The 227,618-nt window shown below is 67.9% G+C and carries 207 protein-coding genes, 2 tRNA genes, 1 pseudogene and 1 riboswitch (2 of these 211 only partly in view); of the genes and pseudogenes, 95 read left to right on the forward strand and 115 right to left on the reverse strand.

What is annotated here, in order from left to right:
- Positions 1–813, reverse strand: partial view of an aldehyde dehydrogenase gene (locus tag NP80_RS25970; RefSeq protein ID WP_035488613.1) — the 5' portion only. It extends 639 nt beyond the left edge of the window; the window shows 813 of its 1,452 coding nt (coding positions 1–813); the start codon lies at positions 811–813; the stop codon falls past the left edge of the window.
- A 29-nt stretch (positions 814–842) separates the two neighbouring features.
- The gene (gene mdlC / locus NP80_RS25975) at positions 843–2,453 is read right to left on the reverse strand and encodes a benzoylformate decarboxylase (RefSeq protein WP_006406451.1); all 1,611 of its coding nucleotides are present in this window, start codon (positions 2,451–2,453) and stop codon (positions 843–845) included.
- A 98-nt stretch (positions 2,454–2,551) separates the two neighbouring features.
- Here mdlC and NP80_RS25980 point away from each other — a divergent pair, with 98 nt between their 5' ends.
- The 4 genes from NP80_RS25980 (at position 2,552) to NP80_RS25995 (ending at position 7,980) form a co-directional block, all read left to right on the forward strand.
- Positions 2,552–3,463, forward strand: a complete 912-nt coding sequence (locus NP80_RS25980; protein WP_035948066.1) for a LysR family transcriptional regulator — start codon at positions 2,552–2,554, stop codon at positions 3,461–3,463.
- A gap of 464 nt (positions 3,464–3,927) precedes the next feature.
- Positions 3,928–5,322, forward strand: coding sequence for a D-arabinitol 4-dehydrogenase (dalD, locus tag NP80_RS25985; protein WP_006406455.1), 1,395 nt, complete (start codon positions 3,928–3,930; stop codon positions 5,320–5,322).
- Between the two features lie 119 nt (positions 5,323–5,441).
- Positions 5,442–6,923 (forward strand): xylulokinase, encoded by a 1,482-nt coding sequence (xylB, locus tag NP80_RS25990; RefSeq protein ID WP_006406456.1) that lies wholly within the window; start codon positions 5,442–5,444, stop codon positions 6,921–6,923.
- Between the two features lie 103 nt (positions 6,924–7,026).
- Positions 7,027–7,980: a sugar-binding transcriptional regulator gene (locus NP80_RS25995; protein WP_006406457.1), complete on the forward strand. Its 954-nt coding sequence runs from the start codon at positions 7,027–7,029 to the stop codon at positions 7,978–7,980.
- Positions 7,981–8,005: 25 nt separating this feature from the next.
- Here NP80_RS25995 and NP80_RS26000 read toward each other — a convergent pair whose 3' ends face one another.
- Both NP80_RS26000 and NP80_RS26005 read right to left on the reverse strand, forming a co-directional pair.
- Positions 8,006–9,208 (reverse strand): MFS transporter, encoded by a 1,203-nt coding sequence (locus tag NP80_RS26000; RefSeq protein WP_006406458.1) that lies wholly within the window; start codon positions 9,206–9,208, stop codon positions 8,006–8,008.
- The gene (locus NP80_RS26005) at positions 9,205–10,395 is read right to left on the reverse strand and encodes a serine hydrolase domain-containing protein (RefSeq protein ID WP_006406459.1); all 1,191 of its coding nucleotides are present in this window, start codon (positions 10,393–10,395) and stop codon (positions 9,205–9,207) included. The genes NP80_RS26000 and NP80_RS26005 overlap by 4 nt, the downstream gene beginning before the upstream one ends.
- A 118-nt stretch (positions 10,396–10,513) precedes the next feature.
- Here NP80_RS26005 and NP80_RS26010 point away from each other — a divergent pair, with 118 nt between their 5' ends.
- A complete protein-coding gene (locus NP80_RS26010; RefSeq protein ID WP_006406460.1) occupies positions 10,514–11,398 on the forward strand; it encodes a LysR family transcriptional regulator in 885 nt (294 codons plus the stop codon).
- 13 nt (positions 11,399–11,411) lie between these two features.
- Here NP80_RS26010 and NP80_RS26015 read toward each other — a convergent pair whose 3' ends face one another.
- The 8 genes from NP80_RS26015 to NP80_RS26050 all read right to left on the reverse strand — a co-directional run bounded on the left by NP80_RS26015 (position 11,412) and on the right by NP80_RS26050 (position 19,749).
- Positions 11,412–12,521: an ABC transporter ATP-binding protein gene (locus NP80_RS26015; RefSeq protein WP_006406461.1), complete on the reverse strand. Its 1,110-nt coding sequence runs from the start codon at positions 12,519–12,521 to the stop codon at positions 11,412–11,414.
- A 55-nt stretch (positions 12,522–12,576) separates the two neighbouring features.
- Positions 12,577–13,305, reverse strand: coding sequence for an HAD family hydrolase (locus tag NP80_RS26020; protein ID WP_006406462.1), 729 nt, complete (start codon positions 13,303–13,305; stop codon positions 12,577–12,579).
- Positions 13,302–14,153: a carbohydrate ABC transporter permease gene (locus tag NP80_RS26025; RefSeq protein ID WP_006406463.1), complete on the reverse strand. Its 852-nt coding sequence runs from the start codon at positions 14,151–14,153 to the stop codon at positions 13,302–13,304. Before NP80_RS26025 ends, NP80_RS26020 begins: the two co-directional genes overlap by 4 nt.
- On the reverse strand, positions 14,150–15,097 hold the full coding sequence (locus NP80_RS26030) for a carbohydrate ABC transporter permease (RefSeq protein ID WP_006406464.1): 948 nt from the start codon (positions 15,095–15,097) through the stop codon (positions 14,150–14,152). The genes NP80_RS26025 and NP80_RS26030 overlap by 4 nt, the downstream gene beginning before the upstream one ends.
- A gap of 100 nt (positions 15,098–15,197) precedes the next feature.
- The gene (locus NP80_RS26035) at positions 15,198–16,523 is read right to left on the reverse strand and encodes an ABC transporter substrate-binding protein (RefSeq protein WP_006406465.1); all 1,326 of its coding nucleotides are present in this window, start codon (positions 16,521–16,523) and stop codon (positions 15,198–15,200) included.
- 62 nt (positions 16,524–16,585) lie between these two features.
- Positions 16,586–17,935: a D-tagatose-bisphosphate aldolase, class II, non-catalytic subunit gene (locus NP80_RS26040; protein ID WP_006406466.1), complete on the reverse strand. Its 1,350-nt coding sequence runs from the start codon at positions 17,933–17,935 to the stop codon at positions 16,586–16,588.
- Positions 17,923–18,879 carry a sugar kinase gene (locus tag NP80_RS26045; protein WP_035488723.1) on the reverse strand — a complete coding sequence of 319 codons (957 nt, stop codon included), beginning with the start codon at positions 18,877–18,879 and terminating at the stop codon, positions 17,923–17,925. The genes NP80_RS26040 and NP80_RS26045 overlap by 13 nt, the downstream gene beginning before the upstream one ends.
- 93 nt (positions 18,880–18,972) lie before the next feature.
- A complete protein-coding gene (locus NP80_RS26050; RefSeq protein ID WP_006406468.1) occupies positions 18,973–19,749 on the reverse strand; it encodes an L-iditol 2-dehydrogenase in 777 nt (258 codons plus the stop codon).
- Between the two features lie 341 nt (positions 19,750–20,090).
- On the opposite strand from NP80_RS26050, the gene NP80_RS26055 reads away from it, so the two are divergent.
- Genes NP80_RS26055 through NP80_RS26070 form a run of 4 tightly spaced genes read left to right on the forward strand, consistent with a single transcriptional unit; the run spans position 20,091 to position 23,198 of the window.
- On the forward strand, positions 20,091–20,552 hold the full coding sequence (locus NP80_RS26055) for a Fur family transcriptional regulator (RefSeq protein WP_006398440.1): 462 nt from the start codon (positions 20,091–20,093) through the stop codon (positions 20,550–20,552).
- Positions 20,553–20,597: 45 nt separating this feature from the next.
- Positions 20,598–21,539 carry a metal ABC transporter solute-binding protein gene (locus tag NP80_RS26060; protein WP_006406469.1) on the forward strand — a complete coding sequence of 314 codons (942 nt, stop codon included), beginning with the start codon at positions 20,598–20,600 and terminating at the stop codon, positions 21,537–21,539.
- A complete protein-coding gene (locus NP80_RS26065) occupies positions 21,536–22,423 on the forward strand; it encodes an ABC transporter ATP-binding protein (protein WP_006410050.1) in 888 nt (295 codons plus the stop codon). Before NP80_RS26060 ends, NP80_RS26065 begins: the two co-directional genes overlap by 4 nt.
- Positions 22,416–23,198: a metal ABC transporter permease gene (locus NP80_RS26070; protein WP_006406471.1), complete on the forward strand. Its 783-nt coding sequence runs from the start codon at positions 22,416–22,418 to the stop codon at positions 23,196–23,198. Before NP80_RS26065 ends, NP80_RS26070 begins: the two co-directional genes overlap by 8 nt.
- A gap of 149 nt (positions 23,199–23,347) precedes the next feature.
- On the opposite strand, the gene fghA is transcribed toward NP80_RS26070, so the two are convergent.
- The 3 genes from fghA to NP80_RS26085 form a co-directional block, all read right to left on the reverse strand.
- The gene (gene fghA / locus NP80_RS26075) at positions 23,348–24,196 is read right to left on the reverse strand and encodes an S-formylglutathione hydrolase (RefSeq protein ID WP_006410051.1); all 849 of its coding nucleotides are present in this window, start codon (positions 24,194–24,196) and stop codon (positions 23,348–23,350) included.
- A 16-nt stretch (positions 24,197–24,212) separates the two neighbouring features.
- Positions 24,213–25,319: an S-(hydroxymethyl)glutathione dehydrogenase/class III alcohol dehydrogenase gene (locus NP80_RS26080; RefSeq protein ID WP_006406473.1), complete on the reverse strand. Its 1,107-nt coding sequence runs from the start codon at positions 25,317–25,319 to the stop codon at positions 24,213–24,215.
- A 209-nt stretch (positions 25,320–25,528) separates the two neighbouring features.
- Positions 25,529–26,965 (reverse strand): xylulokinase, encoded by a 1,437-nt coding sequence (locus tag NP80_RS26085; RefSeq protein WP_035945110.1) that lies wholly within the window; start codon positions 26,963–26,965, stop codon positions 25,529–25,531.
- Between the two features lie 423 nt (positions 26,966–27,388).
- Between NP80_RS26085 and NP80_RS26090 the strand changes: the two genes are divergently transcribed.
- Positions 27,389–28,765 (forward strand): nucleobase:cation symporter-2 family protein, encoded by a 1,377-nt coding sequence (locus NP80_RS26090; protein WP_006398432.1) that lies wholly within the window; start codon positions 27,389–27,391, stop codon positions 28,763–28,765.
- A 388-nt stretch (positions 28,766–29,153) separates the two neighbouring features.
- On the opposite strand, the gene NP80_RS26095 is transcribed toward NP80_RS26090, so the two are convergent.
- Genes NP80_RS26095 through NP80_RS26105 form a run of 3 tightly spaced genes read right to left on the reverse strand, consistent with a single transcriptional unit; the run spans position 29,154 to position 35,173 of the window.
- The gene (locus tag NP80_RS26095) at positions 29,154–30,677 is read right to left on the reverse strand and encodes an efflux transporter outer membrane subunit (protein WP_006406476.1); all 1,524 of its coding nucleotides are present in this window, start codon (positions 30,675–30,677) and stop codon (positions 29,154–29,156) included.
- Positions 30,677–33,877, reverse strand: a complete 3,201-nt coding sequence (gene bpeB, locus NP80_RS26100; protein WP_006410937.1) for an efflux RND transporter permease BpeB — start codon at positions 33,875–33,877, stop codon at positions 30,677–30,679. Before bpeB ends, NP80_RS26095 begins: the two co-directional genes overlap by 1 nt.
- Positions 33,878–33,892: 15 nt before the next feature.
- On the reverse strand, positions 33,893–35,173 hold the full coding sequence (locus NP80_RS26105; protein ID WP_006406478.1) for an efflux RND transporter periplasmic adaptor subunit: 1,281 nt from the start codon (positions 35,171–35,173) through the stop codon (positions 33,893–33,895).
- A gap of 399 nt (positions 35,174–35,572) precedes the next feature.
- Between NP80_RS26105 and NP80_RS26110 the strand changes: the two genes are divergently transcribed.
- Positions 35,573–36,211, forward strand: a complete 639-nt coding sequence (locus NP80_RS26110; RefSeq protein WP_006398425.1) for a TetR family transcriptional regulator — start codon at positions 35,573–35,575, stop codon at positions 36,209–36,211.
- A 190-nt stretch (positions 36,212–36,401) separates the two neighbouring features.
- A complete protein-coding gene (locus tag NP80_RS26115) occupies positions 36,402–37,394 on the forward strand; it encodes a helix-turn-helix domain-containing protein (protein WP_006411444.1) in 993 nt (330 codons plus the stop codon).
- A 37-nt stretch (positions 37,395–37,431) separates the two neighbouring features.
- On the opposite strand, the gene NP80_RS26120 is transcribed toward NP80_RS26115, so the two are convergent.
- From NP80_RS26120 to NP80_RS26145, 6 genes are all read right to left on the reverse strand, one after another.
- Positions 37,432–38,139 carry an SRPBCC family protein gene (locus tag NP80_RS26120; RefSeq protein ID WP_006411440.1) on the reverse strand — a complete coding sequence of 236 codons (708 nt, stop codon included), beginning with the start codon at positions 38,137–38,139 and terminating at the stop codon, positions 37,432–37,434.
- 28 nt (positions 38,140–38,167) lie between these two features.
- Complete coding sequence (locus NP80_RS26125; protein ID WP_006398422.1) at positions 38,168–38,527, reverse strand: DUF427 domain-containing protein; 360 nt, start codon at positions 38,525–38,527, stop codon at positions 38,168–38,170.
- Positions 38,528–38,654: 127 nt separating this feature from the next.
- The gene (locus NP80_RS26130) at positions 38,655–39,095 is read right to left on the reverse strand and encodes a carboxypeptidase-like regulatory domain-containing protein (RefSeq protein ID WP_006398420.1); all 441 of its coding nucleotides are present in this window, start codon (positions 39,093–39,095) and stop codon (positions 38,655–38,657) included.
- A 103-nt stretch (positions 39,096–39,198) separates the two neighbouring features.
- The gene (locus NP80_RS26135) at positions 39,199–40,683 is read right to left on the reverse strand and encodes a DegQ family serine endoprotease (RefSeq protein ID WP_006398419.1); all 1,485 of its coding nucleotides are present in this window, start codon (positions 40,681–40,683) and stop codon (positions 39,199–39,201) included.
- 98 nt (positions 40,684–40,781) lie between these two features.
- Positions 40,782–42,128: an ATP-binding protein gene (locus tag NP80_RS26140; protein ID WP_006398418.1), complete on the reverse strand. Its 1,347-nt coding sequence runs from the start codon at positions 42,126–42,128 to the stop codon at positions 40,782–40,784.
- 3 nt (positions 42,129–42,131) lie between these two features.
- Positions 42,132–42,794 carry a response regulator gene (locus NP80_RS26145; RefSeq protein WP_006398417.1) on the reverse strand — a complete coding sequence of 221 codons (663 nt, stop codon included), beginning with the start codon at positions 42,792–42,794 and terminating at the stop codon, positions 42,132–42,134.
- A 175-nt stretch (positions 42,795–42,969) separates the two neighbouring features.
- Here NP80_RS26145 and dacB point away from each other — a divergent pair, with 175 nt between their 5' ends.
- From dacB to NP80_RS26160, 3 genes are all read left to right on the forward strand, one after another.
- A complete protein-coding gene (dacB, locus tag NP80_RS26150; RefSeq protein WP_035488964.1) occupies positions 42,970–44,502 on the forward strand; it encodes a D-alanyl-D-alanine carboxypeptidase/D-alanyl-D-alanine endopeptidase in 1,533 nt (510 codons plus the stop codon).
- Between the two features lie 204 nt (positions 44,503–44,706).
- Complete coding sequence (locus NP80_RS26155) at positions 44,707–45,621, forward strand: sterol desaturase family protein (RefSeq protein WP_006406486.1); 915 nt, start codon at positions 44,707–44,709, stop codon at positions 45,619–45,621.
- Between the two features lie 87 nt (positions 45,622–45,708).
- Complete coding sequence (locus tag NP80_RS26160; protein WP_035947901.1) at positions 45,709–46,836, forward strand: SGNH/GDSL hydrolase family protein; 1,128 nt, start codon at positions 45,709–45,711, stop codon at positions 46,834–46,836.
- A gap of 117 nt (positions 46,837–46,953) precedes the next feature.
- On the opposite strand, the gene NP80_RS26165 is transcribed toward NP80_RS26160, so the two are convergent.
- From NP80_RS26165 to pyk, 6 genes are all read right to left on the reverse strand, one after another.
- Positions 46,954–47,982: an L-threonylcarbamoyladenylate synthase gene (locus NP80_RS26165; RefSeq protein WP_006406488.1), complete on the reverse strand. Its 1,029-nt coding sequence runs from the start codon at positions 47,980–47,982 to the stop codon at positions 46,954–46,956.
- Between the two features lie 11 nt (positions 47,983–47,993).
- Positions 47,994–49,190 carry a 5-(carboxyamino)imidazole ribonucleotide synthase gene (locus NP80_RS26170; protein WP_006411340.1) on the reverse strand — a complete coding sequence of 399 codons (1,197 nt, stop codon included), beginning with the start codon at positions 49,188–49,190 and terminating at the stop codon, positions 47,994–47,996.
- 85 nt (positions 49,191–49,275) lie between these two features.
- Positions 49,276–49,797, reverse strand: a complete 522-nt coding sequence (gene purE / locus NP80_RS26175; RefSeq protein ID WP_006411342.1) for a 5-(carboxyamino)imidazole ribonucleotide mutase — start codon at positions 49,795–49,797, stop codon at positions 49,276–49,278.
- Positions 49,798–49,813: 16 nt separating this feature from the next.
- Complete coding sequence (locus tag NP80_RS26180) at positions 49,814–50,704, reverse strand: phosphoribosylaminoimidazolesuccinocarboxamide synthase (protein WP_006398410.1); 891 nt, start codon at positions 50,702–50,704, stop codon at positions 49,814–49,816.
- Between the two features lie 218 nt (positions 50,705–50,922).
- Positions 50,923–51,987 (reverse strand): class II fructose-bisphosphate aldolase, encoded by a 1,065-nt coding sequence (gene fba, locus NP80_RS26185; protein WP_006411343.1) that lies wholly within the window; start codon positions 51,985–51,987, stop codon positions 50,923–50,925.
- A 299-nt stretch (positions 51,988–52,286) separates the two neighbouring features.
- Entirely contained in the window at positions 52,287–53,723 is a 1,437-nt protein-coding gene (pyk, locus tag NP80_RS26190; RefSeq protein WP_006406491.1) for a pyruvate kinase, read from the reverse strand.
- Between pyk and NP80_RS31865 the strand changes: the two genes are divergently transcribed.
- Entirely contained in the window at positions 53,722–53,850 is a 129-nt protein-coding gene (locus tag NP80_RS31865) for a hypothetical protein (protein WP_254914405.1), read from the forward strand. The two genes, pyk and NP80_RS31865, sit on opposite strands and share 2 nt — an antisense overlap.
- Positions 53,851–54,007: 157 nt before the next feature.
- Here the strand turns inward: NP80_RS31865 and NP80_RS26195 are convergent, their stop codons facing one another.
- From NP80_RS26195 to NP80_RS26205, 3 genes are all read right to left on the reverse strand, one after another.
- Positions 54,008–55,204, reverse strand: coding sequence for a phosphoglycerate kinase (locus tag NP80_RS26195; RefSeq protein WP_006406492.1), 1,197 nt, complete (start codon positions 55,202–55,204; stop codon positions 54,008–54,010).
- Positions 55,205–55,482: 278 nt separating this feature from the next.
- On the reverse strand, positions 55,483–55,806 hold the full coding sequence (locus NP80_RS26200; RefSeq protein ID WP_006398405.1) for an AzlD domain-containing protein: 324 nt from the start codon (positions 55,804–55,806) through the stop codon (positions 55,483–55,485).
- Complete coding sequence (locus NP80_RS26205) at positions 55,803–56,558, reverse strand: AzlC family ABC transporter permease (protein ID WP_006398404.1); 756 nt, start codon at positions 56,556–56,558, stop codon at positions 55,803–55,805. The genes NP80_RS26200 and NP80_RS26205 overlap by 4 nt, the downstream gene beginning before the upstream one ends.
- Positions 56,559–56,749: 191 nt before the next feature.
- On the opposite strand from NP80_RS26205, the gene NP80_RS26210 reads away from it, so the two are divergent.
- The 6 genes from NP80_RS26210 (at position 56,750) to NP80_RS26235 (ending at position 61,314) form a co-directional block, all read left to right on the forward strand.
- Positions 56,750–57,673 carry a branched-chain amino acid transaminase gene (locus NP80_RS26210; RefSeq protein ID WP_006398403.1) on the forward strand — a complete coding sequence of 308 codons (924 nt, stop codon included), beginning with the start codon at positions 56,750–56,752 and terminating at the stop codon, positions 57,671–57,673.
- A 50-nt stretch (positions 57,674–57,723) separates the two neighbouring features.
- Positions 57,724–57,918 carry a zinc-finger domain-containing protein gene (locus NP80_RS26215; RefSeq protein ID WP_006398402.1) on the forward strand — a complete coding sequence of 65 codons (195 nt, stop codon included), beginning with the start codon at positions 57,724–57,726 and terminating at the stop codon, positions 57,916–57,918.
- Between the two features lie 139 nt (positions 57,919–58,057).
- Entirely contained in the window at positions 58,058–59,095 is a 1,038-nt protein-coding gene (waaF, locus tag NP80_RS26220; RefSeq protein WP_006406495.1) for a lipopolysaccharide heptosyltransferase II, read from the forward strand.
- A 115-nt stretch (positions 59,096–59,210) separates the two neighbouring features.
- The gene (locus NP80_RS26225) at positions 59,211–59,657 is read left to right on the forward strand and encodes a nuclear transport factor 2 family protein (protein WP_006398400.1); all 447 of its coding nucleotides are present in this window, start codon (positions 59,211–59,213) and stop codon (positions 59,655–59,657) included.
- Between the two features lie 27 nt (positions 59,658–59,684).
- Positions 59,685–60,725: a hydrolase gene (locus NP80_RS26230; RefSeq protein WP_006411808.1), complete on the forward strand. Its 1,041-nt coding sequence runs from the start codon at positions 59,685–59,687 to the stop codon at positions 60,723–60,725.
- Positions 60,718–61,314, forward strand: a complete 597-nt coding sequence (locus NP80_RS26235) for a DUF2946 family protein (RefSeq protein ID WP_006411812.1) — start codon at positions 60,718–60,720, stop codon at positions 61,312–61,314. Before NP80_RS26230 ends, NP80_RS26235 begins: the two co-directional genes overlap by 8 nt.
- An 88-nt stretch (positions 61,315–61,402) precedes the next feature.
- Here NP80_RS26235 and NP80_RS26240 read toward each other — a convergent pair whose 3' ends face one another.
- On the reverse strand, positions 61,403–63,109 hold the full coding sequence (locus NP80_RS26240) for a M48 family metalloprotease (RefSeq protein ID WP_045594242.1): 1,707 nt from the start codon (positions 63,107–63,109) through the stop codon (positions 61,403–61,405).
- A gap of 325 nt (positions 63,110–63,434) precedes the next feature.
- Here NP80_RS26240 and moaC point away from each other — a divergent pair, with 325 nt between their 5' ends.
- Entirely contained in the window at positions 63,435–63,914 is a 480-nt protein-coding gene (gene moaC / locus NP80_RS26245) for a cyclic pyranopterin monophosphate synthase MoaC (RefSeq protein WP_006406501.1), read from the forward strand.
- A 118-nt stretch (positions 63,915–64,032) separates the two neighbouring features.
- Here moaC and NP80_RS26250 read toward each other — a convergent pair whose 3' ends face one another.
- The 9 genes from NP80_RS26250 to recA all read right to left on the reverse strand — a co-directional run bounded on the left by NP80_RS26250 (position 64,033) and on the right by recA (position 73,301).
- On the reverse strand, positions 64,033–64,383 hold the full coding sequence (locus NP80_RS26250; protein ID WP_006406502.1) for a TonB family protein: 351 nt from the start codon (positions 64,381–64,383) through the stop codon (positions 64,033–64,035).
- A gap of 592 nt (positions 64,384–64,975) precedes the next feature.
- Complete coding sequence (locus NP80_RS26255) at positions 64,976–66,757, reverse strand: PglL family O-oligosaccharyltransferase (protein WP_035948211.1); 1,782 nt, start codon at positions 66,755–66,757, stop codon at positions 64,976–64,978.
- Positions 66,758–66,880: 123 nt separating this feature from the next.
- Entirely contained in the window at positions 66,881–67,480 is a 600-nt protein-coding gene (locus NP80_RS26260) for a pilin (protein WP_006411816.1), read from the reverse strand.
- A 101-nt stretch (positions 67,481–67,581) separates the two neighbouring features.
- The gene (locus tag NP80_RS26265) at positions 67,582–68,286 is read right to left on the reverse strand and encodes a TerC family protein (protein ID WP_006398392.1); all 705 of its coding nucleotides are present in this window, start codon (positions 68,284–68,286) and stop codon (positions 67,582–67,584) included.
- A 157-nt stretch (positions 68,287–68,443) separates the two neighbouring features.
- Positions 68,444–69,325, reverse strand: a complete 882-nt coding sequence (gene sucD, locus NP80_RS26270) for a succinate--CoA ligase subunit alpha (protein ID WP_006398391.1) — start codon at positions 69,323–69,325, stop codon at positions 68,444–68,446.
- Positions 69,326–69,389: 64 nt separating this feature from the next.
- Positions 69,390–70,556 (reverse strand): ADP-forming succinate--CoA ligase subunit beta, encoded by a 1,167-nt coding sequence (gene sucC / locus NP80_RS26275; RefSeq protein WP_006406507.1) that lies wholly within the window; start codon positions 70,554–70,556, stop codon positions 69,390–69,392.
- A gap of 68 nt (positions 70,557–70,624) precedes the next feature.
- A complete protein-coding gene (locus NP80_RS26280; protein WP_035488916.1) occupies positions 70,625–71,224 on the reverse strand; it encodes a DUF2889 domain-containing protein in 600 nt (199 codons plus the stop codon).
- A 146-nt stretch (positions 71,225–71,370) separates the two neighbouring features.
- Positions 71,371–72,228, reverse strand: coding sequence for a recombination regulator RecX (recX, locus tag NP80_RS26285; RefSeq protein WP_006406509.1), 858 nt, complete (start codon positions 72,226–72,228; stop codon positions 71,371–71,373).
- On the reverse strand, positions 72,228–73,301 hold the full coding sequence (recA, locus tag NP80_RS26290; RefSeq protein ID WP_006398386.1) for a recombinase RecA: 1,074 nt from the start codon (positions 73,299–73,301) through the stop codon (positions 72,228–72,230). The genes recX and recA overlap by 1 nt, the downstream gene beginning before the upstream one ends.
- A gap of 188 nt (positions 73,302–73,489) precedes the next feature.
- Here recA and NP80_RS26295 point away from each other — a divergent pair, with 188 nt between their 5' ends.
- From NP80_RS26295 to NP80_RS26310, 4 genes are all read left to right on the forward strand, one after another.
- Entirely contained in the window at positions 73,490–74,248 is a 759-nt protein-coding gene (locus NP80_RS26295; protein WP_045594245.1) for a response regulator transcription factor, read from the forward strand.
- Positions 74,249–74,266: 18 nt separating this feature from the next.
- A complete protein-coding gene (locus tag NP80_RS26300; protein ID WP_006406511.1) occupies positions 74,267–75,811 on the forward strand; it encodes a sensor histidine kinase in 1,545 nt (514 codons plus the stop codon).
- Between the two features lie 226 nt (positions 75,812–76,037).
- Positions 76,038–77,696 carry an MFS transporter gene (locus NP80_RS26305; RefSeq protein WP_006411653.1) on the forward strand — a complete coding sequence of 553 codons (1,659 nt, stop codon included), beginning with the start codon at positions 76,038–76,040 and terminating at the stop codon, positions 77,694–77,696.
- Between the two features lie 156 nt (positions 77,697–77,852).
- A tRNA-Met gene (locus NP80_RS26310) sits at positions 77,853–77,929 on the forward strand.
- A gap of 110 nt (positions 77,930–78,039) precedes the next feature.
- Here NP80_RS26310 and NP80_RS26315 read toward each other — a convergent pair.
- Both NP80_RS26315 and NP80_RS26320 read right to left on the reverse strand, forming a co-directional pair.
- Complete coding sequence (locus NP80_RS26315; protein WP_006411647.1) at positions 78,040–79,008, reverse strand: LysR family transcriptional regulator; 969 nt, start codon at positions 79,006–79,008, stop codon at positions 78,040–78,042.
- A 150-nt stretch (positions 79,009–79,158) separates the two neighbouring features.
- The gene (locus NP80_RS26320; protein WP_006411643.1) at positions 79,159–80,127 is read right to left on the reverse strand and encodes a GlxA family transcriptional regulator; all 969 of its coding nucleotides are present in this window, start codon (positions 80,125–80,127) and stop codon (positions 79,159–79,161) included.
- Positions 80,128–80,240: 113 nt separating this feature from the next.
- Here NP80_RS26320 and NP80_RS26325 point away from each other — a divergent pair, with 113 nt between their 5' ends.
- The 4 genes from NP80_RS26325 to NP80_RS26340 all read left to right on the forward strand — a co-directional run bounded on the left by NP80_RS26325 (position 80,241) and on the right by NP80_RS26340 (position 84,866).
- A complete protein-coding gene (locus tag NP80_RS26325) occupies positions 80,241–80,924 on the forward strand; it encodes a DJ-1/PfpI family protein (RefSeq protein ID WP_006411640.1) in 684 nt (227 codons plus the stop codon).
- 79 nt (positions 80,925–81,003) lie between these two features.
- Positions 81,004–81,315: a cupin domain-containing protein gene (locus NP80_RS26330; protein ID WP_006398377.1), complete on the forward strand. Its 312-nt coding sequence runs from the start codon at positions 81,004–81,006 to the stop codon at positions 81,313–81,315.
- A gap of 29 nt (positions 81,316–81,344) precedes the next feature.
- On the forward strand, positions 81,345–81,674 hold the full coding sequence (locus NP80_RS26335) for a hypothetical protein (RefSeq protein ID WP_006411642.1): 330 nt from the start codon (positions 81,345–81,347) through the stop codon (positions 81,672–81,674).
- An 84-nt stretch (positions 81,675–81,758) separates the two neighbouring features.
- Entirely contained in the window at positions 81,759–84,866 is a 3,108-nt protein-coding gene (locus NP80_RS26340) for a transglycosylase domain-containing protein (RefSeq protein WP_006411650.1), read from the forward strand.
- A 24-nt stretch (positions 84,867–84,890) separates the two neighbouring features.
- Here the strand turns inward: NP80_RS26340 and NP80_RS26345 are convergent, their stop codons facing one another.
- Positions 84,891–85,238, reverse strand: a complete 348-nt coding sequence (locus NP80_RS26345; protein ID WP_006411649.1) for a GFA family protein — start codon at positions 85,236–85,238, stop codon at positions 84,891–84,893.
- A 309-nt stretch (positions 85,239–85,547) separates the two neighbouring features.
- Here NP80_RS26345 and NP80_RS26350 point away from each other — a divergent pair, with 309 nt between their 5' ends.
- Both NP80_RS26350 and NP80_RS26355 read left to right on the forward strand, forming a co-directional pair.
- Positions 85,548–86,933: an MFS transporter gene (locus NP80_RS26350; RefSeq protein ID WP_006411645.1), complete on the forward strand. Its 1,386-nt coding sequence runs from the start codon at positions 85,548–85,550 to the stop codon at positions 86,931–86,933.
- Between the two features lie 107 nt (positions 86,934–87,040).
- A complete protein-coding gene (locus tag NP80_RS26355) occupies positions 87,041–87,286 on the forward strand; it encodes a DUF1272 domain-containing protein (protein ID WP_006411648.1) in 246 nt (81 codons plus the stop codon).
- Positions 87,287–87,466: 180 nt separating this feature from the next.
- Here NP80_RS26355 and NP80_RS26360 read toward each other — a convergent pair whose 3' ends face one another.
- Positions 87,467–88,177 carry a FadR/GntR family transcriptional regulator gene (locus NP80_RS26360; protein WP_006411641.1) on the reverse strand — a complete coding sequence of 237 codons (711 nt, stop codon included), beginning with the start codon at positions 88,175–88,177 and terminating at the stop codon, positions 87,467–87,469.
- A gap of 118 nt (positions 88,178–88,295) precedes the next feature.
- Between NP80_RS26360 and dgoD the strand changes: the two genes are divergently transcribed.
- Positions 88,296–89,444, forward strand: coding sequence for a galactonate dehydratase (gene dgoD / locus NP80_RS26365; protein WP_006411652.1), 1,149 nt, complete (start codon positions 88,296–88,298; stop codon positions 89,442–89,444).
- Between the two features lie 116 nt (positions 89,445–89,560).
- On the opposite strand, the gene NP80_RS26370 is transcribed toward dgoD, so the two are convergent.
- The gene (locus tag NP80_RS26370; RefSeq protein ID WP_035948073.1) at positions 89,561–90,493 is read right to left on the reverse strand and encodes a CopD family protein; all 933 of its coding nucleotides are present in this window, start codon (positions 90,491–90,493) and stop codon (positions 89,561–89,563) included.
- Positions 90,494–90,880: 387 nt separating this feature from the next.
- Here NP80_RS26370 and NP80_RS26375 point away from each other — a divergent pair, with 387 nt between their 5' ends.
- From NP80_RS26375 to NP80_RS26385, 3 genes are all read left to right on the forward strand, one after another.
- Entirely contained in the window at positions 90,881–91,645 is a 765-nt protein-coding gene (locus tag NP80_RS26375) for a c-type cytochrome (RefSeq protein WP_012467697.1), read from the forward strand.
- A gap of 19 nt (positions 91,646–91,664) precedes the next feature.
- Positions 91,665–92,963 (forward strand): c-type cytochrome, encoded by a 1,299-nt coding sequence (locus tag NP80_RS26380; protein WP_006398367.1) that lies wholly within the window; start codon positions 91,665–91,667, stop codon positions 92,961–92,963.
- 132 nt (positions 92,964–93,095) lie between these two features.
- Positions 93,096–94,514 (forward strand): DEAD/DEAH box helicase, encoded by a 1,419-nt coding sequence (locus NP80_RS26385; protein ID WP_045594248.1) that lies wholly within the window; start codon positions 93,096–93,098, stop codon positions 94,512–94,514.
- Here NP80_RS26385 and NP80_RS26390 read toward each other — a convergent pair.
- The 3 genes from NP80_RS26390 to NP80_RS26400 form a co-directional block, all read right to left on the reverse strand.
- Positions 94,508–95,014, reverse strand: coding sequence for a hypothetical protein (locus NP80_RS26390; RefSeq protein ID WP_006408957.1), 507 nt, complete (start codon positions 95,012–95,014; stop codon positions 94,508–94,510). The genes NP80_RS26385 and NP80_RS26390 overlap by 7 nt on opposite strands.
- 67 nt (positions 95,015–95,081) lie before the next feature.
- Entirely contained in the window at positions 95,082–95,909 is an 828-nt protein-coding gene (locus NP80_RS26395) for a ferritin-like domain-containing protein (RefSeq protein ID WP_006398364.1), read from the reverse strand.
- 290 nt (positions 95,910–96,199) lie between these two features.
- Positions 96,200–97,840: a gamma-glutamyltransferase family protein gene (locus NP80_RS26400; protein WP_006406527.1), complete on the reverse strand. Its 1,641-nt coding sequence runs from the start codon at positions 97,838–97,840 to the stop codon at positions 96,200–96,202.
- Between the two features lie 202 nt (positions 97,841–98,042).
- Between NP80_RS26400 and NP80_RS26405 the strand changes: the two genes are divergently transcribed.
- Positions 98,043–98,822, forward strand: coding sequence for a DeoR/GlpR family DNA-binding transcription regulator (locus tag NP80_RS26405; protein WP_006406529.1), 780 nt, complete (start codon positions 98,043–98,045; stop codon positions 98,820–98,822).
- Between the two features lie 301 nt (positions 98,823–99,123).
- Entirely contained in the window at positions 99,124–99,321 is a 198-nt protein-coding gene (locus NP80_RS26410) for a phage tail assembly chaperone (RefSeq protein WP_006398360.1), read from the forward strand.
- Positions 99,322–99,411: 90 nt separating this feature from the next.
- Here NP80_RS26410 and NP80_RS26415 read toward each other — a convergent pair whose 3' ends face one another.
- Positions 99,412–99,768 carry a hypothetical protein gene (locus NP80_RS26415; protein WP_006406531.1) on the reverse strand — a complete coding sequence of 119 codons (357 nt, stop codon included), beginning with the start codon at positions 99,766–99,768 and terminating at the stop codon, positions 99,412–99,414.
- Between the two features lie 181 nt (positions 99,769–99,949).
- Here NP80_RS26415 and glpD point away from each other — a divergent pair, with 181 nt between their 5' ends.
- From glpD to NP80_RS26430, 3 genes are all read left to right on the forward strand, one after another.
- The gene (glpD, locus tag NP80_RS26420; protein ID WP_045594250.1) at positions 99,950–101,473 is read left to right on the forward strand and encodes a glycerol-3-phosphate dehydrogenase; all 1,524 of its coding nucleotides are present in this window, start codon (positions 99,950–99,952) and stop codon (positions 101,471–101,473) included.
- A gap of 98 nt (positions 101,474–101,571) precedes the next feature.
- Complete coding sequence (gene glpK / locus NP80_RS26425) at positions 101,572–103,074, forward strand: glycerol kinase GlpK (RefSeq protein WP_006406533.1); 1,503 nt, start codon at positions 101,572–101,574, stop codon at positions 103,072–103,074.
- 81 nt (positions 103,075–103,155) lie between these two features.
- Positions 103,156–103,872, forward strand: a complete 717-nt coding sequence (locus NP80_RS26430; RefSeq protein WP_006398355.1) for an MIP/aquaporin family protein — start codon at positions 103,156–103,158, stop codon at positions 103,870–103,872.
- Between the two features lie 108 nt (positions 103,873–103,980).
- Here the strand turns inward: NP80_RS26430 and NP80_RS26435 are convergent, their stop codons facing one another.
- The 3 genes from NP80_RS26435 to NP80_RS26445 are packed head-to-tail and all read right to left on the reverse strand — an operon-like array spanning position 103,981 to position 106,680.
- On the reverse strand, positions 103,981–105,216 hold the full coding sequence (locus tag NP80_RS26435; protein WP_006409493.1) for an NAD(P)/FAD-dependent oxidoreductase: 1,236 nt from the start codon (positions 105,214–105,216) through the stop codon (positions 103,981–103,983).
- A 4-nt stretch (positions 105,217–105,220) separates the two neighbouring features.
- A complete protein-coding gene (locus NP80_RS26440) occupies positions 105,221–105,529 on the reverse strand; it encodes a non-heme iron oxygenase ferredoxin subunit (protein WP_006406535.1) in 309 nt (102 codons plus the stop codon).
- Positions 105,530–105,564: 35 nt separating this feature from the next.
- A complete protein-coding gene (locus NP80_RS26445; RefSeq protein ID WP_370445537.1) occupies positions 105,565–106,680 on the reverse strand; it encodes a fatty acid desaturase family protein in 1,116 nt (371 codons plus the stop codon).
- 143 nt (positions 106,681–106,823) lie between these two features.
- Between NP80_RS26445 and NP80_RS26450 the strand changes: the two genes are divergently transcribed.
- From NP80_RS26450 to NP80_RS26470, 5 genes are all read left to right on the forward strand, one after another.
- Entirely contained in the window at positions 106,824–107,885 is a 1,062-nt protein-coding gene (locus NP80_RS26450) for a LacI family DNA-binding transcriptional regulator (protein WP_006406537.1), read from the forward strand.
- Between the two features lie 162 nt (positions 107,886–108,047).
- A complete protein-coding gene (locus tag NP80_RS26455) occupies positions 108,048–109,124 on the forward strand; it encodes a xylose isomerase (RefSeq protein WP_223852576.1) in 1,077 nt (358 codons plus the stop codon).
- Positions 109,121–109,948 carry a TIM barrel protein gene (locus NP80_RS26460; protein ID WP_006406539.1) on the forward strand — a complete coding sequence of 276 codons (828 nt, stop codon included), beginning with the start codon at positions 109,121–109,123 and terminating at the stop codon, positions 109,946–109,948. Before NP80_RS26455 ends, NP80_RS26460 begins: the two co-directional genes overlap by 4 nt.
- Before the next feature lie 56 nt (positions 109,949–110,004).
- Entirely contained in the window at positions 110,005–110,991 is a 987-nt protein-coding gene (iolG, locus tag NP80_RS26465; RefSeq protein ID WP_035946270.1) for an inositol 2-dehydrogenase, read from the forward strand.
- Between the two features lie 97 nt (positions 110,992–111,088).
- On the forward strand, positions 111,089–111,775 hold the full coding sequence (locus tag NP80_RS26470) for an HAD family hydrolase (protein ID WP_006406541.1): 687 nt from the start codon (positions 111,089–111,091) through the stop codon (positions 111,773–111,775).
- A 99-nt stretch (positions 111,776–111,874) separates the two neighbouring features.
- Here the strand turns inward: NP80_RS26470 and ribB are convergent, their stop codons facing one another.
- From ribB to NP80_RS26485, 3 genes are all read right to left on the reverse strand, one after another.
- Complete coding sequence (gene ribB / locus NP80_RS26475; protein WP_006406542.1) at positions 111,875–112,585, reverse strand: 3,4-dihydroxy-2-butanone-4-phosphate synthase; 711 nt, start codon at positions 112,583–112,585, stop codon at positions 111,875–111,877.
- Positions 112,586–112,703: 118 nt separating this feature from the next.
- Positions 112,704–112,852: riboswitch (FMN riboswitch) on the reverse strand.
- A 165-nt stretch (positions 112,853–113,017) separates the two neighbouring features.
- Positions 113,018–113,701 (reverse strand): helix-turn-helix domain-containing protein, encoded by a 684-nt coding sequence (locus NP80_RS26480; RefSeq protein WP_006398345.1) that lies wholly within the window; start codon positions 113,699–113,701, stop codon positions 113,018–113,020.
- Positions 113,702–113,962: 261 nt separating this feature from the next.
- Positions 113,963–115,138, reverse strand: a complete 1,176-nt coding sequence (locus NP80_RS26485) for an MFS transporter (RefSeq protein ID WP_006410266.1) — start codon at positions 115,136–115,138, stop codon at positions 113,963–113,965.
- Between the two features lie 142 nt (positions 115,139–115,280).
- On the opposite strand from NP80_RS26485, the gene NP80_RS26490 reads away from it, so the two are divergent.
- The 8 genes from NP80_RS26490 to lnt all read left to right on the forward strand — a co-directional run bounded on the left by NP80_RS26490 (position 115,281) and on the right by lnt (position 123,694).
- Complete coding sequence (locus NP80_RS26490; protein ID WP_006410265.1) at positions 115,281–116,213, forward strand: LysR family transcriptional regulator; 933 nt, start codon at positions 115,281–115,283, stop codon at positions 116,211–116,213.
- Positions 116,214–116,434: 221 nt separating this feature from the next.
- The gene (gene miaB / locus NP80_RS26495; protein ID WP_006406545.1) at positions 116,435–117,808 is read left to right on the forward strand and encodes a tRNA (N6-isopentenyl adenosine(37)-C2)-methylthiotransferase MiaB; all 1,374 of its coding nucleotides are present in this window, start codon (positions 116,435–116,437) and stop codon (positions 117,806–117,808) included.
- Positions 117,809–117,877: 69 nt separating this feature from the next.
- The gene (locus tag NP80_RS26500; protein WP_006398340.1) at positions 117,878–118,924 is read left to right on the forward strand and encodes a PhoH family protein; all 1,047 of its coding nucleotides are present in this window, start codon (positions 117,878–117,880) and stop codon (positions 118,922–118,924) included.
- 154 nt (positions 118,925–119,078) lie between these two features.
- The gene (gene ybeY / locus NP80_RS26505; RefSeq protein ID WP_035946922.1) at positions 119,079–119,855 is read left to right on the forward strand and encodes an rRNA maturation RNase YbeY; all 777 of its coding nucleotides are present in this window, start codon (positions 119,079–119,081) and stop codon (positions 119,853–119,855) included.
- 12 nt (positions 119,856–119,867) lie between these two features.
- Positions 119,868–120,500, forward strand: coding sequence for a gamma-glutamylcyclotransferase (locus NP80_RS26510; protein WP_006398338.1), 633 nt, complete (start codon positions 119,868–119,870; stop codon positions 120,498–120,500).
- A complete protein-coding gene (locus NP80_RS31170; protein WP_006410270.1) occupies positions 120,491–120,748 on the forward strand; it encodes a hypothetical protein in 258 nt (85 codons plus the stop codon). Before NP80_RS26510 ends, NP80_RS31170 begins: the two co-directional genes overlap by 10 nt.
- 338 nt (positions 120,749–121,086) lie before the next feature.
- Complete coding sequence (locus tag NP80_RS26515; protein WP_006410267.1) at positions 121,087–121,974, forward strand: CorC family transporter; 888 nt, start codon at positions 121,087–121,089, stop codon at positions 121,972–121,974.
- Positions 121,975–122,032: 58 nt separating this feature from the next.
- Entirely contained in the window at positions 122,033–123,694 is a 1,662-nt protein-coding gene (lnt, locus tag NP80_RS26520) for an apolipoprotein N-acyltransferase (protein ID WP_045594253.1), read from the forward strand.
- 52 nt (positions 123,695–123,746) lie between these two features.
- Here the strand turns inward: lnt and NP80_RS26525 are convergent, their stop codons facing one another.
- The gene (locus NP80_RS26525) at positions 123,747–125,396 is read right to left on the reverse strand and encodes a tetratricopeptide repeat protein (protein WP_006410140.1); all 1,650 of its coding nucleotides are present in this window, start codon (positions 125,394–125,396) and stop codon (positions 123,747–123,749) included.
- 302 nt (positions 125,397–125,698) lie between these two features.
- On the opposite strand from NP80_RS26525, the gene glyQ reads away from it, so the two are divergent.
- From glyQ to NP80_RS26555, 5 genes are read left to right on the forward strand one after another with little or no spacing between them, the layout of a single operon-like run.
- The gene (gene glyQ / locus NP80_RS26535) at positions 125,699–126,703 is read left to right on the forward strand and encodes a glycine--tRNA ligase subunit alpha (protein WP_006398332.1); all 1,005 of its coding nucleotides are present in this window, start codon (positions 125,699–125,701) and stop codon (positions 126,701–126,703) included.
- A gap of 22 nt (positions 126,704–126,725) precedes the next feature.
- Positions 126,726–128,825 (forward strand): glycine--tRNA ligase subunit beta, encoded by a 2,100-nt coding sequence (gene glyS / locus NP80_RS26540; RefSeq protein ID WP_006398331.1) that lies wholly within the window; start codon positions 126,726–126,728, stop codon positions 128,823–128,825.
- 10 nt (positions 128,826–128,835) lie between these two features.
- Positions 128,836–129,399, forward strand: coding sequence for a D-glycero-beta-D-manno-heptose 1,7-bisphosphate 7-phosphatase (gene gmhB, locus NP80_RS26545; protein WP_006398330.1), 564 nt, complete (start codon positions 128,836–128,838; stop codon positions 129,397–129,399).
- Between the two features lie 43 nt (positions 129,400–129,442).
- The gene (locus NP80_RS26550) at positions 129,443–130,207 is read left to right on the forward strand and encodes a lysophospholipid acyltransferase family protein (protein WP_006398329.1); all 765 of its coding nucleotides are present in this window, start codon (positions 129,443–129,445) and stop codon (positions 130,205–130,207) included.
- A 46-nt stretch (positions 130,208–130,253) separates the two neighbouring features.
- Positions 130,254–131,159: a M48 family metallopeptidase gene (locus NP80_RS26555; RefSeq protein ID WP_006406552.1), complete on the forward strand. Its 906-nt coding sequence runs from the start codon at positions 130,254–130,256 to the stop codon at positions 131,157–131,159.
- Positions 131,160–131,255: 96 nt separating this feature from the next.
- Here the strand turns inward: NP80_RS26555 and gloA are convergent, their stop codons facing one another.
- The gene (gloA, locus tag NP80_RS26560) at positions 131,256–131,645 is read right to left on the reverse strand and encodes a lactoylglutathione lyase (RefSeq protein ID WP_006398327.1); all 390 of its coding nucleotides are present in this window, start codon (positions 131,643–131,645) and stop codon (positions 131,256–131,258) included.
- Between the two features lie 358 nt (positions 131,646–132,003).
- On the opposite strand from gloA, the gene NP80_RS26565 reads away from it, so the two are divergent.
- Positions 132,004–132,939, forward strand: a complete 936-nt coding sequence (locus NP80_RS26565; protein ID WP_006406554.1) for a DMT family transporter — start codon at positions 132,004–132,006, stop codon at positions 132,937–132,939.
- A gap of 92 nt (positions 132,940–133,031) precedes the next feature.
- Here NP80_RS26565 and rsmA read toward each other — a convergent pair whose 3' ends face one another.
- From rsmA to NP80_RS26585, 4 genes are all read right to left on the reverse strand, one after another.
- Complete coding sequence (gene rsmA, locus NP80_RS26570) at positions 133,032–133,859, reverse strand: 16S rRNA (adenine(1518)-N(6)/adenine(1519)-N(6))-dimethyltransferase RsmA (RefSeq protein WP_006406555.1); 828 nt, start codon at positions 133,857–133,859, stop codon at positions 133,032–133,034.
- 81 nt (positions 133,860–133,940) lie between these two features.
- Positions 133,941–134,930, reverse strand: coding sequence for a 4-hydroxythreonine-4-phosphate dehydrogenase PdxA (pdxA, locus tag NP80_RS26575; protein ID WP_006406556.1), 990 nt, complete (start codon positions 134,928–134,930; stop codon positions 133,941–133,943).
- Between the two features lie 7 nt (positions 134,931–134,937).
- Positions 134,938–136,293 carry a peptidylprolyl isomerase gene (locus tag NP80_RS26580; protein ID WP_035488903.1) on the reverse strand — a complete coding sequence of 452 codons (1,356 nt, stop codon included), beginning with the start codon at positions 136,291–136,293 and terminating at the stop codon, positions 134,938–134,940.
- Between the two features lie 48 nt (positions 136,294–136,341).
- Positions 136,342–138,702: an LPS-assembly protein LptD gene (locus tag NP80_RS26585; protein ID WP_006409861.1), complete on the reverse strand. Its 2,361-nt coding sequence runs from the start codon at positions 138,700–138,702 to the stop codon at positions 136,342–136,344.
- Between the two features lie 213 nt (positions 138,703–138,915).
- Between NP80_RS26585 and NP80_RS26590 the strand changes: the two genes are divergently transcribed.
- A complete protein-coding gene (locus NP80_RS26590; RefSeq protein WP_006406558.1) occupies positions 138,916–139,962 on the forward strand; it encodes an aminoglycoside phosphotransferase family protein in 1,047 nt (348 codons plus the stop codon).
- 25 nt (positions 139,963–139,987) lie between these two features.
- Positions 139,988–140,710, forward strand: a complete 723-nt coding sequence (murU, locus tag NP80_RS26595; RefSeq protein ID WP_006409860.1) for an N-acetylmuramate alpha-1-phosphate uridylyltransferase MurU — start codon at positions 139,988–139,990, stop codon at positions 140,708–140,710.
- A 50-nt stretch (positions 140,711–140,760) separates the two neighbouring features.
- Here murU and NP80_RS26600 read toward each other — a convergent pair whose 3' ends face one another.
- A complete protein-coding gene (locus tag NP80_RS26600; RefSeq protein ID WP_035946582.1) occupies positions 140,761–142,632 on the reverse strand; it encodes an ABCB family ABC transporter ATP-binding protein/permease in 1,872 nt (623 codons plus the stop codon).
- A 172-nt stretch (positions 142,633–142,804) separates the two neighbouring features.
- On the opposite strand from NP80_RS26600, the gene NP80_RS26605 reads away from it, so the two are divergent.
- Positions 142,805–143,200: an acyl-CoA thioesterase gene (locus tag NP80_RS26605; RefSeq protein ID WP_006398318.1), complete on the forward strand. Its 396-nt coding sequence runs from the start codon at positions 142,805–142,807 to the stop codon at positions 143,198–143,200.
- 38 nt (positions 143,201–143,238) lie between these two features.
- On the opposite strand, the gene NP80_RS26610 is transcribed toward NP80_RS26605, so the two are convergent.
- Positions 143,239–143,721, reverse strand: coding sequence for a nitrate reductase associated protein (locus NP80_RS26610; RefSeq protein ID WP_006409857.1), 483 nt, complete (start codon positions 143,719–143,721; stop codon positions 143,239–143,241).
- A gap of 111 nt (positions 143,722–143,832) precedes the next feature.
- Between NP80_RS26610 and fdhD the strand changes: the two genes are divergently transcribed.
- A complete protein-coding gene (gene fdhD / locus NP80_RS26615; RefSeq protein ID WP_006398316.1) occupies positions 143,833–144,663 on the forward strand; it encodes a formate dehydrogenase accessory sulfurtransferase FdhD in 831 nt (276 codons plus the stop codon).
- 56 nt (positions 144,664–144,719) lie between these two features.
- On the opposite strand, the gene NP80_RS26620 is transcribed toward fdhD, so the two are convergent.
- The 18 genes from NP80_RS26620 to NP80_RS26705 all read right to left on the reverse strand — a co-directional run bounded on the left by NP80_RS26620 (position 144,720) and on the right by NP80_RS26705 (position 166,804).
- Complete coding sequence (locus NP80_RS26620) at positions 144,720–145,487, reverse strand: enoyl-CoA hydratase (protein ID WP_006406562.1); 768 nt, start codon at positions 145,485–145,487, stop codon at positions 144,720–144,722.
- Positions 145,488–145,578: 91 nt separating this feature from the next.
- Positions 145,579–146,778, reverse strand: coding sequence for an acetyl-CoA C-acyltransferase (locus NP80_RS26625; protein WP_006406563.1), 1,200 nt, complete (start codon positions 146,776–146,778; stop codon positions 145,579–145,581).
- A 26-nt stretch (positions 146,779–146,804) separates the two neighbouring features.
- Complete coding sequence (locus NP80_RS26630) at positions 146,805–149,240, reverse strand: 3-hydroxyacyl-CoA dehydrogenase/enoyl-CoA hydratase family protein (RefSeq protein WP_006406564.1); 2,436 nt, start codon at positions 149,238–149,240, stop codon at positions 146,805–146,807.
- A 112-nt stretch (positions 149,241–149,352) separates the two neighbouring features.
- Positions 149,353–151,140, reverse strand: coding sequence for an acyl-CoA dehydrogenase C-terminal domain-containing protein (locus tag NP80_RS26635; RefSeq protein ID WP_006398312.1), 1,788 nt, complete (start codon positions 151,138–151,140; stop codon positions 149,353–149,355).
- A gap of 57 nt (positions 151,141–151,197) precedes the next feature.
- A complete protein-coding gene (locus NP80_RS26640) occupies positions 151,198–151,797 on the reverse strand; it encodes a TetR/AcrR family transcriptional regulator (protein ID WP_006398311.1) in 600 nt (199 codons plus the stop codon).
- A gap of 254 nt (positions 151,798–152,051) precedes the next feature.
- Entirely contained in the window at positions 152,052–153,326 is a 1,275-nt protein-coding gene (locus NP80_RS26645) for a phospholipase D-like domain-containing protein (RefSeq protein ID WP_006398310.1), read from the reverse strand.
- Positions 153,323–153,817, reverse strand: coding sequence for a dihydroneopterin triphosphate diphosphatase (gene nudB / locus NP80_RS26650; protein WP_035488955.1), 495 nt, complete (start codon positions 153,815–153,817; stop codon positions 153,323–153,325). Before nudB ends, NP80_RS26645 begins: the two co-directional genes overlap by 4 nt.
- A 165-nt stretch (positions 153,818–153,982) precedes the next feature.
- Positions 153,983–155,785: an aspartate--tRNA ligase gene (gene aspS / locus NP80_RS26655; protein WP_006398307.1), complete on the reverse strand. Its 1,803-nt coding sequence runs from the start codon at positions 155,783–155,785 to the stop codon at positions 153,983–153,985.
- A 67-nt stretch (positions 155,786–155,852) separates the two neighbouring features.
- Positions 155,853–156,503, reverse strand: a complete 651-nt coding sequence (locus NP80_RS26660; protein ID WP_006398306.1) for a DUF502 domain-containing protein — start codon at positions 156,501–156,503, stop codon at positions 155,853–155,855.
- Between the two features lie 61 nt (positions 156,504–156,564).
- Entirely contained in the window at positions 156,565–156,888 is a 324-nt protein-coding gene (locus NP80_RS26665) for an FmdB family zinc ribbon protein (protein ID WP_006406567.1), read from the reverse strand.
- A gap of 95 nt (positions 156,889–156,983) precedes the next feature.
- Positions 156,984–157,610 (reverse strand): methyltransferase domain-containing protein, encoded by a 627-nt coding sequence (locus tag NP80_RS26670; RefSeq protein ID WP_006409725.1) that lies wholly within the window; start codon positions 157,608–157,610, stop codon positions 156,984–156,986.
- Between the two features lie 17 nt (positions 157,611–157,627).
- Positions 157,628–159,211 (reverse strand): ubiquinone biosynthesis regulatory protein kinase UbiB, encoded by a 1,584-nt coding sequence (gene ubiB, locus NP80_RS26675; RefSeq protein WP_006409723.1) that lies wholly within the window; start codon positions 159,209–159,211, stop codon positions 157,628–157,630.
- Positions 159,212–159,223: 12 nt separating this feature from the next.
- Positions 159,224–159,850, reverse strand: coding sequence for a ubiquinone biosynthesis accessory factor UbiJ (locus tag NP80_RS26680; protein WP_006398302.1), 627 nt, complete (start codon positions 159,848–159,850; stop codon positions 159,224–159,226).
- A gap of 132 nt (positions 159,851–159,982) precedes the next feature.
- Entirely contained in the window at positions 159,983–161,005 is a 1,023-nt protein-coding gene (locus tag NP80_RS26685) for a Tim44 domain-containing protein (RefSeq protein ID WP_006406570.1), read from the reverse strand.
- Between the two features lie 41 nt (positions 161,006–161,046).
- Complete coding sequence (gene ubiE, locus NP80_RS26690; RefSeq protein WP_006398300.1) at positions 161,047–161,778, reverse strand: bifunctional demethylmenaquinone methyltransferase/2-methoxy-6-polyprenyl-1,4-benzoquinol methylase UbiE; 732 nt, start codon at positions 161,776–161,778, stop codon at positions 161,047–161,049.
- Between the two features lie 52 nt (positions 161,779–161,830).
- Positions 161,831–162,244, reverse strand: coding sequence for a gamma-butyrobetaine hydroxylase family protein (locus NP80_RS26695; RefSeq protein WP_006406572.1), 414 nt, complete (start codon positions 162,242–162,244; stop codon positions 161,831–161,833).
- Entirely contained in the window at positions 162,241–162,684 is a 444-nt protein-coding gene (locus tag NP80_RS26700) for an HIT family protein (protein WP_006406573.1), read from the reverse strand. The genes NP80_RS26695 and NP80_RS26700 overlap by 4 nt, the downstream gene beginning before the upstream one ends.
- An 85-nt stretch (positions 162,685–162,769) precedes the next feature.
- Positions 162,770–166,804 (reverse strand): DUF3683 domain-containing protein, encoded by a 4,035-nt coding sequence (locus NP80_RS26705; protein ID WP_006410500.1) that lies wholly within the window; start codon positions 166,802–166,804, stop codon positions 162,770–162,772.
- Between the two features lie 621 nt (positions 166,805–167,425).
- On the opposite strand from NP80_RS26705, the gene ilvA reads away from it, so the two are divergent.
- The gene (ilvA, locus tag NP80_RS26710) at positions 167,426–168,949 is read left to right on the forward strand and encodes a threonine ammonia-lyase, biosynthetic (protein WP_006398295.1); all 1,524 of its coding nucleotides are present in this window, start codon (positions 167,426–167,428) and stop codon (positions 168,947–168,949) included.
- 10 nt (positions 168,950–168,959) lie between these two features.
- Complete coding sequence (gene queF, locus NP80_RS26715; RefSeq protein WP_006398294.1) at positions 168,960–169,784, forward strand: NADPH-dependent 7-cyano-7-deazaguanine reductase QueF; 825 nt, start codon at positions 168,960–168,962, stop codon at positions 169,782–169,784.
- A gap of 96 nt (positions 169,785–169,880) precedes the next feature.
- Here queF and NP80_RS26720 read toward each other — a convergent pair whose 3' ends face one another.
- From NP80_RS26720 to NP80_RS26730, 3 genes are read right to left on the reverse strand one after another with little or no spacing between them, the layout of a single operon-like run.
- Positions 169,881–170,267 carry a RidA family protein gene (locus NP80_RS26720; RefSeq protein ID WP_006398293.1) on the reverse strand — a complete coding sequence of 129 codons (387 nt, stop codon included), beginning with the start codon at positions 170,265–170,267 and terminating at the stop codon, positions 169,881–169,883.
- A gap of 51 nt (positions 170,268–170,318) precedes the next feature.
- Positions 170,319–171,800, reverse strand: a complete 1,482-nt coding sequence (locus NP80_RS26725) for an N-acyl-D-amino-acid deacylase family protein (RefSeq protein ID WP_006410504.1) — start codon at positions 171,798–171,800, stop codon at positions 170,319–170,321.
- A gap of 2 nt (positions 171,801–171,802) precedes the next feature.
- Positions 171,803–172,744 (reverse strand): MurR/RpiR family transcriptional regulator, encoded by a 942-nt coding sequence (locus tag NP80_RS26730; RefSeq protein WP_006410502.1) that lies wholly within the window; start codon positions 172,742–172,744, stop codon positions 171,803–171,805.
- A gap of 119 nt (positions 172,745–172,863) precedes the next feature.
- On the opposite strand from NP80_RS26730, the gene NP80_RS26735 reads away from it, so the two are divergent.
- Both NP80_RS26735 and NP80_RS26740 read left to right on the forward strand, forming a co-directional pair.
- Positions 172,864–174,144 (forward strand): amino acid deaminase, encoded by a 1,281-nt coding sequence (locus tag NP80_RS26735; protein ID WP_035948015.1) that lies wholly within the window; start codon positions 172,864–172,866, stop codon positions 174,142–174,144.
- A 215-nt stretch (positions 174,145–174,359) separates the two neighbouring features.
- The gene (locus NP80_RS26740; protein WP_006411563.1) at positions 174,360–174,941 is read left to right on the forward strand and encodes a DJ-1/PfpI family protein; all 582 of its coding nucleotides are present in this window, start codon (positions 174,360–174,362) and stop codon (positions 174,939–174,941) included.
- Between the two features lie 124 nt (positions 174,942–175,065).
- Here NP80_RS26740 and NP80_RS26745 read toward each other — a convergent pair whose 3' ends face one another.
- Positions 175,066–175,512: a MarR family winged helix-turn-helix transcriptional regulator gene (locus tag NP80_RS26745; RefSeq protein ID WP_006406580.1), complete on the reverse strand. Its 447-nt coding sequence runs from the start codon at positions 175,510–175,512 to the stop codon at positions 175,066–175,068.
- A 27-nt stretch (positions 175,513–175,539) separates the two neighbouring features.
- The gene (locus NP80_RS26750) at positions 175,540–177,135 is read right to left on the reverse strand and encodes an MDR family MFS transporter (RefSeq protein WP_006406581.1); all 1,596 of its coding nucleotides are present in this window, start codon (positions 177,133–177,135) and stop codon (positions 175,540–175,542) included.
- Positions 177,136–177,242: 107 nt separating this feature from the next.
- Between NP80_RS26750 and NP80_RS26755 the strand changes: the two genes are divergently transcribed.
- Complete coding sequence (locus tag NP80_RS26755; protein WP_006406582.1) at positions 177,243–178,088, forward strand: EcsC family protein; 846 nt, start codon at positions 177,243–177,245, stop codon at positions 178,086–178,088.
- Here the strand turns inward: NP80_RS26755 and NP80_RS26760 are convergent.
- Entirely contained in the window at positions 178,058–179,026 is a 969-nt protein-coding gene (locus tag NP80_RS26760; protein ID WP_006398285.1) for an alpha/beta hydrolase, read from the reverse strand. The genes NP80_RS26755 and NP80_RS26760 overlap by 31 nt on opposite strands.
- An 89-nt stretch (positions 179,027–179,115) precedes the next feature.
- On the reverse strand, positions 179,116–179,550 hold the full coding sequence (locus tag NP80_RS26765; RefSeq protein ID WP_006406584.1) for a CHRD domain-containing protein: 435 nt from the start codon (positions 179,548–179,550) through the stop codon (positions 179,116–179,118).
- Between the two features lie 509 nt (positions 179,551–180,059).
- Between NP80_RS26765 and NP80_RS26770 the strand changes: the two genes are divergently transcribed.
- The gene (locus NP80_RS26770; protein ID WP_035488895.1) at positions 180,060–181,061 is read left to right on the forward strand and encodes an outer membrane insertion signal protein; all 1,002 of its coding nucleotides are present in this window, start codon (positions 180,060–180,062) and stop codon (positions 181,059–181,061) included.
- 21 nt (positions 181,062–181,082) lie between these two features.
- Here the strand turns inward: NP80_RS26770 and NP80_RS26775 are convergent, their stop codons facing one another.
- The 13 genes and pseudogenes from NP80_RS26775 to NP80_RS26830 all read right to left on the reverse strand — a co-directional run bounded on the left by NP80_RS26775 (position 181,083) and on the right by NP80_RS26830 (position 193,463).
- Entirely contained in the window at positions 181,083–181,856 is a 774-nt protein-coding gene (locus NP80_RS26775) for a class II aldolase/adducin family protein (protein WP_006406588.1), read from the reverse strand.
- Between the two features lie 154 nt (positions 181,857–182,010).
- On the reverse strand, positions 182,011–183,660 hold the full coding sequence (locus NP80_RS26780; protein ID WP_006411558.1) for a phospholipase D family protein: 1,650 nt from the start codon (positions 183,658–183,660) through the stop codon (positions 182,011–182,013).
- Between the two features lie 177 nt (positions 183,661–183,837).
- Positions 183,838–184,035, reverse strand: a complete 198-nt coding sequence (locus tag NP80_RS31175) for a hypothetical protein (RefSeq protein ID WP_125902582.1) — start codon at positions 184,033–184,035, stop codon at positions 183,838–183,840.
- Between the two features lie 46 nt (positions 184,036–184,081).
- Positions 184,082–184,843, reverse strand: coding sequence for a metalloprotease LoiP (loiP, locus tag NP80_RS26785; RefSeq protein ID WP_006406591.1), 762 nt, complete (start codon positions 184,841–184,843; stop codon positions 184,082–184,084).
- Between the two features lie 162 nt (positions 184,844–185,005).
- Positions 185,006–185,200, reverse strand: a pseudogene (locus NP80_RS26790) (hypothetical protein); the annotation flags it as partial.
- An 89-nt stretch (positions 185,201–185,289) separates the two neighbouring features.
- Positions 185,290–186,033: an acetoacetyl-CoA reductase gene (gene phbB, locus NP80_RS26795; protein ID WP_045594263.1), complete on the reverse strand. Its 744-nt coding sequence runs from the start codon at positions 186,031–186,033 to the stop codon at positions 185,290–185,292.
- 217 nt (positions 186,034–186,250) lie between these two features.
- The gene (locus NP80_RS26800; RefSeq protein ID WP_035488888.1) at positions 186,251–187,432 is read right to left on the reverse strand and encodes an acetyl-CoA C-acetyltransferase; all 1,182 of its coding nucleotides are present in this window, start codon (positions 187,430–187,432) and stop codon (positions 186,251–186,253) included.
- Between the two features lie 271 nt (positions 187,433–187,703).
- Positions 187,704–188,297 (reverse strand): TIGR01841 family phasin, encoded by a 594-nt coding sequence (gene phaP / locus NP80_RS26805; RefSeq protein WP_006406593.1) that lies wholly within the window; start codon positions 188,295–188,297, stop codon positions 187,704–187,706.
- Between the two features lie 457 nt (positions 188,298–188,754).
- Positions 188,755–189,519, reverse strand: a complete 765-nt coding sequence (locus NP80_RS26810) for a ParA family protein (protein ID WP_035488886.1) — start codon at positions 189,517–189,519, stop codon at positions 188,755–188,757.
- A gap of 323 nt (positions 189,520–189,842) precedes the next feature.
- The gene (locus NP80_RS26815) at positions 189,843–190,469 is read right to left on the reverse strand and encodes a DNA-3-methyladenine glycosylase (RefSeq protein WP_006410429.1); all 627 of its coding nucleotides are present in this window, start codon (positions 190,467–190,469) and stop codon (positions 189,843–189,845) included.
- 267 nt (positions 190,470–190,736) lie between these two features.
- Positions 190,737–191,018 (reverse strand): hypothetical protein, encoded by a 282-nt coding sequence (locus NP80_RS26820; protein ID WP_106918432.1) that lies wholly within the window; start codon positions 191,016–191,018, stop codon positions 190,737–190,739.
- Between the two features lie 606 nt (positions 191,019–191,624).
- Entirely contained in the window at positions 191,625–192,173 is a 549-nt protein-coding gene (locus NP80_RS26825; protein WP_006398270.1) for a single-stranded DNA-binding protein, read from the reverse strand.
- Between the two features lie 102 nt (positions 192,174–192,275).
- Entirely contained in the window at positions 192,276–193,463 is a 1,188-nt protein-coding gene (locus tag NP80_RS26830) for an MFS transporter (RefSeq protein ID WP_006406614.1), read from the reverse strand.
- Between the two features lie 270 nt (positions 193,464–193,733).
- Between NP80_RS26830 and uvrA the strand changes: the two genes are divergently transcribed.
- A complete protein-coding gene (gene uvrA, locus NP80_RS26835) occupies positions 193,734–196,619 on the forward strand; it encodes an excinuclease ABC subunit UvrA (protein ID WP_006411685.1) in 2,886 nt (961 codons plus the stop codon).
- Between the two features lie 260 nt (positions 196,620–196,879).
- The gene (locus tag NP80_RS26840) at positions 196,880–197,965 is read left to right on the forward strand and encodes an AI-2E family transporter (RefSeq protein ID WP_006406616.1); all 1,086 of its coding nucleotides are present in this window, start codon (positions 196,880–196,882) and stop codon (positions 197,963–197,965) included.
- Between the two features lie 90 nt (positions 197,966–198,055).
- On the opposite strand, the gene purU is transcribed toward NP80_RS26840, so the two are convergent.
- From purU to NP80_RS26865, 5 genes are all read right to left on the reverse strand, one after another.
- Positions 198,056–198,940 (reverse strand): formyltetrahydrofolate deformylase, encoded by an 885-nt coding sequence (gene purU, locus NP80_RS26845; protein WP_006411682.1) that lies wholly within the window; start codon positions 198,938–198,940, stop codon positions 198,056–198,058.
- 66 nt (positions 198,941–199,006) lie between these two features.
- A complete protein-coding gene (locus tag NP80_RS26850; RefSeq protein WP_006411684.1) occupies positions 199,007–199,864 on the reverse strand; it encodes an NUDIX hydrolase in 858 nt (285 codons plus the stop codon).
- A 5-nt stretch (positions 199,865–199,869) separates the two neighbouring features.
- Positions 199,870–200,484 carry a LysE family translocator gene (locus NP80_RS26855; RefSeq protein WP_006411686.1) on the reverse strand — a complete coding sequence of 205 codons (615 nt, stop codon included), beginning with the start codon at positions 200,482–200,484 and terminating at the stop codon, positions 199,870–199,872.
- A 26-nt stretch (positions 200,485–200,510) separates the two neighbouring features.
- On the reverse strand, positions 200,511–201,077 hold the full coding sequence (locus NP80_RS26860; protein ID WP_012212706.1) for an adenine phosphoribosyltransferase: 567 nt from the start codon (positions 201,075–201,077) through the stop codon (positions 200,511–200,513).
- A gap of 77 nt (positions 201,078–201,154) precedes the next feature.
- Positions 201,155–203,161: a monovalent cation:proton antiporter family protein gene (locus NP80_RS26865; RefSeq protein WP_006411681.1), complete on the reverse strand. Its 2,007-nt coding sequence runs from the start codon at positions 203,159–203,161 to the stop codon at positions 201,155–201,157.
- A gap of 126 nt (positions 203,162–203,287) precedes the next feature.
- Here NP80_RS26865 and kdsD point away from each other — a divergent pair, with 126 nt between their 5' ends.
- The 11 genes from kdsD to NP80_RS26920 all read left to right on the forward strand — a co-directional run bounded on the left by kdsD (position 203,288) and on the right by NP80_RS26920 (position 212,512).
- Complete coding sequence (gene kdsD, locus NP80_RS26870) at positions 203,288–204,271, forward strand: arabinose 5-phosphate isomerase KdsD (RefSeq protein ID WP_006406620.1); 984 nt, start codon at positions 203,288–203,290, stop codon at positions 204,269–204,271.
- Positions 204,271–204,807 (forward strand): KdsC family phosphatase, encoded by a 537-nt coding sequence (locus NP80_RS26875; protein ID WP_006406621.1) that lies wholly within the window; start codon positions 204,271–204,273, stop codon positions 204,805–204,807. Before kdsD ends, NP80_RS26875 begins: the two co-directional genes overlap by 1 nt.
- Positions 204,808–204,810: 3 nt before the next feature.
- Positions 204,811–205,425, forward strand: a complete 615-nt coding sequence (gene lptC / locus NP80_RS26880; protein WP_006398258.1) for an LPS export ABC transporter periplasmic protein LptC — start codon at positions 204,811–204,813, stop codon at positions 205,423–205,425.
- 20 nt (positions 205,426–205,445) lie between these two features.
- A complete protein-coding gene (lptA, locus tag NP80_RS26885) occupies positions 205,446–206,111 on the forward strand; it encodes a lipopolysaccharide transport periplasmic protein LptA (RefSeq protein WP_006398257.1) in 666 nt (221 codons plus the stop codon).
- Positions 206,108–206,884 (forward strand): LPS export ABC transporter ATP-binding protein, encoded by a 777-nt coding sequence (lptB, locus tag NP80_RS26890; RefSeq protein ID WP_006398256.1) that lies wholly within the window; start codon positions 206,108–206,110, stop codon positions 206,882–206,884. The genes lptA and lptB overlap by 4 nt, the downstream gene beginning before the upstream one ends.
- Before the next feature lie 152 nt (positions 206,885–207,036).
- On the forward strand, positions 207,037–208,542 hold the full coding sequence (locus tag NP80_RS26895; RefSeq protein ID WP_006398255.1) for an RNA polymerase factor sigma-54: 1,506 nt from the start codon (positions 207,037–207,039) through the stop codon (positions 208,540–208,542).
- 158 nt (positions 208,543–208,700) lie between these two features.
- A complete protein-coding gene (gene hpf, locus NP80_RS26900) occupies positions 208,701–209,060 on the forward strand; it encodes a ribosome hibernation-promoting factor, HPF/YfiA family (RefSeq protein WP_006398254.1) in 360 nt (119 codons plus the stop codon).
- A gap of 194 nt (positions 209,061–209,254) precedes the next feature.
- The gene (locus NP80_RS26905) at positions 209,255–209,767 is read left to right on the forward strand and encodes a PTS sugar transporter subunit IIA (protein ID WP_035488861.1); all 513 of its coding nucleotides are present in this window, start codon (positions 209,255–209,257) and stop codon (positions 209,765–209,767) included.
- A 128-nt stretch (positions 209,768–209,895) separates the two neighbouring features.
- Positions 209,896–210,864, forward strand: coding sequence for an HPr(Ser) kinase/phosphatase (gene hprK / locus NP80_RS26910; RefSeq protein WP_006409810.1), 969 nt, complete (start codon positions 209,896–209,898; stop codon positions 210,862–210,864).
- Between the two features lie 76 nt (positions 210,865–210,940).
- A complete protein-coding gene (gene rapZ, locus NP80_RS26915) occupies positions 210,941–211,849 on the forward strand; it encodes an RNase adapter RapZ (protein ID WP_006409809.1) in 909 nt (302 codons plus the stop codon).
- Positions 211,850–211,876: 27 nt separating this feature from the next.
- Positions 211,877–212,512, forward strand: a complete 636-nt coding sequence (locus NP80_RS26920) for an LON peptidase substrate-binding domain-containing protein (protein ID WP_006406624.1) — start codon at positions 211,877–211,879, stop codon at positions 212,510–212,512.
- A gap of 30 nt (positions 212,513–212,542) precedes the next feature.
- Here the strand turns inward: NP80_RS26920 and mutY are convergent, their stop codons facing one another.
- Positions 212,543–213,655, reverse strand: a complete 1,113-nt coding sequence (mutY, locus tag NP80_RS26925) for an A/G-specific adenine glycosylase (RefSeq protein WP_006406625.1) — start codon at positions 213,653–213,655, stop codon at positions 212,543–212,545.
- Positions 213,656–213,680: 25 nt separating this feature from the next.
- Complete coding sequence (mutM, locus tag NP80_RS26930; protein WP_035488858.1) at positions 213,681–214,508, reverse strand: bifunctional DNA-formamidopyrimidine glycosylase/DNA-(apurinic or apyrimidinic site) lyase; 828 nt, start codon at positions 214,506–214,508, stop codon at positions 213,681–213,683.
- An 88-nt stretch (positions 214,509–214,596) separates the two neighbouring features.
- Between mutM and NP80_RS26935 the strand changes: the two genes are divergently transcribed.
- The 8 genes from NP80_RS26935 (at position 214,597) to hisC (ending at position 221,732) form a co-directional block, all read left to right on the forward strand.
- On the forward strand, positions 214,597–216,420 hold the full coding sequence (locus NP80_RS26935; protein ID WP_006398247.1) for a tetratricopeptide repeat protein: 1,824 nt from the start codon (positions 214,597–214,599) through the stop codon (positions 216,418–216,420).
- Positions 216,420–217,040: a lipoprotein insertase outer membrane protein LolB gene (gene lolB / locus NP80_RS26940; RefSeq protein ID WP_006406627.1), complete on the forward strand. Its 621-nt coding sequence runs from the start codon at positions 216,420–216,422 to the stop codon at positions 217,038–217,040. The genes NP80_RS26935 and lolB overlap by 1 nt, the downstream gene beginning before the upstream one ends.
- 26 nt (positions 217,041–217,066) lie before the next feature.
- Entirely contained in the window at positions 217,067–217,948 is an 882-nt protein-coding gene (gene ispE, locus NP80_RS26945; protein ID WP_006406628.1) for a 4-(cytidine 5'-diphospho)-2-C-methyl-D-erythritol kinase, read from the forward strand.
- 52 nt (positions 217,949–218,000) lie between these two features.
- A tRNA-Gln gene (locus NP80_RS26950) sits at positions 218,001–218,077 on the forward strand.
- A gap of 44 nt (positions 218,078–218,121) precedes the next feature.
- On the forward strand, positions 218,122–219,078 hold the full coding sequence (locus NP80_RS26955) for a ribose-phosphate pyrophosphokinase (protein ID WP_006398244.1): 957 nt from the start codon (positions 218,122–218,124) through the stop codon (positions 219,076–219,078).
- Positions 219,079–219,239: 161 nt separating this feature from the next.
- Positions 219,240–219,845: a 50S ribosomal protein L25/general stress protein Ctc gene (locus tag NP80_RS26960; protein WP_012212698.1), complete on the forward strand. Its 606-nt coding sequence runs from the start codon at positions 219,240–219,242 to the stop codon at positions 219,843–219,845.
- Between the two features lie 108 nt (positions 219,846–219,953).
- Positions 219,954–220,553 carry an aminoacyl-tRNA hydrolase gene (gene pth, locus NP80_RS26965; RefSeq protein ID WP_006406630.1) on the forward strand — a complete coding sequence of 200 codons (600 nt, stop codon included), beginning with the start codon at positions 219,954–219,956 and terminating at the stop codon, positions 220,551–220,553.
- 111 nt (positions 220,554–220,664) lie between these two features.
- Positions 220,665–221,732 (forward strand): histidinol-phosphate transaminase, encoded by a 1,068-nt coding sequence (gene hisC / locus NP80_RS26970; RefSeq protein WP_006406631.1) that lies wholly within the window; start codon positions 220,665–220,667, stop codon positions 221,730–221,732.
- Positions 221,733–221,800: 68 nt separating this feature from the next.
- Here the strand turns inward: hisC and NP80_RS26975 are convergent, their stop codons facing one another.
- The 3 genes from NP80_RS26975 to rsmD form a co-directional block, all read right to left on the reverse strand.
- Positions 221,801–222,064 (reverse strand): YfhL family 4Fe-4S dicluster ferredoxin, encoded by a 264-nt coding sequence (locus tag NP80_RS26975; RefSeq protein WP_006406632.1) that lies wholly within the window; start codon positions 222,062–222,064, stop codon positions 221,801–221,803.
- A gap of 307 nt (positions 222,065–222,371) precedes the next feature.
- Positions 222,372–222,869: a pantetheine-phosphate adenylyltransferase gene (gene coaD, locus NP80_RS26980; protein ID WP_006398238.1), complete on the reverse strand. Its 498-nt coding sequence runs from the start codon at positions 222,867–222,869 to the stop codon at positions 222,372–222,374.
- A 111-nt stretch (positions 222,870–222,980) separates the two neighbouring features.
- On the reverse strand, positions 222,981–223,595 hold the full coding sequence (rsmD, locus tag NP80_RS26985) for a 16S rRNA (guanine(966)-N(2))-methyltransferase RsmD (protein ID WP_006406633.1): 615 nt from the start codon (positions 223,593–223,595) through the stop codon (positions 222,981–222,983).
- A gap of 214 nt (positions 223,596–223,809) precedes the next feature.
- On the opposite strand from rsmD, the gene ftsY reads away from it, so the two are divergent.
- Positions 223,810–224,958 (forward strand): signal recognition particle-docking protein FtsY, encoded by a 1,149-nt coding sequence (ftsY, locus tag NP80_RS26990; protein ID WP_006406634.1) that lies wholly within the window; start codon positions 223,810–223,812, stop codon positions 224,956–224,958.
- Positions 224,959–225,028: 70 nt separating this feature from the next.
- Here the strand turns inward: ftsY and maiA are convergent, their stop codons facing one another.
- The gene (maiA, locus tag NP80_RS26995) at positions 225,029–225,673 is read right to left on the reverse strand and encodes a maleylacetoacetate isomerase (RefSeq protein ID WP_006406635.1); all 645 of its coding nucleotides are present in this window, start codon (positions 225,671–225,673) and stop codon (positions 225,029–225,031) included.
- A gap of 173 nt (positions 225,674–225,846) precedes the next feature.
- Here maiA and ybiB point away from each other — a divergent pair, with 173 nt between their 5' ends.
- Together ybiB and leuA are read left to right on the forward strand one after the other, a co-directional pair.
- Positions 225,847–226,815 (forward strand): DNA-binding protein YbiB, encoded by a 969-nt coding sequence (gene ybiB / locus NP80_RS27000; protein WP_006406636.1) that lies wholly within the window; start codon positions 225,847–225,849, stop codon positions 226,813–226,815.
- Between the two features lie 392 nt (positions 226,816–227,207).
- Positions 227,208–227,618, forward strand: the 5' end (the start) of a protein-coding gene (gene leuA, locus NP80_RS27005; RefSeq protein ID WP_006406638.1) for a 2-isopropylmalate synthase. The gene runs 1,236 nt beyond the window's last position; 411 of the gene's 1,647 nt are visible here — the first part of the coding sequence; its start codon is at positions 227,208–227,210; the stop codon falls past the right edge of the window.

Raw genomic sequence — 227,618 nt, forward strand, 5'->3', positions numbered from 1 at the left:
GTCGACGGCCGCATCGAGATCGGCATCGTCGAGCACGACGAACGGCGCCTTGCCGCCGAGCTCCAGCACGGCGGGCTTCAGATGCCGCGCGCAGGCTTCGGCGATGATGCGCCCGACGCGCGTCGAGCCGGTGAAGTTCACGCGCCGCACGGCCGGATGCGCGATCAGTGCGGCGACGACCGCGCCGGCATCGTCGGGCGCGTTTGTCACGAAGTTCACGACGCCCGGCGGCAAGCCGGCCTCCTGCAGCGCGTCGACGATCAGCCCGTGCGTCGCCGGGCACAGCTCCGAGCCCTTCAGCACGACCGTGTTGCCGCAGGCGAGCGGCAGCGCGAGCGCGCGCGTGCCGAGAATCACCGGCGCGTTCCACGGCGCGATCCCGAGCACGACGCCGGCCGGCTGCCGCACGCCCATCGCGAGCGAGCCAGGCACGTCGGACGGGATCAGCTCGCCGCCGACCTGGGTAGTCAGCGACGCGGCCTCGACGAGCCCGCTCACCGCGAGCTGCACGTTGAATTCGGCCCACAGCGCCGATGCACCCGTCTCCGCGGCCATCGCCGCGACGAACTGCGCGCGCTTCGCGTCGAGTGCGTCGGCCGCCTTCAGCAGCAGCGCACGCCGCGTGCCGGGGCCGAGCGCGGCCCATTCGGGAAACGCACGGCCGGCCGCCTCGGCCGCCGCGCGCGCATCGTCGACAGTACACGCGGGCGCTTCGGACGCGATCGCGGCGTCGAGCGGATTGCGGCGCACGAAAGTCGCGCCGTTGGACGATTGGCGGCGTTCGCCGCCGATCAGCATCGATACAGTCTGCATGGTTTCTCCGGAAGGACGTGCGGCGCGCATCAGGCGATTTCGACGTCGACGACGACCGGCGCGGTCGCACGCAGCGCGTCGGCCAGCGTGTCGCGCAGGCGCGCCGGATCGCCGACGCGCACGCCGCGGCAGCCGAACCCGGCCGCGAGCGCGACGAAATCGAGATCGGGCAGATCGGTGCCCTGCACGGGATCGTCGGGCCCGAAGCCGAAGACCGGCGCGAAATCCTGCAGCGCCGCGTAGCGGCGGTTGTTGAGAATCACAAACGTGATCGGTAGCCCGAGCTGCGCGGCGCTCCACAGCGCCTGGATCGAATACAGGCTCGAGCCGTCGCCGATCAGCGCGATCACGCGCCGCTCCGGCTGCGCGAGTGCGACGCCGACGGCGGCCGGCATCCCGTAGCCCAGCCCGCCGCTGTCCATCGTGTAGAACGTGCCGCTGCGCGTGAACGGCAGGTGCTCCTGCATGATGGGCCGCGCGCTCGGCGCCTCCTCGACGACGATGTCGTGCACATCGCGCAGGTCGGCGAGCGTCTGCAGCGCGAAGGCGGCCGACATGCGCTCGCCGGCGACCGGCGGTGCGACGCGCTGGCGCGGTGCGCGCGCGGCCGGCATCGGCCGCTCGGCGGGCGCGGGCCGCGCGAGCAGATCGCGCGCCGCAAGCTTCAGATTGCCGACGACCGCGTCGCCCTGCGGCGTCCACGCGGCCGTGCCCGGATCGTCGACGAGTTGCACGAGCGTCGCGCCGGGCGGCACATGCGGGCCGAAACCCTCGATGTGGTATGTGAATGCGGGCGCGCCGAACGCGAACACGAGATCGTGCCCGTCGAGCCGCGCGACGATCTGCTCGCGAATCGCGGGCAGGAAGCCGGCGAACAGCGGATGGTCTTCGGGAAAGCTGCAGCGCCCCGACATCGGCGCAACGTACACGCGTGCGCGGTGCCGTTCGGCGAGCCGCACGGCCTCGTCCCACGCGCCCGCACGATCGAGCGCCGCGCCGACGACGAACGCCGGACGCTGCGCGGCGTCGAGCGCGTCGCCGAGCCGCGCGAGCGCGTCGGGGTCGGGCCGCACGACCTGGCTCACGTCGCGCGGCGGCAGCAGTTCGGCCGGCTGGTCCCAGTCGTCGACCGGGATCGACACGAACACGGGCCCGCGCGGCTCCTGCATCGCGATCCGGTACGCGCGCGCGATCGCGGCCGGCACGTCCTGCGCGCGCGCCGGCTCGATGCTCCATTTCACGTACGGCTTCGGCAGCTCGGTGGCCTGCGCGGCGCCGAGGAACGGCTCGAACGGCAGAATCGCGCGCGCCTGCTGGCCGGCGGTAACGATCAACGGCGTGCGGTTCTTGTACGCGGTGAAGAGATTGCCCATCGCGTTGCCGACGCCGGCCGCCGAATGGAGATTGACGACCGCCGCATTGCCGGACGCCTGCGCGTAGCCGTCGGCCATGCCGACGACGACGGCCTCCTGCAGCCCGAGCACATAGCGGAAATCGTCCGGGAAATCGCGGAACATCGGCAGCTCCGTCGAGCCGGGATTGCCAAATACGCGGTCGATGCCGAACTGGCGGAACAGATGGATCACGGCGTCGCGAACGGTGGTCGCGGGCGTGGCGGCGGCGTGCGGTTGGCCGGACATGCGGGGCGTCTCCTCGAGAACGGATGGGTCCGCACAGTATCGAAGTGCAGACCATTCTCGGATACTGTATTTTTGGCGAAAACCCATACCGTTTGCGCATGACTTTCGACCTCCGCCAGCTTCGCGCCTTCACCACGATCGTCGCGTGCGGCAGCCTCGGCCGCGCGGCCGACGCGCTGCACGTCACGCAGCCCGCGCTGTCGCGCATCCTGAAGCGTCTCGAGGACCAGGTCGGCGCGCCGCTGTTCGAGCGCCACTCGAAAGGCGTGCAGCTCACCGCGTTCGGCGAAGCGCTGCTGCCGCATGCGACGCTGCTGCAGCACGAGGCCGAACACGCGCGCGAGGAGCTCGACGCGATGCGCGGCCTGGCGAAGGGCACGATCAAGGTCGGTGCGGTCGGCAGCATCGCGAGCCTCGTGTTGCCGATCGCGATCGGCCGCGTGCTCGATCGCTGGCCGAACCTGCGCGTCGAGATTCTCGAAGGCGTATGGGACCGGCTCGCCGAAGGGCTCTGCAAGCACGAGATCGACCTCGCGCTGTCCGCGCAGGCGCCCGACACCGACGAGATCGTCGCGATTCCCGAATGCCGGTGGACCGATCGCAGCCATATCGTTGCCGCGCCGCACCATCCGCTGCGCGCGCTCGGCCGGCCGCCGACGCTCGCCGACACGCTGCGCGCACGCTGGGCGCTGCCGCCGCGCGGCACCGCGCCGTTCGACCAGGTGCGCACGACCTTCGATTCGCATGGCTTGCCGCTGCCCGACATCGCGGTCGAGACGCGTTCGGTCACGACGCTGAAGAGCCTCGTCGCGCATGCGGGTTTCCTGTCGTGGATGCCGGAGCCGATGTTCGGCGCCGAGCAGCGCGCGGGCACGATCGACGTGCTGCCGGTGCGCAACGCGCTCGCGCGGCGCATGCTGACCGCGTTCCGACGCCGTCACGGGATCCTGCCGGGGCCTGCAGCCAAGCTGCTCGAGGAACTCGTCGCGCTAACGCGCGAAGGCGGCTGATCCGAGCCATCGCACGGCGCCGGAGGCCTCCGGTGCGGCGCACCATCGAAATGCCAGGTTGACGCCTTGACTTTCATTCGGCCGAATACGATCATTCGCTCACGTAACGAGCAAATGATCGTGCCGACGTACCGCCACGCCGCGACGCCCCGAGCCAACGCCGAACGCGGCGGCGTGCGCGCCGACGCGCGGACCGCGGCCGGTCCGTAGAGCAACGACGCCCTGGGGAAGCACTGAAGCGCCAGCCGAGGCCGACCGCGAAGCACGGAGCTCCGGTAAGCGCTAAAGCGCAAACGGGAGCCGACCGCGAAGCATGGGGCTCCGGCAAGCGCTGAAGTGCTAATCGGAGCCGACCGCGAAGCATGGGGCTCCGGCAAGCGCTGAAGCGCTAACCGGAGCCGACCGCGAAGCATGGGGCCCCGGTAAGCGCTGAAGCGCTAACCGGGGCCGACAGGAGACACCGGATGACCGAATCGCCCTCCGCCCGCACGCCCGTGCTGCTGCACATCGGCGCGGGCTCGTTTCACCGCGCACATCAGGCGTGGTATCTGCATCGCGTCAACGAAGCCGTGCCGGCCGACCAGCGCTGGTCGCTCGTCGTCGGCAACATCCGCGACGACATGCGCGCCACGATGGACGCACTCGCCGCGCAGCACGGCGTCTACACGCTCGAGACCGTCACGCCGCAAGGCGAGCGCGAATACGAGACGATCCGCGCGATCGCGCGCGTGCTGCCGTGGTCGATCGATCTCGCCGCGCTGATCGACGCCGGCGCCGATCCGGCCTGCCGGATCGTGTCGTTCACCGTCACCGAAGGCGGCTACTACCTCGACGAACACAACCGGCTCGACGTCGCGAACGCCGATCTCGCGGCCGACCTGCAGGGCGCGCGCACGACGCTCTACGGCGCGCTCGCCGCGCTGCTGGCCGAACGCATGCGGCGCGGCGCGGGTGCCCTCACGCTGCAGAGCTGCGACAACCTGCGCAGCAACGGCGCGCGCTTTCGCGCGGGCATGCGCGAGTTTCTCGAACGCCGCGGGCAGACCGACGTGCTCGCGTGGTTCGATGCGAACGTCGCATGCCCGAGCGCGATGGTCGATCGCATCACGCCGCGTCCGACCGCCGACGTGCGCGAACGCGTGCGCGCGGCCACCGGCATCGACGACGCATGCCCGGTGATGGGCGAATCGTTCATCCAGTGGGTCATCGAGGACCGCTTCGCGGCCGGCCGGCCGCGCTGGGAGCTGGCCGGCGCCGAACTGGTCGACGACGTGCATCCGTACGAGGAAGCGAAGATCCGCATTCTCAACGCGACGCACAGCTGCATCGCGTGGGCCGGCACGCTCGCAGGCCACACGTACATCCACGAAGGCACGCACGACGCGTCGATCCGCCGCTTCGCGCACGACTACGTGACGCAGGACGTGATCCCGTGCCTCACGCCGAGCCCGCTCGATCTCGCGCGCTACCGCGACGTCGTGCTCGAGCGCTTCGGCAACCCGTACGTGCTGGACACGAACCAGCGCGTCGCGGCAGACGGCTTCTCGAAGATTCCCGGCTTCATCGCGCCCACGCTCGCCGAATCGTTCGCGCGCGGCGCAACGCCGGTCGCGACGGCCGTGCTGCCCGCGCTGTTCCTGCGCTTTCTCGAACGCTGGGCGCGCGGCGCGCTGCCATACACGTACCAGGACGGCGTGATGGACGACGGCGCCGCGCGCGCGATCGTCGGCGCCGCCGATCCGGTCGCCGCGCTCGCCGCGAGCCGCGCGCTGTGGGGCTCGATGGCCGGCAGCGCAGCGCTGAGCGATGCGCTGCGCGCGGGGCTCGCGCGCGTCGACGCGTGGCTCGCCGCGCGCTGATGCGCGAGCGCACGTGCGCCGGCCGGCCGCGGCGCGCGATGCGGGCGAACCGGCGTTGGCATGCGGCCGGCCGCGGGGCTAAAGTAGCGGCTCCTGACTGACGGAACGGATCGCTATCTATGTATCTCGGCATCGACCTCGGCACTTCGGAAGTGAAAGTGCTGCTGCTGGCCCCGGACGGCTCGGTCGTCGGCACGGCCGGCACGCCGTTCACCGTCTCGCGGCCGTATCCGCGCTGGGCCGAGCAGCATCCGGAAGACTGGTGGCAAGGCACGCTGGCGGCACTCGCGACGCTGCGCGAACGGCATCCGGACGCATTCGTGCAGGTGCGCGGCATCGGCCTGTCCGGCCAGATGCACGGCGCGGTGCTGCTCGGGCGCGACGATCGCGTGCTGCGTCCGGCGATCCTCTGGAACGACATGCGCAGCGCCGACGAATGCGCGCTGCTCACCGAGCGCGCCCCCGATCTGCATGCGCTCGCCGGCAATCTCGCGATGCCCGGATTCACCGCGCCGAAGCTGCTCTGGGTCGCGAAGCACGAACCGCAGGTATTCGCGGCGACGGCATGCGTGCTGATGCCGAAGGACTACCTGCGATTCCGGCTGACCGGCGCGAAGGTGTCCGATCCGTCCGACGCGGCCGGCACGCTGTGGCTCGACGTCGCGCGCCGCGACTGGTCCGACGCGCTGCTCGCCGCGTGCGACATGACGCGCGACCAGATGCCGCGCATCGTCGAAGGCAATGCGCCGTCCGGCACGCTGCGCGCGGACGTCGCACGCGCGCTCGGGCTGTCCGAGGCGGTCGTCGTCGCGGGCGGCGGCGGCGACAACGCGACGAGCGCGCTCGGCATCGGCGCGATCCATGCGGGCGACGGCTTCGTGTCGCTCGGCACGTCGGGCGTGCTGAGCGTCGTCGGCGACCGCTTCATGCCGAACCCCGCCTCGGCCGTGCACGCGTTCTGCCATGCGATCCCCGATCGCTGGCAGTTGATGAGCGTCGTGCTGTCGGCCGCGAGCTGCCTGCGCTGGGTCTGCAAGCTGACCGGCACCGACGAGCCCACGCTGCTCGCCGAAGTCGAAGCGCTCGACGCGGGCGCACTCGCGACCGCGCCGCTGTTCCTGCCGTACCTGTCCGGCGAGCGCACGCCGCACAACGATCCGTATGCGCAAGGTGTGTTCTTCGGAATGACGCATGCGACCGAGCGCGCGCATCTCGGCTATGCGGTGCTCGAAGGCGTGACGCTCGGCCTCGCGGACGGCCTCGACGCGCTGCATGCGGCCGGCGTCGAAACCGATCGGCTGTCGCTGATCGGCGGCGGCGCGCGCAGCGCGTTCTGGGCGCAGCTGATCGCCGATGCACTCAACGTCCGCACGCGCCGGCACGGCGGCGGCGAGACGGGCGCCGCGCTCGGCGCGGCACGGCTCGGCTGGCTCGCGGTCGGCGCCGATCCCGAGGCTGTACTGACCAAGCCGCCGGTGCGCGCCGACTACACGCCGAACGCCGCGCGTCACGCGCTGCTGCGCGAGCGCCTCGATGCGTTTCGCGCGCTGTACCGTCACGTGCGTCCGCTTTACGAACCGTCGCGCACGCGTCTCGCGTGAGCGGCCGCTGCCGCGCGGGTGCCGAACGGCGGCCCGCGCCGCATGCGGTACAGTGGATCCCGTTGCGCCGCACCGCCGGCCCGCTCCGAACCGAATCGCTATCGTGTCCAAGTCTTCAGAAAAACTCGATCTCGCCACGCGCGCCGCGTGGCTCTATTACGTCGCGGGCGACACGCAGAACGAAATTGCCGAGAAGCTGCAGGTGTCGCGCCCGGTCGCGCAGCGCCTCGTCGCCTTCGCGATCGAGAAGAACCTGATTCGCGTGCGCGTCGATCACCAATTGGCCGACTGCCTCGATCTCGGTGCGCAGTTGTCGAAGCGCTACGGGCTCTCGATGTGCGAAGTCGTGCCGGTCGATGCCGACGCGCCCGATGCGATCGACCGCAAGCTCGCGGTCGCCGGTGCGCAGGTCATGGAACGCTATCTGAGCGAGACGCGGCCGATGGTGATCGCGGTCAGCAGCGGCCGGACGCTGAAGGCGGCCGTCGCGCAGATCGCGCAGATCGATCGCCCGCAGCACCGGCTCGTGTCGATGGTCGGCGCGATCGCGGCCGACGGCTCGTCGAACCGCTACGACGTCGCGCAGTACATCTCCGAGAAGACGGGCGGCAAGCACTTCCTGCTGCCCGCCCCGCTGTTCGCCGACAGCGACGCCGAGCGCGCGCAGTGGTGCAATCACCGGCTCTACCGGATCGTCGACGCGCTGTCCGCGGAAGCCGACGTCGCGTTCGTCGGCGTCGGCAACATCGGCCCGCACTGCCCGCTGTACGAAGACGGCTTCATCACCGAGCAGGAACGCGACGAGATGATCGCGCGCGGCGCGGTCGCCGAACTGCTCGGTGTACCGATCGATGCTCAGGGCCGGCTCGTCGACGTGTCGACGAGCGCGCGCGTGACGAGCGTGCCGCTCGAGACGCCGCCCAAGCGCCCGACGATCGCGTTCGCGGGCGGGCCGAAAAAGCGCGACGCGGTGATCGCCGCGCTGCGCGGCGGCTGGGTGTCGGGGCTCGTGACGGACGAGACCTGCGCGCGCGCGGCGCTCGACGCGACGCTCTGACGCCGCGCCGCGCGGCCCGCAGCCGTCATGCCGCGCGCTGCGCCGCCGCAAACGCATGCCCGCGCGCACGCCATGCGCCGAGCGCGGCTGCGCTCAGCAGCGCGACGAGCGCCCACGGAATCGGGCCGGCGCCCGCCGCGTCGAGCAGCATGCCGCCCGCGATGCCGCCGCCGGCGATCGCCAGATTCCAGACCGTGACGAGCATCGACTGCGCGACGTCGGCCGCGTCGCCCGCCGCCTGCGCGGCGGCCGTCTGGAACAGCGTCGGTGCGCCGCCGAACGCGATGCCCCACAGCGCGACGCCCGCATAGACGATCACCATCCCGTTGCCGGCGCCGAGCATCAGCGCCGCGAGCGCGAACAACGCGATGCTCGCGAACGTGAGCCGCCGCTGCGCGGCGCCGATCCACGCGCCCGTCAGCCCGAGCCCGCCCAGCGACGCGATGCCGAACACGAACAGCACCGCATCGACCTGCGTGCCCATCCGTTCACCCGCGAGAAACGGCGCGATGTACGTGTAGAGCATGTTGTGCGCAAGCACGTACGCGAACATCACCGTCAGCACGGCACGCACGCCGGGCATCTTCAGCACCGCGAGCACGGGCTCGCGCGAGCCGGCCGGCTGCCCCGGATAGTCGGGCAGGCGCAGTCGCACCCATCCGATCAGCGCGAGCGCCGCGAGCGTGATGCCCGCGAACGCGACGCGCCAGCCGACTGCCGCACCGAACGCGGTGCCGGCCGGAATGCCGATCGACATCGCGACCGGCACGCCGAGCATTGCGACCGCGATCGCGCGGCCACGCAGGTGTTCGTCGACCATCCGGCTCGCGTAGCCCGCGAGCAGCGCCCACAGCAGCCCGGCGGCCATGCCGGCGACGAAGCGCGCGGCGAGCGTGAGCGCGTAGTACGGCGACACGGCCGTCAGCGCGTTCGACACGACGAAGCCGGCCAGCGCGGCGATCAGCAAGCGGCGGCGTGCGATCCCGCGCGTCGCGGCAACCAGTGGAATCGCGGCGACGATCGAGCCGAGCGCATAGACGGTCACGAGCTGGCCGATCAGCGCTTCGGTCACGCGCAGATCCGCGCTCATCAGCGGCAACAGGCCGGCCGGCAGCGCTTCGGTCAGGACCGTGATGAAGCCGGCCGTCGCGAGCGCGAGCAGGTTCCCGACCGGCAGACGCACGCGGTCGCCGGCCGCCGTCGCGGACATCGATACGCATTCGCTCATGCCGCCCTCCCCGCGCCGTAGACCGCATCGCGCACGTCGGTGACGAATCGGCCGTGCGCGCCCTCGTACAGCGTGTTCGTCAGCGCGACGACCGTGAGCCCGGCCGCGCGATCGACGAACCACGCATGCCCGTACGCGCCGCCCCAGCGCCACGTGCCGACCGACTCCGGCGACTGCGCGGCAACGGGATCGCGCAGCACCGAAAAGCCGAGCCCGAAGCCGAAGCCGGGGGCGTCCGGCACGTCGTGTGCGCCCGGCTGGATGCGCGCCATCTCGTCGATCCATTCGGGCGCGAGCCAGCCGTCGCGGCCGGTGCGCAGCGCGTCGAGTAGCGCGACGCAGTCCGCCGCGCAGCCGATCATGCCGGCGCCGCCCGACGGCCATGCGTCGCGATCGAACGCGCGCGCCGGTTCGAAGCGGATGCCGACCGTACCGTCGCGCGGCGGTACGACCTCGACGGCCGCCATCCGACGCGGCGCGCCTGCCGTACTCACGTACGGTGTCGCCACGCGCGCGGCATCGGGCGCGACGAACGCGGTCGCGGTCATGCCGAGCGGTGTCGTGACGAGTTCGGCGATCGCCTCGGCGAGCGGCCTTTCGTGGACGGCCTCGATCAGCGCGCCGACCACGTCGGTCGCGAGCGAATAGCACCACGACGTACCGGGCTCGAATTGCAGCGGCACGCTCGCGATGCGCCGCACGTTCTCCGCGAGCGACACGGGCGTGCGATCCATGCCGTCGGATACGCCGGCTCGCGCATACGGGCCGTCGTCGTCGGGTTCGAGAAAGCGATAGCCGAGGCCCGCCGTATGCGACAGCAGATGCCGCAACGTGATGCGGGCCGGCGTGCCGTCGCGCAGCGTCGGCCGGAACGCGGGCAGCCAGCGCGCGACCGGTTCGTCGAGCGCGATGCGGCCGGCCGCGACGAGCCGCATCGCGGCGGCCGTCACGATCGGCTTCGTGACCGATGCGAGCCGGAACAGCGTGTCCTCACGCATCGGCGTGCGCGCCTCGCGGTCGGCAAGGCCCGCCGCACGCGTGTAGCGCAGCACGCCGCCGCGCGCGACCATTACGACCGCGCCGACGATCCGTTGGTCCGCGAGCGCGCGCTCGAGCGCGTCGTCGAGCCGCGCGTGCAGCGCGACGTCCGGCTCGCTGTCGCGGGCAATCACAGGCAGGGATGACATGGCAGTGACCTCGATGAATCAATGAACGAACGCTCATCGTAGGGAGCCGGCAAACGAAGAAAAACTGGGCTAGAGTTCCGGACAATCCGGACATCGATGTCCGCAATCGGGAATCTGCATGGAGAATCTGGGCGGCTTCTTCGTCTTCGTTCAAGTCGCGGAAACGCGCAGCTTCGTCGCGGCCGGCCGCGCGCTCGGGATCTCCGCGTCGGCGGTCGGCAAACGCATCGCGCGGCTCGAGGCGCGGCTCAACGTGCGGCTCTTTCATCGCAGCACGCGCAGCGTCACGCTGACGGCCGAAGGCGCGCGCTTTCTCGAACGATGCCGGCGCGTGATCGCCGAAATCGATGCGGCCGAGCGCGAGCTCACGCAAAGCGTCGAAGCGCCGCGCGGGCGGCTGCGCGTGAGCCTGCCGACGATCGGCACGCTGATGCTGCCGGTGCTCGCCGGCTTCATGAGCGCGTATCCGGAGATCGAACTGGATCTCGATTTCAGCGACCGGCTCGTCGATGTCGTCGACGAAGGCTTCGATGCGGTCGTACGCACCGGTCGCCCGGCCGATTCGCGGCTCTCGTCGCGGCTGCTCGGCCATTTCCGCCAGCATCTGGTCGCGTCGCCCGATTACCTCGAACGGCACGGCACGCCACGCACGCCGGCCGATCTCGCTCGCCATCGCTGCCTGCACTACCGGTTTCCGGCCACCGGCAAGCTCGAGATCTGGCCGCTGCCGGTGCCGCGTTCGCACACGCCGCCGGACGTGCCCGTGTCGATGGTCAGCAACAACGCGGAAACGCGCCTCTGCTTCGCGTTGCGCGGGCTCGGCATCGCGTGCCTGCCCGAGTTCTTCGTGCGCGAGCCGATCGATGCCGGCACGCTGCGCACGGTGCTCGACGACTACGTCGCGAGCCGCACGCCGGTGTACGTGCTGTGGCCGTCAGGCCGCCATCCCACGCCGAAGCTGCGCGCGTTCGTCGACTACCTCGTCGAGCATCTGCAGCTGTGACGCGCGCCGCGCGTCAGGCCGCCTTCGCATGCACGCCGAGCCGGCGGAACGCGTGGCCCTGCTCGTCGAACAGATGGCAGTGCTCGGCGTCGGCGTGCATGTGCAGCACTTCACCCGTGCGGTACGTGTCGAGCGGCGGAATCCGCGCGATCAGCCCGTCCGGCGCGACCGGCGATTCCGCGTACAGATAGGCGGCGTCGCCGAGCGATTCGACCGTCATCGTCTTCGCGGCGACGCCGTCAGCCGCCGCGCCGACCTTCAGATGCTCCGGCCGCACGCCGACCGTCACCGGCGCGCCGCGCTGCACGCCGGTCGCGTCGACCGCGACGCGCTGCGTATCGCCGCTGTCGAAGCGCACGAGCACGCCGCCCGCATCGGCGGCCTCGACCGTGCCCTTCAGGAAATTCATTTTCGGCGAGCCGATGAAGCCCGCGACGAACAGGTTCGCCGGCGCGTGATACAGCGCATTCGGCGTGCCGACCTGCTGCACCGCGCCGCCCGACAGCACGACGATCTTGTCCGCGAGCGTCATCGCCTCGACCTGATCGTGCGTCACGTAGATCATCGTCGTCTTCAGCTCGTCGTGCAGCCGCGCGAACTCGAGCCGCATCTTCACGCGCAGCGCGGCGTCGAGGTTCGAGAGCGGCTCGTCGAACAGGAACACCTTCGGCTTGCGCGTGATCGCGCGGCCGATCGCGACGCGCTGCCGCTGCCCGCCCGACAGCTGCTTCGGCTTGCGGTCGAGCAGATGGTCGATGTGCAGGATCTTCGCGGCCTGCTTCACGGCCTGGTCGATCTCGGGCTTCTTCGCGCCCGCGAGCTTCAGCCCGAACGCCATGTTGTCGTACAGCGTCATGTGCGGATACAGCGCATACGACTGGAACACCATCGCGATCCCGCGCTTCGCGCTCGGCACATCGTTGACCTTCACGCCGTCGATCAGCAGGTCGCCGCTCGAAATGTCCTCGAGCCCGGCGATCATCCGCATCAGCGTCGACTTGCCGCAGCCGCTCGGGCCGACGAACACGACGAATTCGCCGTTGGCGATGTCGAGATTCACGTTGCGCAGCACTTCGTTGTCGTCGTAGCGCTTCGCGATATTGCGCAGGAGCACGCTTGCCATGGTCTGTCTCCGTTTCGTTCGTGATGCGCCGCGCAGAAACGCAGCGCGATCGTTGCTAGTTCGGCAGCACCGCGCCCGTCGCCTGCCAGCGCGCGACGTAGCCGGGCAGCTCGTGCATGTCGTCGAATACGTGGCGTGCGCCGATGCCGCGCAGCGCGTCGCTCTGCGCGGCCGGCGCATGCCCGCCGCCGACGAACGCGAGCACCGTCATGCCGGCCGCGGCGGCCGCGGTGATCCCGGTCGCGCTGTCCTCGACGACGAGGCACTGCGCGGGCGCGACACCGAGCGCGTGCGCGGCCGCGAGATAGACGTCGGGCGCGGGCTTCGGCCGCGCGACCGCATCCGCGCAGAACAGCCGGTCGCCGAAGAAGCGCGCGAGGCCCGTGCGCGCGAGCGCCGCTTCGACGTAGCCGCGATAGCTGTTGCTCGCGCAGGCCTTCGGCAGCTCGATCGCCGCGAGCGCCGCGTCGATGCCCTCGACCATCGGCGCATGCACGGCCGCCGCTTCGACGGCGCGGCGAATCGCGTCGACGTCGTCCGCCGACAGCGTGCGGCCGACCGCTTCGCTCGCGCCGGCCAGCACGCGCTCGATGCGCAGCCCGAGCAGCGGCATCACGGCCGGCCGCGCATCGACGCCCGGCCAGCGCGCCTCGAGCTCGCGCACGAGCACGTCGGCGGCGACGGCCTCGCTGTCGATCAGCACGCCGTCGCAGTCGCAGATCAGCACGCTTGCGCGTTCGTCGGCCAGGCCGCTGCCGGCCGCGCCTCTGCCGGCCGCGCTCACTTGACCGCTCCGAACGTGAGCCCGCGCACCAGCTGCTTCTGCGAGATCCAGCCGACGATCAGGATCGGCGCGACCGCGAGCAGCGATGCCGCGGACAGCTTCGCCCAGAACAGGCCCTCGGGGCTCGAGTACGACGCGATGAATACCGTCAGCGGCGCCGCGTTCGAGCTCGACAGGTTGATGCTCCAGAACGCCTCGTTCCACGACAGGATCACGAGCAGCAGCGCGGTCGACGCCAGCCCGGGCAGCGCCATCGGCATCAGCAGATAGACGATCTCCTGCCAGGTCGACGCGCCGTCGATGCGCCCCGCTTCGAGAATGTCCTTCGGAATCTCGTTGAAGTACGTGAAGGTCATCCACACGGCGATCGGCAGATTGATCAGCGTGTAGACGATCACGAGGCCCGACACCGTGTCGAGCAGCCCCGCGTTCTTCCAGAGCAGATAGATCGGCACGAGCACGCCGACCGACGGCATCATCTTCGTCGACAGCATCCAGAGCAGCACCTTCTGCGTGCGGCGGTTCGGAAAGAACGCCATCGCGTACGCGGCCGGCACCGCGAACAGCAGGCTGATCAGCGTGACGCCGGCCGAGATCAGCACCGAGTTCCACGCGAACGCGAAGTAGTTGCTGCGCGCGAACACCTCGCGGAAGCTGTCGAGCGTCGGCACGAAGAACAGCGTCGACGCATAGGCCTGCTGCTCGGTCTTGAACGCGGTGATCGCCATCCAGAAGATCGGGAAGAACAGCAGCAGCGCGATCAGCCACGCGAGCGTGCCGGGCAGCGCGCGCCGCACGAGGTCGAACACGGCGGGTGCGCGCCGGTTTTCGAAAGTCAGGTCGCTCATTTCTCGTACTCCCCCTTCAGGTTGCGCGCGAGCATCCGTACCAGGAAGAACGACACGACGTTCGCGACCACCACGGCGATGATCCCGCCCGCGGACGCGAGGCCGACGTCGAACTGCTGCAGGCCGAGCGCATAGATCAGGTACGACAGGTTGGTGGTCGCGTTGCCGGGGCCGCCGCCCGTCGTCGTATAGATCTCCGCGAAGATCGACAGCAGGAAGATCGTCTCCATCATCACGACGACCGCGATCGCGCGCTTCAGATGCGGCAGCGTGATGTAGAAGAACATCGCGATCGGGCCCGCGCCGTCGATGCGCGCGGCTTCCTTCTGCTCCTGGTCGAGCGACTGGATCGCGGTGAACAGGATCAGGAATGCGAACGGCAGCCACTGCCACGCGACGATCATGATCACGGCGGTGAGCGGATAGTCGGCGAACCAGTCGATCGGCTGCATGCCGAGCGCGCGCATCGCGTTCGCGACGAGCCCGTACACGGGGTGCAGGATCATGTTCTTCCAGATCAGCGCGGAGACCGTCGGCATCACGAAGAACGGCGCGATCGCAAGCAGCCGCGCGATACCCTGCCCGTAGAACTTGCGGTCGAACAGTACGGCCATCAGCACGCCGCCGATCACCGTGATCGCGAGCACCGCGCCGATCAGCACGAGCGTATGCCAGATCGCCGGCAGGAACGACGGATCGGTCGCGAGGAAGCGGTAGTTGTCGAACCCGGCGAAGCCCTTCACGTCGGGATTCAGCAGGTTGTAGCGCGAGAACGAATACCAGATCGTCATCGCGAGCGGAATCGACATCCACAGCAGCAGCACCGCGACGGACGGCGACACGAGCCAGCGCGCGCCGCCGCCGGCACGGCGCGCCGCGCCGGGCGACGACGACGCGTCGCCGACCGACGACGCGTGATTCAGGGGAAGACGCAAATGACGCATGATCGGAGTCCCTCCGGTTGAGACGCGGGCGCGAACGGCCGGCCCGCGTTGCCGCTTCGGCGAGGCGCGCCGCACGCATTCGCGCACGGCGCGCGTCGCGTTACTTCCTGTAGCCGGCCTGCCGCACGGCGCGGTCCGCGGCGGCCTGCCCGGCGGCGAGCGCCTGGTCGACCGTCATCTGCCCCGCGACCGCGCCGGCGATCGCCTGGCCGACCACGGTGCCGAACGACTGGAACTCGGGAATCCCGACGTACTGGACGCCCGTGTACGGCACCTTCTTCAGCGACGGATCGTTCGGATCGGCCGTCTCGATTGCCTTCAGCACGAAATCGGAGAACGGCGCGGCGGCCTTGTATTCGGCGCGCTGATAGGTCGACGCGCGCGTGCCCGGCGGCACCGACGCCCAGCCCTCGTCCTTGCCGACCATCTCGATGTACTGCTTCGACGTCGCCCACGCGACGAACTTGCGCGCGGCGTCCTGCTGCTTCGACGTCTTCGGGATCGCGAGCGCCCACGCCCACAGCCAGTGCGAGCCCTTCGGCGTGACGGCGACCGGCGCGGCCGCGAAGCCGATCTTGTCGGCGACCTGCGACTGCTGCTTGTTGTAGAGCATGCCGGCCGCGACCGTCGCGTCGATCCACATCGCGCACTTGCCGGACGCGGTCAGCGTCAGGTTCTCGTTGAAGCCGTTCGAGCTCGCCCCCGGCGGGCCGTCCTTCTTCAGCAGGTTCACGTAGAACGTGATGGCCTTCTTCCATTCCGGCGAGTTGATCTGCGCGTTCCACTTCTCGTCGAACCAGCGGCCGCCGAACGTGTTCACGACGGTCGACACGTAGGCCATGTTCTCGCCCCAGCCGGCCTTGCCGCGCAGGCAGATCCCGTAGATGCCCTTCGACTTGTCGGTCAGCTTGTCCGCGAATTCGGCGATCTGGTCGTAGGTCGGCTGGTCGGGCATCTTCAGCCCCTTCGCCGCGAACAGGTCCTTGCGGTAGAACGTCATCGAGCTCTCGACGTAGAACGGCAGCGCATACAGCTGGCCGTTGTACGACAGGCTGTCGCGCGCCGTCTTCACGATGTCGTTCAGGTCGTAGTCGGCCGGCAGCCCGGTGATCGGCGCGAGCCAGCCGCGCTTGCCCCACTGCGGCGTCTCGTAGGTGCCGATCGCCATCACGTCGAACTGCCCGCTGCCGGTCGTGATGTCGGTCGTCGCGCGCTGGCGCAGCACGTTCTCCTCGAGGATCACCCAGTTCAGCTTGATGTCCGGGTTCGCCTTCTCGAAGGCCGGCGACAGCTTCTTCAACTCGATCATGTCGGGGTTGTTCAGCGTCGCGATCGTCAGCGTGCCGGCGGACGCGGCGCATGCGGCCGTCGCGAACGCGGCGCCGGCGAAACGGCGTACGGCGGCGGCAAGCATCTTTCGTTGCATGGCATGTCTCCTTATGTCTGTGATTATCGAGGTCGGTGTTGCGTCGCTTCCTTCACGGCCCGTCACGCCGGCCGCTGCATCCCGCACGCGCGCGCATAGTGCGCGATCACGTCGCGTATCCGGTGGCGCACCCACGCGCGCGGCTCCTGTGCAAGCGCGCCCGCGCGGCATGCCGCGTAGACGTCCGGCAGCCATTGCGCGACGAGCGTCTCCGGCACCGGCTGCCGCGCGAGATTGCCGAACAGCCGCTCGACCGCCGCGGCAACGGTCGGCTGCAGCCAGTAGTAGCGGATGCGGTCGCTGTAGCTGAACTGGCGCGCCAGGCGCTGCTCCGCTTCGTCGCCACGGTAGTACGGCGCCCAGTGCTCGGGCTGCGCGCGCATCGCGTCGTCGACGACGTCGCGCAGGCGCGAGCGCTGCGCCGCGTCGTCGATCAGCGCGTCCTCGATGAAGCTCAGCGCGAACAGCGCCTCGCGCAGCGCGAACGTCAGCGCCGGCCCGACCTTCAGGATCGCGAAGTGGTCGCGCACGAGCGCCGCGAGCGCATGCTCGGTCTGGTAGTCGGTCGAGTGCGCCTCGAACACGAGGCGCGGCGTGCGCAGGATGCTCGCGCCGAGCGATGCGGCCTTCGCGCTGTCGTAGTCGAGCACGCGGCGATCGTCGAAGTCGACGCCCGGCTGCGCGACGATCGCGACGACGCGCATCCACGCATCGTCGAGACCGGCCGCGGCGAAGGCCGCGCGATGCGCGTCGAGCGTCGCGGCCACGCTGTCCGCACGCGTGACCGCGATGCGTGCGATCGCGTCGCCGCCCGATTCGCCGCCGGGCGTCGGCACCTCGGTGCCGATCACGTAGACGGGGGCGACGCCCGCCCGCGCGCCGGCTTCTTCGGCCGCGCGGCACAGCTGCACGGCGCGCGCGGCGATCGTGCGATCGTCGAGCGACGGCGGATCGTCCGCGCACGGCATGCTCGCGTCGAGATGGATCTTTTCGAATCCGGCCTCGACGTACGCGGCGACCATCGTGGCGGCCTCGCGCATCGCATCGGCCGCGCGCCGATGCCGCCACGGGTTCGGGCCCAGATGATCGCCGCCGAGCACGAGCGCCGACGGCGCGAGCCCGCACTGCGCGGCGATCGCGTCGACGTCGCGGCGGAAATCCGCAGGCGTCATGCCCGTGTAGCCGCCGACGTGGTTCACCTGGTTGCAGGTTGCTTCGATCAGCAGCGGCGAGCCGTCCGCGCGCGCGGCCTCGCACGCGGCTTCGAGCACGAGACGATGCGCGCTGCAGACCGCATAGATGCCGCGCTGCGCATCCGCGCGATTCGCATCGAAGATCATGCGCAGCACGGCCTGCGCGTGCGCGGCGTGCGCGGCGTGCGCGCGTTCGACGGTCGTCGTCATACCGGACATCCGACACCCCGCTCGGTCAGAAAACGCGCGATCTCGGCCGCGTTGCTGTTGCCTTCCATCGGCCCGCGCCGCGTGACGGCGATTGCGCCGGCCGCGTTCGCGCGGCGCAGCGCCGCATCGAGCGGCACGCCGGCGACGAGGCTTGCGACCAGCGTGCCGCCGAAGCAGTCGCCGGCGCCGGTCGGATCGACTTCGTCGACCGCGTACGCCGGCGCCTCGACGCGATGCGCGCGCTCGAACGCGACGCTGCCGGCCGCGCCGCGCTTGAGCACGACGCGCTCGAGCAGCGGATGCGTCGCGAGCAATGCGGCGATCGCGCGCTCGGGCGACTGCGGGCCGCAAAAGAACGGCAGATCGGCTTCGCTCGGCAGGAACAGATGGCATGCGGCCAGCATCTCGTCGAGCGCCGCGCGCATCGGCCGGAAACTCAGCATCTCGGGCCGCACGTTCGGATCGAACGACACCTTCGCGCCCACGCGCGCGGCCTCGATCACGCCGCGCCGCACGGCCGCGATCGCCGATTCGCCGGTCAGCGACGAGCCCATCACATGAAAGTAGCGGCAGCCGTCGAACATCGACGTGTCGACGTCGGACGCATCGAGGCACGCGGCCGCGCTCGTCGACAGCGTATAGACGAAGCTGCGCGAGCCGTCGTCGCGATACGCGACGAACGCGGTGCCGGTCGGACGCGCGACGCGGCGGATGCGCGCGACGTCGACACCGTCGTGCGCGAGCCGCGCGACGATCGCGTCGCCGAAGGCGTCGCGCCCGACGCAGCCCGCGTAGGCGACGCGTGCACCGAGGCGCGCGGCCTGATCGGCGAAGATGGCGGGCGCGCCGCTCGGGAACGGCCCGGCGAACAGCCCCGGCGTATCGAACGACCGACCGCGCTCGGTGGCGACGAATTCGGCGAGCAGTTCGCCCGCGACGACGATCTCGGCCATCATCCGCGCCCTCGTGCGGCGACGCGCGCGCACGGCGCGCTGCGCGGATGTTCGGCAGCAGGCCGGCGGACGGCGCAGGCGAGCGGCTTCATGTCAGCTCATCCAGTTGCCGCCGTCGACGTTCAGCGTCTGGGCGGTGATGTAGTCGGCATCGGCCGACGCGAGAAACAGCGCGGCGCCGGTCAGATCGGCCGGCACGCCCATGCGGCCGAGCGGCACCGCCTCGCCGACGAGCCGCTTCTTTTCGCCGAGCGGCCGGTTCTCGTAGCGCGCGAACAGTGCGTCGACCTGCTCCCACATCGGCGTGTCGACGACGCCCGGCGCGATGCCGTTGACGTTGATCCGGTGCGGCGCCAGTGCGAGCGCGGCCGACTGCGTATAGCTGATCACGGCCGCCTTCGTCGCGCAGTAGTGCGAGACGAGCGCCTCGCCGCGACGGCCGGCCTGCGACGACATGTTGACGATCTTGCCGCCGCGCCCCTGCTCGACCATCCGCTGCGCGACCGCCTGCATCAGGAAGAACATGCCCTTCACGTTGACCGCGAACAGCCGGTCGAACACGTCCCACGATTCGTCGAGGAGCGGGCGCATGTCGAACAGCGCCGCGTTGTTGAACAGGATGTCGACGCCGCCGAACCGCTCGACCGCGGTCGCGACGATGCGCTCGATGTCGTCGCGGCGCGTGACGTCGGCGGTGACGGCCGCCGCGCGGCCGGGATGCGCTTCGATGAGCCGTGCGAGCGAGCCGCCGGCCGGTTTCACGTCGACGAGCACGCAGCGCGCGCCTTCGTCCAGATAGCGTTGCGCGACCGCTTCGCCGATGCCGCTGGCGGCGCCCGTCAGGATCGCGACCTTGTCTTCCAGTCTCACGGGTTGTCTCCGGTTCGTTCTGCTGTACGACGGCCGCGAAGTGAGCGAACGCTCGCGACCCGAACAATTGCTCTGTTAGTGGTCGAATGATCGGATACGCGATTCGCTCTGTCAAGGCGGAACGACAGCTTTCGATGATGCGCCGCCGCACGGCGGTGTGCGGCCGCGGTACGGCGATGGAGGCGGAATAACGCGGGTGACGCGTCGATGCGGTGCGGCGGGCGTGACGGAAACGACGCCGGATGGCGCGCGGAAGCAGAAACGGGGCGGAAATCGGCGCTGCACGGCGGCGCGATACGTTATATCATCGCCATACTCAGTTTCATCGCCTGCTTGATGCCATGGCTACCTCCTCCTCCCTCGCCGCCCGGCTGTCCCGGGCCGACGCATTCGCCGCCGAGCACGGGCTCGCCTGGACGCCGCTGCGCCGCCAGGTCTACGAGCGCGTGCTCGCCGCGCAGCGTCCGATCGGCGCATACGATCTGCTCGCCGAACTCGAGCCGACGCGCGGCCGCGTGCCGCCCACGACCGTCTACCGCGCGCTCGACTTCCTCGTCGAGCACGGCTTCATCCATCGCATCGAGTCGAAAAACGCGTTCTTCGCGTGCTGCGAAATCGGCGTGCCGCACGAAGGCCAGTTCCTGATCTGCGACGCGTGCGGCGACACCGTCGAGATTCCCGGCGGCGAGCTCGCGAAGCAGCTGTCGTCGACCGAGCCCGCGCACGGTTTCGAGGTTCATCACCAGGTCGTCGAGCTGAGCGGCCTGTGCGGCCACTGCAAGCGCAAGCCCGCCCAGCGCTGACGTCGATCGCGCGGCGCATGCGCCGCCCTTCCAACGAGGAGTTCCATGTCTATTGCCCTGAAGCGCGCGCCGCTGCGCGCCCTGTCGCCCGTTCGTCGTTCCCCCGCGTCGCGCGCGCTGCGCTGGCTCGCCGCCGGCGTCGCCGCGCTGTCGCTCGCGGCGCCCGCGCTCGCGCAGGCCGCGCCCGTCAATGTCGTCGCCGCGGAGAATTTCTACGGCGACGTCGTCACGCAGATCGGCGGCAGCCACGTCGCGGTCACGAGCATCCTCAGCAATCCCGATCAGGATCCGCACCTGTTCGAGGCAAGCCCGAAGACGGCCCGCGCGCTGCAGCACGCGCAGCTCGTGATCTACAACGGCGCCGCCTACGATCCGTGGATGGGCAAGCTGCTCGGCGCATCGAAACAAGCGAAGCGCGCGACGATCGTCGTCGCCGACCTGGTCGGCAAGAAGGCCGGCGACAACCCGCACCTCTGGTACGACCCGGCGACGATGCCGGCCGCCGCGCGCGCGATCGCGGCCGAGCTCGGCCGCGTCGATCCGGCCAACAAGGCCGACTACGACGCGAACCTGCAGAAGTTCATCGCATCGCTGAAGTCCGTCGACGACAAGATCGCCGCGCTGCGCGCGCAGTACAAGGGCGTGCCCGTGACGGCCACCGAGCCCGTGTTCGGCTACATGGCCGACGCGATCGGCCTCGAGATGCGCAACCAGCGCTTCCAGCTCGCGACGATGAACGACACCGAGGCGAGCGCACAGGACGTCGCCGCATTCGAGAAGGATCTGCGCGACAAGCGCGTTCGCGTGCTGATCTACAACAGCCAGGCCGAGGAAGCGATGACCAAGCGGATGCTGAAGATCGCGCACGACAGCGGCGTGCCGACGGTCAGCGTCACCGAGACGCAGCCGGCCGGCAAGACCTTCCAGCAATGGATGGCCGCGCAGCTCGACGCGCTCGGCCATGCGCTTTCCACCGGCAAGCCATGACACCGACCCCCCACGCACTCGCGCTCGATCGCGTCACGCTCGAACTGGGCGGACGCACGATCCTGCGCGATGTCAGCTTCTCGATCGAACCGGGCGAATTCGTCGGCGTGCTCGGGCCGAACGGCGCGGGCAAGACGACGCTGATGCGCGCCGTGCTCGGGCTCGTGCCCGTCGCCGGCGGCACGCTGTCGGTCGGCGGCCTGCCGGTCGCGCGCGGCAACGCGTCGATCGGCTATATGCCGCAGATCCGCAGCGGCCTCGCGAACCGCCGGATGCGCGGCTACGACTTCGTCGCGATGGCCGCCGACGGTCATCGCTGGGGGCTGCCGCACACGAGCGCCGCGACGCGGCGCGACGTCGACCGCGTGCTCGATCTGGTCGGCGGCCGCGCGCTGTCGCACCGGCCGCTGTCGGAACTGTCGGGCGGCGAGCGCCAGCGCCTGCTGCTCGCGCAATGCCTGCTCGGCAATCCGAAGCTGCTGCTGCTCGACGAGCCGCTGATCAGCCTCGATCCGAACCACCAGCGCGGCGTCGTCGAACTCGTGCGCAAGGTCCAGCGCGAGCTCGGCATCACCGTGCTGTTCTCTGCGCACGAACTGAACCCGCTGCTCAACGCGCTCGACCGCGTGCTGTATCTCGGCAACGGCGTCGCGGCGCTCGGCACCGTCGACGAGGTGATCACGAAGCCCGTGCTGTCGCGCCTCTACGGATCGCCGATCGACGTGATGCGCGTGAACGGCAAGATCTTCGTGATGTCGGGCGACGTCGAGATCGAGAAGCACGACCACGAACACGAGGACGACGGCGGCCATGCGCACGGCAGCGGCCACGCTCATCACGCTCATCACGGACACGCGCACCCCGGGCATTCGCACGATGTTTGAATACGATTTCATGATCAACGCCTTCGCGGCGTCGGGGATCGTCGCGGTGCTCGCGGGCATCGTCGGCTACTTCCTCGTGCTGCGCGGGCAGACCTTCGCCGGCCACGCGCTGTCGCACGTCGGCTTCACCGGCGCGACGGGCGCCGTGCTGTTCGGCATCTCGCCGATCTGGGGCATGGTCGGCTTCACGCTCGCGACCGGCATCGCGATGGGCGCGCTCGGCGAGCGGCTCGCGGGCCGCGACGTCGCAATCGGCGTGATCCTGTCGGGTGCGCTCGGCTTCGGCCTGCTGTTCCTGCATTTCTACACGTCGTTCGCGACGCAGGTCACGGCGCTGCTGTTCGGCAACGTGCTCGCGGTCAGCCACGACACGCTCGCCGTGCTCGCCGGCATCGGCGCGGTGAGCCTCGTCGCGCTCGCCCTGATCGCGCGGCCGCTGCTGTTCGCGTCGCTGCAGCCGGAGCTGGCCGAAGCGAAGGGCGTGTCGCTGCGCACGGTGTCGGTGCTGTTCCTTGCGGTGTGCGCGCTCGCGGTCGCTGCCGCGACGCAGATCGTCGGCGTGCTGCTCGTGTTCACGCTGCTCGTCGGCCCGGCCGCCGCTGCGCAAAACGTGTCGACGCGCCTGTCGACCGGCGTGCTGCTCGCGGCGCTCTTCGCGCTGCTCGAAGCGTGGCTCGGCATCGTGCTCGCGTATCACACCGACTGGCCGACGAGCTTCTGGATCACCGCGCTGTCGGGGCTCGTGTACGGCGCGAGCCTGTTGCGGCGGCGCTGAACTGCACCGGCCTGCGTGGCGGCGGCCCGTCGAGGCAAACAAACAAAAAACGCCGGCATGCCCGAAGGCAGTGCCGGCGTTTTTTTATCGGCGCCGCGTCGCGCGACGCGACGTGCCACGTACGTGACACGTACGTGACACGCCGCGGCTCAGCGCATCAGCACACGTGCGTGATGCGCGATGTGATCGGCGATGAACGTGGAGATGAAGTAATACCCGTGGTCGTAGCCGGGATGGCGGCGCAGCGTGAGCGGCTGGCCGGCCTTCGCGCACGCGGCTTCGAATACGTCGGGGTTCAGCTGGTTCGCGAGGAACTGATCGGCGAGGCCCTGGTCGACGAGGATGCCGTCCGCGAATTTCGGCGCATCCGTACGCGCGACGAGCTCGCTCGCGTCGTGCTGCTTCCACGCTTCGCGATCCGCGCCGAGGTAGCCCGAGAACGCCTTCTCGCCCCACGGGCAGCGCGTCGGCGCCGCGATCGGCGCGAACGCCGACACCGACCGGTACAGGTCCGGATGACGCAGCGCGAGCGTCAGCGCGCCGTGCCCGCCCATCGAGTGGCCGAAGATGCCGAGCCGCGCGCCGTCGATCGGCAGCTCGGCCGTGACGATCTCGCGCAGCTCGCGCGTCACGTAGGTCTCCATCCGGTAATGCGTGGACCACGGCGCTTCGGTCGCATCGACGTAGAAGCCTGCGCCGACGCCGAAATCCCACGCATCGGCTTCGCCCGGCACGCCCGCACCGCGCGGGCTCGTGTCGGGCGCGACGAGCGCGAGACCGTGCTGCGCCGCATACTGCTGCGCGCCGGCCTTGATCGCGAACGTCTCCTCCGTGCAGGTGAGCCCGGCGAGATAGAACAGCGCCGGCACGCGACCGTGTGCGGCCTGCGGCGGCAAATAGACGGAGAACTTCATCGGCAGGCCGATCGTCGTCGAATCGTGACGATAGAAGCGCTGCTCGCCGCCGTGGCACGCATGCGATGAAACGAGTTCGAGCATGATCGCGCTCCGTCGGTCAGTACAGCACGACCGAGCGGATCGACTCGCCCTTCTTCATCAGGTCGAAGCCTTCGTTGATCCGCTCGAGCGGCAGCGTGTGCGTGATCAGGTCGTCGATGTTGATCTTGCCTTCCATGTACCAGTCGACGATCTTCGGCACGTCGGTGCGGCCGCGCGCGCCGCCGAACGCGGAGCCCTTCCATTCGCGGCCCGTCACGAGCTGGAACGGACGCGTACTGATCTCTTCGCCGGCCGCGGCCACGCCGATGATGAACGACTGGCCCCAGCCCTTGTGCGTGCACTCGAGCGCCTGGCGCATCAGCTTCACGTTGCCGACGCATTCGAACGAGTAGTCGGCGCCGCCGTCGGTCAGCTGCACGATATGGTCGACGACGTTCTCGACTTCGTTCGGGTTGATGAAATGCGTCATGCCGAACTTCTTCGCGAGCTCGACGCGCTTCGGATTGATGTCGACGCCGATGATCTTGTCCGCGCCGACCATCTTCGCACCCTGGATCACGTTCAGCCCGATCCCGCCGAGACCGAACACGACGACGTTCGCGCCGGCCTCGACCTTCGCCGAGTAGACCACCGCGCCGACGCCCGTCGTCACGCCGCAGCCGATGTAGCAGATCTTGTCGAACGGCGCATCCTCGCGCACCTTCGCCACCGCGATCTCCGGCACGACGATGTAGTTCGAGAACGTCGAGGTGCCCATGTAGTGGAACAGCGGCTTGCCGTCGAGCGAGAAGCGCGAGGTCGCGTCGGGCATCAGGCCCTTGCCCTGCGTCGCGCGGATCTTCTGGCACAGGTTGGTCTTGCGCGACAGGCAGAACTTGCACTCGCGGCATTCGGGCGTGTAGAGCGGAATCACGTGATCGCCCTTGCGCACCGTGCCGACGCCCGGCCCGACGTCGACGACGACGCCCGCGCCTTCATGGCCGAGGATCGCCGGGAAGATGCCTTCCGGATCGGCGCCGGACAGCGTGTAGTAGTCGGTGTGGCAGATGCCGGTCGCCTTCACCTCGATCAGCACTTCGCCCGCGCGCGGGCCTTCGAGATCGACTTCCTCGATCGTCAGCGGCGCGCCCGCCTTCCATGCAATCGCTGCTTTCGTCTTCATCGTGTGACTCCTTGTTGAATGTCGGTCCGGCGCGGCGCGGCGCCGCGTCGACTCCGGTTCCATTCCGCGCCGCGCGGCATCGCGCGCCGGCCTGCGGAAAAATCGGGTGCTCGCCATGATCGCGCGTCGCGGCGCGCCGTGCGTGCGCTAATCAGTCGCCGGCTTGCCACGATGCGTCATCGGTGGCGCAAAACGACAAGTGCCCGAGTTTAAACGCCCGTCGCGAACCACGCATCGGTGCGCGCATACAGGTCGACGAAGCGCGCGTGCCGCGCGGCGAGCGCGCGATCGTCGCGCGGCGCGGCAACCGGCGACGCGGCCGGTGCGAGCGCGGGCAATGCCGATTCGCTCCAGTGGCCGATCGCGAGACCCGCGAGCAGCGCGGCGCCGCGCGTCGCCGCATTCGGACATTCGAGCGCGTGGAGCGACGCGCCGAGCGCATCGGCGAGCAGCTGCCGCCAGCGCGGATCGACGGAGCCGCCGCCCGCGACGCGCAACGACGCGACGGGATCGTCACGGTTCGCATCGCGGATCGCGTCGAGCCCTGCGCGCAGCGCGAACGCGACGCCATCGAATGCGGCACGCATCATCGCGCCACGCGTGTCGCCGAGCGCGAGGCCGAGCCAGCCGCCGCGCGCATCGGGATTCATCCACGGCGAGCGCTCGCCGGTCAGATACGGCAGGAAGCAGAGCCGCTCGGACGGCGGCTGCGCGAACGCGTCGTCGTAGGCGGCGGCCCAGTCGGGATAGCCAAGCCAGCCGCGCACCGCTTCGAGCGCGAGTCCCACGTTCTGCATCGCCGCCATCGTGTAATAGCCACCGCCCGCCGCCGCACGATAGCGATGCAGCCCGCGCCGCGCAGGCGGCAACGCGTCGGCGAGCACGACGATCTGGCCGCCGCTGCCCGTCGTCAGCAACGCGTCGCCGGACGCGACGAGCCCGCTGCCGAGCGCCGCGCACGCGGTATCGCCGGCGCCGGTCGCGAGCGGCACGCCGGCCGGCAGCCCGAGCGCGGCCGCGGCGCGTGCGTCGAGTGCGCCGCAGCGCGCGGCCGACGCGCGTACCGGCGCGAAGCGGTCGGCCGGCAACGCGAGCGCCTCGATCCGGGCGCGATCCCACGCGCCGTCGGGCGACGCAAGCGCCGTCGCGCACGCATCGCTCGGATCGGCCGCGACCTCGCCGCCGAGCGCGACGCGCAGCCAGTCTTTCGGCTGCACGGCCCAGCGCGCGGCACGCAATGTGTCCGGCTCGTGCGCGGCAAGCCAGCACAGCAGCGGGCCGGCCATTCCGGGCGCGACCGGATTCGGCGCGTCCGACCAGCGCGCCGCCTCTGCTTCGCGCGCCGCGCGCGTGTCGGGCCACAGCAGCGCCGGCCGCACCGGACGCGCGGCCGCGTCCATCAGCACGACGCCGTGCATCTGGCCCGACAAGCCGATCGCAACGACCTGCGCGCGTTCGTCGGCCGGCAAGCGCGCGGCCGCGCGCACGAGCGCGTCCCACCACGTCTCGGGCGCGATCTCGGCCCAGCCCGGTCGCGGCGACGACAACGGATATGGTTCGCTCGCGACCGCGCGTTCGACGCCGTCGGCATCGATCGTGACGAGTTTGACGGAGCCGGTGCCGAGGTCGATGCCGAGCAGACGCATGACGGGATCAGGATTCGAATGAACGGATGTCGATGATAGCGGGATCGTGATGCGCGCCCGGATTTTCGCGATGCGCGTCGCCTGCGCGGCGGCGGGCAGCAATCGGTTGCACCGCGCGGCAAAACGGCGGTTCGCGGGTTAACCCGATGCGCTTTTCGTGCAGGCGATTTCGGGACTATGCGGACCGCGCGATACACATCATAAGGTTGCCGATATTTGACATGGGGGGCCGCCCAATTTTGGACGGCTATAAAACCGTAGAACCTCACTCCAGCGGCGTTTCCCCATGATCGACACCTCGTCTCATGCCGAATTGGCATATCGAACCAGCAAAGAACGGAATAGAACCCAGTGCTCTTGTGACACCGGTGCATTCCGCATAACTTCGTATCACCCCGAAAACAAGATCATGGAGTGAGACAGATGCAATCGAACACGGTCCATCCGTGCGATGAGGTGTTGCCGACCGGCAAGCTTGTAACGCTCGGCCTGCAGCACGTCCTCGTCATGTACGCCGGCGCCGTCGCCGTGCCGCTTATCGTCGGCGGCGCGCTCAAGCTGCCGAAAGACCAGATCGCGTTCCTGATCAGCGCCGATCTGTTTTCGTGCGGCATCGCCACGCTGATCCAGACGCTCGGCCTGTGGATCTTCGGCATCCGCCTGCCCGTGATCATGGGCTGCACGTTCGCGGCCGTCGGCCCGATGATCGCGATCGGCACGAACCCCGGCCTCGGCATTCTCGACATCTTCGGCTCGACGATCGCAGCCGGCATCATCGGCATCGTGCTCGCGCCGATGATCGGCAAGCTGCTGCGGTTCTTCCCGCCCGTCGTCGTCGGCACCGTGATCTCGGTGATCGGGCTGTCGCTGATGGAAGTCGGAATCAACTGGGCGGCAGGCGGCGTCGGCAACCCCGAATACGGCAGCCCGGTCTACCTCGGCCTGTCGCTGCTCGTGCTCACGCTGATCCTGCTGATCAACAAGTACGGCCGCGGCTTCGTCGCCAACATCTCGGTGCTGCTCGGGATCGTCGCGGGCTTCGTGATCGCGTTCGCACTCGGCCGCGTGAACACCGACGGCGTATCGGTCGCGCCGTGGGTCGGTTTCGTGATGCCGTTCCACTTCGGCTGGCCGCACTTCGACCCGCTGTCGATCGCGACGATGGTCACGGTGATGTTCGTCACGTTCATCGAATCGACCGGGATGTTCCTCGCGGTCGGCGACATGGTGGAGCGCCCGGTCGATCAGGATCGTCTCGTGCGCGGGCTGCGCGTGGACGGCCTCGGCACGCTGATCGGCGGCATCTTCAACTCGTTCCCGCATACGTCGTTCTCGCAGAACGTCGGCCTGATCGGCGTGACGGGCGTGAAGAGCCGCTTCGTGTGCGCGACCGGCGGCGTGATCCTCGTGCTGCTCGGCCTGTTCCCGAAGATGGCGCAGGTCGTCGCCTCGGTGCCGCCGTTCGTGCTCGGCGGGGCCGGCATCGTGATGTTCGGGATGGTCGCCGCAAACGGCATCAAGGTGCTGTCGAAGGTCGACTTCGTGAAGAACCACCACAACCTGTTCATCGTCGCGGTCAGCATCGGCATGGGCCTCGTGCCGGTCGTGTCGCCGCACTTCTTCTCGAAGCTGCCGCCGGCGCTCGCACCGATCCTGCATAGCGGCATCCTGCTCGCATCCGCGTCGGCCGTGATCCTGAACCTCGTGTTCAACGGCGTGAAGGGCGAGAAGGACGCGAAATGCGAAATCCGTCGCGCCGGCCACGACTTCGACGGACAGGCCGTCGACGCGCATCACTGATCGAACAACGCATGCGCCGCGACGCGGCGCCGCGATCGACCCAGACGCCACGGGTGAAACCGTGGCGTTTTTGTTTGGGAGTATGAAGATCGGACGTCGGCCTGCGGTCGTGTGATCGCGCGATTGTGGGATTGCGCAAGCGCGCGAGTGCGGCACCGGGCACACGACGCGCGCGTCGACGAGTGCCGGCACGGCTTGCGCACGCGCGCACGGGCACCACACACACGGCCTAACGTCGCATACGCCGCACACGCCGCATAAAAAAACGCCACGAACTCACGTCCGTGGCGTTTTCATCGACTGCCGGCGCGGCGATCCGCGATCTCGACCCGGCAGCGTCTCGTCGAAGCGAAGTGAAGCGAGCGGCGCGCGCCGCCCGCTCTTACGCTTACCCGTTCGTCGCCGCAGCCGACGCCGACGCAGGCGCCGAGGCCTTGTCGTAATCGACCGTCTGATCGGGCGCGCGCGGCGTCTCGCCGGCCCGCTCGATCCAGCCGCCGCCGAGCGCACGATACAGATCGACGAGGTTCGTCCAGCGTGCGAGCCGCGCATTGATCAGCGCCTGCTGCGCGGTGTACAGATCGGTCTGCGCGGTCAGCACCGACAGATAGCTGTCGACACCGTTCTTGTAGCGCAGGTCCGACAGATCGAAGCGGCGCTGCTGCGCATGCGTGTTGCGCTCGAGCGCGGCGATCTGCTGATCGTACGTGCCGCGCGCGGCCAGACCGTCGGCCACTTCGCGGAACGCGCTCTGGATCGCCTTCTCGTAGTTCGCGATCTCGATGCGCTTCTGCACGTTCGCGAGGTTCAGGTTCGCGATGTTCTGCCCGCCTTCGAAGATCGGCATCGTGATCTGCGGCGCGAACGACCACGCCGCGGTGCCGGCCTTGAACAGCCCGCCGAGCGTGGGGCTCGCGGTGCCGAACGCGCCCGTCAGCGAGATGCGCGGGAAGAATGCCGCGCGCGCCGCGCCGATGTTCGCGTTCGCGGCGAGCAGCGTCTGCTCGGCCTGCATGATGTCCGGACGGCGCGTCAGCAGATCCGACGGCAGCCCGGCCGGCACGTCGGCGAGCAGGTTCTGCGCATCGAGCGGCAGCCCCGGCGGCAGATCGTCCGGCAGCGGCTCGCCGATCAGCAGCACCAGCGCGTTGAGCGCCTGCGCACGAGCGCGCGCCTGCGCCTGCTGGTTCGCGAGCGCCTGCTCGACGACCGTCTGCGCCTGACGCAGCTCGAGCTCGGAGCCCGTGCCGTTGTCGAACTGCAGCTTCGTCAGGTCGTACGAGGCCTGCGCCGTCTTCAGCGTGTCTTCCGTGACCTTCAGCAGGTCGTCGGTCGACAGCAGCGTCAGATACTGATCCGCGACCTGCGACACGAGCGAGATCTCGGCGGCCTGCCGCGCATACGCAGTCGACAGATACTGCGCGAGCGCCTGGTCCTTCAGGCTCTGCACGCGGCCGAACAGATCGAGCTCCCACGACGCCGACAAGCCGACGTTGTAGACGCGCGAAATATACGGCGCACCCGTTTGCGACACGCCCTGCGGCGTGCGCTGGATATTGCCGGTGCCCGTACCGTCGAGCGTCGGGAACAGGCCCGCGCGCGTGATCTGATACTGCGCGCGCGCCGCCTCGATGTTGAGCACCGACACGCGCAGGTCGCGGTTGTTCTTCAGCGCGATCTCGATCAGCCGCTGCAGGCGCGGATCGACGAAGAATTCGCGCCAGCCGATGGCGGTCGCCGCCTGGCCGTTCGCGCTGCGCGCGCCGGCAGCGCCCGGCTGCGTCGCATAGACGCCGCCGGACGGAAACGCCTGCGCGACGGGCGCGTCGGGCCGCGTGTAGTGCGGCGCCAACGTGCAGCCTGCGGCAAGGAGCGCGACCGCGATTGCAGTCAAAGCGTGTTTTTGCATCATCACTGTCCCTTGTTGCCTTCGTCGCCGTTGCCCGGCTTCTCTTCGTGGTGCGAGTGCTCCTGAGCCAGGCGCAGCGCCTCGTCGACGTCTTCCTTCTCGCCGCTGAAGATCGCACGGATCTTCACGAAGAACATCGGGATCATGAAGATCGCGAGGAACGTCGCGGTGATCATCCCGCCGATCACGCCCGTACCGATCGCGTGCTGGCTCGCCGAACCGGCGCCGTTGCTGATCGCGAGCGGCAGCACGCCGAGAATGAACGCGAGCGACGTCATCAGGATCGGACGCAGCCGCAGACGCGCCGCTTCGAGCGCGGCCTCGATCGGCCCCATCTTCTCCGTCATCTGCAGTTCGCGCGCGAACTCGACGATCAGAATCGCGTTCTTCGCGGACAGACCGACCGTCGTCAGCAGGCCGACCTGGAAGAACACGTCGTTTTCCAGACCGCGCAGCGTCGCGGCGAGCAGCGCGCCGATCACGCCGAGCGGCACGACCATGATCACCGAGAACGGAATCGACCAGCTCTCGTACAGCGCCGCCAGACACAGGAACACGACGAGGATCGAGATCGCGTACAGGATCGGCGCCTGCGAGCCCGACTGGATTTCCTGGAACGACAGACCCGTCCACGAGTAGCCGATGCCGGTCGGCAGCTTCGTCGCGAGCGCTTCCATCGCGGCCATCGCCTGACCGGTCGACTTGCCCGGTGCGGCCTGACCCTGGATTTCCATCGCCGAAATGCCGTTGTAACGCTCGAGCTTCGGCGAACCGTACGTCCAGTGGCCGGTCGCGAACGCGCCGAACGGCACCATCCCGCCCGAGCCGTTGCGCACGTACCAGATGTTCAGGTCTTCCGGCGTCATCCGGAACGGCGCGTCGGACTGCACGTACACCTTCTTGATCCGGCCGTCGATGTCGAGGAAGTTGTTCACGTACTTCGACGCCCACGCGATCGAGAACGTCTGGTCGATCGCATCCGCCGTCACGCCGAGCGCGTTCGCCTTCTCGCGATCGATGTCGACCTTGTACTGCGGCGTATCGTTCAGGCCGTTCGGACGCACGCCCTGCAGCGTCGGATCCTTCGCGGCCATGCCGAGCAGCTGGTTGCGTGCGGCCATCAGCGCGTCGTGGCCGAGACCGGCGTTGTCCGTCAGCTCGAAGTCGAAGCCGGCGGCCGTGCCGAGTTCCGGAATCGACGGCGGGTTGAACGGAATGACGATCGCGTCCTTGTAGCCCGAATAGCGGCCGAACATCCGTCCGATCAGCGCCTGCACCTTCTGGTCCGCGTGCTGACGCTGCGCGTAGTCCTTCAGGCGCACGAACACGAGACCGGAGTTCTGGCCGCGGCCCGCGAAGCTGAAGCCGTTCACCGTGAACGCCGATTCGACGATGTCCTTCTCGTCCTTGAGCAGATAGTCGGTGATGTTCGCGAGCGTCTTCGCCGTGGTTTCCTGCGTCGAGCCGGACGGCGTCTGCACGATCACGAACATCAGGCCCTGGTCTTCATCGGGCAGGAACGACTTCGGCAGCCGCACGAACAGCAGGCCGACCGCGACGATCACGACCAGATAGATGATCAGCCAGCGGCCGGACCGCTTGATCACGTGGTGCACGCCGACGTGGTACTTGTCGCGGCTCGCGTTGAACGTGCGGTTGAACCAGCCGAAGAAGCCCTTCTTCTCTTCGTGATGGCCTTGCGGGATCGGCTTCAGGATCGTCGCGCACAGCGCCGGCGTCAGAATCAGCGCGACGAGCACGGACAGCACCATCGCGGACACGATCGTCAGCGAGAACTGCCGGTAGATCGCGCCGACCGAACCGCCGGAGAACGCGACCGGCACGAACACGGCGGACAGCACGAGCGCGACGCCGACGAGTGCGCCGGTGATCTGGCCCATCGCCTTGCGTGTCGCCTCCTTCGGCCCGAGCCCCTCTTCCGCCATCACGCGCTCGACGTTCTCGACCACGACGATCGCATCGTCGACGAGCAGACCGATCGCGAGCACGAGGCCGAACATCGACAGCGTGTTGATCGAGAAGCCGACGAGCGACATGATCGCGAACGTACCGAGCAGCACGACCGGCACCGCGATCGTCGGGATGATCGTCGCCCGCAGGTTCTGCAGGAACAGATACATCACGAGGAACACGAGCACGATACCTTCGAGCAGCGTCTTGACCACTTCCTCGATCGACAGCTTCACGAACGGCGTCGTGTCGTACGGATACTTGACGACGAGCCCGTGCGGGAAGTATTTCGACAGCTCGTCGACCTTCGCGCGCACGGCCTTCGCGGTCGCGAGCGCGTTCGCGTTCGTGGCGAGCTGGATGCCGAGCGCCGCGGACGGCTGGCCGTTGTACTTCGTATCGAAGTTGTAGTTTTCGGCGCCGAGGCCGATCTGCGCGACGTCCTTCAGACGCACCTGCGAGCCGTCCTGGTTCACCTTCAGCAGGATGTTGCCGAACTCGGCCGGCGTGCGCAGCAGCGTCGCCTCGGTGATCGTCGCCTGCAGCAGCGTGCCGGGCTTCGCGGGCGTGCCGCCGATCTGGCCGCCGGCGACCTGCACGTTCTGCGCGCTGATCGCCGACGTCACGTCGACCGGCGTGAGCCCGTAGTTCGTCAGCTTGACCGGGTCGAGCCACACGCGCATCGCGTACTGCGAGCCGAACAGCGTGACGGTACCGACGCCGTTCAGACGGCTGATCGGATCCTGCACGTGCGACGCGACATAGTTCGCGAGGTCGTAGCGGTTCATGCTGCCGTCTTCGGAGTTGAACGCCAGCACGAGCAGGAAGCTGCTGCTCGACTTCGTCACCTTCAGACCGAGCTGCTGAACCACCTGCGGCAGAATCGGCGTCGCGAGCGACAGCTTGTTCTGCACCTGGACCTGCGCGATGTCCGGGTTGGTGCCCGGCGCGAAGGTCAGCGTGATCGTCGCGGTGCCCGAGTCGTCACTGGTCGACGACATGTACAGGAAGTTGTCGAGCCCGCTCATCTGCTGCTCGATCACCTGCGTCACCGTGTCTTCCACCGTCTTCGCGGACGCACCCGGATAGTTCGCGCTGATCTGGATCGACGGCGGCGCGATGGTCGGGTACTGCGCGATCGGCAACGTGAAGATCGCCGCAACCCCGGCCAGCATCAGGATGATGGCGATCACCCACGCGAAGATCGGGCGATCGATAAAAAACTTTGCCATGAAACAGGCTCCCTGTTATTGCGCGCCCGAAGCGGCGGCGGACGACGCCGCGGCGGCGCTAGCCGGCGCGCCCGACGCGCCGGCACTCGATGCTGCGGCGGCCGAAGCCGGTGCGGCGGCGGCCGGCGCGGCGGCACCCGAGGCGTCGTTCGGCGCCGACGCGAGCTGCGCCGGAACGGCCTTCACGGTCGCGCCCGGACGCACCTTGTCGACACCCTGAACGATCACGCGATCGCCGGGCTGCAGCCCGCTTTCGACGACCCAGTTCTGACCTTCGATGCGCGTCGCGGTCAGCGTGCGCGGCTCGACCTTGTTGTTCGCGTTGACGACCATCGCGACCGCCTGGCCCTTCTGGTCGTGCGTGACGCCGATCTGCGGCACCAGGTACGCGTTGTCGTTCACGCCTTCCTCGATGCGCGCGCGCACGAACATCCCCGGCAGCAGGACCTTGCCCGGGTTCGGGAACACCGCACGGATCGTGACCGAGCCGGTCGTCTGGTCGACCGTCACGTCGGAGAACTGCAGCTTGCCGGGCTGCGAATAGGTACGGCCGTCCTCGAGGATCAGCGACACCTTCGCGGCACCGGGGCCGGTCGTCTTCAGACGACCGCTCTGCACGTCCTGACGCAGCTTCAGCCCCTCGAGGCTCGACTGCGTGAGGTCGACGTACACCGGATCGAGCTGCTGCACGGTCGACATCAGCGTCGCCTGGCTCGCCTGCACGTACGCGCCCGGCGTCACCTGCGAGATGCCGACACGGCCGGTGATCGGCGACACGACGTCCGTGTAGCCGAGGTTGATCTGCGCGGTCTCGACCGACGCCTTGCCGGCCGCGACGTCGGCGGCGGCCTGCCCTTGCGCGGCCACCGCGTTGTCGTAGTCCTGCTTGCTGACCGCGTTCGCGGCCACCAGCACCTTGTAGCGCGCGACGAGCGCGTTCTGCGTGGCGAGGTTCGCCTGCGCCTTCGCGAGCGTCGCCTTCGCGCTGTTCAGCGCGGCGATATACGGTGCCGGGTCGATCTTGTAGAGGCGCTGACCGGCCTTGACGTCGCTGCCTTCGGTGAATTCACGGCGCAGCACGATGCCGTCGACCCGTGCGCGCACCTGCGCGACGAGGAAGGCGCTGGTGCGGCCAGGCAGTTCGGTGAAGACCGGTACGGCCTGCGGCTGGACCGTGACGACGCCGACTTCCGGCGTTTGCGGCGGCGGTGCCGATTCTTTTTTCCCGCACGCGGCCAGGAAAACGGCGGCCGTCGCGACAGTGAGTAAGCGGTATGGAACCCGTTCGACGCGCATGGAGCGACCTCTGTGTATAACCAATGGAATGAGTGCGGCGCCCGACCCCGGAGCACGGCACGGATGCGCCTCGCGGCGCAGATCGAACACCTGAATTACTGGACTGCTGGATACAACAAGCGGCACGAAACCTCCGTGCCGGCAAGGCGCCGCAAACTGCGGACTGGTACTTAGGCGGGAATCAGCAGAGTGGGATATTAACTGATTGCCACTTTGGTCATTCGATCGTAGGGTGGTATTGTATATACATTCATGGATGTATGTAAAAAGACCATCCGCGCCGTGCCAAGCGCGAAGTCTTACGAATTGTTACCAGTCGCAAGCATAGCCCGTTCGGGCGCGCGCGACGAGGGGCCCGGCCCCGGTTTACCACTCATCGATTCAGATTCAGGCCTGCACATGGTCAGACGCACCAAGGAGGAGGCACTCGAGACGCGCAACCGCATTCTCGATGCCGCCGAGCACGTGTTCTTCGAAAAGGGCGTATCGCACACGTCGCTGGCGGACATCGCGCAGCACGCGGGCGTGACGCGCGGTGCGATCTACTGGCACTTCGCGAACAAGAGCGACCTGTTCGACGCGATGTTCGACCGCGTGCTGCTGCCGATCGACGAGTTGAAGCGGATGCCGGCGGACGCGCCGGGCAGCAATCCGCTCGAGAAGGTGCGCAAGATCCTGATCTGGTGCCTGCTCGGCGTGCAGCGCGATTCGCAGCTGCGCCGCGTGTTCAGCATCCTGTTCATGAAGTGCGAGTACGTGGCCGACATGGAGCCGCTGCTGTTGCGCAACCGCGCGGGGATGAGCGAGGCGCTGCACGCGATCGACGCCGATCTCGCGATGGCCGTGCGGCTCGAGCTGCTGCCCGAGCGGCTCGACACGTGGCGCGCGACGCTGATGCTGCATACGCTCGTCAGCGGCTTCGTGCGCGACATGCTGATGCTGCCGGACGAGATCGATGCGGAAAAGCATGCGGAGAAGCTGGTCGACGGCTGCTTCGACATGCTGCGCTGCAGCCCGGCGATGCTGAAGGACGACTGAGGCGGGCAGCCGGCTCGGCTCGGCTCGGCTCGGCTCGGCTCGGCTCGGCTTCGGCTTCGGCTTCCGCTTCGCCTCGGCTTGAGCTTCAGCTTCAGTCCCGGCCTGGCTTGCCGCCCAACACCCGCTTCCACTCCATGGCCCGATTCGCGTTCTTCGTTAGAATCGGGCCATCGTCATTCCGGAGCCCCGCATGACCACCGCTTCGTCGCCCGCCGCGACCGTCGTCGCCGTCGTCGCGTACGACGGCATCAGCCCGTTTCATCTGTCGGTGCCGTCGGTCGTGTTCGGCAAGGAGCGCGATGCGGCCGACTCGCCCGCGTTCGAATTCCGCGTGTGTTCCGCCGATCGCGGCCCGCTCGCGACGACGGGCGGCTTCACGATCGTCGCCCCCTACACGCTCGACGGGCTGCTCGATGCGGACATCGTGATCGTGCCGAGCTGGCGCGACGAGGACGAAACGCCGCCCGACGAACTGCTCGACGCCGTTCGCGCGGCCGCCGCACGCGGTGCCCAGCTGGTCGGCCTCTGCCTCGGCGCATACGTCCTCGCCGCGGCCGGCCTGCTCGACGGCCGCCCGGCCACCACGCACTGGGCGTGGGCCGACGATTTCGCGCGACGCTTTCCGCGCGTGAAGCTCGATCCCGACGTGCTCTACGTCGACGACGGCAACCTGATGACCTCGGCCGGCACGGCCGCGGGCCTCGACTGCTGCCTGCACGTCGTACGGCGCCGCTTCGGCTCGGACGCCGCGAACCGGATCGCACGCCGTCTCGTGATTCCGCCGCACCGCCAGGGCGGCCAGGCGCAGTACGTGCCGCAGCCGGTCGCCGCGCATCCGCGCGATACGCGCCTCGCCGCGCTGCTCGACTGGGTCCGCGCGAACCTGGACGCCGCGCACAGCGTCGATTCGCTCGCGGCGCGCGTGCTGATGAGCCGGCGCACGTTCACGCGCCACTTCCGGCAGGCGACCGGCACGACCGTCACCGCATGGCTGCAGGCCGAGCGCCTCGCACGCGCGCAGCATCTGCTCGAAACCACCGGCCAGTCGATCGACGCCATCGCGCAGGCGGCCGGATACGGCTCGAGCGTGTCGCTGCGTCAGCATTTCGCGGGTGCGCTCGGCACGTCGCCGTCCGCGTATCGGAAACAGTTTCGCGGCATCGGCAGCGACGCGCGGCCGTGACGGCGAGCGCGTCGCGGGGCAGGCCGCGCGAGTGTGATCAGCCGCCGTTGAACCAGCGCGCGACGTAGAGCAGCAGCGCGACGAACACGATCATCGCGACCCACGCCCACAGCGGCACCGGCCCGGCATGGCGATGATGAAGCGCGCCGGCAGCGCGGCCGCCCGACGCGCCGGCCAGATGCGGCGACGCGGGGCGCTTCGCGGCGGCCGTCAGTGCGGCCGGACGCAGGAACACGTGCGGGCGGCGTGGCGCGGCCGCGCGCGCGCGATTCGGCGCGAGCCCGTGCTTCGCCTGCACGATCGCGCAGAATTCGCGGAAGAAGTCGTCGATGCAGTCGCGCAACGCGTTCTCGATCTGCCGCGCCGGCAGTTCGGCGAGCGGGCCCGTCGCGGTCGCCCAGACGAGGTACTCGATGCGGGTCGCGTTCCCGGCGTCGTCCGGCGTCAGCACGACGTCGATCTGGCCGCGCAGCACGCCGAGGCCCTCCGCGCGCGCATGGAAACCGAGCATCCGGCGCGGCCGCCCTTCCGCGTCGCCGTGCTCGGCCGCGACGTGCACGCGCACCTCGTAGCGCGCGCGCAGCGTGCCGTGCGGCACCGTGATCGTCAGCGCGAATTCGTCGCGCGCCAGCTTCACGAACGATTCGCAATGGTCGACGCTCGCGCGCAGCAGCGCGACGTCCTCGAGCGCGTCGCGCACGACGGCCGGCGCAAGCGCAACGCATAACGTGTCGTTCAGTTCCATGACGCCTCCGCGATCCGCGCGCGACGCTTCACGACGTTTCGACGAGACTGTCGATCCGCGCGACGTCGAACGCGACGTACTGCGCGAGCGCGAGCGCCGCCGCCGCCGGCGACTCGTAGCTCCATGCGGCGTCCTCGATCACGCCGTCTTCCGTTTGCAGATTGAAGTAGACGGCCGCGCCCTTCACCGGGCACGTCGCCGTCGTGGCCGAGCGCACGAGCCGGCTCATGTTGACGTCGCCGCGCGGCAGATAGTGGACGTCCGGCTGCCCGGCTTCGCGCACGGTCAGTGCGCCGTGCGAGTCCGCGTACGTGATGCCGCGATGGATCACGCGCACGCGATGGCGGTTCAGCACGATTTCGAGGCGAGGGGCGGCGGCATCGGACATCGTTTCTCCTTCGGGCGAAGCGGCGCGCGGCCCGCGCGCAGGAAACGAAAAAGCCACGGCGCGAACGCCGTGGCTTTCATTATGGGCGAAACTTCGTGCGATTGCGCGATCGGGGCCGCGGCCCGCGTTACTGCGCGCTCCACTGGAACGCGGCCTTCGCGCCGCCTTTCGCGCCGACCGTGACCGCGCGCGTTTCGTCGCTGCCCTGATACGACGCGTGCACCGTATAGCGTCCGGGTGGCAGCTTCACGAGCATGTAGGGCCCGCGCGCGTCGGTCTTCAGCACCTCGGTGCCCTTGCCGTCGACGATCCGCACGTGGACGTCGGCCAGATATTCGCCGCCCTTGCCCGTGAAGCGCAGCGCGAGCGGCCACGCCGATTCGTTGCGCTCGAACGCCGTCGACTGATCCTTGCCGATGCCGCCCGACACGAAGCTGATGTCGCCTTGCTGGGTCGCTTCGGGCAGGCCGTCCGACGACTGCGCGTACGCGCCGGTCGCGGCGGCTGCGAGGCCGGCGCTCAGCGCGACGGCGACGGCAATTCGGGACACGTTGCGTAGATATTGCATGGCTCTCTCCTTTGGGTCGGAACACATACGGGGGCCGCGGCGATGCGCGGACGTCGGCGGCGCCCGCCGCGGCCGGCCGACCCGGCCCGCGGCGCGCGCACGGTCAGCTCAGGTCGACCGGCACGAAGATTTGTGCATTATCGCGCTGGATCAGCAGAGCAAGACTGTTGCCCGCGCTCTTGACCGCTTCGCGCAGCTGCTCGGGGCTCGTGACGGGGCGACCGTTCACGGCCAGGATCACGTCGCCCGGCTGAATGCCGGCGCTCGCGGCCGGGCCGCCGGCCTGCTGGACGATCAGCCCGTGCGACAGGTTGTCGGCGCTGCGTTCCTGCGGCGTCAGCGGCCGCACCGCGACGCCGAGGCGCCCCTGCTCGACCGGGCCGCCGTCGTTCGACGCGAGCTTCGCGTCGGTCATCGCGCCGAGCGTGACGGTGACGGACTGCTTCGCCTTGTCGCGCCAGATCTGCAGGTCGGCCTTCGAGCCCGGCTTCAGGTTCGCGATCTGCGACGGCAGCGTCGTCGAATCGACGACCGGCGTGCCGTTGACCGACAGGATCACGTCACCCGGCTGCAGGCCGGCCTTCGCGGCCGGGCCGTTCGGATCGACCGAGCTGACGAGCGCACCGTCCGGCTTCGCGAGCCCGAACGAGCTCGCGAGCGTCTGGTTCAGCCCCTGCACCGCGACGCCGAGCCGGCCGCGGCTTACGTGCCCGGTCTTCACGAGCTCGTCCTTCACCTTGATCGCTTCGTTGATCGGAATCGCGAACGACAGGCCCTGGAAGCCGCCCGTCTGCGAATAGATCATCGAGTTGATCCCGATCACCTCGCCCTGCAGGTTGAACAGCGGGCCGCCCGAGTTGCCGGGGTTGACCGGCACGTCGGTCTGGATGAACGGCGTGTAGTTCTCGTCGGGCAGCGCGCGCGACTTCGCGCTGATGATGCCCGACGTGACCGTGTTGTCGAAGCCGTACGGCGAGCCGATCGCGACGACCCACTGGCCGACCTTGCTCTGCGCCGGATCGCCGATCTTCACGGTCGGCAGGCCGGTCGCGTCGATCTTCAGCACCGCGACGTCGGACTGCTTGTCGGAGCCGACGACCTTCGCCTTGTACTCGCGCTTGTCGGTCAGCTTCACCGTGACGACGTTCGCGCCGTCGATCACGTGCGCATTCGTGAGGATGTATCCGTCCGGGCTGATGATGAAACCCGACCCGAGGCTCGCGCTCGGCTGATCGTCCGGCTGCGCGTCGCCGCCCATGCCCGGCACCTGTCCATAGAAGCGCTTGAAGAACTGATAGAACGGATCGCTCGGGTCGATCGGCAGCTGCGGCTGCGGCACGCGCCGCGCAACCTGCTTCACGACGTGCTTCGCGCTGATGTTGACGACGGCCGGACCGTAAGTCTCGACCAGCCCGGAGAAGTCGGGGATACCGGTCTTCGCGGCCGCTTCGGCCGGCATCATCGCCGCCGCGTGCGCGGGCGCGATGATCTGCGGATCGGCGCGGCGCGTGCCGGCGACGTAGCCGGCGGACAGCGCGGCGGCCACTGCGACGACGACGGCGCTGCGCGCAAGGAATCGGGTGTTCATCGTAGGACCTCCTCTTTTGTTACGTCGCAGCGTAACGATGCTGACTTAAAGGAGGCTTAATCAGCCTTAAGCGCAACTTAAGCCGCCTGCCGCGCGCCTTACGCCGAAGCGGGCTGCGGCGGCGCCTGCGCGGGCATCTCGGCGTCGCGGAACACGACGCTGACGAGCAAGCCGCCCGCCGCCGCGTCGCCGAGCGACACGGTCGCGCCCTGCTGCGCGGCAACGCGCTTGACGATCGCGAGGCCGAGCCCGCTGCCCGACACGTCGGTGCGCGCGCGCGCCGAGCTGTCGCGATAGAAGCGGTCGAACACGCGCTCGCGCTCTTCGGCCGGAATGCCGGGGCCGCTGTCGCCGATCTGCACGCACGCGCGGCCGGCGGCGTCGCGCGTCAGCGAAACGTCGATGCGCCCGCCGTCGGGCGTGTACTTGACGGCGTTGTCGAGCAGGTTGCCGAACATCACGCGCAGCGCGCCGACGTCGGCGACGACGGTCGCCGCGCGCGTTTCCTCGAAGCCGAGGTCGATGTTGCGCCGCTGCGCGAGCGGTGCGTGCGCGGCCACGCATTCGGCGAGCAGCGTCTGCAGGTCGACCGGCTCGCGCACCGCGCCCGCGTCGGGTTCGGCGCGCGCGAGCGCGAGCAGTTGCTCGGCGAGCCGCGTCGCGCGCGTGACGCCGTGCTGCAGATCGTCGAGCGCCTCGCGGCGCGCGGCATCGTCCTTCGCGCGTGCGACGAGCTGCGCCTGGATCTGCACGGCCGCGAGCGGCGTGCGCAGCTCGTGCGCGGCATCGGCGACGAACGCCTTCTGCGTGTCGAGCGCACCCGACAGCCGCGCGAGCAGCCCGTTCAGCGCGCGCACGAGCGGCTGCACCTCGAGCGGCAGCCGCGCGTCGGGCAGCGGATCGAGCGCCTCGGGCCGGCGCGTTTCGACCGCGCGCGTCACGCGGCCGAGCGGCGCGAGCCCGCGGCCGACGATCATCCAGACGGCGGCGCCGAGGAACGGCAGCAGCACGATCAGCGGCCAGAGCGTGCGCAGCGCGACGTTCGCCGCGAGCCGGTTGCGCACCGACAGCGGCTGCGCGAGCTGCACGACGTTGTCGCCGACGATCGCGCCGTACACGCGCCACTCGCCGCGATCGGTGCGCTCTGTCGAGAAGCCGAGCTCCGCGCGCGGCGCGATCGGCGCGCGCGGATGCGAGAAGTACATCAGCACGCCGTTGCGATTCCAGATCTGGATCACGATTCCTTCGTCGCCGTTGGTGCGCGAGCCGAACACCTGCGAGAACGGCTCCGACGGCAGCGCCGCGGCGATTTCCTGGAGCTGGTAGTCGAACAGCTCGTTCGCCTCGGCCAGCGCCTGCCGGTAGATCAGCCAGCCCGCGACGCTCACGCCCGCGACGACGATCGCGAGCAGCCAGATCAGCAATTGATGACGAATCGACCTCACGCGTCAGCTTTCCTTGACGACCATGTAGCCGAGCCCGCGCACGTTGCGGATCAGGTCCGAACCGAGCTTCTTGCGCAGCGCGTGGATATAGACCTCGACCGTGTTGCTGCCGATTTCCTCGCCCCAGCCGTACATCTTCTCCTCGAGCTGGCTCTTCGACAGCACGGCGCCCGGCCGCGCGAGCAGCGCCTCGAGCAGCGCGAACTCGCGCGCGGACAGCGCGACCGGCGCGCCGTCGAGCGTCACCTGGTGCGATGCCGGATCGAGCGTCAGCGCGCCGTGGCGGATCAGCGACTCGCTGCGCCCGGCCTGCCGGCGGATCAGCGCGCGCATCCGCGCGCCGAGTTCGTCGAGATCGAACGGCTTGACCAGATAGTCGTCGGCACCCGCGTCGAGCCCCTTCACGCGATCGGCGATCGCATCGCGCGCGGTGACGATCAGGACCGGCAGCGACAGCCCGCGCGCGCGCAGCGTGCGCAGCACGTCGATGCCGTCGCGCTTGGGCAGGCCGAGATCGAGCAGCAGCAGGTCGTAGGACTCGCCGCCGAGCGCCGTGAGCGCCGACTCGCCGTCCTGCACCCAGTCGACCGCGAAGCCGTCCGAGCGCAGCGCCTTGCGCACGCCTTCGGCAATCATCCGGTCGTCTTCGACAAGCAGAATCCGCATCGGAATCGCATCCATGGGACGAGTGACAGATGCCGCCCATTGTAGCGCCGCGAATCCTGCGCGCGACCGCGCGCGCCCTCCGCGATTTCGTCGTACTTGTCGCACTTGTCTCTACAATGTGCGCTTCGGCGCGCCGCGCGCCTTGCCCGAGCTCCCGCTTTTCCCGTATTCGTCCATGCCGATTTCCGCTCTCTCCACCCGCTTCGCCCCGCGCGCACGCGTCTGCCTGCGCGCGGCCGCCGTCGTCGCCACCTGCACGGCGCTCGCGTTCGCGCCCGCCGCACACGCCCGCAAGAAACCCCACAAGGACGCGCGACGCGCGCCGGTCGTCTCGGCGGCCGCGCGCGACGCCGGCCTGCCGGCGTCCGTGCTCGTCGCACTGCAGCGCGCGAAGGTACCGGCGTCGGCGATGAGCGTCGTCGTCGAGCGCGTCGGCGATCCGCAGCCGCTGATCGCGTGGAACGCGAATCGGCCGATGCTGCCCGCATCGACGATGAAGCTCGTCACGACGTTCGCGGGCCTGTCGATCCTCGGCCCCGACTTCCGCTGGCGCACGACCGCGTATGCGGACGGCCCGGTCGATCCGGACGGCACGCTGCAGGGCAATCTCTACATCAAGGGCACCGGCGATCCGAAGCTCGTGCCCGAGGAGCTGATCGACCTCGTCGACAAGATCCGCAAGGCCGGCATCAAGCGCGTCGCCGGCGGCCTCGTGCTCGACAAGAGCTATTTCGCCGCGTCGACGCGCGACCTGCCGTCGTTCGACGACGACGTGAGCGCGCCGTACAACGTCGGTCCCGACCCGCTGCTGTACGCGTTCAAGGCGATCTCGTTTACCGTCACGCCGGGCGAAGACGGCAAGGTCGCCGTCGACGTGCTGCCGCCGCTCGCGAACCTGTCGATCGACAACCAGCTGTACGAAGGCAGCGGCTCGTGCGCGAGCGCGGCGGCTGCCGCACGCCCCACGCTGAACGCCGACGGCGCGATGCTGACCGCGTCGTTCGCCGGCGACTACCCGCTGCGCTGCGGCGCGCGCACGACCAATCTCGCGATCCTCGATCACACGACGTTCTTCGCGCGCGGCTTCCTCGCGCTCTGGCAGCAGGACGGCGGCACGATCGCGGGGCCGGTCGCCGAAGGCAAGGTGCCGAGCGCCGCGCGGCCGATCGCCGTACATCACGGCCCGGTGCTCGGCAGCGTCGTGTACGACATCAACAAGTTCAGCAACAACGTGATGGCGCGCAATCTGTTCCTGACGATCGGCGCGGTCGCCGGCAAGCCGCCCGCGACGCCCGAGCAGTCGAGCCGCGTGATCCGCGCATTCCTGCAGAAGAACGGCATCGCGATGCCCGACCTCGTGCTCGACAACGGCTCGGGGCTGTCGCGCGACGAACACGTGAGCGCGCTGTCGCTCGCCGCGCTGCTACAGGCCGCGAACGCGAGCCCGGTCGCGCAGGCATTCATCGACTCGCTGCCGATCGCCGGCATCGACGGCACGATGAAGAACCGGCTGACCAACGCCGGCGTGCTTGGCAACGCGCATATCAAGACCGGCACGCTGCGCGACGTGCGCGCGATCGCCGGCTACGTCGCGGGCGCGGACGGCCAGAGCTACGTGGTCGTCAGCTTCATCAACGACGATCATGCGGAAGCCGCACGTGCCGCGCACGACACGCTGCTCGAGTGGATCTACGCGGGCGCGCACTGACGAACGCGGCCTCGCCGAAACGGGGCCGCACCGCCCGCCCACGCCCGGCGCGGCTTCGGTGAAAACCCTATCCTCAGAGGGAACCCTCTACGCTGCCCTCTCGCCTAGCCGGTGGCGATTGCGTAGGCTGTTGGCCTGACCGATATCTACAACGGGCGACACGCCCGGCCTCACGGCTTGCAGGGGAAAGGAGGAGACACGCCCATGCGATTCGACGTCGAATGGCTTCTGCTCGCGCTGGCGCCCGTCTTCCTGCTCTGCATCGGCTGGGAAGCGTGGTACCTCGCACGCACGCGTCCGCAGGACCACGTGTACGCATGGCGCGACACGCTCTGCAATGCGGCGCTCGCGCTGATGCATCAGGGCGCCGACAAGCTCGCGTGGGTGTTCGTGATCCCTGTCTACGCGTACTGCTACGACCGCTATCGCCTGTTCACCTGGCACGACGGCTGGCTGTCGTTCGCGGTGCTGTTCGTCGCGCAGGACTTCCTCTACTACGTGTTTCATCGCGCGAGCCATCGCGTGCGCTGGCTGTGGGCCGCGCACGTCGTGCATCACTCGTCCGAGCGGATGAACTTCTCGACCGCGTTTCGCCAGAGCCTCATGTATCCGGTCGCCGGCATGTGGGTGTTCTGGCTGCCGCTCGCGGTGCTCGGCTTTCCGCCGCAGCAGATCGTCGGCATCGTGCTGATCAATCTCGCGTTCCAGTTCTTCGTGCACACGCAGGCGATCGGCAAGCTCGGCTGGCTCGAATACGTGTTCAACACACCGTCGATCCATCGCGCGCACCATGCGCGCAACGCGCGCTACATCGACCGCAATTACGCGGGCGTGCTCGTGATCTGGGATCGCCTGTTCGGCAGCTATGTCGACGAGGCGACCGACGATCCGCCGCAGTACGGCATCGTCGAGCGGCTCGAGTCGAACAACCCGCTCGTCGCGACCTTTCACGAATGGCGCGCGATGGTGGCCGACGCACTGCGTGTCGAGGGATGGCGCAACAAATTGCGCGCGATCGTCGGCCCGCCCGAGTGGGCGAGCGCTTATCATGCGCAGATCGGCGACACGGCCGATCGCGATCCGCGCCGCGCACCGCTTGCCGGCGTACACAACGAATAATCCATTTCAGCCAACGGCCGTCGCGCAGCCCGAACCTGAGCGGGCATGCGCAAACATGCAAGGCCATATCTACGAGGAGATCGATCGATGCAAACACAACGAAACCTTCCGTCGCGCACCCGCCACCGTTTGCTGCGCGGCGCGCAGGTCGCGATCGCCGGCGCGGCGCTCGCGCTGCTCGCCGCCTGCGGCGGCGGCGACGACAACGGCGGCAGCGCGTCGAACACGCCGCCTTCCGGCGTGAAGATGCAGGTCGTCTCGTTCGGCGACAGCCTGTCCGACGTCGGCACCTACTCGCAGATCAAGCTCGGGTTCGGCGGCGGCCGCTTCACGACGAACCCCGGTCAGGTCTGGACGCAGAACGTCGCGCAGTACTACGGCGACACGCTGCAGCCGGCCAACCAGGGCGGCTTCGGCGTGCCGCTGCAGGCGACGGGCGGCCTCGGCTACGCGCAGGGCGGCTCGCGCGTCACGCAGCAGCCGGGCATCGGCCACGCCGCCGCGAGCGTGCCGAACGCCGACTACGCGCAGGCGACGACGACGCCGATCGCCGCGCAGATCCAGCAATACCTGCAGCAGCACGGCAGCTTCAACGCGAACCAGATCGTGCTGCTGAACGGCGGCGCGAACGACATCTTCTATCAGGTGGCCGCATTGCAGGCCGGCGCGATCACGCCGACGCAGCTGCAGCAGAACATCGGGCTCGCCGCGCAGCAGCTCGCGGGCCTCGTGCAGCAGATCGTCGCGGCCGGCGCGACGCACGTGTTCGTGTCGAACGTGCCCGACATCGGCGGCACGCCGCTCGCGCTCCAGGGCGGCACGCAGACGACGCTCACGCAGCTGTCGATGCTGTTCAACGGCACGCTCGCCGCGACGCTGCAGGCGCTGAAGGTCGACACGAGCAAGTACGTGCTGCTCGACACCTTCAAATGGCAGGACGGCATCCTCGCGGCGTATCAGGCGAACGGCTTCACGGTGTCGAACACCGATACGGCCTGCAACCTGAAGGCGATGGTGGCCGCGGCGACGCAGTACGGCGTGGCGGATCCGAGCGCATTCGGCTCGTCGCTGTTCTGCTCGCCGCAGACGTACACGGCGCCGAACGCCGACCAGACGTACATGTTCGCGGACACCGTCCATCCGACGACGCGCCTGCACGCGCTGTTCGCGCAGTACGTCGAGCAGCAGATCGCGGCATCGGGCGTCGGCAAGTAAGCGGCGCGCGATCGGTACGCTTCAACGAAAACCGCCCGACCGGTTCGCCGGTCGGGCGGTTTTTCATTGCGACGACGACAGGGCCGACATGCGCGCACGGCATGCGGCCGGCCCGATTCAATCGCTCGCTTCGAACGCCGCGGCCGCGCGGCCGAGACGATCGTTGACCGCGATCCACTCGACCGTCTCGGGCAGCTTTTCGACGAGTATCCGCGCGACCTGCGCGCGATCGAGCGCGCGCAGCATCCCGTACAGATCGCGCGCATACGCTTGCGGATCTTCGGGGGCCGCGACGAAATGCACGCCGTCGGCCTGCGCCCAGCGCCCCGCGCGCGATGCGCGCGCGACCAGCGCGACGCGTTCGCCGTCGGCCTGCGCCGCCGCGAGCAGCGGCTCCAGCGCATCGAACGGCAGCAGCGCGAGCGGCGTGCGCGGCGCGTAGTGCGCCTTCAGCGTGCCCGACGCGCGCGGCGCAGTCGCGTCGCTGCCGTCCGGCAGCCGCGGCGCACGACCGAGCACGTCGGCGATCTGCTGCGGCGTCACGTGGCCCGGACGCAGCAGCGCCGGAAAGCCGCGCGACAGATCGAGAATCGTCGATTCGATCCCGACTTCGGACGCCCCGCCGTCGAGCACGTGCACCGTGTCGCCGAATTCGTCGCGCACGTGCTGCGCGGTCGTCGGGCTCACGTGACCGAACCGGTTCGCGGACGGCGCAGCCACCCCGCCGTGACCGCCGCGCCGCGCGCTGAACGCAGCGAGCAGCGCCTGCGCGACCGGATGCGACGGGCAGCGCAGCCCGACCGAGTCCTGGCCGCCGCTCACCGCGTCCGGAATGCGCGGATGGCGCTTCAGGATCAGCGTCAGCGGGCCCGGCCAGAATGCGTCGATCAGCTTCTGCGCATCGGCCGGCAGCTCGGCCGCCCAGTACGCGGGATCGCCGCCGGGCGGCAAGTGCACGATCACCGGATGGTTCGCGGGCCGCCCCTTCGCCGCGTAGATGCGCGCGACGGCGTCGGGGCTCGCCGCGTCGCCGCCGAGCCCGTAGACGGTTTCGGTCGGAAACGCGACGAGCTGCCCCGCATCGAGCAGCGCGGCCGCCGCGTCGATCTGCGCGGGCGTCACGGACTTCGGGAGATCGATGGACATCGGCCGGCGCCTCAGTCGAGCGGCACGCGCAGCAGCTGCGCGCACGCATGCGCGGCGGCGACCGCTTCGTCGCGCGTCGCGGCAGTGAAATTCACGTGGCCCATCTTGCGGCCGACGCGCGCCTCTTCCTTGCCATACAGATGCAGATGCGCGGTCGGCATCGCGGCGACCGCGTCCCACGGCGGCGTGACGGCGTCGCTTGCCGCGCCATGCGGAAACCAGACGTCGCCGAGAATGTTCAGCATCGCGGCCGGCGAATGCTGGCGCGGATTGCCGAGCGGCATACGCGTCATTGCGCGCACCTGCTGCTCGAACTGGCTCGTTGCGCACGCATCGACCGTGTAGTGTCCGGAATTGTGCGGGCGCGGCGCCATCTCGTTCGCCACGAGCGAACCGTCTTCGAGCACGAAGAACTCGACGCACAGCACGCCGACGTAGTCGAGCGTATCGGCGATGCGCACCGCGGCCTGCTGCGCCTGCGCGACGAGCGCGTCGTCGGCGGCCGGCGCCGGCACGACGGTCAGCGCGAGAATGCCGTTGTGGTGCGCGTTCTGCGCGAGCGGGAACGCGGCCGAGCGGCCGTCGGCGCCGCGCGCGATCAGTGCGGACACCTCGTATTTCAGCGGCAGCCGCTTCTCGAGCACGCACGGCACGCCGCCGAGCGACGCATACGCCTCGCGCGCTTCCTGCGCGGTGCGCACACGCACCTGGCCCTTGCCGTCGTAGCCGAGCCGCGCGGTCTTCAGAATGCCCGGCAGCACCGCGTCGAGCGCCGCATCGTCGAGCGCTGCGAGCGCGGCGGCCGATTCGATCGCGACGTGCGGCGCGACCGGCACGCCCGACGTCTCGATGAAGCGCTTTTCGGCGATCCGGTCCTGCGCGATCGCGACGCAACGGCCGGCAGGCGCGACGAACGTCGTGCGCGCGAGGAAATCGAGGCTCGCGGCCGGCACGTTCTCGAATTCGGTCGATACCGCGTCGCACAGCGCGGCCAGTTCGGTCAGCGCGGCCTCGTCGTCATACGCGGCGCGCAGGTGGCGATCGGCGACCGCGCCGGCGGGGCTCGCCGGATCGGGATCGAGCACGGCGACGCGGTAGCCCATCGACTGGGCGGCAAAACAGAACATGCGGCCGAGCTGGCCGCCGCCGACCATGCCCAGCCACGCGCCGGGCAGGATCGGGGAAACGGAATCAGGAGTTGCGGTCATGTCAGTGATCGATCGCGACGGGAAACGGGAAGCGCCCGCCGCACAGGGAAAATCCGGCGCGTGCCGTGCGGCGCGCGCCGTCCCGTCATTCGAGCGGCGGCAGCACCATCGCGTGCGCGGCTTCGTTCTGGCGCACGCGGAACGCCGCGAGCCGGTTCGCGTAGTCGACCGACGTGCCGGACAGGATCGACACCGCGAACAGCGCGGCATTCGCTGCGCCGCCCTCGCCGATCGCGAACGTCGCGACCGGCACGCCCTTCGGCATCTGCACGATCGAGTGCAGCGAATCGACGCCCTTCAGGTACTTGCTGGCGACCGGCACGCCGAGCACGGGCACCGTCGTCTTCGCCGCGAGCATGCCGGGCAGGTGCGCGGCACCGCCGGCGCCCGCGATGATCGCGCGCAGGCCGCGCTCGCGCGCCTTCTCCGCATAGTCGAACATCTCGTCGGGCATCCGGTGCGCGGACACGACCTTCGCTTCGTACGGCACGCCGAATTCCTGCAGGATCGCTACCGCGTGCTTCATCACGTCCCAGTCGGAACTCGAACCCATCAGCACGCCGACGAGCGGCGCGCTGTGCGTGTGGGCGGTCTGGACTTCGCTCATTTCGTGCATTCCCCCGTCAGGCGAGCGGCTGGCCCGTGATGCGCTCGAGCGCTTCCTGGTACTTCGCGGCCGTCTTCTCGACGACGTCGGCCGGCAGCGCCGGCGCCGGTGCGGTCTTGCCCCACGGCTGCGCCTCGAGCCAGTCACGCACGAACTGCTTGTCGAACGACGGCGGGTTCGTGCCAACCTGATACTGGTCGGCCGGCCAGAAGCGCGACGAGTCGGCCGTCAGCACTTCGTCCATCAGATACAGCTTGCCGTGGTTGTCGAGGCCGAATTCGAACTTCGTGTCGGCGATGATGATGCCGCGCGTGGCCGCATAGTCGGCCGCTTCCTTGTACAGCTTGATCGAGATGTCGCGGATCGTCGCGGCGAGCTCGGTGCCGATGCGGCGCTCGGTTTCCTCGAACGTGATGTTCTCGTCGTGTTCGCCCATCTCGGCCTTGGCCGCGGGCGTGAAGATCGGCTCGGGCAGCTTCTGCGCATTCTGCAGACCGGCCGGCAGCTGCACGCCGCACACGGCGCCCGTCGCCTGGTATTCCTTCCAGCCGCTGCCGGCCAGATAGCCGCGCACGACCGCTTCGATCAGGATCGGCTCGAGACGCTTGACGACCACGGCGCGGCCCTTCACCTGCTCGACCTCGTCCGCCGCGACGACGGCTTCGGGTGCGTCGCCGGTCAGGTGGTTCGGCACGATGTGCGCGAGCTTGTCGAACCAGAAGTTCGCCATCTGGTTCAGCACGCGGCCCTTGTTCGGAATCGGCTCGCCCATGATCACGTCGAATGCCGACAGACGATCGGTCGTGACGATCAGGAGCTTGTCGTTGCCGACCGCATAGTTGTCGCGGACCTTGCCGCGACCGAGGAGCGGCAGCGAGCGGAGCGTGGATTCGTAAAGGGTAGACATCGTCTTTTCGCAGATAAGGAGCCAAACAAAAAGGGAAACGCCGTTCCCCGCGGCTGGCGGGAACGGCGGCCTTGCGATACGTCGGCGAACCGGCGGGCGGCTGCGCCCGCGCGGTTGCCGGCCGGCCCTCGTTCGGCCGGACGGAACGGCCGCCGCCGGAATCGCTCCGGCCGGGCGGCCCGCCCCTGCCTTGCGGCGGGGCAAATCGTACTACAGTCTCAGCGCACGACCTGCGCGAGCTCGCCGGACTTGTACTTCTCGGCGATCTTCTCGAGCGGCACCGGCTTGATCTTCGCGGCCTGGCCTTCGCAGCCGAACGCGAGGTAGCGGTCGACGCAGACCTTCTTTGCCGCTTCGCGCGCGGGCTTCAGATAGTCGCGCGGGTCGAACTTCGACGGGTTCTCGAACATGTAGCGGCGAATCGCGCCGGTGATCGCGAGACGCAGGTCGGTGTCGATGTTGACCTTGCGCACGCCGTGCTTGATGCCTTCCTGGATTTCCTCGACCGGCACGCCGTAGGTTTCCTTCATGTCGCCGCCGAATTCGCGGATCTCGGCGAGCAGTTCCTGCGGCACCGACGACGAACCGTGCATCACGAGGTGCGTGTTCGGAATCCGTGTGTGGATTTCCTTGATGCGCTGAATCGACAGGATGTCGCCCGTCGGCTTCTTCGTGAACTTGTACGCGCCGTGCGACGTACCGATCGCGATCGCGAGCGCGTCGCACTGCGTCAGCTTCACGAAGTCGGCGGCCTGCTCCGGATCGGTCAGCAGCTGCTCGCGCGTCATCGTGCCTTCCGCGCCGTGGCCGTCTTCCTTGTCGCCCTTCATCGTCTCGAGCGAGCCGAGCACACCGAGTTCCGCTTCGACCGTCACGCCGATCGAGTGCGCCATCTCGACGACCTTGCGCGACACGTCGACGTTGTACTCGTACGAGGCGACGGTCTTGCCGTCCGCTTCGAGCGAACCGTCCATCATCACGCTCGTGAAGCCGCTGCGGATCGCGGCCATGCAGACCGCCGGCGACTGGCCGTGATCCTGGTGCATCACGACCGGGATGTGCGGATACGACTCGACAGCCGCTTCGATCAGGTGGCGCAGGAACGGCTCGCCCGCATACTTCCGCGCGCCGGCCGATGCCTGCATGATCACGGGCGCGCCGACCTGGTCCGCGGCCGCCATGATCGCCTGGACCTGCTCCAGGTTGTTCACGTTGAAGGCCGGCAGGCCGTAGCCGTGCTCTGCCGCGTGGTCCAGCAATTGACGCATTGATACGAGAGGCATTGTGGAACTCCTTGGAATGAAAACCGGTGCGCCCTGACGCCTGCGCGGCGCGCGCCGGTCGGACCGGGCGGCTCGGCGCGGCTGAGCGTCGAATAGCCGCATTTTATCGCGAAGCGCCCCGGAATCCGACCGCGCGGCGCCCGCGCCTCGCAATTTGTTACGTTCGCATCGCACAATCGGCACAAAAATAAGAAAAAAGCCGCGCGGGGCCTCCACCCCGCGCGGCTTTTACCGAGCAAAAACGGTGCCCGATCGAATCGGGCCGCCGGCCGCCCCGCCGGCGCGTCTTCCGCGACGGCTCAATAGTGCTCGCCGACGCGCACGATCTTCAGCGTGTTGGTTCCGCCCGCCTGCCCCATCGGCTCGCCGACGGTCAACACGACCATGTCGCCGTGCGCGACGTAGCCGCGCTTGACGATCGTCTCGAGCGCCGCCTGCAGCGCGCTGTCGCGGTCGCTGTTGAAGTCGACGTGGAGCGGCGTCACGTTGCGGAACAGCGCCATCGCGCGCTCGCTGCCGACGCGCGGCGTCAGCGCGAAGATCGGCACGTGCGTGTAGTGACGCGACATCCACAGCGCGGTCGCGCCCGATTCGGTCAGCGCGACGATCGCCTTCGCGCCGAGGTGGTAGGCCGTAAACAGCGCGCCCATCGCGATCGACTGGTCGATGCGCGTGAACGTGCGGTCGAGGAAATCCTTGTCGAGCTCGATCTGCTCGGACTTTTCCGCTTCGACGCAGACGGCCGCCATCGCCTCGATCGTCTGCACCGGATACTTGCCGGCGGCCGTCTCGGCCGACAGCATCACCGCGTCGGTGCCGTCGAGCACCGCGTTCGCGACGTCGGACACTTCCGCGCGCGTCGGCACCGGGGCGTGGATCATCGATTCCATCATCTGCGTCGCGGTGATCACGAGCTTGTTCGACTCGCGCGCCATCCGGATCATGCGTTTCTGCAGCGCAGGCACGGCCGCGTTGCCCACTTCGACCGCGAGGTCGCCGCGCGCGACCATGATGCCGTCCGACGCGTCGAGGATGCTTTGCAGCGCCGGAATCGCTTCCGCGCGCTCGATCTTCGCGATCATCTTCGGCTTGATGCCGTACGGCGCACCCGCGATGTTCGCGAGCTGGCGCGCCATTTCCATGTCCGTCGCGTTCTTCGGGAACGACACCGCGACCAGATCCGCGCCGAGCGACATCGCGGTGCGGATGTCCTCCATGTCCTTCGCGGTCAGCGCCGGTGCCGACAGCCCGCCGCCCTGGCGGTTGATCCCCTTGTTGTTCGACAGCTCGCCGCCCACCTTGACGATCGTGTGGATCTCGTCGCCGAGCACGCGCTCGACGGTCAGCACGATCAGCCCGTCGTTCAGCAGCAGCAGGTCGCCGGGCTTCAGGTCGCGCGGCAGTTCCTTGTAGTCGAGGCCGACGCGGTCGTCGTTGCCCAGTTCGCAGGCCGCGTCGAGGATGAAGGGCTGGCCCGGCGTCAGCGTCGTCTTGCCGTTCTCGAACTTGCCGACGCGGATCTTCGGCCCCTGGAGATCGGCCATGATCGCGATCTCGCGGCCGACCTTGCGGGCGGCCTCGCGCACCATTTCGGCGCGCTGGCGGTGATCATCGGCCGTGCCGTGCGAAAAATTGAGCCGCACGACGTCGAGGCCCGCCTGCATCATCTGCAGCAGAATCTCCGGCGAACTGGAAGCCGGGCCGATCGTGGCGACTATCTTGGTGGCGCGCTGCATGAAACTCCTCATCTGGATCAAGGTGGATGCGCTGGGTGAAACGCTGCGAGAGCCGGATGCGGCAGGCCCAGCGGCGGCCGCTCCGGGGGGCGTGCCGGTGCTTGGGCCCGGCATCGCTTTGTTCTGAATCTCGTGGTGCTGCACGGCCGCGTCGCCGGCGGCCGCCGGTGCGCGCGGGGCGGGGTTCGCCCGCGCGGGCGCGCGTTTGCGCTTGCCCGCGCCGGCCGCCGGCTCCGCTTTCGCGGAGCGCGCGGCCTTCGTCGCCCCTGCGCGCGCCGCCACGCTCAGGCCGCCCGCGTTTCGAGCACTTCCACTGCCGGCAGCTTCTTCCCTTCGAGGAACTCGAGGAAGGCGCCGCCGCCCGTCGAGATGTAGCTGACCTGGTCGTGGATGCCGTACTTCGCGATGGCCGCGAGCGTGTCGCCGCCGCCTGCGATCGAGAACGCGGACGACTTCGCGATGGCTTCGGCGAGTGTCTTCGTGCCGTTGCCGAACTGGTCGAACTCGAACACGCCGACCGGCCCGTTCCAGACGATCGTGCCGGCCTTCTCGAGCTGGCTCGCGAGCGCCTTTGCCGTGTCCGGGCCGATGTCGAGGATCATGTCGTCGGCTTCGATGTCGGCGACGGGCTTCACGGTCGCTGCGGCCGTCGGCGAGAATTCCTTCGCGGTCACGACGTCGGTCGGGATCGGCACCGACGCGCCGCGCTTGCGCGCTTCGTCGATGATCGCCTTCGCCTCGTCGACGAGATCCGGTTCGGCGAGCGACTTGCCGATCGACAGGCCGGCCGCGAGCATGAACGTATTCGCAATCCCGCCGCCGACGATCAGCTGGTCGACCTTTTCGGCCAGCGACTTCAGGATCGTCAGCTTGGTCGACACCTTCGAACCCGCGACGATCGCGACGAGCGGCCGCGCCGGATTGCCGAGCGCCTTGCCGAGCGCGTCGAGTTCCGCAGCAAGCAGCGGGCCCGCGCACGCAACCGGCGCGTATTTCGCGATCCCGTGCGTGGTGGCCTCCGCGCGGTGCGCGGTGCCGAACGCGTCGTTCACGTACACGTCGCAGAGCTTCGCCATTTTTTGCGCGAGCTCGTCCGAATTCTTCTTCTCGCCCTTGTTGACGCGGCAGTTCTCGAGCAGCACGACCTCGCCCGGCGCGACGTTCACGCCGTTCTCGACCCAGTTCGCGACGAGCGGCACGTCGCGGCCGAGCAGCTCGGACAGGCGCTTCGCGACCGGCGCGAGCGAGTCTTCCGGCTTGAACTCGCCTTCGGTCGGACGGCCGAGGTGCGACGTGACCATCACCGCCGCGCCGGCCTCGAGCGCCGCCTTGATGGCCGGCACCGAGGCGCGCACGCGCGTGTCTTCGGTGATGTTGCCGTGATCGTCCTGCGGGACGTTCAGGTCGGCGCGGATGAACACACGCTTGCCGGCGAGCTGGCCGGCGGCGATCAGGTCGGTAAGACGCTTGACTTGGCTCATGTTGGACTGATTGAAGTAGTGGATGGGGAAAGGGGTACGCCGGACGTGCGCGGGCTGCCGCGAAAGGGCGCCGGATGCGGCCGTGGCTGGCGGCTCCGCATGACGCGCACGGGTAAAAAATCTCGAACGGGCATTCTAGCCGATCCACCCCGCACACTGGCTCGTGCGGCGGCGAATTCCGCCTATTTGGGATCGCGTGCCGCGACACGCGCGATACTGCGCTGCATCATAGATAGCAGCGGCCGCCGTTGCGACGCCGCCACCCCGCCGGGCGGCCCTCAGACGACGAGCCGCAGCACCGTGAACACGACCATGCCGACGACGATCGTACCCAGCATGCTGCGCCGCCAGAGGAACCAGCCGAGGCCGGCGAGCGCCGCGTAGAACGGATGATTCGACAGCGCGAACGACAGGCCGGCCGGCGTTTCGAGCACGTCGGGCAGCACGACCGCGACGAGTGCGGCGGCCGGCGCATAGCGCAGCGCGCGCTGCGCGCGTTCGGGCAGGACGGTGCGCTCGCCGCCGATCAGGAACAGCGCGCGCGTGACGGCCGTGACGATCGTCATCCCGACGATCACGATCCAGATTTCCGCCGCGCTCATTCGACCTCCTCGTTGCGCACCGTCTCGGTGCGGATGCGGCGCCAGTCGGCGCGCTCGACGAACCAGTCGGCCGTGCAGCCGGCCGCGAGCGCGGCGAGCACCGCGATGGGCAAGGCGAGCCGGTACGGCAGGTCGAACGCGACGAGCGACACGATGCCGGCGACGGCGACCGCCGCGAGCGTCGAGCGGTTCGCGACCGCCGACACCATGATCGGAATCAGCGCGAGCGTGCCGGCGAGTTCGAGCCCCCAGCTGGCGGGGAAGAAGCTCGCGAGCAGGATGCCGGCGAGCGACGACACCTGCCACGACACCCAGCTCGCGAGCGCCATCCCCCAGAAGTACGCTTCCTTGCCCGGCACGTGGCCGTTCGCGAAGCCCTGCTTCTGGAACAGCAGATAGATCACGTCGCCGTTGAAATAGCCGATCGCGAGACGGCGCCACAGCGGCAGATAGGAAAAATGGGGAGCGAGACCGGCGCTGAAGATCACGAAGCGCATGTTGACCATCGCGGCGGTGAGCAGCACCGTCCAGATCGGCAGCTTCGCGGCGAGCAGCGGCAGCACGGCGAGCTGCGACGAGCCCGCGTAGACGAGCAGCGACATCGCGCTCGCCTGCCCGAGCGTCATGACCGACTGGCTCATCGCGATGCCGGTGACGAGCCCCCAGGACAGGATCGCCATCAGCGTCGGGGAATAGTCGCGCGCGCCCTGGATCAGGGCGAAGCGGTCGGTCGGGGACAATCGAGCGAGCATGGAAAGCGGCCGCGGCGGGCAGTTCGTCGGACCCCGGCGCCTCCTGCCGGCACGGCCCGTCGTTATTGGAATCGGTGCCGGACGATTATAGCGCCGCACCCGCGCCGACCGACCGGCCCGCCCCCAAATGACGCTAAAATAAGCGTCTTTCCGGCTCAACGCTGCACACAAACGCATCCCAGGAGAATCCTATGTCAATGGCCGACCGCGACGGCAAGATCTGGATGGACGGCAAGCTGATCGACTGGCGCGACGCCACGATCCACGTTCTGACCCACACGCTGCACTACGGCATGGGCGTCTTCGAGGGCGTGCGCGCATACAAGACGGCCGACGGCAGCACCGCGATCTTCCGTCTGCCCGAGCACACGAAACGTCTGCTGAATTCCGCGAAGATCTTCCAGATGGACGTGCCGTTCGACCAGGAAACGCTGGAAGCCGCGCAGCGCGAAGTCGTGCGCGAGAACAAGCTCGAGTCGTGCTACCTGCGCCCGATCATCTGGGTCGGCTCGGAAAAGCTCGGCGTGTCGGCGAAGGGCAACACGATCCACGTCGCGATCGCCGCCTGGCCGTGGGGCGCCTACCTCGGCGAGGACGGCCTCGCGAAGGGCATCCGCGTGAAGACGTCGTCGTTCACGCGCCATCACGTGAACGTGTCGATGGTGCGCGCGAAGGCGTCCGGCTGGTACGTGAACTCGATCCTCGCGAACCAGGAAGCGACGGCCGACGGCTACGACGAAGCGCTGCTGCTCGACGTCGACGGCTACGTGTCCGAAGGCTCCGGCGAGAACTTCTTCCTCGTGAACCGCGGCAAGCTGTACACGCCCGATCTGTCGTCGTGCCTCGACGGCATCACGCGCGACACGATCATCACGCTCGCGAAGGACGCCGGCATCGAAGTCATCGAGAAGCGCATCACGCGCGACGAGGTCTACACGGCCGACGAAGCGTTCTTCACCGGCACGGCCGCCGAAGTCACGCCGATCCGCGAACTCGACAACCGCACGATCGGCAGCGGCGCGCGCGGCCCCGTCACCGAAAAGCTGCAATCGGCGTTTTTCGATATCGTGTCGGGCAAGAACGCGAAGTACGCGCACTGGCTGACCAAGGTCTGAGCGCGCACGCCCCGACCGCCCCACCAAGAAGAGTGACAAGAGAAAGTCTCATGAGTGAAATCAAGGAAATGCCGCTGGTCGAGCTGGCGGCGAAGGACCTCCCCGCCTACTGCCCGAATCCCGCCATGACGCGCTGGAACGCCCATCCGCGCGTGTTCATCGACGTGTCGCACGGCGAAGCGCGCTGCCCGTACTGCGGCACGCGCTACAAGCTGCGCGACGGCGAGGTGGTCAAGGGCCACTGAGCGCATCGGGCCTGCGGGCCCGCGCTATCCACGAGGCGGCGCAGCCGGGCTTGTTCCGGCACGCCGCCGTTTCCCTATCTGGCAACCCGAACGCGGCGCTCGCGCGGCGCGTTTCATTACGACATCGGAAATCGACCTGATGCGTCGAGCGCTGGTTATCGCACCGAACTGGATCGGTGACGCATTGATGGCGCAGCCGCTCTTTGCGCTGCTGAAGAAACTCCATCCCCGCATCGCGATCGACGCCGTCGCGCCCACCTGGGTCGCGCCGGTGCTCGAACGGATGCCCGAGATCCACGATGTCTACGCGACCGATCTCGCGCACGGCAAGCTGCAGCTGCTGCGCCGCTGGCAGCTCGCGAGCGATCTGCGCGACGTCGGCTACGACGCCGCCTACGTGCTGCCGAATTCGCTGAAATCGGCGGTGATTCCGTGGCTCGCGAACATTCCGCTGCGCATCGGCTACACGGGCGAGCACCGCTACGGGCTCTTGAACGTGCGTCACGCGAACCCCGACAAGTCCGCCGAACGGCCGCCGATGACGACGCACTACGCGGCGCTCGCGTACGCGCCGGGCGCGAAGCTGCCCGAGTCGATGAAGACGCTGCCGCCGCCGCGCCTCGACGCGGACCTGAACGAGACGGCGCGCGTCTCCGCGCGCTTCAATCTCGATACGCGCAAGCCGCTCGTCGTGTTCTGCCCGGGCGCGGAATACGGGCCGGCCAAGCGCTGGCCGCCCGAGCATTTCGCGACGCTCGCGACGATCGTCCACCAGTCGTTCCCGTATACGCAGATCGTCGCGCTCGGCTCGCAGAAGGACGCGGCGGCCGCGCAGGCGATCGCCGATCACGCGCCGAACGTGCGCAATCTCTGCGGGCAGACCTCGCTCTCCGAGGCGTGCGCGCTGATCGCACGCGCGAATGCCGTCGTCACGAACGATTCGGGGCTGATGCACGTCGCCGCCGCGCTGCGCCGGCCGCTCGTCGCGGTGTACGGGTCGACCGATCCGCGCCACACTCCTCCGCTGTCGGACCTGGCGAAGGTACAATGGCTGCATCTCGAATGCAGTCCCTGTTTCGAGCGCGAGTGCCCGCTCGGCCACCTGAATTGTCTGCGCGAACTCGGCCCCGAACAGGTATTCGGCGATTTGCGCGGCATGCTCGTCGGGCAGCGCTGACCTTGACCGGCGGCGTCGCCCGGCGCGCCGGGCAATCCGATTCACCGGTGCGCGGCGGCCCCACCCGGGCCGCCGTGCTGAATACGGCGCGCGACGCGCGCGAGAGATAACCCCGATGCCACGTTTTGCCCGCCTTTTCGAAGCCGCCGCCGATACGCTCAACGCCTACTACCAGGCCGTCGCCGATGCCAATCTCGACGCGCTGCTGGCGTTGTGGATCGACGAGGATTTCGCCAGCTGCGTGTGGGCCGACGGCGAGCATCTGCATGGGCTCGACCAGATCCGCAGCGGGCTCGGCACGCGGCTCGCGACGCGTCCGGTGACGATCGAGCCGCTCGACATCCGCGTCTACGACAGCCTCGGCACGGTCGTCTACACGATCGCCGAAGCGCACCAGCAAGCCGACCTGACGGCCGATCCCGACATGGTTTTTGCGACGTACGTGATGATTCACGAACGCGGCGAGTGGCGCATCGCGCATATCCACGCGAGCCCGATTCCCGAGCAGGCGGCCGGGCAGTTCGCCGCCAAGATCCGTCACGGGCAGGGCCCGCTGCACTGACGAATAAACGAAGAACGCGGGGCGATCATGAGTACGGCTTCACCGCCCACATCGCCGCTGACCGGGCCGCAGGCCCCCGACGACGACAATCTGCTGCGCTATCGCGCACCGCGCTGGCTGCCGAACAGCCACGTGCAGACGATCGTGCCTGCGCTGTTCGCGCGCCGGCCGGTCGTCGCATACCGGCGCGAGCGCTGGGAAACGCCCGATCACGACTTCATCGACCTCGACTGGGTCGCGCATCTCGATAGCGCCGCGCCGCCGCCGGACGCGCCGCTGTTCGTGCTGTTCCACGGCCTCGAAGGCAGCTCGGGCTCCCATTACGCGCTCGCGATGATGGCCGCCGCGCGCGCGAAGGGCTGGCACGGCGTCGTGCCGCACTTTCGCAGCTGCAGCGGCGAACTGAACCGGCAGCCACGCTTCTATCATCTCGCCGACAGCGCCGAAGTCGACTGGATCCTGCGCCGGCTCGCCGCGCAGCATCGCGGGCCGATCGTCGCGGCCGGCGTGTCGCTCGGCGGCAACGTGCTGCTGCGCTGGCTCGGCGAGCATCGCAGCGACACGTCGATCGTACGGGCCGCCGCCGCGATCTCGACGCCGATCGACGTGCATGCGGGCGGCCGCGCGCTGTCGCAGGGCTTCGCGATGGTGTACACGCGCAGCTTCCTGAAGACGCTGAAACGCAAGGCGCTCATGAAGCTCGAGCAGTATCCGGGGCTGTTCGACCGCGACGCGATGCTGCGCGCGGTGACGATGTACGACTTCGACGAGGTCGTGACCGCGCCGCTGCACGGTTTCGCGAATGCGAACGACTACTGGACACAGGCGACCACGCGCCCGCTGCTGCCCGCGATCGACGTGCCGACGCTGATTCTCAATGCGCGCAACGATCCTTTCCTGCCCGAATCGGCGCTGCCGGGCCCGGCCGACGTGTCGCCGGCCGTCGAGCTCGACCAGCCCGCGCACGGCGGCCACGCGGGATTCATGACCGGTCCGTTCCCCGGCCGCCTCGACTGGCTGTCGGCGCGCGTGTTCGGCTATTGCTCCAAATTCGTCGACCATGGATGACATCGTCAAGCAGGCGCTCGCGAAATGGCCGAACGTGCCGCACTGCACGGGCTGGCTGTTGCTCGACCGGCGCGGCACGTGGCGGCTGCGCGACGAGGCCGCGCAGGCTGCCGGCGAACTCGGTTCGCCGATCCGCCATGCCGCGCTGATCGCTTTCATCGGACGCAACTACGAGTGCGACGCGCACGGCCAGTGGTTTTTCCAGAACGGGCCGCAGCGCGTGTACGTGGAGCTCGCGTATACGCCGTGGATCGTGCGGCTCGCCGAGCGCGACGGACAGCTGTCGCTGACCGATCACACCGGCGCGCCGTTCGAGCCCGACGAGGCATGGCTCGACGATGCGGGCGGCGTGCTGTTCGTCGAAGCCGGCACGCGGCCGCGCGTCGCCGCGCTGCACGATCACGACCTCGGGCTGTTCGCCGATCGCGCGGACCTCGACGCGACGCCACCCGTGCTGCGCTGGCGCGACGCTCGGCTGCTGCCGCTCGGGCAGATCGCGGGCACCGACGTGCCGGCTCGGTTCGGCTTCGTCACGAGCCCGGCCCGACGCGCGAGCGAAGCCGGCAACGCGGGCGAGGCCGGGCGCTGAGCGCGATCGTCGCTGCGTTCGTCGTCGCGTTCATCAGCGCGGCCGGCGTTCGCGGCGCGTACATCGCGCACGCGCTCGCCGCTAACCGCTAGCCGCGCCCGTTCTTGTCGTCTTCGCGCTCTTCCTTGTAGCGCGCCTCGAATTCCAGCAGTCGCGCGCCGATGATCGACTGGTCGTAGAACGACACGTCCTTCGCATCGCGCGCCTCCTTCAACTGGCGAATCGCCGACGGCCACGCGCCGTCCAGCGCGAGCTTCTCCGCCAGCGCGCGGCGCCGCGCGAGCACGTCGCCCTTCCCGTCGCTCGCCTTCGCGAGGTAGTCCCACCAGTCCGGCTGATCGGGATCGGCGCTCGCCTGCGCCCGCGCGAGCGTCTGCGCCTCGGCAAAGCGGCGCGCGGCGATCAGCGTCTGCAGGTGCACGACGATCGCCGCGTGCGACGCGGGCCAGCGCCGCTGCGCGAGCGCCGCGAGCCGCACCGCGTCGTCGGTACGCCCCGCGCGTCGCGCGATGTCGGCGGCCAGCACGTCGAGGCTCGGCGAGCCCGTGGCCGGATCGCGGTCGCGGCCCTCGCGCGCATCGAACGCTGCGCGCGCGGTGGCGAGCGCGCGGTCCGCCGCGTCGTACTGTCCGAGCAGCGCGTTCGCCAGCGCGATGCCGTACGCGTTCGCCGCGACGTTCGGCGCGGTGCGATCGTCGATCTCGAGCTGCATCCGCCGCGCTTCGGCCGCGATATCGTTCGGCGCACGGTTCTGCAGGATCCGCAGCCGCGCGCGCACGAAACCGTATTCCGGCGACTGACGCGGCTGACGGTACGGCGCGCGCCGCGCGCGATCGTCCATGTCGGCGATCCGCTCGACCGTCAGCGGGTGCGTCCGCGCGTAGGCCGGTACGCCGGCGTCGCCCATCGACGCACGTTCGAGGCGTTCGAAGAACCCCGGCATCCCGTACGGGTCGTAACCGGCGCCCGCCAGCAGCTGGAAGCCGACGCGGTCGGCTTCGCGCTCGGCCGTCCGCGAAAAGCGCAGCTGATTGTCGACCGCGAATGCCTGTCCGCCCATCGCGATCGCGCTGCCGAGATCGCCGCTGCGCGCGAGCACGCCGGCCAGCACGCCGAGCAGCATCGTCGCGAGCGCCGTGTAGCCGGTTTTCTCGTTCGCGCCGATCATGCGCGCGATGTGCCGCTGCAGCACGTGCCCCATCTCGTGACCGATCACCGACGCGAGCTCCGATTCCGTCTGCGTCGCGACGACGAGCCCGCTGTTGATGCCGATGAAGCCGCCCGGCATCGAGAACGCGTTGATCTGCGGATCGCGCACGGCGAACAGGTCGAAGTCCGGCGCATAGCCGCCGATGTACCGCGCGGAAGCCGCGGCCGCCAGACGTTTCGCCACCGCATTCAGGTAGTCGCGGACGAGCCAGTCGTCGAGATAGTCGGGGTCGCGCCGCACGTCGCGCATCACGCGCTCGCCGAGCTTGCGCTCGGCCTGCGGCGTCAGCGCGCCGCCGGATCCGTCGCCGAGATCGGGCAACTCGAACGCCCGAAGCGGCGCGCGCAGGCTTGCCGCGGGTGCCGACGCATCGTCGGCGATGCCCGTTGCGCCCGAAAAACGGCTCTCCGCGCCGCCGTACGTGCCGAACACGCCGGTCGCGATGCCCGGCGGCACGGTCGAGATCGACGGCGAAGCGGCGTTGACCGATTCGAGCGGCGCCGGCGCCGTACGCTGCGCGAAGCTGTTCGCCGGCAGCGCGAGCGCAGCCGATAACGACACGGCAAGCAACTGTTTGACACGCATGGCAGGATGGAGCGACGCCGCCCGCGCGCCGGGCGCGCATCGCGGCGTTTGGTCTGATCTGAATATCGTGGCCATTGTACCGGCGCGACCGCGACTGTCCTGCGCCGCGCACGCGCGATCTGCACGCGCGCCGGCGCGAACGCCGCTGCTATGATAGGCGCCCGTTGAAACCCTGCGCGAGATCGCGGCGCGCGCTGCCGCAGGCGCTCCGCCGTGCATGCGCGCCGGAACGCCGAGTGGCGGCCGCGTCCCGCATACCGGTCGAGCGCAACGCATCAGGATCGACACACGTCCGCGCGCGGACGACGATCGACAGGAGCATCACATGTCTGGACTCACCCATTTCGATGCCGCCGGCCACGCGCACATGGTCGACGTCGGCGGCAAGCAGGAAACGCAGCGGATCGCGGTCGCGCGCGGCACGATCCGGATGCTGCCGGCCACCTTCGAGCTGATCCGCGACGGCAAGGCGAAGAAAGGCGACGTGCTCGGCGTGGCGCGTATCGCCGCGATCCAGGGCGCAAAGCGCACCGCGGATCTGATTCCGCTCTGTCATCCGCTCGCGCTGACGCGCGTCGCCGTCGATTTCGAACTCGACGACGCGCTGCCGGGCGTGCATTGCATCGCGCAGGTGGAAACGTTCGGCCGCACGGGCGTCGAGATGGAAGCGCTGACCGCGGTGCAAGTCGGGCTGCTGACCGTCTACGACATGTGCAAGGCCGTCGATCGCGGGATGGTGATCGGCGATGTCAGTGTCACCGAGAAGCGCGGCGGTAAGTCGGGCGATTGGAAGGCGCAGGCGTGATCCATCGTTCCATCGCGGCGCCGTCGGCGTTTGACGGGCGGACGCGATAGTCGATTCGACGCACGCGTCGGCGATCTGCGATTCGAATCGCTTCAGTTCGACAGCGCCCCGCTCCGCGTCACTGGCCGCGCTGCGGCTCGAACACGAACGGCTGCGTCAGCAGGAAGGGGTTCGCGGCGGCGCCGGTCTGCGTGCACGTTGCGCGCGCCATCGCCTCGACGGCCGCCCGGTCGGCCGCGGCGTTGCGGCTGCTCGTCGTCACCGTCACGTTCTGCGCCTCGCCGGACGCCGTCATCAACGCGCGCACGAGCACGGTCGCCGGGCGCGTGAGCGGCTTGGCGGTATCCGGATAGACGGCACGCGGAATATGGCACGTCAGCTTGCTTTCCTGCGACGACGACAGCATCGCGCAGCCGGAAAACAGCATCGCGACGGCAGGCAGGATCAGGTAGGTCGAGCGAATAGCCATGGTCGAATATCGTTGTTCAGGTCTGTTCCGGACGAACGCCGCGTGACGGCGGCATCGCTCCCCGCACGCGCTCGGCTGGCCGCGGCCGTCGGACCGGCGCCCCGTGACGGCCGCGCGGCCTCTCGATCGATCGGCCGCGATCCCGCTGCGTACCCAGCCGACGCGACGTCGAGCGCCCTCGAGCCCGAAACGTTGCGTCGACGTGCGCGAGCGCGCATCGGAAGGCTTTCGCGCATTGTGCACGCGCCGTCGCGCGCATGGCAGCGATTTGACAATGGTTGACGCGAATCGCGCCCGATTTGGCGCGACTCCGTGCGATCCGGGAAGCAATCGCCACCCGGCGCGGAGTCGCATGCGCCGCGCTGTCGCACGATCGCCGCTGTATCGCCCGTATCGAGCGGCGCGAATTCCGCTTATCCGGCACGGCGCCGCGTCACTGGCCCGGTGTCGTCGGGTGCGACTCCGTGCGATGCGGCAAGCAATCGCCGCGCGCCTCGGGAATCGCGCCCGCGCAGTGCGGTCGCCCGACCATCGCCGTATCGCCTGAACCGGGCGGCGCGCATCCCGCTTGTCGGCCGCTGCGCCGCGTCTCTTACTCCGTATCGTCCTCGTCGTCAGACTCGTCGTCCGCATCGGACGGCACTTCGCCGTATTTCGCGACGATCGCCGCCTTGAACGCCTTCAACGACGGATGCTCGTCGCACAGCTTGTAGAGCAACGCGAGTTGCGCCGGCCAGTCCTTCAGCTCCTTCGCGAACACCTGCAGCCGCGCGACGGTATCGAGCGCATCGGCTTCCCGCCCGTCGAGCGCCTGCAGCACCGCATAGCGGCGCAGCACCGTCTCGCCCGGCAGCAGCGCGATCGCGCGCTCGTGCGCGGCGAGCTTCGCCGGCAGATCGTCCGGCGAGATCGTGAGCAGCGTGGCCGCGCCGTAATCGCCCCACGCGTGGAACAGCAGCGACGGCGCATCGCGGTACTGCGCGGCCGGACTGCTGCCGTAATACAGCACCTCGGCGCGCTGATAGTCGCGCAGCACGGGAATCGTCGCGAGCAGCCCGGCGAACGACAGCACCGCGAACAGCGCAAACGCCGCGCGCGCAGGCAGCACGCGCAACGGCTTCACGTCGAGCAGCCCGATCACGAACATCGCGGGCAGCAGGAAGAACATGTATTGCTGCGGATACTCGACGAGCGCGTGCATCAGCAGGATGCCGATCAGCGCAAAGCCGAACACGCGCGAGCTCGACTGCGGTGCGCGCACCGCCCGCACAAACCACATCACGAGCGTGACGGCCAGCACACCGAGGCCGACGAGGCCGGACTTCGCGAGCAGGTCGATGAAGATGTCGTGCGAGTTGTTCGCGATCTCGACGCCGCCAAGCGCGCGCGCCAGCGCAAACTGGTGCGACGGGAACTCGCCCCAGCCGACGCCGAGCAGCGGATGCTCGCGGAACATCGCGAGCCCGTACTTCCACAGCGCGAGGCGCGGCGCGATCTGCCCGGCGTCGCGCATCCGCTCGGCCGCCGATTCGGCGAGATTCAGCTGATAGTGGACGTTGGCCCAACGCACCGCGACGTTCACGGCAACGAACGCGACGACCAGCACGACGGGCAGCAGCCACGCGCGCGCGGCGCCGCGCGTGCGGCGCGATTCGACCCACGCCATCCAGAAACCCGCGACGACCATCACCGCGACCTGCAGCCACGGACCGCGCGACACCGTCAGCGCGAGCCCAGCCGACAGCACGACCGAGAGCGCGAGCCATGCCCACACCGCGAGCCGGCGCGTCTGCACGAGATACAGCGCACCGGCCATCGCGAACGCGATGTAGGTCGCCAGATGGTTCGCCTGCGCCATGTTGCCGTAAGGGCGCCGGTCGACCGCGATGTTGTACATCACGACGAACGGCGACACCGCCGACTCCAGATGAAACAGCTGCACGACCTGACACGCGACCGCGAACACGCCGCCGATCAGCAGTGCACCCGCCATCATCCGCGCGACCGCGTCGCCGAGCCCCTCGCGCGCGAGCGCGTAGCCGGCCTGCATCGCAACCAGCGCGGCCGCGAGATAACCGAGCGCGAGCCCGTTCATCGACGGCACCTTCAGCGGCAGCAGCACGAGCTGCGCGATCAGCACGAGCGCGAAGCCGATCGGCGCGACGAACGCGGCCGGTGCGGCAAACGGTTCGGCCGCGCGCTGCGCGCGCACCAGCAGCACGACCGACAGGCCGAGCAGCAGATACAGCACGAGCGCGGAAAATTCCGAATAGAAGGTCGGAATCGGATACGTGTGGGTGGTGATCGCATACGGCACGATCAGCGCGACAGCCAGTGCAATGAGCGGCAACGAACGGGTAAAGGTAGAAGGCATGAGCGAACCGGATGTCAGCAACCGGCGCACTATACAAAACTTTCCCCCCTCTGTGCGGGACCGTCGCGCGGCACGCGATGCACGCGCAGCCGCGCGCTGCGCGTGCCCTGCCCCGCCGCGGCGCTACGCGCGGCATTCGGCCGGCGCATATTTGGCCGGCAACGTCGCGGCCGTACCGGGCAGCGGGCCGGCCCCCGGCGCCGGCAGCGATGACGCATCCTTGCCTGCGGCAAAGCATTCCCACGCGATCGCGCCGGCCTGCATCTCGCCTTTCTTCAACGGCACGCGCCCCGTCGGCGTATCGGGCTTGTCGGGCGCCGACGGCACGAGCACCAGCGTATTGGCGCCCGCCGCGGCGACGCGCGCGGTATACGCCACGGTGATCTGGCCTGTCTCCGCGTCGATGCGGATCGATTCGACGTTGCGCGTCGCGGCCGGCGCACTATAGCCGCCGTCGAGCCCCGTGCCGCTCGCGGCATTGTCGGCAACCGCGAGCCGCGCGGACGAGGCGAGCGCGAGCCCTTCGCCCACACGCGAGCGCGCGAGATAGTCCTGGTACGCGGGGATCGCATACGCGGCGACGACGCCGACGATCGCCAGCACGATCATCAGCTCGATCAGCGTGAAACCGGCGCGCCACGCACGCAGCGGGGCCGGCCGCCGCGCGCGCCGCAGATCGGCGGCCATACGGCGGAACAGGGAAACGGAAAAGGCTTCGAACATGACGGGCTCCGGAAACGAAAAACGCCTGCCGGTTCGGCAGGCGTTTCGATCGTAGCCAGCGGGCCGCGAGACCGGCACTCGGCCGGACGGCCAACGTCGCGTCAGTGTGCGCGCGTCACGCTGCGCCGCCTGCGCAGCGCGTAGCCCGCAGCGACGACGAGCAGCGCACCGGCAATGCTCGCGCCGTAGACCGCGGCCGGCGTGTCGAGCACCGGCCAGCGATCGCCGACCGGGTCGTGCACGATCAGCCCGCCGGCAATCCAGCCGAGCAGGCCTGCACCGAACGCGACGACGATCGGGAAACGGTCGAGCAGCTTCAGCACCAGCGTGCTGCCCCAGACGATGATCGGCACGCTGACGACGAGCCCGAAGATCACGAGCGCGATCCGGTGCGACGGGTCGGCCTGCTCGGCCGCGCCGGCGATCGCGATCACGTTGTCGAGGCTCATCACCGCGTCGGCGATCACGATCGTCTTCACGGCATCCCACAACCGGCTGGCGGGCTTGATGTCGTCGTGCGCGTCGGGCGCCGGCGCCATCAGCTTGATGCCGATCCACAGCAGCAGCAGCCCGCCGCCGAGCTTCAGGAACGGCACGTCGAGCAGCACGACCGCGAACACGATCAGCGCGACGCGCAGCAGGATCGCGCCGGCCGTGCCCCACACGACGCCGCGCAAGCGCTGATTGTCCGGCAGGTTGCGGCATGCGAGCGCGATGACGACGGCGTTGTCGCCGCCAAGCAGGATGTCGATGATGACGATCTGGAGCACCGCGCCCCAGTGCAGCGACGTGAGAAATTCGACCATGGCGATGTGTTTCGCAGGACTTGGCCGTCCGACGGGGCGGCCAGAATGGAGACCGGCACGCGCATCGCACGTACCCGGAGATTACAAACGGATTGCGCGAGGATAACAAAAAACGCCGGCTAGGCCGGCGTTTTCTGTACGACGCACGTCGCGGAAATTACAGCGCTGCCTTCAGCAGGCGGCCCATTTCCGACGGGTTGCGCGTGACCTTGATGCCGCAGGCTTCCATGATTTCGAGCTTCGCTTCGGCCGTATCCGCACCGCCCGAGATCAGCGCGCCGGCGTGGCCCATGCGCTTGCCCGGAGGCGCCGTGACGCCCGCGATGAAGCCGACGACCGGCTTCTTCATGTTGTCCTTGATCCACTGCGCGGCGTTCGCTTCGTCCGGACCGCCGATTTCGCCGATCATCACGACCGCATCCGTATCCGGATCGTCGTTGAACATCTTCATGACGTCGATGTGCTTCAGACCGTTGATCGGGTCGCCGCCGATACCGACTGCCGACGACTGGCCGAGGCCGAGCGCGGTGAGCTGCGCCACGGCTTCATACGTGAGCGTGCCCGAACGCGACACGACGCCGATGCGGCCCTTGCGGTGGATGTGACCCGGCATGATGCCGATCTTCAGCTCGTCCGGCGTGATCGTGCCCGGGCAGTTCGGCCCGAGCAGCAGCGTCTTGCGGCCTTCGCGACGCATGCGGTCCTTCACTTCGATCATGTCGCGCACGGGGATGCCTTCCGTGATGCAGATCGCGAGATCGAGATCGGCTTCGACCGCTTCCCAGATCGCGGCCGCGGCGCCTGCCGGCGGAACGTAGATGACCGACACGGTCGCGCCGGTTTCTTCCTTCGCTTCCTTGACGCTCGCGTAGATCGGAATGCCTTCGAAATCTTCGCCGGCCTTCTTCGGGTTCACGCCCGCGACGAATGCTTCGCGGCCGTTTGCATACTCACGGCAGGCGCGCGTGTGGAACTGACCGGTCTTGCCGGTGATGCCCTGCGTGATGACCTTCGTGTCCTTGTTGATCAGAATCGACATGTATTTTGACCTCTGTTCGATTGGCGTCGCGTGCGAAGCGCGCCGCCATGCGTATTCGATAGCGTTACTTGCCTGCGGCAGCCGCGACCACCTTCTGCGCAGCCTCTTCCATGCTGTCCGCCGAGATGATCGGCAGGCCGGAATCGGCCAGCATCTTCTTGCCCAGGTCCTCGTTCGTGCCCTTCATGCGCACGACGAGCGGCACGTTCAGGTTCACGGCCTTCGAACCGGCGATCACGCCTTCCGCGATCACGTCGCAGCGCATGATGCCGCCGAAGATGTTCACGAGGATCGCCTTCAGACCCGGGTTCTTCAGCATCAGCTTGAACGCTTCCGTGACCTTCTCGGTCGTCGCGCCACCGCCGACGTCCAGGAAGTTCGCCGGTTCGCCGCCGAACAGCTTGATCGTGTCCATCGTCGCCATCGCGAGGCCCGCGCCGTTTACGAGGCAGCCGATGTTGCCGTCGAGCGAGATGTACGCGAGGTCGAACTTCGACGCTTCGATTTCAGCCGGATCTTCTTCGTCCAGATCGCGGTACGCGACGATTTCCGGGTGACGGAACAGCGCGTTCGAGTCGAAGTTGAACTTCGCGTCGAGTGCGATGACCTTGCCGTCGCCGGAAACGTTCAGCGGGTTGATTTCAGCCAGCGATGCGTCGGTTTCCCAGAATGCCTTGTACAGGCCTTGCAGGATCGCGCGTGCTTGCGGAATCGAAGCAGCCGGCACGCCGATCTTCGTGGCGAGGTCGTCTGCCTGCGCGTCGAGCAGGCCCGTCGAGGGCTCGACGATGACCTTATGGATCAGTTCCGGATGCTTTTCGGCGACTTCTTCGATGTCCATGCCGCCTTCGCTCGAACCCATCAGCACGATCTTCTGCGAGATGCGGTCGACGACGAGGCTGACATACAGTTCCTGCTTGATGTCGGCGCCTTCTTCGATCAGCAGGCGGTTCACCTTCTGGCCTTCCGGGCCCGTCTGGTGCGTGACCAGCTGCATGCCGAGGATCTGGTTCGCGTATTCGCGCACCTGCTCGAGCGACTTCGCGACCTTCACGCCGCCGCCCTTGCCGCGGCCACCCGCGTGAATCTGAGCCTTGACGACCCACACCGGGCCACCGAGCTCTTCCGCCACCTTGACGGCCTCGTCCACCGAGAACGCCGGCTTGCCGCGCGGTACCGCGACTCCGAATTTCCGCAGGATTTCCTTACCCTGGTACTCGTGAATCTTCATGCGTGATTCCCTTCAGTCTGAGAGTTGGATGAAAAGTCGCTTAAGACGCTTCTTTGAATGATTTCCGTTCATTCCTTCGTGCCGCCCGACTCCGGCCGGCTCGCGCCGTACCACCGCGGGTAGTACTGCCGCACGACCTCGCCGTCGAACCGCAGCGCACGGCAGCGGCCGAGCTGAAAAGGCGGTTCGTCGTGCGCGTCGTCGTGCTCCGGCCCTTCGCCGCCCGCCTCGCGCACGTTCCATACGTCACCGGCGAACGCCTGGATCGCCGCCGTCGGCAGCACGGCGCACAGTTCGGTGAGGTGCGAGCAGCCCGCGGTGCCCGAAAGGAGCCGGTTCGCGTCGCGACGGAAATTGCGGAAGAGGTTGAGCCCGATCAGGGCCCGGTAGGCGGGAGGAGCGGATTGACAGTGACCCGGATATGGCACCCATTCCGACGACGCTTCGGCGTCGACGACGTTGAGGTCACGATCGATGGTCACGCGCAGCCAGAGTTCGTGGATCGGCAGGCCCTGAGGCCGAATGCCCGATGCAAGCGCGACGTCGCGCGGCTTGTGATCGGTCAGGCAGGCTTCGATATCCCACAAGCCGTCGCCGCGCTCGTAGGCGTCCGCTCGGATTGCGCGTCGATGTCGCAACTGACGGGGCACGGGCTCGGATAGCGGCATGCTGGAGGTTGAGGCCGAAGAGGAAAACCCGTGGATTTTAGCATACTGGGTATTTGAGACAGGCCGCCGCAACGGCGGGTATTCCCGCCTGTCGGGGAACGATCGCATTGCAGCAAAATCGCGCGCCACGCGCGCGCTCGGCTGCGTCAATCGTCGACCGGAAAATCGTCGCCGACTTTCAGCAACTTCACGATGGTCGCGCTCGAGAAGCCGCGCGCGGCCAGAAAGCGCGCCTGCTTCGCGCGCTCGGCCGGCGTTTGCGGCAGTGCACCGAATTTCTTGCGCCAGACCGCCTGCGCGCGCGCCCATTCGGTCTCGCGCAGCTGCGCGTTGAGCTCGTCGACGAGCGCGTCGCCGATCGCGTGCCGCTTCAGTTCGCTGACGATGCGCGCCACGCCGACACGCGACGCACGGCGATGCACGAGACTCTCCGCAAAGCGCGCGTCGGACAGCCAGCCGTCCTTTTCGAGCGCGTCGAGCACGGGCTCGACCGATTCGTCCTCGGCCGCGTACGGCGCGAGCTTGCGTGCGAGTTCGGCACGACTGTATTCGCGCCGCGAGAGATAGCCGAGTGCGCGCCCCTTCAGCGAGCGCGGCGGCTTCGACGACTTGCGCTCGCTGCTGTCTCCGGCGTCGCCGGATGCGGCACCGCCCGCGCGGCGCGTGCGGCGCGGATGCTGACTGCTGCGCGTATAGACGTCTTCCGCGGCCGATGCCGTGCCGCCGGCTGCGCGATCGCGCGGAAGGCCGAGGCCGGACACGCGCCGGCGGGAACGATCGTGCGCATCGAACGATTCGTCGTCGTCGAACGGATCGTCCGGTGCGGCGATCTCAAACGAAACGAGGGCATCGTCGGATGCCCTCGTCGCGGTGCGGCTTGCGGCAGCATGACTGCCCGGCAGCCGCCGGCCGGCGCCCGAGGATTCGGCTGGCCGGCCGGCGCGCGCCGCTTCCGGCGTATCGCGCTCGTCCGGCTCGGCAGGCTTGCCTCGGCGCCCGACCATCACTCTTCTTCGTCCATCGCCTCGGCTTCGTCGTGGCCCGCGCCATCCGGCATGGCGGCAACGCCGAGCGATTCACGAATGCGGTTCTCGATCTCGCGCGCGATTTCCGGATTCTCGCGCAGGAATTCACGCGCGTTGTCCTTGCCCTGACCGATCTTCTCGCCGTTGTAGCTGTACCAGGCGCCCGCCTTGTCGACGATCTTCGCCTGCACGCCGAGATCGATGATCTCGCCCTGACGCGAAATGCCCTCGCCGTACAGGATGTCGAAGATCGCTTCGCGGAACGGCGGCGACACCTTGTTCTTGACGACCTTCACGCGCGTTTCGTTGCCGATCACTTCGTCGTTCTTCTTGATCGAGCCGATCCGGCGGATGTCGAGACGCACCGACGAATAGAACTTCAGCGCGTTGCCGCCCGTCGTGGTTTCCGGGTTGCCGAACATCACGCCGATCTTCATGCGGATCTGGTTGATGAAGATCACGAGGCAGTTCGTGCGCTTGATCGTGCCCGTCAGCTTGCGCAGCGCCTGCGACATCAGGCGCGCCTGCAGGCCCGGCAGCGAATCGCCCATCTCGCCTTCGATTTCGGCCTTCGGCACGAGCGCCGCGACCGAGTCGATGACGATCATGTCGATCGAGCCCGAGCGCACCAGCGCGTCGGTGATTTCGAGCGCCTGCTCGCCGGTGTCCGGCTGAGAGATCAGCAGATCCGGCACGTTGACGCCGAGCTTCGCCGCGTACTGGACGTCGAGCGCGTGCTCGGCGTCGATGAACGCTGCGGTACCGCCCAGCTTCTGCAGCTCGGCGATGACCTGCAGCGTGAGCGTGGTCTTGCCGGACGATTCCGGCCCGTAGATCTCGACCACGCGGCCGCGCGGCAGGCCGCCGACGCCCAGTGCGATGTCGAGCCCGAGCGAGCCCGTGGACACGACCTGGATGTCCTCGGCCGCCTCGCCGTCGCCCATGCGCATGATCGACCCTTTGCCGAACTGCTTCTCGATCTGCGCGAGTGCGGCAGCCAGCGCCTTGCTCTTCTCGGCGGTCATCCCGGAGCCCTTCTTGCTTTCTTCCATGAATCGTCCTTTGCTATGATGAGCAGCGTCTGTAACAGGCGCGCCCGCTTTCAAGCGCTGCCCACGAATGCAGACACTGTATAAAAAAACAGTGTTTTGTGCAAGCCCGCAATCAGGCTGCGTTGTACACGAATATTCGGAGACAGCCGTGCCGGCGCCAACGCGCTGCCGGTCACCGGTCACGCACCATGCGAATTCTCATCGCCGAAGACGACAGCATACTCGCGGACGGCCTCACCCGGTCACTCCGCCAATCGGGCTATGCGGTCGACCACGTGAAGAGCGGCGTCGAGGCCGATACCGCGCTGTCGATGCAGACTTTCGACCTGCTGATCCTCGATCTCGGCCTGCCCAAAATGTCCGGGCTCGAAGTGCTGAAGCGCCTGCGCGCGCGCAATTCCAATCTCCCGGTCCTGATCCTGACCGCCGCCGACAGCGTCGACGAGCGCGTGAAAGGGCTCGATCTCGGCGCCGACGACTACATGGCCAAGCCGTTCGCGCTGAACGAGCTCGAGGCGCGCGTGCGCGCGCTGACGCGACGCGGCGCCGGCGGCGGCCCGACCGTCGTGCGGCACGGCTCGCTCGCGTTCGACCAGGTCGGCCGGATCGCCTATGCGAACGACCGCGTGCTCGATTTGTCCGCGCGCGAACTCGGGCTGCTCGAAGTGCTGCTGCAGCGGATCGGGCGCCTCGTGTCGAAGGAGCAGCTCGTCGACCATCTGTGCGAATGGGGCGAGGAAGTCAGCAACAACGCGATCGAAGTGTACGTGCACCGGCTGCGCAAGAAGATCGAGCCGAGCGGCGTGCGGATCGCCACCGTGCGCGGCCTCGGCTACTGTCTCGAGAAGGTCGTGCCGGCCGCGCCCGCCGACGCGCCCCCGCCACAGCCCGCCGCGGCCGATCCGGCTTCGCCGAAGCCCGCGACAGCCGGCACGCCGCTGCGCTGACGCCCGGCCGTCGCCGCGATGGCCACGCCGGCCCCTTCCCGCCATCCGACCGGCGAGCCGTCGTCGGCCGCGGACGCGGCGCGCGACGCGCGCTACGCGAATCCGTTCGCCCCGCCCGACGAAACCGAAACGCCCGAAGCCGCGCGTCCGCGCTCGCTGTTCGGCGAAATCCTCGACTGGATGCTCGCGCCGCTGCTGCTGCTGTGGCCGATGAGCATCGCGGTCACCTACCTCGTCGCGAAGACGATCGCGAACGGGCCGTTCGATCGCGCGCTCGAAACCAACGCGTACGTGCTCGCACGGCAGATTCATCCGGTCAACGGCGTCGCCGAGCTGACGCTGCCGCAGCAGACGCGCGACTTCCTGCGCGCGGACAACATCGACAGCGTGTATTTCCAGGTGCTCGGCACGCGCGGCGAGCTGGTCGCCGGCGAAGCCGACATGCCGCTGCCGCGCGACGAGGATCGCCCGCCGCCGGGCGTCGTCGTGTTCCGCGACGATCTGCTGCGCGGCAACGACGTGCGCGTCGCCTATACGACCGTCGCGCTGCCCGACGCGAGCGGCACGCAGCCGGTGCTCGTGCAGGTCGGCGAGACGCTCGACAAGCGCAACGCGCTCGCCAACGACATCATCAAGGGCGTGATCCTGCCGCAGTTCGTGATCCTGCCGCTCGCGATCCTGCTCGTGTGGTTCGGCCTGTCGCGCGGGCTCGCGCCGCTCAACGCGCTGCAGGCGCACATCCGCGCGCGGCGTCCCGACGATCTGTCGCCCGTCGAGGCGCAACGCGCGCCGCCCGAGATCGAGCCGCTCGTCACGTCGTTCAACGACCTGCTCGCGCGGCTCGAGCAGAGCATGGCGCTGCAGAAGCGCTTCATCGCCGATGCCGCGCATCAGATGAAGACGCCGCTCGCCGGCCTGCGCACGCAGGCCGAATTCGCGCTGCGTCACGCGGTGCCGCCCGACGTGCAGCGCTCGCTCGAGCAGATCGCGACGAGTTCCGAGCAGGCCGCGCGGCTCGTCACGCAGCTGCTCGCGCTCGCGCGCGCGGAGAACCGGGCGAGCGGGCTGATGTTCGAGCCTGTCGAGATCGCGGCGCTCGCGCGGCGTGCGGTGCGCGACTGGGTGCAGGCCGCACTCGCGAAACGGATGGATCTCGGCTACGAAGGCCCGCCCGACGACGCGCCGATCGACGTCGACGGCAATCCGGTGATGCTGCGCGAAATGCTCGGCAACCTGATCGACAACGCGATCCGCTACACGCCCGAAGGCGGGCGCATCACCGTGCGCGTGCACGCCGACCGCACGGCGCGGCTCGCGCATCTCGAAGTCGAGGATACGGGGCCCGGCATTCCGGCCGCCGAGCGCGGCCGCGTCGTCGAGCGCTTCTACCGGATCCTCGGCCGCGAAGGCGACGGCAGCGGGCTCGGGCTCGCGATCGTGCGCGAGATCGCCACGCAGCACGGCGGCACGCTGACGATCGACGACCACGTGTACCAGACGGCGCCGCGCCTTGCCGGCACGCTCGTGCGCGTCAGCCTGCCGCTGTCGGTCGCCCCGGATTAACCCTGAGGCGCGGCCGAACGCGCCGCCGCCGCGACGTCGGAATCGGCGCTTTACCGTCCGTTCGCGACACGATGGGCGTGCAAAGCGCGCGATTCGGCGCGGGTTAACGTGCAGTCGCTTTGCGCGCGCCAGTCAGTGCGCCGTAAGTTTCCGTGCCAATAATCGTCGACAGGCCCGCCCATCCAAGGCGGCCGCACATCTATATCAAGAGACTTGGAGACGATTCATGGCAACGTTAGGCGGGCAAATTGCACACTCGCCGATGACGGCCGAAGAGAAGAAGGTGATCTTCGCGTCGTCGCTCGGTACGGTGTTCGAGTGGTACGACTTCTACCTGGCCGGGTCGCTCGCGGCCTACATCAGCAAGAGCTTCTTCTCCGGCGTCAATCCGACCGCGGCCTTCATCTTCACGCTGCTCGGCTTCGCGGCCGGCTTCGCGGTGCGGCCGTTCGGCGCACTCGTGTTCGGCCGGCTCGGCGACCTCGTCGGCCGCAAGCACACGTTCCTCGTGACGATCGTGATCATGGGCGTCTCGACATTCGTGGTCGGCTTCCTGCCCGGCTACGCGTCGATCGGCATCGCCGCGCCGGTGATCTTCATCGCGATGCGGCTGCTGCAGGGCCTCGCGCTCGGCGGCGAGTACGGCGGCGCGGCGACCTACGTCGCCGAACATGCGCCGGCGAATCGCCGCGGCTTCTACACCGCGTGGATCCAGACGACCGCGACGCTCGGCCTGTTCCTGTCGCTGCTCGTGATCCTCGGCGTGCGCACGTTCATCGGTGAAGAAGCGTTCGGCGCATGGGGCTGGCGCGTGCCGTTCGTCGCGTCGATCCTGCTGCTCGCGGTGTCGGTCTGGATCCGGATGCAGCTGAACGAATCGCCGGTGTTCCTGCGCATCAAGTCGGAAGGCAAGACATCGAAGGCGCCGCTGACCGAAGCGTTCGGCCAGTGGAAGAACCTGAAGATCGTGATTCTCGCGCTCGTCGGCCTGACGGCCGGCCAGGCCGTCGTGTGGTACACGGGCCAGTTCTACGCGCTGTTCTTCCTGACGCAGACGCTGAAGGTCGACGGGGCGAGCGCGAACATCCTGATCGCGATCGCGCTGCTGATCGGCACGCCGTTCTTCCTGTTCTTCGGTTCGCTGTCGGACAAGATCGGTCGCAAGCCGATCATCCTCGCCGGCTGCCTGATTGCTGCGCTCACCTACTTCCCGCTGTTCAAGGCGCTGACGCACTACGCGAACCCGCAGCTCGAGATCGCGACGCAGAAGGCGCCGATCTCGGTCGTCGCCGATCCGGCGGCGTGCTCGTTCCAGTTCAACCCGGTCGGCACGTCGAAGTTCACGAACTCGTGCGACATCGCGAAGAGCGCGCTGGCGAAGGCCGGTCTGAACTACGAGAACGTCGCGGCACCGGCCGGCACGACCGCGCAGATCAAGGTGGGCGACACGGTGATCCCGGCCTATGACGGCAAGGCGGTCGATGCGAAGGCGCAGGGTGCGGCGTTCGACAAGACGCTCGCGTCGACGCTGAAGGCGGCCGGCTACCCGGCGAAGGCCGATCCGGCGCAGCTGAACTGGCCGATGACGATCGTGATCCTGACGATCCTCGTGATCTACGTGACGATGGTCTACGGGCCGATCGCGGCGATGCTGGTCGAGATGTTCCCGACGCGGATCCGCTATACGTCGATGTCGCTGCCCTATCACATCGGCAACGGCTGGTTCGGCGGGTTCCTGCCGGCGACCGCGTTCGCGATCGTCGCGGCGAAGGGCGACATCTATTCGGGGCTGTGGTATCCGATCGTGATCGCGCTGGTTACGTTCGTGATCGGGCTGCTGTTCGTCAAGGAGACGAAGGACTCGAACATCTACGCGCAGGATTGACGGTCAGGCACGGGGACGGCGCCGTGCCGGCGGATCGGCCGGCGCCCCATTTGCCCGCCTTGTGCACCCGTGGTGCGGCTGCCCGGCGACTTTTTTCGGCCCGGATGAAAAAAGGTGTTGACAGCGGGGCGGGCGATCTACATAATTCAAGTCTTCGGCGAATTAGCTCAGTCGGTTAGAGCGACGGAATCATAATCCGCAGGTCCGGGGTTCGAGTCCCTGATTCGCCACCAAATGCGAAAAGCCGCTGTTCCGAAAGGTTCAGCGGCTTTTTTCATTGCATCGCGCGCCCAGCGCACCGCCGCGCCCTCCCTGCCCGACAACACACCCGCCACCGTTCCACTCAAGCCGCCACCGACCCTACCGCCTCACCCTCGACCTTCCCCCGCACATTCCGCCGCCAGTTCTCGCCGCCTTCAAGCGCCGGCGTCGACTCGAACACCTCCGCGATCCAGTCCGCGAACACGCGCACCTTCGCCGACAGATGCCGGTTGTGCGGATACATGATCGAAATCGGCTTCGGCTTCGGATTGCAGTCCGGCAGCACCTCGACCAGCGACCCGTCGAGCAGATTCGACACCACCATGAACAGCGTCGGCTGAATCATCCCGAACCCTTCCAGCCCGCAGTTCACGTACGCATCCGAATCGTTGACCGTGACGCTCGCATTCATCCGCACCTCGACCGGCTTGCCGTCGATCAGGAACACCCACGGCACCGCGCGCCCGCCCTGCGTCGCACGGAAGTTCACGGCGTAGTGCCCGGCGAGATCGGCGATCTCGCGCGGCTCGCCGTGACGGGCCAGATAGTCGGGCGCGGCGCACGTCACGCGTCTGAGCATCCCGATCCGGCGCGCGACCATCGACGAATCCTCGAGCGGCCCCACGCGAATCATGCAGTCGATCCCCTCCTCGATCGGATCGACAGGCCGATCGGACAGCCCGAGATCGAGCGTGATGTCCGGATAGCGCTGCCGGAACAGCGACAGCGACGGAATCACGAGCCGCCGGCCGAGCGAACTCGGCATGTGAACGCGCAGCACGCCGGTCGGCTTGCCCTTCTGGAAACTCGCGTCCGCTTCCGCGATTTCCGACAGAATCTTCACGCAGTGCTCGTAGTACGCGGCGCCCTCCGGCGTCAGCGACAGCCGCCGCGTCGTACGGTGCATCAGGCGCACGCCGAGCAGCGCCTCGAGATTCTGGATGATCGTCGTGACCGACGCGCGCGGCATCGCGAGCGTCTCCGCGGCGCGCGTGAAGCTGTTCGCATCGACCACGCGCGTGAAAACTTCCATTGCCTGGATCCGGTCCATGCCGCTCCCCTTCGAATCGCCAACGGGACAGGATAGAGCCGCCGGACGGCGCGGCACAAGCCCCGCTCCATTGTTCTCGTCTCCTGAATAGTCGCGCCGCTTTCGCCCATCGCGCCGCCGATTTTCGTCGGCTCGATGCCGCGCGTCGGTTCAGCGCACGAACCGTTCGCGATATTCCTGCGGCGACACGCCGAGCACGCGCACGAAACTGCGCCTGAGCGTCTCCTCGGAGCCGAATCCGCAACGCGCGGCGATCCGCTTGACCGGCCAGCCGGTCTCGCCGAGCAGCCGCTGCGCCGCCTCGACGCGAATCTGCTCGACCGCGCGCGCCGGCGTGCGGCCGGTGCTCGCGCGATAGTGGCGCACGAAGCTGCGCTCGCTCATCCGCGCGCGCTCGGCAAGCGCCGGCACCGACAGATCGGCGCTCAGATGTTCGGCGATCCATGCATGCAGTTCGCCGAACCGGTCGTCGGTGCGCTGCATCGACAACATCGCGCTGAATTGCGCCTGGCCGCCGGGGCGCTTCAGGAACACGACGAGCTCGCGCGCGACGTCGAGCGCCACCGCGCGGCCGAGATCCTCTTCGACGAGCGCCAGCGCAAGATCGATGCCGGCCGTCACGCCGGCCGACGTCCACAGCGCGCCTTCGCGGATAAAGATCGGATCGGCTTCGACGCGCACGTTCGGATAGCGCGCGGCAAGCTCGTCGCAACGCGTCCAGTGCGTGACGGCGCGACGCCCGTCGAGCAGCCCCGCTTCGGCGAGCAGGAATGCGCCGGTGCAGACCGATGCGACGCGTCGTGCGCGGTCCGCCTGCCGACGCACCCAACGCACGAGCCGCGCGTCCCGCGACGCCGCATGCACGCCCTTGCCGCCGGCGACGATCAGCGTATCGATGCCGCGCGCGGCCGAGCGCAGCGAGTCGGCAACCACCGCGACGCCCGACGACGTCTCGACCGGCCCCGCGTCGGCGGCGACGATGCGCGGCACATAGAGCGCCGGCCGTCCGCGCTCGAGTGCGAGTTCGTTGACGGATGCGAACACCTGCAACGGCCCCGATACGTCGAGCAATTGCGCGCGCGGAAACGCGAGGATCAGGATCGGGCGCGGCGACGACATGGCGATTGGCGGAAAACGTGGGCGATATGGCAATTTCGCCAAACACTACGCGCCTAGAATCGCTCTGTCCATCCCGCGCCGCGGCGTGGCCCTTCTCTTCACGGAGTCCCGGCATGACCCTGCATATCGGTTTTCTCGTCTTTCCCGGCGTCCAGCAACTCGATCTCACCGGCCCGCACGACGTGCTCGCGTCGCTGCCCGACGCCGCCGTGCATCTCGTGTGGAAATCGCGCGAACCGGTCGCGTCGAGCAGCGGACTCGCGCTGACGCCGACGCACACGTTCGCGGACTGTCCGCCGCTCGACGTGATCTGCATTCCGGGCGGCAGCGGCATCAACGCGTTGCTGCTCGATGCGGAAACGATCGCGTTCGTGCAGCAGCGCGCAGCGGATGCGCGTTACGTGACGTCGGTGTGCACGGGTGCACTGCTGCTCGGTGTCGCGGGCCTGCTGCGCGACCGCCGTGCGACCACGCACTGGCGCTTTCACACGCTGCTCGAGCGGCTCGGCGCGGTGCCCGTGCGCGAGCGCGTCGTGCGCGACGGCAACCTGATCACCGGCGGCGGCGTCACGGCCGGTATCGATTTCGCGCTGACGATCGCCGCGGAACTCGTCGGCGACGAAGAAGCGCAGGCGATCCAGCTGCAGCTCGAATACGCACCCGCGCCGCCGTTCGACGCCGGCTCGCCGGACACCGCACCGGCATCGGTCGTCGCGCGCGTGAACGCGCGCACGGCCGCCGGGTTCGACAATCGCGCGCAAACGATCGATCGTGCGCTCGCGGCCATGGCGCGCTGAGCGCACGCCGCACCCGACACAACACGGCGCGCGGCCGTCCCGGCCGCCGCCGCACATCGCGTTGACGGACATCAGGACCATGCAGATCATCCGCAGCAAAGCATTCACGGCAGACCGCGCGTGGGGCGCGCTCGACATCGCGAATCTGGACGGAATCACCGTCCGCCTGCACTGGACGGACCAACCATATCGATGGCACGTGAACGACGGAGAAGAAGTGTTCGCCGTGCTCGACGGCCGCGTCGAGATGCGTTATCGCGAAGCGGGCGTCGAACGCACGGCGATACTCGAGGCGGGCGACGTATTCCACGCGTCGGCCGGCACCGAGCACGTCGCGCATCCGCTCGGCGAAGCGCGCATTCTCGTCATTGAAAAGGAAGGCAGCGTCTGAGCGCGGATTACATATTCGCGCAGCGATCGATGAAGGGCACGCACGCGTCGCCCGAATACGACGAACGCAGCCGCGCGTTCGACCAGGAAGCCGTTGCGCTGCGCCCCGCGCGGCCCGTCCACCGGGCGCGCGCGGATGCAATCGGTATCTGCCCGCCGATCTCGCACGACGCGTCGCACGCGTGCGATCCGTGCGCGCCGCGCGCTCGCTGCAGCGCCTTTCAAAAAGCCTGCCGCGCACGCGGACAAGCGCCGCAGATCCGGCACGAATTCCCGTCCAATCGCCGTAGATCGCGCGCCGCCGCGCCGCCCGACGCAGCCGCGGGAATGCGCGTTGCGTCGGCGCATCTCCGTAGATGACCGCTCTTGGCAGACCGCCTTTGCGGACTACACTAATCGATAATGGGTGGCGGCCGGAGCCCGCGCCCTCAGGGAGATGCCGCCATGAATCGGCCGCTGAATCGCATCCTGCCGCGCGTGACCGGAGCCGCATCGGTCTGGACGTGGGTCAAGTGGTCCCTGTTGGCCGCGTTGCTGATCGCGGTCGCCATCGTTGCACGCGTCGTGCAGACGGAAATCGAAACGTCGCGATTGCAGGCGCATTACCTGTCCGAGCTGACGCGCGACATCGGCTACACGGTCGAGGCCGGCGCGAGCGACCACATCCGCTTTCCCGCGAACGGCCCGTACGACCGGCGTCTCGGCTATGCGCTGATCCCCGAGTTCCAGCAACGGCTGCTCGCACGCGGCTTCGTCGTCGGCAAGCAGGCGCGCGACTCCGCGCGCATGATGTCGCTCGCCGAGCACGGGCTGTTTCTCCCGTACGCCGAGAAGGATCAGACGGGCCTGATGCTGTTCGATTCGACCGGCTCGCCGCTGTTCGCGTCGGTGTCGCCGCAGCGCGTCTACGCGGATTTCGATACGGTGCCGCGCGTCGTCGTCGACTCGCTGCTGTTCATCGAAGACCGCTATCTGCTCGACGCAAACGAACCGAACCGCAATCCGGCGATCGACTGGGGACGCTTCAGCCGTGCGCTCGCCGATCAGGCGCTGCACGTGGTCAACCATCATCAGGCGCGCCCGGGCGGCAGCACGCTCGCGACGCAGATCGAGAAGTTCCGTCATTCGCCGGACGGCCGTACCGCGACGCCGCCGGAGAAGCTGCGGCAGATCGCATCCGCGTCGATCCGCGCGTATCTGGACGGCCCGCAGACGATGCTCGCGCGCCGCACGATCGTCGTGCGCTATCTGAATTCGGTGCCGCTCGCCGCGCGGCCCCATATCGGCGAAATCACCGGCATCGGCGACGGGCTCGCCGCGTGGTACGGCCGCGACTTCAACGAGGTGAACCGCATCCTGTCCGCCCCGACGACCGGCGACAACATCGACGAACAAGGCGAGACGTTCCGCCAGGTGCTGTCGCTGATCATCGCGCAGCGCGCGCCGTCGTACTTCCTGAATCGCGGCTATCCGGCGCTGCAGCGGCTGACCGACAGTTATCTGCGGCTGCTCGCGAACGGCGGCGTGATCTCGCCGGCGCTGCGCGATGCGGCGCTCGCCGCGCACATCGAGCTCAGTGCGCCGCCGGCTGCGGCCCGCGTGCAGTCGTTCGTGTCGCGCAAGGCGATCACGTCGGCGCGCGCATCGCTGCTCGCGGCACTCGGGATCAGCGATCTCTATCAGCTCGACCAGCTCGACCTCGAAGCGACGAGCACGCTCGACAACGGCGTGCAGCGCGCGGTCGCCGAGCGGCTCGCGCAGGCGTCGACGCGCGACGGCGCACAGGCGGCCGGCCTGTACGGCTTCGAGATGCTCGCGCCGAAGGACGACCCGTCGCACCTCACGTACAGCTTCACGCTGTACGAACATCGCAACGGCGCCAACCTGCTGCGGGTGCAGACCGACAGCGTCAACCAGCCGTTCGACGTCAATCGCGGCGGCCGCATCAACCTCGGCTCGACCGCGAAGCTGCGCACGCTGATCACCTATCTGCAGATCGTGGCCGATCTGCATGCGCGCTACGGGCATCTGTCGAATGCCGAGCTCGCGCGCGTGAAGCCCGATCCGATCGACGGACTCTCGCGCTGGGCGCTCGACTACTTGTCGCATACGCGCGACCGCTCGCTGCAGGCGATGCTCGACGCGGCGGTCGAACGCAAGTATTCGGCGAGCCCCGACGTGTTCTATACGGGCGGCGGCGCGCAGGTGTTCTCGAACTTCGAGAAGTCCGACAACGGCCGCATCATGACGCTGCATACCGCGTTCGAGCATTCGGTGAACCTCGTGTTCGTGCGGCTGATGCGCGACATCGTCCACTATGAAATGGTGCAGACGGCCGGCCCGTCGTCGTCGTGGCTCGGCGATCCGGAACAGCGCAAGCAGTATCTGCAGCAGTTCGTCGACGGCGAAAGCAGGGTGTACGTGAAGCGCTACTACACGCGCTATGCCGGGAAATCGCCCGACGACGCGCTTGCGCTGATGCTGCAGGACGTCCGCAAGTCGCCGCCGAAGATCGCGACCGTGCTGCGCAGCGTCGCGCCGAACGAATCGCTCGCGTGGTTCGAGGCGCAAATGCGTAAGCAACTGAAGGGCACGCCGGCGGCCGCGCTGTCCGACGACGATCTTGCGGCGCTGTATGCGAAGTACGCGATCGATCGCTTCAATCTGAACGATCGGGGCTATATCGCGAGCGTGCATCCGCTCGCACTATGGACGCTCAACTATCTGCGCGCACATCCGGATGCGCCGCTCGACGACGTGCTGCGCGACAGCCGCGACGCGCGCTTCTATACGTATTCGTGGCTGTACAAGACGCGCTATCACGCCACGCAGGACCGCCGCATCCGTCGCATGGTCGAACTGCGCGCCTACGGCGCGATCACGAAGGCCTGGCGTGCACTCGGCTATCCGTTTGCCGAGGTCACGCCGTCGTACGCGGCGGCGATCGGCGCATCGGGCGATCAGCCGGACGCGCTCGCGAAACTGATCGGCCTGATCGCGAACGGCGGCGACAAGGCGCCGACGGAAACGATCACGCGCCTGGACTTCGCGAAGGGCACGCCGTACGAAACGCGCTTCGTGCGCGCGCCCGCGCAGCCGCAGCCGGTGCTGTCGCCGGAAATCGTCAACGTCGCACGCACGCTGCTGCGCGACGTCGTGCTGAACGGCACCGCGCGGCGTCTCGCGGGCGGGCTCACGTTGCCCGACGGCAAGACGCTGCCGGTGTACGGCAAGACCGGTACGGGCGACCAGCGCTTCAACGTGTATGCGCGCGGTGCGCGGCTGATCGAATCGCGCAAGGTGAATCGCAGCGGCACGTTCGTATTCGTGATCGGCGACCGGTTCTTCGGCGTGCTGACCGCGACCGCTCACGAACCGTATGCGGCACGCTACGACTTCACGAGCGCGATGGCCGTGCAGTTGCTGAAGTCGATGGCACCGGCGCTCGCGCCGCTGATCGAGCGCCCGGCCAACGCCGGCGTGCGCACCGCCGGGCCGGCGCCGCAGGCGGAGCTGCCCGCGCAGAACGGAGGCGCGACGCAGCCGTCGTGAGCGTCGCGTCGGACGGCGCGCCGCTCAGTGCGAGCGGCCGTCGAAATGCGTAATCGGCAGTGCGTCGAGGTCGACGTCGTCGAGACAGCGCACGTTGATCGCGGCCATCGCGGTGCCGTTCGGATGGACGCCCTCGCCGAACGGATGAATGCCGCAGCGCTTGCAGAAGCGATGACGGATCACGTGCTTGTTGAACGTATACGTGGCGAGGTGTTCGTCGGGCGTGACGAGTGTCATCCGGTCGCGCGGCACGAACCACATCAGCGCGCCCTTGCGCCGACAGATCGAGCAGTTGCAGGCCATCACGCCCTGCAGGTCGCCCTCGACGTCGAACTTCACGTCGCCGCAGTGACAGCTTCCGTGATACAGCATGGTCGTCTCCCGGTGGGTTCGGCACACCTCGGCGGTGCCGTCATAGGTTGCGCACCATGATGCGCATCGCCCGCACGCATCGTCAATCGGCCGACCGCGGCATCGGCGAAGCGGCGCATCCCCGCAAACTGCCTGCCCGGACAAACCCTCGAAGCGTCCGATCATCGAACGCATACGCGCGATGATCGAACGCGCGCCCGCCGCCTGCGCTTGTCGCGCCCGCCTCGCCACCTCTAACCTTTCAATTTGTAATGAACGCGATCGATGCGTCGATTCGTGCAGAGAACCTCAACGAAACCGGAGATAGCCATGACCGCACGCGCGGCCCGCGAACCCCAACCCGGACACCAGCCGAAGAAGGCCGCCGCGAGCGGCTGGATCGGCTCGGCGCTCGAGTACTACGACTTCTTCATCTACGCGACGGCGGCAGCGCTGATCTTCCCGCAGATCTTCTTTCCGAAAGGCGATCCGACCACCGCGATCGTCGCGTCGCTCGCGACCTACGGCGTCGGCTATGTCGCGCGGCCGATCGGCGCATTCGTGCTCGGCCACCTCGGCGACACGCACGGTCGCAAGACGGTGCTGCTCTCGTGCATGTTCCTGATGGGCTTTGCGACGATCGGCGTCGGCCTGCTGCCGACCTACGATCAGATTGGCCTGCTGGCGCCGGTCCTGCTCGTGATCCTGCGGCTGATTCAGGGCTTTGCCGTGGCCGGCGAAATCTCCGGCGCAAGCTCGATGATCCTCGAACACGCGCCGTTCGGCCGGCGCGGCTTCTTTTCGAGCTTCACGCTGCAGGGCGTGCAGGCCGGCCAGGTGCTTGCGGCGGCCGTGTTCCTGCCGCTCGCGCACTACATGCCGGCCGAGCAGTTCAACAGCTGGGGCTGGCGCATTCCGTTCCTGCTGAGCGTCGTGGTGATCTTCGCGGGCTGGGCGATCCGCCGCAACGTGACGGAGACGCCCGCCTTCACGGGCGAGGAAGCACGGCAGACGCGCGCGCTCTCGCCCGTCGTCGAGGCATTCAGGTTCCACTGGGCCGATATGCTGCGTGTGGTCTGCATGTCGCTGATGAACGTGATTCCGGTCGTCGCGACGATCTTCGGCGCGGCCTATGCGGTGCAGCCGGCCTACGGCATCGGATTCGCGAAGGACGTCTACCTCTGGATTCCCGTCGCGGGCAACATCGTCGCGGTGCTGGTGATTCCGTACGTCGGCAGTTTGTCCGACCGGATCGGGCGCAAGCCGCCGATCGTGTTCGGCGCGCTGCTCTCGGGGCTGCTCGCATTCGCTTATCTCTATGCGATCAGCATCCAGAGCGTCCCGCTCGCTTTCGCGATGTCGCTGCTGATGTGGGGCGTGGTCTACCAGGGCTACAACGCGGTCTTCCCGAGCTTCTACCCCGAGCTGTTTCCGACGCGCACGCGCGTCTCGGCGATGGCGATCGCGCAGAACGTCGGCACCGCGATCACCGCGATGCTGCCGGCGCTGTTTACGGCCGTCGCGCCGCCCGGCGCGACGCACATCTGGCTGACCGTCGGCGCGATCGCGTTCGGCATCACCGTGATCGCCGCGCTGGCCGCGCTCAGCGCCCGCGAAACCTATCGCATCGCGATGAGCGAGCTGGGCCGCCGCGATGCAGAGCCGGTCGACAAGACCGAGTACGATCGCCGCCGTGCACAGGCGCCAGCGGCGTGAACTCGCCCTGGGCCGCCATTGGCCGCGCCGCGCCACGCGCGTACAGTAGCGTGCAGCTGCGCCGCCCGGCGGCGCAGGCCCCGACCGTCCCGACCAAGGAAACCGCGATGCTCGAACTGCGCCCCGGCTGCGAATGCTGCGACAAGGATCTACCGCCCGATTCGGTGGATGCCCGCATCTGTACGTTCGAATGCACGTTTTGCGCGACCTGCGCCGACACCGTCCTGAAAGGCCGCTGCCCGAACTGCAGCGGCGAATTGGTCGCGCGCCCGAGGCGGCCCGCCGCCCTGCTCGAGAAATATCCGGCGTCGACGCAGCGCGTGCTCAAACCGGGCGGCTGCGCGAACGCGTAGCGAACGGTGCGAAGGGCGAGTGCTCGTTGCCGGGCGCCGTTAGCGGCGCGCTTCTAGCCGGGCGCCCCTAGCCGGGCGCCCCTAGCCGGGCGCCCTTTCCGGGCACCGATCTCCGAGCGCCCTTAGCCGAGCGCCCCTCGCCGAGCACCGCTCGCCGGCGCCCCTAGCGGGGCGCCCCCATCACGACTGCTCGATGCGCGCGCGCGTCACCGCGAGCAGCGCCGCCATGGCGCGACGCGCGCCGTCCGCGTCGCCCGCGCGAATCGCATCGCCGACCGCCGCATGCTCGGCCAGCGATGCGTTGTACACGTGCGCGCGCCGCGCATTCAGATGCAACTGCGCTTCGAGCGTGCGATCGATCAGCGCGCCGAGCGGCACCAGCAACTCGTTGCCGCCCGCCTCGAGCACGCTGAGATGAAACCGCAGGTCCGCGCGCACCCATTCGTCGACGTTGCGCGCGGCGGCCATCGCGCCCAACGCTTCGTCGATCGCCGCGATCGCATCCACGGCCCGCGCACGCGCGGCCATCGCGGCCGCATGCGGCTCGATCATTTCGCGCATCTCCTGCAGCTTCAGCGCGAACGACAGCGCCGGCGCGACGCGCGCATACCAGTCGAGCAGATCGGCATCGAGCAGATTCCACGCGCGACGCGGGCGCACGCGCGTGCCGACCTTCGGACGCGATTCGACGAGCCCCTTCGACGTCAGCGTGCGCAACGCTTCGCGCAACACCGTGCGGCTCACGCCGAACATCGCCATCAGGTCGGGCTCGCGCGGCAGCAGCGAGTCGGGCGGATAGTCGCCGCGCAGGATCGCCGTCGCGAGCCGGAAGGCCGTTTGTCCATGCAAATCGCGTTGAATGATCGTTCTCCGTCGGGCGCGGTTGCCCACTATGTGCGCAATAGTGCTATTAATACTATTTTTTAACGCGCTACGCTAGGATAACGCGAAAGCATGCGGCCGGCGTGGCGCCCATCGGGCACGCCGGTCAATCCTGGAGACTCGCGACATGAAAATCACCCGCCTCGAAACCTTCATCGTTCCGCCGCGCTGGCTGTTCCTCAAGATCGAAACCGACGAGGGCATCGTCGGCTGGGGCGAGCCGGTCGTCGAAGGCCGCGCGCACACGGTCGAAGCCGCCGTGCACGAACTCGCCGACTACCTGGTCGGCAAGGATCCGCGACTGATCGAGGATCACTGGCAGGTGATGTACCGCGCGGGCTTCTACCGCGGCGGCCCGATCATGATGAGCGCGATCGCGGGCGTCGATCAGGCGTTGTGGGACATCAAGGGCAAGCATCACGGCGTGCCCGTGCACGCGCTGCTCGGCGGCCAGGTGCGCGAGCGCATCAAGGTCTATTCGTGGATCGGCGGCGACCGGCCGAGCGACGTCGCGAACAACGCGCGCGCGGTGGTCGAGCGCGGCTTCAAGGCCGTGAAGATGAACGGTTCGGAAGAGCTGCAGATCGTCGATACCTACGACAAGGTCGAGCAGGTGATCGCGAACGTCGCGGCCGTGCGCGACGCGGTGGGCCCGCACGTCGGAATCGGCGTCGACTTCCACGGCCGCGTGCACAAGCCGATGGCGAAGGTGCTCGCGAAGGAACTCGATCCGTACAAGCTGATGTTCATCGAGGAGCCCGTGCTGTCGGAGAACGCCGAGGCGCTGCGCGACATCGTGAATCAGACCAACACGCCGATCGCGCTCGGCGAGCGGCTCTACTCGCGCTGGGACTTCAAGCACATCCTCGCCGGCGGCTACGTCGACATCATCCAGCCCGATGCATCGCACGCGGGCGGCATCACCGAATGCCGGAAGATCGCGACGCTCGCCGAAAGCTACGACGTTGCGCTCGCGCTGCACTGCCCGCTCGGACCGATCGCGCTCGCCGCGTGCCTGCAGCTCGACGCGGTCAGCTACAACGCGTTCATCCAGGAGCAGAGTCTCGGCATCCACTACAACCAGGGCAACGATCTGCTCGACTATCTGCGCAATCCGGAAGTGTTCCGCTACGACGACGGCTTCGTCGCGATTCCGCAAGGGCCGGGGCTCGGCATCGACGTGAACGAGGAGAAGGTGCGCGAGATGGCGAAGACCGGCCATCGCTGGCGCAATCCCGTGTGGCGCCACACGGACGGCAGCGTCGCCGAGTGGTGAGATGAGAGGCGAGGCGCATCGCGCGCGGAACGAGTCCGCGCGATGCGTCGAACGCGATACGGCCGCCGGTCGAACGACCGGCGGCCTTTTTCATTGTGCGCGCCGCACGCGCGCCGTCATCCGAGCGCCGCGAACCCCGGCACGCTGAACGACAGCACGGCCGCCGCCACGAACACGCCGATCATCGTCAGCGCCTCGAGATGCAGGATGTTGCGGAACGTATGCGCATCCTCGGTCGACGCGGTGCGACGCAGCCGCGGCAGCGCCGAGAAGCGGTTCAGCCCGCCGAGCACGAGCGCGAGCGCGACGAGCAGCAGCTTCAGCAGCAACACGCGTCCCCACGTGCTGCCGTCGAGCGGCGCGAGCGAACCGCCGAGGCCGCGCACCGCATTCAGCACGCCGGTGCCGAGCACGAACACGACCGCGATCACCGACGTGCGCGACATCTGCTGGCCGATGCGGATCAGCGCGCCGCGCGCAACCGACGAGCCGAGCACCGGCAACACCGCGAGCCCGCCCGCGAGCACGACGCCGCCCCATACGGCGGTGGCGAGCAGATGCACGGTCTGCACGCCGACGGCGGCCGACAGCGCACCCACATCGGCCGCATGGCCGAGCGACGCCTTGCCGGCCGCGATCACGATCACCGCGAGCCACAGCAGCGCGTGCGCGAACGTGCCGTCCGGCTTCAGCAGCGCGACGATCGCGAGCACGACCGCACCGCCGAACGCGACGCTCCACGCGAAGCCCGCATGCGTCTGCGCGAGCACGGTCGGCATCGCCGCAAAAGCGCCGCCGAGCCCCGCACCGCTCATCGACGCGGCTTCGTAGAGGAGCCAGCCGAGATCCGCGAGCACGAGCGCGAGCGCGGCCGCGACGAGCGAATGTTGCGCGCGCACCCACGCCGGATGCGAGGGCGCGACGACGGGCCGTGCGCCGTCCCTGCCGAGCCAGCCCTTCAGCAGCGCCGAGCCGACCGCCATCGCAAACGCCGCATCCATCAGCGCGGCAAGCGCGACCTGCCCGATCCACAAGCTGTCGATCCTCATCGTGCGCACCCTCCCGCGAACGGCAGGTTCGCCGCACGGCGAACGCAGGACGGGCGGCGGGACGGACAGCGAAAAACGGGCAACGGCACGGTAAGAAACGTCATCGAGAAATCCGGAAAAACGGGAGAAATGACTGGGTCGGCGGCACGCGGACGCGGCGCGACCCGCGAGTGTACGGTCTTCGATGGACAAAACGCACGCCGGTTCACGCGGCCTGCGCACGATGCGCGTCAAATTGTCGCAAGTCGGAAACAGACAGGAACCGATGTCCTTTTGCCAAATAGCCGTCATTACCCATCGATGATAGAATGCCGCGTCGCAGCAGCCCGGCTGTCCTGCCGTCATGCCGAGCCGATCGTAGCCCGGACAGGTCCCCGACGAATAAACATGGAGTCTCGTGTGTCTTCAAGACGCCTCATCCGTCCGCTGCTCGCCGTTCTGTTGATCGGCGGAGCGGGCCTTACGAGCGCTGCCCAAGCGCAGACCAAGCCCACGGAGCAAGCCCACGCGCAGCAGGCGCCGCTCAAGGCACCCGATACGATGGCCGAGCGTGTGCGCGGCTGTACCGCATGCCACGGCGTCCACGGCCAGGGCACGGACAACGACTACTTCCCGCGTCTGGCAGGCAAGCCGGCCGAGTACCTGTACAACCAGCTCGTCAACTTCCGCGACGGCCGGCGCAAGTATCCGCCGATGAACTATCTGCTCACGTATCTGAGCGACGATTACCTGCGCGAGATCGCCGAGCACTTCTCGGCCGAGCGCCCGCCGTACCCGACGCCCGCGAAACCGACGCTGCCGGCCGCGACGCTCGCGCGCGGCAAGCAGCTCGTCACGCAAGGCGATCCGTCGCGCAAGCTGCCGGCTTGCGTCGCCTGCCACGGCGCCGCGCTGACCGGCATGCAGCCGGCGATCCCGGGCCTCGTCGGCCTGCACGCCGACTACCTGAGCGCGCAGCTCGGCGCATGGCGTTCGGGCAACCGCCACGCCAAGGCACCGGACTGCATGCACGACATCGCATCGAAGCTTTCCGACGAAGACGTGACGGCCGTGACGGCATGGCTCGCCGCGCAGCCGGCGCCCGCCAACCCCGTGCCGGCTCCGGCGCGTTCGATGAAGACTCCGCTCGCCTGCGGCAGCGAACCGCAATAAGGCAAGGGAGACAGACACAATGAAACGCAAGTCCCTGTTTGCACTCTCGGCTGTCGCGATCGTCGCGGCAGCGGCTCTCGTGCCCGTGCTCTGGTCGGGCAACGACACGCTGCATGGCGCTTCCGCCGTCGCGGCCACGCCGGCCGATCAGGCCGCGCTGATCAAGAAGGGCGAATACCTCGCGCGCGTCGGCGACTGTATCGCGTGCCACACCGTGCGCGGCGGCAAGCCGTTCGCGGGCGGCCTGCCGATGGCGACGCCGTTCGGCACGATGTACACGCCGAACATCACGCCGGACGACCAGAACGGTATCGGCAAGTGGACATCGGACGACTTCTACCGCGCGATGCACACGGGCCGTTCGAAGGACGGCAGCCTGCTGTACCCGGGCTTCCCGTTCGCGAGCTACACGAAGGTCACGCGCGCGGATTCGGACGCGATCTACGCATACCTGCGCTCGGTCGCGCCGGTTTCGGTGCCGAGCCGTCCGCATGAACTGAAGTTCCCGTTCAACAACCGCAACCTGCTGATCGGCTGGCGCACGCTGTTCTTCAAGGAAGGCGAGTACAAGCCGGATCCGACCAAGTCGGTCGAATGGAACCGCGGCGCCTATCTCGTCGAAGGCCTCGGCCACTGCTCGATGTGCCACACGTCGATCAACATGATGGGCGGTCCGGTCAACTCGGCAGCGTTCGCCGGCGGCCTGATCCCGCTGCAGAACTGGTACGCGCCGTCGCTGACCAACGACAAGGAACTCGGCCTCGGCGACTGGCACGTGCAGGAGCTGTCCGACCTGCTGCAGGCCGGCGTGTCGAACAAGGGTGCGGTATTCGGTCCGATGGCCGACGTCGTGCACAACAGCCTTCAGTACATGACCGACGAAGATACGCGCGCGATGTCGACGTATCTGAAGTCGATCCCGCAGAAGGCCGAAGCGCCGAAGAACATGCAGTACGAGCCGTCCAAGCAGTTCGGCAATGCACTGTTCGAGCAGGGCAAGAAGATCTACGCAGACAACTGCGCGACCTGCCACGCCGAGAACGGCGCCGGCAAGCCGCCTGCGTATCCGCCGCTCGCGGGCAACCATTCGATCGTGATGGAATCGGCAGTCAACCCGATCCGCATGGTGCTGAATGGCGGCTATCCGCCGAGCACGTTCAAGAATCCGCGTCCGTATGGGATGCCGCCGTTCGCGCAGTCGCTGTCGAACCAGGAAGTCGCGGCGGTCGTCACGTATATCCGGATGTCGTGGGGTAACAACGGTACGCCGATCTCGCCGCAACAGGTCAGCGATCTGCGTTCCGCACCGCTCGACTAAGAAGCGGCTCACACAAACGGGGCGCGGCTGCGGGAAACCGCGGCCGCGCCCTTTTGCTTTTGGCGATGCCGGTTTTCCCCGCGCGGGCCGCGCGACGCGCATCGCCGATCATAAAACTCAAGCGTGGTATCTATGTCTTTCGAATCTCTCGGCCTGGCCGAACCGCTCGTCAAGGCGGTCAACGAGCTCGGCTACACGTCGCCGACCCCGATCCAGCAGCAGGCCATTCCTGCAGTCCTCGGCGGCGGCGATCTGCTCGCCGGCGCGCAGACCGGCACCGGCAAAACCGCAGGCTTCACGCTGCCGATCCTGCAGCGCCTGCACACGTTCTACACCGAGCATCGCAGCGCAAGGCGCGCCGTGCGCGCACTGATCCTCACGCCGACGCGCGAACTCGCCGCCCAGGTCGAGGAAAGCGTGCGTGCGTACAGCAAGTATCTGAAACTGCGCTCGACCGTGATGTTCGGCGGCGTCAGCATCAATCCGCAGATCGATGCGCTCAAGCGCGGCGTCGACATCGTCGTCGCGACGCCTGGCCGCCTGCTCGATCACATGCAGCAAAAGACGATCGACCTGTCGGATCTCGACATCCTCGTGCTCGACGAAGCCGACCGGATGCTCGACATGGGCTTCATCCACGACATCAAGCGCGTGCTCGCGAAGCTGCCGCCGCGGCGCCAGAACCTGCTGTTCTCCGCGACGTTCTCCGACGAGATCAAGGCGCTCGCCGACAGCCTGCTCGATTCGCCGGCGCTGATCGAGGTCGCGCGCCGCAACACGACCGCCGAGACGGTCGCGCAGAAGATCCATCCGGTCGACCGCGATCGCAAGCGCGAACTGCTCACGCATCTGATCCGCGAGCACAACTGGTTCCAGGTGCTCGTCTTCACGCGCACGAAGCACGGCGCGAACCGGCTCGCGGAACAGCTGACCAAGGACGGCATCAGCGCGATGGCGATCCACGGCAACAAGAGCCAGTCGGCCCGCACGCGCGCGCTCGCCGAGTTCAAGAACAACACGCTGCAGGTGCTCGTCGCGACCGACATCGCCGCGCGCGGGATCGACATCGATCAGCTGCCGCACGTCGTCAACTTCGATCTGCCGAACGTGCCCGAGGATTACGTGCACCGCATCGGCCGCACGGGTCGCGCAGGCGCGACCGGCGAAGCCGTGTCGCTCGTGTGCGTCGACGAGAAGCAGTTGCTGCGCGACATCGAACGGCTGATCAAGCGCGAGATTCCGCGTGAAGTGATCGCGGGCTTCGAGCCCGATCCGAATGCGAAGCCGGAGCCGATCCAGCAGCGTCGCGGCCAGCAGCCGCGCGGCGGTGGCGGCAATGGCGGCGGCGGTGGCGGCAATCGCGCGCCGCGCGCCGGCGGCGCCGCCCAGCAGCCCGGCGCGAAGCGCGACGGCCAGGCACCGAAGCCGAAGGCGGCCGCAAAGCCGCGCCCGCAGGGCGGCGGGAACGGCAACGGCGCGCGTCCGTCGAACGGCAACGCCGCGCACCCGAACCGCAATCGTTCGTCACGCAGCGGCCAGCGCGGTCACTGAAGCCGTGCAGCCGCGCGTCGCAGGTGCTCGACCTGGCGCTGCCAGCGTGCGAGCACCGCGGCGCGCTCCCCTTCCAGTGCAAACGTGACACCCGTCGCGAGACGCGCATAGCCCACGCGCTGCGCATCGCCGTGCGCGATCGTCGCAGCGAAGCCGGCCAATCCGCCGAACGCCCCTTCGAGCGGCACGACGTTGAGTTGCGCCTGATAGAACGCGTCGTCCGCAACGAGCGTCAGCGCGGCCGCACGCCGCTGCGCGAGCGCGCGCGCCGCACGCGACTGCGGCCATAGCGCGAGCAGCAGCGTGCGCGGATCGCGCGCATAGATTTCGCCGACGCTCAGCAGCGTCGTGCGCAGTTGGCCGTCGTCGGTGGCGACGAGCAGCGACGCGGCGAAATCGGCGTGACGCTCGAGCGCAGTGCCGTCGAACAGCGAGACGACGGCCGGCGGCCACGCGTCGAACGTCCATTGTTCAAGCGCGTGGCGATGGGATGCGGTCATGGTGGCGAAGCCGGCTGGCAGTAAACGGCGGAACCGCAGCATAGCGGCCGCGGCCCCACGTTGTCGATCAGCGGAAGAACACGTGCTGCGTGATCTTCGTGAGCGGATAGTGCACGCCGGGCTGGATCTTCGCGGGCAGATCGAGTGGCTTGAGCAGCATCTTCACGCACATGTCGGCCGACAGATTGCGGCGCACGAGCGAGTTGATGCGCGCGACACGCGCACGGCTGTATTCGCTGTCGCCGACGCGATCGGGATACCGCACCGCGAACACGTGCCGCAGCGCGATCTCGGAATCCTCGTTCTTGATTTCCATCACGCGACGCATCAGCGCGCCGAGCACCGCGAGGCGGCCGTTGCCTTCGAGCTGGTTGTACTTCTTGAAAAACTTGAAGAAGTGCTTGTAGTGGCGCACTTCGTCGGTGCGGATGTTGTCGGTGATTTCCTTCAGCACCGGCTCGTCCGAGCACTCGTTGATCGCGCGATACAGCGTGGCCGTGCCCGTCTCGACGACGCAGCGCGCGACCATCTCGAGCGCGCGCGTCTTCTCGAACGCTTCGACCGAGCACGTCTTCGAATACTCGTCGAAGAAGTTTGCGAACGCCGTATCCCAGTCGAACTCGGGCCACACGTGCGCGATGTAGGCCTTCAGTGCGCGGCCGTGCTGCAATTCTTCGTGCTCCCATGCATTGTTGAGCCACGCGGACACTTCGGGATCGTCGTTGAAGAACTCGCTCAGATTGCTCGTGTACAGATCGGAGCCGCTCTCGATGAACGACGCTGCGCACAGCAGCAGCAGCAAGTCCTCGTTCGCGGCCGCGCGCTGACGATCGATCCGGTTGAGGTCGATGTCTTCGATTCGCCACGGCATGACATGCGTCGTTTCAGTGTGCATGGTGGTGCGCTCCCAGACGTCGCACCGGGCGGCCCTCCGTGCCTTCGGCACGGCGACCGACCGCGGGCGGCGTTTTGCTTGCGTTTATAGTAGGCTGGTCCGGCCGAACCATCATCACGGCATCTTAGCCGGACTTTGAAGTTCGTGCTTCAGAGCACTGACCATACCCGCCTGACGCAGTTCCGCGACGTCCATTGCCGAATGTTAGACGCGTCATTCGAATCGCGCGCGCCAAGCGAAACGGGCGGCCGTTCGGCCGCCCGCTCATCGCGACAGCGGAAAGGAATCCGTCAGAAACCGGCGGCGAGACCGTCGCGGCGGCTGTCGCTCGCGGCGACGTAGCCGCGATCGGGATCGTCCGGATCGAGCCGCCACACGAACTGGCCCGAGCCGAAATCCATGTAAGGATCGTCGATCGACTTGATCGTATGGCCGCGCGCCGCCAGCGCCTCGACGGTCGCGCGATCCATCGTCGCTTCGACGTCGAGCGTGAAGTCGCGATTGACCTTCCATCGCGGCGCGCAGCACGCGGCCTGCGGCTGCTGCCCGTAGCCGAGCATCCGGACGATCGTCTGCAGATGGCCCTGCGGCTGCATGTCGCCGCCCATCACGCCGAAGCTCATCACGGCCTCGGTGCGCCCGCCGGCCTCCTCGGTCACGAACGCCGGGATGATCGTGTGGAACGGCCGCTTGCCGCCGGCCACCACGTTCGGCGACGCCGGGTCCATCGAGAAGCCGTGCCCGCGGTTCTGCAGCGCGATGCCCGCGCCGGGCACGACGAGGCCCGAGCCGAAGCCCATGTAGTTCGACTGGATGAAGCTGACCATCATCCCGCGTTCGTCGGCGGCCGACAGATAGATCGTGCCGCCCGAATGCGGGCGGCCGGCCTCGAAGTGCGTCGCGCGCATGCGGTCGATCTGCTTTGCGCGCGCCGCCAGATAGGCGTCGTCGAGCATCTGCCCGGGCGTGACTTCCATCGCGCGCGGATCGGCAACGTAGCGGTAGACGTCCGCGAACGCGAGCTTCATCGCCTCGATCTGCAGATGCTGCGAATCGGCCGAGTCGACGGGCCAGTCCGTCACGCCCGCGTGCTCGGCGATGCCGAGCGCGATCAGCGCGGCGATGCCCTGTCCGTTCGGCGGAATTTCGTGAATCGTATGGCGACCGAAGCGTTTGCCGATCGGTTCGACCCATTCCGGACGATAGGCGCGCAAGTCTTCCGCGCTCAGCGCGCCGCCGCCTTCGCGCGCGAACGCGACGAGCTGCTCGGCGAGCGCCCCTTCGTAGAAGGCGCGCGCGCCTTCGTTCGCGAGCGTGCGCAGCGTCTTCGCATGGCCGGGCAGGCACATGCGCTCGCCGACGAGCGGCGCGCGGCCGCGCGGCATGAAGGTCTCCGCGAAGCCGGGCAGGCCCTGCAGCTCGGGCACGGCGGCCGCCCACTTGTGCGCGACGATCGGCGACACCGAATAGCCGCGCTGCGCGATGTCGATCGCCGGCTCGAGCAGGTCGGCGAACGGCAGCGAGCCGAACTTCGCGTGCAGCGCTTCCCAGCCCGCGATCACGCCGGGCACCGTGACGGTGTCCCAGCCGCGCGTCGGCTTGCGCGCGATGCCGTGCGCGTCCTCGCCGTGGCGCCGGCGAAAATAGTCGACGCTCCACGCGGCCGGCGCGACGCCCGACGCATTCAGGCCGTGCAGCTTGCCGCCATCCCAGACGAGCGCGAACGCATCGCCGCCGAGCCCGCACGATACGGGCTCGACGACCGTGATCGCGGCGGCCGCCGCGAGCGCCGCGTCGACCGCGTTGCCGCCCTTCCACAGCATCCGCAGCCCGGCCTGCGCGGCGAGCGGATGCGACGTCGATACGACGTTGCGCGCGAACACCGGGATACGGGGCGTCGGATACGGGTTGTGCCAGTTGAAATCAGTCATCGGTCTACCTCGTCGAAAACGAATGGAATGCGTCCCCGCGCGCGGGGAATCCGCCATTGCATCGCGATCGGCGTAATCGCACAAATTCATTTGTGAAATGAATCCATGTGTGATTCGCATGAATCGGGTGTACCCGCGTGCCGGCGGCGCGACGGACACCCTTACAATATCCGCTTCGTTTTCACGCCCCCGACCGTCGAACATGAGCAGAGATCCCCGCCTCACCCTGAACGCGCGCCAGCAGGAATTGCTCGAATGGGTGCAGCGCGACGGCTTCGTGACCGTCGACGATCTCGCCGCGCATTTCGCCGTCACGCCGCAGACGATCCGCCGCGACGTGAACTGGCTCGCCGACCTGAACCTGCTGCGCCGCTATCACGGCGGCGCGAGCCTGCCGACCAGCTCCGAGAACGTGTCGTACACCGCGCGGCAGCGGATGTTCCACGACGAGAAGCGGCGCATCGCGGCGCTCGCGGCGTCGCACATCCCCGATCAGGCGTCGCTCTTCATCAACCTCGGCACGACCACCGAGGAAGTCGCGCGCGCGCTGAACCGCCATCACGGGCTGCGCGTGATCACGAACAACCTGAACGTCGCGTCGATGATGAGCGGCTACCCCGACTGCGAGGTGCTGATCACCGGCGGCATCGTGCGGCCGTGGGACAAGGGCATCGTCGGCGAACTCGCGATCGACTTCATCCGGCAGTTCAAGGTCGACTACGCGATCGTCGGCACGTCCGCAATCGAGGCCGACGGCACGCTGCGCGACTTCGATACGCGCGAGGTGCGCGTCGCGGAGGCGATCATCGAGCATGCGCGTACGGTCTACCTCGTCGCCGATCATTCGAAGATCGGCCGGCCGGCGCTCGTGCGCCAGGGCCATCTGAGCCAGGTCCATGCGCTGTTCACCGACAAGCCGCTGCCGGCCGACATGGCCGATACGATCGCCGCGGCCGGCACGCAGGTGTACGTCGCCGAATGATCGGCGCGATGCTGCGCCGCACCGACAACTTCAAGTGAAATCAAGAAGTTGGCCGCGCGGCCGAACCGCTTGTGGATGGCCTGCCTGTCAAACGGAAAATTAACGGGGCACGATTTGTCGTTGCCTGCGCACTCGACTAGACTCCAGTTCCCCGGCCCGTTTGCCGCTCTGCCTGTGCCAGGGCGAGCGCGAACCGCATGGCCGGCGAATGCAGCTTTTCCCCCCAAGCCATCCCCCGCGGGGTACGTGCGCCGGCATCGATGCCGGCCGCGCGGGCAGACCGGTTGCCATGGAGAGAACGATGCTGAGTCCGCATGAATTCGCCACGCTATTGCTTGTGAAAGACGCACCCGACCAGACCAGCATGGATCGGGAAGAACTCGACGCGCTGCTCGAACAACAGCTCGTCCGCCTCGAAGGGCTCGGATCGGGGCGAAAATACTGCGTGACCGAAACCGGTGACGCCACGCTGCGGTCGATCAAGTACCGCTATTCGTAAGTCCCGCCGTTTGTGACCTGCCCGCGGCCGGCCTCCCCGGCCGCGCCGCGTTTTCAGGCCCACCGCTCCCGTTGTTTCGCTCCGCTCGCTTCAGCCGCCGCGCAACGTCGGATCGACCGCCGCGCGCCAGCTGACGGCCTGCGCCCGCGCGCCGTTCAGATACGCGACCCAGCCGGCGCGGCCCGGCGCGTCCGGCGCCGCGTAATGCGCGGAAAGTTCGTTTACGAACGCGCAGTAGTTCGCCTGGGACAGCCCGCGATAGCGCTTCGCGACGTACGCGTCGTACATCGCCGAATAGACCGGCTGCGCGTCCGCGCCCCAGTCGCGCGCGGTGCCGCCGCACGCCGTCTGTAGATCGACGAACGACGGCGCCCGCCAGTTGCCGGCGAGCGGCGGCGTGCCTGCGCTGCAGGCCGCCAGCACCACGGCGCACGCGCCGATCCCCATCCCAATACGCATGATTCACCTCGCGAAACGGTCGATCCCGCCAGTATCGTCCGGGAACGCGCGGCGCGCCACCCGCCCCTCTTTTTCGAACTTTACTTTTTCGATTTCGTTCGTTAAATTTCGAATTCGAACATTTCGTGTTCGATCCATGAACTCGACTCTCGAACGATAAGGACAGCAGGTGAATCAACCGAATCGCTACGATCTGCTCGTCGTCGGCGGCGGCATCAACGGCGCGGGCATCGCGCGCGATGCGGCCGGCCGCGGCCTGTCGGTTTTGCTCTGCGAGCAGGACGATCTCGCATCGCACACGTCGTCGGCCAGCACGAAGCTGATTCACGGCGGTCTGCGCTATCTCGAGTACAAGGAATTCGGGCTCGTGCGCAAGGCGCTGCAGGAGCGCGAGACGCTGCTGCGCGCGGCGCCGCACATCATGTGGCCGCTGCGCTTCGTGATGCCGCACATGCCGAACCTGCGTCCGGCCTGGTTGATCCGCATCGGCCTGTTCCTCTACGATCACCTCGCGAAACGCGAGCTGCTGCCCGGCTCGCGCGGCATCGACATGCGCCGCCATGCGGCCGGCGCGCCGCTCGTCGATTCGATCCGGCGCGGCTTCGTCTATTCGGACGGCTGGGTCGACGATGCGCGCCTCGTCGTGCTGAACGCGCTCGACGCGAAAGAGCGCGGCGCCGAGATCCTCACGCGCACGAAGCTCGTGTCGGCCGAGCGCCGCAGCGACGAATGGGAAGCGCGGCTGCGGCAGCCGGACGGCGCGATCCGCGTCGTGCGTGCGCGTGCGATCGCGAACGCGGCCGGCCCGTGGGTCGGCGACGTGCTGCACGGCGCGCTCGGGCGCGGCGCGCATCATAGCGTGCGGCTCGTGAAAGGCAGCCACATCGTCACGCGCCGGCTGTTCGATCACGATCACGCCTACATCTTCCAGAACCCCGACAAGCGGATCATCTTCGCGATCCCGTACGAGCGCGACTTCACGCTGATCGGCACGACCGACGTCGAATACACGAGCGATCCGGCGCGCGTCGCGATCGATCGCGACGAGACGCAGTATCTGTGCGATTCGATCAACCGCTACTTCAAGCGCAAGATCTCGCCGGCCGACGTGCACTGGACCTATTCCGGCGTGCGGCCGCTGCTCGAAGACGAAAATGCCGCGAACGCGTCGGCCGTCACGCGCGACTACCGGCTCGAGATGGACGACGGCGAAGGCGCACCGCTGCTGTCGGTGTTCGGCGGCAAGATTACGACGTTCCGCAAGCTCGCCGAAGAAGCCGGCGACATGCTGTGCCGCGCGCTCGGCCGCGACGCACCGGCATGGACCGCCGGCGCCCCGCTGCCGGGCGGCGACATCGCGAACGCCAAATTCGATGCGTTCGCCGACGCATTCGCGAAGCGCCATCGCTGGCTGCCCGCACCGCTCGCGCGCCGGTATGCGCGCGCGTACGGCACGCGTGCCGCGCGCGTCGTCGGCAATGCGCAGTCGCTGGCCGATCTCGGCGCCGAGATCGTGCCCGGCCTGTTCGAGGCGGAGCTGCGCTACCTGCGCGATACCGAATGGGCGACCTGCGCGCAGGACGTGCTGTGGCGCCGCTCGAAGCTCGGGCTGCACGTCGCGCCGGGCACGCTCGACGCGGCGAGCGCCGCGCTCGATGCGTGGTTCGCGGCCGCGCACGCGCCGCACGCGTGATCGATCGCCCGAGCAGTTTGCTTGACCGACGTTGATTCACCGACGCGCCGCGGCATACGGCGCGCATCACAACTAATCCACGGATGGAGATGAGAGACATGCAGGACCAGTACATCCTCGCGCTCGACCAGGGCACGACGAGCTCCCGCGCGATGCTGTTCGATCGGCAGGGCAATATCGTGTCGATCGCGCAGAAAGAGTTCGAACAAATCTACCCGCAGCCCGGCTGGGTCGAGCACGACCCGCAGGAAATCTGGTCGACGCAGGCGGGCGTCGCCGCCGAAGCCGTCACGCGCACCGGCCTGAACGGCACGTCGATCGCCGCGATCGGCATCACGAACCAGCGCGAGACGACGATCGTCTGGGATCGCGAAACGGGCCAGCCCGTCTACAACGCGATCGTCTGGCAGGACCGCCGCACCGCCGACTTCTGCGATTCGCTGAAAAAGCAGGGGCTCGAAGCGAAGGTGCGCGCGAAAACGGGCCTGCCGATCGACTCGTACTTCTCCGCGACGAAGATCCGCTGGATCCTCGACAACGTGCCGGGCGCGCGCGACAAGGCGCGTCAGGGCAAGCTCGCGTTCGGCACGGTCGACAGCTGGCTCGTGTGGAACTTCACGAAGCACGAGCTGCACGTGACCGACGTGACGAATGCGTCGCGCACGATGCTGTTCAACATCCATACGCGCCAGTGGGACGACGAGTTGCTCGAACTGCTCGACATCCCGCGCAGCATGCTGCCGGAAGTGAAGGCGTCGTCGGAGATCTACGGCCATACGAAAACCACCGTGTTCGCGTCGAAGATTCCGCTCGCGGGCATCGCGGGCGACCAGCACGCGGCGCTGTTCGGCCAGATGTGCACGACGTCCGGGATGGTGAAGAACACGTACGGCACCGGCTGCTTCCTGATGATGAATACCGGCGACAAGCCGATCGAGTCGAAGAACAACCTCGTGACGACGATCGCCTGGCAGATCGGCGACGACGTGCAGTACGCGCTCGAAGGCAGCATCTTCATCGCGGGCGCGGTCGTGCAGTGGCTGCGCGACGGCCTCGGCATCATCAAGACGGCCGCCGAGATCGAAGCGCTCGCCGCGAGCGTGCCGCACAGCGACGGCGTCTATCTGGTGCCCGCGTTCGCCGGCCTCGGCGCGCCGCACTGGAACGCGCGCGCACGCGGCTCGCTGTTCGGCGTCACGCGCGGCACGCGCGACGCGCATCTCGCGCGCGCGGCGCTCGATGCGATCGCGTATCAATCGCTCGACGTGCTGGCCGCGATGGAAGCCGATTCGGGCATCAGCATCGGCGAGCTGCGCGTCGACGGCGGCGCGAGCGCGAACAACCTGCTGATGCAGTTCCAGGCCGACCTGCTCGGCGTCGATGCGGTGCGTCCGCAGATCACCGAAACGACGGCACTCGGCGCCGCGTATCTCGCGGGCCTCGCGATCGGCTACTGGAAGAATCTCGACGAAGTGCGCAGCCAGTGGCAGCTCGATCGCCGCTTCGCACCGTCGATGCCCAAGCAGCAGGTCGAGCGCTGCATGGCCGGCTGGCAGCGCGCGGTGCGTGCTGCAAAGGCCTGGGCCGACGACGCACAGTAAGCGCCGCGTCGCGAACGACACAACAACAACGCCGGCGGACCGCGCATTGCGCGAGTCCGCCGCGATCTACGAGAGACAAACATGTCACCCTATATCGCAGAATTCATCGGCACGGCGATCCTCGTGCTGCTCGGCAACGGCGCGGTCGCGAACGTCCTGCTCGCGAAGACCAAAGGCAAAGGCGCCGATCTGATCGTGATCGTGATGGGATGGGCGATGGCCGTATTCGTCGCCGTCTACGTGACCGCATCGTTCAGCGGCGCGCATCTGAACCCGATCGTCACGATCAGTCTCGCGCTCGCCGGCAAGTTCCCGTGGGCGAAAGTCGGCGGCTACGTGCTCGCACAGATGCTCGGCGGGATGGCCGGCGCGCTGCTCGTCTGGCTCGCGTATCGCCAGCACTTCGCGAAGGAAGCCGATGCGGACCTGAAGCTCGCGGTGTTCTGCACCGCGCCCGCGATCCGCAGCGTCACGCATAACGTGCTGACCGAAGCGATCTGTACCTTCGTGCTGATCCTCGGCGTGCTCTATCTCGCGTCGCCGCAGGTCGGACTCGGTGCACTCGACGCGCTGCCCGTCGGCCTGCTCGTGCTCGGCATCGGCATCTCGCTCGGCGGCCCGACCGGCTATGCGATGAGCCCCGCGCGCGACCTGTCGCCGCGCATCATGCACGCGCTGCTGCCGATCCCCGGCAAGCGCGACAGCGACTGGCGCTATGCATGGGTGCCGGTGATCGGCCCGCTGCTCGGCGGCGCCGCGGCCGCCGCACTGTATCTGCATCTGCACACGACGGTCTGAGCGACGTCGTACGTGCGTCGAAGCGCGCGGCACACTCGGGGCCGCGCGCTTCGGCCACGCACCCTCCTTCCCTGCGCCCGGCGCCGCACGCGCCGCGGCTCCTTCATCTCAGCGCAGCAGCGATTTCAGCTTCACGCCGGTGTCCGCGACGTCGGCCGGCGTCACGTCCGCCGCGCGCTCGACGAGCATCCTCGCGACCCGCATCTCCTTCACCCACGCGGACGCGCAGCCGAATCCGCTCGCCGCGACGAGCCGCGCCTGCGCATCGAAATGGAAGCGGATTTCCGCGTCGTCGTCGAGCACGCGCGCGACGGTCCGCTCGCCGAGCGCGGGCTCGCCGACGACCTGCAGTTGCGCGTCGTACTGATCGGACCAGAACCAGCGCACGTCGCGATACGGTTCGCCGGCGCCCAGCATGTTGCGCGCGGCGACGCGCGCCTGCGTCTCGGCGCCGTGCCACGTCTCCTGCCGCACGCGACGTGCCGACCGGCCGCCAGGAAACACCGCGACGTCGCCGGCCGCGTAAATGCCGCGCGCCGACGTCTCGAGCCTTTCGTCGACGACGATCCCGCGATCGACCGCGAGCCCCGCGTCGCGGGCGAGTTCGTCCGCCGGCTCGATGCCGATCCCGACGACGACCGTATCGGCGATCAGCATGTCGCCGTCGTCGAGCATGACCGCGAGCGCGCCGCCCGCCGTGCGCTCGATTGCGACCGGCGCGCGATTGAGCCGGATCGCGACGCCGTGCCGAACGTGCAGCGCATGCACGCGCGCCGCGATCGTGTCCGGCACCGCGCGGCCGAGCACGCGCGACGCCGCGTCGAGCACGGTCACGCGACAGCCGCGCTGGCGCGCCGACGCCGCGACTTCGAGCCCGATGAATCCGCCGCCGATCAGCACGATGCGCGCATCGCGCACGAGCCGCGCGCCGAGCGCCGCGGCGTCGTCGAGCGTGCGCAAGGCGAGCACGCCGTCAAGATCGGCACCGGGAATCGCGAGGCGCCGCGCGCGGGCGCCGGTCGCCAGCAGCAGCGCGTCGTACGCGAACGCGCGGCCGTCCGACACGCGTATTTCGCGCGCCGCCGGATCGATCCGCTCGACGGTTGCGACGATCGGCTCGATCGCGTCCGCACGCCAGGCGTCGCGATCGCGCAGCGCGCATTGCGCGGCACTGCGCTCGCCGGTCAGCACGCCTTTCGACAGCGGCGGCCGTTCGTAGGGCAGATGCGGTTCCGCACCGATCAGCACGATGCGCCCGCGCCAGCCGTGTTCGCGCAGCACCTGCGCCGCACGGCCGCCCGCGTGGCCCGCGCCGACGATCGCCATCACGCGGTCGTTCGTCATGCCGTCATACCTCGATCAGCACACGGCCGTCCTCGATCCGCGCGCGATACGTGCGCAAGCGCTCGCATGCGGGTGCCGACAATGCGCGGCCGTCGCGCACGTCGAAGCGGCCGTTGTGCTTCGGACATTCGATCACGTGGTCGATCACGAGGCCGTCCGCGAGATGCACGCGTTCGTGCGTGCACATCCCGTCGCTCGCGTACACGTGTCCGTCGATCCGGTAGATCGCGTACGTGCGGCCGTCATGGTCGAAGCGCACGACGTCCTCGTCGTCGATGTCGTCGAAGCCGACGGCGTCGATCCATTGCGTCATGATGCGTGTCTCCTTCGTTGGCAGTTGAATGAACGTCATGCGCGCGCCGCATCGGGCACCGGCCGCACGACGTGATGGGACGGATCGCGCGTCTGCCGGATCAGCGCCGGCACGATCTCCGCGTAGGCCGCGAGCGTGCTCGGATACGGCGGCGGCATGTCGGCCTTCACGGCGTCGTGCAGCTTCGGCAGCGCGTGGAACGGCACCATCGGAAACATGTGATGTTCGACGTGGTAGTTCATGTTCCAGTACAGAAAGCGGAACACCGGATTCATCATCACGGTCCGGCAGTTGCGCCGATGATCGAGCACGTTCTCGGGCATGCCCGCGTGCTGCGTGAGCCCGAAGTAGAGGTACAGCCACGCGCCGTACAGGCTCGGCAAGCCGACATACAGCAGCGGCAGGATCGTTCGCGCATACAGCGCCGCGCCGATCGCGAGCGCATGGATCGCGAGGTGGATGCGCGCCTCGCGCACGACCTTCGGCCATTCCGATTCGGGCACGTAGGTCTGCTCCTCAGCGTCGAGCCGGCCCGTGAACGCGGCCGCGATCATCTTGCGCAGCTCGCTCGCGACATGCTTGAGCGCGATCACGTTCAGCGCGAGCGCGAGCCAGTCGGTCGGCTTCGGTGCGGCGATTTCCGGGTCGCGGCCGACGACGAGCGTGTCCGTGTGATGGCGTGCATGGCTCCAGCGCCACACGGTTGCGCGGCGAAATACCTGGAACGACGCGACCTGATAGAGCACGTCGTTCATCCAGCGCGTGCGAAATGCGGTGCCATGCCCGCACTCGTGCCAGCGCGAATCGGCCGGGCTGCAGTAGAGCGTGCCGTACAGGAAGAACGCCGGAATCGCCCACGCCGAATGCGCGCGCCACGCGAACCATGCGAGCACGCCGCTCGCGACGATCGACGCGTACCAGGTCAGCGTGTCGCGTATCGCGCGTGCATCGCTGCGCTGCATCAGCTGCTTCATCAGCGGCCGCGGCACCGCGCACCGGTACCACTCGGCATTGACCAGCCCGGCGGCACGCGCGCGCTCGCCCGCGCCGCCGATCATGCGGTATGCGTGACGGCGTGCCGCCGCGGGGCGCCGGTGCAGGTCGTCGTCGGTATGGGTCACGCGTGTCTCCCGATTCTCGTTCGCCGGCATGCGCACCTTGCGCACCGGCATGGAAGCGAAATTAGGCGACCGCCCTGCCCCGCTCAATCGAAACGTTGACGAAATTTCGCCATCGCTTTAGCGTTGGCGCACAACGCCACGCGATGCTGGCGACGACAACGATGGAGACGACCATGGCCGACCCTTCCGGTCCGCGCTGGCGCAAGCGCACCGCGCGCTTCGACGAGATCGCCGCGCTCGCGGGTGTCAGCACGACGACCGTCGACCGCGTGCTGAACGAGCGCGGCAGCGTGTCGGCCCGCGCGCGCGAACGCGTGGTGGCGGCCGCGCGCCAGCTCGGCGTGCCGCGCCAGCTGCCCGACACGCGGCACGGGCTCGTCCACGTCGACGTGCTGTTGCCCGACACCGACGCGCCGTTCTTCCACCGGCTGCAGCAGGCGCTGCAGCGCTCGCTGCAGATGCTCGACCGGCGCGTCGTCGTGCATCGAACCATCGTCGCCGCCGCCGACGACGCGCGTGCCGCCGCGCTGATCGAACGTCCCGCATACCGGCGCGCGGCGCTGATCGTCACCGCGCACGACACGCCGCGCGTGCGCGACGCGCTGACCGCCGCGATCGCGCGCGGCGAGCACGTCGTGACGATGGTGACGGACATCGGCGGCATTGCTCGCGTCCACTATGCGGGCATCGACAACTACCGCGCCGGACGCACGGCCGGCTACTACATCGGCCGGCTCGCCGCGCGGCCCGGGCGCGTGCTGCTGCTCGGCGGCCGCATGGCTTACCGCGCGCACGCGCAGCGCATGGCCGGCTGCATGGATCAGCTCGGCGAAGCGTTCGGCGCGTTGCGCTGCGACGCGCCGATCGAAACGCTCGACGAGGACGACCGCTGCTACCGCGCGGTCACGAACGCATTGCGCGCGGGCGACGAGGTCGCCGCAATCTACAACAGCGGTGCCGGGTCGGCCGGCATCGAAGCCGCGCTGCGCAACGCGGGCGCGGCCGGCCGCGTCGTCTGGATCGGGCACGAGATGCTCGATCAGCACCGCGCGTATATCGAGGCCGGTTCGATGGACATCGCGATCGACCAGGACCCGGACGGTCAGGCGATCTCCGCGCTGCAGCACGTGCTGCACGCGTGCGGCATCGTCGAGCAGCGGCCGCCCGCCGACCCCGTCGAATTCCGCGTGTTCTGCGCCGCGAACGTGCGCACGAGCGCGTATCTGCCGGCCTGACGCGGCCGCGCGGCGCGCGTGATGCAGCGCGCGAAAAAATCGACGGCCGCGTTGGCGATTTTTCGTCAACGTTCGTCATGCAATGCGCGCCGCGCGGCCGTACAGTTGGCAGCCATCCAGTTCAACACGGTTCGACACCGGCTCAACGACGGACGGCAGACGATGGCTGACACGATCCTCATCGGCGTGAATCTCGACGGCGTGCTCGAGCACGACGGCTTGCCGCCGCCGACGCCGGCCGAGCGGTTCCGGATGATCGCCGACGCGCGCGTGTTCGACTACGTCGAGAAGAACCCGGTGAGCGGCGAAGATCTGACGCCGTACTTCGCGCTCGTCGAGCGCCATGCGCTGCCGATTCGCGTGATCGGCGGCATCTGGCGCGCGGGCCGCGACGATGCGCACGTGGCCGAAATCGTCGATGCGGGCGCGCGCTTCGGCAGCACGGTGCTCAACTGCCAGCTGCATGCTCATCACGCCGACGGCCATCCGCTGTCGGACCGCGAAGTCGCCGACTTCTACCTGCGCACGTACGAACGCGGCGAGCGCGTCGGCTGCCTGCCGTGCCTCGAAGTGCACGTCGACATGTGGAGCGAACGCTTCATGCGGATCGCACGCGTCGCGCGGCACGTCGAGCAGGCCGGCGTGCCGTTCCGGCTCACGCTCGACCATTCGCACCTGCTGTTCAAGATCGGCAATCGCGCGGAACTCGACGCATCGGGATTGCACGGCACGGCCGAGCGCATGCGCGAGAGGCTGGACCCCGCGTCGCCGTCGGCCGTCTACACCGAATGGATCGCGCGCGGCTGGGTCCGGCATGCGCATGCGCGCAGCGTGATCCCGAACAATCCGGACAACCGCTCGATGCGCCGTGCGGACGGCCGGCCGGGACGCGGCATCCAGTATCCGTTCGTCGCACCCGCGCCCGGCACCTATCACGATGCCTGGCATGCGGGTGCGCTCGACACGTGGAAGGCCGCGCTACGCGCGCTGCTGCAGTCGCAGGTGCACGCACGGCCTGTGCAGGTCGAGCAGATCAGCTGCGAATTCATTCCGTTTCCCGACTACGGCGGCGGCGCGCGCTACTCGATCTTCGACAACAACGTCGCGTGCGCGCAGTGGCTGCGCGACACATGGCACGCACTCGCCGCGACGCCGGACGATACGCACGGCGATGCGGCCGCGCACGACGTCACCCGTTTCGCTCACGCTTCCGTTCGACACCAGAGGACCGCACGATGACGCAAGCCTTCCATTTCTCGCTGAACCGGATCTGCGCGCCGCACATCCCGTTCGATCGCTATGTCGCGCTGTGCCGGCAGCTCGGCATCGACGCGATCGAGATCCGCAACGATCTCGACGGCGCGGAGCTCGCCGACGGCACGCCGGCCGCCGCGATCCGTGCGACGGCCGAAGCCGCCGGCGTGACGATCCTGACGATCAATGCGCTGCAGCGCTTCGACCAGTGGAACGCAGCGCGCGCGGACGAAGCGACGCTGCTCGCCGACTACGCCGCGCAATGCGGCGCACGCGCACTGGTGCTGTGTCCGACCAACAGCCGCGACGATGCGCGCGATGCCGAGACGCGACATGCCGATCTCGTGAACGCGCTGCGCGCATTGAAGCCGATCCTCGAAGCGCGCGGGCTGCTCGGCTTCATCGAGCCGCTCGGCTTCGAAGAATGCGCGCTGCGCCGCAAGTCGGACGCGGTCAAGGCGATCTACGCGGCGGCCGGAGAACCGGTGTTCCGTCTCGTGCACGACACGTTCCATCATCACCTCGCCGGCGAACCGATCTTCTTCCCGAATCTGACGGGACTCGTTCATCTGTCGGGCGTCGAGGACGACGACCTGCCGGTCGAGCGGATGCGCGACGGCCATCGTGTGCTCGTCGGCCGCGCGGACCGGCTCGGCAACGTGCGGCAAGTGCGCGAGCTGCTTGCGCGCGGCTATCGCGGCGCGCTGTCGTTCGAGCCGTTCGCCACCGAGATCGCGCAGGCGCACGACATCGCCGCGCGGCTGCGTGCGAGCATCGACTACGTGCAGGGCGAACTCGAGCGCCGCTGAGCATGCGCACATGCGCGCAACCGACAAGACAAGACAAGACAAGACAAGAGAACACGATGATCGAATTCGCACTGTTCGGCGCCGGCCGAATCGGCAAGATCCACGCCGCAAACCTCGCGCGCCATCCCGGCGCGACGCTGAAGTACGTGGTCGACCGGCACGCACCGTCGGCCGACGCACTCGCACGCGCGCACGGCGCGCAGGCCGCCGACGTCGAACGCGCGCTCGGCGACGCATCGGTCGGCGCGGTCGTCATCGCGTCGAGCACCGACACGCATGCGGACCTGATCGTCGCGGCCGCGAACGCCGGCAAGGCGGTGTTCTGCGAGAAGCCGGTCGACCTCGGCGTCGAACGAGCGCGCGAATGCGCGCAACGCGTTCGGCAAAGCGGCATCACGTGCATGATCGGCTTCCAGCGCCGCTTCGATCCGACCTTCGCCGCGCTGAAGGCGCGCGTCGAGCGCGGCGAGATCGGCGATCCGGAAATGCTGATCGTCACGAGCCGCGATCCGGGCGCGCCGCCGGCCGACTACATCCGCAGCTCGGGCGGCATCTTCAAGGACATGCTGATCCACGACTTCGATGTGTTCCGCTGGATGCTCGGCGACGAAGCGCAGACGTTGCATGCGACCGGCAGCTGCCTGACCGATCCTGCGGTGCGCGATGCGGGCGACATCGATTCGACGGCCGTGACGATCCGCACGCGACGCGGGCTGCTGTGTCAGATCAACACGTCGCGTCGCGCCGCGTACGGCTACGACCAGCGCTTCGAACTGCTCGGCAGCCGCGGGATGCTGCAGGCCGGCAACGTGCGGCCGACCGAAGTGAGCGTGTGGTCCGCGCAGGGCATCGCGACGGACGTACCCGAGCCGTTCTTCCTCGAACGCTATCGGCATGCCTACGCGGCTGAGCTCGCGCATTTCGTCGACGCGCTGCGCGACGGCACACAGGTTCGGACGACGATCGACGACGGGCTTGCGGCGCTCGAGCTCGCCGAAGCCGCGACGACGTCGTGGCGCACGGGGCGCGCGATCGACCTGTGATGTGTGCAGTGCGGGGAAGCGCTCACGGCGCGTCGGCGAAAGCACGTATCATGTGCGGGACGATCGGCGCCGCCGACTCCCCCGCTTCTTCACCATCATGCTCGATCACCTCATCTGCGACTGCGACGGCGTGCTCGTCGACAGCGAAGTCATTGCCGACCGCGTGCTGCTCGACACGCTGTCCGCCACGTTTCCCCACCTCGATTTCGAAGCCGCCGCGAAAACCGCGTTCGGCCAGCAGACGTCGCGCTTCCTCGCCGGGCTCGAAGCGCGCTTCGCGATCCGGATGCCGGAGAACTTCCTCGAAACGATCGAGCACAACATCGAAGTCGCGCTCGCGCAATCGCTCGCGCCGATCGCGGGCGTCCGCGATGCGTTGCTGAAGGTCACGCTGCCGGCCGCGGTCGTGTCGAACAGCCGGCTCGCGCGCGTGCGCAATTCACTGAAGCGCGCGTCGCTCACCGAGATCTTCGGCGATCGCGTGTTCAGCTCCGAACAGGTCGCGCGGCCGAAACCGTACCCCGACGTGTATCTGTACGCGGCGCAGACGCTCGGCGTCGCGCCGGAGCGCTGCATCGTCGTCGAGGACAGCGTGTCGGGACTGAATGCCGCACGTGCGGCCGGGATGAAGACGATCGCGTTCGTCGGCGCGAGCCACATCCCCGACAATTACGCGGACGTGCTGCGCGGCATGGGCATGACGCGGATCATGCGCGACATGCGCGAGTTGCCGGCGCTCGTCGAGGCCGGGATGCGCGGCGAATTCGGCGACGTGCAGTCCTGATCGGGCGCGCGCCGGCCGGCACAGACGCCGGCGTTGGTCGGCCGCCGTCGGCGCAGGCTGTTTCGATGGGCGCGCGCCGACGCGCGTGCCGTTCCCGCCTCAGGCCGGTTCGCAGCAGCGTTCGCGTGCCGCTGCGAGCGCCGACCGGAATTCGACGAGTTCCGCGATGGTCAGCATCGGCAATCCATGCTGCTTGGCGAAGCGCTCGACGTCGTCGCCGCGCGTCATCGTGCCGTCCGGATTCATCAGCTCGCAGAGCACGCCGGCCGGCTTCAGCCCCGCGAGGATCGCGAGGTCGACGGTCCCTTCGGTATGGCCGCGGCGCGCGAGCACGCCGCCCGGTTGCGCGCGCAACGGAAAGACGTGGCCGGGCCGCACGATGTCGTGCGGCTTGGCGTCGTCGGCGATCGCGGCGCGGATCGTCGTCACACGATCGGCGGCCGACACGCCCGTATGCACGCCTTCGCGCGCCTCGATCGATACGGTAAAGGCCGTGCCGTTGCGGCTCTCGTTGGTCTGCACCATCGGCGGCAGCTCGAGCGCGCGCACCTTCTCGTCGGTCAGGCAAAGGCAGACGATCCCGCTGCATTCGCGGATCAACAGCGCCATCGTTTCGGGTGTGATGCGCTCGGCCGCGACGATCAGATCGGCCTCGTTCTCGCGGTCGTGGTCGTCCTGCAGCACGACGGCGCGGCCTGCGCGCAACGCGTCGAGCGCGGCGGCGATGCGCGGCGGCACCGGTTCGGCATCCAGCAACGGGAGATCGGCAAAGGCGTCGGCCGGTGCCGACGAAAGGGACATCAAGGACATGTGAAACGCTCCTCGCAAATACGATTTGGGCGAAAAACGTTTCAGGGCATTGCAAACAGACAGAACGACAACCCGCTTCGCATGCGACGCGAAGCGGCCCTGACGGACGTGACTATCTGCACATCTTCTCTCATCCGGACTGTGACCGTCGGCTCTGGCATTCGACCAGATCTGCTGACCCCGCGCGGTTGCACGGGCGCTCGCGGGCTCGTCGGCTGACGCCGACCTACCGCCGGTGGGGAATTTCGCCCCGCCCTGAAGACGCACTGATTGCCGGCTGCGGCCCGCGATCGAACGACGCGGGCCGCAGCCGGCGGGGCCAAGCATACAACAGCCGCGCGCACCGCGCAGCGAATCGCGGACAAAACCCTACCGACGACGACGTCTAAGCGCGTCGCCCGATCGATCGAGCCTCGTTCCGCGCAACGACACTCAAACGGCAGCGTGTGCGGCGTCCGGCACGAGCCAGCGCGGCGGCACCTCGGGGCTCACCGTCACGCGGAAGGCGCGCGCATCGCTGTCGCCGGGATTGCGCAGGCTGTACGGCTGATCGGCGTCGAACACGATCGCGTCGCCGGTCGCGAGTAGCTGGCGCCGGTCGTGCACGACGACTTCGAGCGTCCCCTCGCTGACGACGAGGTTCACGGTCGTGCCCGGCGCGCGACGCACGCCGGGCTCGGTATGCAGCGGCGCGATCCGCAGTTCGTGGAATTCGGCCGCGACGGGCTCGCCTTCCGGATAGAGCGCGCGCGCCGAAAAGCGGCCGTTCGAGCTGACCACGCGCGATGCGCGCTCGGCGGGCAAGTGCTCGAAGCCGTTCACGGCATGACGGCGCAAGAACGCGGCGACCGACACTTTCAGCGCGGCCGCCACTTTGCACAGCACCTTGATCGACGGCACGCTGCGCGCCGACTCGATCTGCGCGAGCATCGCGCGCGACACGCCGGACAGCCGCGCGAGCGCGTCGAGCGACAGTTGCCGCTCGGCGCGCAGCCGCGCGAGATTCACGCCGACGATCCGCTCGAGCGCGTCGAACGAAGCGGACGTCTGCGCGTCGGCCGCCGCGCCGGACTCGAAGGAAGACACATCGCGCACGAGCGCCAGGGGTGAAGACATAACGTTGCCTCCGGGCCGCGGCGCGGCCCTGCGAAAGGGTAAGCCGGAATCGACATGGCGCCCGTCAGGACGCGTACCGACACGCTATCACCGCGCTTCGCACGGCCAAACGAAGTTATCTTCACACCGTTATCAGCATCGCGGAGGAATGCGTTTCGGCGGCGTCGGTTTGCCTGCGAAACGGACGCGGGCCGAGCGGGCCGCACCTTGCCGGCCGCACCTTGCCGGCCGCACCTCGCCGGCCGCACCTCGCCGGCCGCCCTATTGCGCCGTTGCCGCGCAGTCGCGTGCCGGCCCGCGCGCGTCGAGCCGCATCGCGAGCCACGTGACGACGAGCGCCGAGAACGTCACGGCGACAGCGACCCACGGCAGCGCATCGAGCGCGAGCCCGTGATCGAGCGCCAGCCCGCCGAGCCACGCGCCGCCCGCATTGCCGACGTTGAACGCGCCGATGTTCAGCGTCGACGCGAGATGCGGCGCGCTCGCGGCCTTCTCGACGACGCGCGCCTGCAGCGGCGGCACCGTCGCGAACGCGGCGATTCCCCACACGAATACGGTGACGGCGGCCGCGACGGGCAGATGGCTCGTCTTCGCGAACACCGCCATCACGGCCATCAGCGCGACGAGGATCGCGATCAGCGACGGCATCAGCGCGCGATCGGCGAGCCGGCCGCCGAGCGTGTTGCCGACCGTGAGCCCCGCACCGAACAGCACGAGGATCAGCGCGACTGCGCGCGGCGAATAGCCGGACACGCTCTCGAGGATCGGCGCGATATACGTGAACACGACGAACACGCCGCCGAAGCCGAGCACCGTCATCAGCAGCGCGAGCCACACCTGCGGCTCCTTCAGCACGCGCACTTCGTGGCCGAGCCCGACGGGCCCGCTGTCGTGCCGGTTCGGCACGAGCGCCGCGATGCCGGCCAGCGACAGCACGCCGAGCGCGGCGACGATCCAGAACGACGCGCGCCAGCCGAGCAGCTGCCCGACGAACGTACCGAACGGCACGCCGAGCACGTTCGACAGCGTGAGGCCCGTGAACATGAGCGCGATCGCGCTGGCCCGCTTGTCGGCCGGCACGAGCGACGCGGCGACCACGGCGCCGATCCCGAAGAACGAGCCGTGCGCAAACGACGTGACGACGCGCGCGACCATCAGCATCGTGTAGCCGGACGCGGTTGCGCACAGCACGTTGCCGACGATGAAGATCGCCATCAGCAGTTGCAGCGCGAACTTGCGCGGCATGCGGCTCGTCAGCACGGCCAGCAGCGGCGCGCCGACCGCAACGCCGAGCGCGTAGCCCGTCACGAGCAGGCCCGCCGACGGCAGCGACACGGCCAGATCGTGCGCGACTTCGGGCAGCAGACCCATGATGATGAATTCGGTGGTGCCGATGGCAAAGGCGCTGATCGCAAGCGCCAGCAACGGAATGGGCATGAGGGTTCTCCGGTAAGGGGCGGACGCGGCACCGGGGCCGATGCCGCATCGCACAAGTTCGTGCGCGCATTGTCCCGAACGCGCCGATATTTGATAATTGGCGCGGCGTTTGAACCATTTTCAAAAGATTCTGGAAAATCGCATGGATCGACTCGGCGACATCCGGCTGTTCGTGGAAGCGGCCGAACTCGGCAGCCTGTCGGCGGCCGGACGCAAGCTGAACCTGACGCCGGCGGCGGCCAGCGCGCGACTCGCGAAGCTCGAGGCGAAAATCGCGACGCGGCTGTTCGAGCGTTCGACGCGGCAGCTGCGGCTCACCGACGAAGGGCGGCTGTACCTCAACTGCTGCCGGCAGGCGCTGCAGGCGCTCGACGACGCCGACGCGATGCTGCAGGAAGGCCGCAACGTCGTCGGCGGCAAGGTGCGGCTGTCGTCGACATCCGATTTCGGCCGCAACCAGCTGCTCGACTGGCTCGACGAATTCACCGCGCGGCATCCCGACGTCACGTTCTCGCTGACGGCGTCCGATTCGTCGTCGAATCTCTGGCAGGACGAGATCGACCTCGCGATCCGCTTCGCGGCGCCGCCCGACGGCGCGCTGGTCGCGCGGCGGCTCGCCGCAAACCGGCGCGTGCTGTGCGCGGCGCCGTCGTTCGTCGAACGCTACGGAACGCCGGCCGACCCGACCGATCTAGCCCGATTTCCGTGCAACGTGATCACGATCGCATCCGGGCCGATGAACACCTGGCGCTTCACGCGCGGCGACGAGGTGCAGACCTACACGGTGCCGATGTCGAACGCGTTCGAGACCAACGACGGCGGCCTCACGCGCGAATGGACGCTGCGCGGGCACGGCATTGCGCTGAAGTCGCTGTGGGACATCGCCGACGACGTGCGCGCGGGCCGCTTGCGCGTGCTGCTGCCGGAGTGGCGCCACCAGGACGCGCCGCTGCACGCGATCTATCACAGCAAGCGCTACATGGCGCCGCGCGTGCGCGTGCTGCTCGATTTTCTCGCCGAGCGCTTCGCGCGCGAGGAAGCGGCGCTCGAGGATCTGCTGAACGCATGCCGGTGACGGCCCGCGTTCAGCGCACGAAGGGTCGGAACGCCAATGCGGGTGTCGCAGGGCCACCACCGGGCGGCCGCGTCGGCCCGCGCGAAAAGCTATAATGGAAGGCTTTCCCGACGGCTTTTCCTGCGCCACGCGCGACCTGCGCAACCGGGCGCCGCGACGCGCTGCCGTCCCGATTCACCTTTGACACGCCCCCAGGTCAACCACTGCGAACGGCGAACCCCATGACGAAGAAAGTTTACGTAAAGACCTTCGGCTGCCAGATGAACGAGTACGACTCGGACAAGATGGTGGACGTACTGAATGCGGCCGAAGGCCTCGAGAAGACCGACTCCCCGGAAGACGCGGACATCATCCTGTTCAACACCTGCTCGGTGCGCGAAAAGGCGCAGGAAAAGGTGTTCTCCGATCTCGGCCGCGTGCGCGAGCTGAAGGAAGCGAAGCCCGATCTGCTGATCGGCGTCGGCGGCTGCGTCGCGAGCCAGGAAGGCGCGTCGATCGTGTCGCGCGCGCCGTACGTCGACCTCGTGTTCGGCCCGCAAACGCTGCACCGCCTGCCGCAGATGATCGACGCACGCCGCACGAGCGGCCGCGCGCAGGTCGACATCACGTTCCCCGAAATCGAGAAGTTCGATCACCTGCCGCCCGCGCGCGTCGAAGGGCCGACCGCGTTCGTGTCGATCATGGAAGGCTGCTCGAAGTACTGCAGCTACTGCGTCGTGCCGTACACGCGCGGCGACGAAGTCTCGCGCCCGCTCGACGACGTGCTGACCGAAGTCGCGGGTCTCGCCGATCAGGGCGTGCGCGAAGTCACGCTGCTCGGCCAGAATGTGAACGCGTATCGTGGCGCGCTGACGGCCGGCTCGTCGGAGGTCGCCGATTTCGCGACGCTGATCGAATACGTCGCCGACATTCCGGGCATCGAACGGATCCGCTATACAACCTCGCATCCGAAGGAATTCACGCAGCGGCTGATCGACACGTACGCGAAGGTGCCGAAGCTCGTGAACCATCTGCACCTGCCGGTGCAGCACGGTTCGGACCGTATCCTGATGGCGATGAAGCGCGGCTACACGGTGCTCGAATACAAGTCGGTGATCCGCAAGCTGCGCGCGATCCGTCCCGACCTGTCGCTGTCGACCGACCTGATCGTCGGCTTCCCCGGCGAAACGGAAGAGGATTTCGACAAGATGATGGCACTCGTGCACGACATGCGCTACGACACGAGCTTCTCGTTCATCTACAGCCCGCGCCCCGGCACGCCGGCCGCGAACCTGCACGACGACACGCCGCGCGACGTGAAGCTCAAGCGGCTGCAGCTCGTGCAGGCGACGATCGAGGAAAACGTCGCGCGCATCAGCCAGTCGATGGTCGGCAAGGTCGAGCGTATCCTCGTTGAAGGGCCGTCGCGCAAGGATCCGAACGAACTCGCGGGCCGCACCGAGAACAACCGGGTCGTGAACTTCCCGGCGCCGCTCGCCGCGCATCCGCGCCTGATCGGCCAGATGATCGACGTGAAGATCAACCACGCGTATCCGCACTCGCTGCGCGGCGAACTCGTGCTCGTCAGCGACGACGCGAGCGCAGCCACGCACTAGGCCCGGTGCGCTGAAACGCATGCGTTTCCGCGCCGCCGGCCGCCAGCCCAACAGGAGCCCGACGCCACTTTGAAGCCCGCTCAAGCACTGGAATTCACCGCGCCGCGCGACGACAACGCGCGCCTCGCGAATCTCTGCGGCCCGCTCGACGAAAACCTGCGGCAGATCGAACAGGCGCTCGATGTCACGCTCGCGCGACGCGGGCACCGGATCGCGATCCGCGGGCGCGGCGCCAAGCTCGCACTCGCCGCGCTCGAAAACTTCTACAACCGCGCGCGCGATCCGCTGTCGGTCGACGACATCCAGCTCGCGCTCGTCGAAGTACGCCACACGAGCGGCAACGGCCGCCAGGACACGCTCGACGTGCGTTTTCGCGGCGACCCCGATCATCCGTTCGACGAGCCGACCGTCCAGCTCGACGACGACGAGGCGCTCGAGGAGCCGGCGCCGAAGCTCTACACGCGGCGCGCCGATCTGCGCGGCCGCACGCCGGCGCAGCGCGAGTATCTGAAGCAGATCCTGTCGCACGACGTGACGTTCGGCATCGGGCCGGCCGGTACCGGCAAGACCTATCTCGCGGTCGCATGCGCGGTCGACGCGCTCGAGCGCGATCAGGTCAAGCGCATCGTGCTGACGCGTCCGGCCGTCGAGGCCGGCGAGCGGCTCGGCTTCCTGCCGGGCGATCTCGCGCAGAAGGTCGATCCGTATCTGCGGCCGCTGTACGACGCGCTGTACGACCTGCTCGGGTTCGACAAGACCGCGAAGATGTTCGAGCGCCAGATGATCGAGATCGCGCCGCTCGCGTACATGCGCGGCCGCACGCTGAACCATGCGTTCATCATCCTCGACGAAGCGCAGAACACGACGCCGGAGCAGATGAAGATGTTCCTCACGCGGATCGGCTTCGGCTCGAAGGCCGTCGTGACCGGCGACACGAGCCAGGTCGATCTGCCGCGCGGCCACAAGAGCGGCCTCGTCGAGGCGCAGCAGGTGCTCGGCGGTGTGCGCGGCATCGCGCTCACGCGCTTCACGAGCGCGGACGTCGTGCGTCACCCGCTCGTCGCGCGCATCGTCGAGGCGTACGACGATTTCCACGCGCAGCACAAGGACGCCTAACGGGACGCGTGAACACGCCGAACGCGCGAAGCGCGACCGGACCCGGCCCGCTGGTGCGCGCCGGGTCTTTTTTCGTCCGCGCACGGGCAGCCGGAATTCGGGCGCAATCGACCGTTTGGTGTATCCTCATCGCGTTCCAATCGCCGTACGCGTCATGAAATCCACCCGTTCTCGCAAGTCGGGGCGCGCCGAGTCCGCCGCGTCCGAATCCACCCGCGTGTCGCTGTTCGATGCGAAGGGCAAGGCCCGCACCGTGAAGGCGCAGGGGCTGCGAATCGACTTTCCGGACGGCCGCAGCCTGATGTTCGACCTGTCGGGCAGCTCGGGCGACGCCGCCGTCGCGATCGTCGCGCAGCACAACGATCCGGCGATGCGCGCGAAGCTCGCGCTGCAGCCCGAGCATTACGACAGCCTCACGTTGCACGTCGGCGCCGAACCGGCGCCGCGCGACGAAGACGACGATGGCGAGCAGCGCGAGCAGGAACTCGACCTGTCCGTGCAATACGGCGACGAAATCACGAGCGCGGTGCGCAAGACGCTGCCGAAGCGCAAGCTGATCGCCGAATGGCTCGCGCCGGCGCTGTTCGCGAACGCGCAGATCACGGTGCGCTTCGTCGGCGAAACGGAAGGCCGCACGCTGAACGCCGGCTATCGCCACAAGGACTATCCGACCAACGTGCTGACGTTCGCCTACGATCCGGCGCCGGACGGCACCGTGATCGGCGATCTCGTGCTGTGCTGCCCCGTCGTCGAGAAGGAAGCGCGCGAGCAGGACAAGCCGCTCGCGGCCCACTACGCGCACCTGCTCGTGCACGGCGCGCTGCATGCGCAGGGCTACGATCACGAGACGAGCGACGAGGACGCCGCCGAGATGGAAGCGCTCGAAGTCGACATTCTCGCGAAGCTGGGCTTTCCGAACCCGTACCGGTAATCCGGCCGAACGATGCAGAACGCCGCGACGCTCCCACCCGCCTACCCGCCGTCGATCGGCGAAGGCCGTCTGCTGACGGAAGAGGAGCTTGCGGCGTCGCTGGCGCAGACGATGCGCGACTGGGACGGCCGGCAGGATCTGTGGCTGTTCGGCTATGGCTCGCTGATCTGGAATCCCGGCCTGCCGACGGTCGCCGCCGTGCGCGCGAAGGTGCACGGCTATCATCGCGGGCTCTATCTGTGGTCGCGCGTGAACCGCGGCACGCCCGAGCGGCCGGGCCTCGTGCTCGCGCTCGATCGCGGCGGGTCGTGCGCCGGCATCGCGTTCCGCCTCGCAGGCGCGACCGCGCAGCCGCATCTCGAAACCCTGTGGAAGCGCGAAATGCCGATGGGCTCGTACCGGCCCGCGTGGCTGCCGTGCTCGCTCGAAACCGGTGAACGCGTGACCGCGCTCGCGTTCGTGATGCGTCGCGACGCGCCGACGTACACGGGCAAGCTGCCCGATGCCGTCGTGAAGGAAGTGTTCGGCTGCGCGGCCGGCCGCTACGGCACCACGCTCGATTACGTGAGCCGCACCGTCGAAGCGCTGCGCGCGAGCGGCATTCCGGACCGCGCGCTCGAAAGCTTGCTCGCGCGATGCCGATGATGCGCCGCGCTGCGCGTCCCGCTCGCGCTGCCGCGCCGCTGTGCGCGGACGGCCGCCGTGCGGGGCCGACAGATGCTGCGGCCCTCAATTCGCGGCGGGTGCGCGCCGGTTTCGCTTTCCGACTGCGCACCGTCGCGCTGATCGCCGCCGCCAGCGTCGCGCTGTCGGGCTGCGGCGTGTTCGGCTGCGGCGGCGCCGCGACCAACGGCGCGGCCATCGGCGGCTGCTCGGCCGGCATGCGGTTCTGAACGGTGCGCGGCACGGCGCACGCGTGCGGCGGAATGTCGCCGGCGCGAGCCGGGCGGCATCCGGCGCGGCACATCGGCCGCCGCCCTGCACCTTTGGCCGGCTTCCCCCGTTCCGCGATTGCTCGTCGCCGCATGGCGCTGCGGGCTACGCGGGCGCACTTTTCTGAGATAGGATGGGAAGCAGGCCGCCGCCCCGCCCGGCGCGGCCGTTTCCCGAGCGGAGCAGCGCGGCCGCGCGCATCGGCCGAACGGCCGGCGCGACACGGACCTGCCATCCCCTTGGTGTATCCTTGCCTACTCCGTGACAGCGCGCCCCGGCACGACCCGGGCGCACCACCATGAACGATTCGTATCCCAGTCGAAAGCCAACCGACAAACCGCAAGAAAAGCGCTCGCTGCTCGAGCGCCTGACCGACTTCATCTCGCCCGAGCCCGAATCCCGCGGCGAGCTGCTCGAAATCCTCCAGGACGCGCACGAACGCAACCTGATCGACGCCGATTCGCTGTCGATGATCGAAGGCGTATTCCAGGTATCCGACCTGTGCGCACGCGACATCATGGTGCCGCGCGCCCAGATGGACGCGATCAACATCGCCGACAAGCCCGAGGATTTCATCCCGTTCGTCCTCGAAAAGGCGCACTCGCGCTACCCCGTGTACGAGGAGAACCGCGACAACGTGATCGGCGTGCTGCTCGCGAAGGACCTGCTGCGGTTCTACGCGGAAGAGGAATTCGACGTGCGCGGGATGCTGCGCCCGGCCGTGTTCATTCCCGAATCGAAGCGCCTGAACGTGCTGCTGCATGACTTCCGCGTGAACCGCAATCACCTTGCGATCGTCGTCGACGAGTACGGCGGCGTCGCGGGCCTGATCACGATCGAGGACGTGCTCGAGCAGATCGTCGGCGACATCGAGGACGAATACGACTTCGACGAGGAAGCCGGCAACATCATCTCGGGGCCGGACGGCCGCTACCGCGTGCGCGCGCTGACCGAGATCGAGCAGTTCAACGAGGTGTTCGGCACCGATTTCTCCGACGAGGAGGTCGACACGATCGGCGGGCTGATCACCCATCATTTCGGCCGCGTGCCGCACCGCGGCGAAAAGCTGCAGCTCGGCAACCTCGTATTCGAGATCCAGCGCGGCGACGCGCGCCAGATTCACGTGCTGCTGGTGCGCCGCAACCCGCTCGCGAGCCGTCGCGCCGAAGCCTCGCACGAGGACTGATCCGCGCGTCGCGCATCGGCCGCGCCCTTTCCAACCGCTTCGCCCACTTCCGCTTCACATGGACGATCCGATCCCGTCCCGCCCGGCTGGCGGCATTCCCGCGTCGGCGCCCGGCCGCGCGTTGCCACGCTGGCACTATCCGGTCGCGCTGCTCGCCGGCGCGGCGAACACGCTCTGCTTCGCACCGACGCCGCACGGCGGCTGGCTGCAGCTCGTCGTCTTCGTGTGGTTCTTCGCGCAGCTCACGCGCACCGCGAGCTGGCGCAGCGCCGCGCTGACCGGCGGCGCGTTCGGCTTCGGCAACTTCATCAGCGGCATCTGGTGGCTCTACATCAGCATGCACGTGTACGGCGAGATGGCCGCGCCGCTCGCGGGCGGCGCGCTCGTGCTGTTCTCGCTGTATCTGTCGCTGTATCCGGCGTTCTCGGCCGGGTTGTGGTCGTTCTGCGCCGGTCATGCATGGCATCGCCGCACGCCCGATCCGCGGCCGTTCTCGCCGAGCTGGCACGGCGCGTTCGCCTTCGCCGGCGCGTGGGCGCTCGGCGAGTGGCTGCGCGGCACCATGTTTACCGGCTTCCCGTGGCTCGCGAGCGGCTATCCGCAGGTCGACGGGCCGTTCGCGGGCTTCGCGCCGGTCGTCGGCGTGTACGGTATCGGCTGGGTGCTCGCGCTGTTCGCCGCGCTGATCGTGCAGGCGTTCGCGGCCGCACGGCCGGCGCAGTCGCCGGCGGCCGGCGCGGCACCGCGCGCGCGCGTGCGGGTCGTCGCGCCGGCTGCCGTCGCGGTCGCGCTGGTCGCGCTCGGCGTCGCGCTGTCGCAGGCGACGTGGACGGTACCGGCGAATGCGCCGCTCACCGTGCGGCTGCTGCAGGGCAACGTGAAGCAGGACATCAAGTTCGAGCAGGCCGGCATCGACGCAGCGATCAAAATGTATCAGCAGATGATCACCGAGAAGCCGGCCGACCTGATCGTCACGCCGGAGACGGCGATCGCGGTGATGATCCAGGAACTGCCCGAACCGTTCGCCGTCGCGATCCGCAAGTTCAGCGACACGACGGGCTCGGCGGTGCTGTTCGGCGCGGTCGGCGCGTCGGTGACCGAGGACGGCCGCTACGTCGATTACACGAACAGCCTGTACGGCGTGACGCCAAATTCGCGCGACATCTATCACTACGACAAGCATCACCTCGTGCCTTTCGGCGAATTCATTCCGTGGGGCTTCCGCTGGTTCGTCGATCTGATGAAGATGCCGCTCGGCGATTTCGCGCGCGGCGCGCCGGTGCAGAAGCCGTTCCTCGTACGCAATCAGCCCGTGATGGCAGACATCTGCTACGAGGACATCTTCGGCGAGGAAATCGCCGCGACGATCCGCGACAATCCGCAGCCGCCCGGCGTGCTCGTCAACGTGACGAATCTCGCATGGTTCGGCGACACGATCGCGCTTGACCAGCATCTGCAGATCGCGCGGATGCGTGCGCTCGAAACGGGCCGGCCGATGCTGCGCGCGACCAATACGGGGATGACGGCCGCGATCGACGCGCACGGTCGTGTGCTCGGGCAGTTGAAGCCGTTCACGATCGGCTCGCTCGACGTGCGCATCGAAGGCACGAGCGGTTTCACGCCGTACGTGACGAGCGGCAACGTCACGGTGCTCGTGGTGTCGCTCGTGCTGCTCGCGTTCGGCTTCACGTTCGGGCCGGGGTTGCGGCGGCGCAAGTAGGCCGCAACGAGGCCGCGCAATCGTCCGACGCGCGGCGGCCCACGCGCAGGTGTCAGCGCGCGGGCGAGCTAGCGTGCGACTGCGTCGCGGCCAGCTGTTGCAAGTCGCCCGCCACCGCGTCCATCACCGGTTGCCAGTCGCCGAACGTGCGCTGCCGATACAGCGTCGCAGTCGGATACCACGGACTGTCGCTGCGCTCGAGCAGCCACGGCCAATGCGGATTCACGTCGAGCAGCACCCAGGTCCGTGCGCCGAGCGCACCGGCCAGATGCGCAACCGACGTGCAAACGGTAATCACGAGATCCAGCGCGCCGATGAACGCGGCCGTGTCGTCGAAACTCTTCAGCTCGGACGTGCAGTCCTCGATCGCGAAACCGCTCGCGCGCGCGGCCGCGACGTCCGCATCCGCGCCCGGCTGCAGCGAATAGAACGCGACGCCGTCGATCGCGCGAAACGCATGCGCATACCGTTCGACGCCGACGCGCCGAAACGGATTGCGCTGATGTCCGGCACTACCCGTCCACACGAGGCCGACTTTCAGCCGCCGCTCGCGCGCGAGGCGGGCGCGCCACGCATCGATGGCGCGCGCATCGGCCCGCAGGTACGGCACCGACGACGCGAGCGTGTCGTGCTCGATCCCGAGCATCAGCGGCAGGCCGATCAGCGGCACTTCGTAGTCGAACGCCGGCAGCGCCGCGATGTCGCCGCCCGCGCCGAATTCGTCCGCATGCGCGCCGAGGCTGCGCTGCAGGAGCGTGCCGAGCAGCGGGAAGGTGTTCCACACGAGCCGGCCGCCCTCGCGGTGCACACGTTCGGCAAGCGGCGCGACGAAGCGGCAGAACTGCAGCACGTCGCCGAGGCCCTGCTCGCCCCACAGCAACAGCGTCTTGCCCTTGAGCGGTTCGCCCTGCCAGCGCGGACCCGGTAGCGCCGGGCGCCGGCCGCGCAACTCGCCCGCGCCGTCCCATCGCGCTTCGTGCCCACGCCAGCCGGCCGCGTAATTGCCGCGCACGAGGTGAATGATCGCGAGGTTGAAACGGTACGACGGATCGTCCGGCGCGAGTTCGGCGGCGCGCGCCGCGTAGCGCTCGGCGTCGTCCCAGCGCTGCGCCTCCTTCATCGCCATCGCGACGTTGTTCATCGCGAGCGCATTGTCCGGCGCCAGTTCGACGAGCCGTGTCGCGCAGACGAGCGCGCGGTCGAGATTGCGCATCGCGAGCTGCGCGACGACGAGATTGATCCACGCCTGCACGTCGCACGGATCGGCTTGCACGGCCGCCTCGAGCAGTGCGACTTCTTCCGCGCGATCGCCGCCCGACAGCCGCACCGCGATCGCCAGATTGTTGCGCAGCGACGGCCGGTCGGGATCGAGGGCCAGCGCGGCGCGGTACGGCGCGACGGCGTCCGCATGGCGGCCGGCCATCTGCAGCGCATAACCGTAATTGAAGTGCGCTGCGGCATCCGCATGCACGCGCGCCGCGCATGCGGCGAGCGCGACCGCGTCGCCGGTGCGCTGCCGCGCGACGAGCGCCGACGTCAGTTGCGACAGCGCGGCCGAGTCGACCGGATGAAGGTGCGCCGCAGCGGCGAGCCACAGCGCGCGCGCGTCGTGCTCGCCGCGCGACTGCGCATCCGCGGCCCGTTCGAGCAGGGCCGCCAGCGGCGGGAGCAGCGGAATCAGGAGGTCGTTCGAATCGTTCATGCAGTCGGAATCGCCGGTCGGATGCGCGATGCGCGCCCCGCAATACGCGCATCTTAACGTCCCCGCGGCATGGGCCCGCGGCTGCCGCGCGACGCACGCGCACCATCGCGAACGATGTGCGCGGCACCGCGTGCGCGGGCCGCCCGACCCGCTCGGGCAGCGTTCCGGCCGCATCGGCGCGCCGATCCGGTAAAATTGCGCGTTTCAGCACACTAACAAGCCGCGCCGCCGCGCGAGCCGCCGCTCCGGGCCCCGCCCGGAACGCCGCCCGCAACGGAGCGCCAGCGCCACGAAGGCTCTTCATGCTTACGTTTCAGCAAATCATCCTGACGCTGCAGTCCTACTGGGACAAGCAGGGTTGCGCTCTGCTCCAGCCCATCGACATGGAAGTCGGCGCGGGCACGTCGCACGTCCACACGTTCCTGCGCGCGGTCGGCCCCGAGCCGTGGCGCGCCGCTTACGTGCAGCCGTCGCGCCGCCCGAAGGACGGCCGCTACGGCGAGAACCCGAACCGGCTGCAGCACTACTACCAGTATCAGGTCGTGCTCAAGCCGGCGCCGGAGAACATCCTCGACCTGTACCTCGGCTCGCTGGAAGCGCTCGGCTTCGATCTGAAGCAGAACGACGTGCGCTTCGTCGAGGACGACTGGGAGAACCCGACGCTCGGCGCGTGGGGCCTCGGCTGGGAAGTGTGGCTGAACGGGATGGAAGTCACGCAGTTCACGTACTTCCAGCAGGTCGGCGGCCTCGATTGCAAGCCGGTGCTCGGCGAGATCACGTACGGCCTCGAGCGTCTCGCGATGTACCTGCAGAAGGTCGAGAACGTGTACGACCTGATCTGGACGGAGTGGGAGGAACAGGGCCCGAACGGCCCCGAGATCCGCCGCCTCACGTACGGTGACGTCTATCACCAGAACGAAGTCGAGCAGTCGACGTACAACTTCGAGTACGCGAACGTCGATCTGCTGTTCACGTTCTTCAACAGCTACGAAGCGGAAGCGAAGCGGATGATCGAAGCGCAGCTCGCGCTGCCCGCATACGAGCTCGTGCTGAAGGCCGGCCACACGTTCAACCTGCTCGATGCGCGCGGCGCGATCTCGGTCACCGAGCGTGCGGCGTACATCGGCCGCATCCGCGCGCTGTCGCGTCTCGTCGCGCAGGCGTACTACGACTCGCGCGAGAAGCTCGGCTTCCCGATGCTCGGCAACCCGCCGGGCGTGCCGGGCCTCACCACCGATGCCCAGGATGCCGCGCAGCCGGCGTGGGCGCCGCCGCTGAAGGTCGAACGCAAGATCGATCAGGACTGACGAGACGAGATTTCTTCACACCATGACGCACAATCATCCCGCCCCCCTCCTCGTCGAGCTGCTGACCGAAGAGCTGCCGCCGAAGGCCCTCGCGCGCCTCGGCGACGCATTTGCCGAAGGCCTCGCGCAACGCCTCGCCGCGCGCGATCTCGTCGAAGGCGAGCTCGTGTTCGAACGCTATGCGACGCCGCGCCGCCTCGCGGTCGTCGTGCAGAACGTGCGCGCGGTCGCACCGGACCGCCAGGTGCGCGAAAAGGTGCTGCCGGTATCGGTCGCACTCGACGCGCAAGGCAATCCGACCGCCCCGCTCGCGAAGAAGCTCGCGGCGCTCGGCCATCCGAACCTGACGATCGCCGAGCTCGAACGCGCGCAGGACGGCAAGGCCGAAGCGTTCTTCATCAACTATTCGGCCGCCGGCGCGACGCTCGCCGACGGGCTGCAGGCCGCGCTCGACGAGACGCTCGCGAAGCTGCCGATCCCGAAGGTCATGACCTATCAGCGCCCGGACGGCAGCGACGTGCAGTTCGTGCGTCCCGTGCATCGGCTGACGGTGCTGCACGACGATCGCGTCGTTCCCGTCACCGCGTTCGGCATCGACGCCGGCGACACGACGCTCGGCCATCGCTTCCTGTCCGACGGGCTCGTCGCGATCCGGCATGCGAGCGCGTACGCCGAGACGCTGCGCGACAAGGGCCGCGTGATCGCGCATTTCGGCGATCGCAAGGAAACGATCCGCACGCAGCTGAACGAGCATGCGAACGGCGACACGGTCGTGATGCCCGATGCGCTGCTCGATGAGGTGACGTCGCTCGTCGAATGGCCGGTCGTCTATCCGTGCCGCTTCGAGGACGAATTCCTGCAGGTGCCGCAGGAATGCCTGATCCTCACGATGCAGACGAACCAGAAGTATTTCGCGCTGACCGACATCGGCGGCAAGCTGCGCTCGCGCTTCCTGATCGTGTCGAACATCGAGACGAAGACGCCGGGCGAAATCGTCGAGGGCAACGAGCGCGTCGTGCGTCCGCGCCTCGCCGATGCGAAGTTCTTCTTCGAGCAGGACAAGAAGAAGCCGCTCGCCGCGCGCGTGCCGCTGCTCGCAAACGTCGTCTATCACAACAAGCTCGGCTCGGCGCTGGCGCGCGTCGAGCGCCTCGAAGCGCTGGCCGGCGAGATCGCGCCCGCGATCGGCGCCGACGTCGCGCATGCGAAGCGCGCCGCACGCCTCGCGAAGGCCGACCTGCTGACCGACATGGTCGGCGAGTTCCCGGAACTGCAGGGCACGATGGGCACGTATTACGCGCGCCACGACGGCGAGCCCGACGATGTCGCGCTCGCGTGCGCCGAGCACTACCAGCCGCGCTTCTCGGGCGACACGCTGCCGACCACGCCGGTGTCGACGGCCGTCGCGCTCGCGGACAAGCTCGAAACGATCGTCGGCATCTGGGGCATCGGCCTCGCGCCGACCGGCGAGAAGGATCCGTTCGCGCTGCGCCGCCACGCGCTCGGCGTGCTGCGCCTGCTGATCGAGAAGCAGCTGCCGCTCGATCTCGTGTCGCTGCTGCGCACCGCGTACGCGCGCTTCGAAGGCGTGCCGGGCGTTGCGGAATCGACCGACGCGATCGTCGCGTTCTTCATGGACCGCCTGCGCGGCCTGCTGCGCGAGCGCGGCTACTCGGCCGGCGAAGTCGACGCGGTGCTGAGCCTGAACCCGACGCGCCTCGACGATCTCGTCGCGCGCCTCGACGCGGTGCGCGAATTCACGCGTCTCGCGGAAGCCGAAGCGCTCGCGGCCGCGAACAAGCGGATCTCGAACATCCTGAAGAAATCGGAAGGCGGCGCGAACGGCGCCGTGCAGCCGACGCTGCTCGTCGAGGCGGCCGAGAAGGCGCTGCACGAACAGCTCGCGGCCGTGACGCCGCACGTGCAGTCGCAGCTCGAGGCACGCGCGTACACGGGCGCGCTTTCGGCGCTCGCCGCGCTGCGTGCGCCGGTCGATACGTTCTTCAACGACGTGATGGTCAACGCCGACGATCCGGCGCTGCGCGCGAACCGTCTGGCGCTGCTGTCCGCCCTGCATCAGCAGATGAACTGCGTCGCCGACATCTCGAAGCTCGCCGCATAAGGGCCGCACGATGCCGACCAGCCCCAACCGCAAGCTCGTCGTCCTCGATCGCGACGGCGTGATCAACGTCGATTCGGACGCGTTCATCAAGACGCCCGACGAGTGGATCGCGCTGCCCGGCGCGTTCGAGGCGATCGCACGGCTGAACCATGCCGGCTATCGCGTGGTCGTCGCGACCAACCAGTCCGGCATCGGCCGCGGGCTGTTCGACATGGCCGCGCTCAACGCGATGCATCTGAAGATGCATCGCGCGGCGGCCGCGGTCGGCGCGCGCATCGACGCGGTGTTCTTCTGCCCGCACACGTCCGAGGATCACTGCGAGTGCCGCAAGCCGAAGCCCGGCATGATGCAGATGATCGCCGAGCGTTTCGAGATCGATCCCGATCACACGCCCGTCGTCGGCGATACGCTGCGCGACCTGCTGGCCGGCGTCGCGGTCGGCTTCCAGCCGCACCTCGTGCTGACCGGCAAGGGCAAGAAGACGCTCGCCGCGGGCGGCCTGCCGCCGGGCACGAAGGTCCACGACGACCTGCGTGCGTTCGCGCTCGATTTCCTTTCACACGACTACGAGTGATGCGGCCGCCGCGCGCATCCTCCCCAACGCTACACTCACGCCGATGCGCTTCGTCCGTTCGCTGCTGCTGCTGATCTATTTCATCGTGTACACGGTGCCGTATGCGACCGCATGCTTCATCGCGTTCCCGTTCCTGCGCCCCGACGCGCGCTACTGGATGGCGGCCGGCTGGTGCAAGTCGACGCTCTGGGTCGTGCGCTGGCTGAACGGCATCCGCTACCGGATCGAAGGGTTCGAGAACCTGCCGGACGGTCCGGCCGTGCTGCTGTCCAAACACCAGTCGGCGTGGGAGACGCTCGCGTTTCCGGCGCTGATGCCGAAGCCGCTTTGCTACGTGTTCAAGCGCGAGCTACTGTACGTGCCGTTCTTCGGCTGGGCGCTCGGCATGCTGCACATGGTCCACATCAACCGCAAGGAAGGCAAACACGCGTTCGACTCGGTGATCCGGCAGGGCAAGAAGCGTCTCGCCGAAGGCGCGTGGGTGATCATGTTCCCCGAAGGCACGCGCACGCCGGTCGGCAAGCAGGGCAAGTACAAGACGGGCGGCGCGCGCTTCGCGATCGAAACCGGCACCGCCGTCGTGCCGATCGCGCACAATGCCGGTCATGTATGGCCGCGCAACTCGTTCACGAAGTATCCGGGCGTCGTCACGGTATCGATCGGCAAGCCGATCGACGTGACCGGCCTCACGCCCGACGTATTGAACTCGCGCGTCGAAGCGTGGATCGAAGCGGAAATGCGCCGCATCGATCCCGATGCCTATCGACAGGCGGGCAACGCCGACACGCGCGACGCGGCACGTGTCTGATTCGTCCGGACAGCCGCCGTTGCGTACGACAAAACGAAGCGAACTGATGAAGAAGCGTCCGCGGCCACGACCCGCCGTCGTGGCACTCGATCATCGCCAGCTCGACCTGCCGCTCTTCGACGGGCCGGCCGCTGCGCCTTCGGCACCCGTGTCGCCGCCGGCGCCGCCCGACGCTGCGCCCGCGTCGCCGATCGCCCCGCTCGCGCCGCCCGACACGGCGCCCGCGCCCGACCGCTCGCGCATCCGCACGCTCGCGCTCGACAGCCGCGTCCTCGAATACCGGCTGAAGCGCTCCGCACGGCGCACGATCGGCTTCACGATCGACGGCAGCGGCTTGTCGATCACCGCGCCGCGCTGGGTCACGCTCGCCGACATCGAGGCCGCGATCGCGGAGAAGCAGCGCTGGATTTTCGCGAAGCTCGCGGAATGGAAAACGCGCACCGAACAGCGCGCGCTGCCGCAGATCGACTGGCGCGACGGCGCGCAGCTGCCGTATCTCGGCAAGACGATCACGATCGCGCTCGGTGCGGGCGCCGTCGCGTTCGACGCGCTCGCGCAGCGGCTGTCGCTGCCGCTGCCCGCGCAGGCCGACGCGCAGCAGATCAAGGATCGCGTGCAGGGCTGGCTGCAGGGCGAAGCGAAACGGATCTTCGTCGAACGCCTCGCGGTGTATGCGGAAAAGCTCGGCGTCACGTATTCGATGGTCGCGCTGTCGTCGGCCGCGACGCGCTGGGGCAGTTGCTCGAGCGACGGCAAGATCCGCCTGAACTGGCGGCTGATCCATTTCCCGATGTCGATCATCGACTACGTCGTTGCGCACGAGCTCTCGCATCTGCGCGAGATGAATCACAGCCCGGCATTCTGGCAGACGGTCGAATCGATCTTCCCCGAGTTCCGCGAAGCGCGGCATACGCTCAAGCACCATCCGCCGGAGCTGCTGCCGTCGCTGTGAGGCGGCGCGGCGCGCGATGCAAAACGGGCGATGCAGGTCGCCCTGCACCGCCCGTTCGCGTGCCGCGCACGCGTCGCGGCCCGGCTCGTCCGACGCTCAGTGCGTCTTCTTCTGGATGAACTCGATCTTGTAGCCGTCCGGATCCTCGACGAACGCGATCACGGTCGTGCCGTGCTTCATCGGGCCCGCTTCGCGCGTGACCTTGCCGCCTTGCGCCTTGATCTTCTCGCAGGCCGCGTATGCATCGTCGACTTCGATGGCCAGATGGCCGAAACCGTTGCCGAGATCGTAGGACGGCGTGTCCCAGTTGTGGGTCAGCTCGATCACGGTGCCGGTGCTCTCCGCTTCATAGCCGACGAACGCGAGCGTGAACTTGCCTTCCGGATAGTCCTCGCGACGCAGCAGCTTCATGCCGAGCAATTCGGTGTAGAACTTGATCGAACGGTCGAGATCGCCGACTCGCAGCATCGTGTGCAACAAACGCATGGGGTGTACTCCTGTGGGGACTTTCCTGAACCGGAAACTCTACCAGAGTCGGGGGAAATGCGTTGGGCGCGGCCGGCGAGGTGCGGCCGGCGAGGCACGCACGACAAGGACCGCCCCCATCCGCCGCTTCATCGGGAAAGCGCCCCTGCCTGCCGGCGCACCGATCGGGTAACATCGCAGCACCGCGCACCAAAAGCGGGCACGGCCTCCGATACCGAAACATCCAGGCCGCGCCCTTACCGCGCGATCATCCCCACTCCGCTCACACCGCCGTGCGATACCGTCGATTCGAGCGCGCACGACGCGCCGCCCGCCCTGCCTGTCCCGAGCCGCGCATGCGCGGCGCCGAGGTACGCCGATGAACGCGCTTGCCGCCGCACCCGCGCGTCGCGCGCTCGATGCGCGCGCCGTCGGTCTGATGCTGCTCCTGTGCGCGATCTGGGGTTTTCAGCAAGTCGCGATCAAGAGCACGAACGCGGCGATCCCGCCGATCTTCCAGGCCGGGCTGCGCTCGGTGATCGCCGCACTGCTGCTGTGGGCCTGGGCGCGCTCGCGCGGCACACCGCTGTTCCGCGCGGACGGCACGTTCGGCGCCGGTCTCGCAGCCGGCGCGCTGTTCGCCGGCGAATTCATCTGCGTGTTCTTCGGGCTCACGCTGACGAGCGCGTCGCATATGGCGATCTTCCTGTACACCGCACCGTGCTTCACCGCGCTCGGCCTGCATCTGTTCGCGCCCGGCGAGCGGCTGCAGCGCGTGCAGTGGGCGGGTGTCGGCATCGCGTTCGCCGGCATCGCGCTCGCATTCGCGGACGGCTTCCTGAAACCGCGCGCGCCCGGCGCATCGGTGCTGGCCGGGCTCGCCGGCGACGCGCTCGGCATCCTCGGCGGCGCGATGTGGGCCGCGACGACGGTGGTCGTGCGCTCGACGTCGCTCGCCCGCGCGAGCGCGAGCAAGACGCTGTTCTACCAGCTCGCGGTGTCGGCGGTCGTGCTCGTCGCGCTCGCCGTGCTGCTCGGCCAGGCATCGTTCGCGCATGTGACGCCGGTCGCCGTGGCAAGCCTCGCGTATCAATCGGTGATCGTGGCGTTCGTCAGCTATCTGTCGTGGTTCTGGCTGCTCACGCGCTACAGCGCATCGCGGCTGTCGGTGTTCACGTTCCTGTCGCCGCTGTTCGGTGTCGCGTTCGGCGTGCTGCTGCTCGGCGAATCGGTCGGCTGGCGCTTCATGTCGGCGGCCGCGCTCGTGCTGACCGGCATCGCGCTCGTCAATGCGCCGACGCGCCGGCGCGTGTAATCAGCCCCAACGCCGCGATCGAAGCACGCGCGCCGTTCGATGCGGTGCGGGAACACCGCACGCGCATCGCCGCGCGTCACGGCGTCACCGCATCACTGCGCGTTGCGCGCGGCCGCGAGCGCCTGCGCGACGCCGACGTATTCGGCAACGCTGACGTCCTCCGCGCGTCGCGCGAGATCGAAGCCGAGCGCGTCGAAATCGATCGTCTCGCGATAATCGCCGAGCGTATTGCGCAACATCTTGCGGCGCTGCGAGAACGCGGCCGTCACGATTTCGCCGAGCAGCACCGGATCGACGTCCGGCAGCTCGTGCGGCGCGTACGGAATCATCCGGACGATCGCCGAATCGACCTTCGGCGGCGGCTGAAACGACTCGGGCGGCACGTCGATCAGCTTGTCCATCACGTAGCGATACTGCAGCATCACCGACAGCCGCGAAAAGGCCTTCGTGCCGGGCTCCGCGACCATCCGCTCGACGACTTCGTTCTGCAGCATGAAGTGCTGATCGACGACGACGTCCGCGAACGTCATCAGATGAAACAGCAGCGGGCTCGAGATGTTGTACGGCAGATTGCCGACGATCCGCAGCGACGGCGCATCGCCGGGCGCGGCGAGCGAGCGGAAGTCGAACGCGAGCGCATCGCCCGCATGCAGTTCGAGCAGGGCGCCGAAGCGCTGCTTCAGACGCGCGATCAGGTCGCGATCGAGCTCGACTGCATGCAGCGGCGTTTCAGGCGTCGCGAGCCGCGCGATCAGCGGCTCGGTCAGCGCACCGAGCCCGGGGCCGATCTCGACCATCCGCTGGCCGCGCGCGGGGGCGATCGTCGCGACGATCGAGTCGATCACGCCATGATCGACGAGGAAGTTCTGCCCGAAGCGCTTGCGCGCGAAGTGGCCTTGATGCTGTCTGCTGTTCGACATCGGCTGAAGAAAAAACCAAAAATGCGATGAGTAAGGAAGCGGCGGCCGCGAGCGACGCCGGCCGCGTCAGACCATGCCGCGTCAGGCCGCGCGCCGATGCCGCGCCATCGTAACGGCCGTGTCGAGCGCCGCGACCATGCTGCCGGGATCGGCGCGGCCGGTGCCGGCGAGGTCGAGCGCGGTGCCGTGGTCGACCGACGTGCGGATGATCGGCAGCCCGAGCGTCACGTTGATGCCTTCGCCGAACGTCGCGTACTTCAGTACCGGCAGCCCCTGATCGTGGAACATCGCGAGCACGCAGTCGGCGTCGGCGAGATAGCGCGGCTGGAACAGCGTATCGGCCGGATACGGGCCGCGCGCGTCGATCTGCTGCGCCTGGGCGCGCGCGAGCGCCGGTGCGATCACGTCGATTTCCTCGCGGCCGAGATAGCCGTTTTCGCCCGCATGCGGATTGAGACCCGTCACGAGGATCCGCGGCCTGGCGAGCCCGAAGTCGCGCCGCAGGTCGCGGTCGATGATTGCGAGCGTCTCGACGAGCCCGTCGATCGTCAGCGCGGCCGACACGTCCTTCAGCGGCAGATGCGTCGTGGCGAGCGCGACACGCAGCGGCGTTGCGCCGGTGCCCGCGAGCATCATCACGACGCGCGCCGTATGCGTGCGCTCGGCCAGGTATTCGGTATGGCCGGTGAACGGTACGCCGGCATCGTTGATCGTGCTCTTCTGCAGCGGCGCGGTGACGATCGCGTCGTAGCGGCCGGCCACCGCGCCGTCGATCGCCGCATCGAGCAGCGCGAGGACGTAGCGGCCGTTCGCCGCGTCGAGCCGGCCCGCATGCGCGGGCGCCGCCAGCGCGTGATGCGCGATCGACACGCGCGAACCGCCGACCAGCGCGGCCCAGTCGGCGCCGACGGCCGCCGCGCGCGCTTCGAGCAGCGCGGCGTCGCCGAGCACCGTGAACTGCGCATCGGGCCAGCGCTCGCCGGCGTCGCGCAGCGCCTGCACGGTCAGCTCAGGACCGACGCCGGCCGGCTCGCCGGTCGTGATCGCGATCTGCAAGGCGCGCGCGCTCATCGTCGGCTCAGTTCGACGGCAGGCCGCCGATCTTGTACTGCACGTAGGACGAATCGCGCAGTTCGCGCAGCCAGTCCGCATACGCCTGCTCGGCCTTGCGCTGGCCGATCGCCTGACGCGCGATGTCCATCTGCTGCTGCACCGAGCCTTCCGCCTCGCGGCGGCCGACGACCTGGATCAGGTGATAGCCGTATTCCGTACGAACGGGCTGGCTGATCTGGCCGTCCTGCAGCGCGTTCATCGCGCGCTCGAATTCGGGCACCGTCTCGCCGGGGCTGATCCAGCCGAGATCGCCGCCCTGCGACGCGGAACCGTCCTGCGAATAGGTACGCGCGAACTTCTCGAAGTCGCCGCCGGCCTCGATCTGCCGGCGGATATCGATCAGTTGCTGGCGCGCCTGCCCTTCGGACTTGCCTTCGCCGACGCGCAGTAGGATGTGGCGCACGTGCGTCTGCACGATCTTCGGCGCCGCGGCCGTCGCGCCCTGGCTCTGCCGGCGATCGACGAGGCGGATGATCTCGAAGCCGTCCGGCACGCGGATCAGCGTCGGGTTGACCTGCCCCGGACGCAGCTTCGCCGCGGCGTCGACGACGTCGGCCGGCAGCGCGCTCGGCGACTTGAAGCCGAGATCGCCGCCCTTCTTCGCATCGTCGGCTTCCGAATTGTTCTTCGCGAGCTTCTCGAAATCGGCACCCGACGTCGCTTGCTGCAGCAGCGCCTCGGCCTTCTTCTGCGCGGCTTCGATCTGCGTCTGCGGCGCGTTGGTCGGCGCCTTGATGAAGATGTGCTGGAAGCGCAGGTCCTGCTGCTGCGAGGCGTTCGGCCCGCGCTGGCTCGCGATGTAGCTCGCGACTTCGGCGTCCGACACGGTGATCTTGCTGTCGACCTCGCGCTCACGCAGCTTCGACAGCATCAGTTCGGTACGCGCATCGGCCGTGAAGATGCTCCACGGCACGCCTTGCGCTTCGAGACGCGAGCGATACTGGTCGAGCGTCATCCCGTTCGCCTGCGCGAGGCGCTGCAGCGTGGCCTGCACCGTCGCGTCGTCGACGCGGATCCCGTCGTCCTTCGCCTTCTGCACCTGGATGCGCTCGAGCACCATCTGGTTCAGCACCTGCGCGCGCAGCTGGTCGATCGGCGGCACGGGCGCGTTCTGCTGCTGCAGCCGACGCGAGATCAGGCCGACGCGCTGGTCGAGTTCGCGGCCCGTGATCACGTCGTTGTTGACGACCGCGACGACTTCGTCGGCGAGCTGCGCGCCTTGCGAACCGAGCGCCTGCGCCGCGGCCGGCGCGGCGGCGAGCAGCGCGGCGGACGCGGCGAGGCTGGACACGACTGCCGCGAAACGAAGGGTTTTCTTCATTGCCACTGATACTCCATTGAAATCGGCTGACCGGTCAGACAGGCCGCGTTACTCGTAGTTGCTGAAGCGGGACATCGGCGGCGGTGCCGACGGCAGCGGCGTGTAGCCCGGCACGCCGGCGCGGAACGCCGCGACGAGGCCGTTGTCGACGGTCGACAGCCCCTTGAGCGTGAGCTGCATCATGAAGCGCGTCGACGAGTTCCGCTGTCCGGACGAATTCACGCCGTTGGCGAACCGCTGCACGCCGACGCCGAGCGCCCAGCAATCCGCGTCGTATTGTAAGCCGAGCAGACCGTCGACAAGCCGGTCGCCGGCCAGATCGTAGTTGAAGCGGCCGACCGCGTACAGGCGCCGCGTGAGCGGCCATTGCGCGGACACCAGGAACTGGTTGATCGGCTGTCCGTCGAGCGTCGTGCTTGCGCGCGTGTAGCGGTACGCGGCGTTGATCACCTTGCGCTCGCCGGGACTGAAGCCGAAACCGATGCTCGACTTCACGAGCTGGTTGTTGTTCTGGTTGTACTGGAACGCCGTTTCCGACATGAAGCCCGAACCGAGCTTCAGCGCAGCGCCGACGATCAGGTCGGAGTGGCGCGCCTGCGCGGCGGACTGCCCCGTGTTCAGCGTCACGCGCTGATCGGCGAAGTAGTACTGCTGCGCGATCACGAAGCGCGCGCGCTCGTCGCCGGTACGCGGATCGATGAAGCGCGAGGTCAGGCCGGCCGTGATCCGGTTCGCGTCCGCGACGCGGTCGTTGCCGACGAACGTGTTCGGCTGGTAGATCTCCGCGAGGCCGAAGTCGGATTCGGCGGTATCGAACAGCGGCGCGTTCGACTGGTCGCGGTACGGCGTATACACGTAGTAGAGCCGCGGCTCGAGCGTCTGGATGAAGTCCTGGCCGAACAGGCGCACCGAGCGGTCGAAGATCAGCCCGGTGTCGAAGCTGACGGTCGGAATCGATTCGGTAAAGCGCTTCGGGCTGTTCGGCGTGCTCGACGACAGGTAGTTCAGGTCGTACGACGCGAAGTGGTACTGCACCTTCGGCACGACGAAGTAGCCGGGTCCGTAGACGCCGTACGCGATGTACGGGTTGAAGACGATCCGGTCGCCCTGCGTCGAGTCGGCGGTCGTGATGCGGAATCGCGAGTAGTCGGCTTCCGCGCCGAAGTCGAAGCCGCCGACGTTGTACTTCGTGTACTTCACGTTCAACTGCGGCTCGCGGCTGTACGGCGCGATCGACGGCGGCAGCGTCTGCCAGTGCTGGTAGCGCGCGAGCACCGACCACGGACCCTTGTTGTACGTGAGGCCCGCTTCCTGCTGATAGAGCGTCTGCGTCCCGTTGATGAACTGGTTCATCGACCCAAGGTCTTCGGGATAGGTATTGTCCGAGACCTTGTTGTAGTAGACGTAGCCGCCGAAGCCGCCGCCGAAGTTCTGCTGGTGCTGCCAGTAGATCGCGTAGCGGTTGCGGTGCGCGAGCCGGTCGTCCGGCAGGTAGTTCGCGGTGAACGTGCCCGAATAGCTCGGCGACAGATAGCGGAACGTCGCTTCGGTCTGCACGCCGCGCCGCGAGATGATGCGCGGCGTGATCGTCAGGTCGCGGTTCGGCGCGATGTTGAAGTAGTACGGCAGCGACAGCTCGAACCCGTTGTTCGAGTTCATCGAGAACGTCGGCGGCAGCAGGCCGCTTCTGCGATCGCCCGAGAGCGGGAACGTCATCCACGGGCTCGCGAAGATCGGCACACCCTGGAAGAACAGCACGCCGTTGCGCGCGGTGCCTTCGTCGGCGCCCGTGTCGAAGTCGAAGCGGCTGCCCTTGATGTACCACGCGGGATGCGTCGCGCACGCGCATGCGGTGTACGTGCCGTTCACGAACACCGAGCGCTCGCTGTCGAGCATGTCGACGCGCTCCGCGCTGCCGGAGCCGCCCGTCACGTTGAAGTGATACTTCGGCGCCGTCATGAAGCCCTGGCTCGCCTCGATCTTCAGGTGCGCTTCGGGGCCCGCGAACGACGTGCCGCCGTTGATCACCCTGACCTGGCCGTATGCATCGGCCATGTCGGTATCCTGATCGTAGTGGATCGCGTCGGCTTTCACGACCGCGTCGCCGCGCCGCAGTTCGGCCGAGCCTTTCGCGGCCATGTCCTGCTCGGCCGTGCCGCTCGTGTGGTCGGCGATCACGAACGCGGCGGGCTTCGCGCCGTCCTTCAGCGGATGTTCCTCGAGCTGCGGCGCGAGACGCAGATCCCACGGCGAATCGAGCGGCTGCGGCTGCGCGGCCGCGCCCGTCAGCTGCGCGTGCGACACGGCCGGCACGAGGCCGGGCACGGCCAGCAGTGCAAGCGCGAGCCGCCGTTTGCGCGGCGCCCCGTCAGCGGGGAAGACATTCGGGAATAGCGGTTTGGGCGGCATCTATCGTTTGGCGAATCGCCCCTTGTCAACGGCGCCTTCGACGCACGGCTGCCTGCGCCGTCGAACCGCGACTGCGGCTGAGCGCAAACCGGGGAGGCGATCGGGCGGACGGCGCGACAGGCGACGGGCCTGCACGGCGGAAGCTGACGCGGGGCGCGTCAAAAAAGTCGTGGGGTATTATATGGCAAGACGTTCCCCCCTCCGCCGAGTTTCATGACGCCCCCATCCACCGCCGCTCATCCCGACGCCCGCCTCGACGCGCTCGCCGCCTGGCTGCGCCCGCTCGCCGATCGCTACGCGCTCGACCTCGCCACGCTCGCGCCGGCATCGTCCGACGCCAGTTTCCGCCGCTATTTCCGCGTCGCGTCGGCCGCGAGCGCCGGCGGCTCGCTGATCGCCGTCGACGCGCCGCCGCCCGAGAAATGCCGCGAGTTCGTGCAGGTCGCGCAGCTGCTCGCGGCGGCCGGCGACCATGTACCCGACGTGCTGGCGCACGATTTCGACGCCGGCTTCATGCTCGTGACCGATCTCGGCCGCACGTCCTACATCTCGGTGCTCGACCCGGCCGATCCGGCCTCCGCGCGGCCGCTGATGCGCGATGCGTTCGACGCGCTGATCCGCTTCCAGCTCACGTCGAAGCCCGACGTGCTGCCGCCGTTCGACGAAGCGTTCCTGCGCCGCGAAATGGAGCTGATGCCCGAATGGTTCATCGGCCGCCATCTCGGCAAGCCCGTCACCGACGCGATGCGCGGCACGCTCGAGCGCACCTTCGCGCTGCTGGTCGCGAGCGCGCACGCGCAGCCGCAGGGCTTCATGCTGCGCGACTTCATGCCGCGCAACCTGATGGTCTGCGAGCCGAATCCGGGCATCCTCGACTTCCAGGATGCCGTCTACGGGCCGCTGACCTACGACGTCGTGTCGCTGCTGCGCGACGCGTTCATCAGCTGGGACGAGGAATTCGAGCTCGACTGCTTCGCCTACTACTGGGAAAAGGCCAAGAAGGCCGGCCTGCCCGTCGATCCCGACTTCGGCGAGTTCTACCGCCAGCTCGAATGGATGGGCCTGCAGCGCCATATCAAGGTGCTCGGGCTGTTCGCGCGCATCAACTATCGCGACGGCAAGCCGCACTATCTGAACGACCTGCCGCGCTTCCTCGGCTACGCGCGCAAGGTCGCGCTGCGCTACCGTCCGCTCGCGCCGTTCGCGAAGCTGCTCGACGAGCTCGAGGGCCGCACCGACGACGTCGCGTATACGTTCTGACCGCCCGACCACCACGCTGCCGAACATGAGCACCTCCCTGACCACGGCGATGATCTTCGCCGCCGGACGCGGCGAACGCATGCGCCCGCTGACCGACACCTGCCCGAAACCGCTGCTCGAAGCGGGCGGCAAGCCGCTGATCGTCTGGCAGATCGAGCGGCTCGCGCAGGCCGGCATCGAGACGATCGTGATCAACCATGCATGGCTCGGCGCGCAGATCGAGCAGGCGCTCGGCGACGGCGCGCGCTGGGGCGTGCGGCTCGTGTACTCGGCCGAGGGCGAAGCGCTCGAGACGGCCGGCGGCATCGCGCAGGCGTTGCCGCTGCTCGAGCACGACGGCCGGCCGACGGTGTTCGTCGCCGTCAGCGGCGACGTGTTCTGCGCGTTCGACTACCGCACGCTCGCGCCGCGCGCCGCCCGGATGGCCGCGCTCGACGCGCCCGCGCTGCACCTCGTGATGGTGCCGAACCCGCCGTTCCACCCGGCCGGCGATTTCGCGCTCGGCGACGACGGGCGCCTGACGCTCGACGGCGCCGCGCGCCTCACGTTCGGCAACATCGGACTGTACGACACGCGGATGTTCCGCGATCTCGCGCGCGGCACGCGCCGCGCGCTGACGCCCTACTACCGCGCAGCCATCGAGGCCGGCCGCGCGAGCGGCGAACTGTACGAGGGAATCTGGGAGAACGTCGGCACGCCCGCGCAGCTGCACGAACTCGACGCGCGGCTGCGCTCCGCCGGCCGCTAAGCCCGCTCACGCGCGCGGCGCCGCGCTTCACCGCTCGCGCACGGCGGCGATCACGCCGCTTCCGCCGCCTCGTCGCCGGCCGCCGCGCGCTGCTGCTGCAGCGCCCACATCTGCGCATAGGGCCCGTCCGCGCGCACGAGTTCGTCGTGCGTGCCGCGCTCGACGATCCGCCCGTGATCCATGACGAGAATCTGCTGCGCATGCACGACCGTCGACAGCCGGTGCGCGATCACGAGCGTCGTCCGATGCCGCGCGATCTGCTCGAGCTCATGCTGGATCGCGCGCTCCGAACGCGAATCGAGCGCGGACGTCGCCTCGTCGAACAGCAGGATCGGCGGATTCTTCAGCAGCGTGCGCGCGATCGCGACACGCTGCTTCTCGCCGCCCGACAGCTTCAGCCCGCGCTCGCCGACCGGCGTCTCATAGCCGTTCGGCAAGCTTTCGATGAAGTCGTGGATATGCGCGGCGCGCGCGGCCGCGATCACCTCGTCGCGCGTCGCGCTCGGCCGGCCGTACGCGATGTTGTAGTAGATCGAGTCGTTGAACAGCACCGTGTCCTGCGGCACGATCCCGATCGACGCGCGCAGCGAGTCCTGTGTGACGTCGCGGATATCCTGCCCGTCGATGCGGATTGCGCCGCCCGACGCGCGATCGAGATCGTAGAAGCGGAACAGCAGGCGGGACAGCGTCGACTTGCCGGACCCGCTGTGCCCGACCACCGCGGTCGTCGTGCCGGCCTCGATCGTGAACGTGACGTCGTGCAGGATCGGCCGCGCCGGCTCGTAGGCGAAATTCACGTGCTCGAAGCGCACCTGCGCGCCGGCCACCGCGAGCGGCCGCGCGTCGGGACGATCGGCGACCTCCTTCGCGGCCGACAGCAGGCCGAACATGCGATCCATGTCGGTGAGGCTCTGCTTCAGCTCGCGGTACACGACGCCGAGGAAGTTCAGCGGAATGTACAGCTGCAGCATGAACGTGTTGATCAGCACGAGATCGCCGAGCGTCAGCTTGCCGGCGAGCACGCCCTGCGTCGCGCGCCAGAGAATGAACACGAGCCCCGTGCCGATGATCGCCTGCTGACCGAAGTTCAGCAGCGACAGCGAGTTCTGCGAGCGGATCGCGGCCTGGCGGTAGCGCTTGAGGTTCTCGTCGTAGCGCTGCGCCTCCCATTCCTCGTTGCCGAAATACTTGACCGTTTCGTAGTTGATCAGCGAATCGATCGCGCGCGAGTTGGCCCGCGAATCGAGCTCGTTCATCGTGCGACGAAAGTGCGTGCGCCAGTTCGTGACCTTCACGGTGAACACGATGTAGGCGATCAGCGCCGCGAACGTCACGTACGCGTAATACGCGTCGTACTTGACGACGAAGAAGCCGAGCACGAGCCCGACCTCGACGAGCGTCGGCAGGATGCTGTACAGCGAATACGAGATCAGTTGCTGGATGCCGCGCGTGCCGCGCTCGATGTCGCGCGACATGCCGCCCGTCTGCCGCTCGAGGTGAAAGCGCAGCGACAGTCCGTGCAGATGACGAAACACCTGCAGCGCGAGCCGACGCACCGCGCTTTCGGTGACTTTCGAGAACAGGATTTCGCGCAGCTCGGTGAACAGCGACGTCGACAGCCGCACGAGCGCATACGCGATCACGAGCAGCCCGACGCCGCCCGCGAGCACGATGCCGGCCGACTGCTCGGCGCGGCCGAGCGCGGTCAGCTGCTGCACGGAAGCGAGATGATCGACGATGCGCTTCATCACGATCGGCACGCCGAGGTTCGCGACTTTCGCGCCGATCAGGCACGCGAGCGCGAGTGCGACACGCAGCTTGTAGGTCGCGAGATACGGCAGCAGCGAACGGATCGTCTGCCAGTCGTTGCGGGGCCCGGTCGGAGCCGGCGCGGGCTCGCCGGAAGCGGAATATCGGCGCATGGGGGAAGGAACGGGCGGCGGTGCCGGGCGCCGAGCGACGGCCGGATCGCGCACTTTCTCGTACAATTTGCGGACGTCGTATTGTCGCAGAAGCCGCTTCGCGCCGCTGCCGGCGGCCTCGCAGGCCGGCTGCGCGCGGGCGGCCTATTTCTTACAGGATGAAAGCCCCGCCATGACCGAACCGACCCTCGAACTCCCGCAGAAGCAGCCGGCGCTGCGTGTCGTCCCGCAACCGCACGACGCGAACGTCCACGGCGACGTATTCGGCGGCTGGATCATGTCGCAGGTCGACATCGCCGGGTCGATTCCGGCCAGCCAGCGCGCGAACGGGCGCGTCGCGACGGTCGCGGTCAATTCCTTCGTGTTCAAGCAACCGGTGTTCGTCGGCGATCTGCTGAGCTTCTACGCGACGATCACGCGCACCGGCAACACCTCGGTCACGGTGGATGTCGAGGTGTACGCGCAACGCATGCGCCTGATGGGCGAAGTCGTGAAGGTCACGGAAGCGACGCTCACGTACGTCGCGACGGGCCCGGACCGCAAGCCGCGGCCGCTGCCCGCGCTGTAACGCGCGCGGGCAGGCGCGCCGGCGCCGGGCGCGAACGCTCAGTGCGTGCCGGTCAGCCCGAACTCGCGCATCGCCGGCACGAAGTCGTGATTGAGCGTCGGCTTGCGCGACAGCTTCATCAGCACGTAGCGCTGGAACGGCGCGAGCTGCTGCCATTGCGCGACGGCCGGCACCGGCAGCCCGGCCAGTGCGCACTGCTGCGCGAGCGCATCGGGCACCGCGTCGGTCGTGCGCCACGCCGGCTGCTCTTCCGGCTGAAACCACGACGGCTCGAGATTCGCGTGCGTGCGCAGCATCTCGAACAGCGCATGGTCGAAGTTGGGCTCGATCGCCGTGTCGTCGTCGGCCGGAAAGCGCGCGAGCAGCCGGCGATCCTCGAGCGGCAGCAGCTGCCACTGCTCGAGCGAGATCCGCAAGCCGAAGCGGTCGAGATTGAAACGCACGATCATCGGAATGTACGTGAGGTTTTCCGACGATTCGTGTTCGAAATTGAATAGCAACGGTGCGTCGCTGAGTCCCATGGTCGTTACCCGAGTGGCGAACGCCGGCGCGGCCGGCCTGCCTGGGGTATTTTAGAACCTCTGCGCGCGGCCGGCGGCGACGATCGCCGCCGCCGCCTCGAATCAACGGGAGTGCTCGTGAATCCGACCGAAACAGCCGAACCGCGCGGCGCGATCGAACTGTCCGTACGCCGCATGCGCGGTGGCGTCGCCGAAACCGCCCAAGACTACGTCGGCCAGGAATGGCCGGTCGCGCTCGTGTTCAACGGCATCTCGCACGCGGTGATGATGTGCACGCCGCGCGATCTCGAAGCGTTCGCGGTGGGCTTTGCGATGTCGGAAGGGATCGTCGCGCGCGGCAGCGACATCAAGGACATCGACGTGATCCTGCATGCAGACGCGCCGCTGCCGCACGCGGAAGTGCACCTCGACGTCGTCCAGCAAGCGTTCGCCGCGCTGAAGGACCGCCGCCGCGCGCTTGCCGGCCGCACCGGCTGCGGCGTCTGCGGCATCGAAAGCATCGATCTGCTCGATCTCGCGCCCGAACGCGTGCCCGACACCGGCTTTCTCGCACGGCTTGCGCCCGACGCGCTCGCGCGCGCGGCGCACGCGCTGCCGGCTCACCAGACGCTCACGCAGCTGACCGGCGGCCTGCACGCGGCCGCCTGGTGCGATGCAACCGGCGCGATCCGCATGGCGTTCGAGGATGTCGGCCGCCACAACGCGCTCGACAAGCTGATCGGCTCGCTCGTGCTGTCGCGCGCGGAGCCGACCGACGGCTTCGTGTTCCTGTCGAGCCGCGCGAGCTACGAGCTCGTGCGCAAGGCTGCGCGCGTCGGCATCCCGATGGTCGCGACGATCTCCGCGCCCTCGTCGCTCGCGATCGAGATCGCGAAGGCCGCCGGGCTGCGGCTCGTCAGCTTCTGCCGCGAGACCGGCTACGTCGACTACGGCACGGCATGACCGCCGGCGCCGGCTCCCGACCGCGGCGCGGTCGCCGGGCCGGCGCGCGCGGCGCGTCAGTCGAACTGGCGGAAATCGGGTTTGCGCTTCTCGAAGAATGCCGTCATCGCCTCGCGCGCTTCGGGCGCGCGCAGCATCGCCGAGAAATGGCCGGCCTCTTCGGCCATCCGTGCGGCCACCGTCACGCCGCCCGTATCCTTGAGCAGCGCCTTTGTCACGCGCAGCGACGAGGCCGGCAGCGACGCGAGCTTCGCGGCCTGCTTCGCGGCGAACGCGTCGAGCTCCGCGGCCGGCAGCACGCGATTGACGATGCCGATGCGGTGCGCTTCGAGCGCGTCGAACGGTTCGCCGAGCAGCAGCTTTTCGGCGGCAATCTGATGGCCGGCGAGCCGCGGCAGCAGCGCGCTCGATGCCGCTTCCGGGCAGAGCCCGAGCTGCACGAACGGCAGCGAGAACGTCGCGGTGTCGGCCGCGTAGACCAGATCGCAGTGCAGCAGCATCGTCACGCCGACGCCGACCGCGATGCCCGGCACCGCGGCGACGATCGGCTTGCTCGCGCCGCTGATGCGCGCGAGAAACTGAAACACCGGCGCGTCCTCGTCCTTCGGCGGCGCCTTCAGGAAATCCTCGAGATCGTTGCCCGCGCTGAAATTGCCGTCGCTGCCGCGCAGCAGGATCGCGCGGACCGCGCTGTCTTCCTGCGCAGCGGCGAGCGCATCGGCCATCGCCTGATACATCGCCGCCGTCAGCGCATTCTTCTTCGCCGGCCGCGCGATCGTGATCGTCAGTACGCCGTCGGCGCGTTCCACTTGAATGTCGGCCACCATCGTCTCCTTTGACTTGCCTCTACCGGAATGAAAAACGGTGCGCGAGCTCGCCGCCCGCGCACCGTCGTCGCGTTTCCTCGGGTCCCGCTTACAGGCGTTCGATGATGCCCGCCGCACCCATGCCGGTGCCGACGCACATCGTGACCATCCCGTACTTCAGGTTGCGGCGGCGCAGCCCGTGCACGACGGTCGCCGCGCGAATCGCGCCGGTCGCGCCGAGCGGGTGGCCGAGCGCGATCGCGCCGCCGAGCGGGTTCACCTTCGACGGATCGAGGCCGAGATCGCGGATCACGGCGAGCGACTGCGCGGCAAATGCCTCGTTCAGCTCGATCCAGTCGAGATCGTCCTGCTTCAGGCCCGCCGCCTTCAGCGCGGCCGGAATCGCTTCCTTCGGCCCGATGCCCATGATTTCCGGCGGCACGCCGCGCACCGCGAAGCTCACGAAGCGCGCGAGCGGCGTCAGGTTGAACTGCTTGAGCACCTTCTCGGAGACGACGAGCAGCGCGCCCGCGCCGTCCGACGTCTGCGAACTGTTGCCGGCCGTGACCGAGCCCTTGTTCGCGAACACCGCACGCAGCTTCGCGAGGCCTTCGAGCGACGTATCGGCACGCGGGCCTTCGTCGAGCGCGATCTCGCGCGTCTTCACGTCGATCTCGCCGCTCGCGAGATTCGGGAAGCGCTCGGTGATCGTGTACGGCGCGATTTCGTCCGCGAACTCGCCGGCCTGTTGTGCGGCGAGCGCCTTGCGGTGCGACTCGACCGAGAACGCGTCCTGGTCTTCGCGGCTCACCTTCCACTGGTCGGCCACACGTTCGGCCGTCAGCCCCATCCCGTACGCGATGCCGATGTCTTCGCTGCGATCGAAGATGTGCGGCGACATCGACGGCTTGTTGCCCATCATCGGCACCATGCTCATCGATTCGCAGCCGCCGGCGAGCAGCGCGTCCGATTCGCCGACGCGAATGCGGTCGGCCGCCATCGCCAGTGCCGTGATGCCCGATGCGCAGAAGCGGTTGACGGTGACGCCGCCGACCGTCTGCGGCAGGCCGGCGAGCAGCGCGCCCATGCGCGCGACGTTCAGGCCCTGCTCCGCTTCCGGAATCGCGCAACCGATGATCGCATCCTCGATCAGCTTCGTGTCGAAGCCCGGCACCTGCGCGACCGTCGACTTGATCGCGTGCACCAGCAGCTCGTCCGGACGCGTGTTCTTGAAGACGCCGCGCGGGGCCTTGCCGATCGGCGTGCGGCTGGCGGCGACGATGTATGCGTCTTGCAGTTGTTTGCTCATTTGAAACTCCTTGCCTTATCGCTCGCTCAGTTACGCACCGGCTTGCCGGTCTGCAACATGCCCATGATCCGTTCCTGCGTCTTCTGCGTGCCGAGCAGCTCGACGAACGCACGACGCTCGAGCGCCAGCAGCCACTCCTCGTCGACGAGGCTGCCCGCCTCGACGTCGCCGCCGCACACCGCCTCCGCGATGCGGCTCGCGATCAGGAAGTCGTGGTCGCTGATGAAGCGCCCGTCGCGCATGTTCACGAGCTGCGCCTTGATCGTCGCGATGGCCGAGCGGCCCGCGACCGGCACGTCCTTCGCACGCAGCGGCGCACGATAGCCGGTGTCGGCGAGCGCGCGCGCCTCCTTCTTCGCGGTGTCGAGCAGTTCGAACACGTTGAAGACGATCGTGTCGGACGGCTTCACGTAGCCCATCGCGCGCGCATCGTGCGCGGACGACGACACCTTCGCCATCGCCGCGTTCTCGAACGACTTCGTCACGAACTTCAGCAGATCGGTGGTGGCGTTCGCGGCCGCGGCGGCGTCTGCCGCGCGCAGTGCCGCTTCCTTCAGCCCGCCACCGGCCGGCACGAGGCCGACGCCCACTTCGACGAGGCCGATATAGCTCTCGACGTGCACGACGCGCTTCGCGCTATGCAGCATCAGCTCGCACCCGCCGCCGAGCGCGATGCCCGACACGGCCGCGACGACCGGCACGTTCGCGTACTTCACGCGCAGCATGCCTTCCTGGAACTTCTTCACGAACGGCTCGATCCCCTTCGCGCCGCCCATCATGAACGCGGGCATCGCCTCTTCGAGGTTCGCGCCGGCCGAGAACGGGCCGCCCGGCGTGCCGAGCTTCAGCGAGGTCGGCTGCCAGATCACGACGCCCTTGTAGTCCTTCTCGGCGAGTTCGATCGCCTGCACGAGGCCGTCGATCACGCCCGGGCCGATCGTGTTCATCTTCGACTTGAACGAGACGATCACGACGTCGTCCTCGCCCGCGCGATCGTCGACCCACGCACGCACCGAGTCGGTCTCGAACAGCGTCTTGCCGTACGTCTTCGGATCGGCGCCGGCTTCGCCGAGCAGCGGCGCGCGGAACACCTGCTTGCGGTACACCGGCAGATCCGAACGCGGCACGAAGCGCTTCGACGCCGGCGCCCACGAGCCTTCGGCGGTGTGCACGCCGCCCTTCTCCGCGACCGGCCCTTCGAGCACCCATGCGGGCAGCGGCACGTTGGCGAGCGCCTTGCCGGCCGCGATGTCGTCCTGCACCCACTCGGCGACCTGCTTCCAGCCGGCCGCCTGCCAGCCTTCGAACGGGCCTTCGTTCCAGCCGAAGCCCCAGCGGATCGCGAGGTCGACGTCGCGCGCATTGTCGGCGATCGACTCGAGATGCACGCCGATGTAGTGGAACACGTCGCGGAAGATCGACCAGAGGAACTGCGCATGCGGATGGTTCGTTTCGCGCAGCAGCTTCAGCCGCTCGGCCGGCGGACGCTTCAGGATGCGCGCGACCGTTTCGTCGGCCTTCGCACCCGAATCGACGTAGCTGCCCGTCTTCGCGTCGAGCACCTTGATCGCCTTGCCTTCCTTCTTGTAGAAGCCGGCGCCCGTCTTCTGGCCGAGCGCGCCCTGCTTCACGAGCTCGGCGAGTACGGCCGGCGTCTGGTAAACCGGGAAGAACGGATCGTCGGCGAGGTTGTCCTGCATCGTCTTGATCACGTGCGCCATCGTGTCGAGACCGACCACGTCCGCGGTGCGGAACGTCGCCGACTTCGCGCGACCGAGGCGGCTGCCCGTCAGATCGTCGACTTCGTCGAAACGCAGCCCGAACTTCGCGGCTTCCGTGATCACCGCGAGGATCGAGAAGATGCCGACGCGGTTCGCGATGAAGTTCGGCGTGTCCTTCGCGCGCACGACGCCCTTGCCGACGACGCTCGTCAGGAACGTCTCGAGCTGGTCGAGAATCTCCGGACGCGTATGCGCGGTCGGGATCAGCTCGACGAGGTGCATGTAGCGCGGCGGATTGAAGAAGTGCACGCCGCAGAAGCGCGCCTTCAGTTCGTCCGAAAACCCTTCGGACAGCTTCGTGATCGACAGGCCCGACGTGTTCGTCGCGAAGATCGCGTTCGGGCCGATGTGCGGCGCGACCTTCTTGTAGAGGTCGTGCTTCCAGTCCATCCGCTCGGCGATCGCCTCGATCACGACGTCGCACTCGGCGAGCTTCGCGATGTCGTCGTCGTAGTTCGCGGCTTCGAGGTACTTCGCGTCGTCCTTCACGCCGAACGGCGCGGGCGACAGCTTCTTCAGGTTCTCGATCGCCTTCAGCGCGATCGCGTTTTTCGGGCCTTCCTTGGCCGGCAGGTCGAACAGCAGCACGGGCACGCGCGCGTTGACGAGATGCGCGGCGATCTGCGCGCCCATCACGCCGGCGCCCAGCACGGCTACCTTGCGAATCAGGAAATTGCTCACGGGATGTCTCCGATAGTGTCGTGCAGCGCGAATCGGAACGGCTGCACGGCGAAACGAGTACCAGGAACCGTTGCGGCCGGGCGGCGCAGGTCGCGCGCCGCCCGGCGTCGCGTCAGAACAGCGATTCGTCGACTTCCATCAGCGTCTTCGAACCGGCGCGCGCAGCGCGGATCGTCGCGGCCGTCTCAGGCAGCAGGCGCGCGAAGTAGAAACGTGCCGTCGCCAGCTTCGACTTGTAGAACGGATCTCCGGACGCTTCATTGTCGAGCGCGATGCGCGCCATGCGCGCCCAGAAGTACGAGAACACCAGATGGCCGACCGTGCGCAGGTACGGCACGGCCGCGGCGCCGACTTCGTCCGGGTTCTGCATCGCCTTCATGCCGATTTCCATCGTCAGCTTCTGCACCTTCTCGCCGATATCCGCGAGCGGGTTGACGAATTCGGCCATCTCCGGCTTCACGCCTTCGGCTTCGACGAAGTCCGACACGATCTTGCCGAACTTCTTCAGCTTCGCGCCCATGTCGCCGAGCACCTTGCGGCCGAGCAGGTCGAGCGACTGGATCGAGTTCGTGCCCTCGTAGATCATGTTGATCCGCGCATCGCGCACGTACTGCTCCATGCCCCACTCGGAGATGAAGCCGTGGCCGCCGTAGATCTGCATCGCATGGTTGGTCGACTCGAACGCGTTGTCGGTCAGGAACGCCTTGATGATCGGCGTGAGCAGCGCGACGAGATCGGCCGCTTCCTTGCGCACCGCTTCGTCGGCATGCGACAGCTCCTTGTCGATCTGCAGCGCCGACCAGTACGTGAAGGCGCGCGCGCCTTCGGCATAGGCCTTCTGCGTCAGCAGCATGCGGCGCACGTCCGGATGCACGATGATCGGATCGGCCGGCTTGTCCGGCGCCTTCGGACCCGTCAGCGAGCGCATCTGCAGGCGCTCCTTCGCATAGGCGAGCGAGTTCTGGTAAGCAACTTCGGTCAGGCCGAGACCCTGCATGCCGACACCGAGACGTGCGGCGTTCATCATCACGAACATCGCGTTGAGGCCCTTGTTCGGCTCGCCGACCATCCAGCCCTTCGCGTTGTCGAGGTTCATCACGCAGGTCGCGTTGCCGTGGATGCCCATCTTGTGCTCGATCGAGCCGCACTTGATGCCGTTGCGCTCGCCCGGCTCGCCCGATGCATCGGGGATGAACTTCGGGACGATGAACAGCGAGATTCCCTTCGTGCCCTGCGGTGCGTCCGGCAGGCGCGCGAGCACGAGGTGGACGATGTTCGACGCCATGTCGTGCTCGCCGCTCGAGATGAAGATCTTCGTGCCGGTGATCGAGTACGATCCGTCGCCGTTCGGTTCGGCCTTCGTACGCAGGATGCCGAGGTCGGTGCCGCAGTGCGGCTCGGTCAGGCACATCGTGCCGGTCCATTCACCCGACACGAGCTTCGGCAGATAGGCCTTCTGCAGTTCCGGCGAGCCGTGCGCGTGCAGGCATTCGTATGCGCCGTGCGACAGGCCCGGATACATCGTCCATGCCTGGTTCGCCGAGTTCAGCATTTCGTACAGCGCGTTATTCACGAACGCGGGCAGCCCCTGGCCGCCGTACTCGGGGTCGCAGCCGAGCGCCGGCCAGCCGGCCTCGACGTACTGGCGATAGGCTTCCTTGAAGCCGGTCGGCGTCGTCACGACGCCGTCGCCGACGTACTTGCAGCCCTCACGGTCGCCGACCTGGTTCAGCGGGAACAGCACCTCGGCGCAGAACTTGCCCGCCTCTTCGAGGACCTGGTTGATCGTGTCGGCATCGAGATCCGCATGCTTGGGCATCTGCTTGAGCTCGGCCTCGACGTTCAGAAGCTCGTGCAACACGAATTGCATGTCGCGCAGCGGCGCGGCGTACTGTCCCATGACTCTCTCCAAATGTGGGCAAACGGCTCGAGCGCCGGGCGGGCGGATCGCGCGCCGCTAGCGACTCTCGCTCTGATACGAAACGATCGTCTTTTCCAGCGCGGCCCACGTGAGGCGCACCGCGTCCGGCAAATGCAGGAAGCGCGCGTCGTGATGCAGGCCGAGCGTGAAGCTGTACAACTCGAAGAGCATCAGGTCCGGATCGGAATCCGCACGCAGATGACCTTCTTCCTTCGCCTGCGAAATGGCACGCAGCAACGCGGCACGCCAGGCCGTCACGCTCGCGATCAACTGCTCGCGCACGGGGCTGTCCGGCCGGTCGTCGTATTCGACGGCGCCGCTGATGTAGATGCATCCCGTCGTCACCTCCTGGATGCGCTTCTCGATCCAGCGCGCCAGCATCGCCCGCAGACGCGGCAGACCGCGCGGTTCGCGCAGGCTCGGAAAGAACACCTCGTTCTCGAAACGATGGTGATACTCGCGCACGACCTCGACCTGCAGGTCCTCGCGCGATCCGAAGTGCGCAAACACGCCGCTCTTGCTCATCTGCATGCGCTCGGCCAGCAGGCCGATCGTCAGCCCTTCCAGCCCGTCACGGCTGGCAAGATCCAAAGCAGCTTCGAGTATCGCGGCACGCGTCTGTTCGCCTTTTCGCATAGCTTTTTCAGTAACCGTTCGGGGTTCAAATAAAATCGAACGGCCGTACTATTATTGAGTGCGACCGCCCGCGGAAACAAGGAAATTATTAGAAACCGGTGTCTAACCGAGCCGCTATTTTGCGCGATTCCGGCGGCGCCGGAGCGGCTTTTCCGCACGAACGTGCGGACGTTTTGAAATGGTATGCGCCCGTGCACGACGCGTGCTGCGCGGCCGCCCGGCGCGGTCCGGCGCCGACACCGCGCCGCTCTCGCTTAGTCGTAACCGCCTACCGTCAGCGCCTTCATGACGATCCGGTAGGTCGTATAGGCGAGCCAGCTCAGCAAGCGTTCGCCGAGCGGCCGCGCCGCGTACCAGGCGGGATCGATCTCGCGGCCGTCCGCGAATGCCGCCTCGATCGCATCGCGCAGCTCGTTCGTGACCGCGTCGTAGCGCACGAGCACCACGTTGGCCTCATTGTTCAGCATCAGGCTCAGCGCGTCCAGATTCGACGAGCCGACCGTCGCCCAGTTGTCGTCGATCACCGCCACCTTGCCGTGCAGGATCGTCTTGTCGTATTCGGCGACGCGCACGCCGGCGCGCAGCAGCGCGCGGTAGAGGAACGGTACGGCCGTGTCGAGCGCCGCGAATTCCTTGCGGCCGACCAGAATCCGGACGTCGACGCCGCGCCGGGCGGCGCCCGTCAGCGCGCGGCGCAGCTTGCGGCCCGGCATGAAATACGGATTCGCGAGCCGGATCTGATGGCGCGCGCGGCCGATCGCCGCGAGATACGCCTTCTCGATCGTGCGCCGGTTCACGACGTTGTCGCGCGCGACAAACGCGACGCTCGGCTCGGTCACGACGCGCAGCGCGCCGGCCTTGATCCAGCGGTGGCTGCGAATCCAGCGCCGGAACATCTCGGGGAACGGCTCGCCGCCGTGCAGCCCGGCCGCGTACTGCGCGTACGGCTTGTGGCCGAACTGGATGCGGTGCCACTGCAGCTCGAATGCCGCGCGTACGTCGGCGACGGCCGGCCCCGCGAGCTCGAGCGCGAAGTCCCAGCGCGGATACTGCAGCGGCGCGCCGTTCTGCTCGTAATCGTCGACGATGTTGATGCCGCCGCAGAACGCGGCCGACCGGTCGATTACCGCGAGCTTGCGATGCGTGCGCGAAAAGCCGAAGCGGCCGAACAGATAGCGGTTGTAGATGCAGTGCTCGATGCCGGCCTCGGTCCACGCGTCGAACAGCGGCAGGCGCGCGGTGCCGACGCCGTCGGTGATCACGCGCACGCGCACGCCACGCAGCGCGGCGCGGATCAGCGCGTCGGACACCGGCCGGCCGGCCGCGTCGTCGCAGAAGATGTAGGTTTCGAGCATGACCTGCTCGCGCGCGGCGTCGATGCGGTCGATCAGCGCGCGGAAGAACTCGCCGCCGCCTTCGCACAAGCGCACCGTGTTGCCGGTCGTGAACGCGAGCCGCGACGCGGAGCCGCGCTCCTGCAGGAACATCTGCCGCAACTGCGCGAAGCGCTTGCGGGTTTCCGCATTCATGCGGACGAGCCGTGCGGCAGGTGCACGAGCGACGCGCGCACCGGAAGCTGCAGGATCGCGTCGGCGTTCGACGGCGAGAAGCAGCGCGCCGCCGCGTCGCGATACGGCAGCCACGCATAGTCGACGTGCTCGCGCGGCGACAGCGTGACGTCGACGCGGCGCGGTACGCAAAGCCCGAACCAGTGCTCGGTGTTGCGCGTGACGCCCGGCGCATAGCGGTGCAGGTATTGCGGATAGATGGTGTATTCGATCCGGTGCTGCCAGTCGACGAGCGCGGCGGCCGGCACGTCGGCCGCGCCGATCACGATGCCCGTCTCTTCCGCGACCTCGCGCGCGGCCGTGACGGCGAGCGGCTCGTCGAGCGTGTCCTTCGACCCGGTCACCGATTGCCAGAAATCGGGCTGATCGGCACGTTTGATCACCAGCACGTCGAGTTCGGGCGTGTAGATCACGACGAGAACGGATTCGGGAATTTTCGGCGGCTTCGTCATCTTTGTTTCATACGGCGCGAGGCGGCCGCGCGTCGGCCGAGCATCGTCGCCGAGCACGCAGCAGGTGCTGCGACTGTACCGCAAAAAACGAAAAAGGCGCACGATGGCGCCTTTTTCTTCAGAGAGCGTGCGCGTGGCCGCACACGCCGCGATGCAGCTCGCGCATTACGACGCCGGCTGCTCCGGCTGACGCAGACGGATATGCAGTTCGCGCAGCTGACGCTCGTCGACCGGGCTCGGCGCCTGCGTGAGCAGATCCTGCGCACGCTGCGTCTTCGGGAACGCGATCACGTCGCGGATCGAATCGGCGCCGGCCATCATCGTGACGATACGGTCGAGACCGAACGCGATCCCGCCGTGCGGCGGCGCGCCGTATTGCAGCGCGTCCAGCAGGAAGCCGAACTTCGCCTGCGCTTCTTCCGCGCCGATCTTCAGCGCGCGGAACACCTTGCTCTGCACGTCCTCGCGGTGGATACGCACCGAGCCGCCGCCGATTTCCCAGCCGTTCAGCACCATGTCGTATGCCTTCGCGAGGCAGCGCCCCGGATCGCTCTCGAGATACTCGAGGTGCTCGTCCTTCGGGCTCGTGAACGGGTGGTGCGCGGCCACGTAGCGTGCGTCTTCGTCGTCGTATTCGAACATCGGGAAGTCGACGACCCACAGCGGCTTCCAGCCCGCCTCGACGAGGCCGTTCGCCTTGCCGAACTCCGAATGACCGATCTTCAGGCGCAGCGCGCCGAGGCTGTCGTTGACGACCTTCGCGCGATCGGCCGCGAAGAAGATGATGTCGCCGTCTTCCGCGCCCGTGCGCTCGAGGATCGCGGCGATCGACGCGTCGTGCAGGTTCTTGACGATCGGGCTCTGCAGGCCGTCGCGCCCCTTCGCCTTCTCGTTGACCTTGATCCACGCGAGACCCTTCGCGCCGTAGATGCGCACGAATTCCGTGTAGCCGTCGATATCGCCGCGCGACAGCTCGGCGCCCTTCGGCACGCGCAGCGCCGCGACGCGGCCGTCCTTCGCGTTGGCCGGCGTGCTGAACACCTTGAAGTCGACGTCCTTCATCGCATCGGTCAGCTCGGTGAACTCGAGCTTCACGCGCAGGTCGGGCTTGTCGGAGCCGAAGCGCGCCATCGCTTCCGAGTACGGCATCACCGGGAATTTCGCATCGAGCTCGACGTCGATCGTCGTCTTGAAGATGTGACGGATCATGTCCTCGAACAGGTCGCGGATCTCCTGCTCGCCAAGGAACGACGTCTCGCAGTCGATCTGCGTGAATTCCGGCTGGCGATCGGCGCGCAGGTCTTCGTCACGGAAGCACTTCGTGATCTGGTAGTAGCGGTCGAAGTTCGCGACCATCAGCAGCTGCTTGAACAGCTGCGGCGACTGCGGCAGCGCGAAGAACTGGCCTGCGTTCACGCGCGACGGCACGAGGTAGTCGCGCGCGCCTTCCGGCGTGCTCTTCGTCAGCATCGGCGTCTCGATGTCGATGAAGCCCTGCTCGTCGAGGTACTTGCGCGCTTCGATCGCGACGCGGTAGCGCAGGCGCAGGTTGTGCTGCATCTGCGGGCGGCGCAGGTCGAGCACGCGGTGCGTGAGGCGCGTCGTTTCCGACAGGTTGTCGTCGTCGAGCTGGAACGGCGGCGTGATCGACGGGTTCAGCACGTTCAGCTCGTGGCAGAGCACCTCGATCTTGCCGCTCTTCAGGCCCGCGTTCACCGTGCCTTCCGGACGGTTGCGCACGAGGCCCTTCACCTGCACGCAGAATTCGTTGCGCACGCCTTCGGCGGTCGCGAACATCTCGGCGCGATCCGGGTCGCACACGACCTGCACCAGGCCTTCACGATCGCGCAGGTCGATGAAGATCACACCGCCGTGATCGCGGCGGCGCTGCACCCAGCCGCACAGCGACACGGTTTGGCCCAGCAGGTGTTCGGTCACGAGACCGCAGTATTCAGTACGCATCGACATGATGTTTGCTTTCGTTCGGTTTGATCAACGGGCGCCGCAACGCGCGGCCCGGGCGATGATTCTTGGCTTACAGCGGCGGCTCGACGGGACGGCGGGCGGGCACCGGAACCGGCGCCGGCGGCGCCACGACCCCCATCGAGACGATGTACTTGAGCGCGGCATCGACCGACATGTCGAGTTCGATGACTTCGCTCTTCGGCAGCATCAGGAAGAAGCCCGACGTCGGGTTCGGCGTCGTTGGCACGTACACGCTCACGTACTCTTCCGTCAGATGGTTGACCACGTCGCCGCCGGGCGTGCCGGTCAGAAACGCGATCGTATATGAGCCGCGGCGCGGGTATTCGATCAAGAGCGCCTTGCGGAATGCGTTGCCGCTGCTCGACAGCAGCGTGTCCGACACCTGCTTGACGCTCGTGTAGATCGGCCCGACCACCGGGATGTGCCGCACGACGGCGTTCCACCACGTGACGAGCTTCTGGCCGATGAAGTTCTGCGTCGCGAGCCCGACGACGAACACGAACGCGAGCGTCAGCACCGCGCCGATCCCCGGCAGGTGGAAGCCGAGCATGCGCTCGGGCTGCCACGATTCCGGCAGCAGCAGCAGCGTCTGGTCCATCGTGCCGATGATGAGGCCGAGCACCCACAGCGTAATCGCGAGCGGGACGAGAACCAGCAGGCCGGTCAGAAACACCGATTTCAGGGTCGTCTTTTTCATCATCTGCCGTCAATGAACCGCGCCGGCGGCGCGGAGTGAGCGCGGCCCGGCCGGGCCGCGGCGGTCAACTGCCGGCGGCGGGCGCCGCGGCCGGGGCGGCGGCGCTCGTCGTCGTGCTTTCGGCGGCCGGCGCGGCCGCAGCGGGTGCGGCCGGCGCCGCGTCGCCCGACGAAGCGGCCGTCGCCGGCGCGCTGGCGCCGCCCGAGCCGCCGCGAAAATCGGTGACATACCAGCCCGAGCCCTTCAGCTGGAAGCCCGCGGCGGTCACCTGCTTGCGGAAAGCATCCTTCCCGCATTCCGGACACTGCGACAGCGGCGCGTCGCTCATCTTCTGGAGCACGTCCTTCGCGAAACCGCACGCTTCGCATCGATAGGCGTAGATCGGCATGATATTTTTCCCGCAGAAACTGGAAACGGCTTGCAAAACCTTGAATTATAGCCGAAACCCCGGCGCGCTCCGGCAACCGCCACGACGCATGCGCGTCAGCGGCGGCGCCATGCGAGCCAGCGCTCGTGCCCTTCGAAGACCGGCAGCGAATCGCTCACCGGCGCGTCGTCGATCAGCTCGAAATGCACGCCGAGCAACGCGTCCAGTTCGCCGCGCGCGATGCCGAACGGCGGGCCCTTCCGCTTGTCGGCCACGAAAAAGTAGCCGGCGAGCAGTCCTTGCGCGGGCAGCAGCGCGGCCATCGTCGCCGCATAGTCGGCGCGACGCGCGGGCGGCAACGCGCACAGGAACGCGCGCTCGTAGATCCACTGGACGTCGAACGGCGGCCGGTACGCGAAGAAATCGGCCTGCTCGACGACGTCCGCATGTGCGCCAAGCTGCGCCTTCGCAGCGGCCACTGCCTGCGCGGAGAAATCGATCGCGCGCACCGGCCAGCCGGCCTGCGCGAGCCATTCGGCTTCGCGCGCGCTGCCGCAGCCCGGAATCAGCACCGCGCACGGCGGCCGCGCGCTTGCGAATGCGCGAAAGCCGGCCGGCACGCCGCCGAATTCCCACGGCGTCATCCCGCGCGCGAAACGCTCGTCCCAGAACGATGCGTCGCCCGGATCGCGCGTTTCGAACGAGGCGGCAGCCGGCGCGGCAGCGTGTTTCGGATCGGACATCGCGTCGCTCCTGCCGGTCACGCGCCGTACGCGAGCGCGAGCGCGAGCAGCACGCGGGCGACGAGCGCGCCGACGCCGACCGCCAGACCGAAGATCAGCAGCGCCTGCAGCAGCCGGTTGGTCCGCTTCTGCTCGATCAGGATCTGCCGCATCAGGTCTTCGCTGGCCGCGCGCGGCGCATCGTGCCGGGCCGCGAGCGCGTGGTGAATGAGGCGCGGCAGTTGCGGCATCGTCTTGCTCCACTGCGGCGCTTCGACCTTGAAGCGCTCGTACCAGCCGCGCAGACCGATCTGCTCGGTCATCCAGCGCTCCAGGTACGGCTTCGCCGTTTTCCACAGATCGAGCTCGGGGTCGAGCGAACGGCCGAGCCCTTCGACGTTCAGCATCGTCTTCTGCAGCAGCACGAGCTGCGGCTGGATTTCGACGTTGAAGCGGCGCGACGTCGAGAACAGCCGCATCAGCACCTGGCCGAGCGAAATGTCCTTCAGCGCACGGTCGAAATACGGCTCGCAGACAGCGCGGATCGCGCTTTCGAGTTCCTCGACGCGCGTTTCGGGCGGCACCCAGCCGGACTCGAGGTGCAGCGTCGCGACGCGGTGATAGTCGCGCTTGAAGAACGCGAGGAAGTTCTGCGCGAGATAGTTCTTGTCGAAGTCGGACAACGCGCCGACGATCCCGAAGTCGAGCGCGATATAGCGGCCGAACGTGTTCGGATCGAGGCTCACCTGAATGTTGCCGGGATGCATGTCCGCATGGAAGAAGCCGTCGCGGAACACCTGCGTGAAGAAAATCTCGACGCCTTCGCGCGCAAGCTTCTTGATGTCGACGCCCGCCGCGCGCAGCGTCTCGACCTGGCTGATCGGCACGCCCGACATGCGCTCCATCACGAGCACGTGCGACGTCGAGAAATCCCAGAACATTTCCGGCACGAGCAGCAGATCGAGGCCCGCGAAGTTGCGGCGCAGCTGGCTGCCGTTCGCGGCCTCGCGCATCAGGTCGAGCTCGTCGTGCAGATACTTGTCGAATTCGGCCACGACCTCGCGCGGCTTCAGCCGGCGTCCGTCGGCCCACATCCGCTCGGTCCACGTCGCAATGTCGCGCATCAGCGCGAGATCCGAATCGATCACCGGCAGCATGTTCGGACGCAGCACCTTGACCGCCACGGCCTTGCCGGCGTGCACGCCCTGCTTCAGTTTCGCGAAGTGCACCTGCGCGATCGACGCGCTCGCGACGGGCTCGCGCTCGAATTCGTCGAACAGCTCGTCGACCGGCGCGCCGAGCGACTTCTCGATGATCGCGATCGCGACCGACGAATCGAACGGCGGCACCTGATCCTGCAGTTTCGCGAGCTCGTTCGCGAAGTCGACCGACAGCAGATCGCGCCGCGTCGACAGCACCTGGCCGAACTTCACGAAAATCGGACCGAGGCTTTCGAGCGCATGACGCAGCCGCACGGCGGGCGGATCCGAATAGCGGCGGCCGATCGTCGTGATCCGCAGCAGCAGTTTCACGCGGCGGTCGTCGATCCGGGACAGCATGACCTCGTCGAGCCCGAAGCGGATGACGGTATAGACAATCTTGATGAAACGGAAAATGCGCATGCGCTGCGGCCCTCAGTGCGCGCCGCGCGGGCCGGAACCCGTGCGCGCGCCGATTTTTTGTTCGAGTCGCTCGACCCGCTTCTCCACACGTGCGAGCGCGTCGCGTGCGCGCGCCAGTTCGGCGTCGAATCCCCCGAGCGACGCGCGCCGGACGACTTGCGGGTTCTCGTCAAGCCAGTACTCGGCGATCGAGTCGAGCACGTTGCGGCCGGTACGGCGCGCGCGCGCGCCGGCGTCGCGCACGATCGTCGCGATCCGGTGCGCCGCGGCATCGCCGACCAGCTTTGCGAGATCTTCTTCCGGCTCCCAGCGCAGATGCTCGGCCAGTTTGGCGATCTGCGTCGCGAACTCCGCGTCGCCGTCGATCTTCACGTGCTTCATCACGGCCGCCTGGCCGCCCTGAAGGAACGCGGCGACCGTGTCGCCGGCCAGCGCGATCGATACGTCGACCTGTCGCGCATCGTGCTCGTCGACCGCCGACAGATAACCGTCCGGCTGCACGAGCAGCACAAGCGTGACGGGCGGCACGTCGAGACGGGCGGTCTTGCCCGCATAGGGAATCAGGCGATCGCGCGCCCACGATTCGCGTGCGAGCAGGTGATTGACGGCAGCAGCAAAAGGCTTGGCAGCAAAGGTCATCGGCTGGGAAAGAAAAAACCCGCGCAGGCCGGGCGCCCGCGCGGGTTCCTATTGTAACGTCGGATCGTCGGCAGACCGCGCCCGACCGCACGCCTCGGCGGCAAGCGGTCGCAGCGCGACCGCCGCCGGCGCTCAGTGCGCGTTCAGTTGCTGAATGCCCGCGAGCAACCAGCCCTGACCGCCCGACTTCGAGAGGTTCCACACCTCGTCGAACGGCTCGGCCGCGGCGTTCGCCGACTCGCGGATCAGCCCGTGGAAGCGCACGCTTGCCGACTGCTCGATACCGCGATCCTCGAGCGCGACCAGTTCGGCATCGAGCTGCACGACGTCGGTCTGGTTCGGCTCGTTGCCGCGCGAGTCGAGGTCGATCTTGATCTCGGCGAACATCTCGGGCGTCGTGAACTCGCGGATGTCGGCCAGGTTGCCCTGGTCCCACGCGGCCTGCAGCCGCACGAACGAGACCTTCGCGCTGCGCAGGAACGCATCGGTATCGAAGCCGGCCGGCACCTGGACCGGCGCGGCCGCCGCTGCGCCCGCGGCCGGCGCGCCGCCGTTGAACACGCGCTGCGCTTCGTTCGCATAGTTGCTGCCGCTACCCGAATACTGGCTCGTGCTGCCCGGCTGGAACGACGGGCTCTGCGCGTAGCCGCCCGACGACGACGGCGCGCTGCCGACCGAGTACGCCGGCTCCTGCGGACGACGGCGATTCATGAACTTGCGGACCAGCCAAATGCCGATCATCGCGAGCAGGGCGATCACGATGAGGTTCGACATCATCCCGGCGAACGCCTCGCCGAGGCCGAAGTGCGACAGCAGCGCCGCGATGCCGAGACCGGCCGCGAGGCCGGCGATCGGCCCGAGCCAGCGCGAGCGGTTCGGCTGCGCGGCCGGCGCCGGCGCCGCCGGGTTCGCGCGCTGCGCCTGCGCCGGTGCGGCCTGCTGCATCGGCTGCTGCGCGGGCGGCGTGGCCTGCCGCTGCGTGACGGTGGAGTTCTGGCGCCCGAAGCTGCGCCCGCCGCCCATGCGCTTCGCTTCCGCATCGAGCGATGCGAACGTGCCTGCCGTGAGCAGGCCGACCATCAGCAGCGTGCCGACCCGTCGAGCCCACGGCTTCGACGGCTTGCTACGGTTGAACAACGATCGCGATTCGGACATCAGCTTCTCCAGATGTAAGGCAAATGTATGGAAAGAACCCCTTAGTACTTGGTTCCGAGGTGTAAAGCTACCACGCCACCTGACAAATTGTAATATTTGACGGCATCGAGGCCCGCTTGTTCCATCATCGTCTTCAGCGTGTCCTGATCCGGGTGCATCCGGATAGATTCGGCAAGATACCTGTAACTGTCGGCATCTTTCGCGAACTTGTCGCCAAGCCACGGTAATACTTTGAAAGAATACAAATCGTACGCTTTTTTCAGCGGCTCCCACACTTTCGAGAATTCCAGCACCATCACGCGGCCGCCCGGCTTCGCGACGCGGCGCATCTCGGCCAGCGCGACGTCCTTGTGCGTCATGTTGCGCAGCCCGAACGCGACCGTGACGACGTCGAAGTAGTTGTCCGGAAAGGGAATTTTCTCCGCGTCGCAAAGCAGCGACGGCGTCACGATGCCCTTGTCGAGCAGCCGGTCGCGGCCGACGCGCAGCATCGATTCGTTGATGTCCGTGTGCCAGACTTCGCCCGTCGGGCCGGCCGCCTTCGCGAACGCCTTCGTCAGGTCGCCGGTGCCGGCCGCGATGTCGAGCACCTTGTAGCCGGGCCGCACGTTCGCCTGCGCGATCGTGAACGCCTTCCACGCGCGGTGCATGCCGGCCGACATCAGATCGTTCATCAGGTCGTAGTTGTTCGCGACCGAATGGAACACGCCCGCCACTTTCTTCGCTTTATCGGTTTCCTCGACGGTTTCGAAGCCGAAGTGGGTTTTGCTCATCGCGTTGATCCTCAGTAAATGGCAAGACGGCGCCGAACGGGCGCCGTCGATTTCAGTGGCAGTGGCCGTGCGGCGCGCTCGCCGCCGGCATCGGCGCATCGCGATCGATGCCCGCCGCCTTCAGTTTGTCGAAATAGTCGCGCCACAGCGCATCCTGCTGCGTCGCCAGTTCGTACAGCAGATCCCAGGAATAGATGCCGGTCGAATGGCCGTCGGAGAAGGTCGGCTGCAGCGCGTAGTTGCCCACGCCCTCCAGCGCGGTGATCGTCACCTCGCGCTTGCCCGTCTGCAGCGTCTCCTGGCCGGGCCCGTGGCCGCGCACCTCGGCCGACGGCGAATAGACGCGCATCAGCTCGAACGGGATCCGGTAGCTCTCTCCGTTCGGGTACTGCAATTCGAGCACACGCGACACCGCGTGTACGACGACGCCGGACGGAATCGGCGTCGTGGAAGTCAAACCGCTCATGGTTGCCTCGGATCGTTCGTTCGTTGGATTTCCTCGCGCACCGCATTGTGCAGCAGCGACGCCTGCGCCGCGCGCGTGCGCAGCAGCGCCTCGGACACGCTGCGCTGGCGCGGCGCCCAGACCGGCTGCGGATAGTGCGCGTCGTTCGAGAAGCGCGGGATCACGTGCCAGTGCACGTGCGGGACCATGTTGCCGAGGCTCGCGAGATTCACCTTGTTCGGCTGCATCACGCGGCGCACCGCGCGCTCGACCGCGTAGACCACGCGCATCAGATGTGCCCGCTCGTCGTCGCCGAGATCCGAGAACTCGGCGACGTGCGCGCCCCAGATCACCCGGCAGAAGCCCGGGTAGTCGTGCTCGCCCGTCGCGAGGACGACGCGCAGCCGCTCGTCCTGCCACAGCACTTCGCCGCCGTCTTCACGGCAAAACACGCATTCCATCGTCGCTCCCATGTGGGCGAACGCCGGCACGATCGTGCCGGCGCCCGCTCATCCCAAGCCCGGTCGGGCGGTCGTCATCCCCGCATTAGACCAGTACGCGCTCGATCCCGCCATTGTTCGCGCGTGCGACATAGTCGACCATCCAGTTCTCGCCGAGCACCTGGCGCGCGATCTCGACGACGATGTAATCGGCTTCGAGGTTTGCGTCCTCGCTGTAGCGCGACAGCCCCTGCAGGCAGGACGGGCAGCTCGTCAGGATCTTCACGTCCGGGCCGTTCGCCGGCGCGGCGACGGCGGCCGCCGCCGGTTCCGCCGCGCTCGCGACGACCGGAATGCTGCGCAGCTTCGCGGCGCCCTTGCGGATTTCCTCTTCCTTGCGGAAGCGGACCTGCGTCGACACGTCGGGGCGCGTAACCGCCAGCGTGCCCGACTCGCCGCAGCAGCGGTCGTTCTTCTCGATCTTGTAGCCGTCTTTCTCCGAGCCCATCAGCTCGTTGACGAGCTTCACCGGGTCCATCGTCTTGATCGGCGTGTGGCACGGATCGTGGTACATGTAGCGCGTGCCCGTCACGCCGTCGAGCTTCATGCCCTTCTCGAGCAGGAACTCGTGGATGTCGATGATGCGGCAGCCCGGGAAGATCTTGTCGAATTCATAGCCTGCGAGCTGGTCGTAGCAGGTGCCGCACGACACGACCACCGTCTTGATGTCGAGGTAGTTCAGCGTGTTCGCGACGCGGTGGAACAGCACGCGGTTGTCGGTGACGATCTTCTCGGCCTTGTCGTACTGACCCGCGCCGCGCTGCGGATAGCCGCAGCACAGGTAGCCCGGCGGCAGCACCGTCTGCACGCCGGCTTCCCACAGCATCGCCTGCGTCGCGAGACCGACCTGCGAGAACAGGCGCTCGGAGCCGCAGCCCGGGAAGTAGAACACCGCTTCCGAATCGACGGTCGTCGTCTTCGGGTTGCGGATGATCGGCACGATCTTGTTGTCTTCGATGTCGAGCAGTGCGCGCGCCGTCTTCTTCGGCAGGTTGCCCGGCATCTTCTTGTTGACGAAGTGGATCACCTGCTCGACCGCGGGCGGCTTGCCGGTCGTCGCGGGCGGATGCTGCGTCTGTTTCGTCACGACCTTCTTCAGCATGTCGTTCGCGAAGCGCTGCACCTTGTAGCCGACGCCCATCATCACGGTGCGCGCGGCGTTGATCGTCTGCGGATTCGTCGCGTTCAGGAAGAACATGCCCGCAGCTTGGCCCGGGTTGAACTTCTTCTTGCCCATCTTGCGCAGCAGATTGCGCATGTTCATCGTGACGTCGCCGAAGTCGATCTTCACCGGGCACGGCGTCGCGCACTTGTGGCAGACCGTGCAGTGATCGGCCACGTCGTTGAACTCGTCCCAGTGCTTGATCGACACTCCGCGGCGCGTCTGCTCTTCGTACAGGAACGCCTCGACGAGCAGCGAGGTCGCGAGGATCTTGTTGCGCGGGCTGTACAGCAGGTTCGCGCGCGGCACGTGCGTCGCGCACACCGGCTTGCACTTGCCGCAGCGCAGGCAGTCCTTCACCGAATCGGCGATCGCGCCGATGTCCGACTGCTGCATGATCAGCGACTCGTAGCCCATCAGCCCGAAGCTCGGCGTATAGGCGTTGCGCAGGTCGGCGCCGTCGAGCAGCTTGCCCTTGTTGAAGCGGCCGTTCGGATCGACGCGCTGCTTGTAGGCGCGGAATTCGGCGATCTCGTCGTCGGTCAGGAACTCGAGCTTCGTGATGCCGATGCCGTGCTCGCCGGAAATCACGCCGTCGAGCGAACGCGCGAGCGTCATGATGCGCGCGACCGCGGCGTGCGCGTCCTGCAGCATCTCGTAGTTGTCGGAGTTGACCGGGATGTTGGTGTGGACGTTGCCGTCGCCCGCGTGCATGTGCAGCGCGACGAACACGCGGCCGCGCAGCACGCGCTTGTGGATCGCCTGCGCTTCGTCGAGGATCGGCTTGAATGCGCCGCCGTTGAAGATCGCGCGCAGCTCCGCGCGGATCTCCTGCTTCCACGAGATGCGCACCGTACGATCCTGCGTGACGTGGAACAGCGTCGCGCCCGGCTGTTCGTCCGCGCGATCCGCGAATTTCTCCGCGAGCGCTTCGTAGCCGAGCTGCACGAGATAGTGCTGCGCCTCGCGCAGCGGCTGGTCGAGCCGGTCGCGCACGAACTCCCAGCGCGCGCGCACGCGCCTGAGCAGCTCGAGCGCCTGCTGCACGCGGTCTTCCAGCAGCTCCGCGCTCGGGATCTCGTTCGCGTCGTCGGTCTTGCCGAGCGGCAAATTGCCGCCGCGGAAGAACGCTTCGAGCGCGTCGACGAGCTGCAGCTTGTTCTTCAGCGACAGCTCGATGTTGATCCGCTCGATGCCGTCGGTGTACTCGCCCATCCGGTTCAGCGGGATCACGACGTCTTCGTTGATCTTGAACGCGTTCGTGTGCTTCGCGATCGCGGCCGTGCGGCTGCGGTCGAGCCAGAAGCGCTTGCGCGCCTCCGCGCTGACCGCGACGAAGCCCTCGCCGCTCTTGCCGTTCGCCATCCGGATCACTTCGGACGTCGCGTGCGCGACTGCATCGGCATCGTCGCCGACGATGTCGCCGATCAGCACCATCTTCGGGAACGCGTTGCGCTTGCTCTTGGTCGCATAGCCGACCGCGCGCAGATAACGTTCGTCGAGGTGTTCGAGGCCGGCGAGGATCGCGCCGCCCTGCTTCGACGTTTCGAACAGGTAGTCCTTGATCTCGACGATGCTCGGGATCGCCTCGCGCGCCTGGCCGAAGAACTCGAGGCAGACGGTACGCGTATGCGCGGGCATCTTGTGCAGGACCCAGCGCGCGGACGTGATGAGCCCGTCGCAGCCTTCCTTCTGCACCCCCGGCAGACCCGCGAGGAACTTGTCCGTCACGTCCTTGCCGAGCCCCTCCTTGCGGAAGCGGCGGCCTTCGATCTCGAGCATCTCGGTGCGCAGCAGCTTCTCGCCCGGCGCGTACGCGCCGTCGAACCACTTCAGCTCGAAGCGCGCGACCGCGATGTCGTGGATCTTGCCCTGGTTGTGCTCGAGACGCGTGACTTCGAGCCAGTTGCCGTCCGGGTCGACCATCCGCCACCACGCGAGGTTGTCGAGCGCGGTGCCCCACAGCACGGCCTTCTTGCCGCCCGCGTTCATCGCGACGTTGCCGCCGATGCACGATGCGTCGAGCGAGGTCGGATCGACCGCGAACACATAGCCGGCCGCCTCGGCTGCCTCGGTCACGCGGCGCGTGACGACGCCCGCGCCGGAGAAGATCGTCGGCACCTTGTGCGGCACGCCCGGCAGCTCGGTGAGCTCGACCGCGCCGAGCTGCTCGAGCTTCTCGGTGTTGATCACCGCGGAAAACGGCGTGAGCGGCACCGCGCCGCCCGTATAGCCCGTGCCGCCGCCGCGCGGAATCACGGTCAGGCCGAGCTCAAAGCAGGCCTTCACGAGACCGGCGATTTCGGCTTCGGTGTCGGGCGTCAGCACGACGAACGGATATTCGACGCGCCAGTCGGTCGCGTCGGTCACGTGCGATACGCGCGAAAGCCCGTCGAAGCGGATGTTGTCCTTCTGCGTGCAGCGGCCGAGCGTCTTGGTCGCGCGGCGGCGCAGGTCGGCCATCTTGTCGAATTCGTCTGCAAATTCGTCGACGGCGCGCTGCGCGGCGGCTTCGAGCATCTCGACGCGCGCCGCGCGTTCGCGGCCCGCTTCGTCGTGATGCTCCGTCAGATCGGCGCGGCGGCGTTTGCCGATTTCGGTCAGACGGTGGTTCAGCGCCTCGATCAGCAGCGCGCGGCGCTTCGGATTGTCGAGCAGGTCGTCCTGCAGGTACGGGTTGCGGCGCACGACCCAGATGTCGCCGAGCACTTCGTAGAGCATGCGCGCCGAGCGGCCGGTGCGGCGTTCCGCGCGCAGCTCGTCGAGCACCGCCCACGCCTCTTCGCCGAGCAGGCGGATCACGATCTCGCGATCCGAGAACGACGTGTAGTTATAGGGAATCTCGCGCAGACGGGGCGCGGGGTCGGCGGCGACGGCGGCGGCCGCGCCATGCGGATCGAAAACTTGTGGTGCGTTCATGTTCGGACGACTCGGAGGGCCGATACACCGTGCACGGGCGTCGGCAAGCGCGTGGGCGCAATCTTGGGGAAATCTGTTCTATTGCCAGGCGCGCGACGATCTCGCTGCGGGCCGGAACGGGTCGGGACTCGCCGCCCCGGGCCGGCACCCTGCGTCGGACCGGTGCCCGCGCAGATGCGCAGTGCCGGATCGACCGGGCCTGGCGGCACTCGGAGCCATCAGCACGATCGCGCGCGGCGCGCATGCCGTTCCGCCGCGGGGCTAGCTGCGCGCGGCGTCGGCTTCAACGGGGCGATCCGAGGGTGCCTCTGCATCTTCCGATCCTTGATTCAAAACGGAATTCTAACCCATGATCGCTCGACGCGTGGCACGCCGGACAGCGCGTGGGGATATCGCGGCAACCCGCGCCGGACGTGGCTCGCCGCGATTTCGCACGCCCATTCGCCGCCCGGCCGGTCGGTAACCGCCCGGTTAAATCGGTAAAAACGACGGTCGGGCCGAAAAACCGCGCGGCCCACCCGCGCCGATCGGGCACGCCCGGCGCCGCGTTTGCGTGCAGGCGAACCCTTGGCGCTATCATTGACCCTTTACCGTCCGCTTCCGCACCGCACGCGAGCATCCATGGCCTCCCACGATTACCTGAAGAAAATCCTGACCGCGCGCGTCTACGACGTCGCGTTCGAGACCGAACTCGAACCGGCCCGCAACCTGTCCGCGCGACTGCGCAACCCCGTGTACCTGAAGCGCGAGGACAACCAGCCGGTGTTCTCGTTCAAGCTGCGCGGCGCATACAACAAGATGGCGCACATTCCCGCCGATGCGCTCGCGCGCGGCGTGATTACCGCATCGGCCGGCAATCACGCGCAGGGCGTCGCATTCTCGGCGGCCCGGATGGGCGTGAAGGCCGTGATCGTCGTGCCCGTCACGACGCCGCAGGTGAAGGTCGACGCGGTGCGTGCGCACGGCGGCCCGGGCGTCGAAGTGATCCAGGCCGGCGAATCGTACAGCGATGCGTACGCGCACGCGCTCAAGGTGCAGGAAGAACGCGGCCTCACGTTCGTGCACCCGTTCGACGATCCGTACGTGATCGCCGGTCAGGGCACGATCGCGATGGAGATCCTGCGCCAGCACCAGGGTCCGATCCACGCGATCTTCGTGCCGATCGGCGGCGGCGGGCTCGCGGCGGGCGTCGCCGCGTACGTGAAGGCCGTGCGTCCGGAGATCAAGGTGATCGGCGTGCAGGCCGAGGATTCGTGCGCGATGGCGCAGTCGCTGCAGGCCGGCAAGCGCGTCGAGCTCGCCGAGGTCGGCCTGTTCGCGGACGGCACCGCGGTGAAGCTCGTCGGCGAGGAAACTTTCCGGCTCTGCAAGGAATATCTCGACGGCGTCGTGACGGTCGATACCGACGCGCTCTGTGCGGCGATCAAGGACGTGTTCCAGGACACGCGCAGCGTGCTCGAGCCGTCGGGCGCGCTCGCGGTGGCCGGCGCGAAGCTCTATGCGGAACGCGAAGGCATCGAGAACCAGACGCTCGTCGCGGTCACGTCGGGCGCGAACATGAACTTCGACCGGATGCGCTTCGTCGCCGAACGCGCGGAGGTCGGCGAGGCGCGCGAGGCCGTGTTCGCCGTCACGATTCCCGAGGAGCGCGGCAGCTTCAAGCGCTTCTGCTCGCTCGTCGGCGACCGCAACGTGACCGAGTTCAACTACCGGATCGCCGATGCGCAGTCCGCGCACATCTTCGTCGGCGTGCAGATCCGTCGCCGCGGCGAATCGGCCGACATTGCCGCGAACTTCGAGTCGCACGGCTTCAAGACGGCCGACCTCACGCACGACGAACTGTCGAAGGAGCATATCCGCTACATGGTCGGCGGCCGCTCGCCGCTCGCGCTCGACGAGCGCCTGTTCCGCTTCGAATTCCCCGAACGGCCGGGCGCGCTGATGAAGTTCCTGTCGTCGATGGCGCCGGACTGGAACATCAGCCTGTTCCACTACCGCAACCAGGGCGCGGACTACAGCTCGATCCTCGTCGGGCTGCAGGTGCCGCAGGCCGATCATGCCGAGTTCGAACGCTTCCTCGCGGCGCTCGGCTATCCGTATGTCGAAGAGAGCGCCAATCCGGCGTATCGCCTCTTCCTGTCGTAAAGGCACTGCCATGAATCCCGAACATTCCCCGCTCGGCAAAGCGACCGTCTACGCATCGCAGTACGACGCGTCGCTGCTGTTTCCGATCCCGCGTGCGGGCGCGCGCGAGCAGATCGGCATTACGTCCGCGCTGCCGTTCTTCGGCACCGACATCTGGAACGCATACGAACTGTCGTGGCTGAACGCGCGCGGCAAGCCGCAGGTCGCGGTCGCGACGTTCTACGTGCCGGCCGAATCGCCGAACATCGTCGAGTCGAAATCGTTCAAGCTCTATCTCGGCTCGTTCGCGCAGTCGAAGTTCGACTCTGTGGACGCGGTGCGCGACGTGCTCAAGCGCGACGTGTCGGCCGCGTGCGGCGCGAGCGTGTCGGTGCAGCTCGTGTCGCCGCACGACTTCGGCAAGCTCGAGATGGACGAGCTCGACGGCTTGTCGCTCGACCGGCTCGATCTCGATGCCGACGTGTACGAACCCGATCCGTCGCTGCTGTCGGCGGCGGAAGACGAGGCGCCGGTCGAAGAGACGCTCGTGTCGGATCTGCTGAAGTCGAACTGCCCGGTCACCGGCCAGCCGGACTGGGGCAGCGTACAGATTCACTACGTCGGGCCGCAGATCGACCACGCGGGGCTGCTGCGCTACATCATCTCGTTTCGAAATCACACGGGCTTTCACGAGCAGTGCGTCGAGCGGATCTTTCTCGACATCCTGCATCGCTGCAAGCCGGTGAAGCTGGCCGTGTATGCGCGGTATACGCGCCGCGGCGGGCTCGACATCAATCCGTTCCGGACCAACTACAACCAGCCGATGCCGGACAACGCGCGCACGGCGCGGCAGTAAGGGCCGGTGAAGGGCCAAACGAAACAGCCCGGTCGAATCGACCGGGCTGTTTTCATTTCACCGCGACAAATTTCACTGCGACAACCGCCCGCCGCCTTACTTCGCCGGCGCCTTGTACGCGATGCAGTCGACCTCGACCTTGCAATCGATGACCATGCTCGACTGCACGCACGCGCGTGCCGGCGGATGCTCGCCGAAGTACGAGATGAATACCTTGTTGAACGACGCGAAATCGCGCGCGTCGTCGAGCCACACGCCGCAGCGCACGACGTGCTCGAGGCCGTAGCCGGCTTCCTTCAGGATCGCGATCATGTTCTCGATCGCCTGCTTCGACTGCGTGACGATCCCGCCTTCGACGACTTCGCCGTTCACCATCGGCGTCTGGCCCGACACGTACAGCCAGCCGTCGGCCTCGACCGCGCGCGCGAACGGCATCACCTGACCGCCCGTCCCCTTCGCCTCGCCTACGCCATATCGCTTCATCGTTTCACTCCTATTTCAGTTCCGTTTCGGTTGCAAATGCGCGCGCCGCGCTCAGAACGCGGCATCCGCGCTCGCCTGCGCGCGTTCTCCGCGCGCGACGAAGCCGCCCGCGCGTTCGCCGGTCGGCCGGCCGTTTTCATAGGTCAGCACGCCATTCACCCAGACCGCGTCGATCCCGTGCGCGGGCTGTTGCGGCTTGTCGAACGTCGCGGCGTCGATCACGCGCGCCGGATCGAACAGCACAAGATCCGCGTGGTAGCCGACGTGCACCTCGCCGCGGCGCGCAAGCCCGAAGCGGCGCGCGGACAGCGACGTCATCTTGCGGATCGCCTCCTCGAGCGGCAGCAGGTTCGTGTCGCGCACGTAATGGCCGAGCACGCGCGGGAACGCGCCCCACAGCCGCGGATGCGGCAGCGGATCGTTCGGCAGCCCGTCCGAGCCGACCATCGTCGCCGGATGCGAGAGGATCCGGCGCACGTCGTCTTCGGACATGTTGTGGTACACGGCGCCCGCCGGGCGGATCCGCTGCGCGGCCTCCTGCTCGGTGACGCCCCAATCGGCAGCAATCGCCTTCAGCAGCTTGCCCGCGACTTCCGGATGCGGCTCCGACCACGTGATCGTGATGTCGATGTCGCCCGTCACCTGCTTCAGGTCGAGCGTCGACGAGCTGCGGCTGTACGGATAGCAGTCGCAGCCGACCGGCTGATAGCGGCGCGCGCCTTCGAGCGACGCGAGCACTTCGGTGCTGCGCCCCCAGTTCGACGGGCCCGCGCATTTCAGATGCGAGATCACGACCGGCACGCGTGCATGGCGGCCGACCTGGTAGGCCTCGTCCATCGCGTCGAGGATCGCGTCGAACTCGGTGCGCATGTGCGTCGTGTACAGCGCGCCTGCATTCGCGAGCGGCTCGGCGAGCGCCATCACTTCCTCGGTCGGCGCGGCGAACGCGGAGCCGTACGCGAGGCCCGACGACAATCCGAGCGCGCCGTTCGCGAGCGCTTCCTCGAGCTGCGTGCGCATCGCGGCAATCTCGGTGTCGGTCGCCGCGCGATCGAGGCGGTCCATCTGGTTGTTGCGCAGCGCCGTATGCCCGATCAGCGCCGCGACGTTCACCGCCGGCCGTGCATCGTTGACGGCCGCGACATAGTCGGCGAAGGTCGGATAGCGAAACGCGTCGCGATCGCCGAGCAGGTTCATCGGATCGGGCGGCTCGCCCGCGAGCGTCACCGGCGACGCGCTGATCCCGCAGTTGCCGACGATCACGGTCGTCACGCCCTGCGAAATCTTCGGCAGCATCTCCGGCGCGCGGATCACGTGCGTGTCGTCGTGCGTGTGAACGTCGACGAAGCCCGGCGCGAGCGCACGGCCGTTCGCATCGACGACGGTTTCCGCGAGCCAGTTCGACAGGTTGCCGATCGCCGCGATCATGCCGTTGCGGATCGCGACGTCGCGCGTGACGGGCGGCGCGCCGGTCCCGTCGTACAGTTGCGCGCCGACGATCAGCGTATCGGCGGCTTCGGGATGCGAATGCATGGTCAGTCTCCTACCGGTTGACGGTCGCCGCCGCCGCGATGCGCGTCGAGCGCATGCTTGATACGGCGCAGCGATTCCCGGCCCGCATCGCCGAGCCGCAGCGCGACCCCCGTCACGAGCACGTCGATCGCCATCATCATCGCGTAGCGCGACGTCGACGGCTTGTAAATGAAATCGGTCTCGAAGGCGACGACCGGAATCAGGTGGTCGGCCAGCTTCGCGAGCGGCGACGCGGGCGCGGTGATCGCAATCAGCGTCGCGCCGTAGCGTTTCGCGAGCCGGCAGCTCTCGAGCAGCTCGGGCACGCGGCCGCTCACCGACAGCGCGACGACGACCGCGTCGCGCGACAACGTGGCCGACACCATCCGCTGCAGCAGGCTGTCCTGATACGTCGCGACCGGCCGCCCGAAACGCACGAGCCGAAAGCGCAGCTCGTCGGCCAGCGCGGTCGAGCCGCCGCCCTGCCCGTAGACGTAGATCATCTTCGCGCCGACGAGCCGGTCGGCCGCGGCGTCGAACGACGCGTTGCGCAGCAACTGGTGGTTGTGCGCGAGCGCGACGCGGATCTCGTCGTAGACGACCGTCGCCGGGTTCGCGTCTTCTTCGGCTGGCACCTGCTCGGCAGGTACGAGAAAGCGCCGGCCGACGGCTGCCGCCTGCGCGACGAGCAGCTTCAGTTCGCGCACGTCGCGACAGCCGACCGCCTTCGCGAAGCGCGTGACCGTCGCGACGCTCACGCCGGTGTCGCGCGCAAGCGCGCCGATGCTCGCATGCGCGGCGCGCGCGAGATCGGCGAGGATGAATTCGGCGACCTTGCGCTCGGCATCGCGCAGCTCGGGCGCGCATTCGGCAATGCGCGCGACGATGTCGAGGACGGGCTGCGCGACCGACGCCGATTCCGGCGTGGCCGCGCGCGACGCGGAACGGACAGCGCGCGTATTCATCTGCGGAAACGGGGATAAGGGTTCATGTTACTAAATAACATCACCGCGCCGATGCTACTTTCTGTACCATCTGACTGTCAACTTCAGTGCAATGCATAGTGATGATGGAGCCGGATGACATGAAAGTTACAAACTATCAGGAACCGACGATCGATCCTTTCGGCAAGGGCCTCGGCAACCTGCCGGGCGCGAGCGTGCCGCTCGACGAGGCCGGCCGCCTCGAATGGAATCTGCTTGCGGAAGACATCAGCCTGCCGGCCGCGGTGCTGTACGAGGAGCGCATCGAGCACAACCTGAACTGGATGCAGGCGTTTGTCCAGCAGTATGGCGTGCAGTTCGCGCCGCACGGCAAGACGACGATGGCGCCGCAACTGTTCCGTCGCCAGCTCGCCGCCGGCGCATGGGGCATCACGCTCGCGACCGCGCACCAGACGCAGGCCGCCTATCACGGCGGCGTGCGCCGCGTGCTGCTCGCCAACCAGCTGGTCGGCCGCCAGAACATGACGATCATCGCGGCGCTGTTGTCCGACCCCGACTTCGAATTCTTCTGCTGCGTCGATTCGGCCGACAACGTCGATCAGCTCGGCCGCTTCTTCGGCGCCGCGAACAAGTCGCTGAACGTGCTGCTCGAGCTCGGCGTGCCGGGCGGCCGCACCGGCGTACGCGATGCCGCGCAGCGCAAGGCCGTGCTCGACGCGCTCGCGCGCTATCCCGATACGTTGAAGCTCGCCGGCATCGAACTGTACGAAGGCGTGCTGAAGGAGGAAGGCGAGATCCGCGCGTTCCTGCAGGGCGCGGTCGCGCTGACGCGCGAGCTCGCGGCCGCCGGCCGCTTCGCGCGCACGCCGGCGATCCTGTCCGGCGCGGGCTCGGCGTGGTACGACGTGGTCGCCGAGGAATTCGCGAAGGCCTCCGACGCAGGCTTCGCGGAAGTCGTGCTGCGGCCCGGCTGCTACCTCACGCACGACGTCGGCATCTACAAGAAGGCGCAGACGGACGTGTTCGCGCGCAACCCGATCGCGCGCAAGATGGGCGAAGGGCTGCTTCCCGCGCTGCAGCTGTGGGCATACGTGCAGTCGGTGCCGGAGCCCGACCGCGCGATCGTCGCGCTCGGCAAGCGCGACGCCGCGTTCGACGCGGGGCTGCCCGAGCCGGCGCGCCACTTCCGCCCTGGCCGCGACAGCGCACCGCGCGACGTCGCCGCGAGCGAAGGCTGGGCCGTCACGGGCATGATGGATCAGCACGCCTACCTGCAGATTCCGCCCGGCGCGGACGTGAAGGTCGGCGACATGGTCGCGTTCGACATCTCGCACCCGTGTCTGACCTTCGACAAGTGGCGCCAGTTGCTCGTCCTCGATCCGCAATTCCGCGTGACGGGCGTGATCGAAACGTTCTTCTGACGCATCGCGCGACGCGCCCCGCCGCGATGCGGGGCGTACCGACGCCCGGCGTACGGCCCTCGACGCATCGACTCCCGGCGTAGCGACGCCCGGCGTACCGACGCGCGCCCCCTTGTCACGCGCGCGTCGAGCTGCCGGAGTACACTGCGCTTTCGCCCTCGCGGCCGCTTGCGGCCGCTTGAGCGCGCCTCGACGTTTCTTCAATGGAGAAAGCCATGGCAGCGAAGAAGATCCTGTTCCTGACCGGCGATTTCGCCGAAGACTACGAAACGATGGTGCCGTTCCAGGCGCTGCAGGCGGTCGGCCATCACGTCGACGCCGTATGCCCGGGCAAGCGCGCCGGCGACAAGGTCAAGACCGCGATCCACGATTTCGAGGGCGACCAGACCTACACCGAGAAGCCCGGCCATCAGTTCACGCTGAATGCGACGTTCGACGACGTCGACGCGTCGCGCTACGACGCGCTCGCGATCGCGGGCGGCCGCGCGCCGGAATACCTGCGCCTCGATCCGAACGTGATTGCGCTCGTGCGCGCCTTCGCCGAAGCCGGCAAGCCGATCGCCGCGATCTGTCACGCCGCGCAGCTGCTGGCGGCCGCCGACGTGATTCGCGGCAAGCGCATCTCGGCCTATCCGGCCTGCGCGCCCGAGGTCAAGCTCGCCGGCGGCGAATATGCGGACATTCCGGTCGATGCGGCGGTCACCGACGCGCCGTTCGTCACCGCACCCGCATGGCGGGCGCATCCGGCCTGGCTGTCGCAGTTCCTTGCGCTGCTCGGCACGCGCATCGAGCTGTAAGCGGTCGCGCAAACCGATAGATCCGAGGAAATAAAGCGCCGCCGGCGGCGGCGCGCGACGGGTTGCCGGCGTGGCGTGCGGGCCCGTCGACCGTAGCGGCAGCGTCGCCGCCGCACGCGCGCGTTCAGCGCTCCACGACCGTCGAGCCGACGTCCGCGATCTTCGACTCGAGCATGGCCAGCGCACCCGACAGCGCATTGAGCACGTCGTCCGGCACCTGCGCCATCGTCCGCTCGAGAAACGCCTTGCGGCGCGGCAGGCACGCGTCGAATGCCGCGCGGCCGGCCTCGGTCAGCGTCACGTTCGTCACGCGGTTGTCGCGCGCGTCGGCTTCGCGCTCGATCCAGCCGAGCGCATCGAGCGACTTCAGCTGACGCGTCAGCGCGCCCGGATCGATGCGCAGCACTTCGACGAGCCGCTTCTGCGACGAATGGCCGCCCATCGTATGCAGCGCGACCATGATCCGCCAGCGCGGCATCGGCTGCCCGACGTGCGTTTCGAATGCGGTCATGAACGCGCGATACGTGCGTCCGAATTGCTGCAAGATCGCGACGCGGTCCTGTTCTTCCATGCGCTGAATTCGTTTCCGGTCAATCGGTCAATCGGCCGCGACATGCGGCTCGATCTTGCGCCGCAACGCGATGGGCGGCACGCGGCGGCACTGCCACACCGAATATACGGCGACGACGGCCGCCATCGCGACGCCCAGATGAATCGCACCGACGAGCGATTCGCGAGCGGCTTCCAGCAGCAGCGCGCCATTATGCCCGGCGCGCGTCAGTTCCGCGACCAGCCCGCCCTGCGCGGCGCGATCGATCAGGATCTGCGGATCGGCGAGCCGCGCATGCCACTGCAGCGCGTGATCGGCGGCGAGCGCATCGTGCACGCCGCTCGAATACATCTGGTTGACGAGCGTGCCTGTCAGCGCCGTACCGATCATCCCGCCGACCATGCGCAGCGACTGCAGCAGCGCGGTCGCGATCCCGAGATGCTGGCGGCCGGCCGTCTGCTGCGCGAATACAGTGAGGTTCGGCAGCACGAAACCGAGGCCGATGCCGCCGGCCACCATCAGCGCCATCAGCACCCACGTCGGCGTGGTGTGCGTCGAGACGACGATGCCCGCGCACGCGATCGCGAACAGCACGAAGCCGACGTGCAGCATCGCGTTCGGCTGGCGGATGCGCGTGACGACGCGCCCGTTCATGATGCTGCCGATCGTGATGAACACGACGAGCGGCGTGATCACGAGCCCCGCCTCCTTCGGCGACATCCCGAATCCGCCCTGGAACAGCAGCGGCGCATAGAACAGCAGCGAGAACATCGCGAAGCCCGCGAGGATGGCGAGCACGAACAGCGCCGACAACGCACGGTTCGCGAACATGTCGAACGGCAAAATCGGCTGCGCGCAGCGCTTTTCCCAATGCCACAGGCCTACACCGGCCGCGACCGCGACGACGAGCAGCAGCGTCGCCCAGCTCGCGATTCCGTATTTCGGCAGCCATTCGACGAACAGCTGCAGCGCGCCGAGCGACGCCGCGATCAGCAGTGCGCCGGGCCAGTCGAGCCGCATCTTGCTCTCGTGCTCGACCTGGCGCAGATGCGGCAGGTAGCGCCACACGAAGACCAGCGACAGCAGACCGACCGGCAGATTCACGTAGAAGACCGAGCGCCAGCCGAAGGTCTGCGTCAGCACGCCGCCGAGCGACGGCCCGACCGCGTTCGCGATCCCGAATGCGGAGCTCATCAGCACCTGCCAGCGCAGCCGCACGACGGAATCGGGAAACAAGTCCGGAATGCACGCGAACGCGGTGCCGACCAGCATCCCGCCGCCGATGCCCTGCAGCCCGCGCGCGAGCACGAGGTAGAGCATGTCGTTGGCCATGCCGCACAGCACGGAGGCGCCGGTGAACACGACGATCGACGCGATGACGAACGGCTTGCGGCCGTAGTAGTCGCCGAGGCGGCCGAAGATCGGCACGGTGATCACGGAACTGAGCAGATACGAGGTGGCGACCCACGCATAGAGGTCGAACCCTCTGAGTTCGGCGACGATGGTCGGCAGCGCGGTACCGACGACCGTCTGGTCGAGTGCGACCAGCATCGTGACGAACGAGATTCCGATCATCGCCAGCAGCGACTCGCGAAACGGCAGGACTTGCCCGCTCGAATGGTGGGCGGCAGTATGGACGGCCATTTTTTGTTGGCGCAACGTTTGACGGGTCAAACAATCTCGAAATTGTAGCACGCAGGAGTACCCTAGGCCGACGACGGTCGCCTTTCCGCCGGCCGCCAAGGAGAATGATGGAACCGATTTCAATCACGCCCGACGCGGCGCCGCTCTCACCGCAGGATCGCGACGCGCTGCGGCGCGCGAAACAGGTGCTGGAAAGCCCGTCGCTGACGATGAAGCTGACCGGCGTGCTCGGCGCGCCGGTCGAGAAGATGATCGCCAAATTGCCGGATTTCGCGACCGGCAAGATCAACGACGCGACGCAGCTCGCGCTGCGCAAATGTCTGAACATCGCGCTGCGCACGCTCGGCAAGCCGCCGGCGCCGGACGCCGAGCCCGACAAGCCGAGCAACCTGCTGCACAAGCTCGCGGTCGCGACGACGGGCGCGGCGGGCGGCGCGTTCGGCTTCCTCGCGCTGCCGGTCGAACTGCCGGTGACGACCACGCTGATCTTCCGCTCGGTGTGCGACATTGCGCGCAGCGAGGGCGAGGATCTGACGTCCGTCGATACGCAGCTGCAGTGCCTCGCGGTGCTCGGGATGGGCGGCAATCCGGACAAGGATGCCGAAGACGCCGATCTCGGCTACTTCGTGCTGCGCGGCGCGCTCGCACAGGCGATCTCGAAGGCGTCGCAGGACATCGCGACGAAGGGGCTCGCCGCGCATAGCTCGGCGGCGGTGTTCAAGCTCGTGCAGGCCGTCGCGTCGCGCTTCTCGGTCCAGGTGACCGAGCAGATGGCGGCGAAATCGGTGCCGGCGATCGGCGCGGTGCTCGGCGCGACCGTCAACACGCTGTTCATCGATCACTTCCAGCAGATGGCGCACGGCCACTTCACCGTGCGCCGGCTCGAACGCAAGTACGGCACCGAGGTCGTGCAGGCCGCCTATCAGGCGATCGACGGCTCGCCGACGCGCTGAACCGCGCGCTCGACCGCCACGCGGCGCAGGAACGCGGCCGCGCGATCGAGCGCGTCGCGCGACTCCGGCAACATCGGCGTGTACAGCTGCCACACGTGCGGCATGCCCGGCCAGATTTCGATCTCGACCGGCACGCCGGCGGCCCTCGCCTTGTCGGCGACGCGACGCGAGTCGTCGAGCAGCACCTCGGTACTGCCAACCTGGATGTAGAGCGGCGGCAAGCCCGAGAAATCCGCGTAGAGCGGCGATGCGTACGGGTGCGTCGCGGGCGTGTCGCCGAGATAGAGCTTCGCGGCTTTCGGCAGCGCCGCACCGGCGAACATCGGGTCGATGCCGTCGTGCGTGCGCAGCGTGTCGCCGCTGCCCGCGAGATCGGTCCACGGCGAAAACAGGATCGCGCCGGCCGGCAGCGGTTCACCTGCGTCGCGCAGCGCGACGAGCGTCGCGAGCGCGAGGCCGCCGCCGGCCGAATCGCCGCCGAGCACGATCGACTCGGGCCGCGTGCCGAGCGCAACCAGCCGACGGTATGCGGCGAGCGCATCGTCGAGCGCGGCCGGAAAGCGATTCTCGGGCGCGAGCCGATAGTCGAGCGAGAACGAACGCACGCGCGCCCGCTTCGTCAGCCCGAACACGAGCGCGCGATGCGTCTTCGTCGAACAGAAGTAATAACCGCCGCCATGGAAGTACAGCAGCGTCGGCCCCGTCGCGCGACCGGCCGGCACGTCGGTGCGCTCGAGCCATTCGCCGCGCAGCGGTGCATCGCCGGCGCCGTAGCATTCGCGCAGCCGATAGCCGGACGGCGCACGGCGCGGCACGATCGTCCGCATCCGCAGATCGGTGAAGCGCCGCGCGCGGGCCGGGTCGAGCACCGGCCGCAGCGTCTCGGGACGGAACTGCCAGCGCAACAGCCAGCACGCCACTCTGCTTTGCCAACTCATCGGACACACTCCGCAATCGTAGTGTGACGATGGTACGTGCGATCGTTCGCGCGTCGCTGGACAGGAGGCTCTATATCAAACGGCGGCGCTCAGTTCGCCGGCAGCATCTGCCCGCGGATCTCGCCCGACGGATGCGCGCTCGTATGAACGTTGAAATACCATTTGCCGCCCATCAGGTCGGTGACCTGCGCGTCGGTGAGCTCGGCCGAACCCTTGATCGGGCTCGCAAGCGCGTCCTTCGGAATCGGCACTTGCACGCCCGCGTTCTGCCCGACCGGCGCCGGCCCATGAAAGTGGGCGGCCGTCGCGGGGCCCGTGAGGTTCGCGTACGTGACCGTCCAGCGCAGCGTATGGGACACCGTGTCGTAGCGCGCGTCGACCGTGCCCGAGCCGTGGCTCGTCGTCGGCGGCACCTCGCTCGACGGCTGGAGATTGGCGGACAGACGCACCGTTTCGGCAGCCGCGCCGCCGGCGACGAACGCGCCCGCGAGTAACGCGACCTGGAGCAAACGCAGCTTCGGCATGGAACCTCCTCGAACGACGTTGCGCACCGCGCGGCCGCGGCGCTTCGTGATGGTAGTCGATTGCCGACGATTCGGCAGCCGCCTCTACGCGACGCGGCGCGAGCCTGCCGCAACGAGGAACAGACCTTTGCAGCGCCGCACCTGAATCCGCATGCGGCCTTTCGCTACACTTCGGTCCACAGTTGCTTGTTTCCTTCGTCCGAAGGAGTCTGCGAGTATTCACGCGGCCGCCCGGCCGCGTTTTTTTTTCGTCGTCGCGTCGCCGCGCGGACGTCTGCGAAGCGAGCCGCTTCATGCGACCTGAAACGTATGCCGAATCGCACGGCGCACGCCGCGTGCACGGCCGCCGTACCAAAGACCGGAACGATACTGTGCGCGCGCTCGCAGACGATCGTTGTCACGATCGGTAATAGGCTGTTGTGCAAAGCCGCGTCGACATGCGGCGCGTCGCGCGGGACAATGTCGCGTTGTCGTCGTGACCTGAAAGAACCGTGCCGGCCCGCCTCCCGATGTCCCTCCCGCACCGATCTGTCCGTGTCCGCCCGATGCTGGCAGGCCTCTGTTCCGTCGCCGCGCTCTACGGCGCGCCTGCCGATGCGCAGGAATTCTCGCTGTTCGCCGGCTCGCTATGGGGTGCCGGCAACCGCTCGTACGCGTGGGCGTTCGATTATCAGGAAGGACTGAGCCCGCATACAGCGCTCGGCTTCACGTGGTACAACGAAGGCCACATTCCGGACCATCACCGCGACGGCCAGGCGATCCAGTTCTGGGGCCGCGTGCCGCTCGACGATCGGCGCTTCGTGGTGTCCGCCGGCGTCGGTCCCTATCGCTACTTCGATACCGTGCCGGCCGCCGCCGGACGCGGCTACTCGAACTCGCACGGCTGGGGCGTGCTGATGAGCGTGCGCGCCGCGTACTACACGTCGCATCGCTGGATTGCGCAGCTTCAGCTCAATCGTGCGCAGGTGTTCAGCGGCCCCGACACGACGTCGGTGATGTTCGGCGTCGGCTATCAGCTCGATGCGCCCGACACCCCGGGTCCGCGCGACACCGCGCTACCGCGCACGCGCAAGGTCACGAACAACGAGATCACCGCAATGCTCGGCGAAACGATCCTGAACAGCCGGTCTTCGCCGTCGTCGCTCGGCGGCAGTCTCGAATACCGGCGCGGCCTCACGCGCACGGTCGACTGGACCGCGACGTGGATGTACGAAGGCGCGAAGCAGGCGGTCCGCCGCAACGGGATCGCATCGCAACTGTGGCTCACGCGCGCGTTTCTGAACGACAAGGTCACGCTGGCGGCCGGCGCGGGCGCGTACTTCACCGTCAACCAGCGCAATCGCGACGGCCAGCCGGGGCCCGGCGACGGCCGGCTGTCCGGAATCGTGTCGATCTCCGCGAGCTACCGCCTGTCGGACCGCTGGCTCACGCGCCTGACGTGGAACCGCGTGGTCACGCGCTACAACCGCGACACCGACGTGATCCAGGCCGGCCTCGGCTACCGGTTCTAAGCGCCGCGGCGCAGCACGCGCCTACGCGCGGTAGCCGGGATCGATCCGGTCGACGATGCGCTGCAGCGCGTCGAACGCATCCTGCCCCGCACCGTGCCTGGGATCGAAGTTCAGCGAGTCGCGCACGCAGGCTTCGAGCACCGGCGGCGCGATCGGCAGCGCGTCGCCGATTGCATGCGTCGCGATCTGCACCTCGCACGCGCGGTTGAGCAGCCACATCAGCGAGAACGTCTGCGCGAGCGTCGCGCCGATCGTCACGGGGCCATGATTGCGCAGCAGCAGCACCGGCCGCCCGCCCGCGCTCTCGACGATCCGGCGCCCCTCGTCGAGACGCACGGTGATCCCTTCGAAGTCGTGATACGCGATCTTTCCGTACAGCTGCGCCGAATAGAAATTGGAGAACGACAGGCCGTCGCGCGAGCAGCACACGGCCATCGTCGGCGTCGTATGCACGTGCATCACGCAATGCGCGTCGGGCAGCGCCGCATGAATCGCCGCGTGGAATGTGAAGCCGGCCGGATTGATCGGCCAGTCGGAATGCCCGATCACGTTGCCGTCGATGTCGACCTTCACGAGATTCGACGCGCAGACCTCACGGTAATGGAGCCCGAACGGATTGATCAGGAAGTGGCCGTCCTCGCCCGGCACGCGCAGCGAGATATGGTTGTAGATCAGCTCGGTCCAGCCGAGATGATCGAAGATCCGGTAAGCGGCCGCGAGTTGCACGCGCGCTTGCCATTCGGCTTCGGAGAAACGGGCGGGACGCGTAAACGGCTGGTTCGGTACACGTTGCATGGGAAGCTCCGGTTGCATGCGCGAGCGCCGCGCGTGCGGCTTCGCGGCTGTCGAACGAGGCCGCCGCCGCGGCGCCCGTATCGTTGCGCACACAACCATAGCACCGATTCCCGCGCATCGGTATCGCGGTTTTCGCCGACGCGCTCGCGCCCCTTTAAAGCTGGTCGTCGACCGGCAGCAGCGTGAAGATGCCCGTCATGATGTTGCGCAGCAGCCCTGCATGCGGATCGATGTGATAGGTGCTCGGCTGCCCGTTGTCGACGCCCGTCCATTCGAGCGACGGCGGCCCGCCGCCGGCCGATTTCACGAGCGTCACGCGGTAGCTTTCGTCCGGCTGCGTCGCGCGCCTGAACAGTGCGGCGGTCTGCTGCGCGAGCGCCGGGCTGTGGATCACGAGCGCCAGTTCGGTGTTCAGATGCGCGGAGCGCGGATCGAGGTTCAGCGAGCCGATCACGAGGATCTTGCGGTCGATCACGTAAGCCTTCGCATGCAGGCTCGCGCGCGAACGCGAGCCGAACAGACGCGCACGCGGCTGATCCGGCTGCGCCTTGAACTCGTACAGCTCGATGCCGCGCTGCAGCAGCGGCACGCGATACGGCGCGTAGCCGGCCTGCACGGCCACCGCGTCGGTCGCGGCGAGCGAATTCGTCAGGATCGCGACGCGTACGCCGCGCGCGGCCGTATCGCCGAGAATCTTCACGCCCGCATCGTGCGGCACGAAGTACGGCGAGAACGCGAGGAATTCGTGCTGCGCGGCGCGCGTGAGTTCGACGAGACGCTGCATCGGCGGGCTCACATACTGATCGTTCGGCCGCGCGATCTTGTCCGGCGCGTCGACCTTGAACTCGGCCGGCGCCCATACGAGCCCGAGCTCGTCGCGCGCGATCTGCTGCGACAGCGGCGTCGCGTTCAGCGGCTTCGCGTTGTACGGATCGGCGTTCTTGCGCCAGTGCTCGCGCAGCTCGTCGCGCACCGCGTCGAGCTCCTTCGGCTTGAACGTCTGGTGATTCAGCGCGCGCAGCGGATAGCTGCTTGCGCTCGCCCAGTACGTGTCGAAGCTGTGCGAGATGTCGTCGGTCACGGGCCCGGCCGCGAGCACGTCGAGATCGCGGAACTGCAGCGTCGCGCTCGCGCTGAAATACTCGTCGCCGAGGTTGCGGCCGCCGACGATCGCGATCTGGTTGTCGGCGATCATCGCCTTGTTGTGCATGCGCCGCGTGAAGCTGTCGATGCGCGTGAGGAAGTCGGTCGTGCGGTGCATGACGCCCTGCCGCGACGCGCCGAACGGATTGAACACGCGGATCTCGATGTTCTCGTGCGTGTTCAGCGCGGCCATCACGCGGTCGATATCGTGGAAGTTCAGATCGTCGACGAGCATCCGCACGCGCACGCCGCGGTCGGCTGCGTACAGCGCCGCGCCGAGCAGCAGCTTGCCGGTCGTGTCCTCGGTCGCGATGTAGTACTGCATGTCGAGCGTCTTCGTCGCCGCGCGCGCGAGCGCGATGCGCATCTGCAGCGCCTCGGCGCCGTCGGCAAGGAGCCGGAAGCCCGACTGGCCCGGGTGCGCGGCCTCCGGCGCGGCGAGCGCGTCGCGCAGCGGCGTCGCGGTGCTCTGCGGCAGCGCGTGCGACACCGAACGTTCGAGTGCGGTCGCAGGCGGATGCGTCGCGCATGCGGCGACGAGCGGCAGCAGCGCGAACACGGTCAGCAGGCGCGCGATGCGCGTGCGCACGCAACGGACGGCCGGCGATGCACCGACGGGCGAACCGGCGGCCGGTGCGCGCCGGATAAGGGAGATGAGCACGAGCTTCCTCGACGGGCTGATCAATGGGTCGCACTCGCCGCGGCGCGCGGCTGACGGGCGGTTTCGGCCGATTCTAGTTGGCGCCCGGCGAAGCGGTCAATGTCGCACGCCCGGTGCCGCGAGGCGACGGCGCGCGGGCGCACCGTCCGGGGGCGTGCCGCGGGTGGTCCGATCCATTCACGGCGATTCGGTGTCGTGCCCGCTCATGTTCATGAGGGGCCGCATGCGCCGCGTGCGGCAAAGGCGGTTGGCGGCGCCGGTCGTCGACGAGCCGATCGCGCTCGCGAAGGCGTAGCCGCTGCCCGGCACGGCGCCGCAATCGCGTTGCTGCCAAAAAGAAAACCCCGCGTTCCGGAGAACGCGGGGTGTGCGCATGATCGCTGTGCCGGCACGCGCGCGGCCGGCGCGCGACTGCGATCGATCAGTTGCCCTTCGCGATGCGCTGCTCGATATGCTGCGCACGGCTCGCCGACGACGGATGCGAGCTCAGCATCGAGCTCTTGCCGCCGTCGAGCTGCGCGAGCTTCTGGAACGCGGTGACGAGGCCCTTCTGGCTCATCCCCTTCTGCTTCAGCAGATCGAACGAATAGTCGTCTGCCGCACTTTCCTGAGATTGCGAGAACTGCGCGTTGATGAACTTCTCGGTGATGTCGCCGAGCTGCGAGCTCGTCAGTGCCGCAACGCCCGGCGATGCCGCGCCGGCCGCGCTGCGCGCCGCGCTGACCGCATAGGCCGTCTGCATCGCCTTCTTCGAATGACCGAGTGCGACGTGGCCCATTTCATGGCCGATCACGCCGCGCAGCTCGTCGTCGTTCATCATGTCCATCAGGCCGCTGTACACGCGCACGCAGCCGTTGCCCATCGCCCACGCGTTGACGTCCTTCGTCAGATAGACCTTGTAGTCGACCTTGCGGCCGTTCAGCGTCATGTCGCCGAAGCCCTTCATCACCTTCGTCAGGCGCTTCGCGTATGCGCTGTTCGGCGCGGCGATCTTCGACTCGGCGTCGCTCGCCTTGCACGCATCGTTCGACAGCGCGGCGATGTCCGCGTCCGACAGCGTGGCCGCCTTGAACAGGTTCGTGCCGGCCGACGTCAGCCCGTTCGCGTCGAGATTCTGCACCCCGCCGCACGCGCTCAGCAAAAACGCGACGCCGCACGCCGCCACCGCTTTGTTCAATTGCATCCCGGATCCCTCGTTCGTTGTAGTTGGGACCGGCGATTGTGCAGAATCCAGGCAAAAATTACCAGACGTTTACGTCGAATGACGTTTTCCTTACCGATCGCGCGAAACGAACGGGGCGATTGGTGACGAGCGCGTCGTCAATCGCGCGATCGCGGCCGGTGCGCGCCCGCGCCGCGCGCGCGTGGCCGGCCGGCGCACGATGCATTTGCCGTACGCGACGAGCCAGCAGTCGTGATGATCGAAGTCCCGCAGCCGCCGCGCACGGCGCCGCTCGAGCCAGTGAAGTGCGATCGCGACCGTCAGCGCGACGGTCAGCGCCGATCCGCCGATCGCGAGTCCCATCCAGGTTTCACCCATGCGTCCTCCGGAACACGACGCCGGCGCCGACGAACGGCGCCGGCACGGGATACAGCACGAACACGGCCCGCGCGGCGGGCCGTCACGCGTCAGTGCATGTGCTGGCCGCCGTTGATGGCGATGTTCGACCCCGTCACGAAGCCCGCTTCCTCCGAGCACAGATACGCGACCAGCGCCGCGACTTCCTCGGGCTTGCCGAGGCGCCCGGCCGGAATCTGCGGGAGGACCTTCGTGTCGAGGATGTCCTGCGGAATCGCCATCACCATCTTCGTCGCGAGATAGCCGGGCGAGACCGTGTTGACGGTCACGCCCTTGCGCGCGACTTCGAGCGCGAGCGACTTCGTGAAGCCGTGCATGCCGGCCTTCGCGGCCGCATAGTTGGTCTGGCCGACCGATCCCTTCGAACCGTTGACCGACGAGATGTTGACGATGCGTCCCCAGCCGCGCTCGATCATCCCTTCGCAGATCGGCTTCGTCATGTTGAACACCGAGTCGAGGTTCGTGCGGATCACTGCGTCCCAGTTGACCTTGTCGAGCTTGCGCAGCGTCATGTCGCGCGTGATGCCCGCGTTGTTCACCAGGATGTCGATCGGGCCGACGTCGCGCACGATCTTCTCGACGCACTGCTGGCACGAGTCGTGATCGGCCACGTCGACGGGATAAGCGTCGAACTCGCGGCCGGCCGCCTGCATTTCGGTCAGCCAGCGATCCGCGCCCGTGTTGTTCGGCGAATACGTGACGACAACCCGGTGGCCCGCTTCGTGCAACCTGATGCTGATCGCCTCGCCGAGACCGCCCATCCCACCTGTCACAACTGCAATTCGCTTAGTCATCCTATTATTCACCAACAAAAAAAGTAATCGATGAGGCGGGACCGCGACGTGGCACACGCCGCCGCCCGCCGCCTCGGCTCGCCGCCGCCCGATGATCGGGCGACGTGCGCGCCGGAACGCGCGCCTGTTTTTCTGTATTGGTCAGACGCGCAAAGCCGTTGCCTGCATTCGCGACGCGCTACCGCGCCTCGCACGCAAGACGGCGCCTGGTCTCCTGCTAATCTCGTTCGACCGCCAGCGCGACGCCCATCCCGCCGCCGATGCAGAGCGACGCGAGCCCGCGCTTCGCATCGCGCTTGACCATCTCGTGCAGCAGCGTCACCAGGATCCGGCAGCCCGACGCGCCGATCGGGTGACCGATCGCGATCGCCCCGCCGTTCACGTTCACCTTCGACGTGTCCCAGCCCATCTGCTTGTGCACGGCCAGCGCCTGCGCCGCAAACGCCTCGTTGATCTCCATCAGGTCCAGATCGCCCGGCGTCCAGCCCGCGCGCTCCAGGCATCGGCGCGATGCCGGCACCGGGCCCATCCCCATCACGCTCGGATCCACGCCCGCGTTCGCATACGCCTTGATCCGCGCGAGCGGCGTCAGACCCAGCGCCTGGGCCTTCTGCGCCGACATCACGAGCACCGCCGCCGCGCCGTCGTTGATGCCCGACGCGTTGGCCGCCGTCACCGTACCGTCCTTCGCGAACGCCGGCTTCAGCCCCGCGAGCGACTCCGCCGTCACGCCGTGACGCACGAACTCGTCGGTCGCGAACTGCAGCGGCTCGCCCTTGCGCTGCGGAATCGACACCGGCACGATCTCGTCATTGAAGCGCCCCGCCTTCTGCGCCGCTTCGGCCTTGTTCTGCGACAGCGCCGCGAACGCATCCTGCTCTTCGCGCGTGATGCCGTATTCCTTCGCGACGTTCTCCGCCGTGATGCCCATGTGGTACTGGTTGTACACGTCCCACAGGCCGTCGACGATCATCGTGTCGACCAGCTTCGCGTCGCCCATCCGGAACCCGTCGCGCGAGCCCGGCAGCACGTGCGGCGCCGCGCTCATGTTCTCCTGCCCGCCCGCCACGACGATCTCCGCGTCGCCCGCGATGATCGCGTTCGCGGCCAGCATCACGGCCTTCAGCCCCGAGCCGCACACCTTGTTGATCGTCATCCCCGGCACCGCGCTCGGCAGTCCGGCCTTGATCAGCGACTGGCGCGCCGGGTTCTGGCCCGAACCCGCCGTCAGCACCTGTCCCATGATCACTTCGCTGACCTGCTCCGGCTTCACGCCCGCGCGCTCCAGCACCGCACGAATCACCGTCGCGCCCAGTTCGGGCGCCGCCACCTTCGCCAGCGAGCCGCCGAATTTGCCGACCGCGGTCCGCGCGGCCGATACGATCACTACGTCGGTCATGTTCAATCCCTGCATCAAATCGTTTGGTCCGGCGCCGGCACGAGCGATCGGCAAACGATGCAAACTGCACACGCTCGCCGCCTCGCGTCGCGATACGCCACGTACGGATGCGCGCCGACACACCGCAGCGCCAGCGCGCGCGATTCCCCGCACGGTCGCGCCGTGCGCCAGCGTCATCGAGGCAGCCGGAACGGTTCGCACCCGCGTGGCACACGCGGGGGCAATCGTCCGGCGCCGTTTCGGTCACGTCGCGCGAACGCGCGACGCGGGCTCAGGCCGCCGTTTCGCGCCCGGCCGCTTCCTTGCGAGCGGTCGCGGCAACCTGCTTGCCGGTGCGGGCGGCCGTCTCGGCAGCCGTCTCGCCAGCCGTCTCGAAGCTGCTCTGTGCGGCCTCCATCGCCTGCCCGGCGGCGGCGCGCACCGACTCCGCAGCTGCGCTCGCCGCGGACAGCGCCGAATTCAGCACGGCCACGACCGGTGCCGAACCGGCCGGTGCATGCTTGGTCAGCTCGCCGATCACATCCTTCATCCGAAGGTCGGCCTGTTCGTATTGTTCATGTGCGACCTTCGTCCATTCGACCTGCGTCGACACGGCGATGTCGAACAGATGGCGGCCGTACGCGACCGCCTTGCCGGCCGCTTCCTGCGGCGCGGCGACGCGCTGCGCGAAACCCGCGATCGGGTTCGTCGTGTTGAGCGCGTCCTTCAGCTTGTCCTCGTATTCCGCAAGCGCCGTCTTGGTCGCCTGCAGATTCAGTTCGACGACGGCCTCGAAACCGCGGATCGCCGGGCGGGCAATCGCAAACCAGGCGGCGACACCGGATTGATAATCGGCAACGAGTTTTTCGGGGGCAAATACAGACATCGGACACGCTCCTGTTGGCAATGCGAGAGGCGAGGAAAAGAAAATGGAAGCCAGATCGAGGTCCGGCTCCTTTATTTAACCACCGCTGCTAATTGGGCACCGGAAGTTCGAGGAGGCATTCTAAATCGATTAATTGTCGATTAAGTGGCATTAATGATAGGTATAAACCCTTATCCGCTCATCGAGATCCGTCGCCGCCGGCTTCCGGCTCCCGGCCTATGCCCGCGCCACTACGGGCCGACGCGCGCCGCCGTTACCTTTTTACTGGGTCAATCGCATGAACATTCAGCAAGTCTTACCCCGTCATTATTTCCGCTATTAGAAACAAGTACAGCCATCGAGTGATGAAGCAGTCGCTTATGTAATCGTTTTTTCGGAATTTACATTGAAACCGTTTTCTCGTTTATTAATGAAAGTTTCAATGATCGGATCAAATGACAAATACTTGCCGGTTTATTCAGCCGACTAATTCGCGGTGCAGCGCGCGAAATTCGTGCGCGAGCTTGTGAGTCGGTTCGAGATGGATGAGGGGAGTCGACTGCTGATGCGATTCACGGATTTTCACCGACGACGACAGCCGCGACGCAAGCACCGGCAGCCCTTCTTCCACGAGCTCGTCGACGAGCCGCTGAGGCAGGCTCGCGCGCGGCTGGAACTGGTTGATGACGATCCCCTCCACTTCGAGCGCCGCGTTGTGGTCCTGCCGGATCTCCTTCACGTTCTCGAGCAGCGTATACAGCGCCCGGCGTGAAAAGTCGTCGCAGTCGAACGGAATCAGGCAACGCTCGACCGCGATCAGCGCCGAGCGCGTGTAGAAGTTCAGCGCCGGCGGCGTGTCGATGTAGACGGCGTCGTACGCGTGCAGTTCGTTCAGCGCGTCGCGCAGCTTGTAGATCTTGTAGCGCGATTCGAGCTTGCCGTGCAGCGTGTCGAGATCGGGATGCGCCGGCATGACGTCGAGCTGCGCGAACGGCGTGGGATGGATGAACGACGCGACGTCGACCGGCCGGAAGCTGAACGTGAGCGCGGTGTCGAAGAAGTCCGCGACGCCCGGATGCGCGTCGGTCGCTCGTTCGCCGAGGAGGTAGCGTGTCGAATTCGCCTGCGCGTCGAGATCGACGACGAGCGTGCGCAGCCCTTCGCTTGCGCTGACTGCCGCGAGATTGCAGACGATCGTCGACTTGCCCACCCCGCCCTTCTGGTTGAATACGACCCGCCGCATCGTGTCCCCTGTCGATCGAGCTATCGAAACGGACAGCATACGCACGCGATTATGGCGATTGCGTGAACGCGGTGCGGGGTGCGGGGTGCGGGGTGCGGGGTGCGGGCTGCGGGCTGCGGGCTGCGGCTGCGGGCTGCGGGCTGCGGGCTGCGGGCTGCGGGGTGCGGGGTGCGGGGTGCGGGGTGCGGGGTGCGGGGTGCGGCTGATGCCGCCGACGAGGCTGATGAACCCGGCGCCGGTCATGTTGCAATTTCCGATGTTATACGTGCGCGCTGCATGCGAGTCGCATCGCCGATGCGCGCGCATGCGCGCCGCGTGCCCACCTACCGCTCGATCGCACGGGGCCCCGATACGTACGGATTGCCCGGCACGCTCCATCGCCACGGCAGATCCGTGCCGACGCGGATACCGATGCGCGGGCCGCCTTTCGCGTGCGCCGGCGGTGCCGTGCCGTCGTCGACGATCGCGAAGCCGTCGCACGCGCGCACGAGGTCGGCGCCGTCCTGCGCACCGGCGATGCCCATCGCTTGAGTGAGCCGAGCCGGGCCGCGACACAGGTCGCGATCGCGCATCTGCGGCGGACGCGCGGCGCGCATCCGCTCGATGCCGGACAGCGGTTCGAGCGCCCGGATCAGCACGCCGGTGCCGGCGCCGTCCGGGCCGCAGACGCAGTTGCAGCACCAGTGCATCCCGTACGTGAAATACACGTACATGTGCCCGGGCGGCCCGAACATCGTCGCGTTGCGCGGCGTCTTGCCGCGATAGGTATGCGCGGCCGGGTCGATCGCGCCGGCATAGGCTTCCACTTCGACGATCCGCCCTGCGCGACCGTCCGCGGACGCGAGAATCTTGTTCAGCAGCAGCGGCGCGACCGTCGGCGCGGCGCGATCGAAGAACGCACGCGACAGCAGGGTGCCGGGCCAGCCCGGCGTGCGCCTATTTCGCGTCATGAGGCAACTCCGGTCGATAGCGGCAGCGCCGAGCGCCGCCATGCGAAGCATAAGACAGGCGTCGATCGACGTGGCGGCCCGTCGCGGCGGGCGTCATGTGCGGATCGATTCTGGAGAAAAGCATGTCGAGATGCGGGGCGATGAGGTCGGGCAGTGTGTCGGTCACGTTCCGGACAGGCCGGACAACGCTCGTGGGCCGTCGTCAGGCACCGCGATCGTATCACCCCTCGTGACGCGGAATCGGCATGCCGCGCACGTGCCGGCCGACTATTGCTCTTCGCGTCGGGATCGGCGAATCAAGTGCCATTCCAAAAACGCGTTGTACGCGAAAAGAATCGCTGTCGTGAATGCCAGCCCTCCCGTCGTGAGCACGCCGGGCGCAACGACGCAGCTCAGTGCGGCTATCCCGACCGACATGGGCAGCGTTCTGCCGAAGGCGCCGAGCAGGATGGCAAACCATCCATCTCCATATTCAGTGCTGAATCTATCGGGATAGATGCCATACCTCAGAAGCTTCACAAGCGGCCTTTGAGAACGACGAAAGCGCATGAGGGCTCCGGACGTCTGAATCCATTGCAAAATACCGGTGTGCGAGCGTACAAAATGCCCGCACACGGCAGAACGAAAAATTGCCGATCAGTCAGATCCAGGCTTGCCCGAGAAAGGCTCCTGCGCCGCTCAACAACGCAGATTGCGGCCCACGGACCGCGCCGACCAGGGCTGCGCCTCCGACCGCAGCCCAATTGACGGGCGCTGGATTCGGCTGACAGGAAAGGGCACCGCCGACTTGTTGCAGTTCATTTCGATTGAGCTCACGCATTGATTCGGTCTCCATAAAAAGTGAATTATTGTCGGCGGTCTCCACCTCGCATTCAGCGCCGACGGTTCACTCTATCTGCAAATCCGCTGACAAAAAATATGGCTTTCCTCACGGTTACGAGGAAACTCCCTCGCCGCCCCCCAACCCAACGGAAATGACTCGAGACCGCACTGTGGCGGACTGTAAAGCGCGGCCTTCGAACTGGTCTCCCCCCGTCGACGACACGCCCCGACCGCCGCGACACGCTGCTGGCAGAAAGCTCGGAATCCCCGCCGCAAAAAGAAAAACCCCGCCAAAAGGCGGGGTTGATCTTCACGGGTTCCGCGTGCGGGAAATCAGAACGGAATATCGTCGTCCATCTCGTCGAAGCCGCCGCCAGCCGGCGCGCTCGGGCGGCTCTGGCCACCGCCGCCACCGCCACGCGCCGCGCCGCTTGCACGACCGCCACCGCCGCCGCGCTCCATCTGCTCGCCGCGACCGCCGCCGCCACCACCACCGTAGCCGCCGCCGTAACCGCCTTCGTCACCGCCACCGCCACCGCCCGAGCCGCCGCGGCCGCCGAGCATCTGCATCTGGTCGGCGACGATTTCGGTCGAATAGCGATCCTGGCCGTCCTGGCCTTGCCACTTGCGCGTGCGGATCCGGCCTTCGATGTAGACCGACGAGCCCTTCTTCAGGTATTCGCTGACGATTTCGGCGAGACGGCCGAAGAACGCGACGCGATGCCACTCGGTCATTTCCTTGAACTCGCCGCTCGCCTTGTCCTTGTAGCGGTCGGTGGTCGCGAGACGGATGTTCGCAACCGCGTCGCCGCTCGGCAGGTAACGGACTTCAGGATCGGCGCCGAGATTGCCGACGAGGATGACCTTGTTGACGGATGCCATGTGTTTCTCCAATAGATTCGATGCCGGGCCGCCCGCGGATCCAGTCGCGGGCGCCCGCCGGGCACGCCGGCAAGCACCGCCCGTGCCCGCCCGGATGAAGGATCAGGCCTTGCGCGGCGGTGCTTTCATGCTGGCCGCGATTATAAGCCACGCCGCGACGAGCCCCGAGCACGCGTAGAAGACGGTGTCCGCGCCGCCGTGCTTCAGCAGCCAGCCGCCCGCGATGCCGCCGAGCGCGAGCCCGACCGACTGCGTGGTGTTGTACACGCCCGTGGCCGCGCCCTTGCGCGAACCGGGCGCGAGCTTCGACACGAGCGACGGCTGCGATGCTTCCAGGATGTTGAAACCCAGGAAGTACACGAACAGAATCGCCGCCACAATCAGGATGGTATGCGGCGCGCTGCCGAGCAGCAATTGGCCGATCAGGATAGCGACGATGCCGCCGAGCAGCACCGGTTTCATCTTGCCCCGCTTTTCGGCGACGATGATCGCCGGCACCATCATCACGAACGCGAGCGCCATCACGGGCAGATAGACCTTCCAGTGCGACGCAACGGGCAGCCCGCCGTCGACGAGCAGGCGCGGTACGACGAGAAACAGCGCCGTCTGCGTCGCATGCAGCACGAGCACGCCGAAGTTCAGACGCAGCAGCTCGACGTTGTGCAGCACCTCGGCGAACGGCGCGGGCACGTGCACGGGCTTCGCGGCGTCGGGCACGACCCACAGCACGACGCCGATCGCCAGAATCGACAGCACGCCGACGATCGCGAACAGCCCGCTCATGCCGACCCAGTGGAACACGATCGGCGCGCCGACGATCGCGATCGCGAACGACACGCCGATCGAGCCGCCGACCATCGCCATCGCTTTCGTGCGGTTCTGCTCGGAGGTCAGATCGGCAATGAACGCGAGCACCGCCGACGACACGGCGCCCATCCCCTGAATCACGCGGCCGACGATGATCCACGTGATGTCGTGCGCGAACGCGGCGACGAAGCTGCCGAGCGCGAAGATCAGCAGCCCCGTCGCGATCACCGGCTTGCGGCCGAACCGGTCGGACGCCCATCCGTAGAAGATGTACAGCAGCGATTGCGTGACGCCGTACGCGCCGAGCGCGATGCCGACGAGCACCACGTTGTCGCCGCCCGGAATCGTTTTCGCGTAGACCGAGAACACCGGCATGATCATGAACAGCCCGAGCATGCGCAGCGCAAAGATCGCCGCGAGCGACGTGGTCGCGCGCAGTTCGGGCGCACTCATGCGGGAAGACGTGGCGGACGGATTGGACATCTGAATGAATTTCGAATGATCGGAGTGTCCGCCCGGCGGCAGGGGCGGAAAGATCAGGGCCGGGCAATCGGCGGGGCGCGATGCCGCGGCGTGCCGGCCGCCGGAGCGCCGGCCGCCGGAACGCCCGCCGCCGGAACCGCGCGGTGCGGCCGCTTTCCCGACGCGGAAGACGCCTTGCTGCCACCTGCTGCAAAGGCCGGAGGCCCCCGACGACGGTCTCGAAAAGCCGTTATAGTAGCAGGTTTGGTTTCCTCCATTTTCGCCAGGTTCATGGAACAGATTCGTATCCGTGGGGCGCGCACCCACAACCTGAAAAACGTCAATCTCGACCTGCCGCGACACAAGCTGATCGTGATTACCGGGTTGTCCGGCTCGGGCAAGTCCTCGCTCGCGTTCGACACCCTTTATGCCGAAGGCCAGCGCCGCTACGTGGAAAGCCTGTCCGCGTACGCCCGCCAGTTCCTGCAGCTGATGGAGAAACCGGACGTCGACCTGATCGAGGGGCTGTCGCCCGCGATCTCGATCGAGCAGAAGGCGACGTCGCACAACCCGCGTTCGACCGTCGGCACGGTCACGGAAATCCACGACTACCTGCGACTTTTGTACGCACGGGTCGGCACGCCGTACTGCCCCGATCACGACATTCCGCTCGAAGCGCAGAGCGTGTCGCAGATGGTCGATGCGGCACTCGCGCTGCCCGAGGAAACCAAGCTGATGATCCTCGCGCCCGTCGTCGCGAACCGCAAGGGCGAGCACGCCGAGCTGTTCGAGGACATGCAGGCGCAGGGCTTCGTGCGCTTTCGCGTGCGCTCGGGCGGCGGCACGGCGAACGAAGGCGTCGCGAAGATCTACGACGTCGATTCGCTGCCGAAGCTGAAAAAGAACGACAAGCACACGATCGACGTCGTCGTCGATCGCCTGAAGGTGCGCCCCGACATGAAGCAGCGTCTCGCCGAATCGTTCGAGACGGCGCTGCGTCTTGCCGACGGCCGCGCGATCGCGCTCGAAATGGACACCGACCGCGAGCACCTGTTCAGCTCGAAGTTCGCGTGCCCGATCTGCTCGTATTCGCTGCAGGAGCTCGAGCCGCGCCTGTTCTCGTTCAACAACCCGATGGGCGCGTGCCCGGAATGCGACGGCCTCGGCCAGATCACGTTCTTCGATCCGAAGCGCGTCGTCGCGCATCCGTCGCTGTCGCTCGCGGCCGGCGCGGTGAAAGGCTGGGATCGCCGCAACCAGTTCTACTTCCAGATGCTGCAGAGCCTCGCGGCGTTCTACGAGTTCGACATCGACACCGCGTTCGAGGATCTGCCCGAGAAGATCCGCAAGGTGCTGCTGTTCGGCTCCGGCAAGCAGACGATTCCGTTCTCGTACATCAACGAGCGCGGCCGCACGACGGTGCGCGAGCACGTCTTCGAAGGGATCATCCCGAACCTCGAGCGGCGCTACCGCGAGACCGATTCGGTCGCCGTGCGCGAAGAGCTGTCGAAATACCAGAACAACCAGCCGTGCCCGTCGTGCGACGGCACGCGCCTGCGTCGCGAGGCGCGCTTCGTGCGGATCGGCACGGGCGACCACGCGCGGGCGATCTACGAGATCAGCGGCTGGCCGCTGCGCGACGCGCTCGGCTATTTCGACGGGCTGACGCTCGAAGGCGCGAAGCGCGAAATCGCCGACAAGGTGATCAAGGAAATCGTCGCGCGCTTGACGTTCCTGAACAACGTCGGCCTCGACTATCTGTCGCTCGAGCGCAGCGCCGAAACGCTGTCGGGCGGCGAAGCGCAGCGCATCCGGCTCGCGTCGCAGATCGGCTCCGGCCTGACCGGCGTAATGTACGTGCTCGACGAGCCGTCGATCGGTCTGCACCAGCGCGACAACGACCGGCTGATCGCGACGCTCAAGCATCTGCGCGATCTCGGCAATTCGGTGATCGTCGTCGAGCACGACGAGGACATGATCCGCACCGCCGACTACGTCGTCGACATGGGTCCGGGCGCGGGCGAGCACGGCGGCGTGGTCGTCGCCGAAGGCACGCCGAAGCAGGTGCAGGCGAACCCGCAGTCGCTGACGGGCCAGTATCTCGTCGGCGCGCGCACGATCGACTATCCGGACGAGCGCATCGCGCCCGATCCCGAGCGCATGCTGCGCATCGTCGACGCGCACGGCAACAACCTGAAGCACGTGAACCTCGATCTGCCGGTCGGTCTGCTGACCTGCATCACCGGCGTGTCGGGCTCCGGCAAGTCGACGCTGATCAACGACACGCTCTATCACGCGGTCGCACGGCACCTGTACGGCTCGTCCGCCGAGCCGGCCGCGCACGAAGCGATCGAAGGGCTCGAGCATTTCGACAAGGTCATCAACGTCGACCAGTCGCCGATCGGCCGCACGCCGCGCTCGAACCCGGCTACCTACACGGGCGTGTTCACGCCGATCCGCGAGCTGTTCGCGGGCGTGCCGACCGCGAAGGAGCGCGGCTACGATCCGGGCCGCTTCTCGTTCAACGTGAAGGGCGGCCGCTGCGAGGCGTGCCAGGGCGACGGCGTGCTGAAGGTCGAGATGCACTTTCTGCCGGACGTCTACGTGCCGTGCGACGTCTGCCACGGCAAGCGCTACAACCGCGAGACGCTCGACGTGCAGTACAAGGGCAAGAACATCAGCGAAGTGCTCGACATGACCGTCGAGCATGCGTACGAGTTCTTCAGCGCGGTGCCGGTCGTCGCGCGCAAGCTCAAGACGCTGCTCGACGTCGGCCTCGGCTACATTCGCCTCGGCCAGTCGGCCACCACGCTGTCGGGCGGCGAAGCGCAGCGCGTCAAGCTGTCGCTCGAGCTGTCGAAGCGCGACACGGGCCGCACGCTGTACATCCTCGACGAGCCGACGACGGGCCTGCATTTCCACGACATCGCGCTGCTGCTCGAAGTGATCCATCGGCTGCGCGACCAGGGCAACACGGTCGTGATCATCGAGCACAACCTCGACGTCATCAAGACGGCCGACTGGGTGATCGACCTCGGCCCCGAAGGTGGCGCCGGCGGCGGCCAGATCATCGCGCAGGGCACGCCCGAGCAGGTCGCGAAGACGAAAGCGAGCTTCACCGGCAAGTACCTCGCGCCGCTCCTCAAGCGCCCGACGCGCAAGGTCGCCGCAGGCTAAGCGCCCCGCTCGCCCGGCGCGCAGCGGCCGGGCAACGCTTGCGCCACGACGGGCGGCCGCCGCGCCGCCCGTCGTCATTTCCGCTTCGTGTCATTCCGCGCACGCCAAACGGCCCGTTCGAGCCCATAATGGCGGCTATACTTTACGGCCGTAAGCTTGGTAATCCGCACCAGGCCGGTGCATCGGCGGCGATCGGCCGCCCGGGATGGCTCGGAGCCGCTGCGCAGCCCGCACGCGCTCCTGCCGACAAGGAATTGACGATGGAGAAGCAACAAGAGCCGGCGCGCGATGCGCAAAGCCGCGAGCCGCACCTGCGCAGCGTGCGGCTCACGAGCGACTTCAGTCTGCCGAAGCTGTCGGCGATCGAAATCGGCAGCTACGTGTTCGCGCTGGCCGCGATGTGGCTCGTCCTCGATCTGAAGCTGCTCGGCGGGCTACTCGCCGGGCTGCTCGTCTATCAACTGATCCATACGATCGCGCCGGTGATCGAGCGCCACACGACGAGCATGCGCGCGCGCTGGGTCGCGGTCGTGCTGCTCGCGATCGCGATCGTCGGCGCGCTGACGGGCCTGTCGATCGCCGTCGTCGAGCACTTCGAGCACACGGTGCCGAACCTGCAGGCGCTGCTCGGCCAGCTGATGCAGATCGTCGAACAGACGCGCGCGCGCACGCCCGCATGGATCGCGAACGTGCTGCCGGTCGACGTCGAGCAGATGAAGGCGAAAGCCGCGGTGCTGATGACCGCGCACATGGATCAACTGCAGCAAAGCGGCAAGAACGTCGCGCGCGGCTTCGGCCACGTGCTGTTCGGGATGATCATCGGCGCGATGATCGCGATCGGCGTCGAGCACGGCAAGGTGCGCCGGCCGCTGTCGACCGCGCTCGTCACGCGCGTGTCGCGCTTCGCCGACGCGTTCCGCCGGATCGTGTTCGCGCAAATCAAGATCTCGGCGATCAATGCCGCGTTCACGGGCCTCTACCTGCTCGTCGCGCTGCCGATCTTCCACGAGCGGCTGCCGCTGTCGAAAACGCTCGTGCTCCTCACCTTCATCGTCGGGCTGCTGCCGGTGATCGGCAACCTCGTGTCGAACACGCTGATCGTTGCCGTGTCGCTGTCGGTCAGCATGGGCACCGCGATCGCGTCGCTCGCGTTCCTCGTGATCATCCACAAGCTCGAGTATTTCCTCAACGCGAAGATCATCGGCGGCCAGATCGAATCGCGCGCGTGGGAGCTGCTGCTCGCGATGCTGATCATGGAAGCCGCGTTCGGGCTGCCGGGCATCATCGCCGCGCCGATCTTCTATGCGTACATCAAGCGCGAACTGCAGATGCTGCGGATGATCTGACGCCGCGCCGCACGCGAAAAAAAACGCCGCGCCCCCGAATGTCGAGGGCGCGGCGTTTCTCGTTTGGGCGACGCGTGCCGAAGCGGCCGCTCAGCGGAACACGACCGTCTTCGTACCGTTGAGCACGATGCGATGCTCGACGTGCCACTTCACCGCCCGAGCGAGCGTCACGCATTCGACGTCGCGGCCGATCGCGGTCAGCTGGTCCGGCGTCATGCTGTGATCGACGCGCTCGACCTCCTGTTCGATGATCGGCCCTTCGTCGAGATCCGTCGTCACGTAGTGCGCGGTCGCGCCGATCAGCTTCACGCCGCGGTCGAACGCCTGATAGTAAGGCTTCGCGCCCTTGAAGCTCGGCAGGAACGAGTGATGGATGTTGATCGCGCGGCCCGCGAGCCGCTCGCACATGTTCGGCGACAGGATCTGCATGTAGCGCGCGAGCACGACGAGGTCGGCCTGATGCTCGTCGATCACGTCGAGCACGCGCGCTTCCTGCGCGGCCTTCGCGGCATTGGACGAACCGCCGACCAGCGGGAAGTGATGGAACGGGATGTCGTAGCTCGCCGCGAGCTGGTAGAAGTCCTTGTGGTTCGACACGATCGCCGGAATCTCGATCGGCAGCTGGCCCGTGCGATAGCGGAACAGCAGGTCGTTCAGGCAATGGCCGATCTTCGACACCATGATCACGACGCGCGGTTTCACCGACGCATCGTGCAGTTCCCAGCGCATCGCGAACTGCTCGGCGAGCGGCGCGAAATCGTCGCGCAGCGTGTCGAGCGCCGAGGCGGCATCCCGGCCCGCGCCGTCCTGTTCGAAATGCACGCGCATGAAGAACTCGCCGGTGCGGCTGTCGCCGAACTGCGCGGAATCCAGAATGTTGCTGTTGCGCTCGAACAGAAAGCCCGAGACCGCGTGGACGATGCCGTGCCGGTCGGGGCACGACAGTTTCAAGATAAAGCTGTGATCGGTCGACATGACCGTACTCCCTTCGTTTCCGTATTCGTCAAATGGCTCGCGTGGGCCGCGCGGCCGCGAGCCGCGTCAGGCGGCCGGCGCGAACAGCGCATCGAGGCCCGCCGCGTCGGCGGCCGGCAGCCAGCCGTGACGCAGCAGCGTGTCGAGCGTCGCGAGGCTCGCGTCCATCGTCGCGTGCCCGTCGCGCAGCCAGCCGATCACCTCGGGCACGCCGGCCAGCAGATGTTCGGCCACTTCGCCGTCCTGGTTGTGCGGCGCGAAGTCGTGCGGCAACGGCAGGTCGTACACGAAGATCAGTTCGGACTGCGTGCCCTCCGGCAGCGAGCACTGCACCTGCACCGCGCGGCCCGCGATCGCGCGCGCCGCGAGTTCGGCCGGGATGCCGGCCTCTTCCCAGCATTCCTTCACCAGCGTCTCGCGCACGCCGAGCCCCCAGCCGATGCCGCCGGCGACCACGTTGTCCAGCATGCCGGGGTCGGTCGCCTTCGTCGCGCTGCGGCGGCCGAGCCACAGCTGCGGCGTGCCTGCCGCGCCGGGCGAAACCGCATATTCTACGATGCCGTTCACATGCACCGCATAAGTCTGCGTGCCGAAGAAGCGCGACGCCGCGCGCTCGATGTAGGCGAGCGGCGGATCGTCGAAGCGGTTGCGAATCGCATAGATCTCGTCGCGCCAGCCCGGAATCGCGCCTTCTGCCGCCAGCGCGCCGATCGCGCTCGCGAGCGCCATGCTGCGCGCGTCGACGGTGTCGTAGCGATCGGACAGCACGACGCGCGCGTCGGACAGTTCGAACACGTCGGGCCAGCGCGCGAGCCGCGCGACGTCGCGGCGGCGGATCCAGCCGACCGCCGCCCCGGCGATTTCGAAGCGCACGTGCGCGGACGGATCGAAGCGGCGCGCGGCCGCGATGCACGGAAAGGTCATCGTCGTCAGTCCTTCAGCGCCACGCGGATGCCGATCGCGATGAAGGTCGCGCCGGCGAGACGGTCGAGCCAGACGCCGGCCTTCGGACGGCGCTTCAGCCACGCGCCGATCGCGCCCGCGCCGACGCCGAACAGCGAGAAGATCGCGGCCGTCTGCAGCATGAAGAGCGCACCGAGCTCGAACATCTGCAGCGTCACGCTCTGCGCGCCGTGCGGATCGACGAACTGCGGCAGGAACACGACGAAGAACAGCGTGACCTTCGGGTTCATCAGATTGCCGATCACGCTCTGCCGGAAAATCGCGCCGAGCGGCTGCGGCGGCCGCGCATGCGCATTCGCGAGGCCGTGGCTGCGCAGCGCCTTGATGCCGATCCAGACGAGATACGCGGCGCCCGCGAGCTTCAGGATCTGAAACGCGATCGGCGACGAACGCAGCACGGCCGCGACGCCGAGCGCCGCGAGCGTCGTATGGAACAGGATGCCGGCCGTGAAGCCGAGCGCGGCGACGAAGCCGGCCGCGCGGCCCTGCGAGATGCCGCGCGCGAGCACCTGCAGGTTGTCGGGACCCGGCGCGAACGTGATCGCGACCGACGTGGCGAGAAACAGCATGAAGTTCGGCATCGTGGGCTCGCTGCGTGAGCCGGCGCTCAGTGGCCGGCGAATTCGGTGACGGTATAGACGGGCAGCCCCGCATTGCGCAGCAGCGCCGAGCCGCCGAGATCGGGCAGATCGATGATCGCCGCGCCTTCGACGACGACGGCGCCGAGCCGTTCCAGCAGGTTGCGTCCGGCCATCATCGTGCCGCCGGTCGCGATCAGGTCGTCCATGATGATCACGCGGTCGCCCGGCTTGCACGCGTCCTCGTGAATCTCGACGGTCGCGCTGCCGTACTCGAGCTCGTACGATTCCGAACGCGTCTTGTACGGCAGCTTGCCGACCTTGCGGATCGGCACGAAGCCGACGCTGAGCTCGTACGCCACGATCGGCGCGATGATGAAGCCGCGCGCGTCGAGCCCCGCGACGTAGTCGAGCTTCGCGTCGACATAGCGCTCGACGAACAGGTCGACGAGGATGCGCAGCGCCTTCGGGCTCTGCAGCAGCGTCGTGATGTCGCGGAACATCACGCCGGGCTGCGGCCAGTCGGGCACCGTGCGGATCTGGCTGTGAATGAAGGCGACCGGATCGAGCGGCGCGCCCGATGACGAATGCGACATGAAACTCTCCGAAAAAAACGGTGCGCGAAGCTCGGGCACCGTTTCGAAAAAATACGGGTCAGGTAATGAATCGCGGCTCACGCGGCGACGGCCGGCGGATCGCGGCGATGGCGCGACAGCCGCTCCTCCGCGAGCGCGAGCGCCTCGGGCAGCCCGCGCAGCACGACGATGTCGCTCGCACGCAGCTTCGTCTGCGGATCGGGTTCGACGCCGCGAATGCCGTGCCGGCGGATCGCGGTGACTTCGAGCCCGAGCGCGTAGAGCCCGAGCTCCTCCAGCGAGCGCCCGACCGCGTCCGCACGCGCGTCGACCGGCACCGATTGTAGCCGTACCTGCTCGTGATCGTCGTCGTCCGCATCGTCGGCGCCGTGAAAATAGCCGCGCAACAGGCTGTAGCGCTCGTCGCGCATCTCCTCGACGCGCCGCACGACCTTGCGCATCGGCACGCCGACCAGCACCAGCGTATGCGACGCCAGCATCAGGCTGCCTTCGACGATCTCCGGAATCACCTCGGTCGCGCCGGCCGCGAGCAGCTTCTCGAGATCGGCATCGTCGACGGTGCGCACGATCGCCGGCAATGTCGGCTCGAGTTCGTGCACGTGGTGCAGCACGCGCAGCGCGGACGGCGTATTCGCGTACGTGATGGCGACGGCCGCCGCGCGATGGATGCCGGCCGCGAGCAGCGACTCGCGGCGCGCGGCGTCGCCGAACACGACCGATTCGCCGGCCGTCGCGGCCGCGCTCACGCGATCGGGATCGAGGTCGAGCGCGACGTACGAGATGCCTTCCTGTTCGAGCATCCGCGCAAGGTTCTGGCCCGCGCGGCCGTAGCCGCAGATGATCACGTGGCCGCGCTGCTTCAGGCTCTGCGTCGCGATGCGCGTCATCTGCAGCGACTGCTGCATCCATTCGGTCGACGACAGCCGCATCACGATCCGATCGGCGTTCTGAATCAGGAACGGCGCGGCGAGCATCGACAGCAGCATCGACGCGAGAATCGCCTGCAGCAGCGTCGCGTCGACGAGATGGCGATCGAGGATCAGGTTCAGCAGCACGAAGCCGAATTCGCCGGCCTGCGCAAGCCCGATACCGGTGCGCATCGCGACGCCGGGCGTCGCGCCGAACAGGCGCGCGAGGCCCGCGATCATCGTCGCCTTGAACAGGATCTGGCCGACGAAAAATCCGCCCACGAGCAGCGGATGCTCCCAGATCACGCGCGGGTCGAGCAGCATCCCGGTCGTCACGAAGAACAGGCCGAGCAGCACGTCGCGAAACGGCTTGATGTCCTCCTCGACCTGATGACGGAACGGCGTCTCGGCGATCAGCATGCCGGCAATGAATGCGCCGAGCGCGAGCGACAGCCCGAAGCGCTCGGTGATGAACGCGGCGCCGAGCGTGACGAGCAGCAGGTTCAGCACGAACAGTTCCTGCGAGCGGCGCCGCGCGACGACGTTGAGCCAGCGCGTCATGAAGCGCTGGCCGATGACGAGCAGCAGCGAGAGCGCGATCACGATCTTGACGGCCGCGAAGCCGAGCGTCAGCGCGAGATCCTTCGACGACTCGGCGCCGAATGCGGCGATCACGATCAGCAGCGGCACCACCGCGAGATCCTGGAACAGCAGCACGCCGAAGATGTTGCGGCCGTGCTCGGTCTCGATCTCGAGCCGCTCGGCGAGCATCTTCGAGACGATCGCCGTCGACGACATCGCCAGCGCGCCGCCGAGCGCGACGCTGCCCTGCCACGTGATGTCGACCCAGCGCTGGAACAGCATGCCGAGCACGACCGCGAGCGCGAGTGTCGCGACCACCTGCATCAGCCCGAGGCCGAACACGAGCCGCTGCATCGCGCGCAGCTTCGCGAGCGAGAACTCGAGGCCGATCGAGAACATCAGGAACACGACGCCGAACTCGGCGAGATGCTCGGCGCGCTCGAGGTCGCCCGCCACGCCGAACGCGTGCGGGCCGACCAGGATGCCGACGGTCAGGTAGCCGAGCATCGGCGGCAGATTCAGCGAGCGAAATACGACGACGCCTACCACCGAGGCCAGCAGCAGCAGCAGGGTCATTTCGAGCGGGGAAATCACGGGCGGAGCGTCCTCGTTCGTCGGGGCCACGGCAAGACGGGCGCGGCAAGTGGCGATGGACCGGCGGCATCGGACACGTCCGAATGGGCCGGCGCGGCGAACAAACGCCTTTGCTATACTCCGCGCATGATAGCGAAAATCAATGATGATCGGGCGCTCGCGCTCGCCCGCGACGTGCTCGACATCGAGGCGGACGCCGTGCGCGCGCTGCGCGACCAGCTCGACGGCAGCTTCGCCCACGCCGTCGCGCTGCTGCTCGGCTGCCGCGGCCGCGTCGTGGTCTCCGGCATCGGCAAATCGGGGCACATCGCCCGCAAGATCGCGGCCACGCTCGCGAGCACCGGCACGCCCGCATTCTTCGTCCATCCGGCGGAAGCGAGCCACGGCGACCTCGGCATGGTCACGCCCGACGACGTCTTCATCGGCATTTCCTATTCCGGCGAGTCGGAAGAACTCGTCGCGATCCTGCCGCTCGTGAAGCGGATCGGCGCGAAGCTGATCGCGATCACGGGCCGCGCGGAATCGAGCCTCGGCACGCTCGCCGACGTGAACCTGAACGCGGCGGTGTCGAAGGAAGCGTGCCCGCTGAATCTCGCGCCCACCGCGAGCACGACCGCCGCGCTCGCGCTCGGCGACGCGCTCGCCGTCGCCGTGCTCGACGCGCGCGGCTTCGGCTCCGAAGATTTCGCGCGCTCGCATCCGGGCGGCGCGCTTGGCCGGCGCCTGCTGACCTACGTGCGCGACGTGATGCGCACGGGCGACGACGTCCCGTATGTCGGGCTCGACGCGACGCTCTCGGACGCGCTGTTCCAGATCACCGCGAAGCGGATGGGCATGACGGCCGTCGTCGACACGAACCGCAAGGTCGCGGGCATCTTCACCGACGGCGACCTGCGTCGCGTGCTCGCGCGCGACGGCGATTTCCGCCGCCTGCCGATCGCCGACGTGATGACGCGCGAGCCGCGCACGATCGGCGCCGACCATCTGGCGGTCGAAGCGGTGGAACTGATGGAGCGCCACCGGATCAACCAGATGCTGGTCGTCGACGCCGATGGCGTGCTGATCGGCGCGCTGAACATGCACGACCTGTTTTCGAAGAAGGTGATTTGATGAGCGCTGCGCTGACTGCAGCCGAACGCGCGAGCCGCGTCAAGCTGATGATTTTCGACGTCGACGGCGTGCTGACCGACGGCGGCCTGCTGTTTACCGCCGCGGGCGACGCGATGAAGTCGTTCAATTCGCTGGACGGCCACGGCGTGAAGCTGCTCGGCGAAGCCGGCATCGCGACCGCGATCATCACGGGCCGCCGCTCGGAAATCGTCGCGGCGCGCGCGAAGGAAATGAAGATCACGCACCTGTTCCAGGGCGTCGAGAACAAGCTGAGCGTCTTCACCGATCTGACCGCATCGCTCGGCATCGCGCCGGACGCGTGCGGCTACATGGGCGACGACTGGCCCGATCTGCCGGTGATGCTGCGCTGCGGCTTCGCGGCTGCGCCGGCGAACGCGCATCCGGAAGTCATCGCGCGCGCGCACTGGGTCGCGGAAGCCCGCGGCGGCGAAGGCGCGGTGCGCGAAGTGTGCGATACGGTACTGCGCGCGCAGCGCCGCTACGACGCGCTGCTGGCAGCCGCGTGCGGAGCCTGACGGATGAACCCGCATTTCCGCTGGACCCAGTTGCTCCCGCTCGTTGCCGTCGCGGCGCTCGCGGGCATTACATGGTGGCTGCTGCAGGCGACGCTGCCGCCGCCCGGCGAAGGCGTCGCGCAGCCGAAGCGCCACACGCCCGACTATTTCGCGGACAACTTCTCGGTCACCGAGCTCGACCAGTCCGGCACGACGCAGTACCGGCTGACGGCCGCGAAGCTCGTCCACTACGAAGACACCGAGTCGAGCGACCTGACGATGCCCGCGATGCGCGCGTTCCAGCCCGGCAAGCCGGTGGTCACGACCACCGCGAAGCGCGGCACGGTCAACGGCGACGTGTCGATCGTCGATCTGTACGACGACGCGCGGATCCTGCGCGCGGCCGGCGGCGGCGACCCGCAGATGCAGGCCGATTCGCAGCATTTCCGTATCTTCGTCAATGACGACGTGATCCAGACCGAAAAGCCGGTTAAACTTCAGCGCGGCCTGTCGCTCGTCAACGCGACCGACGGCATGAAGTACAACAACGTCACCCGGGTCATCGAGCTTTACGGCAACGTGCGCGGCACGATCGCCGCGTCGGACGCGTCCGGCGGCTCGAAAGGTCAACCCAAGTGACGCTTCCCTCACGTGACTGCATGAACGAACCGTTCCCTCGACAGAATTCCGGCGGCGCTGCGCGCGCCGTCCGCGCCGCGCTCGCCGCGACGCTCGTCGCCCTGCCCCTCGTCGGCCTGGCGCCGCTCGCCCACGCCGAGAAGGCCGACCAGAACAAGCCGATCAACGTCGAGGCGGACAACCTGACCTATGACGACCTGAAGCAGGTCACCGTCGCCACCGGCAACGTCGTGATCACGAAGGGCACGATCAAGATCACCGGCGATCGCGTCGAAGTGCGCCAGGATCCGGAGGGCTATCAGTACGCGACGTCGTTCGGCAGCGGCAAGAAGCACGCGACGTTCCGCCAGAAGCGCGAAGGTCTCGACGAATACATCGACGGCGACGCCGAGCGCATCGACTACGACGGCAAGCAGGATCTCACCACGCTGACCACCGCCGCCACCGTGCGTCGCCTGCAGGGCACGTCGACGATCGCCGACACCGTGCACGGCAGCGTGATCACGTACGACGGCCAGCACGACTTCTACACCGCGAAGGGCGGCAAGGACGTCGCGGCGCCCGGCAATCCGAACGGTCGCGTGCGCGCGATGCTGTCGCCGAAGAACGGCGGCCCGGGCCCGATGAACGGTGCGCCGGCGAAGCTGTCGCCGTCGACCACGATCCAGGGAGCGCCCGGTCAATGAACGCGCTCCCGAATCGCCAGCCGGCCGGCACCACGAGTTCGCTCGTCGTACGCAACCTGAAGAAGCGCTACGGCTCGCGCACAGTCGTCAAGGACGTATCGCTCGACGTGAAGAGCGGCGAAGTGGTCGGCCTGCTCGGCCCGAACGGCGCCGGCAAGACGACCTCGTTCTACATGATCGTCGGCCTCGTGCCGCTCGACGCGGGCGAGATCTCGTTGAACGGCAGCTCGATCAGCCTGCTGCCGATCCACAAGCGCGCGTCGCTCGGCCTGTCGTATCTGCCGCAGGAAGCGTCGGTGTTCCGCAAGCTGACCGTCGAGGAGAACATCCGCGCGGTGCTCGAGCTGCAGCACGGCGACGACGGCAAGCGGCTGTCGAAGGACGCGATCGCGTCGCGCACCGAAGCGCTGCTCGACGAGCTGCAGATCGGCCATCTGCGCGAGAACCCCGCGCTGTCGCTGTCCGGCGGCGAGCGACGCCGCGTCGAAATCGCGCGCGCGCTCGCGACGAACCCGAGCTTCATCCTGCTCGACGAACCGTTCGCGGGCGTCGATCCGATCGCGGTGCTCGAGATCCAGAAGATCGTCAAGTTCCTGAAACAGCGCAACATCGGCGTGCTGATCACCGATCACAACGTGCGCGAAACGCTCGGCATCTGCGACCACGCGTACATCATCAGCGACGGCTCCGTGCTTGCGGCCGGCGCACCGAACGAGATCATCGAGAACGAAAGCGTTCGCCGCGTGTATCTCGGCGAACATTTCCGCATGTAACGCGCCGCTGGCAGCGCCCGCCCGGCCGTGCCGCGCGGGGCCGCGCCCAGCCTCGCGGACGTGCCGCCGGCCGGGCGGCGCGCCACGCGTAATCGCGGATGGCTCAATGCGCCTGGGTCGTGGCAAACTGCCGGTATGACTCCCTCTCTGCCATGAAAGCCAGCCTCCAACTCCGCCTGTCGCAACATCTGGCGCTGACGCCCCAGCTACAGCAGTCGATCCGGCTCCTGCAGTTGTCGACGCTCGAATTGCAGCAGGAAGTGGCGATGGCGGTCGCCCAGAACCCGCTGCTCGAGAACGACGACGAATGGATCGCGAGTCCGCTGCGCGTTGCGGCGGACGGCTCGCTGATCGCGCAGACGCCGCCCGTGTCGAACGGCGAGCCGGCCATCGCGAACGGCAACGGCCAGTCGAGCGATCGTGCGGAGCGCGACGAACCGGCCGGCGCCGACGAATACGACGGCTACGCGGCCGGCGACGCGAGCGACGGCCCGCAGTGGAACCTCGACGAATTCGGCCGCGCGAGCGGCGCCTCCGACGACGACGATCTGCCGCCGCTGCAGGTACAGGAAGCGGCGACGTCGCTGCGCGATCATCTGTCCGCGCAGCTGCGCGTCACGCAGGCAAGCCCGCGCGATCGCGCGCTCGTGATGTTCCTGATCGAGTCGCTCGACGACGACGGCTACCTGACCGCATCGCTCGACGAGGTGCTCGCCGATCTGCCGCCCGAACTCGAAGTCGACTGCGACGAACTGAACGCGGCGCTCGCGCTGCTGCACAGCTTCGATCCGGCCGGCGTCGGCGCGCGTTCGGCATCGGAATGCCTGAAGCTGCAGCTGCTGCGGCTCGATCCGTCCCCGACGCGCACGCTCGCGCTCGAGATCGTGTCGCAACATCTGGAACTGCTCGCCGCGCGCGATTTCACGCGGTTGCGCAAGCATCTGAAGGCCACCGACGACGCGCTGCGCGACGCACACGCGCTGATCCGCTCGCTCGAGCCGTTCCCCGGCGCGGCCTACGGCAAGGCCGAAGCCGACTACGTGGTGCCCGACATCATCGTGAAGAAAGTCGGCCAGGGCTGGCAGGCCGAACTCAATCCCGAGGTCGTGCCGAAGCTGCGCATCAACAACCTGTACGCGAACATCCTGCGCAACAGCCGCGGCGATCCGTCGGCCGGCTCGCTGAAGCAGCAGCTGCAGGAAGCGCGCTGGCTCATCAAGAACATCCAGCAGCGGTTCGACACGATCCTGCGCGTCGCGCAGGCGATTGTCGAACGTCAGAAGAATTTCTTTGCGCACGGCGAAATTGCCATGCGCCCCTTGGTTTTGCGGGAAATAGCTGATACGCTGGGCCTACACGAGTCGACTGTCAGCCGTGTGACAACGGGCAAGTACATGCTGACCCCGTTCGGGACGCTTGAATTTAAGTACTTCTTCGGATCGCACGTCTCGACCGACACCGGTGGCGCCGCATCGTCGACCGCCATCCGTGCCCTCATCAAGCAACTGATAGGAGCCGAAGACCCCAAATCGCCACTTTCGGACAGCCGCATTGCCGAGCTGCTGGCAGAACAAGGCTTCGTGGTCGCGCGCCGCACGGTTGCGAAATATCGCGAAGCCCTCAGGATCCCGGCAGTGAATCTGCGCAAGTCTCTTTAAGCCTGCTGCCTGCCCGGCGGCAGGCGTGTTCCGGCCACCGCGCACACGGGGAACAGGCCGGGCGACCTGTCCGCGATTCGCCGCCTCGTGCGGGACGGGCAAGTCGACCGGAGCGCCGCCTCGATGCGGCCGGGTGGTCACTCGCTTGGAGAAGCACTATGAACCTGAAGATCAGTGGACATCATCTCGAAGTCACGCCTGCGATTCGCGAATACGTGATCACCAAGCTGGACCGGGTGCTACGGCATAGCGATCAGGTGATCGATGGCACTGTGATCCTCTCGGTCGACAACCACAAGGAAAAGGACAAGCAGCAGCGTGCGGAAATCAATCTGCACCTGAAGGGCAAGGACATCTTCGTCGAAAGTTCGAACGGCAACCTGTATGCAGCGATCGATCTGCTGATCGACAAGCTGGACCGCCAGGTCGTCAAGCACATGGAGCGCCTGCAGACGCACGCGCACGATCCGATCAAGCTGCAGCCGGCCGTCGACCAGATCGAACTGCCGCCGCAATAACCGTTACCGCAACACAGCGCCGCCCGGTTCGCCGGGCGTTTTTTTTGCGGTGCCGCGCAGCGGCGCCGAGGGTCGGCCGCGCTGCACCACGCGCGCGGCTGTGTTCTATAATGCTCCGGTTATCGCCGGGGGGCGTTGATCCGGTCGCCGTGCGTTGCAAGCTTCCGATGCCGAACGCCTTGATATCGTCGAACATGGACCATCAGTCTGCCGCCGCAAGGAGACCCCAGGCCGTCCAATCGCCTGCCAACATGAATCGCCTAGCCAAAATCCTGCCCATAGAGAACGTCGTCATCGACCTCTCCGTCACCAGCAAGAAACGCGTTTTCGAACAAGCCGGGCTGATCTTCGAGAATCAGAACGGCATCGCTCGCAGCACCGTCACGGACAATCTGTTCGCGCGCGAGCGCCTCGGCTCGACCGGTCTCGGCGAAGGCGTCGCGATTCCGCACGGACGCATCAAGGGCCTCAAGCATCCGCTCGCGGCATTCGTGCGGCTCGCCGATGCGATCCCGTTCGAGGCCCCCGACGGCCAGCCGGTTTCCCTCCTGATTTTCCTGCTCGTTCCCGAGCAAGCCACACAGCAGCACCTCGAGATCCTGTCTGAAATCGCGCAGCTGCTGTCCGATCGCGACGCGCGCGAGCGTCTGCACAACGAAACGGATCCCGCCGAGTTGCATCGCCTGCTCACTCAGTGGCAACCTTGAGCTGATCCGGGCGGAATATTTTCCCGAACGACGCGGCCGGCGCCGCCGCGCACGGCCACCCGGCGCCGGTCCGGCATCGCGACGTCCGTCGCCGTGCATCGATACCGGCTCATTGGAGTGACGCAGTCATGGATACGTCCAGCATCAACGCCCAGAGCATCTTCGACGACAACGCGGCCACGCTGAAGCTCAGCTGGCTGACGGGGCATGAAGGCTGGGAGCGCGGCTTCTCCGCCGATACCGTCGCGAACGCGACGTCGAGCGCCGACCTCGTCGGCCACCTGAACCTGATCCACCCGAACCGGATCCAGGTGCTCGGCGAAGCCGAGATCGACTATTACCAGCGGCAGACCGACGAAGACCGTTCGCGGCACATGGCCGAACTGATCGCGCTCGAACCGCCGTTCCTCGTCGTCGCCGGCGGCGCCGCGGCGCCGCCCGAGCTGGTGCTGCGCTGCACGCGTTCCTCCACGCCGCTGTTCACGACGCCGATGTCCGCAGCGGCGGTCATCGACAGCCTGCGTCTCTACATGTCGCGTATCCTCGCGCCGCGCGCGACGCTGGACGGCGTGTTTCTCGACATCCTCGGGATGGGCGTGCTGCTCACGGGCGACTCGGGCCTCGGCAAGAGCGAGCTCGGCCTCGAACTGATCAGCCGCGGTCACGGGCTCGTCGCCGACGATGCCGTCGATTTCGTCAGACTTGGCCCCGATTTCGTCGAAGGCCGCTGCCCGCCGCTGCTGCAGAACCTGCTGGAAGTGCGCGGCCTCGGCTTGCTCGACATCAAGACGATCTTCGGCGAAACCGCGGTACGGCGGAAGATGAAGCTGAAGCTGATCGTGCAGCTCGTGCGGCGCCCCGACGGCGAATTCCAGCGCCTGCCGCTCGAAAGCCAGACCGTCGACGTGCTCGGCCTGCCGATCAGCAAGGTGACGATTCAGGTGGCGGCCGGCCGCAACCTCGCGGTGCTCGTCGAGGCCGCCGTGCGCAATACGATCCTGCAGCTGCGCGGCATCGACACGTTGCGCGATTTCATGGATCGGCAACGACTCGCGATGCAGGATCCCGAAAGTCAGTTCCCCGGCAAGCTCGTCTAGCGTCGGCGCATCGCCGCACACCGCCGCGATGCGCCGAGCCGGTGCTATGATGAAACGTCAGTTTTCCCAGGTTCCCATGCGCATCGTCCTCATCACCGGCATTTCCGGCTCCGGCAAGTCCGTCGCGCTGAACGCGCTCGAAGACGCCGGCTATTATTGCGTCGACAACCTGCCGCCGCATGTGCTGCCCGAGCTCGCCCGCTACCTCGACGAAGCCGGTCAGCGCCGGCTCGCGGTCGCGATCGACGCGCGTTCGAGCGCGTCGCTCGACGAAATGCCCGGCCTGATCCGCTCGCTGTCGCGCGAGCACGACCTGCGCGTGCTGTTCCTGAACGCGAGCACGCAGGCGCTGATCCAGCGCTTCTCCGAAACGCGGCGGCGCCATCCGCTGTCCGGTTCGCCGTCGCACGATGCGAACGTCGGGCTGCTGTCGTCGCTCGAGGAAGCGATCGAGCGCGAACGCGAACTCGTTGCGCCGCTCGCCGAATTCGGCCATCAGATCGATACCAGCACGTTGCGTGCGAACGTATTGCGCACGTGGGTCAAGCGCTTCATCGAGCAGAACAGCAACGACCTGATGCTGATGTTCGAATCGTTCGGCTTCAAGCGCGGCGTGCCGCTCGACGCCGACCTGATGTTCGACGTGCGCGCGCTGCCGAATCCGTATTACGACCACGAGCTGCGCCCGCTCACCGGGCTCGACCAGCCGGTCATCGCCTTCCTCGACGCACTGCCGATCGTCCATCAGATGATCGACGACATCCATGCGTTCCTGATGAAATGGCTGCCGCATTTCCGCGAAGACAACCGGAGCTATCTGACCGTCGCCATCGGCTGTACGGGCGGCCAGCACCGGTCGGTGTTCATCGCGGAAACGCTTGCCGCGCGCTTTGCGTCCGCGGCGAACGTGATCGTGCGGCATCGTGACGCGCCGGTGGATGTCGACGCGTCGTCGCGGCTCGTCACCGAGGTCGACCGACCTTAGCGACGCCCGCTCCTCCGTCGGCGCGCCATGTCTTCCCTATCGACCACCCTGATCGACCTGCCGCTGTTTCCGCTGCACACGGTGCTGTTCCCCGGAGGCTTGCTGCCGCTGAAGGTGTTCGAGGCGCGCTATCTCGACATGGCGCGCACCTGCCTGCGTGACGACGCGCCGTTCGGCGTGTGTCTGCTGAAAAGCGGTCCGGAGGTCGCGCAGGACGGCGCGGTGTCGGTGCCCGAGACGATCGGCTGCATGGCGCGCATCATCGAATGCGATACGGGCGAATTCGGGATGCTCTATCTGCAGGCGATCGGCACGCAGCGCTTCGAGCTGCTGTCGTATCGCGTCGAATCGAACGGGCTGCTGGTCGGCATCGCGGAGCCGCTGCCCGACGACATCCCGCTCGAAGGCGAGCAGGCGCTCGCGCAGTTCGGCTCGTGCGCCGAAGTGCTCGAGCGCATCATCAGCGCGCTGCAGAAATCGGAGCCCGGGCGCCTGCCATTCGCCGAACCGTTCCGTCTCGACGATCCGAGCTGGGTGTCGAACCGCCTCGCGGAACTGCTGCCGCTCGACCTGCGCGCACGGCAAAAGCTCATGGAGTTTCCCGATGTGGGCGCGCGCATCGACGCGGTCCACCACGTGCTCGACCGGCACGGCTGGCTCTGAGCGCGGCCGCGCTCGGCCCGGCTTCGTTCGTTACAGCAGCGGCCCGCTCAGCGCGTCGAGCAGCTTGCGCACCGGCGCCGGCACGCCGTAGGCATCGAGTCCGCTCAGCGGCACCCATGCAGTATCGGCATCCTGCGCCTGAGCAAACGGCACGGCCGCGGCCTCACTCGCGACATCGCTGAGCCGCGGTTCGATCTCGAGCCGGAAATGCGTAAACGTATGCGTCAGCGGCGCGAGCGGCACCGGGCCGCCGCCGCCGAAACGGCGTGCGAGATCCGCGAGCTCGGCATCGCCGTCGGCCTGCGGCAAACTCCACAAGCCGCCCCAGATGCCGGCCGGCGGACGCCGCTCGAGCAGGACGGCGTCGCCGTCGCGCAGCACGAGCATCCAGGTCTTGCGCGTCGGCACCGCCTTTTTCGGCCGCGCGGCCGGCAGTTCGCGCTGCCGCCCGGTCGACTGCGCGACGCAGTCGCCCGCGAACGGACAACGCGTGCAGTCGGGCTTGCCGCGCACGCAGAGCGTCGCGCCGAGATCCATCAACCCTTGTGTGTACGCGCTCACGTCGTCCGGATGCGCCGCGTCGGGCAACAGCGATTCGGCGAGCGCCCACATGTCGTTTTCGACGCGCTTCTCGCCGGGAAACCCTTCGATGCCGAATACGCGCGCGAGCACGCGCTTCACGTTGCCGTCGAGGATCGTCGCGCGTGCGCCGTAGGCGAACGATGCGATCGCCGCGGCCGTCGAGCGGCCGATGCCCGGCAGTTCGGCGAGCGCATCCGGCGTGGCCGGAAATGCGCCGCCGTGCTCGGCGACGACGACCTGCGCGCAGCGATGCAGGTTGCGCGCACGCGAGTAATAGCCGAGGCCGGCCCACAGCGCCATCACGTCGTCGATCGGCGCGGCCGCAAGCGCGGCGACGTCCGGATAGCGTTCGAGAAAGCGCGTGTAATACGGCACGACGGTCGACACCTGCGTCTGCTGCAGCATGATTTCCGACAGCCAGATCCGGTACGGATCGCGCGTGTTCTGCCACGGCAGGTCGTGGCGGCCGTGCTGGCGCTGCCACGCGATCAGGCGCGGCGCGAACGTGCGATGCAGCGGCGTGACGGGAAAAGGAGCGGGGGCGATGCGGGGCGGCTTCAAGTTTTGGAATCGGGAAAAGGAAGGTTCAACGCTGGCACGTCGGACAGAAGTAAGTCGAGCGCTGGCCCTGCACGATCTGCCGGATCGGCGTGCCGCACACGCGGCACGGCTCGCCCGCGCGATCGTAGACGAAGCAGTCGAGCTGGAAGTAGCCGCTCTCGCCGTTGCTGCCGACGAAATCGCGCAGCGTGCTGCCGCCGCGGTCGATCGCGTCCGCGAGCGTCGCGCGCACCGCGTCGGCGAGCCGTTCGTAGCGCGGGAGCGAGACTTTGCCGGCGGCCGTCGTCGGCCGGATGCCCGCGCGAAACAGGCTCTCCGACGCGTAGATGTTGCCGACGCCGACCACGATGTCGCCCGCGAGCAGCGCCTGCTTGACGGACACCGTGCGGCCGCGCGTGCGCCGATGCAGCAGCGCGCCGTCGAACGCCGGCGAAAACGGCTCGACGCCAAGGCTCGCGAGCAGCGGATGCGCATGCACGTCGCCCGCTTCGCGCGGATGCCACAGCACGGCGCCGAACCGGCGCGGATCGCGAAAGCGCAGCACGAATTCGTCGAAGATCCAGTCGATGTGATCGTGCTTCGCGGCGACGGGCACGCCGCCTGCGGGCAGCACGCGCAGCGTGCCCGTCATGCCGAGATGGACGATGAACCAGCCCGCATCGACCTCGAACAGCAGATACTTGCCGCGACGCTCGACGGCGAGCACCTCGCGCGCGCGCAATTGCTCCGCGAGCTCCGCCGGCACGGGCCAGCGCAGCATCGCGGTGCGGACGTCGACACGCTCGACGCGGCGGCCCGCGACAAAGGGCGCAATGCCCCGCCGCGTGACTTCGACTTCTGGCAACTCTGGCATGTTTTGCGGGTCTGAAGCTGGATGATCACGATCGTGCGTGTATTGTAGCGAGCGCGATACAATCGGTTGAAACATCGAACGGATTTCCATGACCCTGCCCTCGAAGCTGCTTCTGAAGCGCCCCGCCGCCGCGGGCGGCACGCGCGCGTTCCCGGTCCGCCGCGCGCTTGGCGCGGCCTTGCTCGCCGTCTGGACCCTGACCGCCTTTCCGGCTCACGCACAGGATCCGGCATCGGACGACGCGGAGTCGCAGGGTGCGTTCGATCACGTGATGCCGGACGAGAAGAAGGATCTGCCGGCCGTCCCGCTCACGAGCCAGATCGTCTATCAGGTGCTCGCGGCCGAGGTCGCGCTTCAGCGCAATCAGCCGGCCCCCGCGTACCAGACCTATCTCGCGCTCGCGCGCGACACGCGCGATCCGCGCATGGCGCAGCGCGCCACCGAAATCGCGCTCGGCGCGCAGAGCCCGGCCGACGCGTTGTCGGCCGCGAATCTGTGGCGCCAGTACGCGCCCGATTCGAATCGTGCATCGCAAGTCGACGCGGCGCTGCTCGTGCTCGCCGGCAAGCCAGCCGACGCGCAGCCGATGCTCGCCCGCGAACTCGCGCGCGCAACCGGCGACACGCGCGGCCCGGCGATCCTCGCGCTGCAGGCGCTGCTCGCGCGCGGCGCCGACCGCGTCGGTGGTCTCGCGGTGCTGAAGGACATGCTGAAGAACGACATGAACCGGCCGGAGGCGCATCTCGCGATCGCGCGGCAGCAGCTCGCGGTCGACGACAAGGACGGCGCCGCGCAGTCGCTGCGACGCGCGCTGCAGATCCGCCCCGACTACCTGCCCGCCGCGCTGATGCTGTCGCAGATGGGGCCGGCGGAGCGTGCGGCCGGCATCGCGTCGTTCGAGAAATACGTTCAGCAGAATCCAAAGTCGCGCGATGCGCGGCTCGCGCTGTCGCAGCTGTATCTGGCCGACGATCGGCTCGACGATGCGCAAAAGCAGTTCGAAACGATGCGCAAGCTCGATTCGAAGGACCCGACGCCGCTGATGGCGCTCGCGCTGATCAAGATCCAGCAGAAAAAGCTCGACGACGCGACGGCCTACCTGAAGCAGTACGTGCAGCTCGGTGCGAAGCAGCCGGATCTCGACGTCGGCCAGGGTTACATCTATCTCGCGCAAATCGCGATCGAACAGGGCAACGAGGCCCAGGCGTCGCAATGGCTCGACAAGGTCGACCAGACGAGCCAGCACTACCTGCCCGCGCAAATCACGCGTGCGCAGCTACTGCAGAAGCAGGGCAAGACCGACGAGGCGCGCAAGGTGCTCGACGATCTGCCCGTCACCGACCCGCGCGACGCGGCCGTGATCGCGCGCACCGACGCGTCGATCCTGTTCACCGCGAAGCGCTACGCGGAAGCGGAGGCGCGGCTCTCGCGCGCGGTCGACGATTTCCCCGACGATCCCGACCTGCGCTACGACTACGCGATGGCGGCCGAGAAGACGGGCCACTACGCGGCGATGGAAAAGCAGCTGCGCGAGCTGATCCGCACGCAGCCCGACAATCCGCAGGCATACAACGCGCTCGGCTATTCGCTTGCCGATCGCAACCAGCGGCTGCCGGAAGCGAACAAGCTGATCGAAAAGGCGCTGTCGCTCGCGCCGAACGACGCGTACATCATGGACAGCCTCGGCTGGGTCAAGTACCGGATGGGCGATACGGCCGGCGCCGCGAAGATCCTGCGCCGCGCGTACGACCTGCAGCCGAACGCCGAAATCGGCGCGCACCTCGGCGAAGTGCTGTGGAAGAGCGGCGCGCAGGACGACGCACGCTCCGCATGGCGCGCCGCGCAGAAGCTCGAGCCCGACAACGAAACGCTCGTACAGACGCTGAAACGCTTCCAGATCAACGGTCTCTGATGCAGATGTTCCCGATGTTTTCCCTGTCTTCGCGCGCCTGTCGCGCCCTCGCGGCAGCCGGCGCGGCGCTCGCGCTCGCCGGTTGCGCAAGCACGCCGCCGTCCGCGCGGGCGCCTGCCGGCGGCACGCTTCAGACGGCCGCGACGCACGCCTATCACGGCCGCTTCGCGGTGCAGTACTACGACCGGCTCGGCAAGCAGCAAAACGTGTACGGCAATTTCGACTGGCAGGAGCACGGCAACGACGTGTCGCTCGAGCTGCGCAGCCCGCTCGGCCAGACGCTCGCGATCGTGAAGTCGACGCCGCGTGCAGCGTCGCTCGAACTGCCGAACCGCCAGCCGCAATATGCGGCGGACGTCGGCGAGCTGATGCAGAACATGCTCGGCTTCTCGCTGCCGCTCGCGGGCCTGCGCTACTGGCTGCTGCCGACGCCCGCGCCCGCGACGCCGGCCGAGACCGAACGCGATCCGGCCGACGGCACGCGCCTGAAGCAGATCCGCCAGGACGGCTGGACGATCGACTACCTCGCCTACGCGGACGCACCGGCCACGGGCGTCAGACGCGTCAACCTCGTGCGCGCGACGCCGCCGCTCGACATCAAGCTCGTGCTCGATCAGTGAGCACGCGCACCCGTTTCGATACCAGCATGACCGATTCGACCCGCTCGCTGCGCAACTGTCTTGCGCCCGCGAAACTCAACCTGTTCCTGCATATCACCGGCCGCAGGCCGAACGGCTATCACGACCTGCAGAGCGTGTTTCAGCTGTTGAACTGGGGCGATACGCTGCACTTCACGCTGCGCGACGACGGCAAGGTCGCGCGTGCGACCGACGTGCCGGGCGTGCCCGAGCAGAGCGATCTCGTCGTACGCGCGGCGAACCTGCTGAAAGCGCACACGGGCACCGCCGCAGGCGTCGACATCGAGATCGACAAATGCCTGCCGATGGGCGCCGGACTCGGCGGCGGCAGCTCCGATGCCGCGACGACGCTGCTTGCGCTGAACCGTCTATGGCAGCTCAATCTGCCGCGCGCGGAATTGCAGTCGCTCGCGGTGAAACTCGGCGCCGACGTGCCGTTTTTCGTTTTTGGAAAAAATGCATTCGCAGAGGGTATCGGAGAAGAATTAGCTGAGGTACAATTGCCGACTCGCTGGTTCCTGGTTGTGACGCCACGCGTTCATGTCCCGACCGCTGAAATTTTTTCAGATGAGTTGTTGACAAGAGATTCGAAGCCAGTCACAATTACGGACTTTCTTGCACAGCAAAGCAGCGATGCGAGATGGCCAGACAGTTTCGGCCGGAACGACATGCAGCAAGTTGTGACAAGCAAGTACGCGGAAGTTGCGCAGGTGGTCAAATGGTTGTATAATGTGGCCCCCGCGAGGATGACCGGCTCCGGAGCAAGCGTGTTTGCAGCGTTTCAAAGCAAACAGCAGGCAGAAGCGGCGAAAGCCCAGTTGCCCGCCGGCTGGAACGGCGCAGTTGCCGAGAGCCTGAACGAGCATCCGCTCTTCGCTTTCGCGTCATGAAGTTTTACTTTGTCGGATGACCTACCGTCCGGCCAAGTTATCAGTTAAGTGTAGGGGAGTCGCCAAGTTGGTTAAGGCACCGGATTTTGATTCCGGCATGCGAGGGTTCGAGTCCTTCCTCCCCTGCCAAAAATTTTCCCGCATTTCCCGCCCAAGCCCGAAGCAGGTGCACGATGAGCAGCCATGACGGCCTGATGGTTTTTACTGGCAACGCCAATCCCGCGCTTGCTCAGGAAGTCGTCAACATTCTTGGAATTCCCCTCGGCAAGGCAATGGTCAGCCGTTTCTCCGACGGCGAGATCCAGGTCGAGATCCAGGAAAACGTGCGCGGCAAGGACGTCTTCGTCCTGCAATCCACGTGCGCGCCGACGAACGACAACCTGATGGAACTGATGATCATGGTCGATGCGCTGAAGCGCGCATCCGCCGGCCGGATCACCGCCGCCATCCCCTACTTCGGCTATGCCCGCCAGGACCGCCGCCCGCGTTCGGCGCGCGTCGCGATCTCGGCGAAGGTCGTCGCGAACATGCTGGAAATCGCCGGCGTCGAGCGGATCATCACGATGGATCTGCACGCCGACCAGATTCAGGGCTTCTTCGACATTCCCGTCGACAACATCTACGCAACGCCGATCCTGCTGGGCGATCTGCGCAAGCAGAACTACCCGGATCTGCTCGTCGTATCGCCGGACGTCGGCGGCGTGGTGCGTGCACGGGCACTCGCGAAGCAGCTCAACTGCGATCTCGCGATCATCGACAAGCGTCGCCCGAAGGCGAACGTGTCCGAAGTGATGAACATCATCGGTGAAGTCGAAGGCCGTACCTGCGTGATCATGGACGACATGGTCGATACGGCCGGCACGCTGTGCAAGGCGGCGCAAGTTCTGAAGGAGCGCGGCGCGAAGCAGGTGTTTGCGTACGCGACGCACCCGGTGCTGTCCGGCGGCGCCGCCGAACGCATCGCCGCCTCGGCGCTCGACGAACTCGTCGTCACCGACACGATTCCGCTGTCGGCCGAATCGCTGGCCTGCTCGAAGATCCGCTCGCTGACGAGCGCGAGCCTGCTGGCCGAAACGTTCTCGCGGATCCGCCGCGGCGATTCGGTGATGTCGCTGTTCGCGGAATCCTGATCGCGCACCGACAAACGAAGCATGCGTAAAAAGCGAAGCGGCAACGCTTCGCTTTTTGCACAATCGGACGGGATAGACGAAACCCCGTCCGTTTCATCGGGGGCCGCCATGTCGTCGGCCCCGTTTTACTGCCTGGTCGCGGGCAGCTATTGGAGAATCACATGAAAGTCGTCGCTTTCGAGCGCAAAGAGCAAGGTACGGGTGCGAGCCGCCGCCTGCGCAACGCCGGTAAGACCACGGGTATCGTCTACGGTGGCGAAGCTGCCCCGCAAATGATCGAACTCGATCACAACGCCCTGTGGCACGCCCTGAAGAAGGAAGCCTTCCACTCGTCGATCCTCGACCTCGAAGTGGCTGGCCAGTCGCAACAAGTTCTGCTGCGCGACGTGCAATACCACCCGTTCAAGCAGCTCGTGCTGCACGTGGACTTCCAGCGCGTCGACGCGAAGAAGAAGCTGCACACGAAGGTGCCGCTGCACTTCCTGAACGCCGAAGTCAGCCCGGCCGTGAAGCTGTCGAGCGCGATCGTGTCGCACGTCGCGACGGAAATCGAAGTCGAGTGCCTGCCGGCCGCGCTGCCGGAGTTCCTCGAAGTCGATCTGTCGAAGATCGAAGCCGGTCAATCGATCCACGCGAAGGACATCGCACTGCCGAAGGGCGTCGCGCTGACGGCTCACGTCGACGCGGAAAACCCGGTCATCGCATCGGCGACGATCCCGGCCGGTGCCGTGTCGGACGCTGCAGAAGGCGAAACGCCGGCTGCGTAAGCGCCTCATCGATCCGTTTCGCGAAACGGTCGACGCAACCCGCCGCGGCATGCCCGGCGGGTTTTTCTTTTTCTGCGCCCAGGCGGCCGATGCCGCCTTCGAAACGTCATGATCAAACTGATCGTCGGCCTCGGCAATCCCGGGGCGGAATACACCGCGACGCGTCACAATGCCGGCTTCTGGCTGATCGACCAGCTCGCCCGCGAGGCCGGTGCGACGCTGCGCGACGAGCGCCGCTTCCACGGCTTCTATGCGAAAGCGCGCCTCTACGGCGAAGAAGTGCATCTGCTCGAGCCGCAAACCTACATGAACCGCTCCGGCCAGTCGGTCGTCGCGCTCGCCCATTTCTTCAAGATCCTGCCCGACCAGATCCTCGTCGCGCACGACGAGCTCGACCTGCCGCCCGGCACCGTGAAGCTGAAGCTCGGCGGCGGCAGCGGCGGCCACAACGGGCTGAAGGACATCTCCGCGCATCTGTCGTCGCAGCAGTACTGGCGCCTGCGGATCGGCATCGGCCATCCACGCGATCTGATTCCGGAAAGCGCGCGCGCCGGCGCGAAACCCGACGTCGCGAACTTCGTGCTGAAGCCGCCGCGCCGCGAAGAGCAGGACGTGATCGACGCGGCAATCGAGCGCTCGCTCGCCGTGATGCCGATGATCGTCAAGGGCGAACTCGACCGCGCGACGATGCAGCTGCATCGCAACTGACGCACGGCCGCGCCCCGGCATGGCCGCCGACATGCGCGCCCGCGCCGGCGACGCGCGCCGCTGCGTGCAACATGCGGTACTCTCGTTGTTTTGCCCGTCAGGAGCCAAGCGGTGAGCCGTTACTGGAGCGATGTCGTTCAGCAACTCGTGCCTTACGTGCCGGGCGAGCAGCCCGCGCTCGCACATCCCGTCAAGCTGAACACCAACGAGAATCCCTATCCGCCGTCGCCGCGCGTCGTCGCGGCGATCGCGCGCGAACTCGGCGCGAGCGGCGACACGCTGCGCCGCTACCCCGACCCGCTCGCCCGCGCGCTGCGCGAAACGGTCGCCGCGCACCATCGCCTCCGTCCCGAGCAGGTGTTCGTCGGCAACGGCTCCGACGAAGTACTCGCGCATACGTTCCAGGCGCTGCTGAAGCACGACCGGCCGCTGCGCTTTCCCGACATCACGTACAGCTTCTATCCGACCTATGCGCGGCTGTACGGCGTCGACACGCGTACCGTGCCGCTCGCCGACGACTTCTCGATCCGCGTCGACGACTACCTCGACGACGGCGGCGGCGTGCTGTTCCCGAACCCGAATGCGCCGACCGGCCGCGCGCTGCCGCTCGCTGACATCGAGCGGATCGCGGCGGCCAATCCGTCCTCGGTCGTCGTGATCGACGAAGCGTATGTCGATTTCGGCGCGCAGTCGGCGATTGCGCTGATCGACCGCTATCCGAACCTGCTCGTCGTGCATACGACGTCGAAGGCGCGCTCGCTCGCGGGCATGCGTGTCGGCTTCGCGTTCGGCGACGCGGCGCTGATCGAAGCGCTGAACCGCGTGAAGGACAGCTTCAACTCGTACCCGCTCGACCGGCTCGCGCAGGCGGCCGCGCAGGCCGCATACGAAGACGACGCGTACTTCGTGTCGACCTGCGCGCGCGTCGTCGACAGCCGCACGCGGCTCACGCAGGCACTCGACGCGCTCGGCTTCGACGTCGTGCCGTCGGCCGCGAACTTCGTGTTCGCGCGCCATCCGACGCACGACGCCGGCACGCTCGCGGCCAAGCTGAAGGAACGGGAAATTTTTGTGCGGCATTTCCGGCTACCGCGCATCGACCAGCACTTGCGCATCACCGTCGGCACCGATGCCGAATGCGAAGCGCTCGTGGCCGCCTTGCGCGAGCTGCTCGGCTGAAGACCGCGGGCGGCACGGCAACGCCGCCCGGGAAAACGCGGCGCGCACCGGCGCGCCGCTTGCTGCGCTTACTGCGCGTCGCCGGTCGCGGCGATCAGCGCGTGATACTTCGCCATCAGTTGTGCGTGCGACTCGTCGTGCTGCGGGTCGCGCGGAATGCATTCGACCGGACACACCTGCTGGCACTGCGGTTCGTCGAAATGGCCGACGCACTCGGTGCATTTGTTCGGATCGATCACGTAGATGTCCGGGCCCATCGAAATCGCGCCGTTCGGGCACTCGGGCTCGCAAACGTCGCAATTGATGCACTCGTCGGTAATCATCAAAGCCATACTGCCACCAGCTTTCCTAGAAAAAACAATGCATTATAGCTTTTCGGCCGGCCGCCCGGGATCGCGTGCGACGCGACGGGAGCGGGACATCGAGGGGGAAATGTAGCCGTTTCGCGCATTAGCGATCGCGTCGGCGGCCGCGGCATGACAAGACATGACGGCCGACGATGCCGAGTGTCCGATACGGCGGCGCTCAGGCCTGAAGGCATCTGGATGACGCTGTAAGCGCCGATGCACCGAGCCGAATGCACCAGCGCCGGCGGCAGTTAATACCGGCCGATCTCGCGACGAAATCGGCCAGCCTGCATCAAGCGGCGGGGCCGCCCATCGCGGCGACCTTCTCGGTCAGCCACTTCTCGACGGACGGGAACACGAACTTGCTGACATCGCCACCCAACTGCGCGATTTCACGCACGATCGTGCCCGAAATGAATTGATATTGATCGGACGGCGTCATGAACATCGTCTCGACGTCGGGCAGCAGATAGCGGTTCATCCCGGCCATCTGGAACTCGTATTCGAAATCCGACACCGCGCGCAGCCCGCGCACGATCACGCGCGCGTTGTTCGTGCGCACGAAGTCCTTCAGCAGGCCCTTGAAGCCCATCACCTTCACGTTCGGGTAATGGCCGAGCACCTCGTTCGCAATCTTCAGACGTTCTTCGAGCGAGAAGAACGGCTTTTTCGCGCGACTGTCGGCGACGCCGACGACCAGCGTGTCAAAAATGCTCGACGCGCGCCGCACGAGGTCTTCGTGGCCGCGCGTCAGCGGATCGAACGTACCGGGATACACGGCGACTACCATGTCGCTCCTCCTGTCATCACGCAAACGGGGAAGCAGCGGTGCGACGTGCACGCCACTGCACAGATGGACGTGCGTCGCCGTTCGGGCGCGCCGCCTCTTTTGGAACGCGCATTATTCATCATTTTCGCGCCGCAGCAAATGATAGTGGACCGCGCCGGCCTTGCCGTGTTTCGCGACCTGCCAGCCCGCGAGCGCGTCGTGTGCGGAAAGGTCGAGCTCGGCGCCGGACTCGACGTACAGTGCGCCGCCGTCGGCGACGAGCGGCGCGGTCAACGCGATCGCGCGCGCGAGCGCGGCCGCATCGCCGAACGGCGGATCGAGGAACACGACGTCGAACGAGCGCGGCGCGAGGCCGGCCGCGAGCCGCAGCGCATCGGCCTCGGCAATCTCGACCGTGCGCGCGCCCAGCTTGTCCTTGATCGCACGCAGCTGCTGCGCGGCGCGCGGATGGCGTTCGACCATCACGACGTTCGCCGCGCCGCGCGACGCGGCTTCGAAACCGAGCGCGCCGGTGCCCGCGAACAGGTCCAGACAGCGCTGGCCTTCGAGATCCTGGCCGAGCCAGTTGAACAGCGTCTCGCGCACGCGATCGGGCGTCGGACGCAGGCCGTCGAGGTCGAGCACCGCGAGCGGCGTGCGTTTCCAGTCGCCGCCGATGATGCGGATCGTATGCGGCTTGCCGCGAGCCGACGAGGCCGCGGAGCGGCCGGAAGAGGAACGGGACATACAGGAATATCGGGACGGGGGGAACGGGCATGCGCACCGGCATGCCGGCAAACAGGCGCACGTTACCACAGCGGCGGCGCGTGCTGACGCGAGCGCGTCGCCGCGCCTGATAAAATGCGGCGTTTCGGCCGCGTTGCGCGGCGCTCCGCGAGCGCCGGCGGCTGCCCGGCGCCCCGCGGCTCGCGGCGGCCCGCCCTCTTCCCGACGTCAGACCATGTTCAGCTTCTTCAAACGATTCAAGAAAACGCAGGAGCCCGGCTCCGCGGAATCGCAGCCGGCCGACGCGCCGCAACCCGACGCCCCGTCCGACGCGCACGACGCCGACGTTCCGCCTGCACCTGCACCTGCGCCTGCCGAACCGGCCGCGCCCGCCGTCGTAATGACGGTCACGCCGAGCGACAACGGCCGCGACGAAGTCGTCGAGACCGTCGAAATCGTGCCGCCGCCCGTGCAGGATGCATCGGCGAAGAAATCGTGGCTCGCGCGCCTGAAGACGGGCCTCGCGAAAACGGGCTCGAGCATCACCGGCGTATTCGTAAACACGAAGATCGACGACGCGCTGTACGAGGAGCTCGAAACCGCGCTGCTGATGTCCGATGCGGGTGTCGACGCGACCGAGTACCTGCTCGGCGCGCTGCGCGAAAAGGTGCGCGTGGGCCGCCTGACCGATCCGCAGCAGGTGAAGAGCGCGCTGCGCGACCTGCTCGTCGAGCTGCTGACGCCGCTCGAGAAGTCGCTCGTGCTCGGCCGTGCGCAGCCGCTCGTGATGATGATCGCGGGCGTAAACGGCGCCGGCAAGACGACCAGCATCGGCAAGCTCGCGAAGCATCTGCAGAGCTTCGAACAGTCGGTGCTGCTCGCCGCGGGCGATACGTTCCGCGCCGCGGCGCGCGAACAGCTGACGGTCTGGGGCGAACGCAACAACGTGACCGTCGTGCAGCAGGAAAGCGGCGACCCGGCCGCGGTGATCTTCGACGCGGTCAGCGCCGCGCGCGCGCGCAAGATCGACGTGATGATGGCCGACACGGCCGGCCGCCTGCCGACGCAGCTTCACCTCATGGAAGAGCTGAAGAAGGTGAAGCGCGTGATCGCGAAGGCACACGACGGCGCGCCGCACGAAGTGCTGCTCGTGATCGATGCGAACACCGGTCAGAACGCGCTCACGCAGGTGAAGGCATTCGACGATGCGCTCGGCCTGACGGGCCTCATCGTCACGAAGCTCGACGGCACCGCGAAGGGCGGGATTCTCGCCGCGATCGCGCGGCAGCGACCGGTGCCCGTGTACTTCATCGGCGTCGGCGAAAAGGTCGAGGATCTGCAGCCGTTCAGCGCCGAGGAATTCGCGGACGCGCTGCTCGGCTGATCGTCGTTCGCCGCACCGCATCGCACGAGGCGCCTTCGGGCGCCTTTTTCGTTGGTGCGGCGCCTGCGCGTCACTCGGCGTCCGGCTGCACGCCCGGTTCGGCCGCCTTGAACGCGTCGAGCGTCGACGCATAGTCGGCGATCCGCTGGATCGTCGGATAGCGCGTCGTGTCGATCGAGAAGCGGTTCGCGTTGAACACCTGCGGCACGAGGCAGATGTCGGCGAGCGTCGGCGTATCGCCGAAGCAGAGCTTGCCGGTGCGCGGATCGTTCGCGAGGCGCGTTTCGAGCGACGCGAAGCCCGACTCGATCCAGTGCCGGTACCACGCGTTCTTGTCATCCTCGGACACCTTCAGCGTGTGCTTCAGGTACTTCAGCACGCGCAGGTTGTCGAGCGGATGGATCTCGCATGCGATCTGCAGCGCGATCGCGCGCACGTACGCTCGATCGATCGCCGCCTTCGGCAGCAGCGCGGGCTCCGGATGCGTTTCGTCGAGATACTCGATGATCGCGAGCGACTGCTGCAGCGTCGCGTCGCCGTCGACGAGCGTCGGCACGAGCGCGTCGGGGTTCAGCGCGCGATACTCGTCCTTCAGTTGCTGGCCGCCGTCGCGCAGCATGTGCACGGGCACGTAGTCGTACGGCAGCCGCTTCAGGTTCAGCGCGATCCGCACGCGGTACGAAGCGGAACTGCGGAAATAGCTGTAGAGCTTCATGGGTCGTCTCTCTTGATGTCGTATTCGGCCGAGGCATGCGCAGGCGCGCCGCCGGGGAACCAGAGTGTAGCGCCGTGCGCAGCCGGTGCGTGCGCGAGCGCGCCCGTGCGATACTCGGTGCATCCGTTACCGAATTCCGCGCGCCGCGCTGCCGGCCGCGCGCCCCACGCCCGATGACCGCTGCCCACGACTCCGCCCCGTTCCCCTGCGCCCGCTTCATCAAGGAAATCGGCCGCGGCCCGCACGGCGCGCGCGCGCTGTCGGCCGCCGACACGTTCGAGCTGTATCGCGCGATGCTCGATGCGCGCGTGTCCGACGTCGAACTCGGCGCGATCCTGATCGCCTACCGGCTGAAAGGCGAAACCGCCGACGAACTGGCCGCGATGCTGGCCGCCGCACAGGCGTCGTTCGAGCCCGTGCACGTACGGGACGCGGCGTTCCGGCCCGTCTCGATCCCGAGCTACAACGGCGCACGCAAGCAGCCGAACCTCGTGCCGCTGCTCGCGCTGCTGCTCGCGCGCGAAGGCGTGCCGGTGCTCGTGCACGGCGTCGCGCAGGATCCGGGCCGCGTGACGAGCGCGGAGATCTTCGCGGCGCTGTCGATCGCGCCGTCGACGTCGCACGACGCGATCGAGGATACGCTCGCCGAGCGCCGCGTCGCATTCGCGCCGATCGACACGCTCGCGCCGCGCATCGCGCGGCTGCTGTCGATGCGCGCCGTGCTCGGCGTGCGCAATTCGACGCACACGCTCGTGAAGCTGCTGCAGCCGTTCGCGCCGGCCGGGCTGCGGCTCGTCAACTACACGCATCCGCCGTATCGCGACAGTCTCGTCGAGCTGTTCGCCGCGCATCCGGACGCCGCGCTCGGCGGCGCGCTGCTCGCACGCGGCACCGAGGGCGAAGCCGTCGCGGATACGCGGCGCCAGGTGCAGGTCGACTGGCTGCACGACGGCGTCTGCGACACGCTGATCGAGCCGGAGCGCTCGTCGGCCGACGCGCCGCCCGTCGCGCTGCCCGAATCGCGCGACGCGCAAACGACGGCCGCCTGGACCGACGCCGTGCTGCGAGGCGAGATTCCGGTACCCGACACCGTGGCGCGCCAGGTCGCGACGATCGTGCGGATCGCCCGCACGGCGGGCTGAGCGAGGGCGTCGGCGCGGCCCGCGGTACGCCGGCCCGATCGCGCCCATTTGACACGCGCCCGCATCCTGGCATAGAGTTGCCGTCATGCGTTCCTTCCCGAACACCCTCCGAATTACCTCCGGCCGCCTAGCGCGGCCGCTATCGCTACGACTAGCCTAAGGCTGTCGTAGCGCCGTGCGACGTCTGCACGGTCCCTCCCAGCAGTTCCTCGCAGCACCCTTCTCGCAGTTTTTGCAACCCGAAGTCGTCAGCTTTCGTCCGTCTATCCGTCGGTCGAATCGCGAAGATCATCCGCATCCGCAGCGCGATCGCGCGCCACGGTGCGAGGCAGCGTCAACCGTCGCTCATGCCATCCGTCTTCGCTCGCGACTTGAGACCCGAGGTCAAGAAGATGAAGCGCAACCCGCAAGAAAAGTACCGAGCGTTCGAACCCGTCCGCCTCAACGGCCGCAAGTGGCCGACCCGCACGATCGAGCGGGCGCCGGTGTGGATGAGCACCGACTTGCGCGACGGCAACCAGTCGCTGATCGAACCGATGAGCATCGAGCAGAAGCTCGAGTTCTTCGAGATGCTGGTCGCGATCGGGTTCAAGGAGATCGAAGTCGGTTTTCCGTCGGCGTCGCAAACCGACTTCGATTTCGTGCGCAAGCTGATCGACGAGAAGCGCATCCCCGACGACGTGACGATCGAAGTGCTCGTGCAGTCGCGCGAAGACCTGATCGCCCGCACGTTCGAAGCGCTTGAAGGCGTGCCGCGCGCGATCGTGCATCTGTACAACGCGATCTGCCCGTCGTTCCGCCGC

The organism is Burkholderia multivorans ATCC BAA-247 (genome assembly GCF_000959525.1).
Lineage (GTDB): Bacteria > Pseudomonadota > Gammaproteobacteria > Burkholderiales > Burkholderiaceae > Burkholderia > Burkholderia multivorans.

Excerpts from the sequence above, each read along its gene's own strand:
- pdxA (WP_006406556.1), bottom strand. The coding sequence starts at position 134,930 with ATGAGCGCGCGCGCCTTGCAGATCGCGATCACGACCGGCGAGCCGGCC.
- NP80_RS26840 (WP_006406616.1), top strand. The coding sequence starts at position 196,880 with ATGGAGAAGCAACAAGAGCCGGCGCGCGATGCGCAAAGCCGCGAGCCG.
- hprK (WP_006409810.1), top strand. The coding sequence starts at position 209,896 with ATGGATACGTCCAGCATCAACGCCCAGAGCATCTTCGACGACAACGCG.
- lptB (WP_006398256.1), top strand. The coding sequence starts at position 206,108 with ATGAACGCGCTCCCGAATCGCCAGCCGGCCGGCACCACGAGTTCGCTC.
- NP80_RS26035 (WP_006406465.1), bottom strand. The coding sequence starts at position 16,523 with ATGCAACGAAAGATGCTTGCCGCCGCCGTACGCCGTTTCGCCGGCGCC.
- NP80_RS26330 (WP_006398377.1), top strand. The coding sequence starts at position 81,004 with ATGCAGATCATCCGCAGCAAAGCATTCACGGCAGACCGCGCGTGGGGC.
- NP80_RS26095 (WP_006406476.1), bottom strand. The coding sequence starts at position 30,677 with ATGATGCAAAAACACGCTTTGACTGCAATCGCGGTCGCGCTCCTTGCC.
- gloA (WP_006398327.1), bottom strand. The coding sequence starts at position 131,645 with ATGCGTTTGTTGCACACGATGCTGCGAGTCGGCGATCTCGACCGTTCG.
- NP80_RS26070 (WP_006406471.1), top strand. The coding sequence starts at position 22,416 with ATGTTTGAATACGATTTCATGATCAACGCCTTCGCGGCGTCGGGGATC.
- NP80_RS26080 (WP_006406473.1), bottom strand. The coding sequence starts at position 25,319 with ATGAAGACGAAAGCAGCGATTGCATGGAAGGCGGGCGCGCCGCTGACG.
- NP80_RS26125 (WP_006398422.1), bottom strand. The coding sequence starts at position 38,527 with ATGTCCGATGCCGCCGCCCCTCGCCTCGAAATCGTGCTGAACCGCCAT.
- NP80_RS26000 (WP_006406458.1), bottom strand. The coding sequence starts at position 9,208 with ATGAGCGAATGCGTATCGATGTCCGCGACGGCGGCCGGCGACCGCGTG.
- NP80_RS26065 (WP_006410050.1), top strand. The coding sequence starts at position 21,536 with ATGACACCGACCCCCCACGCACTCGCGCTCGATCGCGTCACGCTCGAA.
- lptA (WP_006398257.1), top strand. The coding sequence starts at position 205,446 with ATGAACGAACCGTTCCCTCGACAGAATTCCGGCGGCGCTGCGCGCGCC.
- NP80_RS26640 (WP_006398311.1), bottom strand. The coding sequence starts at position 151,797 with ATGCGAAAAGGCGAACAGACGCGTGCCGCGATACTCGAAGCTGCTTTG.
- NP80_RS26755 (WP_006406582.1), top strand. The coding sequence starts at position 177,243 with ATGGAACCGATTTCAATCACGCCCGACGCGGCGCCGCTCTCACCGCAG.
- iolG (WP_035946270.1), top strand. The coding sequence starts at position 110,005 with ATGATCGAATTCGCACTGTTCGGCGCCGGCCGAATCGGCAAGATCCAC.
- ubiB (WP_006409723.1), bottom strand. The coding sequence starts at position 159,211 with ATGCGCATTTTCCGTTTCATCAAGATTGTCTATACCGTCATCCGCTTC.
- NP80_RS26515 (WP_006410267.1), top strand. The coding sequence starts at position 121,087 with ATGAACGATTCGTATCCCAGTCGAAAGCCAACCGACAAACCGCAAGAA.
- ribB (WP_006406542.1), bottom strand. The coding sequence starts at position 112,585 with ATGTCCTTGATGTCCCTTTCGTCGGCACCGGCCGACGCCTTTGCCGAT.
- glyQ (WP_006398332.1), top strand. The coding sequence starts at position 125,699 with ATGCTTACGTTTCAGCAAATCATCCTGACGCTGCAGTCCTACTGGGAC.
- NP80_RS26200 (WP_006398405.1), bottom strand. The coding sequence starts at position 55,806 with ATGAGCGCGGCGGAAATCTGGATCGTGATCGTCGGGATGACGATCGTC.
- NP80_RS26335 (WP_006411642.1), top strand. The coding sequence starts at position 81,345 with ATGAAGGGCACGCACGCGTCGCCCGAATACGACGAACGCAGCCGCGCG.
- NP80_RS26440 (WP_006406535.1), bottom strand. The coding sequence starts at position 105,529 with ATGACGCAATGGATCGACGCCGTCGGCTTCGACGACATCGACGACGAG.
- NP80_RS26130 (WP_006398420.1), bottom strand. The coding sequence starts at position 39,095 with ATGCAATATCTACGCAACGTGTCCCGAATTGCCGTCGCCGTCGCGCTG.
- NP80_RS26825 (WP_006398270.1), bottom strand. The coding sequence starts at position 192,173 with ATGGCATCCGTCAACAAGGTCATCCTCGTCGGCAATCTCGGCGCCGAT.
- NP80_RS26165 (WP_006406488.1), bottom strand. The coding sequence starts at position 47,982 with ATGTCCATCGATCTCCCGAAGTCCGTGACGCCCGCGCAGATCGACGCG.
- rapZ (WP_006409809.1), top strand. The coding sequence starts at position 210,941 with ATGCGCATCGTCCTCATCACCGGCATTTCCGGCTCCGGCAAGTCCGTC.
- NP80_RS26415 (WP_006406531.1), bottom strand. The coding sequence starts at position 99,768 with ATGGGGATCGGCGCGTGCGCCGTGGTGCTGGCGGCCTGCAGCGCAGGC.
- NP80_RS26215 (WP_006398402.1), top strand. The coding sequence starts at position 57,724 with ATGAGTGAAATCAAGGAAATGCCGCTGGTCGAGCTGGCGGCGAAGGAC.
- mdlC (WP_006406451.1), bottom strand. The coding sequence starts at position 2,453 with ATGTCCGGCCAACCGCACGCCGCCGCCACGCCCGCGACCACCGTTCGC.
- maiA (WP_006406635.1), bottom strand. The coding sequence starts at position 225,673 with ATGAAGCTCTACAGCTATTTCCGCAGTTCCGCTTCGTACCGCGTGCGG.
- NP80_RS26700 (WP_006406573.1), bottom strand. The coding sequence starts at position 162,684 with ATGGAATGCGTGTTTTGCCGTGAAGACGGCGGCGAAGTGCTGTGGCAG.
- NP80_RS26745 (WP_006406580.1), bottom strand. The coding sequence starts at position 175,512 with ATGGAAGAACAGGACCGCGTCGCGATCTTGCAGCAATTCGGACGCACG.
- xylB (WP_006406456.1), top strand. The coding sequence starts at position 5,442 with ATGTATCTCGGCATCGACCTCGGCACTTCGGAAGTGAAAGTGCTGCTG.
- NP80_RS26830 (WP_006406614.1), bottom strand. The coding sequence starts at position 193,463 with ATGTCCAATCCGTCCGCCACGTCTTCCCGCATGAGTGCGCCCGAACTG.
- phaP (WP_006406593.1), bottom strand. The coding sequence starts at position 188,297 with ATGTCTGTATTTGCCCCCGAAAAACTCGTTGCCGATTATCAATCCGGT.
- NP80_RS26375 (WP_012467697.1), top strand. The coding sequence starts at position 90,881 with ATGGAGTCTCGTGTGTCTTCAAGACGCCTCATCCGTCCGCTGCTCGCC.
- lolB (WP_006406627.1), top strand. The coding sequence starts at position 216,420 with ATGCAGATGTTCCCGATGTTTTCCCTGTCTTCGCGCGCCTGTCGCGCC.
- purU (WP_006411682.1), bottom strand. The coding sequence starts at position 198,940 with ATGTCGACCGATCACAGCTTTATCTTGAAACTGTCGTGCCCCGACCGG.
- NP80_RS26750 (WP_006406581.1), bottom strand. The coding sequence starts at position 177,135 with ATGGCCGTCCATACTGCCGCCCACCATTCGAGCGGGCAAGTCCTGCCG.
- NP80_RS26625 (WP_006406563.1), bottom strand. The coding sequence starts at position 146,778 with ATGAGCAAACAACTGCAAGACGCATACATCGTCGCCGCCAGCCGCACG.
- miaB (WP_006406545.1), top strand. The coding sequence starts at position 116,435 with ATGACGAAGAAAGTTTACGTAAAGACCTTCGGCTGCCAGATGAACGAG.
- NP80_RS26960 (WP_012212698.1), top strand. The coding sequence starts at position 219,240 with ATGAAAGTCGTCGCTTTCGAGCGCAAAGAGCAAGGTACGGGTGCGAGC.
- NP80_RS26195 (WP_006406492.1), bottom strand. The coding sequence starts at position 55,204 with ATGAGCCAAGTCAAGCGTCTTACCGACCTGATCGCCGCCGGCCAGCTC.
- NP80_RS26490 (WP_006410265.1), top strand. The coding sequence starts at position 115,281 with ATGGATCGACTCGGCGACATCCGGCTGTTCGTGGAAGCGGCCGAACTC.
- NP80_RS26350 (WP_006411645.1), top strand. The coding sequence starts at position 85,548 with ATGACCGCACGCGCGGCCCGCGAACCCCAACCCGGACACCAGCCGAAG.
- NP80_RS26090 (WP_006398432.1), top strand. The coding sequence starts at position 27,389 with ATGCAATCGAACACGGTCCATCCGTGCGATGAGGTGTTGCCGACCGGC.
- glyS (WP_006398331.1), top strand. The coding sequence starts at position 126,726 with ATGACGCACAATCATCCCGCCCCCCTCCTCGTCGAGCTGCTGACCGAA.
- NP80_RS26765 (WP_006406584.1), bottom strand. The coding sequence starts at position 179,550 with ATGCCGAAGCTGCGTTTGCTCCAGGTCGCGTTACTCGCGGGCGCGTTC.
- NP80_RS26320 (WP_006411643.1), bottom strand. The coding sequence starts at position 80,127 with ATGTCGTCGCCGCGCCCGATCCTGATCCTCGCGTTTCCGCGCGCGCAA.
- pyk (WP_006406491.1), bottom strand. The coding sequence starts at position 53,723 with ATGCAGCGCGCCACCAAGATAGTCGCCACGATCGGCCCGGCTTCCAGT.
- NP80_RS26170 (WP_006411340.1), bottom strand. The coding sequence starts at position 49,190 with ATGACCGCAACTCCTGATTCCGTTTCCCCGATCCTGCCCGGCGCGTGG.
- NP80_RS26580 (WP_035488903.1), bottom strand. The coding sequence starts at position 136,293 with ATGAAGAAAACCCTTCGTTTCGCGGCAGTCGTGTCCAGCCTCGCCGCG.
- NP80_RS26955 (WP_006398244.1), top strand. The coding sequence starts at position 218,122 with ATGAGCAGCCATGACGGCCTGATGGTTTTTACTGGCAACGCCAATCCC.
- recX (WP_006406509.1), bottom strand. The coding sequence starts at position 72,228 with ATGGTCGGGCGCCGAGGCAAGCCTGCCGAGCCGGACGAGCGCGATACG.
- NP80_RS26345 (WP_006411649.1), bottom strand. The coding sequence starts at position 85,238 with ATGCTGTATCACGGAAGCTGTCACTGCGGCGACGTGAAGTTCGACGTC.
- NP80_RS26645 (WP_006398310.1), bottom strand. The coding sequence starts at position 153,326 with ATGAATGCGGAAACCCGCAAGCGCTTCGCGCAGTTGCGGCAGATGTTC.
- NP80_RS26400 (WP_006406527.1), bottom strand. The coding sequence starts at position 97,840 with ATGACTGATTTCAACTGGCACAACCCGTATCCGACGCCCCGTATCCCG.
- kdsD (WP_006406620.1), top strand. The coding sequence starts at position 203,288 with ATGATAGCGAAAATCAATGATGATCGGGCGCTCGCGCTCGCCCGCGAC.
- ybiB (WP_006406636.1), top strand. The coding sequence starts at position 225,847 with ATGACCGCTGCCCACGACTCCGCCCCGTTCCCCTGCGCCCGCTTCATC.
- lnt (WP_045594253.1), top strand. The coding sequence starts at position 122,033 with ATGGACGATCCGATCCCGTCCCGCCCGGCTGGCGGCATTCCCGCGTCG.
- fba (WP_006411343.1), bottom strand. The coding sequence starts at position 51,987 with ATGCCTCTCGTATCAATGCGTCAATTGCTGGACCACGCGGCAGAGCAC.
- fghA (WP_006410051.1), bottom strand. The coding sequence starts at position 24,196 with ATGCTCGAACTCGTTTCATCGCATGCGTGCCACGGCGGCGAGCAGCGC.
- NP80_RS26325 (WP_006411640.1), top strand. The coding sequence starts at position 80,241 with ATGACCCTGCATATCGGTTTTCTCGTCTTTCCCGGCGTCCAGCAACTC.
- recA (WP_006398386.1), bottom strand. The coding sequence starts at position 73,301 with ATGGAAGAAAGCAAGAAGGGCTCCGGGATGACCGCCGAGAAGAGCAAG.
- NP80_RS26905 (WP_035488861.1), top strand. The coding sequence starts at position 209,255 with ATGGACCATCAGTCTGCCGCCGCAAGGAGACCCCAGGCCGTCCAATCG.
- NP80_RS26800 (WP_035488888.1), bottom strand. The coding sequence starts at position 187,432 with ATGACCGACGTAGTGATCGTATCGGCCGCGCGGACCGCGGTCGGCAAA.
- NP80_RS26060 (WP_006406469.1), top strand. The coding sequence starts at position 20,598 with ATGTCTATTGCCCTGAAGCGCGCGCCGCTGCGCGCCCTGTCGCCCGTT.
- NP80_RS26600 (WP_035946582.1), bottom strand. The coding sequence starts at position 142,632 with ATGCGCCGATATTCCGCTTCCGGCGAGCCCGCGCCGGCTCCGACCGGG.
- NP80_RS26300 (WP_006406511.1), top strand. The coding sequence starts at position 74,267 with ATGGCCACGCCGGCCCCTTCCCGCCATCCGACCGGCGAGCCGTCGTCG.
- NP80_RS26695 (WP_006406572.1), bottom strand. The coding sequence starts at position 162,244 with ATGAGCGGTTTGACTTCCACGACGCCGATTCCGTCCGGCGTCGTCGTA.
- sucD (WP_006398391.1), bottom strand. The coding sequence starts at position 69,325 with ATGTCGATTCTGATCAACAAGGACACGAAGGTCATCACGCAGGGCATC.
- NP80_RS26935 (WP_006398247.1), top strand. The coding sequence starts at position 214,597 with ATGACCCTGCCCTCGAAGCTGCTTCTGAAGCGCCCCGCCGCCGCGGGC.
- NP80_RS26260 (WP_006411816.1), bottom strand. The coding sequence starts at position 67,480 with ATGTTCGAAGCCTTTTCCGTTTCCCTGTTCCGCCGTATGGCCGCCGAT.
- NP80_RS26155 (WP_006406486.1), top strand. The coding sequence starts at position 44,707 with ATGCGATTCGACGTCGAATGGCTTCTGCTCGCGCTGGCGCCCGTCTTC.
- NP80_RS26410 (WP_006398360.1), top strand. The coding sequence starts at position 99,124 with ATGCTGAGTCCGCATGAATTCGCCACGCTATTGCTTGTGAAAGACGCA.
- NP80_RS26405 (WP_006406529.1), top strand. The coding sequence starts at position 98,043 with ATGAGCAGAGATCCCCGCCTCACCCTGAACGCGCGCCAGCAGGAATTG.
- NP80_RS26370 (WP_035948073.1), bottom strand. The coding sequence starts at position 90,493 with ATGAGGATCGACAGCTTGTGGATCGGGCAGGTCGCGCTTGCCGCGCTG.
- NP80_RS26975 (WP_006406632.1), bottom strand. The coding sequence starts at position 222,064 with ATGGCTTTGATGATTACCGACGAGTGCATCAATTGCGACGTTTGCGAG.
- NP80_RS26025 (WP_006406463.1), bottom strand. The coding sequence starts at position 14,153 with ATGAGCGACCTGACTTTCGAAAACCGGCGCGCACCCGCCGTGTTCGAC.
- NP80_RS26010 (WP_006406460.1), top strand. The coding sequence starts at position 10,514 with ATGGAGAATCTGGGCGGCTTCTTCGTCTTCGTTCAAGTCGCGGAAACG.
- NP80_RS26470 (WP_006406541.1), top strand. The coding sequence starts at position 111,089 with ATGCTCGATCACCTCATCTGCGACTGCGACGGCGTGCTCGTCGACAGC.
- NP80_RS26855 (WP_006411686.1), bottom strand. The coding sequence starts at position 200,484 with ATGCCGAACTTCATGCTGTTTCTCGCCACGTCGGTCGCGATCACGTTC.
- dgoD (WP_006411652.1), top strand. The coding sequence starts at position 88,296 with ATGAAAATCACCCGCCTCGAAACCTTCATCGTTCCGCCGCGCTGGCTG.
- hpf (WP_006398254.1), top strand. The coding sequence starts at position 208,701 with ATGAACCTGAAGATCAGTGGACATCATCTCGAAGTCACGCCTGCGATT.
- NP80_RS26230 (WP_006411808.1), top strand. The coding sequence starts at position 59,685 with ATGAGTACGGCTTCACCGCCCACATCGCCGCTGACCGGGCCGCAGGCC.
- pth (WP_006406630.1), top strand. The coding sequence starts at position 219,954 with ATGATCAAACTGATCGTCGGCCTCGGCAATCCCGGGGCGGAATACACC.
- murU (WP_006409860.1), top strand. The coding sequence starts at position 139,988 with ATGAGCACCTCCCTGACCACGGCGATGATCTTCGCCGCCGGACGCGGC.
- mutM (WP_035488858.1), bottom strand. The coding sequence starts at position 214,508 with ATGCCAGAGTTGCCAGAAGTCGAAGTCACGCGGCGGGGCATTGCGCCC.
- NP80_RS26895 (WP_006398255.1), top strand. The coding sequence starts at position 207,037 with ATGAAAGCCAGCCTCCAACTCCGCCTGTCGCAACATCTGGCGCTGACG.
- NP80_RS26740 (WP_006411563.1), top strand. The coding sequence starts at position 174,360 with ATGGCAGCGAAGAAGATCCTGTTCCTGACCGGCGATTTCGCCGAAGAC.
- NP80_RS26355 (WP_006411648.1), top strand. The coding sequence starts at position 87,041 with ATGCTCGAACTGCGCCCCGGCTGCGAATGCTGCGACAAGGATCTACCG.
- NP80_RS26235 (WP_006411812.1), top strand. The coding sequence starts at position 60,718 with ATGGATGACATCGTCAAGCAGGCGCTCGCGAAATGGCCGAACGTGCCG.
- NP80_RS26665 (WP_006406567.1), bottom strand. The coding sequence starts at position 156,888 with ATGCCGATCTACGCCTATCGATGCGAAGCGTGCGGTTTCGCGAAGGAC.
- NP80_RS26240 (WP_045594242.1), bottom strand. The coding sequence starts at position 63,109 with ATGCGTGTCAAACAGTTGCTTGCCGTGTCGTTATCGGCTGCGCTCGCG.
- phbB (WP_045594263.1), bottom strand. The coding sequence starts at position 186,033 with ATGACTAAGCGAATTGCAGTTGTGACAGGTGGGATGGGCGGTCTCGGC.
- NP80_RS26005 (WP_006406459.1), bottom strand. The coding sequence starts at position 10,395 with ATGTCATCCCTGCCTGTGATTGCCCGCGACAGCGAGCCGGACGTCGCG.
- ubiE (WP_006398300.1), bottom strand. The coding sequence starts at position 161,778 with ATGAGCAAAACCCACTTCGGCTTCGAAACCGTCGAGGAAACCGATAAA.
- NP80_RS26145 (WP_006398417.1), bottom strand. The coding sequence starts at position 42,794 with ATGCGGATTCTGCTTGTCGAAGACGACCGGATGATTGCCGAAGGCGTG.
- coaD (WP_006398238.1), bottom strand. The coding sequence starts at position 222,869 with ATGGTAGTCGCCGTGTATCCCGGTACGTTCGATCCGCTGACGCGCGGC.
- NP80_RS26385 (WP_045594248.1), top strand. The coding sequence starts at position 93,096 with ATGTCTTTCGAATCTCTCGGCCTGGCCGAACCGCTCGTCAAGGCGGTC.
- NP80_RS26550 (WP_006398329.1), top strand. The coding sequence starts at position 129,443 with ATGCGCTTCGTCCGTTCGCTGCTGCTGCTGATCTATTTCATCGTGTAC.
- NP80_RS26450 (WP_006406537.1), top strand. The coding sequence starts at position 106,824 with ATGGCCGACCCTTCCGGTCCGCGCTGGCGCAAGCGCACCGCGCGCTTC.
- NP80_RS26030 (WP_006406464.1), bottom strand. The coding sequence starts at position 15,097 with ATGCGTCATTTGCGTCTTCCCCTGAATCACGCGTCGTCGGTCGGCGAC.
- NP80_RS26815 (WP_006410429.1), bottom strand. The coding sequence starts at position 190,469 with ATGACGCGAAATAGGCGCACGCCGGGCTGGCCCGGCACCCTGCTGTCG.
- NP80_RS26295 (WP_045594245.1), top strand. The coding sequence starts at position 73,490 with ATGCGAATTCTCATCGCCGAAGACGACAGCATACTCGCGGACGGCCTC.
- NP80_RS26510 (WP_006398338.1), top strand. The coding sequence starts at position 119,868 with ATGCAGAACGCCGCGACGCTCCCACCCGCCTACCCGCCGTCGATCGGC.
- NP80_RS26480 (WP_006398345.1), bottom strand. The coding sequence starts at position 113,701 with ATGTCTTCACCCCTGGCGCTCGTGCGCGATGTGTCTTCCTTCGAGTCC.
- NP80_RS26920 (WP_006406624.1), top strand. The coding sequence starts at position 211,877 with ATGTCTTCCCTATCGACCACCCTGATCGACCTGCCGCTGTTTCCGCTG.
- rsmD (WP_006406633.1), bottom strand. The coding sequence starts at position 223,595 with ATGTCCCGTTCCTCTTCCGGCCGCTCCGCGGCCTCGTCGGCTCGCGGC.
- NP80_RS26120 (WP_006411440.1), bottom strand. The coding sequence starts at position 38,139 with ATGGAACTGAACGACACGTTATGCGTTGCGCTTGCGCCGGCCGTCGTG.
- NP80_RS26110 (WP_006398425.1), top strand. The coding sequence starts at position 35,573 with ATGGTCAGACGCACCAAGGAGGAGGCACTCGAGACGCGCAACCGCATT.
- NP80_RS26210 (WP_006398403.1), top strand. The coding sequence starts at position 56,750 with ATGTCAATGGCCGACCGCGACGGCAAGATCTGGATGGACGGCAAGCTG.
- NP80_RS26340 (WP_006411650.1), top strand. The coding sequence starts at position 81,759 with ATGAATCGGCCGCTGAATCGCATCCTGCCGCGCGTGACCGGAGCCGCA.
- NP80_RS26055 (WP_006398440.1), top strand. The coding sequence starts at position 20,091 with ATGGCTACCTCCTCCTCCCTCGCCGCCCGGCTGTCCCGGGCCGACGCA.
- ybeY (WP_035946922.1), top strand. The coding sequence starts at position 119,079 with ATGAAATCCACCCGTTCTCGCAAGTCGGGGCGCGCCGAGTCCGCCGCG.
- ilvA (WP_006398295.1), top strand. The coding sequence starts at position 167,426 with ATGGCCTCCCACGATTACCTGAAGAAAATCCTGACCGCGCGCGTCTAC.
- queF (WP_006398294.1), top strand. The coding sequence starts at position 168,960 with ATGAATCCCGAACATTCCCCGCTCGGCAAAGCGACCGTCTACGCATCG.
- NP80_RS26660 (WP_006398306.1), bottom strand. The coding sequence starts at position 156,503 with ATGATGAAAAAGACGACCCTGAAATCGGTGTTTCTGACCGGCCTGCTG.
- NP80_RS26605 (WP_006398318.1), top strand. The coding sequence starts at position 142,805 with ATGACCGAACCGACCCTCGAACTCCCGCAGAAGCAGCCGGCGCTGCGT.
- NP80_RS31170 (WP_006410270.1), top strand. The coding sequence starts at position 120,491 with ATGCCGATGATGCGCCGCGCTGCGCGTCCCGCTCGCGCTGCCGCGCCG.
- NP80_RS26265 (WP_006398392.1), bottom strand. The coding sequence starts at position 68,286 with ATGGTCGAATTTCTCACGTCGCTGCACTGGGGCGCGGTGCTCCAGATC.
- NP80_RS25980 (WP_035948066.1), top strand. The coding sequence starts at position 2,552 with ATGACTTTCGACCTCCGCCAGCTTCGCGCCTTCACCACGATCGTCGCG.
- dalD (WP_006406455.1), top strand. The coding sequence starts at position 3,928 with ATGACCGAATCGCCCTCCGCCCGCACGCCCGTGCTGCTGCACATCGGC.
- NP80_RS26225 (WP_006398400.1), top strand. The coding sequence starts at position 59,211 with ATGCCACGTTTTGCCCGCCTTTTCGAAGCCGCCGCCGATACGCTCAAC.
- aspS (WP_006398307.1), bottom strand. The coding sequence starts at position 155,785 with ATGTCGATGCGTACTGAATACTGCGGTCTCGTGACCGAACACCTGCTG.
- NP80_RS26590 (WP_006406558.1), top strand. The coding sequence starts at position 138,916 with ATGACGCCCCCATCCACCGCCGCTCATCCCGACGCCCGCCTCGACGCG.
- ispE (WP_006406628.1), top strand. The coding sequence starts at position 217,067 with ATGACCGATTCGACCCGCTCGCTGCGCAACTGTCTTGCGCCCGCGAAA.
- sucC (WP_006406507.1), bottom strand. The coding sequence starts at position 70,556 with ATGAAGATTCACGAGTACCAGGGTAAGGAAATCCTGCGGAAATTCGGA.
- NP80_RS26850 (WP_006411684.1), bottom strand. The coding sequence starts at position 199,864 with ATGACCTTTCCGTGCATCGCGGCCGCGCGCCGCTTCGATCCGTCCGCG.
- NP80_RS26770 (WP_035488895.1), top strand. The coding sequence starts at position 180,060 with ATGTCCCTCCCGCACCGATCTGTCCGTGTCCGCCCGATGCTGGCAGGC.
- NP80_RS31175 (WP_125902582.1), bottom strand. The coding sequence starts at position 184,035 with ATGCGCACACCCCGCGTTCTCCGGAACGCGGGGTTTTCTTTTTGGCAG.
- NP80_RS26585 (WP_006409861.1), bottom strand. The coding sequence starts at position 138,702 with ATGCCGCCCAAACCGCTATTCCCGAATGTCTTCCCCGCTGACGGGGCG.
- moaC (WP_006406501.1), top strand. The coding sequence starts at position 63,435 with ATGTCTGGACTCACCCATTTCGATGCCGCCGGCCACGCGCACATGGTC.
- NP80_RS26040 (WP_006406466.1), bottom strand. The coding sequence starts at position 17,935 with ATGTCCGGTATGACGACGACCGTCGAACGCGCGCACGCCGCGCACGCC.
- waaF (WP_006406495.1), top strand. The coding sequence starts at position 58,058 with ATGCGTCGAGCGCTGGTTATCGCACCGAACTGGATCGGTGACGCATTG.
- NP80_RS26255 (WP_035948211.1), bottom strand. The coding sequence starts at position 66,757 with ATGCCTTCTACCTTTACCCGTTCGTTGCCGCTCATTGCACTGGCTGTC.
- NP80_RS26610 (WP_006409857.1), bottom strand. The coding sequence starts at position 143,721 with ATGGGACTCAGCGACGCACCGTTGCTATTCAATTTCGAACACGAATCG.
- NP80_RS26280 (WP_035488916.1), bottom strand. The coding sequence starts at position 71,224 with ATGCCGCTATCCGAGCCCGTGCCCCGTCAGTTGCGACATCGACGCGCA.
- NP80_RS26445 (WP_370445537.1), bottom strand. The coding sequence starts at position 106,680 with ATGCCGGCGAACGAGAATCGGGAGACACGCGTGACCCATACCGACGAC.
- NP80_RS26875 (WP_006406621.1), top strand. The coding sequence starts at position 204,271 with ATGAGCGCTGCGCTGACTGCAGCCGAACGCGCGAGCCGCGTCAAGCTG.
- nudB (WP_035488955.1), bottom strand. The coding sequence starts at position 153,817 with ATGACGAAGCCGCCGAAAATTCCCGAATCCGTTCTCGTCGTGATCTAC.
- NP80_RS26115 (WP_006411444.1), top strand. The coding sequence starts at position 36,402 with ATGACCACCGCTTCGTCGCCCGCCGCGACCGTCGTCGCCGTCGTCGCG.
- NP80_RS26180 (WP_006398410.1), bottom strand. The coding sequence starts at position 50,704 with ATGTCTACCCTTTACGAATCCACGCTCCGCTCGCTGCCGCTCCTCGGT.
- NP80_RS26485 (WP_006410266.1), bottom strand. The coding sequence starts at position 115,138 with ATGCCCATTCCGTTGCTGGCGCTTGCGATCAGCGCCTTTGCCATCGGC.
- gmhB (WP_006398330.1), top strand. The coding sequence starts at position 128,836 with ATGCCGACCAGCCCCAACCGCAAGCTCGTCGTCCTCGATCGCGACGGC.
- NP80_RS26720 (WP_006398293.1), bottom strand. The coding sequence starts at position 170,267 with ATGAAGCGATATGGCGTAGGCGAGGCGAAGGGGACGGGCGGTCAGGTG.
- NP80_RS26455 (WP_223852576.1), top strand. The coding sequence starts at position 108,048 with ATGGCTGACACGATCCTCATCGGCGTGAATCTCGACGGCGTGCTCGAG.
- NP80_RS26635 (WP_006398312.1), bottom strand. The coding sequence starts at position 151,140 with ATGGGACAGTACGCCGCGCCGCTGCGCGACATGCAATTCGTGTTGCAC.
- rsmA (WP_006406555.1), bottom strand. The coding sequence starts at position 133,859 with ATGTCGAACAGCAGACAGCATCAAGGCCACTTCGCGCGCAAGCGCTTC.
- NP80_RS26085 (WP_035945110.1), bottom strand. The coding sequence starts at position 26,965 with ATGCGTCTGCTCGGCATCGACCTCGGCACCGGCTCCGTCAAACTCGTC.
- NP80_RS26760 (WP_006398285.1), bottom strand. The coding sequence starts at position 179,026 with ATGAGTTGGCAAAGCAGAGTGGCGTGCTGGCTGTTGCGCTGGCAGTTC.
- purE (WP_006411342.1), bottom strand. The coding sequence starts at position 49,797 with ATGAGCGAAGTCCAGACCGCCCACACGCACAGCGCGCCGCTCGTCGGC.
- NP80_RS26045 (WP_035488723.1), bottom strand. The coding sequence starts at position 18,879 with ATGGCCGAGATCGTCGTCGCGGGCGAACTGCTCGCCGAATTCGTCGCC.
- NP80_RS26730 (WP_006410502.1), bottom strand. The coding sequence starts at position 172,744 with ATGAATACGCGCGCTGTCCGTTCCGCGTCGCGCGCGGCCACGCCGGAA.
- NP80_RS31865 (WP_254914405.1), top strand. The coding sequence starts at position 53,722 with ATGAAACTCCTCATCTGGATCAAGGTGGATGCGCTGGGTGAAACGCTG.
- NP80_RS26680 (WP_006398302.1), bottom strand. The coding sequence starts at position 159,850 with ATGACCTTTGCTGCCAAGCCTTTTGCTGCTGCCGTCAATCACCTGCTC.
- NP80_RS26810 (WP_035488886.1), bottom strand. The coding sequence starts at position 189,519 with ATGCGGCGGGTCGTATTCAACCAGAAGGGCGGGGTGGGCAAGTCGACG.
- lptC (WP_006398258.1), top strand. The coding sequence starts at position 204,811 with ATGAACCCGCATTTCCGCTGGACCCAGTTGCTCCCGCTCGTTGCCGTC.
- NP80_RS26725 (WP_006410504.1), bottom strand. The coding sequence starts at position 171,800 with ATGCATTCGCATCCCGAAGCCGCCGATACGCTGATCGTCGGCGCGCAA.
- NP80_RS26105 (WP_006406478.1), bottom strand. The coding sequence starts at position 35,173 with ATGCGCGTCGAACGGGTTCCATACCGCTTACTCACTGTCGCGACGGCC.
- NP80_RS26525 (WP_006410140.1), bottom strand. The coding sequence starts at position 125,396 with ATGAACGATTCGAACGACCTCCTGATTCCGCTGCTCCCGCCGCTGGCG.
- NP80_RS26685 (WP_006406570.1), bottom strand. The coding sequence starts at position 161,005 with ATGTCCGAATCGCGATCGTTGTTCAACCGTAGCAAGCCGTCGAAGCCG.
- glpK (WP_006406533.1), top strand. The coding sequence starts at position 101,572 with ATGCAGGACCAGTACATCCTCGCGCTCGACCAGGGCACGACGAGCTCC.
- NP80_RS26775 (WP_006406588.1), bottom strand. The coding sequence starts at position 181,856 with ATGCAACGTGTACCGAACCAGCCGTTTACGCGTCCCGCCCGTTTCTCC.
- NP80_RS26315 (WP_006411647.1), bottom strand. The coding sequence starts at position 79,008 with ATGGACCGGATCCAGGCAATGGAAGTTTTCACGCGCGTGGTCGATGCG.
- NP80_RS26670 (WP_006409725.1), bottom strand. The coding sequence starts at position 157,610 with ATGTCCGATCCGAAACACGCTGCCGCGCCGGCTGCCGCCTCGTTCGAA.
- NP80_RS26305 (WP_006411653.1), top strand. The coding sequence starts at position 76,038 with ATGGCAACGTTAGGCGGGCAAATTGCACACTCGCCGATGACGGCCGAA.
- NP80_RS26860 (WP_012212706.1), bottom strand. The coding sequence starts at position 201,077 with ATGTCGCATTCGTCATCGGGCGCGCCGCTCGATCCGGTCGCCTTCATT.
- NP80_RS26250 (WP_006406502.1), bottom strand. The coding sequence starts at position 64,383 with ATGGCTATTCGCTCGACCTACCTGATCCTGCCTGCCGTCGCGATGCTG.
- NP80_RS26460 (WP_006406539.1), top strand. The coding sequence starts at position 109,121 with ATGACGCAAGCCTTCCATTTCTCGCTGAACCGGATCTGCGCGCCGCAC.
- ftsY (WP_006406634.1), top strand. The coding sequence starts at position 223,810 with ATGTTCAGCTTCTTCAAACGATTCAAGAAAACGCAGGAGCCCGGCTCC.
- NP80_RS26435 (WP_006409493.1), bottom strand. The coding sequence starts at position 105,216 with ATGACGAACGACCGCGTGATGGCGATCGTCGGCGCGGGCCACGCGGGC.
- NP80_RS26395 (WP_006398364.1), bottom strand. The coding sequence starts at position 95,909 with ATGCACACTGAAACGACGCATGTCATGCCGTGGCGAATCGAAGACATC.
- NP80_RS26135 (WP_006398419.1), bottom strand. The coding sequence starts at position 40,683 with ATGAACACCCGATTCCTTGCGCGCAGCGCCGTCGTCGTCGCAGTGGCC.
- bpeB (WP_006410937.1), bottom strand. The coding sequence starts at position 33,877 with ATGGCAAAGTTTTTTATCGATCGCCCGATCTTCGCGTGGGTGATCGCC.
- NP80_RS26160 (WP_035947901.1), top strand. The coding sequence starts at position 45,709 with ATGCAAACACAACGAAACCTTCCGTCGCGCACCCGCCACCGTTTGCTG.
- loiP (WP_006406591.1), bottom strand. The coding sequence starts at position 184,843 with ATGCAATTGAACAAAGCGGTGGCGGCGTGCGGCGTCGCGTTTTTGCTG.
- NP80_RS26430 (WP_006398355.1), top strand. The coding sequence starts at position 103,156 with ATGTCACCCTATATCGCAGAATTCATCGGCACGGCGATCCTCGTGCTG.
- NP80_RS26390 (WP_006408957.1), bottom strand. The coding sequence starts at position 95,014 with ATGACCGCATCCCATCGCCACGCGCTTGAACAATGGACGTTCGACGCG.
- NP80_RS26820 (WP_106918432.1), bottom strand. The coding sequence starts at position 191,018 with ATGCGCTTTCGTCGTTCTCAAAGGCCGCTTGTGAAGCTTCTGAGGTAT.
- NP80_RS26015 (WP_006406461.1), bottom strand. The coding sequence starts at position 12,521 with ATGGCAAGCGTGCTCCTGCGCAATATCGCGAAGCGCTACGACGACAAC.
- NP80_RS26565 (WP_006406554.1), top strand. The coding sequence starts at position 132,004 with ATGAACGCGCTTGCCGCCGCACCCGCGCGTCGCGCGCTCGATGCGCGC.
- NP80_RS26555 (WP_006406552.1), top strand. The coding sequence starts at position 130,254 with ATGAAGAAGCGTCCGCGGCCACGACCCGCCGTCGTGGCACTCGATCAT.
- NP80_RS26205 (WP_006398404.1), bottom strand. The coding sequence starts at position 56,558 with ATGCTCGCTCGATTGTCCCCGACCGACCGCTTCGCCCTGATCCAGGGC.
- uvrA (WP_006411685.1), top strand. The coding sequence starts at position 193,734 with ATGGAACAGATTCGTATCCGTGGGGCGCGCACCCACAACCTGAAAAAC.
- NP80_RS26705 (WP_006410500.1), bottom strand. The coding sequence starts at position 166,804 with ATGAACGCACCACAAGTTTTCGATCCGCATGGCGCGGCCGCCGCCGTC.
- NP80_RS26735 (WP_035948015.1), top strand. The coding sequence starts at position 172,864 with ATGAAAGTTACAAACTATCAGGAACCGACGATCGATCCTTTCGGCAAG.
- NP80_RS26380 (WP_006398367.1), top strand. The coding sequence starts at position 91,665 with ATGAAACGCAAGTCCCTGTTTGCACTCTCGGCTGTCGCGATCGTCGCG.
- dacB (WP_035488964.1), top strand. The coding sequence starts at position 42,970 with ATGCCGATTTCCGCTCTCTCCACCCGCTTCGCCCCGCGCGCACGCGTC.